This is a genomic window from Rhizobium sp. CECT 9324 (genome assembly GCF_918741265.1).
Taxonomy (GTDB): Bacteria; Pseudomonadota; Alphaproteobacteria; order Rhizobiales; family Rhizobiaceae; genus Allorhizobium.
In genome coordinates this window covers 3,905,001-4,092,500 of sequence record NZ_CAKKMZ010000001.1, presented here as the reverse complement: position 1 = coordinate 4,092,500, position 187,500 = coordinate 3,905,001, and the positions used below count along the sequence as shown (strand labels likewise).

Genomic DNA, 187,500 nt, shown 5'->3' with positions numbered 1-187,500 from the left:
CCGAACCCGCATCTGTTGCAATAGATTGGGATGACTTGTGGCTAGGGGTGAAAGGCCAATCAAACTCGGAAATAGCTGGTTCTCCGCGAAAACTATTTAGGTAGTGCGTCGATCGAATACCCTCGGGGGTAGAGCACTGGATGGGCTATGGGGACTCACCGTCTTACTGATCCTAACCAAACTCCGAATACCGAGGAGTACTAATCGGCAGACACACGGCGGGTGCTAACGTCCGTCGTGAAGAGGGCAACAACCCTGACCTCCAGCTAAGGTCCCCAAGTCATGGCTAAGTGGGAAAGGATGTGAGGATCCCAAAACAACCAGGATGTTGGCTTAGAAGCAGCCATCATTTAAAGAAAGCGTAACAGCTCACTGGTCTAAATAAGGGTCTTTGCGCCGAAAATGTAACGGGGCTAAAGCCATGCACCGAAGCTGAGGATACGTCGCAAGACGTGTGGTAGCGGAGCGTTCCGTAAGCCTGTGAAGGGGTACCTGTGAGGGGCCCTGGAGGTATCGGAAGTGCGAATGTTGACATGAGTAACGATAAAGGGGGTGAGAGACCCCCTCGCCGAAAGACCAAGGGTTCCTGCTTAAAGTTAATCTGAGCAGGGTTAGCCGGCCCCTAAGGCGAGGCAGAAATGCGTAGTCGATGGGAACCACGTTAATATTCGTGGGCCTGGTGGTAGTGACGGATCGCACAAATCGTACATTCTTATTGGATTGAATGTGCGGTGGAGCGGTTCCAGGAAATAGCTCCACCCTATAGACCGTACCCGAAACCGACACAGGTGGTCAGGTAGAGTATACCAAGGCGCTTGAGAGAACTATGCTGAAGGAACTCGGCAAATTGCACGCGTAACTTCGGAAGAAGCGTGACCCCATTTTACGCAAGTGAGATGGGGTGGCACAGACCAGGGGGTAGCGACTGTTTATCAAAAACACAGGGCTCTGCGAAGTCGCAAGACGACGTATAGGGTCTGACGCCTGCCCGGTGCTGGAAGGTTAAAGGGAGAGGTGCAAGCTTTGAACTGAAGCCCCAGTAAACGGCGGCCGTAACTATAACGGTCCTAAGGTAGCGAAATTCCTTGTCGGGTAAGTTCCGACCTGCACGAATGGCGTAACGACTTCCCCGCTGTCTCCAGCATAGACTCAGTGAAATTGAATTCCCCGTGAAGATGCGGGGTTCCTGCGGTCAGACGGAAAGACCCCGTGCACCTTTACTATAGCTTTACACTGGCATTCGTGTCGGCATGTGTAGGATAGGTGGTAGGCTTTGAAGCTTGGACGCCAGTTTGAGTGGAGCCATCCTTGAAATACCACCCTTATCGTCATGGATGTCTAACCGCGGTCCGTTATCCGGATCCGGGACAGTGTATGGTGGGTAGTTTGACTGGGGCGGTCGCCTCCGAAAGAGTAACGGAGGCGCGCGATGGTGGGCTCAGACCGGTCGGAAATCGGTCGTCGAGTGCAATGGCATAAGCCCGCCTGACTGCGAGACTGACAAGTCGAGCAGAGACGAAAGTCGGTCATAGTGATCCGGTGGTCCCGCGTGGAAGGGCCATCGCTCAACGGATAAAAGGTACGCCGGGGATAACAGGCTGATGACCCCCAAGAGTCCATATCGACGGGGTTGTTTGGCACCTCGATGTCGGCTCATCGCATCCTGGGGCTGGAGCAGGTCCCAAGGGTTTGGCTGTTCGCCAATTAAAGCGGTACGTGAGCTGGGTTCAGAACGTCGTGAGACAGTTCGGTCCCTATCTGCCGTGGGTGTAGGAATATTGACAGGATCTGTCCCTAGTACGAGAGGACCGGGATGGACATATCTCTGGTGGACCTGTTGTCGTGCCAACGGCATAGCAGGGTAGCTATATATGGAATGGATAACCGCTGAAGGCATCTAAGCGGGAAACCAACCTGAAAACGAGTATTCCCTATCAGAGCCGTGGAAGACTACCACGTTGATAGGCCGGGTGTGGAAGCTCAGTAATGAGTGAAGCTTACCGGTACTAATAGCTCGATTGGCTTGATCGTTCTCATTGATCAATGTTCATCAGACCGCCAAAGGCGGTCGATGATGCAAAAACGTGTTCAAAAAAACGAGGTCCAAAGACCTTTACCAGCTTCTCACTATATTGCCCTTAGCTGACCTGGTGGTTATTGCGGGGTGGCTGCACCCGTTCCCATTCCGAACACGGCCGTGAAACGCCCCTGCGCCAATGGTACTTCGTCTCAAGACGCGGGAGAGTAGGTCGCTGCCAGGTCTGCTAATGGCAATATAGAAGGTGTTTAAACACAAAATACCGTATCTTCTCATTCCATCGTCGGCCCTGCCGAAATCATAGGGCCGCCCTCAAAGCGGTCCTTCTGCTTGTCGCAGAAACAGTGCGTCCCTTACCCGAGACAAATCCTAAAGGATTTGCTCGCCAATACGCGTAAATCCCAAACGGATTTACCCGGTCGGTATTTGCCTTCGGCAAAACCTTATAACGCGGGGTGGAGCAGCCCGGTAGCTCGTCAGGCTCATAACCTGAAGGCCGCAGGTTCAAATCCTGCCCCCGCAACCAAAATTACACATATACAAACCGCTCCCATCTGATGGGGGCGGTTTTTGCGTTTAAGGGGTTATGTCATTCGTCTAATCGTGATTGCATGGCGAGCCGCGGGGGAGGGACCGGTCAGGCGGCGCTGATCCGGTCTCCCCGCGGGCACCCAGTCTCACGACATGATCAATCCACCGTCGATATTGATCGTCTGTCCGGTGATATAGGACGCATCCCGTGATGCAAGGAAAGCGACGAGGGCGCCCACTTCCGCCGGCGTTCCGGCGCGGCCCATCGGAATGCCCTCGACCCATTCGGCCATCAGTTCACCGGGGCCGTAGGTGCCGAGCATTTCACCCCATACTCGGTCGTTGTAATCCCACATTTCGGTGTGGATGATGCCCGGGCAAATCGCATTGACCGTGATGCCTTCGCGGGCCAGTTCCTTCGCGAGGCTCTGGGTCAGGCCGATGACACCGAACTTGGATGCCGCATAATGCGGTGTGTAGATGAAACCCTGGCGCCCCTGGCCCGAAGCGGTATTGATCAGGCGTCCCTTCGTGCCGCTAGCGCGAAAGCGGCGAATTGCCTCCTGGCAGCACAGGAACACGCCCTTGGTATTGACGTCTAGGTTGAGGTCCCATTCTCGCTCGGTCAGGTTCTCGACCTTTGCGATGGTGATCACGCCGGCATTCTGGACCGAGACGGACAAGGGGCCGTGCCTCGCCTCCGCCTCCTCATATGTGTCTCTTACCGCTTGTGCATCCGCGACGTCGAGCACATAGCCAGTCACGTCGGCGCCGGTCTCTGCAGCCAATGCGGTGGCTGCCTCGGGTGTATCCCTGTCGATGGCGGCGATCACGACGGTTGCGCCTTCTTCGGCAAAGCGCCTGGCGATGCCTTGTCCTATTCCCTTGTTGCCTCCTGTGACAAACACCGTCTGGCCTGCATATCGTTTCATGGTCTCTTCTCTCCCTTGCGCAGCAGGCCGGCGGTTTGTCTCGGATGAGATCAGGCCGTCAGTCGTGCTGCCGTGAACTTGTCTGTGACGAAGACGTCGATGATGCCCAGTTTCAGTGCGCCGGCGATGGCCTGCGTCTTCGATTCACCGCCGGCGAGTGCCATCACACGGTCCGCTTTTCTCAACTCTTCCAGCGAAATGCCGATGACCCGTTCGTTGAGCGGTGTCTCTACCGGCTTTCCGTCTTTGTCGTAGAAGCGGAAGGAAATTTCGCCCACCGCGCCCGCCTCGTTGAGCATGGCCATTTCCTGCCGTGAGAAGACGTTGCCGGAGCGTGCCAGCAGTTCCGACGGTTCCACGGCGCCGATGCCAATGATGGCGAGGCTCAGTCGGCCGAAGAGGTCCATCGTGCCGCGTACCCCTGGATCGGCCAGCATGACGAGCTTTGCTTCACGCGATGAGGTAATGCCCTGCACGAGCAGAAGCCGCGGCTCCCCGCCGGTCAGCTTGGCCAGTCGTGCGGTCAATTGCGTGGCATGCGTCTGAACCGACGGTTCGCCCATGCCACCGAGAATCTGGACGATGGATTTGGCTTTGCCGTTCTTCAGCGGATGAATGTTATCGACCATGCGCAGGATCGTCTGGCTCCAGCTCGAGACACCGATGATCTCGTCCTGCTGGAGTGTAACTTCGAGAAAATGCGCCGCGGCTTCGCCGATGCGTGCCATGATGGCGCCGTCGCGATCTTCCGAACAGTCGATGACGATAGCCTCCGTCAAGCCGTAACGCGCGCGCAGGGCCGTTTCCAGATCGGCAAAGGTCCCTGGAGGCGGAATGACGGTGGTGCGGACGATGCCTTCCGCCTCGGCCCGTTTCAGCATGCGCGACACGGTTGCCTGCGACATGTGCATGGTGACGGCGATTTCTGCCTGGCGCTTGCCTTCGACATGGTACATCTGCGCAATGCGGGCAATCAGTCGAAGCTCGTTGAGGCGTCCCATGGTCCCTCCAGGGTGTGAATTTTTATTCACCCATAGTTGAAGTCGTGGGAACGGTCGAGCGGAAGATTGCGTCCTGCCAGACGTGCAGCCGCTCGGTGGCATCTGTCGGTCGAGGGGCGAGTGCCGTCCGGGGGCGGGGAAGTGCGGCGATCGCTGCAAGATCGGGCCAGATCCCCAGCGACAGGCCGGCAAGATAGGCGGCACCGAGGGCGGACGCCTCCGGCGCATCGCATTGGATGAGCTCATGATCAAGGGTGTCCGCAACGCATTGCATGAGGAACGTGTTCTGGCTCGGCCCTCCGTCGGCGTAGAGGCGGCCGAGTGGAACGGGAGATTGGGCAGACATCGCCTTGAAGACGTCATGGACCTGGAAAGCCATTGAATCGGTGACCGCCCGCGCCATCTGGGCGCGCGTCGTGTTGAAGGTGATACCGGAGAAAAGTGCGCGTGCGTCGGCATGCCAGTAGGGAGCGCCCAGTCCGACGAAGGCGGGCACGAAACCGGGGCCGGCAGGTGCCGCGGTTGCGGCCAGGTCGACCAGCGCCTGTATGTCCGCAAGCCCGAGTATCTCCGTCATCCACGGCAGGGCCGCGGCGGAAACGAGTATATTGCCCTCGAAAGCATAGGTCGGCTGGCCATCAATCGACCACGCGATGGTGGTGGTCATGCCGAGTTCAGGGGCGATAAAGCGGGGCAGGGTCGTCATGATCGACGAACCCGTGCCAAAGGTGACCTTCCCGTCCCCCGGACTAAAGGCACCATGGCCGAACAAGGCGGCATGGCTGTCTCCGATGGCTGCAGCGATCGGAATGCCGTCCGCAAGGCCGGGAACGTTGCGCGTCTCTCCGAACAGGGCCGCGCTGTCGCGAACCTGCGGCAAGGCCGATTTCGGGACGCCGAACAGATCGCATAGCTCGTCGCTCCAGACTTGACGGTTGAGATCGTAGAGCTGGCTGCGCGCCGCGTTGGATGCGTCGCAGGCATGAACAGTGCCATCCGTCAGGCAATGGATCAGCCAGGAATCGATCGTTCCGAGACGAACGGGTCTGCCGGCCGGCGCGCGATCGAGCAGCCACTTCATCTTTGGGCCGGGAAACATCGGGTCGATCGGCAGACCCGTCAGGGCCTGAACCCGGGCGGAATGCCCGGCAGCATTCAACTCGGCGCAGTCCGGCGCACTCCTTCGGCATTGCCAGCTGATCACGGGGCCGAGAGGTTTGCCCGTCTCGGCGTCCCAGATGGTGACCGATTCGCGCTGGTTCGAGATCGCCAATCCCGCAATCTCGACCGTCGGTCCGTTGGCGAGGCATGCGGCAATCGCTTCCTGCACGGACGCCCAGATGCGCTCGGGGCTTTGCTCGACCCAGCCGGGTTGCGGGTGCGCAATGCCAACCGGCGAAGACCCGCGCGACAGGATGTCGCCGGTGGTCGAGACAAGCACCGCCTTCGAATTTGTGGTGCCCTGGTCAAGGGCGAGGATCGCGGTGGTCATGCTGGCTCCAGCGAAGGTGGAATGCGGCCGGCGCAGGGCCGCGTCCTGTTGTTAACACGGTTATCCGCGACGAGCGGCTTTTCTGGCAATCAATGCCTTGGCCGCCGACGCAATGCCATCGGGCGACATGCCGAACTCGTCGAGCAGGGCTTCCGCTGATCCGGTCGGCGCGAATATGCCGGGCACGCCAAGGATCTTCATTGGCACGGGTGCCTCCGCGACAACGACTTCCGCGATTGCCGAGCCAAGGCCGCCGAAGGTCGAGTGTTCTTCCGCGGTCAGGATGGCGCCGGTCTGCTGTGCAGCGGCGATGATCGCATCGGCGTCGATGGGCCTTACGGTCGCCATGTTCAAGACGCGCACTTCAATGCCGTCTGCCGCCAGCAGGTCGGCTGCCTTCATCATGCGATGGGTCAAGGTGCCGTTGGCGATCAGCGTCAGCGCATCGCCATCGCGCAGCACATTGGCCTTGCCGAGCTCGAACCTGTGCCCGGGGGGGAGAAGATCCGGAACGCCGACACGGGAAAGGCGCAGGAAAACCGGCCCCTCGTATTGTGCAGCCCATTCGACGGCGGCTGCCGTTTCGATCGAATCGCAGGGTGCGATCACCGGCAGGTTCGGCAGCACGCGCATCCAGGCAAAATCTTCGATGGAATGATGCGTGGGTCCCAGTTCACCATAGGCCATGCCCGAGGAGATACCGATCAGTTTCACATTGGCATTCGAATAAGCGATGTCGGCCTTGATCTGTTCCAGCGAGCGGCCGGTGAGAAAACAGGAGGCGCCACAGACGAAGGGCACAAGGCCGCCATTGGCAAGACCGGCGCCAACGCCGACCATGTTCTGTTCGGCGATGCCGACATTGACCAGACGGTCCGGCCATTTGGCCTTGAAGCCCCCAAGCTTGGAGGATCCGACGGAATCGTTGCAGACGGCGACGATCTTGGAGTTGTCGGCCCCGAGACGTTCCAGCACGGAAACAAAGGCGTCGCGGCAATCATGGAGTTTGGGAGATGTCGTCACGGCATTCATCATAGAACCTCCGAAAGCTCGGCCACGGCAATTTTAAACTGTTCTGCATTCGGCACCTTGTGGTGCCAGTCGACCGTGTCCTGCATGAAGGAAACTCCATGCCCCTTGTTGGTATGGGCGACGATGCAATGCGGGCGCGTCGTGCGATACTGCAGGGCCGGGACAATCTCATTCATGGCGTTGCCGTCGATTTCCGACACTTGCCAGCCGAAGGCTTCCAGCTTGGGAGGGAAGGGCGCCATATTGTTGGTGTCCTTCAAGGATGCGCCCTGCTGGAACCGATTGTGGTCGATGATCAGGGTCAGGTTGTCGAGGCCAAACTGGGCCGCCGATGAAATCGCCTCCCAGTTCGAGCCTTCCTGCATCTCGCCGTCGCCTGTCAGCACATAGGTGTGATAGCCGGCGCCCGTCAGCTTGGCGGCCTTGGCCATGCCCACTGCAACGGGTAGCCCATGGCCGAGTGGGCCGGTATTCGTCTCGACGCCCGGCACCTTGTTGCAGTTCGGATGCCCATTGAGCCGCGAGTGCGGCTTGAGGAAGGTGGAGATTTCCTCCTCCGGCAGGAAGCCGCGCTTGGCGAGCGTGACGTAGAGCGCCAGCGCGACATGGCCCTTCGACAGCACGAACCGGTCTCGGTCCGGGTGTTTGGGCTGCTCAGGCCAGATGCGCAGGACATGAAAGTAAAGCGCGGTCAGGATGTCGATGGCCGACATTTCACCGCCGATATGGCCGGCGCCTGCTTCGTAAACCGCTTGCAGATCGCGAAGGCGTATCTCTCGGGCGATGCGGTCGAGATCATTCGGCTGCATGAAATCCTCGTCGTGAATAATTATGCGATAGATGATATAATTGCATTTGTTGCCTCCGTGTCAAGCGGATCGGCCGAAAATATTCTGGCGCGACCGGATCTCTGCGCTGTTGACAGGGTGTGCTTCCATCGGCTACGAATTTCCACACAAGCATGAATAATTATGCTGCAGCCGAAAAGCGGTGCGGTGTTTGAATTTGGGAGGGCTGGATGCTCGCGTCCGCAACAGATGAAAATCGAAACGCAGGTTCCGGTGTGTTTTCCGTGCTGAGAGGCGCGACAGGACCGCTGATCGGGCTGATCCTGCTGTGCATCTTCCTTTCCTTTGCGACCGACAAATTTATGTCTGCCCGCAACCTCCTCAACATTCTCGACCAGATCACCGTGCTCGGCATCATGGCGGTGGGAATGACGCTGGTCATCCTGATCGGAGGGATCGATCTTGCCGTCGGGTCGGTGATGGCTTTGACGATGATGGTGATGGGCTATCTCGCCAATCAAGTGGGCTTGCCGCTGGTGCTCGGGATCGTGCTGGCGCTGGTCGCGGCCGGTGTGACGGGGGCTATCTCGGGTCTTCTGATCACGGCGCTCGGGGTGCCGGCCTTCATCGCGACGCTTGCGATGATGTCCGTTGCCCGTGGTCTCGCCAATATGATCACCGACGGTCAGCAGATCGTCGGGTTTCCGTCCTGGTTCAGCCTGCTCGCCTATACCCGCTTCGGCGGTTTCCTGACCTTGACCGTCGCCATCATGCTGGTGGTCTTCGTGCTTGGCTGGCTCTATCTGCGCTACACGTCCGGCGGCCGCTCGCTTTATGCGATCGGCGGCAATCAGGAAGTGGCGCGGCTCGCCGGCATCAACGTCAATCTCTACACGGTCGGGGTCTATGTGGTTTCGGGTCTGTTGGCGGGGCTTGCGGGCGTCGTCCTGGCGATGCGGCTGGACTCGGTCCAGCCGACGGCCGGCGTCTCCTATGAGCTTGATACGATTGCGGCCGTCGTCATCGGCGGGACCAGCCTGAGCGGCGGCAAGGGCGGTATTCTCGGAACGATCATCGGTGTGCTGATCATCGGCGTGCTGCGCAATGGCCTCAATCTGCTGGGTGTTTCACCCTTCACGCAGGCCGTTGTCATCGGCGTGGTGATTGCGCTCGCGGTGGCGGCGGAGGCTTTCAAGCGAAAATGAAATTTGGCTTTGCGCCAAAGTCCGGCGGCGCTGCTGCCGGTTCACCGCCAGGCGAGACGCCAGGCAAAAACTTCGGTCCTGCGATGGTAGCGGGTGCCCGAATACAACGGAGGAGATCTACCATGAAATTCAAGACAGTTGTTCTGGCTGCCGCAGCATTGGCGACCACAGCCCTTTATCCCCTCGGCGCTTCGGCCGCCGAAGTGAAGAAGATTGGCCTCGCGGTTTCCAACCTCCAGGCAGACTATTTCAACCAGATCAAGATCGGTGTCGAAGCCTATGCCAAGGAGAAGGGCATTGAGGTCATCACCGTGGACGCCAAGAACGACGGCGCGACGCAGGTCAGCCAGGTTCAGGACCTGCTGACGCAAGGCATCGATGCCTTCATCTACATTCCCGCCGGCGCTGCGGCTGCCGCAGTCCCGACCCGTCTCGCCAAGGAAGCCGGCATCCCCGTCGTCAACGTCGACCGCAACGCCGACGGCGCACCGGGGGACACCTTCATTGCCACCGACAACGCCACGTCCGCCTACGAAGTTTGCAAACACATCATCGGGCTCGCTGGCGGCAAGGGCAAGATGCTGATGATCCATGGCCAGAAGGGCACGACGCCTGAAGTCGAGCGCACAAAGGGCTGCATGCAGGCACTCGGCGAGAATTCCGGCGTTGAACTGGTTGCCCAGCAGTGGAGCGAGCAGTGGTCGCAGGCCGAAGGCCTGAATATCGGCCAGAACCTTCTGCAGGCCCATCCGGATGTTTCGCTGATCTTCGCCCAGGCTGATGGTCTGGCACTGGGCGCGGCCCAGGCGGTGAAGGTTTCCGGTGTCTCACAGCGGGTCTATGTCGGCGGTTTCGATGGTGACACGACGGCTCTGCCGATCCTTGCTACCGGCGGCTTCGATGCGACTGCGACCCAGCAGGTTCGCGGGATCGGTCGTCTGGCCGTCGACAGCGCCATCAAGCTGGCCGCTGGCGAAAAGCTTCCGGCCGAGCAGTTGCTCCCCGGCTTCCTGACGACGCCGGACAATGCTGCCAAATATGTTGCCGAGCATCCCTGATCCAGATCGGAAGACAGTGCCATGACTGCCAAGGACCTCCCTCCCATCCTCTCCCTCCGCCAGATCCGCAAGACCTACGGATCGCTGGAGGTGCTTCACGGCATCGATCTCGATGTCGGGGCTGGGGAAGTCGTGGCGCTGCTTGGTGAGAACGGCGCCGGGAAATCGACCCTTTCGAGGATCATTTCCGGCGCCGTTCAGCCGACCTCTGGTGAAATGAGCTGGTTCGGGGCGTCCTACGCCCCGGCCTCCCCCCGCGCGGCGATGGATGTCGGCGTTGGCATGATCCACCAGGAACTGAAGCTCCTGCCACAGTTGTCGATTGCCGAAAACGTCTTCGTCGGGCGCTACCTGATGAAGGGCGGGCGCGTCGACCGCCATGCCATGGAACAACGCGCTCATGCGGGCCTGCAGCGGCTCGGGCTGGATGTCTCGCCGCGCCGCCTCGTCGAAGGTCTTTCCACGGCGAAGCAACAGTTGATCGAAATCGCCAAGGCGATGACGCTGAATGCCAAGCTCCTCATTCTCGACGAGCCGACGGCGGCACTCGGTGGCGAGGAAACGCAGTTGCTGTTCCGGCAGATCGAACGGCTGAAAGCCGACGGCGTCGGCATCATCTATATTTCCCACCGGCTGGAGGAAATCCGGCAGATCGCCGACCGGGTTGTCGTGATGCGCGACGGTGCCAAGGTGCAGGAGTTCGACAGCGGCAATGTGCCGGTGCGTACCATCGTGGAGGCCATGGTCGGCCGCTCGCTGGACCGCATGTTTCCGGCCATTCCCGAGCCCCACCAGGATGTGGCACTGGAAGTTCGCAACCTGTCCTCTCCGTCCCGGACCTTCAACAATATCAATTTTGCGGTCCGGCGCGGCGAAGTCTTCGGGATTGCCGGCCTGGTCGGGGCGGGGCGGACCGAACTGGTGCGCGCCATCACGGGCGCCGATCCAATCGCCAGCGGCGACGTTGTGCTGAATGGCGACATCATCCCCCTGCGATCGCCGCGTGATGCGATCCGCCGCGGCATTGTTCTCGTCCCCGAAGATCGCAAGCTTCAGGGCCTTGTCCTTGAGCATTCCATCCAGGAAAACATCGGTTATGCCAATCTGGAGGAAGTCTCGCGCCGTGGTTGGGTGACGTCGCGGCGGCTCAGCCAGTTTGCCGACACCTATATCCAGAAATTCGGGGTCAAGGGTCGTGTTGGCCAGACTGCCGGAGAACTGTCCGGCGGTAATCAGCAGAAGGTCGTGCTGGCGAAATGGCTGGCGCGCAAGCCGAGGGTCGTCGTCCTGGATGAGCCGACCCGCGGCATCGATGTCGGTGCGCGGTCGTCGATCTACGATACGATCATGGATCTTGCCCGCGAGGGTGTTGCGGTGATTGTCGTGAGCTCGGATCTGGAAGAGGTGCTGGGCGTCTCCAACCGCATCCTGGTCATGGCGCAGGGAAAGCAGGCCGGAATCCTGGACCGCAAGGACGCCAACGACGTCTCGGTCATGGAACTGGCAACGATCTGAAAGGGAATCGAAATTCATGTCGGACATCACACTCAATGCACCAAAGCTGTTTGATCTCAGCGGCAATGTCGCCCTGGTCACGGGGGCGGGCAGCGGCATAGGCCAGCGGATCGCCATAGGACTTGCCCAATGCGGCGCCGATGTCGCGTTGCTGGACAGGCGCACGGACGAGGGCCTTGCCGATACCGCCAGATTCATCGAGGCGACCGGCCGCCGCAGCATCAGGATCGCTGCCGATGTCACCCAGTCGGCCGCGCTGAACGACGCCGTGGCGCGCACGGAAGCGGAACTGGGGCCGCTGACGCTTGCCGTCAACGCAGCCGGCATCGCCAATGCCAGTCCGGCCGAGGAGATGGAGGAGAGCCAGTTTCAGACGATGATGGACATCAATCTGAAGGGCGTGTTCCTGTCTTGCCAGGCGGAGGCCCGAGCCATGCTGAAGAACGGGCGCGGATCAATCGTCAATATCGCCTCGATGTCCGGCGTGATCGTCAATCGCGGCCTGAACCAGTGCCACTACAATGCGTCGAAGGCCGGCGTGATCCATATGTCGAAATCCATGGCCATGGAATGGGTCGGCCGCGGCATCCGGGTCAACACCATCAGCCCGGGTTACACCGCAACGCCGATGAATACACGCCCCGAGATGGTGCATCAGACCAAGCTGTTCGAGGAGCAGACGCCGATGCAGCGCATGGCGAATGTCGACGAAATGGTCGGACCGGCGGTGTTTCTCCTGTCGGATGCTGCAAGCTTTGTCACCGGCGTCGATCTGCTCGTGGATGGCGGTTTCTGCTGCTGGTGAGACGGGCAACGTTCTGGACAGGCAGCGAATTTCCTTGCTGCCTTCCTCAGAGTGCTGCGGGCCCAGGCCGGGCTATGTCTTTCGCCACTTCGACGATCAGGGACCTTAGCCACCGGTGGGCGGGGTCGTGCCGGTAGCGCACATGCCATGCCATCTCGACGGGAAATCTTCCAAGATCCACGGGCGCAGGCAGGACCCGTAGCCGCGGGTCTTGCGCCAGTCTTTCGCAAATGTGACTCGGCAGCGTGGCGCAGTAATCGGTGACCGCGATCATTTCCGGGACAGCGAGAAAGTGTGTCACGGAGACTGCGACGTCGCGTGTGAGCCCCTGCTGCCCAAGGGCCTGGAAAAGACCGATACGCATGCGGCCGGGCGGAAGCACGTTCACATGCTTCAGCCCCTCGTACTGTTGCCGCGATAGGCTATCACGAATCTCGGGGTGGCCAATCCGAACGACGCATGCCAGGCCATCGTTCATCAGGTGTTGAACCACAAGATTGTCAGGCGGATCGACGATACGACCGAGAACCATGTCGGTCGCCCCCGACATTGCTCCAGTCTCGATGACATCGTTGCCGAATGGTGTGAGGCGGACCCTTATGCCCGGCGCCTGGTCACGCAACCGACGGACGATCTCTGGCATCAACACAAATTCGACGTAACTGTTGGGAGCGATCGTAAACAGTCGCGTTGCCTGATGCGGATCAAAATCCTGTTGGCCGCGGACCACGTCGTCAATACTGGCCAATGCAGCGGCGATGACCGGCGCCAGTTCCTCTGCCATTTGCGTGGGCTTCATCCCATATCGTTCGCGGATGAACAGCGGGTCGCGCAAGGTGTCGCGCAGTCGGTTCAGAGCGTTGGAAAGGGCAGGCTGCGTCATTCCCAGTCTGGCTGCGGCGCGCGTCACATTGCGCTCTTCCATCAAGGTCAGGAAAACGGGCAGCAGGTTCAGGTCATATTTCATCCAGTTATAATGCCAGAACAATATCTAAGATAGAAGAAATAAATTTCCTGAATTCGATTGGGTTTGGCATTGTGAGCCATCGGAAGCAAACGGATTGCATCTGTCTAAAAAGGACATCGATATGAAAATTCTCATGGTTCTCACGTCGCATGACGAACTGGGCGACACTGGCCGCAAAACCGGATTTTGGCTGGAAGAGTTCGCTGCGCCCTATTACGCATTCCTTGACGCTGGCGCTGACGTCACCGTCGTGTCCCCGAAGGGCGGTCAGCCGCCCCTCGATCCCAAGAGCGACGAGCCTGGCTTCCAGACAGAGCAGACGCGCCGGTTCAAAGCCGATCCGGCAGCGCAGGCTGTCCTCGCATCGACGGTCAAGCTCGCCACGGTTTCCCATGAAGGCTACGACGCAATCTTCTATCCGGGCGGGCATGGTCCGCTCTGGGACCTTGCCGAAGATCGAGCCTCGATCGCGCTGATCGAAGATACCTATGGCGCCGGCAAGCCGATCGCCTTCGTCTGCCATGCACCTGGCGTGCTGCGTCATGTCAGGTCTGCGGATGGTGCGCCGCTGGTCCGGGGCAAGAAGGTCACCGGTTTCAAGAACTCGGAAGAGGCCGGCGTAGGCCTGACCGATGTTGTGCCGTTCCTGGTGGAAGACATGCTCAAGCAGAATGATGGCGTCTATTCGAGCGGCGATGACTGGGCGTCCCATGCGGTCAAGGACGGCTTGCTGATTACCGGCCAAAATCCGGGTTCATCGGTCGAGACGGCCGACCTGCTGCTGGCCGCACTCCGTGCCAACGCCGCCTGATGGTGCTTTGATCAGGGGGCTATCGTGAATGGCCGAGACCCATGCCAGCGCAATGCGAAAGGCATGGTTGCTGTCTTTTCCAGGATCCTGAAGCACAGTGATTGCCGGTATCGAACAGGTTTACCGGCAATCGCTTGTTCCCGTCACCCGACACGCGAATGATGCCAAGGGGGATCGCGGCGTTCGAAGCCGCAATCTTCTGCAACTTTGGGCTCTGTTCCTGCCGTTCACGGAAAACCTATGCGCGGCGATAGTGCAGCGGGTCGGCGACCGGGACGGCGGACATCAGTTCGCGAGTGTAGTCGTCGCGCGGGTTTTCAAAAATCTGACGGCGCGGGCCATGTTCGACGATACGACCGCTGCGCATCACCGCAACGTCATGTGACATCTTCTCGATGACCGCCATATCGTGCGAGATGAACAGGTAGGCGAGCCCCATCTGCTCCTGCAATTCCAGCATCAGGTCCAGTACCCTTGCGCGGACAGACACGTCGAGCGCGGCCACGCTTTCGTCGGCGACGATCAGCTTCGGCTCGAGCGCCAGCGCCCGGGCGATGCAGATCCGCTGGCGCTGGCCGCCGGAAAACTCGTGCGGATAGCGGGTTGCCGCGTCCGGCGTGAGGCCGACGCGGCGCAGGAGATTGGCCAGCCGGTCCTGCCGCTCGGAAGCATTGCCAATCTGGTGGATCACCAGCGGCTCGATGATGGCCGCCCCGACGCTCATGCGCGGATCGAGCGAGGCATAGGGGTCCTGGAAGATCATCTGGGCCGAGCGCCGGATCGGTCGCATGGTACGCGCAGACACACCGTGAACCTGCTGTCCGTCGATCGCCACGCTGCCGGAAAACGGGATCAGGTTGAGCACAGCCTTGCCGGTTGTCGACTTGCCGGAGCCGCTTTCCCCGACCAGGCCAAGGGTCTGTCCGGCCTTGATCGAGAAGGAGACGTTGTCGACGCTGGGGGCGGATGGCTTTGACGTGCCGAACCATCCGGCCTTTGCGGCATAGGTGACGCTGAGACCTCTGACATCCAGCACGGTGGATGCAGGTAACGTCGGGATCGGAGCATTGGTGACTCGCGGCGGTGCTGTTGTGCCCGCGTGGGCGCCGAGCCTTGGCACGGCTGCAAGCAACTGTCGGGTGTAGAGTTCAGCCGGCTTGCCGAAGATCTCGATGACGCCGCCCTGTTCGATGACACGGCCATGCTGCATGATCGCAACCCGGTCGGCCATTTCGGCGACCACGCCCATGTCGTGGGTGATCATCAGGATCGAGGTATTGAACTCGCGTCGAAGCCCGCGCATTAACGTCAGGATCTGGGCCTGAACGGTGACGTCGAGTGCCGTGGTCGGCTCGTCGGCAATCAGGACCTTGGGCCGGCATGACAGCGCCATGGCGATCATCACGCGCTGGCGCATGCCGCCCGAAAGTTCGTGAGGATATTGTTTCATGCGGGCTGCGGCATTGCTGATCTGCACGGCGTCCAGCATGGCTCTTGCCGTTGCGTCTGCACCGCTGCCCTGATCGGCCTGATGTTCGCGGATCGTCTCGACCAGCTGTTCGCCGATCGTCATCACCGGATTGAGCGAGGTCATCGGCTCCTGGAAGATCATGGCAATCTCACCGCCGCGGATCCGGCGAAGCGCCCGATGGGAAATGCCGAGAATGCTGCGATCCTCAAGCTTTATGTCGCCCGACGCTACTTTCAGCGATGCCTTCGGCAGCAATCCCATGATCGAGAGCGATGTCACGGACTTGCCTGAGCCGGATTCTCCGGCAAGGCAGAGCGTCTCTCCGGGGCCGAGATCGAAGCTTACGTGATCGAGAATTCGTTTCAGGCCATCCGGGGTGCGGGCGTCGACCGTCAGATCCCGGACGGAGAGAACCGGTACAGGCACAGGCAGAGTGCGGTCCGTCACGCGAACACGATCCTCGGGAAATAGAACGAGACCACCCAGTTGGGCATGTCGACGATCTCACTGATCCTGAGATCACCGCATACGGAGCAGAGCATATAGGCGTCGACCGGATTCAGGCCGTGTTCGGCCGACAGCAGATCGACCATGCGCATGACGGCTTCGCGCGCGCCCGTCATCAGGTCCGGACCGATGCCGGTGGTCACTTCGTAGCCGGCACTATCGAGGTGGCTGGTGACGGGGCCGTTGGTGGTGAAGCGAGGCGACTGGAGGTTGGCGCCCTTGACCAGATCAAGCGTCAATTCGACATTCATCTGGCTTTCGATCGCCGTGCCGCAGACTTCGCCGTCGCCTTGCGCCGCATGGGTGTCACCAACCGAGAACAACGCGCCCTCGACCTCGATCGGCAGATAGAGCGTGACACCGGCAGTCAGGTCGCGGATGTCCATATTGCCGCCGACGCGGCGGGGCGGGACCACGGAATGCAGGCCGATTTCGGCCGGTGCGACGCCGATCGTGCCGGTGAAGGGCTTCAGCGGTACGCGACCACCCGGGCCGAAGGCGGATGGCGTCATGCTGACCGTGTCGTAGGACCAGACATGCAAAGCGGGATCCTTGAACTGGTCGGCGAGCAGGCCGAAGCCCGGAATGTTGGCGGTCCAGCCATGGCCGGAGGGATGAAACTTGCGGATGGTGACCTTGAGCGCGTCGCCAGGTTCTGCACCTTCGACATAAACCGGGCCGGAGACCGGATTGATCTTGCCGAAGTCGAGATTGGCCAGCGTCTCGAGCGTCGCGTCGCGGCCGAGCTGGCCACCGGACGAATCGAGGCACTCGAACAGGATGGTCTCACCGGGTTTGGCCGAAAGCGCCGGCGGAAAATCCCTGTTCCAGCCGAAATTATGCTGCGCGCGGTGGATGGTATGGGTGCAGGCGACGCACATGGCAGGTCTCCGTTCAGCGGTTTTCAGTTCGTATTCGGTCCCTAGCCGGCCCCTCTCGCTTGACGAAGAGGGGCCGGGATCGGGGCAATCCGGCTCGACGTGTTACTTCACGAAGATCGCGTCGTAGTTGATGACGCGGGTCGGATCGATATAGATATTGTCAGGTCCGCCCATGCGGGTCGACTTGGCGACGACACGGCGCTCATTGATGACCGGCACCCAGGGGGCGTCCGCCATGATGTCCGTGAAGATCTTGCCCCAGGCTGCCTGACGTTCTGCAACCTTGGCCGGGTCAGACATGGAGTCGGCCTCGACAGCACGCTTGTCGAGCGCTTCGTTGCAGTACCATGACCAGTTCCAGCCGCCCTGAACAGCGCCGCCGCAACCGAGGATCGGGCCGTAGAAGTTGGACGGATCCGGGAAGTCGGCGATCCAGGCCATGCCACCGGACCAGATCATCGGCGCTTCGCCTTCGGTGCCGCCGGCGGCGATCACGTTGCCCTGGGCCAGCGCACGGACTTCCGCCTTGATGCCGATCGCGGCGAGATCCTGCTGGATCGCCTGGGCAATGCGCGGCTGAGGATCGGTGTTGGTCGAGAAGAGCACGGTCTCGAAGCCGTCGGCATAGCCGGCTTCGGCGAGCAATGCCTTGGCCTTGTCGACATCGTAGCCATAGCCGGTAAATGCCTTGTCATAACCCGGCATCAGCGGTGGAAGCGGCTGGTTGGCGGGCGTGGCGCGGCCGTTCAGGATGCGGGTGATGCGCTCCTTGTTGATCGCCATGTTGACCGCCTGGCGTACCTTGACGTCGTCAAATGGCTTCACCTTGGTGTTCAGCGTGACATAGCCGGTATGCAGCTGTTCGCCATCGACGATCATCTGGGCGCCTTCCGGCGAGTTCTTGATCTCGAGGAACTTGGCCGGCGGGATGCCATCGCCGGCGATGTCGACTTCGCCCTTCTGCAGGCGCAGAAGCGCAACCAGCGGCTCCTGACCAACTTCGACGGTAACGCTGTCGATATGCGGGATGCCCTTGATGTAATAGTCGGGATTGCGCTCGAAGCTCAGTTTCTGGCCAATCGTCCAGTCTTTGAGGACCAGAGTGCCAGAGCCGACGGGCTTCTTGCCGAAATCGCCGGCTGCGGCTTCGACCGCTTCCTTCGGCACGACGGATGCGAAGTTGATCGCCAGGACATGCAGGAAGGTGGCATCCGGGCGCGACAGCTTGAAGACGACGGTGCCGTCGTCCGGCGTCTCGATGCCCGACAGGGTTTCAGCGGTGCCGCCGGTCATGTCGGCGAAGCCGTTGATTGCGCCGAAGAAACCGGCGCCGGGGCCTTGGGTTTTCGGGTTGATGGCGCGCTCGATCGAGTATTTGACGTCGGAGGCAACGACTTCGCGACCGTTGGAGAACTTGACGCCCTTGCGCAGCTTGAACTCATAGGTCAGGCCATCGGGCGACACGGTGAAGCTTTCGGCCAGCGACGGGACCAGGTTGGCCGTGCCGGGTTCGTAGTCCATGAGCCGGGAGAAGAGGCTCTTGATCATCGACCAGTTGACCCAGTCATAACCGATGGCCGGGTCGAGCGTGGTGATGTCGTCCTTGTAGGTGACGACAATATCGCCACCATTTGTCTGGGCCTGTGCCACGATCGGCAGCGTGGCCAGGACGGCTGCAGTCGTTGATGCGAGTAACCAGCGTTTGAACATGTTTCTGTTCCCCTTTTTGTTGTGCTTCAGTGTGAACGGATGCGCGGGTCGATCATCGGCGCGATGAGGTCGGCGACGAGATTACCGATGATGATGGCGAGGGCGGAGGTCAGGGTGACCCCCATGATGATCGGGATATCGACCTGCTGGATGGCCTGCCAGGCAAGCTGGCCGATACCAGGCCAGCCATAGACGGCCTCCACCACCACAACGCCGCCCATGAACTGGCCGATATCGATGCCGATCATGGCGATGATGGGCAGGATGGCATTGGGCACGGCGTGGCGCAGAATGATGCGGCGGGCCGAAAGGCCCTTGGCCCGGGCGGTGCGGATATAATCCTGGTTGAGCACGTCGATCATCGCCGAGCGTGCCATTCGGGCATACCAGCCGGCACCCAGGATGCCGAGCGTCATGGCGGGCAGCACGACATGGGCAAAGCTGCCATAGCCGCTCATCGGGAACCAGCCGAGCGTTGCGGCGAACAGATAGAGCAACAGCAGGGCGACAACGAATTGCGGCGCCGAGACGCCGATGAAGGCCGAGGCCATGACCAGCCTGTCGGTCCAGCCGCCGCGATTGAGCGCGGCGGTGATGCCGAGCGTCAGGCCGAGCACGACTTCGACAAAAATTCCGGCGGCCATCAGAACCAATGTGGCCGGCAGGCGCGCGATGATCAGGGTGACGACCTGCGTCTTCTGGGCGTAGGAGCGGCCGAGATCGCCTTGCATCAGGTTGCCCAGATAATGCAGGAATTGGGTGACCAGCGGCTGGTCGAGGCCGAGTTCGCGGCGGATATTGGCAACCGTCTGGGCGGTGGCGCTGCGTCCGGCGATGATGCGGGCGGGATCTGCCGGCAGTGCATAGAGCAGCACGAAGGTGATCGCGGCAACGCCGAGAAGGATGAGCGCCGATTGCACGAACCGTTTTGTCAGCAAAGCTAGCATCAACCTCTCCCGCGTTGTGTCGGATCGAGAATGTCGCGCAGCGCGTCACCGACGAGGTTGAAGGCGAGTGCGGTCAAGAGGATGAGCGCGCCGGGGAAGAAAACCAGCCAGGGGGCGGCCTGGAAATAGCTCTGGCTTTCGAAAATGATATTGCCCCAGGACGGTTGCGGCGGCTGGACGCCGACGCCGAGGAAGGAAAGCGTTGCCTCGAGCAGGACGGTGGTTGCTATGCCGAGCGTGCCCCAGACGATGGCGGTCGGGACCAGATGCGGCAGGATATGCCGGAACACGATGCGGCCATGTCCGGCACCCAGTGCGCGTTCGGCCATGATGAAGTCACGCTCAACCAGGCCGCGGGTTTCGGTGTAGACGATGCGCGCCACCTGGACCCAGTTGACCAGCGCAATCACCATGGCGACGATCCACAGGCTGGGCTTGAGGATGGCCGCCAGCACGATGGCCAGCAACAGCGCCGGAAAGGCCATCATCAGGTCGGTGAAGCGCATGAGAACCGTGCCGACCCAGCCGCGCATGTAGCCGGCAGTCATGCCGACAAAAAGACCGATCGTGACTGCTACGCCATTGGCGACGAGGCCGATGATCAGCGAGGTCCGCGCGCCGTAGAGCAGACGCGAGAAAAGGTCACGGCCAAGCGTATCGGTGCCGAGCATGAACTGGCCGCCGGGCGGCATGGGCGCACCTTCGAGCGTCAGGCCGTCGAACATCTGGTTGTCGGGATCGAACGGGGCGATCAACGGCGCACCGAGTGCGAGGATCAGGACCGCAAGAATGATGGCGAGGCCGAAGAGGGCCGATGGCTGACGGGCGAGTTCCTTCAGCGCCCGCATTTGCCGACCTCGCGCAGTGTTTCCGAACCGCAGAGAAAAAAGGCGGCGATCTGTTCGATCGGCAGACGGCGGCGCATGGCGCACTCCCTGAGGACGGAATAGGCATCGTCCTCGTCGATCTGGCGTTCACTGGTCAGCCGCGCGATGGCGGCATAGACGACCGGGCGCAGCTTCAACCGCTCTTCCAGATGCGCGATCTGCCGCTCGGCAGCAAGGCGCGCTTCATGGGTCGAGACGGCGAGCACCACGGCTGGGTAGATTGCCGAAGCGGTCACCGGCTTGGCAATGATCGCGCCGGCGCCCTGGCGGATCGCCCAGGAGATGCGGCCCGGCGCTTCCGACCCGAGCAGGGCGACGACCGGGCGCGAAGGTTTGCCCGTACCCCAGGGCAGGAGTTCATCCCAGCCGCGGTCGGCGTCGACCAGAACGAGTTCCGGCATGTCGTTGGCTTCGATCGGGCTCCACTGGCAGTGCACGCCGATACCCAGAAGGCTGAGCTGGCGACGCAGACGCTCCGTATTGCCATCCTCTTCGGTAAGGATCGTGGCTCGCCATCCGGTGAAATTCGGGGTCCGCGTGATCATGATACCACCCTCAACTTCGGCTTGAGGTTCATGGTCGCTCCGGTGAGATAGGGGTCAGCCGGCAAAGCCTTGCGGGTCGCGATCACGTCGAAGCCGTCATCGGCATTGATCTGTCCAAGGAGGAAGGGCAGTGCCGCGTGATTGGTGTCAGGGTCAATGCGCATGTCGCCGAAGAGTGTCGGCCAGCTTTGCGAGACAATCGTGCCGCGCACCTTGTGCGGCTCTTCCGATCCGGCCGCCTCGATGGCCGCGATACACAGATTGACTGCGGTATAGGCGCTGGCAAAGACGCTGGAGACCTTGCGTTCCCCAGGGTTCCACGCCTGCAGACGTGCCTTGAAGGCCAGGTTTTCGGCCGTGTCGAGGCTGTCGAAATAGGATGCGGCGCATAGCTGGCCAATGCCGGCACCCTGCTTGATATCGGTCAGCTCACATTCCTGCAGGTCGCAGCTTGCGACAGGACAGTTCTCAGGCAGGAAGGTGGGATCACGCGCGCCGAGTTTCCTCATGGCTGCCAGGAAAGCGTAGCTCGACGGGCCGATCAGATTGTTCAGGATGAAGCTTGGCCGCTTTTCGGCGATATCGGCGACAATCCTTTCGACATCGGTCTCTTCCAGCGGCAGATAGCGCTCGCCCAGAACGGTGCCGCCGACATTGTTGATCAGTTCGCGAGCGAGCCGGTTCATTTCCCAGCCCCAGACATAGTTGGCGCCGACCAGATAGGGTCGTGCGCCGTGTCGCGGAATCAGGTGCTCGAACAGCGGGATGAGATGCTGATTGGGACATCCGCCGATGTAGAGGACATTCTCATTCGCCTCGAAGCCTTCATACGGACACATGTACCACAGCAGGCCGTCGTGTTTCTCGACCAGCGGGATGACTTCCTTGCGCGCGGCAGAGGTAATGGTGCCGACGATATGGCGGCAGCCCTGATCGCGGATCAGGTGGCGCGCCCCTTCGACATAGGCAGCGAGATCGGCATGTGGATCGAAAAAAGCGAGCTCGACCTTGCGGCCGCCAGCGGTGCGATAGTCGTGATAGGCAAAATCGGCGCCATCGCGGGCGTCGCGACCCATCGAGCCGTAAGGCCCGGTGGTCGAATAGAGGATGCCAATCTTCACGGTCTCTTGCATCAGAAATCCAAACACAAAAAATCCCACAACGCGGTTCCCGGAAACCGGGGCGTTGTGGGGCGCTGTTGCCCTGCGACGGACGAAGTCATGTGGTCAGTTTGGCACGATATGCCCAGAACTTGAGCGTGATTAAAATACGGTCACATGGTCTTTGTCAAGCGGGTCTGTGGGCAAGCCGGTGGGAAGTTTCCGCAGGCTATCGGCGCTGCCAGCGGCGGGCATCTACCCGTAAAAACGTAGATTGTCGAGCATTCTCAGGATTGTTCCGATCTTCCCAGACCGCCGCAGATCGCTTCAGTCCGGGACGCTGGATTGAGTTTCGGCACTTGATCCCGATGCAAACGGATCTATGATCCACGCATTCCTAAATCATGATATTCGGGAGTCGTCATATGCGTGGTTTGCTTGGTCTTTTTCTGTGCGTCATGCTTGCCTTTCCGGCGGCTACTCCGGCTGAAGCACAGGTCAACATCAATATTTCGGTTGGCTCCAATATCAGCAATGGGCGATCGATCACCTGTCAGGAGGGACGCGATCGGTTGCGCCGTCATCGCTTCCGCGACATCCGCACCGTCGATTGCCGGGGCCGGTTCTTTGTCTATCGCGCGACCCGGGACGGGCGGCGTTTCGAGATTGCTCTCAATCGCAACAATGGACGTGTGGTCGATATGCGCCGTGTGGGACGGTAGATCCTGACGCCGGATGGCGCCGCCAATTGTCGTCTCAGCGTAGCAGAAAGCCGATGACGGCTGCATTGGCAAGATCGATGAAAAAGGCCGAAACCAGCGGTACGATGATGAATGCCATCGGTGCCGCACCATGGGACTTGGTGATCGCCGCCATGTTGGCGATGGCCGTTGGTGTGGCCCCGAGCGTAACTCCGCCAAAGCCGGCCGAAATGACGGCGGCATCATAGTTCTTTCCCATGGCCGGGAAGACGGCGAGAAGAATGTAGATCACCGTCGCTGCGGTCTGAAGAAACAGGATGACAATCAGGGCAATTCCAAGCCCTCCCAGCGCCCAAAGCTGCATGCTCATCAGGGACATGGCGAGGAAGACGCTGAGCGACAGATCCGAGATCAGCGAGAGGGCTCGAGATCCCGACGGCCAGGGAAGCCGTGGTGCGACGAGCGGCACAAGATTGGTCATGGCGATGGCGCACAAAAGGCACATCACGAACAGGGGCAGTTTGATGCCGATGTCATCGACCAGTTCGTGCAGGGCGTAACCCGCGAGGATGGCGAGGTTCATGACAAACAGCGTCTGCAACAGGCTGTGGTAGCTGACATCGTCGGCATGGCGCGCGCCGGCGTCGGTCGGCACGCCGACGGTCAATTCTTCCTTGTCGGGGCCATTGAGACCATGTCGCTGTATCAGGTGATGCGCCAGGGGGCCGCCGATCAGGCTTGCGATGACCAAACCCAGGGTGGCGCTGGCAATGCCGATCTCCAGCGCGTTGGTCACGCCGAAGCGTTCCTGCACCAGAGGCGCCCAGGCGATTGTCGTGCCATGGCCGCCGATCAGGGAGGCCGATCCGAGGAAGATGGCCAATCCGTCAGGCAGTCCAAACAATGCAGCACCCGTCAAGGCAATGGCATTCTGGATCAGCAGGAATGCCAGCGTCAGGGCTAGCAGGATCAGGAGCGGGCGTCCGCCGCGCACAAGATCGGCAAACCGTGCATTGAGGCCGATACCGGTAAAGAAATAGAGCAGCAGCATGTCGCGGGCGCCGAGGGAGAAAATGATTTCGGTCGACATCATGCTGTACAGCGCCAGTGTGCACAGTGCCGCCAACAGCCCGCCGCTGACCGCTTCGGGTATGTTGAAACGGCCAAGAGCGGGGATAGACCGGTTCAGCAGGCTACCAACGAAAAACACCAGGATCGCGATCGTCACAGTCAAAAGGCCGGGCACTTGAATGGTGGTCACAGCGTGGATCTCCCGAATGTCGTTCGAAGGGTGCTTCGGCTTGCCCCTGACGGTTGGAACGATCGGGGCCGGAGGTCAGAACTGCAGGCGACGCAGGATGAAGGGTAGCTTGTCCGAAGGCGCGAGCTTGTCGAGGCTCTGCGTGTCCTGATAGCTGGCTTGAATGAAATGATGTCTCGCGTCGCTCGGCGTGTAGCTGAACTCCCGCTTGAAGGCGCGGCTGAAGTCGGCGCCGTCGCTGAAGCCCAGGCGCTCGGCAATCTCCTGAATTCGGCAAGGGTTTTGCGCGTCGACCAGACGCTTGTGCGCCTCACACAGCCTTTGCCGCTTGATGTAGCGATGAATGCCGCCCACCGGCTCGAACAGATTGTAGAGCTTGGTGCGCGACATGGCCATTTCACGCATCAGCAGGTCAGGGCCGAGGACTGGATTGTAGAGGTTCTGCTGGATGAACTTGCGCGCACGTTCGATCAGGGTCGCTGCGAACTGGTCCTTCGAGGCGTTGATCCTGTCGGCGGAAGGGGCGACGCAAGCGATGACCATGTCTCTGGTCGCGTGCGCCACTGCGCTGGCCTCGGTCGTGGTGACATACGGCAATTGTGCAACAAGGCATGTGATGTAGGAAGACAGCATCTGGCCCATCGGGCCGCCGATCGACTGGAAGGCGACACTGTCGAGCACATGCTGGCTGTCGGAGCAAAAACTGCGCGGGATCCAAAGCATGATGAAATTGCAATCGGTCAGCGAGCCGCTGAACCGACTGCCAAGCGGGTGGATCTGCAGAAGCCTCGACGATGAAACATACTGATCGCCACTGGCTTCCGTCCGGCACGTTCCGTCGAGAAACAGCGTCAGGCACCAATGGTCAAGTCCGCTGTTCTTCATCTGCATTGGCCAACTGATGAAATCGAGGCTTTTAACTCTGATTTCCGCCAGCGCAATCTCACCCAGATCCCACAGGACCTGCTCGCCGGAAAATGTGCTTGCGCAGGTTGTCGGGCTCACTTTCAGGTCCACCATCGGCTCGTAGCTGTGACGCCAGGCGGAAAAACGGTCGGCCCTGTCAATCTGTTCGGTGGAAAAGCAATGGGGCAGCAGCGCCGAGGTTGAGACGCTTTTGTCCGCAGGCACAACCTGGGGAAACAAGTGTGCTGTTTCAGAACTGGTATGCCGCTCGAAAACTGTCATACAAATACCCAAGCGATCACTATTTCTAGCTTCGTTTACAACTTCTTGGAGTTTTATGCACCACTAAAACATCATAGCTGTTTTTTCGCATATCATAACGTTGAAAGCGAAAGTTCTGCGGTGTCGTCCAATAAAAGTCGATGCTTACACAACCAGAGGAGGTCGAAGATGGATTTGCAGGGCGGGCCGCAAGGCACACGCGTGACGTCGGTCCGTCAGGCCTGGCGGATCGTGCCTCCCCGCATTCCCACCGCTGATCAGGCCTGTTTTTCGGCGGCAGCCAATGCGTCGCGCAGAACTTGCTCCTTTGTCTCGTCCAGCGAGGATTTCAGGACAACGCCGCCGAATGGTGCAATTTCTTTCAGCACCTTGTCTTCGGTCATTTCCTTGACGAGAACAAAAAGAGCGGCATGGCCCGGGGTCAGGTTGGCCGCAAGTTCCTTCATGAATGGATCATTGATCCCGACATCAGTCAGGGCACCGCTGACAGCGCCGGATGCCGTGCCGACGGCAACACCGAGCAAGGGGTTGAGAAAGATCACCCCGATCAGCAGACCCCAGAAACTACCAGAGGCTGCGCCGGCCGCTGTCGTGTTCATCAACTGGTTCAGCTTGATCTTGCCGGCTTCAGTCTTGGTGGCAATCACCGCATCGCCGAGTTTGATGATGTACTCCTTTTGCAAGTCCAGCAGTTTGGAGCGGACGTCTTCGGCCTGTTTTTCGTTCGGATAGACGATTGCGATCAGTGTGGACATTGGCAACTTCCTCTTGAAGCACAGAGAGCGGGTTCGTGGTCGATGGTACTGCTTGTGATCGCGTCTGCGCGGCGGGTGACAGTGTTGCAGTCCGCTGCAAGATCCAACGGTGGCAGCTTCCATGCCTTGATTGCGCAAGCGAGTGTTGATGCGGGCAATACTTGCGCCGACATACCGAAGCTTTGCAGGCGCCGAAAAAAACGCGCGGCAGGCCTGATGGGTGCATTCCCGACTGTTTCGACGATGCGTCGCGTTCTGGCCATCGATCCCCCCAAAAAATCACAGCGGTGACTGTCCCCATTGCAACTATAGGATTGTTTCGGGAACAAAGTGATCAGCCTGGAATCCAGAGACTTTGCATCTGGGCCCGAATATGCGTAACACCGCATACTTAAAGAACGGCCAGGCGACGAAACGCCTGCAATTTTTCCGCGGCTTCTCCGACAAGTTTCCTATTTCCTTCCGTCGCTGTTCGTGGCGCTGCGTCCCGTTATTTTGCATCACGTCCGTTTTTTGGCGAAAACCCGGTTGATTGTGCCGAACCTGTTGTTTGTCATGGCCTTTGCTGCTCTTAAATTGGTCCAGATCGCAATCGAGCGGCCACCATGATCAAGCGTTTGTTGTTGTTTATGGTCACTTTGCCCGTCCGTCCGGCGGGAAGATATCGTAGGCGGCCTTCGGGCCTGCATCCGATCCGGGACCAACTGCGCCTGTCGCTCGCCCGAATGAAGGCGGTTGAGGGAGACACGCATGTCTGACGATAGAACCTTTGCCGAGATGGCCCGGCGCGATTTTCTCAAGACCTCGTTTGCCGTCAGCGGCGGCGCTGCCATCGCCACGGGTCTGATGGCGGCTGTCGAGGCGGATGCTGCCATGGCTGCCGTCAATCCGGCTGATCAGCCGCCACCGGGCTCCGTCGAGCCGGCGGCAAGGGCGGTGGAAGCGGTGCGCGATGCGATCTTGCGGATCTCCCGAGAGGTCTGGGAAAACGCAGAGCTGTCGCTGGAGGAAGATATTTCCTCGAAGATTCACCTGCGCGAACTGGAGGCGGCTGGTTTCACGATCGTCAGCCGCGGTACGTCGAACATCCCGACGGCCTTCATTGCCGAGTGGTCGCAGGGAAGCGGTGGCCCGAAGATTGGCTTCCTGCCGGAATATGACGCATTGCCGGGGCTGGGCAACGCCGCCGAGCCCCGGCAGACGCCCGGTCCGGCAGGGGTCGATGTCGGGCATGGCTGCGGCCACAACATGCTCGGGGCCGGCTGCACCGGCGCTGCCTTCGCGCTGAAGAAGATGATGCAGGAGAATGGAACCGCTGGCACGTTGCGCGTCTATGGATGCGCGGCCGAAGAGACGCAGGGCGCCAAGGTGTTCATGGTGCGCGACGGGTATTTCAACGATCTGGATGCGGCGCTCGCCTGGCATCCGGCGCCGATCACGGCGACGGGCCTGTTGCGCACTGCGGCCGTGAACATGGCACGTGTGCGCTTTACTGGGCGCACCGCGCATGCGGGCGTGGCACCCTGGGAAGGGCGCAGCGGCCTGAAGGGTGCGGAGATGTTTGCCGTCGGCGTGCAGTTCATGCGCGAGCATATCGAGCCGACGTCGCGCGTGCATTACATCTACACGCAAAGCGGGATCGCGGCGAATGTGGTGCCGGAGGTTGGCGAAATCCTGATCATGATCCGCGATAGCGACCGCGAGCGGGTCACTGCGATCACCAGTTGGCTGCGCGAGATTGCCGATGGTGCGGCGCTCGCAACCCAGACACAGGCCGAGTTCGACCTGTTTTTCGGCATGCATGACCTTATTCCCAACGAGACCTTGGCCGGACAGGCGTTGCGTCACATGAATGCCATCGGCGTCGACTGGACGGAGGACGAACAGGCGTTTGCGCGCGCCTGCCAGAAGGAGATGGGGCTTGCCGAACTTGGCCTCAGTCCGGCGATCGCGCCGATGATCCCGGAAACCACGACCGGCGGCGCCACCGATGTCGGCGATGTCAGCTTCGTCACGCCGACAGCGTTGTTTGCCTGGGCCTGCATGCCGCTCGGTGTCGGCCTGCATATGTGGCCGCTGACGGCCTGCGGCGGCATGTCGATCGGTGACAAGGCGGCGCTGGCCTCGGCCCGGGTGATGGCCGGTGTCGGCTACGACCTGCTGGTCGATCCGGAGCTGCGGGCCGGCGCAAGGGCCGATTTCGACCGGCGTCTGAAAGGCCGGACCTATGTTTCGCCACTGCCGCCGGAGCGCAAGAGGCCTGACGGCATCCCGGCGCATCTCTTGCTTCGCGACGGGACCGGCGAGTTTGTCGACGGCGCCTATCTGCAGCCCTACAGCTATGAATAGGACGTTGGGTGGCATGTGGCGAACAAGGCGCGGGGGAGAACGGTCCGAGCTGCTCCTGCCAGGCAGACGTCGGCGCGACGGTCTCCCTTGCTTCAGACAATGCCAAGTCCGACGATGATGAGGATTGAACCATGCGACTGAAATCGAAGCTGATCTCGCTCTGCGCGATCCTTGTCTGCGCGTCGTCCTTGGCTCATGCTGCGAGCAAGACCGCAGATGGGCCGGAACTGCCCCTGACGGCGCGCGGCAACGAACCGGGCTGGATCGTGACGCTCGATGGCGGACGGATTTCGTTCCGCACAGCCGATGCCGGCACTACGGTGGAGGCAGTGCTTCCCGAGCCGGCACGCAAGGGCGAAGGCTGGCGCTATATGGACGATGCGAACGATCTTGCGGTCGATATCACGCCGGTCGTCTGTCGCGATACGATGACGGGCATGCCCAGCCCGATGACCGTTGCAGTTACGACGGGCGGCAAGACCTTCAGCGGCTGCGGCGGTGAACCAGTGTCGCTGTTGGCCGGCGAACCATGGCGCGTCTCCAAGATTGGAGATGTCGCGGTGCCGGAGGATGTCTATGTCAGCCTTGAGTTCGATGTGAAGAAGTCGAGCGTCTTCGGCTCTTCCGGCTGCAACCGCTATTTCGGCGGCTTCACGTTGACCGGCGAGGGCTTCAGCTTTCAGCGTGGGATAGCCGGCTCGATGATGGCTTGCGAGGAACACAAAAGTCGGATCGAGGCGTCTTTCCTGTCGGCGTTGGAAAAGATCGATCGGTTCGATATCGACGCAGATGGCGGTCTCGTCCTGGTCTCGTCCGATAGCCCGTCGATCACCGCGACGCGGCCGAAATAGCCAATTTCAACAGACAGAAAGGTGGTCGACATGCCCATTGGCCTTGATGCTGCAGCCCAGGTGTATCGCGAAGCTGCACGGGACGCCGTGCGTCGGCACTCGGCGTTTCATCTCGTTGAGGCCGCGCTGCTTGTCGTGGCGGGCATTTTTGCCATGCTGTTTCCGGTCGTGTCCTCGGCTGCTGCCGTTTTCACCTTCGGCTGGCTGCTGATTGTCAGCGGCTTCATCCAGGCGATCGGCCTGATCAGCGCTCGTCATGCGCCGAATTTCTGGCTGCAACTCGTGTCGGTCATTCTGGGCATCATGGTGGGCGTGCTGCTGCTGCGCAATATCGGCGAGGGCATCCTGCTGCTGTCGCTGCTCTTGATCGTGTTCTTCATGATGGAGGGCATTTCCAAGATCGTGTTTGCCTTCACCATCCGACCGTTGCCCAACTGGATGTGGATCTTTGCCAGCGGCGTTTTGTCGGTCGTGCTGGCGCTGGCGCTTTTTGCGGCCATGCCGGTCACGGCCTTCTGGTTGATCGGGGTGATGCTCGGTGCAAATCTGATCAGCATCGGGCTATCGGTCGGGGTGATGGCATGGAAAGTCGGGAAGATGTCCTCCGGGCCGGCCTGATCGGGCGGATTAGCAGTGTCGGTTTAGGGGGAATGCAATCCTGATGGTCACATCCACTTCGTCATCCAGTCCCGCTGGACGCCCGGTCGCGGCATTTCTTCGCGCCCTTTCCGGGGTTGGCCTGATCATCGGCGCACTGTTCTTTGCGGCATCGCTGACGCCAAGCCTGGTGCCGCGAGCGCCGCTGATCCAGGGGGCTCTGAGCGGTTTCTGCCTTGCTGCCGGGTACGGGCTGGGTGTCCTGCTGCGCTGGCTCTGGCTTTCGCTGCATCTGCCGTCCGTGCAAGGGCGAGCGCGGCGGCGCGGCCTTCTGCTGGCTGCACTGGTCAGCCTGGTCATTGTGGTTGCCATGCTGTGGTGGGCGGCCGGATGGCAGAACCGGCTGCGGGCACTGATGGATATGGAGCCGATCGACAGTGCCGGGCCCTGGACGATCGCGGCCGTAGCGCTCGCGGTGTTTGCCGTCCTGGTCATGGTCTTCCGGCTGTTCGGCATGATTGCCCAGCGACTGTCAAATCGCCTGGCACGCCATATTCCCGGGCCGCCGGCCGCCGTTATCGCCCTGGCGGTCACGGCAATGCTGTTCTGGACGATCGGCAATGGTGTGCTGGTCGGCGGCGCGATGCGTTTCCTCGACGGCATCTATAGCGAGCTTGATGGTCGCTTCGAGGACGACAGCGTGCAACCGGTCGATCCGTTGAAAACCGGTGGTCCGGGATCCCTGGTTGACTGGGCGAGCCTCGGAAGAGCAGGCAGACGGGTGGTTGCGGCCGGACCCGATCGGGCGATGATCGAACAGATGTCGGGTGCTGCGGCGCTGGAGCCGCTCAGGGTCTATGTCGGGCTCAATTCCGCCGATACGCCCGAGGCCAGGGCGGAGCTGGCCTTGCAGGAACTGATCCGGATCAGGGCCTTCGAGCGGTCGAACCTGGTCATCGTCACGCCGACAGGCACCGGGTGGGTCGATCCGGAAAGCCAGTCTGCGCTGGAATATATCCTGCATGGCGATGTGGCGTCGGTGTCGGTGCAATATTCCTATCTGGCCAGCTGGATCGCGCTGCTGGCCGATCCGAGCTATGGGGTGGAGACGTCGCGGGCGGTCTTTGCCGCCGTCTACGGCTATTGGGGGTCGCTGCCACGCGACCAGCGGCCGAAGCTCTATCTGCACGGATTGAGCCTTGGCGCCTTGAACTCGGACCTCAGCCACGATCTGCACCAGGTCATCGGTGACCCGTATCAAGGTGCCTTGTGGGCCGGGCCGCCGTTCAATACGCGCACCTGGGTATCGGTCACGGCTGCGCGCAATCCCGGGACGCCGAGCTGGCTGCCGACGTTCCGCGACGGCTCCGTGATCCGCTTCACGTCACAGCGCAACACGTTGCGGGACGCTCCGGCGCCCTGGGGACCTTACCGGGTGATCTTCCTGCAATATGCGAGCGATGCCGTTTCGTTCTTCGATCCGCGCGCGCTGTGGCGGCGTCCGGAATGGATGAAAAAGCCGTTCGGCCCGGATGTGTCGCCGGACATGGTGTGGATCCCGGTGGTGACCTTCCTGCAGCTCGGCTTCGACATCATGCTCGCCGTGTTGCCGCCGAAAGGCTTCGGACATGTCTATGCCTTCGATCACTATGTCGACGCCTGGGCGTCGCTAACCGATCAGCCGGGCTGGACCGACGAGGGGCTGGAACTGCTGAAGCAGAAGGTTGCGGCATTGCAGCCTTGATCTGCAGCCGGTCCGCACATTGCGACGAAACGCTGGAAGAGGGTGTCGAACATGGCGGCAAAATCAGGATCGGATGTGCGGACAGGAAAGACGAGCATTCCTCCCATCGATCTGGCGCTGCAGGGCGGGGGCTCGCATGGGGCTTTCACCTGGGGCGTGCTCGACCGTATTCTGGAAGAAGATTCCATCGAGATCGACGGGATCTCGGGGACCTCGGCCGGGGCGATGAACGCAGCCGTTCTGGCGTCCGGCATGGCGCGGGGAGGGCGCCAGACCGCCCGCGACATGCTGACCGCCTTCTGGCGCAAGACGTCGGAAGCGGCCCGTTACAGCCCGTTGAAACGGGGACCGCTGGAACGCATCACCGGTGACTGGAGCTTGGACAATTCTCCGGCCTTTCTCGCGATGGATATCATGGCGCGCATGGTCTCGCCCTATTCCCTCGGTGGTGTTGCCGGAAATCCGCTGCGCGACCTCTTGGCCGAGATCATCCATTTTCCCGATCTCGCGGACGGGCCGATCAAGCTGTTCATTACGGCGACCAATGTGCATACGGGACAGGGGCGGGTGTTCCGCAAACACGAGATTACCGTCGACGTGCTTTTGGCATCGGCCTGCCTGCCGTCGATGTTTCAGGCGATCGAGATCGACGGCGTGCCTTACTGGGACGGCGGCTATGCCGGCAATCCGACGATGACGCCGCTGGTGCGGGAATGCGACAGCCACGATACGCTGATTGTCCAGATCAATCCGGTCGAGCGCCTGGAAACGCCGAAAACTGCCCGCGAAATCGCCAGCCGGCTGAACGAGATTTCCTTCAACGCGCAACTGCTGAAGGAATTGCGGATGATCGCGCTGCTGCGTCGGGTCGTCGATCCCGGTCACGGAGAGGCACGCCAGTGGAAGGAGATGCGACTGCATCGCATTACATCCGATATCATGGTGACGCTTGGCCATTCCTCCAAGCTGAACGCCGAATGGGATTTTCTGCAGATGCTGTTCGAAGAGGGGCGCCGGGCGGCGATTGCCTTCGGACAGGCCCATCTTGCCGATGTCGGAGTGCGCTCGACCTTCGATATAGACCAGTTGGTGGAGGATGTCTGACATGGCTGTCAGCGCCAGTTTTTCGTGTGCTGCGGAGCTGTCGGGTACCGCTGGCAAAGTTTCCGCCGGGTTCACCATTGATCCGCGCCATCGCCTCCAGGAAGGAATGTCTGCATGACCGAGCTTCGTCCATCCGATCCTGCGGGGACTGCCATGTCGTCCGTCTCCTTGGTCAACCTGGTCCTCGGGGTGGCCCTTGCGCTGATGGTCAGCTGGTTCCTGTATATCGGTGCCGAGGTCCTGGTGCCGATGGTGCTTGCCTTGATGATCGCCTATGTCGTCTCGGCGATTGCGGGCCTGACCGGGGCAATCCCGGTGATCGGGACACGCCTGCCGACAGGTCTGCGCTATACGCTTGCGGCGCTGGTGATCGGCTACGGGCTGATCCAACTGGTTACGCTGCTGGCCGCCAACCTGGTGGTCTTCGCCGCCAAGGCACCGGAATATCAGGTCAAGTTCCTGGAGATGGCGCAGGCGCTTGCCGGCTTTGTCGGCTTCCAGGGGGATGTCACCTGGGAGACATTGCGCAACGACCTGTTCGGCCAGATCAATCTGCAGGCCACGCTGCGCAGCGGCGTCGTCTCATCGGCATCGCTGCTGGGCGGACTGGTCTTCGTCCTGCTGAATGTCGTCTTCATGCTGCTGGAGCAGGGGAGTTTCGATGCCAAGCTCGGACGGTTGTCCTCCGATCCCGAGCGGATCGTCCGCCTGCGCGCGGTGATCAGCGACATCAACTATCGCGTCGGTCGCTATCTCGCAGTCAAGTCGCTGATCAACGTGGTGCTGGGGCTGGTCAGCTATGCCGTCATGGTGTTTTTCGGGCTGGAATTTGCCGTTCTCTGGGCGATCATCATCGCGCTGGTCAACTACATTCCGTATCTGGGCTCGGCCATCGGTGTCTTCGTGCCGACGGTGATTGCGGTGGGTCAGTTCGGGCAACCGGACCAGGTCATGCTGCTCGCCCTGTCGCTCAGCGTGGTACAGTTCATGATCGGCAATGTGCTGGAACCGCAGATCATGGGCAATTCGCTCGACCTCAGCCCTTATGCCATCCTGATCAGCCTGACCGTGTGGACGAGCCTGTGGGGCATTGCGGGCGCCATCGTCTCGATCCCGATCACCGCCGTGCTCGTCATCGTGCTTTCCGAATTCAGCGGCACAAGGCCGATTGCCATCCTGCTGTCGCGCAGCGGTATCGTCGGCGAAAGCCGGCTTTCGTGAGATCTGGAGGCAGTATGATGCGGAGGCTGCTGCTGGCCCTGTTCGGCGTTTGCGCTATCATTTCATCCGCGATGGCCGAATGCGTTGTCCTGCTGCATGGCCTTGCCCGCACCGAACGCTCGATGCAGGGCCTCGAGGAAGCGCTGGAGGAGCAGGGCTACCAGGTGATCAACAACGGTTATCCATCGACGCAGGCGTCGATCCAGGGGCTGATGTCGCATGTCACCCGATCCGTTGCCGACTGCTGGCCGCAGCAGCGCGTGCATTTCGTCACGCATTCGATGGGTGGCATTCTGGTGCGCGCCTGGCTTGCCCGGCATCGGCCGGCAAGGCTTGGCCGGGTGGTGATGCTGGCGCCGCCCAATCACGGTTCGGAGATCGTCGATGTCTTTGGCGACCTGGCGCCGTTCCGCTGGATCAATGGTCCGGCCGGCATGGAGCTTGGAACGGCACCGTCCTCGACGCCGAATGTCCTGCCACTTCCGGATTTCGAGCTTGGGATCATCGCCGGCAATGTCTCGCTCAATCCGTTCTATAGTGCGCTCATCGGTGGACCGAATGACGGCAAAGTGTCCGTCGCCAGCACGAAGATCGACGGCATGAGCGACCATCTGGTCCTGCCGGTGACCCATACGTTCATGATGGGGGATGCCAGGGTCATCGACCAGGTCAGCCACTTCCTCAAACACGGCACGTTCAGCCGTTGACGGCGGGCGCCTTCTGGGTCAGCGCGACGGTGAGCTCGGCAGTGGTGTGATTGAGGCGCTCGGCGAGCACGCGCATGATCTCGATGGCAATTTCGGGGAAATCACGCACTAGGCAGAGGAAGTTGTCCTTGCTGATCCGCAAGACCTCGAGACGGCTGGTGGCGCGAACGGTTGCTGTGCGTGAAACCTCGCAGAGAATGGCGATCTCGCCGACAATGGCATTGTTTTCCACGTCTGCCAGCTTGAGTTCGCCCGTCGGGGTGTCGACGACGACTTCGGCCGTGCCCGACAGGATGACATAGGCCGCATCGCCGGCATCGCCCTGACGAAACAGATTCTGCCCTTCACGGCAGCTGATGCGATCCGACGCAAAGGCCAAAAGTTTCAGTTTTGTCGGTGCGATGCGCGAAAAGATCGGCACGCGCCGCAACATCTCGACTTCGTCCTTCAAAAGCATTGCCATAGCACTCCCCTAGCGCTCAAAGAGACGTTATTACGATAGCAGCTCTTTGAAAATACTATTTTTCTCGGAAAGTTCCGCGAAATTTCCGCTGTCCAAGCTCGCTGCCCCCTCGAAGACCAGAACTCGATCGAAGAACTGGGCGGCATCGGGGTTGGACAGGACCCATATGATTGAGGGGCTTGTTTCATCGTCCTGTGACATCTGCATGACATTGGTGATGATGCGGTCCTGACTGCGCCGATCCAAGGCCGAAAGCGGCTTGTTGAAGATGAAATAGTCGGATCGCTTCAACAAAACCCGAGCCATGTTGAGCTTTTGGCGCTGTGCAACGGTTAGGCGGCGACCCTGCGATCCGACTTCGAAATCCAGGCCGATCGACAGGACATCGTTCCTGAGGCCAAGGCTGTCGAATATCTCGTGGCTTATGGCGCGAATGCGCTTTGACGTATCATCCTGTTCGAGCGCGATGCGGCCGAACAGGATGTTGTCCATAAGGCTGGCAGAGGCCGTGAAGGCTTCGATATCGTAACGCTCGACAACGCTTGCCAGATCCTTTGGGATATTGGCATGGAATGTCTCTCGCGCCCGCACAAGCAGCGCCATGCGATCCTCGGTCAAAAGACCGAAGCGGTGGCGTGGCTCGATATAGGAGAAGCTCATCCGGATGATGCTGCTTCGGTCGGCGGGCGAGGCTTCCTCCAGGGTTTTGCCCTGCAGCTTCTGCACGAGGCTTTCGTAGACCGGGAGATCTGCTGCCGTCATGAATGTGAGCTGCTGGAAGAAGGGGTGGTCTTCAGGCAGGTCACTGAACAGTTCAACCGCGGTCTCGGCGATCGACAATCCCATCTCGAACAGCATGCCGGCTGCTCCGGTGTCGATCATCACCCGACGGAAATAGGGGTGCGCCGAGAGCTGCTCGGGCGACATCAGCGGCTGTTTCATACTGCCGAAGAGCAGATTTTCCACCACGGTCGCATGGCCATTATAGATCTGCGGCTCGAAGGGTACGACGACGGCATCGAGGTCCTCGTCCCGCAGGCGGCGGCGCATCTCGGCGCGCAGCTCGACGATGCGATCGGCAAGGGGCTTGTGCGTGACGGTATCGACGCGGGATCTGAGCGCGAGATCAAGAATGTCCTGGGTGATGGTGACGGTATCAAGCACGGCGCCGATGACCTTGTAGAGATCTTCGGGGCCGGTGGCGCCTGCCGACTGGTAATCGACCCAGTCACTGTTGAGATCGAGATAGGGGTTGCCGGCAAGCTGCGCTTCCTTGCGCTCCCACTTGTTCTGCCGCGCGGCCGCTTCGGTGTATTCGATGTCGCGCAGGGGTGCGTGCTTCAATCCGTAGAGCAGGTTGTCGCGCAGCGTTCCCTGAAAAAAATGCGTGTCGGACGAGACATAGGAAAGCTGGCGGCCGGTCACCGCTTCAGGTATCTCGTGCAGCTCCTTGCCAGCAATGGTAATACGCCCGGATTCGGGCAGGATGATCCGGCCAATCGCTTCCGCCAAGGCCTCGCCGGCATTGCCATTGTGATCGATGATCGCGACCGTCTCGTTGGGCTGGATTTCCAGCGAGATGCGGTCGAGCCGTCGCGCGCCGCTGTCATCGCAGAGGACAAGGTTGGAGACCACAAGGGCTTCGGAAAGGCGCGGCGAATGTGTGCTGACGAGCGCCTGGACCGCGGGCAGAACGAGGGGCTCGACATCGAATTGCTCGACCACCTGCTGGTATTTGATCTGCACGTCCTGACGCGCCTGGTCCCAGTCGATCAGTTCCTTGATCGGCCCCGGAAGATCCTTGTAGGCCGCAATCACCGCCACCAGCTGGCCGATATCCAGGGTACCCTGAAGTGCCAGAGTTCCGCCGACGACATAAAACAGGAAGGGTGTCAGCTGTGCGAGGATATTGTTGATGAACTTGACCAGGAACTTCCACTGATAAAGATCGTAGCGGATCGAGAAAATCCGGGCCAGCCGCGCGGCAATATCGGCGCGTTCGAGGTTCGAGGTGTCATTGGCGCGGATCGTGAAAATCCCGTCTATGACTTCGGCGACGCGACCTGAAAGCTCGCGCGCGGTCAATTGCCGCTCGCGGCCCAGTTCGAGCAGGCGTTTGCGCATGCGCGGGATGATCGCGGCCTGTACGCCGACCATGGAGGTTGCAATCAAGCCGAGCCAGATATTCTGAACCAGGATGAAGACCAGGGCTGTTATCGCCTGCCCGCCGAGCAATGCCGGCTGGACGAAAGCGTCGCCGATAAAGCCGCCCAGTGGCTCGACTTCATCCTTGATCATCGTGGCGATTTCGGGGGATTTCACCCGCTTGAAATGCAGAGGTGGAAAGCGAAGGGCGCGATCGAAAAGTTCGAAACGGATACGGCGGAGCATGCGCTCGCCAAGTCGGCCCTTGTAGGTGTTGATGTAGAATTTGAACAGGCCGTTCAGCACCACAAGGCTGAGGAAGACAAGGCTGAGGCCCATCAGGGTCTGGAAACGATCGAGGCTGAAGCCGCCAAACAGATCGACAGGCCCGATAAGCGGCATGTCAAAGGACAATTCCAGAAACGGCTGCGTGGCTGTGGGGTGTTCAAATCCCTCGCCCTGGATGGGCCCGTTGACGATCTGCTTGGGCAGGTCGAAGGCGAGGAAGTAGGGGATCATGGACAGGAACACGACCAGCAGGATCCAGATCTGCTGGGCATAGGTGTTCGCCCAAATGTAACGCGTCAGGCTTTTTTCCATTTTCCACCGCGCAATGTCTCGGAAATCGGTACAGCCCCCCGGCATGGAAGAGAAACCCATCCCTTCGCAGGTCGCCATGCAGTTCGACAACGACCGTATCTGCAATCGGGATCATGACAAGGCTTTTGCTGGGCCTTGTCGTGCAAAATTGGCTTTAGGCCGATCTCGCCGAGGCGCCGTCAATTCGACGGCGCATCGGGCTTGGTGCATCCCCGTCTCGGAGGGGCTATTGAATCCACCTGTCTAGGAAGCCGTTTTTCTTCTCTCCGGTTTTGCTGGCATCACGATGAAGCAGGATGACACGTTCCGCTTCCGAGAGCGCGGGCCTGGACAGGTCGCGAGCCAGCGCATCGACCAGAACGGGTTCCTGCTGCAGTTCCGGCTGCCTGAGCGTCACCTTGTGTCCGACGCCACGCAGTTCTTCTTCTCCCAGCGTTTTCCAATTGCCGCCACAATAAGAGGCAAAGGCGTCGCTGGCGATGACCTGAGAGCTGTATTTCTTGGTGAAGGCCTGCAAACGCTCGACTTCGTTGACCGACGAACCGAAGGCCGAGAAGGTCAAGCGATCGCGCAGGCCGACATTGCCGAACATGACATTGCCGATATGCAGGCCGATGCCGTAGCCGATGGCCTTTTGATTGTTGTCGCGACGCAGGCGGTTGAGTTCGGTCATGCGGGCCTGTGCATGCCGTACGGCCTCGAATGCAAGCCGGCACGCAATTTCCGACGTATCCTTGTGCCGTCCGCAGGGATAGACCGCCAGGAAACCATCGCCGACAAAGCTGACAATTTCGCCGCCATTGCGGTTGAACGGCTGGGCTGCCGCATCGAAAAATTCGTTCAGCGTGTCGATATAGGCCTGACGTCCCTCCGTATCGGCAATCTGGGTGGATTGGCGGATGTCGCCCATCACCAAAGCCGCACGGACCGTTTCACCGTCGCCGCGGCGGATCTGGCCGTTGAGGACGCGCTTGCCGGCCCCTTCGCCGAGATAGGTTGTCAGCAGGTTGTTGGCGAGCTTGTCGAGAACCGCAACCTTGGCGGCCACAGCCAGATGGTCCTGTATGCGCATAAGGGCGGCGATAACGTCCTCGCTAAAGCCCTGTTCGCTTGCCGTTGACCACGAGCCGATCATGCCTTGCGACGACTGATTGCCGAGCGGTTGCACGAAGGCAATGTAATCGTTGATATTTTCCTTGCGCAGATCCTCGAAGACCGGAAACTCGACCGGGCCCTCCGCCGGAATGCGTCGACGCATGAATTCGAGATTGCTGGTCAGCAGCTTGTAGTAGGGGCTGCGCAGAAAGACCTCCGGTTTCTCGATGTCGTGAACGTAACGTTCGACGATCAAACCGGTCGATGGACGCCAGGTGAATCCCAGCGCGTCATACAGCGGATGCAGCATGGCGAAGGAGAGATGAATGCGGTGAATGGGGATGCCTGTTGCGGCGATGCGATCGCAAAATCCGCTGACGATCTGCTCAAGAGTGTTTCCCGCAAGCGCCGACTTGGTCAGCCAATCGGCCACCTTGTCCATAAAAATTGTGGAAACGAGTTGGGAATGCTGGCTCATATTGTGCCCTGTTTTTAGGGGATGTGCGTTCTAAATGCCTTGCTCGTCGGTTACACCAGTCCCCGTACGTTTTGGACCAATGCGCGTTTCTCCGACAACTGACTGGCCGCAAGCGCATATCCGCCGTTTGCGCCGTCAATGAAGTGCATATGGTCACGCGCCAGTGCCGTTGCAACAAAACAGGTGAGCAACGCCTTGTCCTGGCGATGCAGGCCATATTCGCAGATGCCGTCACGCTCTGCGGTCTCCAATCGTTCGATGAGCCTGTCCCGATGGGCGACATCGACATCGACGGTCATCATGAGGCCGTCGTCGAATTTGCGAAAGTCCGAGTTTGCCGCAACATCCGCCTTATAGAGTCGCGCATCAAACCGGCCCATTGGCAGGTTCAGCTTGTGCAGCAGGACCGTCAGGGCAATCTGGAGCATGATGGCGAGCTTTTGGCGGATGCGCCTCGACGGCGGCGCCGTCGCCCGCGCCTCAACGCCGATGCCTTCAGCGGAGAAGGCGAGTTCGGGTCCCGAAGCGGGTATGGGATGTGCTTCGCGGCTCTGTTCTGCGGTGACGGCTATGATGTCGCCGACTAGCTTGCGGAACGCATCCATCGTGTCTTCCGACCTCGGCTTGGCGATGATCGACACGATCTCGCCGTTGTGTGCCTTGATCGGGTCCCATCGGCATGACAGACCGGTCAGATCCGGCCGGGCTTCGGCATCGGCGACCTGGACCCTGTATTTGCCGGCCTTCATCTGCTGCTCGGCCCAACTGGCTCCACCGCCGGTAAACATGGCATAGGCGATGTTGGGGCTCGCCGAAAATCGGGCGACGCGGACATCCAGACCTTCTGATCGGATGTCGGAAACCGGGACGAGCGCGACCCGCATGTCCAGTTGGAGATCGGAGGCAACCCAGTTGCGCAGGCTTGCAAGCGCACGGGCGGCCGTATCGACTCCGCCGGCGGGAATGGCAACCATGGCCCCGTCGCCGCCAAAGATGAACGGCAACTCGTGTTCGCCAAGCGCATTCAGAACTGCGGAAATGACGCTGGCACCCGCCATGTTGACCGCCTTGTAGCGGCCATCGATGATCGCGTTCGTCGATCCGACGATGTCGGCAATTGCGAGGAACCAGTCATCAGGCAACGGCTTGTAGTTCTTCCGGTCCACCACGCCTTCAAAGCGGGTAAACTGTGGCACGGATTGGTAAAACCTGTCGTCTGGACCTACGTTCATCGCGTGACCTTAACATATTGTCAGCCGGGTCGCATAACCGGTTTTTTCGGGAAGGTAAGCGGTCTATGCGGAGGCCGCGGTCGCCTGCGCAACGGGAATGAACACATTCAGTGGAAGCTCCCGCCCGCGCAATGTCACCTCATGCGTTTCCATGCCTGCCAGATCCGTACCTGACAGCCGTGCGACAGGCTCGGATATAACCAGCGGCACATTGAACTGTTTTGCCACCGATTCCAGCCGGCTTGCGACATTTACGGTGTCGCCGATCGCGGTCATATTCTTCGTACGGCCGTAGCCCAGCGTGCCAACCACGGCGTGGCCGGTATGGATGCCGATGGCGATCTGCAACTGGGTGGAAAAGTCCTTGGCCAATTCGATGTTGAGTTCTTCAATGCCTGCGATGATCAGACGAGCCGCTGCCAATGCCTGGCGACAGCCTTCCTCGGGCGTCGCATTGATGCCGAACAGGGCCATTGCGCCATCACCGATGAACTTGTCCAAGTGTCCGCCGGTCTGTTCGACGGCATTGCCGACCACGGCGAAATAGCGGTTGAGGAGGAAGACGATATCGAAGGGCAGGCGGCTTTCGGTCAGCGTCGTGAAATTGCGCAGATCACAGAAAAGCACCGCGATATCGCGTTCCCTGCCGGGACTGACTTCCTGGCTGTTTGCCGGGACGATCGTATCGGGCATGGCGACCAGGAGCGGCGCGACCGTCAGGTTGACGGTCGGGCGCAGCTGGCAAGCGAGGCGCACGCCGGGTTCCGGCTTGATACGAATGAGGGTTCTTTGCTCCAGCGTGCCGATTGCGGGCAGCGTGCCTTCGGCGGTGACGACCTGCACGCGGCAGGTCGAGCACTGGCCCTTGCCGCCACAGGCCGCGTAATGCGGCACACCGCCCAGGCGGCTGGCCTCTAGGATGGAAAAACCCCGCGGGACATGGACAACCTGGCCATCGGGGTAGCGCACCGCGATTTGATGGACACGTTCGCGCAGCTTACGCAACAGGCGAAACAGAAGGAGGGCCACGAGCAAAAAGGCAAACGTGCCATAGGCCCATTTTCGCACGGAGGCCAGTTGCGCCATAGCCGAGGCGGAGGGTGCCGTGGGGTCATAGTAGCCACCGGGATAGCCGCGCCCTATGCCCAAGGGAGACTGGATCGTGCGGCCCATTTCTGAAAAGCCGAGCAGCGCCAGGACGGGAAGCATGATGGCAAGAACGAGCAGCCATGCTGATGCGCCGGCATACCAAGTGCGGTATCGCAGCCAGAAATGCAGGCCGATGCAGCCGTGCAGCCATGCGACGACAAGCACCACGGATTGTTGCACGCCATTCACCGGCGAACTGATCCAGAGCTGCGTGACCACGGCGGCATAGGTGTCGCGATAGTCGAACAGTTCGTTGGCGACGCGCGTTCCGATGATGTGCGGGATCAGCATGAGCGGGATCAGCAGGCCGAGCAGGATCTGCGCCGCCTCGGATTTCGGCATGACAAAGTTGCGGCGGACATAGATTGACCGCAGCACGAGCAGGATATGGACGAGGAACGAACCATAGAGAAGCACGGTGGCGATCGGGTTGCGCCACAGCGTCAGGAATGGGCGGCGGAAATGATCGGCGGTTTCTACCGAGATCAGGCCCAGCGCATGGTTGAGCATATGCATCGCAACGAAAATGAAGATCACCAGGCCGGATGCCAGCCGCATATCGCGAAGCAGCCGTTCGGAGACTATGCCTTTTTTCACGCTGCCGCCCTAGGTTTCTGTTTCCGTGAGCCTTTTTGACCGAAGGCGCGGTGAATATGATGAATACGCCCGTCGACTGGTTGCCGACGAGCGGTTGAAAATGCTCCGAATTTCAAATGCCGTTGTTCCTGCTGATGTGAATCGGACCGTCCGGTCAAATCACTTGAACGTGGCAATTCAGAGTTCAAGCACCATTCCGTCGCGCGCAGCGACTGTTTCGGCAAAGCGATCCTGCGCCATTTGCTCCAGTCGGTCGAGTTCGTCGTCGGTTCGTGATGGGGAATGATGGAAAAGGACCAGTTTTCGGGTGGAAGCCTGCTTGGCGAGCTTCACGCCCTGTTCCCAGGTCGAATGACCAAAGCCCTTGTATTTCAACATCTCGTCTTCGGTATACGCTGCGTCATAGACGGCGATATCGGCTTGGCGCATCAGCTCCAGCGCGGTTGGGTCAAGGATGCCGGGTTGATGTTCGATGTCGTAGACCAGCGCCAGCGATTTGCCCTCCCACTCGATCCGGTAGCCGATCGCGCCGCCGGGGTGGTCGAGCAGGAATGTGCGGATCGTGATCCCCTCGATCGGCGTGAGGACATCGCCGGCATGAAAATCGTGAAAGATCAGGTTTGCCTTGCAGATATTCGTGTCGATCGGTGTCCAGGGTGGACTGATGAAGCGGCTGACCATCTCACGCGTTGTCATCTGCCCCGCGAGATGTCCCGACCAGATGTTGACGCTTGCAGCAGGATTGTAGATCGGTTTGAAGAAGGGCAGGCCGATGATGTGGTCATAATGACAGTGGCTGAAGAACAGATGGGACTGCTTCAGGCCTTGCTCCAACATTTCCATGCCGACTTCGCGGATGCCGGAACCGGCGTCAAACAACAGCCGATGCTCGCCGCAACGGACTTCGATGCAGGGCGTGTTGCCACCATAGCGCTGGAATTGAGGGCCGGAGACGGGAATGCTGCCCCTCGAACCCCAAAATTTGATCGAAAACACGTTCTCTTTCATTCATTCATACAATTGTGCCGGGTGTGCTGGGCGCATCGCACAAAACCCTGTCTGTAGCCAATCGCCTTTTTCACCTGATTGCAAGTGGCCATTCATCTGTGGGGTTAATGTGCCAAGAGGCATTGGTCGAAAGTTCCAGCCGTCACGACTTGGGCGGAATGCGTATCGCACGTTCGATCGAGCGACCAAGAACGCCGAGGAATAGGGTGAGGAACGCCTGCACGCTGTTTTGCTCCGCGAGGCCCGCATCGCCGAATTCATGCGCCAGAATCCGGTAGATCCGCAGTCTGTCGGCCGGAATCCAGGGGAGTGCGTCGGTACTGCCCTGACGCAGGCGGTACCAGTCGACCACGAGCTGCAGAGTTGAGGACGTGCCGAGGCTTGCCCGGTCAAGGCCACGCGCTTTCGCCATGTCGTCAAGGATCCCAGACAGTGTTTGGTCCCCTTTGCATGCAAGCAACGCTTGGCGCGCATGGCCGTGTTGGCAGGGTTTTGCAATCAAAAGGAGGCAAAGATCCGCAAGCGAAGCATGGTGGGCAAGCTCGCATAATTCCTCGGGCCAGTCTCTGGGCAAATAGCGGCTGACAACGAGGGCGTGCATGTGCCGATGGAGGAATTCGCCATAGTTCCGCGCTTGCAGCGCCTGCTCGGGTGTCGAGGGGTTGTGGCCGGTCTCTGCCCGGTAAAGATCAAGAAGATCGGGATCCAGGGGCATTGATGCCAGCGATACGGTCTCGATCTCGGTCGTTTCAGTGCCCGCGCGAACGATGTTGAAGCCGGCTGGGTATGCGACGAGGGACGGAACCGCGAAATTGGTCAATGTCTCGCCGCCGGTTGTCCAGCTTGAACGGGCCGCAACATGCAGATGGCCGCTGAAATGCACCCTTAGGCCGGCCCGGACCAGCGCATCTGCAACAGCTGGCTCCGGCGTTCTCCGGACGATCCCGGTCGTGCCGAACAGGGCCTGTTCACTGCCGGTGGCATCCTCAAACGGATCGATCGCCGGATAGTGGGAGAATGCCAGGAGGCGCTTTCCCAAGCTGTGGGCGCGGGCGCAGACATCCACGATCCACTCGAGAAGGTAGGGTTTGACGCGCAGCAGAGCATTCCAGCCGGCATTAGAACTGTCGAGGAAGGCTTTCTTGCGGGAGATGTCGCGGTTGCCGTTGCGGGGCTCGAAGACATTGGCGTCGATCATCAACAGCCAGAGACCGTCCTCCGGCTCGACCAGATAGGACGCATCGACCAGCCGGCGCACTGTCAGGCCGTCGGCGGAGTGAAGGTCGTGCTGGCGCAGGTGCATGTCATCCGAGCGACCGAAGGGGGTCTCCCAGTGCAGGTAGGCGGGGTTTCGGTTCAGTCCGAATTCCGCCATCGGCAACAGGCCGTCCGGCATGCCGCCGCAGTACATTTTCGGCGTAACGATCGGTTGACCGGGGTCGGAGGCCGCAACTTCGGCATCGCTGGTCACCAGTGTCGTGGTGCCGGACGCGTTGAGAAACCGAGTGCTTTGGTGTTTGCCGAAGGGGCCGAAGACATCGTGGTTTCCGGGGATCGCGTAGAAAGACAACCGGTGCCGGTCGCGCCAGTGGCGGAGCAGACGCACCAGGCTTCCGGTCGTCGCCAGCTGTCCATCATCGGTGTAATCGCCGAGGAGGACCACGTGTCGAATGCCGCGGATGCAAACTTGCTCCAGGGCGGCGGGAAGGGCGGCGTAGCTTTCGTTGAAGACGCGGGTTGATCGGGCGGTATCGCCCCAGCTGCGGACCGTCAGTCGACGGTTGCCGATGCGGACCCCTTCGAAATCGTAATCACCCTCAATGTCGTGAAAATGCGCATCGGCGATGACGGCGATCGCTGGCAATTCTGGGCCGGGCCCGCGCACGACCGTTCAGGCCTTTCGACGATAGAGGAAATAGCGGTCGGGATCGACCGTCGATGGAATTGGCAAAGGTGCGAGAGAGGGATGCTCCAGGGGAAGACCACTAATCGCCACGCCATCCGGCGCAAGGGCTGCGCTGACGATGTCGGGCAGCCAGGTCAGCGTGATGGCATCCTTGTCCGGATAGCCGGTGCCGATATCGGCATGAACGAGGGCTGCCCCCTGTCCCGCAAAGGCTCTTGCGGTTTCGCCGATTTCGCCGATCACCAGGTTTTCAGGTTCTGGCGTGGAGGATGCATGTGCTCCGAGCGCGCGGTCGAAGGCGACGATGCGGCGTCCGGGAAAGCGGTCGCGCAGATGGTCGAAGGTCCGGCCGTTGCCGAGGCCGATTTCGAGAATGGCACCTGTCGGCAAGAGGGGCACGTTGTCGCGGACGTGATCGATAATATCGCGCTGTGCCGACATACGGCGAATGAAACTGTCCAAACGGCTCATGAAATTGGTCCATCATTGTCGATGCCGAGCGACACCTTATGCCTTGACGATATTGTCGCCACCGATCTGCCGACGCGAAAAGACGTTTCGCGTGTCGATGATCAACGGGCTCCATTTGGCGAGGGCGGCGTAGTCGACATTATCGTGATCGGTTGCGATCAGCACCGCGTCGAAGCCCTTTATCACCTCTTCGCTCCATGCCACTGATGTCCGGCCCTTGAGCATGCTGTATTCGCGCGTTGAGGGGATTTCGGCGACATGCGGATCGTAATAACAGGCGGTGCCGCTGCGTTCTTCGATCAGCTTCATCAGCTTCAGGGACGGACTTTCGCGGATGTCGGGTACATTTTTCTTGTAGGCCAGGCCGATCACCAGAACTTTCGATCGGCTGAGCGCCTTGCCGAGGCGGATATCCAAGGCTTCAGCCAGCTTTTCAACGATATGGCGCGGCATTGCGGAATTGATTTCGCCGGCAAGCTCAATGAAGCGGGTCGGCAGTTCATATTTCCGCGAGATCCATGTCAGGTAGAAGGGATCGATCGGGATGCAGTGGCCGCCAAGGCCCGGACCCGGATAGAAGGGCATGTATCCAAACGGCTTGGTGCTGGCCGCGTCAACGACTTCCCAGATGTCGATGCCCATGGCGTCGTAGATGATCTTGAGCTCGTTGACCAAGGCGATGTTGACGGCGCGAAAGACGTTTTCCGTCAGTTTCACGGCTTCAGCGGTGGCAGTCGATGATACGGGCACGACGGTCTTGACCACCGCGCCGTAGAAGCTTTTTACGAGCGATGTGGCGTGCTCGCCATCGCCGGCGACGACTTTCGGAATGGTCGATGTCTGGAAATCTCGATTGCCCGGATCTTCCCGTTCCGGTGAAAAGCCGAGGAAGAAGTCCTGCCCGGACTTCAAGCCGCCGGCCTCGAGCGTCTGTCTCACCAGGCCATCCGTCGTGCCGGGATAGGTGGTCGATTCCAGCACGATCAACTGGCCGGGCCGCAAGGTGCGGGCGATTTCCTCGCATGTCTTTCGGACATAGGACATGTCCGGGTCGCGATGATGCGTCAGGGGCGTTGGGACACAGATGGCAATGACATCGCAGTCGCCGAGCTGGGAAAAATCCGAGGTAGCCGAAAAACGTCCCGCCTTGCGCTCCTCGCCGAGGATGTCGTCGGGCACCGCTTCGATGTAGCTACGACCGGCCTCGATCGAGACGATCTTGGTCGGATCGATATCGAAGCCGGTCACCGGAAAGCCGGCGCGGGAGGTGGTGATCGCGAGCGGCAACCCGACATAACCGAGCCCGATGACGCCGACACGGGCGCTACGCGACTGGATGTGCTGGAGCAACAACTCGTGAGAATGCAAAGGTGTTGGCATCGGTACTCCGTGCACTTATACAAGATCGGCACGTTCAGATGGGAGAGTTTAGCCGGCATGTCAAGTCTGGTTCAGGGGTGCACGCTCGGCACTGACATGCGCATTCGTGGGACATTTATCCTGCGTTTCCGACGTCAATTTTTCGTGCCTGCGCGCGCTGCGGCGGTCTATGCATCGTCATGAAGATTGCCTTTTATTCTCCGCTGAAATCACCAAACCACCCGGTTCCATCGGGAGATCGCCTGATGGCCCGGCAATTGATCGCTTGCCTGAAACGATGCGGCCATCGCGTCGAGATCGTCTCGGAACTCAGGGCCTTCATTGCCGATCCAGCGGATGAGCAAGGGCGCGACGCACTGCTGGACGATGCAGACGCGGAGATTGCACGTCTTCGTGTGGTTTGGGAACAGCAAGGCAGACCGGATCTGTGGTTTTGCTACCACCCGTATTACAAGTCGCCGGATCTGATCGGTCCGGCCCTGTGCACGCTGTTCTCGCTGCCTTATGTAACCGCGGAAGCCTCCTATTCGCATCGCCGCAATATCGGCGTCTGGACCGGTCTGCAGGATCGCGTTCTGGAAGGGGTTCGCCACGCCGCAGTGAATATCTGCCTGACTGGTCGCGATCGGGCCGGGCTGCAGGCGTCGGCGCCTGAGGCGGTGGTTGCCAGCCTGAAACCTTTCATAGATGCGGACGCTACGCTTAAAACGATGCCGCAGCCTGAACCTTTTCGTCTGGCGACCGTGGCGATGATGCGTGCCGGCGACAAGCTGGCGAGCTACCGGGCTCTGGCCCAAGCTCTGGCGCTGATCCACGATGTGCCGTGGCGCCTGTCAATAGTCGGGGACGGTCCGATGCGTGACGACGTGCACGTATTGTTTGCCGGCTTACCAGACGGACGCATCGAATGGCATGGTCAACGGGAGCCTGGCGAGGTGGCTGACATTCTTTCGCGCAGTGCACTCTATGTCTGGCCGGGATGCGGCGAAGCCTACGGGCTTGCCTATCTGGAGGCGCAATCCGCCGGGGTTCCCGTGGTTGCCTGGGCAACGGCGGGGGTGCCCGAAGTGGTTGACAGCGGGACGACCGGTATTTTGACAGCGCCGGACGACGTCGACGCCTTTGCGGCTGCGATTTCAGACTTGCTGAATAATGACGAGGAGCGCCGCCGAATGGCTTCAAATGCGCGTCTACGTGTGCTTCGGGACCATTCTCTGGATGCTGCCAGCCGGACGCTCGATGGCATTCTTCACAGACACCTGGAGAGCCAGCCGTGATCGGACGCACTGACCTGAAGCCGCTGATCGAAGCGCTTGATCGCCGCGCCGAGATCGGCGACCCCTTGCAGCTGTGGCTGCGTGACGACGACGCGATTGAGCCGAGTGCGCCACTCGATCGTCTGCTTGAACTGACGCAGCGACATCAGGTGCCGCTCGTTCTGGCCGTCATTCCAGCCTTTACCGGTCATGCTCTGCAGAAAAGGTTGGCGAGCGCCGGCACCGTGGAGGTGGTGGTGCATGGCTGGTCGCACCGCAATTATGCTGGGGTCGGTGAAAAAAGCCAGGAACTGGGACAGCATCGACCGACGGGTGCCGTGCTCGATGAGCTGGCGCGTGGTCATGCTCTGCTTGCAGGTCTGTATGATACCCGCTTCGTGCCAATGCTTGTGCCGCCGTGGAACCGGATTGATCAGCAGGTTGTTGCAAACCTGCCCGGCCTAGGTTTTGAATCCCTGTCGGTGTTCGGACCTGAAAAGCCCGCGCCGCTGACAATGCTGAACACACATGTCGATATCATCGACTGGCGTGGCACGCGGGGCGGGCGGTCCGTCGATGCTGTGGTCGCAGATCTGGTCTCATCCTCGCGGACGCATAGGGGAGCGCTCGGATTGCTGACCCATCATCTCGTGCATGACTCAGCGGCCTGGGACTTGATGGAGCTGATTTTGGAGGCAACAGCGCGCCATGCCGGTTGCGAATGGCGATCAGCGAGGGATCTGATGGCCCAATCCGCCGTGAATTGACGCTTGTTCGCGTGTGTGAACGCAGAGGTTACGGTCAGGCCGACAGAACAACGCATCATTCCACCGCTGTGCGGCCGCACAAGCTGATTAGTGTGAGGTCGCCATGCGTTCGCCGAGAATACGCATGGTTTCGGCCATGGTGCGCGGGCAACTGGCCAAGATCTTGAGAAAGTAGTCTTTGCTGATCCGAAGTGCTTCGACCGGGGTGGCAGCCTTGACCGTCGAGTTGCGTGGGCGGTCGCACAGGATTGCGATTTCGCCGACCACGGACCGACAGCCGACTTCGGCAATCTTGGTTTCGCCGGCAGGGCTGTCCATGATGATGTCCACGGCACCCGACAGGATGACATAGGCCGCATCGCCGGTATCACCCTGGTGAAACAATTCCTGCCCGGTGCCGTAAATGACCCGGTCAGAGGCGAACGCAAGCAGTTTCAATTTTCCAGCATCCATGCCGGAAAAAAGAGGTACACCGCGTAACATCTGCACTTCGTCATTCAGGATCATCATATTCACCTGCCTCGAAAAATTGCGTTCCGACTGCCCTATCACCAACTATGCTATCAATTGCTTATAGACCGAACCGTTTTCGACAATTGTCTCGTAGGACCCATCTTCGGCCACAGTTCTGTCGTTAAAAGCAATCACCCTCTGAAAGTGTTTTGCGAGGGGTGTGTTCGAAAGTACCCAGACCACCGCTGGAGTATCACCATCCTTTGCCAGAAACGCAAGGGATGCATCGACGATCCGTTCCTGAAGATGGTGATCGAGACCCGAAAGCGGACGATTGAAGATATAGTAGTCCGATTTGCGGATCAGAGCCCGGGCGAAGCTGAGCTTGAGGCGCTGCGAATGGGACAGCCGTCGTCCCGCCGCCCCGATATTGTATTCCAGACCAAGCGCGAACAGAGCCTGAAACAGGCCCGGCTGCGCACGCATCAGCGAGGAGCCGATTTCGCGTAGCTGCTTGGCAGCATCGCTGAAACGGTGATTGACCTTACCGAAGATGATATTCTCGATCAGATTGCCCGACGACAGATACGCTGCCGGATCATAACGCTCGATATATCCGCGCAGCGTTTCCGGCAGGTGGTCGTGGAACCGATGCCGGACTTCGACGATCTTAGCCATCAAAGCCTGGTCAAGAAGACCGAAACGGTGTCTCGGCTCGACGTAGAAGAAGCTCAGGCGAATAAGTGCGATCCGGTCTTCTTCCCCGATATTGCGCAAGGAATGGCCGCTCAGACGTTGCAGACGCTGCTGGTAGGCCGGGATTTCCTCCGGTGTCATATAGGTCAGGCGCTCAAAGAACGGGTGGTCGAGCGGCAGATCCTTGAACAGCTCCACGGTGTTTTCGGCAATCGCCATGCCCATCTTGAACAGCGCGTCTCCGAGGCCGCTTTCGTCCATCATGGTGCGGAAATAGGCGGTCTTGGCGATGGCCTGGATGGCGCCGTCCGAGCTCATCATGCCGAAGAACAGATTTTCGCCGACCATAGCCTCGGTGTTGTAGCGGTCTTCCTCGAAGGGGATGACAAGGCTGTTGAGGTTCTGGCGCTCGAGTTCCTCGCGCAGCTTGCGGCGAAGCTGTACGATATGCGCCGCAAGTGACGGTTCGCTCTCTGCATTGATGGTCGAATGCAGGGCAAGCTGGAGAACGTCTTCGGCCAGGTCGACAACCTCCAGGACTTCTCGCATCGCGTCGAAAAGTCCGTCCATGTCCTGTGCACGCGTCGAACCGATGTCGATCCAGTTGCTGTTCAGGTCGAAATCGACATTGCCGGATCTTTTGGCCTCGAGAATGTCCCATCTGCGCTTGTCAGCGGCCGCGCCCTTGTAGGGCACGGCGGCGGTCGGGGCGTGCTTGAGCCCGTACAGGAGATTGTCCTTCAACGAGCCGAAGAACAGATAGGCATCGGGGGCGGCATAGGAAATCCTGCGGCCGGTGATCGCTTCCGGGAGTGAAAATATGTCGTCCTCTCCCGCGCTGACCTTGCCGGCGGTTGGACGGGTAATGCGGCCCAGCGCTTCCGCCAAGGCATCCGCGCCGCTGGCCGCCGTGCCGATGATCGCCACCGTTTCGCCGGGCGATATCTTGATCGAAACATGCTCCAGAATTCGGGCGCCGTTGTCGTCCTCGACCATCAGATTGTTGGTGCTGAGTGGATGGTTCATCGGGCCGGCACTCGACGGCTCAAGCGCCTGAATCTCGGCATCCAACAGTTGGTCGGCTTCGAACTGTTCGACGACCTGTTCGTATTTGACCTGCACGTCCTGGCGGGCCAGATCCCAGTCGATCAATTCCTTCAGCGGTCCCGGCAGTTCCTTGTAGGCATTGATGACTGCGACCAATTGCCCGACATCGAGCTTTCCGACGATCGTCAGATAACCGCCGATGACGTAAAACAGGAATGGCGTAACCTGAGCCAGGAAGTTGTTCAGGAATTTCACCATGAACTTCCACTGGTAGATATCGTAGCGGATGCGGAAGATGTAGCCGAGCCGCGATGCGATGTCGGCGCGCTCGAAGTTGGACGTGTCGAAGGCATGAACCGTGCCGATGCCATCGACGATTTCGGTGACCCTACCTGCGAGTTGCCTTGCACTGATCTGGCGCTCGCGGCCGAGTTCAATCAGGCGGCGGCGCATACGCGGAATGATGCCGACCTGCACGATGGCCATGGCGAAGGCGACGAAGCCGAGCCAGAAATGCTGCATGAAGATGAAGATCAGCGCGGTCAGCGCCTGGCCGCCGAGAAGTGCCGGCTGAACGAAGGCATCGGCGGTGAAGCCGCCGAGTGGCTCGACCTCGTCCTTGACCATGCTGGCGATTTCACCCGCCTTGATCCGCTTGAAATATTTCGGCGGAAACCGCAAAATCCGATCGATCAGCTCGAAGCGGATACGCCGAAGCAAGCGCTCCCCCAGTCGCCCCTTGTAGGTATTGATATAGAATTTGAACAAGCCGTTGATGATGACGAGCATCAGGAACGTCAGGCTCAACGCCATCAATGACGGCAGACGCTCCAGCGGCAGGCCGGGGAAAAGCTCGACATTGCCCCAGAACGGTATGTCCAGGGTCAGGTGCATGAACAGCTGCGTGTCGCCAGCTTTGGTGAAACCATCGCCCTGTATCGGGCCATTGACGATCTGCTTGGGCAGATCGAAAGCGAGATAATAGGGGATCATCGACAGGGCGACAAACAACAGAATCCAGAGTTGCTGGCGGCTTGTGTGGTTCCAGATATATCTGGCGAGGTTTGGTTCCATGGAAAACTTCTATGCGTTTTTTCAGGCTGCAGCTATCCAGGGACAAGCTGAGGGCGTCTTTAGCATCATAGCTGGGAAGTGGAACGCCTGTTTAGAAGGTCCCTCAGCAGCTCCGCCGTTCGATTTGCCCCATCCAGTTGCAAAACGGGCACATCCGGCAGATCGGCGGGGTCCAGCGCTCGGCCGATCGCAGCAATCATGGTGTCGCAGGATAGTGCGTTCTCCGGCAGGACGACGGCGAGCCCCATGCGCTGCAGCCTCTCGGCGCGCGCCGTCTGTTCAGTTTCACCGCCGGATGCGAATGGCACGAGTATGGACCGGCACCCCGCCTGCTGAATATCGCAGACGGTGTTGTAGCCAGCCTGGGAGATGGACAGCCTGGCTGCGGTCAGGAGGCTGCGGAAATCGGTGCGGAAACGGACAAGCTCGACATGGTCCGGGGTCTCTGCGGCAAAACGCTCGAAATCCGACTGCGGTAAATTGGGACCTGCGATGATGCACCAGCGACCAAGATCGGTCAGCTGCCTTGAAGCGGCGAGAGCGGCGTCGATCAGGCCGGCACCGACGGCGCCGCCGCCCGCCGACACGACAATGTCAAAGCGTTCCACAGGCGGTGCGGCTGGCCGTCCGGTGACCAGGCCGGTATAGGCGATGCGATCGGCGATCGAACGGGTCAGCGGGAATGTGTCTTCGAGCCGGACGAAGGCAGGATCGCCATGGACCAGAACGCGGTCGAAATGACGGTCGATCAGAGCAACGGTTTCCTCATCGCGGCCGGGCTTTGCCCGCTCCTGGAGGATGTCGCGCAGCGATGTCAGGAGAAACGGCCGCGGCGTGGTCGCCTTGATTGCCTCGATCAGCGGAAGCAGTTCAAAACGCACCTGCCGGCGACCGAAGGGAAAGGCTTCCAGGATGACGATATCGGGTTTTCGCTCGTGATAGGCTGTCAGCAGGCGGTCGCGGCGATTGGCCTTGAAGGCGTCGTCGACGATGTGGCCATCGGCATCGACCAGTTGCGAAAACCCGCCCTCGCCGACAGCGATTGGCGGCAAGACGATATGGTCGATGCCCGCTGCAGGAAAACCCGCGACTGGCATGCCTCCGGTCACCAGCGTCACGTCAAACTCGTTCTCGGCAAGCGCCTGAACGATGTGGCTTGCCCTCGCCAGATGGCCGATGCCAAGCAGATGCTGGACGTAGAACAGAACGCGGGGCCGGTCTGCAATTGCCGGTGTTTGCGTCATTTCATCGCCTGCCATTCATTTTCAAACAGCGTCTTCAATTGTCCGACACTGGAATGGTAGTCGAAGCTGCGGCGTACCTGGTGCTCGGCCGCTTGCCCAAGCCGACTGCGCAGGTCCGGATCGCGGATTGCCCGTTCCAGTGCATTGGCCAGAGCCTGCGGATCTTCCGACGGCACCAGCAGGCCGTTCTCGTCGTCCTTGAACAATTCGGGGATGCCGGAAATATCGGAGGCAACACAGGCCAGGCGCTGGCTTGCTGCCTCAACAAGAACATTGGGAAGCCCGTCACGGTCGCCATCGCTGGTGATCCGGCAGGCCAGCGCGAAGATATCGGCCGTGCGATATGCCTGGAGTACATCCTTCTGATCGACGGCGCCCAGCCAGGTGATCCTGTCGTCAATGCCCAGTTCATGCGCCAGCTTCTTCAGCTTCGGCCTCTCGCCACCGTCGCCGGCATGGACGAAGCGCCAGTGCAGGTCCGATGGCAGGAGGGAAAAGGCTTTGAGCAGGACATCGTAGCCCTTTTTCTCGACTGCCCGCCCAACGCTGATCAGGGTGACCGGATCGTCACTGCGGCTACCATCGCGCGCGGGACGCACTCCGTCGAAATGTGGAAAGCGGTTCAGATCGAGCCCGTGGTAACTCAGGTGAATGTGGCTGACATCGTCCGGGCCGAGCGTCTGCAGGTGTTCGTAGCCGGTTCGCGTGCAGGTGACCGCCCAACTGGCACTTGCGAGCTTGGAGGACAGCTCCCAGTCCTTGGATGTCCAGATATCCTTGGCATGGGCGGATACCGTCCATGGAATGTTGAGGATCCGGCTGGCATAGGCGGCCACGGATGCCGGCGTGTGGATGAAATGCGCGTGCAGCCATCCCCCACCCTCGGGCCATTCGTTGACGAGCACGGCCGCCTGTCCGAAACGGCGAAAACGGTTGCGGGTGAAATCACGGCGCAGATCCGCGCGAAACTGTGCAAAGGCGGCGCGGAATCCCGGCAGCTTGCGGCTCGCCCACACGGCGCGCAGAACGCGGATCGGCTCCTGGTGGAGATATTCAGGCAAATAATGAACCGGGGCCTGGATTTCATCGTGAACGGCATGCCGCTTCTTGTCAGTGGGACGCCTGAGTGCGACGAGAACCAGTTCAAGGCCGGCCTTTTCCAGACCCAGCAATTCCTGCGCGATGAAGGTTTCCGACAGACGCGGATATCCCTTCAACAGCACGATGATTTTACGGGCATGCAGCAAATTCAACGGGCCTCTTCTGTCACGGCAGGGATCAATTCGCGCCGGGCCAGCTCACAGCCGACCATGCGGGCGATATTGCTCAGGCCTTCAAGATGCAGGCCTGCATTGTTGCTTGATGGCGGCAGACGACTCGGCAGCGCCTTCAATGCGGCGGCAAGCCGCTTGGGATCACGCGATTCCTCCGGCCTCAGCATGTCGATCAGGCCTAGTTCGGCCGCGCGCGTGGCGCGGATCAGTTGTTCCTCGCGGGGCATCACGCGCGGAATGATCAGAGCCGGCTTGTCGAAGGAGAGGATTTCGCAATAGGTATTGTAGCCGCCCATCGCCACCACCGCCTTGGAACTGGCGATCAGTTCCTCCATGCGTGTGTCGAACTCGATTACCTCGATGTAGGGAATTGCGGCGCCCTTCTTTGCAAACGTGGTGCGTTGCTCCGCTGGCATGTAGGGGCCGAGAACGATCAAAGCCTTGTGGGTCAGGGTCGGGTCCTGCTGATACGCCTGGATCACGTCTTCGACCAGATCCGCGCCGTCGCCGCCACCACCGGTGGTGACGAGGATATAGTCGCCATCCGGCTGATGCAGCGAGCGATCCTGATGCGGTGCGCTTCTCTGCAGGAAGCCGACAAAATTCATCTTGTCACGGACGGGAGTTGGCACGTCGAGACCAACGAGTGGATCGTAGAAATCCGGCGGTCCGTAGACCCAGATGTCGTCGTAGAATTTCTCGATCTTCTGCATGACATCCTTGCGCTTCCATTCTGCCTCAAGCAGATGCGGCGCATCCATGACTTCGCGCAGGCCGAGGATCAGCTTGGTTCCGCGTCCCTTGAGGTAGGCTAGAGTTTCCTCGACTTCGCCGCCAAGGCCCATGGGTTCCTTGTCGATGATGAAGATATCAGGCTTGAATGTCTCCGCGGTATGGCGAATGATCGACCGCCGCATGTTCAAGGTGTCCTCAAGGTCGATGTGGCGCTCAAGCGATGTGTATTCGCCATTGCGCAGCTTGATGACACTCGGGATTTTGACGAAATCGACGCGGGCGCGGTAATCGAAGGCGCCGGCTATCGTTGCGCCCGAAATGATCAGCACGTTGAGACCGCGATATTCCTCGACCAGCGCGTGGGCAATCGTCCGGCACCGGCGAAGGTGCCCGAGACCAAACGTGTCATGGCTGTACATCAGGATGCGAGCCTGCTCAAAACTCCGCGTCATGAACGAAGTCCCTCGGCTCCAGTGGAAGCCGCATGAGTGCTGGGAGGATTCCTGCGCATCGAAATTCCGTTTCACTTATAGGGGTCGGCCGCATCGCGTAGACCGTCACCAAGAAAATTGAAAGCCAAAATAACCAGGATGACGGGCACCACAGGGAACAGTAGCCAGGGATAAAGTGCGATGATATTGACGCTGCGCGCCTCGGTCAGGAGGATGCCCCAGCTGGTGATCGGCGGACGCAGGCCGATACCGAGGAAGCTCAAGGCGGTTTCGCCGAGGATCATGCCGGGAATGGTCAGGGTCGCGCTGGCGATCAGATGCGACATGAAACCGGGAACGAGGTGGCGCCGAATGATGCGGGCGCTTCCGGCCCCCATCACCTGGGCAGCCAGTACATAGTCTTCCTCGCGAAGCGAGAGCAGTTTCGAGCGAACCGCACGGGCAAGTCCCGTCCAGTCGAGCAGGCCCAGAATGACGGTGATGCCGATATAGACCAGGATCGGGCTCCAGGTGACCGGGATGATCGCCGCAAGCGCCATCCACAGTGGGATGCTCGGGATCGACTGCAGGACCTCGATGACGCGCTGGACCAGAAGATCGAAGACCCCGCCGTGATAACCTGCCAATCCGCCGATGACGATGCCGAGGACAAAACTCATCATCACGCCGAGGATGCCGATCGTCAGCGATATGCGCGCGCCATAGATGATGCGCGAGAGCATGTCGTGGCCGAGCCGGTCGGTGCCAAGCAGGAAGAGCTGGCCGCCTTCGGCCGGGCAGACCAGATGCAGATTGGCGTCAAACAGGTTCCAGAACCGGTAACCGTCACCGCGGCAGAAAAAGCGCAGTTTCTGAACATCATCGGTATTGTCGATGTAGACCCTCTTCAGTGTGTCCATGTCGAGCGTCATGCGCTGGCCATAGACGAAAGGGCCGACAAAATTGCCCTCATGCATGAAGCGCACGGTCTGCGGCGGGGTATGAATGAAGTCGATATTTTTGGTGTGCAGGTTGTAGGGCGCCAGGAACTCGCTGAACAGAATGCTCACATAGACCAGGATCAGAAAAATGCCGGAGAACAAAGCCATCTTGTGGCGGCGAAACTGCCACCACATCAGTTGGAATTGCGACGCCTGGGCGATGTGTTTCATTTCCTCGACCTTGCGCTCGGCGGCGTAAGGATCGAATGCAGCACTCGAGACGTAGTGTCCCATCGGCGCGCCGGGTTCGGGAAGGGGCGTCTTCATTTCTGGCTTCCTCCGCCGAGGCGAATGCGCGGATCGAGGATGGCCAGCGCAATGTCGGAAACAAGCACGCCGATGACCGTGAGGAAGGCGAGGAACATCAGGAACGAACCGGCCAGATACATATCCTGGCTCTGCAGCGCCTTGATCAGCATCGGGCCAGTCGTTTCAAGAGACAGCACGATTGCGGTGACTTCCGCACCGGAAATGATCGCCGGCAGAATGGAGCCGATGTCGGAGATGAAGAAATTGAGCGCCATGCGCAACGGATATTTCAGCAAAACGCGCAGCGGATGCAGGCCTTTGGCTCTGGCTGTCACCACATACTGCTTGTGCAGTTCATCGAGAAGATTGGCGCGAAGACGGCGGACCATGCCCGCGGTTCCCGCCGTGCCGATGATGATCACGGGTATCCAGATATGCGACAGGATCGAGCGGAACTTTTCCCAACTCATCGGCGCATTGAGGAATTCACGGTCCATCAGGTGACCGATCGAAACGCCGAACCAGATGTTGGCGAAATACATCATGACCAGAGCGAGCATGAAGTTCGGGACGGCAATGCCGATCAGGCCGAGAAAGGTCAGGCCGTAATCGCCCCAGCTGTACTGGTGGGTGGCTGAATAGATCCCGATCGGAAAGGCCAGAAGCCAAGTGAAGATGATCGTCAGGAACGATACAAGCACGGTCAGCCAGAGCCGGTCGCCGACGACATCGGAGACCGGCAGGCGGTATTCGAACGAATAGCCGAAATCGCCAACCAACATGCCGCCGACCCAATGAATGTAACGCAGGACGGGCGGCCTGTCGAAGCCATAGCGGGCGCGCAGTTCCTCGATCTCGGCCATGTCGGCGGCTTCGCCCATGGCACGCAGCTCGGAAACGTAGCTTTCGAAATAGTCGCCGGGCGGCAGCTCAATGATCGTGAAAACCAGAATGGAAATCAGAACCAAGGTCGGGACCATCACAGCAATGCGCCATAGGATGTATCGCAGCATGATCACACGTTTCTATCGTACCAAAAGGTGTCCGGCATGTAGACACCGAGATAACTGGTCGGGTCGAAGCCGAACAGCGCCTTGTCGGGAATGTTGCGCAGCCTTATCGATCTTGCAACCGGTTGCAGGCCGCCGTTGACGGTGCCGATGCTGAAAACCTGCTGCGTGTAATGAGACAGCATTTCACCCCAGATCCTCGTTCTCTCCTCGACCGTCGTCGTCTGGCGCCAGGCCCGAAGCCTGTCGACCATATACTGGACCTCGGGCATGTCGGGCGCTTTGCCCTTTGTCTCGGCCGAGGCAAAATACATGCCCCAAAGCGGCCACTGCAACTGGTCGTCCGAGCTTGGTGCCAGTCCGTTGGGGGACATTTCCGAGGTCGGAACGCCGTTGTCGAGGCCCTGCCAGACGGACATCATGATCTGACCGCCAATGGCGCGGCTGCGGAAGATGTCGCGTTGAGACGTGCGAATGAAAAGAGACAGGCCGACCTTGTGAAAATGGTCGGTAATGAGTTCCAGCACATCGGTTTCCAGCGTGCTTTCACCGGCGCTTTCGATGATGATATTGGCGGGCCGCCCATCCGGCAGAAGCCGCGTTCCAGCGTCATCGCGGCGATTGAGCCCGGCGTCGTCGAGCAGTTTGTTCGCCTGGTCGGGGTCATGCGACGACCACGCGGCTGCGTATTCTGGCTTGAAAAGCGGGCTTTCCGGCAGGATTGTATCGGCGCTTGGCTGGGCCAGCCCGTAGAAGATCGCCTTGTTGAGTTCGTTGCGATCAATCGCCAACGACATGGCCCGGCGCACGCGTACGTCGCGAAACACCTGCCGCCAGCCATCGTCGACACAGTTCAGGTTCGGCAGCAAGGCCACCATCGAACCCTGCGTCCGCTTCCACAGTGTCACCTTGAGTGGATAGATTTTCTCCGCTTCCTTCAGAAGCGTGTAGTCGGAGAAGTCCAGGCCAACGAATTGAAGTTCGCTTTCGCCTGTTGCCGTCTTCGCGGCGATGATGTCCGGAGAACTGACATTCAAGATGAGCCGGTCGATGTAAGGCAATTGCTGGCCATTTTCATCGACGCGGTGAAAGTAGGGGTTGCGCTCGAAAATGAACTGCTCGGCCGGGGGCGCGATCGTCGGGTGCCACGGCTCAAGCGTCGGAAGATCGGGGTTTTCCGGACGTTGCTGACGCGACATCTTGATGTGCAGCAGTCGCCAGTCATCGACCCGGTGATGGCGGACAAGCTCCTCCAGTGCCTTTGGATCCTGGTACTTGGCGTGAAACTGCCGCAGATAGGCAGAGGGAAGAGCCAGCGCGACAGGAATGGCTGAGGCCAATTTCGGCAGGAAGTCGGGGATCGGACTGTCCCACGTATAGCGGATCGTCAGCGGATCAATGACTTCGAAAAGAGGCGGCTTTCCATTGACCAGAAGATCCACCGGCGGGCCGCCTTTGTGGATGTCACGGTTGAGAATGACGTCGTCCCAGCAATAGCGGAAGTCCTCGGTGGTAAATGGATCTCCATTCGACCACTTGTGGCCCTCGCGCAGGCGGAATTCGAAAATGCGCTCTTCTTCGACGGTATAGGATTGAAGAATATCGGCCTGCAGCTGCAGTTTCTCGTCATAGCCGACCAGACGGGCGTAGCCGTTGATTGGCATTAGCCGAACGTCTCGCTGGCCACCGATCAGCATGCGCGCCGCGCCGCCATGTTGGCCTGGCTTGCGCCCCATGGATTGCAGATTGACAAGGCGAGGCTGCTTGGGAATGCGGTCTGCAACAGGGGGCAGCCGTCCTGCTTCGACTGCTGCGTTCAGGTAGTCGGACTGACTGTAGGCAGCACGCGCGACGCCCGGAAGGACGGCGGATGCCAGCATGCCCAAGGCGGTTCGGCGCGTGATCACAGAGCCAGTTCCCGTATGTCGACATTCTTGCGGGCGAGGACGAAATGGCCGCCCCCGAGATCTGCCGGCGCCATGACACCCTCTTCGTCGCTATCGCAGAATGCTTTCGCCCAGTTGCCACGTGACACGGCACTGGTCTGGCCAGCCGTGGCAAAATTCAGCGGGCGGTCAAGGTCGGGGAAGGCAACGGCATCCAGCAGTGCTTTCGTATAGGGGTGGACTGGTGCGGTCATGATCACTTCCCGAGGTGCAATTTCGACGATGCGGCCGGCCCACATTACGGCAACCCTGTCAGCCATATAGTCGACGACGGCAAGATTATGGGAAATGAACAGGTATGTCAGTCCGAGGTCCTTCTGCAAGTCTTTCAACAGATTGAGAATCTGCGCCTGAACGGAAACATCGAGAGCCGAAACCGGTTCATCGCAAATGATGAGGCTCGGTCCGAGCGCCAGGGCGCGGGCAATGCCTATTCGTTGACGCTGGCCGCCGGAAAAGCTGTGCGGGTAGCGCTTCAGCGATGCCTCGTCGAGGCCGATCGCCTTGATCAGGGCCTTGACCGCCATCTTGCGTTTGGCCACGTCGCCATGGCCGTGGATATCGAGTGGTTCGCTGAGAATATCGCCGATGGTCATGCGTGGTGACAGCGACGACAGCGGATCCTGGAAGACCATCTGGATCTTGGTGCGCAACGCGCGCAGTTCCGCGCCCTTGGCATTCAGGACATCGATCGGGCCGGCGCCATCGTCGAAGATGACAGAACCGGTGTCGGGTTCGACGGCGCGCATCAGGATCTTGCTGACCGTGGTCTTGCCGCAGCCGCTCTCGCCGACAAGCCCCAGACATTCGCCGCGCCTTATGTCAAAGCCGACACCATCGACAGCGGGCGTTGTCTTGGGTTTTTCGCGGGCGAAGCCTGGCAGCTTCCAGTTTTCCTTGCGGGTCTCGAATGTCTTGCTGAGGTTGTCGACTTTCAGAATGATGTCGGGGCCCGAGCGGGCCTGGAATTTCTTGCCGAGCAGGTTTTCCTGATTGACCTCGATTTCCCGCAAGGGCTTCAGGCGGTCACCGCGTTTCATGCCGAAATGTGGAATGGCCGCCATCAGGCCCTTCAGATAGGGGTGTTCCGGTTTGCGGAAAATCGTGTCGACCGGACCCGCTTCCATGATCTCGCCCTGGTAGATGACGACAACCTCGTCGGCGATATTGGCGACGACGCCGAGATCGTGGGTGACCAGCAGAATGGCCATGTCCATTTCGGCCTGCAGATCGCGCAGCAGTTTTAGGATCTGCGCCTGGATGGTCACGTCGAGCGCCGTGGTCGGCTCATCGGCGATCAGCAGTGCGGGGCCGCAGATCAGGGCCATGGCAATCATCGCGCGCTGCCGCATGCCGCCGGACAGCTCGAACGAATACATGTCGAAGACCTTGCGGGGATCAGGAAAGCCGACCCGAGACAGCATGTGCTCGCACAGTTCGCGCACTTCAGTGCCCTTGAGGCCGCTGTGAATGTGCAGCGCTTCGCCGATCTGGTTGCCAATCGTGTGCAAGGGCGAGAACGAGGTCATCGGTTCCTGGAAGATCATCCCCATCCGTCCACCACGGATCGACCGGATTTTTTGGCCATCCTGGGGAAGGGGGAGAATGTCGATCTGGCCGTTGTCTGACAGCGGATCATCGAACAGGATCTTGCCTGAGACATTTGCCGTTGGTGGCTGAAGGCCCATAACTGTCTGGCTGATGACCGATTTGCCCGAGCCCGATTCACCGACAAGCGCCGTCACCTTGCCGGGAAGGACCCGCAGGTTGGCATTTCTGACCGCAGTCATGCTTGCGCCCATGATCGAAAACGAGACGTGCAGGTTCTCAATTCGCAACAAGTCCTTTGACGGGCGCATTTCGCTTGGACTCATATTTGCCTTCTCGCCCCTTGGATGCTTCTGCATTCCGCTTATAATGTTGCTTGATGACGAGATTAGCGTGTGCTTCGTTTCTGTCCACGCCTTTCTTTTGTGCGGCTTTTGTCCCTTCAGGCAAAGTGCACGAGATTGGTGTCCAAGGTACCGCGCATCGACAGAGGGCGATATCTTGAGGACTACAGTGTGCCAGCCAAGCAACGATTGAACAGCCTTCTGGAAAAGGCGGCATCCCTCCGGGATTCAGGGGCTTTTGAGGCGGCGCGGGCTCTGCTCGATACGCTTGCATCTGACCCGGATCATACAGCGATGGGCCCAAAAACGGCGCTTGGCCTGCCAAGGCGTCTGCATTCGGCAATGCTGAAACTTGCCAAGGCGGAAGGCGACCCCCTGAAGCGCATTGGCTATCAGTTCCATCTTGTACCGGATCCGGCGCTTCTGGCGGCGCATTCGCATTTCACGACTGACGAACGACGGGCAATTGCCGAGGCCAACCGTCAGGCAATTCCTCCGATTATCCACCAAATCTGGATTGGTCCGCAGGCGGTGCCATCCTCGACTGTCGCGTGGGCAACGCATGCGGCTTTGCATGGCTATGGCTATTGCCTCTGGCGCGAAAAGGAACTCGCGGCAGCGGGAATCAGTGACAATCCGGCGTTTCAGGCAATGATGCGCGACGGCGACTATCCCGGCGCCGTGGATGTCGCGCGCTATGTTCTGCTGGAGCAGGAGGGGGGGATCTATCTTGATTGCGACTGGTATCCGGCGCGGTCCGATATCAGTTTCCATGACCTGCTGCCGATGACCGGTTTGACCGCCATGCCCGAGGACATTCCGCGCAATACCGGGCGAGGCAGCGTGTTGCTGGCGAACTCGTTCATCGCGACGCCACCGCATCATCCTGCCTTTGCCAGATTGAATGCGGTGTTGGCATCGGTCGTCGAGGCGATGCCCGGTGCGCCGGCGTGGTGGTCGACGGGCCCCCTGATCTTCACACTTGTCTGTCGCGGTGGATCGATTGCCCTGGCGGGTTCGCAATTTGTTGCGGCAAATCTCAACAGAGGGGCTTCCTCCGACGAGGTCGAGGCCGCATGCAGGGCTGCTGAGGCCGAAGATGGCGGGCTGCTTTTGGCATGGAAATCCTGGTAAGGGTCTCCTGTCAGGCCTGCAGTTCGTCTGTTCGGCTCGAAAGTCGATGCAATCTGTGGCATTGTTGTTTCCCAGCCGAGAAAGCGATTCCATGCCGCAGAATGAAAGCCATACCGTTGCCCTGTTTGAAAACGAGGGAATGGACAGTCCCGTTTCCGTTCTGAAACGGGTCTATGGCTATCCTGCCTTTCGGGGCAAGCAGGCTGCGGTTATCGATCGGGTGGTATCCGGCGGCGATGCCGTCGTGCTGTTTCCAACCGGTGCCGGCAAGTCGTTGTGTTTCCAGATTCCTGCGCTCTGCCGGAGCGGTGTCGGTGTCGTCGTCTCGCCGCTGATTGCGCTGATGCGCGACCAGGTCGAGGCGTTGAAACAGCTTGGTGTGCGGGCCGCCGCGCTGAATTCGTCGCTCTCACGGGAAGAGTTCATGGATGTGCGCCGGGCGATTGCGCGTGGCGAGCTCGACCTTCTCTACGTCACGCCGGAGCGCATCGTGACGCCTGCGTTCAAGGAGACGATCGGCAATGCGAAGATTTCGCTGTTTGCCATCGATGAAGCGCATTGCGTGTCGCAGTGGGGACATGATTTCCGGCCGGAGTATCGCGAGCTTGGACGGCTGGCGCAAGAGTATCCGGGGGTGCCGCGCATGGCGCTGACGGCAACGGCCGATCCGCATACGCGCGAAGATATCATCGACAAGCTACAACTGCATTCGGCGGAGGTCTTCACCACTTCGTTCGACCGTCCGAACATTGCCTACGAGATCGTCGAGCGTGACCAGCCACGCCAGCAACTTCTTCGGTTTCTCTCCCGCCACAAGGGTTCGAGCGGGATTGTCTATTGCCTGTCGCGCGCCAAGGTCGAGGACACCGCGGAATGGCTGAATGCGCAGGGCATCAAGGCGCTCGACTATCACGCAGGCATGGAGCGCGTGGTTCGCGACGCCAACCAGGATGCCTTCCTCAAGGAGGAAGATCTGTGCCTGGTGGCGACGGTCGCCTTCGGCATGGGTATCGACAAGCCGAACGTGCGCTATGTCGCGCATCTCGACCTGCCGGGTTCCGTCGAGGCCTATTATCAGGAAACCGGTCGTGCGGGCCGCGACGGGCTGCCGTCTGATGTCTGGATGGCCTACGGCATGGCGGATGTGATCCAGCGCGGCCGGATGATCGACGAGGGTTCGTCTGGCAATGATATCAAGCGGGTCGAGCGGGCGAAACTCAATGCCCTGCTGGCGATCTGCGAGACGGCGGGCTGCCGCCGCCAGGCGATCCTGAAGCATTTCGGCGAAGCGCATGGCGGCCAGTGCGGCAATTGCGATACCTGCCTGAAGCCGGTTGAGACCTGGGACGGAACGGAGGCTGCAATCAAGGCGCTGGCGGCGATCTACCGGACCGGCGAACGTTTCGGCACCGGCCATCTGATCGATGTGCTGCTCGGCAATGAAAACGAAAAGACCAGCCGCTTCGGCCATGTCGATATGCCGGTCTTCGGGGCGGGAAAGGATCTGGCGTCGAAGACATGGCAATCGGTCTATCGCCAGCTTCTTGCCGCCGGTCTGGTGAGCGTCGACCATACGGCTTTCGGCGCGCTGAAGCTGGAGGCGGAGGCACGCGCCGTCTTCAAGCGCGAGCGCGAAGTGCATTTCCGCAAGGACCGCCCGACGACCGGGAAGGCCTCCCGGTCGGTTTCGGCCAGTTCCGCCAATGCCAAGGCGGCGTTGGAGGGCTCGGACATGGAACTGTTCGAAGCGCTGCGCCGGGCCCGAATGGAGATCGCCAAAGATCTCGGCGTTCCGCCCTATGTGGTGTTTCCCGATACGACGCTGGTGTCGTTTGCGATCGAGCGGCCGACGAGCAGCGACGAATTGCTCGGTATTTCCGGCGTCGGCCAATCGAAGCTGGAACGGTATGGCGATACGTTTATCGAGGTGATCCGCAACTTCGAGCGCTGATGCGCGCGAAGTTGCCGGCTCGTTCACGCCGCGCTTTTACGGCTTCGGCTGATACTGGGCGTCGGTGACCTGTTCCAGCCAGTCGACGGACTTGCCATCGACCGCCTCGGCGATGGCCAGATGGGTCATGGCAGTCGTCGGCGATGCGCCGTGCCAGTGCCTGACGCCCGGCGGGAACCAGACGATGTCGCCGGGCCGGATTTCCTCGATCGGGCCGCCTTCCTGCTGCGCGAGGCCGAAGCCTGCCGTGACGAACAGGGTCTGGCCGAGCGGATGCGTGTGCCAGGCAGTGCGAGCGCCGGGTTCGAAGGTGACGGTGGCACCGCCGATTTTTGCCGGCTCGTCGGCCTGGAAGCGTGCGTCGATGCGCACCGTCCCGGTGAAATATTCGGCGGGGCCCTTCGTCGAGGCAATGGCGCCCGCCTTGGTGATCTTCATGTCGTTTTCCTCTCGGGGTCGCCGGTCGGCAATGGGATGGATCGACTATAGGGCGCAGTGTGGCAATGCACAGCAACAAATGCCGAATGGCGAGGATGCACGTTGCTTCGCCGGCAAAAGCGCCTAGCATCGGCGTTTCGTTAAAGGTCGTTCGCCGAGGCAGATTTTACGTATGGATCTTCACCAACCAACCCATCCGCAGCCACGCCCCTCCGAGCCGGCGATCCTGGAATTCCTGGAGATCTGCGACGGGTTCTATCCGCCAGACGCCGTCAATGCCTCGATCGTCCAGCAGCGGGCCTGGTATGACGCGCTTTGTGCCCCTTTCGATCGGCTGCTGCCGGACGGCATGGTGACGGAAGACAGCCAAATCGGTTCAGTCCCGATCCGGCGCTACCGACCAGCTGAGATCCGCACGCAGACGCAACTTTACTACATTCATGGCGGCGGTTTCGTCGTCGGCTCGCTTGAGAGCCATCATGCGATTTGCGCCGAGATCGCCGAGCATGCCGGGGCTGAACTTGTTTCCGTCGATTACCGGCTGGCGCCTGAGCATGTCTGGCCGGCGCAGACGGACGACTGTTTTGCCGTGCTGACGTATCTGTTGGCGAACCGGCGCAAGGTCGTTCTGATCGGCGACAGCGCCGGCGGCAATCTCGCGGCGGGGCTGGCGGTCCGGGCGCGCGATGCTGGATTGTCCGGCATTGTCGGGCAGGTTTTGGTCTATCCGGCGCTTGGTGGCGACTTGGTGTCGGGTTCCTATGCGGAGATGGCCGAGGCGCCTGGGCTGACGACGGCGGATGTCGGCTATTACCGGGCTGTTCTGCAGGCGCCGGCGGATGATGTGGTTGCCTATCCGCTTCTGGCGCAATCGCTGACCGGTCTGCCACCGGTTTATATTACAGTGGCGCATTTCGATCCGCTGCGCGACGATGGCCGGCATTATGCCGAGAGGCTGAGACAGGCGGGCGTGGCCACGACCTTCCGCGAGGAGCCACAGATGGTGCATGCCTGGTTGCGCGCCAGGCACATGAGCGAGGGCGCAGGTGCTGGTTTTGCGCATCTCTGCCAGGCGATCAATCGGATGGCGGGTGTGTCCGGATGAGCGGGATTTCCGATCTCAGTGTCCTGCTGGCGAGCCTGGAGCCAAGGCTGGTCGAGGGCGAGTTCGTCTATGCGACCGTTGCTGCGGATAAGGCGTCCGATTACCTGGCGATGAAGCCGATAGGGCTTTTCTTCGAGGCGGAGGGGCTGACGCTGATCCTACCGAAGGCGGCGGCGGACGCTGCGGGGATCACCGCGAGCATGCCGTTGCGCTGCATCACGATCTCGGTGCATTCCTCGCTCGAAGCGGTCGGATTGACGGCGGCTCTGGCGACGGCGCTGACCAAGCAAGGCATCAGCGCCAATGTCGTCGCTGCCTATTACCACGACCATATTTTCGTGCCGGTGGCAGATGCGGATCGCGCCATCGCCGCGATCCGCGCATTGTCGTCGACGACTACATAAGGTCGCGGAGTATCGCCTTTTGCGGGAAGGTCTTTTCGAAGACCCGGGTCTCGCCCTCGTAGGCGACAACAGAAGCGCTGATCAGCCATTCGGTCTCGGTGCAGGCGATGCGCGAGGTGGAAACCGTGCGTACCGACCAACCGGGCCGCTGCATGTCGCAGGTCCAGACCGAGGTGCCGTTCATCGAGAGCGGATCACCGGGTGAGATCGACCAGGTTTCGTCGCGCACCTGTCTTGTCGACAGGCCGGTGCCCGGATGTTCGAACAGGCCGGTATCCTCGAAGATCGTGTAGTCGGTGCGATTGGCCGACATGTCGCGGACGACCTTGCGATCGGTCTTGCCCGGTGAATGTTCGATATAGGTCGGCAGCGGATTGGCATTGTCCGGCTGCTTCATCGCGAACCTGTCATGCGCGCCCAGCTTCGGCATGGCGAGGCCGAGCGAGGCGATGTCGAGGGTCAGGCCGACATCGGTCGGCGACGGCAGGATCATCGGCCAATAGGCGGTCGACAGCGACAGGCGAATGCGATGGCCGGGCTTGAAGCGGTAACCGCAGGCGTCGAGCACAAGGCGGATCTGCGTCGGCTTGCCGGGCTCCATCGGCCGTGGGTCGCCATTGCCGTCGCGGTGGGTGAGGTTGAGCACGCCGAACGAAACTCGCGTCGCCGTGCCGTCGGGATGCACGTCGACAATGCGGGCGATCAGGTTGGCGACGGGGGCGTCGCTGCTCAGTGTAACGGTAAGTTCCGGCCGACCGAGAAAGTCATATGCACCGGAGAGTGGGGAGGTCTGGAAGGTCAGCGATCCGGCGTCGTCGATACGCTGGTCGCCGGCCAGTTCCGCATCGGGCTTCAGCGTGAACCATTCGCCGGCGGCCGTGCCGGTATCGAGCGGCGACTTCAGATGCACGTCATGGGCCGGCGCATGCGGGACCGGCAGGCCTTCGGTCAGCGTGCCGAAAGCCTCGACGTAGAAGCATTGCATCTCCGGCGCCTGCCAGGTGTCCTTGGAAATCCAGAAGCCGGGATCAACATCGCGGCGTGGTGCGGGCTTTGGTCCTTCCAGGATATAGGCGCGGGCCTGGGGTAGTTTTTCGATGCCGTTTTCCTCGCCGCGCAGCCAGTGGTTCCAGAAGGCGATGGCCTCGCCGTGGAAATCGGCGCGTGGTTTCGGCCAGGCAAAATGCGGGTATTTATGCACCCACGGGCCGATCAGGGCCTTTGACCGGTCGCTCATGCCTTCGACGGCGAGAAGCGGTGTGTTGCGGTAACCATCGGCCCAGCCGGCGATCACCAGCGACGGTACTTCGACAGCGGAAAAATCCTCGCGGATCGAGCCGTGTTTCCAGAATGCGTCGCGGCGCTGATGGGCCAGCCATTCCTCCATGAAGAAGGGCTCGTTTTCCAACCGCTCCATCCACATCTCGCGCCAACGGTCGCCGACGATTTCAGGATCCGGCGCGCGCGACTGATAGGCGAGCATCGTTGCGGCCCAGGAAAGCTGAGCCGAGAGATGCGTGCCGTTCTTGTAGTGGATGTCGTCATTGTAGCGGTCGGTCGTAGATGCGATCGAGATGACGGCCTTCAGGGCAGGCGGGCGAAGGGCGGCCACCTGCAGGCAGTTGAAGCCGCCCCAGGAAATGCCCATCATGCCGACCGAGCCGTTCGACCAGGGCTGTTCGGCGATCCAGCCGATCAGTTCGCAGGCATTGGCAAGCTCCAGTTCGGTATATTCACCGTCGATCACGCCATCGGACTCGCCGGAACCGCGGATGTCGACACGCACGCCGGCGATGCCAGCGGCTGCGAAGACCGGATAGGTGGATTCGTCGCGCGGGCTGGTCCCGTCGCGCTTGCGGTAGGGCAAGAATTCGAAGACGGCGGGGACGGGGTCGGCGTCCGCACCGTCCGGCATCCAGATGCGGGCGGCGAGGCGTGTGCCATCGGCCAGCACGATCCATTCGTTCTCGATGACGGTAAAGCTGCGTGTGGACATGTTTCTAACCCCGTTCCCCAATACTTACGCGTCGAACCAGACGCGGCTGCCGATATAGCCGTTCGACATGTCGTTGCCGATATCCTCAACGAAGCCTTTCAGCGATGTCGACGCGGCCATGATGTAGTCGTTGAAGACGGGCAGGATGAGGCCGCCTTCGTCGCGGACCAACACTGCCATCGTGTGATACATTTCGCGGCGCTTGGCGTCGTCGAGTTCAGAGCGGGCCTGCAGCAGCAGCTTGTCGAAATCCTCGCGCTTGAAATGCGTATCGTTCCATTCGGCCGTCGACAGATAGGATGTCGAATAGCGCGAATCCTGCGTCGGCCGGCCGCCCCAGTAGGAGGCGCAGAAAGGCTGTACGTTCCAGACATTGGTCCAGTAGCCATCCTCGGGCTCGCGCTGCACCTGCAGTTCGATACCGGCCTTTTTGGCGCTTTCCTGATAGAGAACGGCAGCATCGACCGCACCCGCAAATGCGGCATCCGATGTCCTGAGCAGGATCGGGCGGTCATGGCCTGATTTCTTGAAGTGGAAGGCTGCCTTGTCCGGATCATAGCTGCGTTGTTCGATGCCTTCCGGCGCCAGCGCATAGGCGCTGTTGACCGGATAGTCGTTGCCGATCGTGCCGTAGCCGCCGAGCACACGGTCGAGGATTTCCTGTCGGTCGATCGAATATTTCAGCGCAAGACGCAGGTCGTTGTTGTCGAAGGGCGCGGTGTCGCAATGCATCAGGAAGGAATAGAAGCCCTTGCCGGCATTGCGGATGATCTCGACCTTCGGCGCACGCTTCAGAAGCGGCACGGTCTTCGGGTCGATATTGTTGATGAAATGTACCTGGCCGGACGAGAGTGCGGCGATGCGGGCGGTCGCATCGTTCATCACGATGATCTCGATACTGTCGACATAGCCGCGATCCGCGCGCCAGTCCTCGGGATTTTTCTCGAAGGTGGCGCGAACGCCGGCCTCGAAGCTTTTCAACTTGTAGGGACCCGTGCCGATTGCTGCCGTCGGATTGTCGACGCCGCCGCCCGGCTGGATGATCAGGTGATAGTCGGTCAGCATCAACGGGAGATCGGCATTGCCTTCGGTCAGCGTCAACACCAGGTCGCCGGCTTTTTCCTCGATGGTCTTGATCGAAGACATCAGGCCGAGTGCGCCGGACTTGGAATTGGCGTCGGAATGGCGCTTCAACGTGGCGATGATGTCGGCCACGGTCATCTTGCTGCCGTCGTGGAAGGCGATGTCGCTGCGGATCTTGAAGGTCCAGACGGAGGCATCCGCCGACGGCTCCCAGGAGGTGGCAATCGAGGGCAGGGCGGCACCGGTCTTCGGGTCGGATTCGACCAGCGTGTCACCCCAGAGATGGCCGACGACGAACAGAACCGACGCGCTGTAGGTGGCGGGATCGAGCGTATCGGTGGCGGCACCGCCCTTGAGGCCCATCTTCAGATGGCCGCCGCGCTTGGGCTCCTGTGCCCGTGCACCATTCGGCAGAAGAAGGCTGCCGCCGAAGCCTGCGGCAAGGCCGAGCGCCGTCGTGCCGCCGAGGAAACCGCGGCGATTGATGCCGCCGTCGAGCAGGCCGGAATTCTTGGTAAAATCACGCATTGTTCGTTGCCCCTTGTGTGGATTGTTGACCGGGAGCCTAGCGGCAAGCACAGCCGTTACAATTTCGCGACTTGACGCTGTTTTACACTGGTTTACGCTGTTATTCTCGCCGCTAAGGAATTGGTGTATGGCAGGCCGTGATGCATTCGTTGAAAATCTCCGGCTGGCTTGTGCGACGCGGCGGTCGATCTCGGAAATCTGCCGCGACATCGGGCTGAACAGGCAACAGTTCAACCGCTACATTTCCGGCGAAGCGCGGCCATCGGCCCACAATCTCGCGCGCATCGCCGGCTTCTTCGGACTGGCGGCGCAGGATTTCGATCTTTCGGCGGATGTCTTTCGTACCCGCATGCAGCGTCCGGACCGGCGATTGGCCGATGGCGGGCACCTGCTCGATGGCTTGCCGGGCGACATGCAGGCGCTGCGCCGCCATCTCGGCTATTTCCAGACCTATCATCTGTCGCTGTCCTGGCCGGGCCTTGTCGTCTGCTCCTGTGCCAGACTGCAGGAGGAAAACGGCTCGGTGCATGTCAAATCGATCGAGCGCATTCGCGACGTCGAGAACGAGATCCGGCAATATTCGAAATATGTCGGTCTGGCCGCCTTCTGGCGCAACCGCATCTTCATCACCGAGCGCAGCATCGCTCGCCAGCCGATGATGTCGCAGACCATCCTGATGCCGTTTGATGTGCACCAGCGCGTCTATCTGCGCGGCACGACGATGGGCGTGTCGTGGCGCAAGGAAAACCTGCCCTATGCGTCGCGGGTGATCTGGCGGCATATCGGCCAGGATCCCGACAAGCGGCAGATGCTGGCGCGGTGCGGGGTTCTTTCGTTTGGCGCACGGCAGCTTCCGGCCACCGTGCGTGAATTTCTCCAGACGCCGTCAGCCGAGGTGCTGACGGTGCCCGGCGGTTACTAGAGCGTTTCCGGGTTAGATTGAAGCATTCTGTTGGCTGAAGCGGGCCGCATGGCCGGGCAACCATGCGGCCCGCTTCAGCCAACCCGAGGGGCCGGGCATCTTTCCGCCGGGATCAGAGGCGATCGGCTCGGACGTACCGGGTGGTATGCCCTTCGCCAATCGTCTCTGCCCCAACGAAAACCTGCTCCGGCAGAATGCTTCAATCTAACCCGGAAACGCTCTAAGGCCTCAGTTGTCGGCGCTGGCCATCTTGCGGGTGGCGAGTACCTTTTCCAGCCAGCCGATTTCCATTTCCGGAACCGACTTCAGAAGGAGGTCGGTATAGTCGTCGAACGGCGGTGCCAGGACCTTCGATTTCGGACCGAAGCGGACCAGATTGCCGCGATGCATGACGGCGACGGAATCGGCAATGGCACGGACGATGCCGATGTCATGGGTGATGAAGACATAGGAGAGTTGTTCTTCTTGCTGCAATCGCAGCAGGAGTTTCAGGATGCCTTCCGCCACCAGCGGATCGAGGGCCGATGTCGGCTCGTCGCAGAGGATCAGGTCAGGCTTGGCGGCCAGCGCTCTCGCAATTGCCACGCGCTGTTTCTGGCCACCCGAAAGCTCTGCCGGATAGCGGTCGACGAAGCCGGAGCCCATTTCGATCTGGTCGAGAAGTTCCTTCACCCTTGCCGTCTTTGCCGCACCGCGCAGGCCGTAGTAGAAGGTCAGCGGCCGGCCGATGATGTCGCGCACCGTCTGGCGCGGGTTCATTGCCGTGTCTGCCATCTGATAGATCAGCTGGATGCGGCGCAGGTCCTCGCGTGAACGGTTTTTCAGGGCGGGGGGCATCTGCTTGCCATCGAAGATGACGCCGCCTTCGCTATGCGGTAGGAGGCCGGTGATGACGCGGGCGAGCGTCGATTTGCCCGAACCGGATTCGCCGACGATTGCCAGTGTCTGGCCCTTGGGCAGATGCAGCGAGACGTCATGCAGCACCTTGAAGCCGTTGGAATACTGGGCGCTGACATGCTCGACCTTGAGCAGGGTGTTCGTCTGGTCGGGCGCCTCGTCGCGGGCCGTCTGGCGGACATTGACCAGCGCGCGGGTATAGTCTTCGCGCGGGGCTTCGATGATCTGCTGCACAGGGCCGTATTCCACCGTTTTGCCGTGGCGCAGAACCATGATGTCGTCGGAGATTTGCGCAACGACCGCGAGATCATGGGTGATGTAGAGGGCAGCAGTATTCGTTTCTTCGATCGCGTGCTTGATGGCGGCCAGCACGTCGATCTGGGTGGTGACGTCAAGTGCCGTCGTCGGTTCGTCGAAGACGATCAGTTCCGGGTTGGAGCAGAGCGCCATGGCGGTCATGGCGCGTTGCAACTGGCCGCCGGAGACCTGGTGCGGGAAGCGGTCGCCGAAGGTTTCAGGGTTGGGCAGCCCAAGCACCTGGAACAGGTAGAGGGCGCGCTTGCGGGCTTCTTCACGGCTCATCAGGCCGTGCATGACGGTGGCCTCGATCACCTGATTGCCGAGCTTGTGGGCCGGGTTGAAGGCGGCCGCGGCCGATTGCGCGACATAACAGACGCGGGCACCGCGGATCTTGCGGATGCCGTTCTTGCCGAGCGGCAGGATGTCGGTGCCGTCGAGAAGGACCTGGCCGCCGGTGATTTCCGCACCACCACGGCCATAGGCGAGCGCCGAGAGGCCGATGGTCGACTTGCCGGCGCCGGATTCGCCGATCAGGCCGAGCACCTTGCCCTTGGCGAGGTCGAAGGAGACGTTGTCGACCAGCGTGACCCGCTTGGGCGGCGCGCCGGGCGGATAGCTGGTGGCCTCGATCTTGAGGTTCTTGACGGACAGAAGGTTATGCATCGCCGCGTCCTCCTTTCAGGCTGGACGTGCGCTTGAGCAGCCAGTCGACGACCAGATTGACACAGACTGCGAGGGCTGCGATCGCCCCGCCGGGAACGAGGGCTGCCGATATGCCGAAGATGATGCCGTCCTTGTTGTCCTTGACCATGCCGCCCCAGTCCGCGGCCGGCGGCTGAATGCCGAGCCCGAGGAACGAGAGAGTGGAGAGGAAGAGGATCGAGAAGGCGAAGCGCAGGCCGAATTCGGCGAGCAGCGGCGACAGCGTGTTGGGTAGGATCTCGCGGAATATGATCCAGATCTTGCCTTCGCCGCGCAGCTTGGCCGCCTCGACAAATTCCATCACTGCAACATCGAGCGCCACGGCACGACCGAGGCGGTAGACGCGGGTACTGTCGATCACCGCCATGACGGTGATCAGGATGAAGATGTTCTGCGGCAGCACCGCGAGGATGACGAGGGCAAGGATCAGGGCCGGGACCGACATCATCAGATCGTTGAGCCGGGAAAGGACCTGATCGACCACGCCCCCTGTGACGGCGGCGGTAAAACTCAGGATCATGCCGAGCGAGAAACACAAAATGCTGGCCGCCAGCGCGACGCTGATCGTGGTGCGGGCGCCGAAGATCAAACGCGACAGGAGGTCGCGGCCGAGATTGTCGGTGCCGAGCAGGAAGTCGCCGCCCATGGGCAGCCAGATATCGCCGACGATCTCGCGTTCGCCGTAGGGCGCGATGAAATCGGCGAAGATGGCGGCGAAGATCGCGATGGCGATGCCGAGGATACCGACCCAGGCGCTGATGGGAATTGCGCGAAATCTCATCATCGTGGATGCCTCAGCCGTGGGTTGGCCAGAATGGCGAGGATATCGGCTGCCATGTTGAGCAGAATGTAGAAGGCGGCGAAGATCAGGCCGCAGGCCTGGACCACAGGCATGTCGCGAACCGTCACCGCATCGACCATATACTGGCCCATGCCGGGGTAGACGAAGACAACCTCGACCACGACGACGCCGACCACAAGATAGGCGAGGTTGAGTGCCACGACGGTAATCACCGGGGCAATCGCGTTGGGAGCCGCGTGGCGGGCGATGATGCGCAGGCTCGACAGACCCTTGAGCTCGGCGGTCTCGACATAGGCCGACGACATGACGCTGAGGATCGCAGCGCGGGTCATGCGCATCATGTGCGCGAGCACGACCAGAACCAGCGTGGTGACTGGTAGAGCGATGGCCTTCAGACGTTCAAGGAAAGTCATGCTGTCATAGACGGTGGACGGGAATGTCGCGATACCGAGATTGACGGCGAAGAACAGGATCAGCAGGTAGCCGATGAAGAATTCCGGCAGCGAGATTGCCGCCAGCGAGACGATGTTGATGATGCGGTCGGGCAGGCGGTTGCGGTATTGCACGGCGAGCATGCCGAGCCCGATGGCGAGTGGTACGGAGACGATCGCAGCAAAGAAGGCGAGGAAAAGCGAATTTCCGAGCCGCTTGCCGATCTGTTCGCTGACCGAATTGCGGCTCGCCCAGGACGTGCCGAAATCGCCCTGCACGGCGCCGCCGAGCCAGGTGACGTAACGTTCGGTCAGTGGCTTGTCGAGGCCGAGATCCTTGCGGATGTTGTCGACCGCCTGCGGGGTTGCCGACTGACCGAGATAGGTGGTGGCGAAATCGCCGGGAAGCGCCTCGACGCCGCCGAAGATCAATATGGAGACGGCAAACAGCAACGCCACGCTGAGGGCGAGGCGTTGCAGGATCAGCGATGCGAGGGGGCTGCGCAGGAGCCGAATGCCACCGGCGGTGGCGCCTTTTGCTCCGCTCCCTGTCAGGAGTGCCGGTCCACCCGCAATGATCGCGACCCGGGGCTCTTCAGCCCCGGGTGCATCATTCGGCGTGGCCGGACCTTGGGAAGGTCCAGTGCCCGTCATCAGGCGTCGAGCCAGACGCGGGTCGCGACATAGCCGTTCGACATGTCGTTGCCGATGTCGTGCACGTAACCCTTCACCTGCTTGGAGGCGGCGTTCACGAAGTCGTTGAACATCGGCAGGATCAGGCCGCCTTCGTCGCGAACCATCATCGCCATGTCGCGGTACATTTCCTTGCGCTTGGCCTCGTCGAGTTCCGAGCGGGCTTCGAGCAGAATCTTGTCGAAGTCCGGACGCAGGAAGCGGGTGTCGTTCCAGTCGGCGGTCGAAAGGTAAGCCGTGGAATACATCTGGTCCTGGGTCGGTCGGCCACCCCAATAGGAGGTGGAGTAGGGCTGCACGTTCCAGACGTTGGACCAGTAGCCGTCACCCGGCTCGCGCTTGACCTCGATTTCGATGCCGGCCTTCTTGGCGCTTTCCTGGTAGAGGACGGCTGCATCAACAGCACCCGGGAAGGCGACGTCGGAGGTGCGCAGCAGGACCGGGCCGCTATGGCCGGACTTCTTGTAGTGGAAGGCGGCCTTGTCCGGATCATAGGCGCGCTGCTCGATGCCCGCGGGGAAGAGCGCATAGGTCTCGTTGATCGGAAAGTCATTGCCGACCTTGCCATAGCCGCCGAGGATCTTCTCGACCATGGTTTCGCGGTCCATCGAATATTTCAATGCCATGCGCAGGTCGTTGTTGTCGAACGGCGCGGTGTTGCAATGCATGATGAAAACATAATGGCCGCGGCCCGACGTCGAAAGGATTTCAACGGTCGGCGCGCGCTTCAGAAGCGATACCGTCTTCGGATCGACGCGGTTGATGTAGTGCACCTGGCCGGACGACAGGGCTGCGATACGGGCGGTAGCGTCGTTGATGCCGATGATCTCGATTGAATCGACGAAGCCGCGGTCGGTGCGCCAGTCTTCCTTGTTGCGCTCGAAGGTGGCGCGGACGCCCGGTTCGAAGCTGGTCATCTTGTAGGGACCGGTGCCGTTTGCCGAGCTTGGATCATCATAGCCGCCATTCGGCTGAATGACGAGGTGGTAGTCGGTCAACAGCAGCGGCAGGTCGGCATTGCCTTCGGTGAGGGTCAGCACGAGATTGTCGCCGTCGGCCTTGATTTCCTTGATCGACTTCATGACGCCAAGCGCGCCGGATTCCGACTTTTCGTCGGTGTGGCGCTGCAGGGTCTTCACGACGTCATCAATCGTCAGGTCCTTGCCGTCGTGGAACTTGACGCCCTTGCGGATCTTGAAGGTCCAGGTCGAGGCGTCGGCCGATGGTTCCCAGCTTTCGGCCAGTGCCGGAACCGGCTGGCCGGTCAGCGGCTCGGATTCGACCAGCATGTCGCCCCAGCAGCGGCCGATGCAAAACATCACCTGCGACAGGAATTTTGCCGGGTCGTTGCTGTCGGTGGCCGAGCCGCCTTCGAGGCCGAGCTTCAGATGACCGCCGCGCTTCGGCTCCTGTGCCTGGGCGCTGTCGGCAAAAAGTTGGCTTGCGACCGTCAAGGAGACGCCAGCAGCAAGCGCGCGGCCCATGAATTCGCGGCGGCTCAAGCCGCCCTTGGCGAGGTGGTTCAAATAGTCAGTCATTCCCCTGTTCCTTCGTTATTGTGCGTTGACAGAACTTCCCGAACATTTGGCAGGACGCGGTTTCCTCTTCCGCATCAAACCGTCTTGGCCGTGATCATGTGCAAAAGAACGACGCGATGTCCGTCGCCGTTTTCACTTTCCTTTCCAGATCGGGTCTCGCTTTTCGGCGAAGGCCCTTGCACCTTCCTTTTGATCGTCGCTCGCGTAAAGGGCGTCGACCGTTGCCAGCTGTCGTTTGGTGACTTTGTTCATGACAGTCTGGAACGGTTCGCCCTCAGCTTCACGAACAATTTCCTTGATGGCGGCATAGACCAGCGGCGGACCGCTTTCGAGCAGCCGCGCCAGTTGCCAGGCGCGGTCCATTAGCTGGTCTGCCGCGACGATCTCGTTGACGAAGCCCCAGCGGTGGGCCTCGGTGCAATCAAGCCAGCGGCCGGTCAACAGCATGTCCATGGCGATGTGATAGGGGATGCGCTTCGGCAGCTTGATCGAGGCGGCGTCGGCCACCGTGCCCGAGCGGATTTCCGGCAAAGCGAAGGTCGCATGGGTGGCGGCAAGGATCAGATCGGCCGACAGCGCAATTTCCAGGCCACCGCCGCAACAGATGCCGTTAACGGCGCAGATCACCGGCTTGTTCAGGTGACGCAGTTCCTGCAATCCGCCGAAGCCGCCGACGCCATAATCGCCATCGACAGCGTCGCCGTCGGCCGCCGCTTTCAGATCCCAGCCGGCGCAGAAGAATTTCTCGCCGGTGCCGGTGAGAATCGCCACGCGCAAATCCGGGTCGTCGCGGAAGCCTTGGAAAATCAGACCCATCTCGCGGCTGGTCGCGAGGTCGATCGCATTGGCCTTCGGGCGATCAATGATGACCTCGAAGATGCCGCCGTCGCGCCGGGTGCGAATGGGACTGTTCAACCTATGCTACCTCCTTTGTCGAATGAGGGCATCGGCCGCAACGGCACCGTGCCCATTCTTGAGGATCATCAATGGATTAAGGTCGAGTTCTTCCAGGGTTGCAGCGTTCTTTACGACATAATCTGCTGTTGCTGCGACGGTTTTGATGGTCGCTATCAGGTCGCCGCCGGTTGCGTTGCGGTAGCCATCAATGAGTTTCTTGATCTTCAAGGATGATATCGCTTCCAGAATGGCCGGTTCGGTCGTCGGAAGCGTGAGAATTGCCGAATCCTGCAGTAATTCCACCAAAATACCCCCTGCACCGAGGGTGAGAACGAGTCCGGCCAGGGGGTCGCGGATGGCACCGACGATCAGCTCGGCAACAGGCCGCTCGATCATGGCTTCGACCAGAAACTGTGACGCAATCGGTGCCATGCCTTTGGCTGCCTGTTCAACCTGCTTATGATCGCAAAGGTTGAGAAATACTGCGCCGGCCTCGCTCTTGTGGTCGATGCCAAGGCCTTTGAGAGCAACAGGAAAGCCAAGACTTGCCGCCCGTTCTGCGGCTTGTTCGGGACTGTCTGCGACCATACCCCGCGGCACGGAAACACCGCAGCCGGCGAGTTCAGCCTTGGCATCAAATTCGTTCAATGTTTCCAGCTCGCCGACAATTGGTCGGATAGCAAGCAGGGGGAGTGCGGCCGGCTTTTGCCAGGCAGACCCGATGGCGCTTGCGACTGCGGCAGCGGCAATGGTTTCATCGATGCCACAGAACGGGACGATACCCGCCTTCATGAGACGAAGCGCCACCTCCTCCGGCATGTTATCCGGCAGTGTGGCCACGATGCCGGCGAGCGCCCCCGTGTCGCATGCGGCTGCGGTTACGGCGTCGATGGTAGTGATCCAGTCGGCATCATCACAACGGTCGTTGCGGGGTAGATCTAGCACCAGCAGATTGAGGGCAAAGTCGCCAGCAAACATAGCCGCGAACGCGGCGCGCTGGCGGTCGAAATCGCCCCAGACAAAAGTGTGGTAGTCGAGTGGATTGGAGAGTGTCACCATCGCTCCCAGGCTCTCGCGCAGGAGCGTCCGCTGTTCAGCTTTCAGCGGTCCAAAATCGATCGCACTGCCCCAGGCGGCATCCGCGACCAGCGACGCCTCGCCACCGGAGCAACTCATCGAGGAGAGCCGGTTGCTGGAGAGGGCGCCTGCAACATGCAGGAGTTTCAGGGTTTCCAACAACTCAGGCAGAGTTGACACCCGGCCAATGCCGAGGCGAGCCAAGACGGCAGAGGCGACCGCATCGCCGCCAGCCAGCGAGGCAGTGTGCGAGACCGTTGCCAGACGGGCCTGTTCGGACTTCCCGACCTTGAGCACCACAACCGGTTTTCTCAATTCGCGGGAGCGATCGGACAGAACCTGCAGGGCTGCCAGACTGTCGAAGCCTTCGACATGCAGGCCGACGGCCGTCACGCGCGGATCTTCGAGGGCTGCCAGCGCCATGTCACAAAGACCGGTCTGGGCCTGGTTGCCGGCGGTCATGAGATAGGCAATCGGCAGGCCGCGGCGCTGCATGGAGAGATTGATGGCGATGTTGGAGGACTGAGTCAGGATCGCCACGCCCTTTTCCACCCGGCCGATGCCGTGCTGGTCGGGCCAGAGCAGGGCGCCGTCGAGGCCGTTGATCAGGCCGTAACAGTTGGGCCCGATGATCGGCATGGTACCGGCCGCCTCGACGAGGGCCGCCTGCAGGTCGGTGGCATCGGCGAGTTCGCCCGCCGCCTCGCTGAAGCCCGAGGCATAACAGACCGCGCCGCCCGCGCCGATGGCTGAAAGGGCACGGACGATCTCGACGGTCAGACTTCGGTTCACGCCGACAAAGGCGGCGTCGGGTGTGGCCGGCAAATCATCGACGGAACGGTAGCAGCGACGCCCCTCGATTGCGTCGAGTTTCGGGTGTACCGGCCAGATTTCTCCGGCAAAGCCCATCTTGTCGCACTGCTCGATGACGCGCCGCGCTTCCTTGCCGCCGAAGACGGCGATCGTACGGGGGCGGATGAGGCGATCGAGGGGGCGGCTGCCGGTGGTAAGTTGCAGAGATCCCTCCATTGCCATCACGCTCCAAACGGCCGCAGCAGGTCGCGGCTGATGATGTGGCGCTGGATTTCGGAGGTGCCGTCCCAGATCCGCTCGACGCGGGCGTCGCGCCAGAAGCGGCCGATCGGCAGATCGTCCATCAGTCCCATTCCACCGAAAATCTGGATGGCTTCGTCGGTGACGCGCGCCAGCATTTCCGAAGCATAGAGCTTGGCCGAGGCAATTTCCCGGTTGGCGGGCAGGCCCTCCTTGACGCGCCAGGCGGCCGAGAGCGTCAGGAGGTCGGCGGCATCGATTTCTGTGATCATGTCGGCGAGCTTGAAGGAGACACCCTGGTTGGCCCCGATCGGCTTGCCGAACTGGCGGCGTTCGGCGGCATAGGGCAGCGCCATATCGAAGACGCGGCGGGCGCGGCCGATGCAGGTGGCGGCCACCGTCAGGCGGGTGCCCGACAGCCATTCATTGGCGATGTCGAAACCTCGATCGACTTCGCCGAGAACCTGCGCCTGTGGCAGGCGGCAGTCAGTAAATGTCAGGATGCTGTTGTGATAGCCGCGATGGGAGAGGGAACCGTAGCCCTTCCTTATCTCGAAGCCCGGCGTATCGCGGTCGACGAGGAAGGCTGTGATCTTCTTCTTCGGGCCTTTTGAGGTCTCTTCCTCGCCGGTGGCGGCAAAGAGGATGACAAAATCGGCTAGATCGGCATGGGAGATGAAATGTTTGGTGCCGTTGATGATGAAGTCGGGGCCGTCGCGGCGTGCCGAACATTTCATGCCGCGGACGTCAGACCCTGCATCCGGCTCGGTCATGGCGAGAGCATCAACGCGTTCGCCACGGATGGCCGGCAGCAGATAACGCTCGCGCTGCTCGCCCTCGCACGCCATCAGAATGCCGGAAGGGCGGCCGAAGAAGACGGTCAGGCCCATGGAACCACGGCCGAGTTCCCGTTCGACCAGGGTGAAGGCGAGGGGATCGAGGCCGGCACCGCCGAGTTCTTCAGCGAAGTTACAGGCATAAAAGCCGAGTTCGATGCATTTGCGCTTGATCTCGGCGCCGACGTCCGGCGGCACGTCCCCTGTCCGCTCGACAAGATCCTCGTGCGGATAGATCTCGTTCTCGACGAAATCGCGCACCGTCTGGACGATCATCTCCTGTTCCTGGGTGAGGCCGAAATTCAACTGCTTTCTCCCGTGTTTCCCGACATGCCTTGCCCCTCAACCATGCCTTCGTCCCGCTTGCGAGGAGGCTGTGCCCGGCAGGGCCGATGAGGGGCAACGGTTTTGATCATGGCTATTTCTTCTGCCCCACCTGTCGGCCCGTGCCATCAGGCGCGGCAAGCCCGGCATGGGCGTCTGCGATCGGCCGGAGCCTGGCAAGGATGTCGGCGGGGGCGGAAACCGTCTTGCCGGCAGCCGAATTCACATGCAGCAACATCTGTTCGGCGGTGGCGATTGTGTCGTCACTCGCCGAGTCATGGATGGTGTGGAAGACATGCAGGCGCTTGTCGTCGGTCGAAAGCAGCTGGCACGTCGAATGGATCGCCTGGCCAAGCTTGGCCTCGCCGATATGGCGGATATGGGTTTCGACCGTGTAATAGCTGTGGCCGGCCTCGACATAGGCGAGATCGACGCCGATCAGGCGCAGGAGGGCGTCGGTGGTGTCGCCGAAGACCTGCAGATAACGATGCTCGGTCATGTGGCCATTGTAGTCGACCCATGCCGGGCTGACCTTGGTGTCAACGAGACGCAGGGGCTGGGAGATGTCCGGGTCGGTCTTGATGCTGCCCTTGGCCCAGAGTGATTGCTCGAAGTCCTTCAGCAGTTTGCCGGCGCCCCAGCCGTCGCCACCATTGCCACCCTTCAGCGACTGCAGGATGCCGACCAGGTTTTCGTCGCGAATGCGCTCCAGTTCGCGGATCGACAGGCCGTTTGCCTGTTCGTCCGATTGTTGGCCGATTTTCTCGACCAAGGCATCGTCGAGATCGACGACGTCGGTGAGCTTGGTCCAGGGCCATTGCAGGCAGGGGCCGAACTGGGCGAGGAAATGACGCATGCCGGCCTCGCCGCCAGCGATGCGATAGGTTTGGAACAGGCCCATCTGGGCCCATCGCAGACCGAACGAATAGCGGATGACGTCGTCCAGCGTCTCGACGGTGCAGATATCGTCCTTGATCAGCCAGAGGGCTTCGCGCCACAGGGCTTCCAGCAGGCGGTCACCGACAAAGGCCTCGATCTCGCGGGCGATATGCACGCCCTTCATGCCGATGGGGCCAAGCCGATCCATGGCGGCCTTGATCGTTTCGGGCGCGGTCTTTTCGCCGCCGACGATCTCGACCAGCGGCAGCAGGTAGACGGGATTATAGGGATGGGCGACGAACAGGCGTTCGGGGTGTTTCATGTCGCGCTGCAGGTCGGTCGGCAGCAGGCCGGAGGTCGACGAGCCGATCAGGGCGTCGGGTTTTGCGGCCGCATCGATCTTGGTCAGGACGCCGCGCTTGAGGTCGAGCCGTTCCGGCACGCTTTCCTGGATCCAGTCGGCACCTGAAACCGCTTCCTCCAGTGTCTCGCAGAAGGTCAGTTTGCCGGGTGTTGGCAGCGGTGAGCCGGTCAGCATGGCATAGGCGCGCTCGGCATTGGCCAGCACTTCGGCAACGATGCGCTTGGCTTCCGGATGTGGATCGAAGACAGCGACATCGATGCCGGCCAGGAGGAAGCGGGCGATCCATCCGCCGCCGATGACGCCGCCGCCGATGCAGGCTGCCTTGGTGATGCTGGTCATAGTCTTCCGGTCCCGCTTTTAATGAAGTCCCCTCGCCCCGCTTACGGGGAGAGGGTTACGGTGAGGGGCAATCACGAAGGTCGGAGGTCAAACCCCTCATCCTCCCTTCGGGCACCTTCTCCCCGCAGGCGGGGAGAAGGGAGGCCGCCGGCCTATCGCTTCGTCAATTTCAGTTTTTCACGGACTTCGGCCGGGCCGATGATGCGCGCACCCATGCCCTCGATGACGGTCACGGCCTTTTCGACCAGATCGGCATTGGTGGCGAGCTTGCCCTTGCCGGCATAGAGGTTGTCTTCCAGGCCGACGCGGACATTCCCGCCGGCAAGCACGGCAGCTGCCGGATAGGCCAGCGCATTGCGGCCGATCGAGAAGGCCGAGAAGGTCCAGCTTGCCGGCACGTTGTTGACCATGGCCATGAAGGTGTTGAGGTCGTCGGGCGCCCCCCACGGGATACCCATGCACAGCTGGATCAGTGCCGGATCCTCGATCAGGCCTTCCTCGACGAGCTGCTTGGCAAACCACAGGTGACCGGTGTCGAAGGCCTCGATTTCTGGGCGCACACCGAGCGCCGTCATCTGCCGGGCCATCTCGCGCAGCATTGACGGCGTGTTGGTCATCACATAGTCGCCGAGCGAAAAGTTCATCGTGCCGCAGTCGAGCGTGCAGATTTCCGGCAGGCATTCGGCGACATGGCTGACGCGCTCGGTCGCGCCGGCCATGTCGGTGGCTTTCTCGTTGAGCGGGAAGGGCGCCTCCACATTGCCGAACACCAGATCGCCGCCCATGCCGGCGGTGAGGTTGAGGACGACGTCGATATCGGCGGAGCGGATACGGTCGGTCACTTCCTTATAGAGATCGTTGCGGCGGCTGGCGGCGCCGGTTTCCGGGTCGCGGACATGGCAATGGACGACGGCTGCTCCCGCCTTGGCGGCATCGATGGCAGAGTCGGCAATCTGCTTGGGCGTGATCGGAACATGGCTGGATTTCGAGACGGTATCACCGGCTCCGGTTACCGCGCAGGTGATGAAGACGTCGCGGTTCATTGCAAGAGGCATAATGTTCTCCCTCGTTCTTGGAGGTATTACGCATCAAGATTTCGGCGCATGCTTTGCATTCTCGGAACTGTTTGATACTTTATCGGTAGCTCCGGAGGTCATCTTGCTTGCAACGTCCATCGACCGCCTCGACATCGATCTTCTGGTTTTGCCCGAGACCAACCTGATCCTGATCGCCTCAGTGATCGAACCGTTGCGCGGCGCCAACCGCATTTCCGGAAGCGAACTCTATCGCTGGCGGGTGTTCACGCCGGATGGTCATGCGGCGATGACGACCAGCCATGTGCCGATGCCCGCGGATGGGGTTTTTCAGCAAAGCACCGCGACCACACCACTCTTCGTATTGGCGAGCTATAACTGGCGGAATGCGGCGACGCCTTCGCTGAAGCGCAATTTGTCACAAAGCGCACGCTATCGCTCGGTCATCGCGGGGATCGAATCCGGGACGTGGCTGATGGCCGAGGCGAGCCTGCTCGACAATGTTTCGGCGACCGCGCATTGGGAGGACTTCGAGGATTTTGCGCTGGCCTATCCGCAGGTGCGGGCGGTCAAAGAACGTTTCGTTATCGATGGCAAGCGGATCACCACCGGCGGCTCGCTGCCGACCATGGACCTGATGCTGGAGATCATCCGTCGGCGACAGGGCTATACGCTGGCGCTCGAGGTCAGCCGGCTTTTCAGCTATGAGCAGGGTGGTTTCCAGGGTGAGGTGCAGCACACACCATCGACCGTGGGATTGCGGATGAAAGATCCGCGCGTGGCGCATGCCGTGCGGTTGATGGAGGAGAACGTTGAACAGCCGCTGACCCTTGTCCGATTGGCCCGCCGCGTCGGCATCAGCGCCCGTCATCTGCAGACGCTGTTCCAGGATGATGTCGGTGCGCCGCCGCATGTGCATTATCTGGCGCTGAGGCTGAATGCGGCGCGGCGCAAGGTCATTGAGACCAAGGCTTCGTTTGCTGAGATCGCAGCTGAGACCGGGTTCAACTCGGCATCAGCTTTTTCACGCAGCTACCGTTCCAGCTTTGCCGAAAGCCCTTCGGAAACGCGGCGGCGCTTGCGCAGGCGCTCCGCATTGGTGGAAGGTGGGTGAGCTGCCGCCATACGCCTGGCGGACGCGCTCAGGCGTCGAGGATGTCCAGGCGCATTTCCGATTCCGCATCGAAGAGATGCAGGTGAGCGGGATCGAAGGCGATCGGGATCGTGTCGCCGGGGCGCACCGGGAGACGGCCATTGAGCATGAGGATGAGCTCCGGGTTTGTGGCGGTGGCGATATAGGTGGTGGCGCCGGTGTTTTCGACCGAACCAACCGGCAGGCGCAGCATGGCTTGGTCCTCGCTGACCGGCATCAGATGTTCTGGTCTGAGACCGACGATCAGCTTTCGGCCGTCAGGAACCTCCCTGCCAATTCTGATTGTCTGTCGGGTGCCAAGGTCGAGTACCAGTGTCTGATTGTCCACGCCTGCTTCGGCGGGAATGAAATTCATCGCGGGAGACCCGATGAAGCCGGCGACAAACTTGTTGACCGGGCGGTCATAGAGATCGAGCGGCGCGCCCTGTTGCTCGATGATGCCCTGACGCATGACGACGACGTGGTCGGCCATGGTCATAGCCTCGATCTGGTCATGGGTCACATAGACGGAGGTCGCGCCGAGGCGATCGTGAAGCGCGCGGATTTCCTTGCGCATGTGTACACGAAGTGCGGCGTCGAGGTTCGACAAAGGCTCGTCGAAGAGGAAGGCCTTGGGGTGGCGGATGATCGCGCGGCTCATGGCGACACGCTGGCGCTGGCCGCCGGATAGCTCACGCGGGTAGCGGTGGAGAAGATTGGAAAGTCCGGTGGTGGCGGCCACTTCCTCGGCTGCCTTGCGGGCATCGGCCTTTTTCACCCCGCGGATACGCAGGGAATAGGTGAGGTTTTCCTCCACCGTCATGTGCGGATACAGCGCGTAGGACTGAAAGACCATGGCAAGGTCGCGCTTGCGCGGCGGCACGCCGTTCATGCGTTCACCGGCGATGACCAGATCGCCCGCCGAAATGCTTTCAAGCCCGGCCAGCGACCTGAGAAGGGTGGATTTTCCACAGCCTGACGGCCCGACGAGTGCGACGAAAGAGCCTTTCTTGATGCGCAGGTCGATGTCGCGCAGCGCGTGATAGGCACCATAGTATTTGTTGACGCCGGAGAGTTCGATCTGGTGGGTCATTTGAGGGCTCCAGACGTGAGGCCGGAGACGATCCGGCGTTGCAAGAGAACAAAGATGGCAAGGATCGGAGTGACGTAGATCGTCGCAAAGGCCATGATATTGTTCCATTCATTGGTGTTCGGCCCCATGAAGGAATTCAGACCGACGCTGGCTGGCTGGTATTCGACGGCCTGGATGATCGACTTGGAATAGACGAATTCACCGAAGGCCTGCATGAAGATCAGGATCGCCGAGACCAGGATGCCGTTGCGAGCCAGTGGCAGTACGATGTGGAAGAAGGCGCCTATGCGGGAATTGCCGTCGACAAGGGCCGCTTCCTCCAGTTCCATCGGCACGCTCATGAAGGTGGCGCGAACCAGCACGACAAAGAAGGGCATGCTTTTCGCCGCGATCGCAATGATGACCGCGAGGCGCGGATATTCGAGAATGCCGATCTGCGAGAAGCCGACGAATATCGGGGTGATCATCAGGGAGGCTGGCAGGACCTGCAGCATCAGGATGAGGAACAGTCCGACATCAATCCAGCGATTGCGATAGCGAGCCAGAACATAGGCGCAGCCGGTGCCGAGCACGGTGATCAGGCTGACGGCACCGATGGCGATGACCAGCGAGTTCCACATATGCCGGGCAAGATTGCGGCTTTCCCAGACATAGGCATAGGTGCCCCATTGCGGGTCGCTGGGCCAGAAGCTCGGTGGCGTGGCAAACATCGCCGAGCCACTTTTGAGCGTCGTGATATACATCCAGTACAGGGGAAACAGATAGATCGCTGCCAGTACGAGAGCGATCAGCAGCATGATGCGATTTCGGCTGGTCTCGCTCATCCGCGCACCTCCTGGCGGGTCGACCGGACATAGACGACCGAGGCGAACATGACGAAGACGATCATGATGACGGAGATCGTGGCCCCTTGCGCGAAGTCGTATTGTTTGAACGAAAGATCCCAGGCCCAGTATTGCGTGACATTGGACGAATTGTTCGGTCCGCCTGAGGTGATCGCGGCAAATAGGTCGAACTGCTGCAGGGTGAAGATTAGCCCGAGCGAGACGATGGCACCGATGGTCGAGCGCATCATCGGCAGCGTGATCGTCCAGAAGCGCTGCCAGACATTGGCGCCGTCGAGTTCGGCGGCCTCATAAAGGTCCTTCGGGATGCCGGACAGGCCGACGGAGAGCAAGATCATGTTGAACGAGGTTCCGAGCCAGATATTGGCGATGATGACGGCCCAGAGCGAATATGTCGGATCGGAACGCCAGAAGATGTTGGCTGAGATGATGCCGCTTTCGCGCAGGATAAAATTGAGCACGCCGAAATCGCCTGACAAGATCCAGTTCCAGATCGCGCCGACGACGAGGCCGGGCATGACCCATGAGACGAGAAAGAGACCGCGCAGCCATGATGACCCGGGAAAACCGACCCAGAAGAACAGGGCGAGGCCGAAGCCGATGAAGAACTGGCCGGCAATCGAGGCGATCACGAAGATGGCCGTGTTGGCGAGGATCGGCCAGGTCTGCGGCTGGGCGAACAGCGTGGCGTAGTTCTTCAGGCCGACAAAGGGCCGGAACAAGCTGCCGAGCGAAAACATGTCCACTTCCTGGAAGCTCATCAACACGTTGTAGAGCAAAGGCAGGCCGGACATCAGGAAGAGGAAGCCGAGCGGAAAGGCCACGAGGCCAATGTCGAAGCCCCGCCCGTCGGTCAGGCTGGATATGAACTTGCGCATGGATGTCTCCGCACGATGCATCGCCCGGCTTTGGCCGCCCCCCGGGTCAGGGAAACGAGGGACGGCCGTCCGGGGAGGGTTTGGGGGGCTGGCGCGGTAGTGAGGCTGCGCCAGCCGATCGCTTAGCCGAGTACGGCGTTGATCTTTTCCGCGGCCTGATCAAGGGCATCCTTTGGCGACATCTGGCCGGTGAGGGCAGCCTGGATGGCGTCCTGGATCGCCTTCGAGATTTTCGGCCATTGCGGGTGCGGACCGCGGGCCTTGGCGTATTTCAGCTGCTCCTGGAAGACCTTAAGGCCGGCATCCTTCTTGTCGTTGCCGGTGGCCGGAAGCGTGATGTCGGAGCGCGCCGGCAACTGGCCGTAATTTGCAAACATCTTGTCATCCTGCGAGGCGAAGTATTCGAGCGCCTTGAAGGCTTCTTTCGGGTGCTTGGTGGACGAGAAGATCGCCCAGTTGAAGTCACCCATCGCCGACGAGCGTTCCGCGCCGGCTTCCGGCACCGGCAGCAGGGCCACGCGCCAGTCAAACTTGGCCTCTTCGGACATGCGGTTGAGTTCCCAAGGCCCCGAGATTGCCATCGCAGCATTGCCGGAATTGAATGTGCCGGTCGAATCCCACTGACCGCGCGTCAGACTGTCGGGTGAGGCCAGTTTTTCGGCCATCAGCGTCTTCCAGGCCTCAAGGGCTTTCACGGGGCCGTCCGAATTGATCTTCTCATAGCCGCCGCCGGCCATCTGGGCCCAGGGCAGGAACTGGAAGGTGCCTTCTTCGCTGGCCTTGGCCGAGAAGGCGAGGCCGTAGACGTTCTTGGCCGGGTCGGTCAGCTTGCGGGCAGCATCGAGAAGTTCGTCCCAGGTCTGTGGCGGCTTATCCGGGTCGAGGCCTTTTTCCTTGAACATGTCGGCATTGTAGTAGAGCGCGATCGTGTTGGTCGCCTTCGGCACACCGAACAGCTTTTCATCCCAGGTGACCGAATTGAGCGGGCCGGGGAAATAATTCTCCTTCTTGATCACGCTTGAGGCCGCGATCTTGTCGGTCAGGTCGAGGAAAGCGCCGCGCGAGGCAAAGAGCGCGTGCTCGGGATTGTCGATCGCGATAATGTCTGGCGCCTGGCCGGTCGAGAAAGCGCGCATGGCCTCGCTGACCACGTCGTCGAACTGGATCAGCCGGTATTCGACCTTGATGCCCGGCTCCTTTTCGTCGAATTCCCGGGCGAGGTTCAAGGCCGGCTGCTCCGGTTTGTCGAGGCTCCAGATGGTGATGGTGACTTCGTCGGCTGCGTAAGCCGCCACGGCAAGGCTTGAGACGGAGGCTAGCGCGATTGCGCCGGCCATCAGTGAATTGCGGATAAACATGCTCTCCTCCTTGGGGTTGGACCATTGATCCCGCCAGCTTCCTCCAAGCCGGCAGGCAGTCTCATTGCGGGTCGGTGACGAATTCGCCCCCCCGGCAATTCTTCAGATAGTTCAGGCCGTGGACCTGGCCGGTCATTTCGAGCGCATCGCGGTAGACCGGATCGTGCCAGCCCTCGATATCGATGGATCCCGACCAGCCGGCAAGGCGCAATTCGGAAATCACATCCGCCCAGTTGGTGTCGCCGAAACCCGGCGTGCGCATGAAGACGAATTTTTCCTTGCCGAAGATGCCGTGTTCACGGATCACGTCCCAGCGGATGGTGGCGTCCTTGCCGTGGACATGGAAGAACTTGTGGGCCCATTTGCGAATCTGCGGCAAGGGATCGATCAGATAGACCATCTGGTGGCAGGGTTCCCACTCAAGACCGATATTGTCGTCCGGCGTCTCGTTGAAAATCAATTCCCAGGCATCCGGATTGTGGGCGATGTTCCAGTCACCGGTCTGCCAGTTGCCGTCCATGGCGCAATTTTCGAATGCAATCTTCACGCCCTTGTCCGCGGCCCGCTTGGCAAGCTCGCTCCAGATCTCCCTGTAGCGCGCAAGACTGTCGGTCAGCGGCTTGTTGCGGATGCGGCCGGTGAAGCCGGCGATGCAGGTGGCACCGAAATGGTGGGCGTTGTCGATGCAATCCTTCCAGCCCTGCAGCGTCTGCAGGTCCATGTCGGTTTCCTCGAGTGGATTGCCGAACATGCCGAGCGTCGAGATGGTGATGTCGCGATCGCCGATCGCCTCGACGCAGCGCTTGCCGAGATCGGCGAGATCCTGGCCATTGGTGGTCTGCCAGAAGAAGGGCTCGAAGCTTTCGAAGCCCATGTCCGCGATCTGGCCGATGCGTTCCGCGGCCTTGCCGCCACTTGCGCTGACCATGGTTCCGATGCGGATCGATTTGGCGGGATTGCTCACGGAATTAGTGTCCTTGTTGTTCAATGTTCACGGGCATGCCTGTGCGTGCGCTTTCGATCGCGCCGAAGACCATGGCGAGGCTCTTGATGTTATCGGCACTGACGGTCTCGGGCTGCGTGCCGGTGCGGATGGCGCGAATGAAATCGGTAATCACGCTGCGATGGCCGTGCGTGTGATCATCATCGGGTGCCGGTGCAACCTCAAGCGTCGTGAAGCCATGCAGCAGGCCGGGTTCGTTGCCCGCGACGGAGGCCTCGAAAGCGTCTTCACCATCCCAGGTCAGCATGCCCTTCGAGCCGACGAGGCGCCAGGCGCTTTCCCAGCTGGTGCGACGTCCTTCCGCGCACCAGGAGCCGCGATAGGTGAAGACCGCGTCGCCGGACAGGCGGAATGTCGCATTGGCAGATGCGCCATGGGCGTACCAGGAGCCGGACGGGTTGGTTTCGATGCAATAGGCGGAAAGAGGGGTCTTGCCGGACACGAAGCGGGCGGCGTCGAAGGTGTGGATCGCCATGTCGAGCAACAGCACATTGTCCATGGCCTCGCGGAACCCGCCGAAATGCGGACCGAGGAAGAAGTCGCAATGGATTCCTGTCAGCTCGCCGATCAAGCCTTCGTCGACAGCACGACGGAGACGACGAACACCGGAGATGAAGCGGCGATTCTGGACGACGGCGTGCATGCGGCCGGTCTTGGCCGCCAGAGCGGTCAATTCTTCAGCCTCCTGCATGGAGGCTGCGAGCGGCTTTTCGGAGAGGACATGGCAGCCAGCAAGAAGACCGGCGGAGACGACGGCCCGGCGCGCCTGGGGCACGACAACATCGAACAGAAGATCGGCTTTTGTTGCCTCAAGCACGATACCGAGATCTGTGCCGATGGCGATGCCGCGCAGGCCGAACTCTTCCGCCAGCGCTTCGGCGGTCGCACGATCGAGATCGACCATGCCGACGATTGTCACGCTTTCCTTAAGCTCGGGCGTCGATTGAAGCGCATTCAGCCACCCTCTGGCCATAGCTCCGCATCCGCACAAAACGGCTCTGTATGTCACTGGTATCCTCCCAAGGGATAGACCGAAACTCCTCTTTCGATCTTTCCCGTAAACGTTTACGATACTAGGAACAGGTGCCGTCCTGTGTCAATAGGGTTTCGTAAACGATAACGGTGCGTGGGCTGGGAGCAGGTTTCATGAAAGGCATTCGCCAACTCGCAGACCATCTCGATATTTCCATCGGGACGGTTTCGCGTGCCTTGAACGGCAAGCCTGATGTCAACGAGGAAACACGCCGCCGCGTGCTGGAGGCGGCAGAGCAACTGGGCTATGTGGCGAACCAGGCGGGTCGCTCTCTGCGCAAGGGCGCGACGGGCATTATCGGCTTCATGATGCAGACGGGCCATGAGATCACGGGCCAGGGCGATACGTTTTTCATGAGCGTCTTCGACGGCGTGCAGGCGGTGTTTGCGCGGCACAAGCTCGATCTTGTCGCCCTTTTGTGTTCATCTGAGGAAGATCCCGACGACTATCTGAAGCGCGTGGTTGCCCGCGGTTTCGCCGATGGCATCATTCTCTCCGCAACGCGTCGGCATGACCATCGTTTCGAGTTTCTCGACCGTGCGAAGATCCCCTTCATCACGCTGGGCCGTAGCCAGACGGATGTCGGTCAACCTTGGTATGACCTGGATTTCGAGGGTATCGCCGATCAGGCTGTCGATCGCCTTGTCAGCAAAGGACACAAGCGGATCGCGATTTCCCGGCCGCATGATGACATCAATCTGGGGCACGTGTTTGTCGAACGCTGCCGGGAGGCACTGGCACGGCATGGCTTGCAGTTGGCTGAAAATCATATCTTTCGTTCGAAGCCGAATGAAACCGGGGGGTACCAGATTGCCCGTGATCTGATTGCATGCACGGATCGGCCCACCGCAATTGTGCTGGTCAACGAAGCAACGACCATTGGCCTCTATCGCGGTCTGGAAGAGGCGGGCCTGAAGCCGGGCAGGGATGTTGCGGTGATTGGCCAATACAGCCCGCAATGCCAGTTCTTGTCACCGCGGCTGACCTGCTTCAGTCTGTCGCTACGCGATCTTGGCATCGCCCTGGCGGAAAGCCTGCTCGCGACCATGCCGGCCTTCTCGCAACACTATCCCCAGGCTGCCCGCCGACAACTGTGGCCCATGACGCTTGTTGAAGGTGACAGCGACCACGGCGGTGTGTCTGCCTAGCCGGCATTTGATCGCGCATTCCCCGGGAACTTGTCGGGCTAGTTATGCATTCTCGAAGAACTGCAGAAGTTAGAATACCAATCTGGTAGAGATTGTTGACACGAGGCGAAATTGTGACGAAACTGTGACCGTTGGTTATGATGACCGCAACAGACGGAAGGATGAAAAATGCCCCACAGTGTGGAAACGCTTTCTTTCGATCTTTTTGGTCTTGCACGGCGGCTGGTGCCCTCAACCGATACAGCGTTGCGGGCGTCGGAGACGAAGCGGCCCGTGGTTGCGAAACATGATGACGATACGGATGCCGCCGATTGCCGGCGTCATGAGATATTCTTCTGGGGTATGTTCCCCATTCTCTAGTCGGGAGTAGATGATGGCCTTTGCACCTTGCCAAAGTCAGCAACGCGACGCTGTTCGTAACAGCGCACGCTTTTGGTCCGACAAATGCGCCCTGGCGGTTGCAGTGTTGTCCATCAGCTTCATAGCGGGACTGCTCTTCGTGCTGTAACGTGAAGCCAACACAGCTTAGGTGTTTCAAAGGCTCCTGGAGGGCGAGCCTTTACACGATAGGGCCTGATGCTGAATTCGGCACGTGGGCTTTTCGAGCACGCGGCCCATGTGAGCCAAACGGTCATCGGAGCCGAAAGATAAAGCGGCCAAGTCGGTAGAGGCATTCTCCTTCCCTGTAGTCCGACACAAGCAATTTTCAATGGATTTCGGAGCTGAGCATGACACTTCGCATCAACCAACTTGCACCAGATTTTTCGGCCGAGACCACGCAGGGAGCGATCAGTTTTCATGAATGGATCGGCGAAAGCTGGGCCGTGCTGTTTTCGCACCCCAAGAATTTCACGCCGGTGTGCACCACCGAACTCGGTGCCATGGCCGGGCTGGACGACGAGTTTCGCAAGCGCAATGTCAAGGTCATCGGCATTTCGGTCGATCCTGTCGACAGCCACGTCAAGTGGAAGCAGGACATCAAGACAGCCACCGGTTTCGAGGTTGCCTATCCGCTGATCGGCGACAAGGATTTGAAGGTTGCCAAGCTCTACGACATGTTGCCGGACGACGCGGGCGAAAGTTCGGAAGGTCGTACACCTGCCGACAATGCGACTGTTCGCTCCGTTTATGTCATTGGCCCGGACAAGAAGATCAAGCTGATCCTGACCTACCCGATGACCACCGGCCGCAACTTCGACGAGATCCTGCGTACGATCGACTCGATCCAGCTGACCGCCAAGCACCAGGTGGCAACACCCGCAAACTGGAAGCAGGGCGATGACGTCATCATCACGGCGGCCGTCTCCAACGAAGACGCGATTGCCCGCTTCGGTTCCTTCGATACGGTTTTGCCTTACCTGCGCAAGACGAAACAGCCGCAGGCCTGACGGGCGGTCGCAAGACCGAATGTAGTTGTGAAATCGCCCGGTCTCCGGGCGATTTTGCATTTCAGACACCGCGGCATGATCGCTAAGGTCGGGACGATCAACAGGATGGAAGATGTGAGCAATCTTGACCGGATGCGAGCCCAGAGACTTCTTCAGGCGGAGGCAGCCGATGCGTTGGTCCTCTTCCAGCCGGAAGCGTTTCGCTATGCGACGGGTGCGAGCGCCGGGGTGGCAACGATGTGGGGACGGGCAGGTTCGGCCATTGCGCTTGTGCCTGCGGACGCTGGCTCTCAGATGGCTGTCGTCGTCAGCGATCATGCCGCAGGCGCGGTCCGCCGAAGCTTGGGCGAGGCCGATATCCGGACACACCGGATCTGGATTGACAGTGTCGGCCTTCGAGGCGAAAGCGATCTTGCCGGTGTGAATGCTGCCTACCGCCAGGCCGGCAATGTCGGCCCGCGACCGGAAACATTCGATCAGGATGCCTGTTTCCGCCTGCTCGGCGATCTGCTTTGCGACCGGAGCCTTGCCCGCGCGCGCATCGCTGTCGATCTGGAGTTCATGCCGGCGGCGGACTTCCTGTCGCTGAAAGCAATATTGCCGGATGTGACCTGGCTTGATGGCTCGAGCGTTCTGCGACGGCTGCGCGTGGTCAAGACGCCGACCGAAATCACCTGGCTGAGACAGGCTTCGCGGGCGGCGGAAGCGGGCCTTGTCCGCATGCGGGAGACGATCGCCGCCGGCGTGCCGCTTTCTGCCTTGTCAGCCGCATGGCTCGCGGGCGCGCAATCCGAGGCTCACGCCCAGGGCTACGGACTGAGCGGGCATTGGGACTATATTTCGGTCGGTGCCGATCTTGGCGACAGCCGGGCGGTCGTAACGCCGGGCGCAATGATCAAGGCCGATGTCGGGACGCTGGTGGAAGGCTATTCCTCGGATGGCGCGCGAACCTTCTGCCTTGGAAAGCCTACAGCGCTTGCCGGCGACATCTTCAAGGCTCTCGAGCAGGCCTTTGCCGTCGGGCTCGAACACATGCGGCCCGGCAACAGTTTCGGTGCGGTGCACGCGGCGATGCTCGGTTCCATGCGCCGGGACGGTTTTGACGAGTATTACCGTGGCCATTTCGGCCATTCGGTCGGCGGCAGCGTCGGCATCGAGGAATGGCCGTTCTTCTCGCATGACAATGGCGAAGTCATCGAGCCGAACATGGTTGTGGCGCTGGAGGCGCCGTTTTATGCGCAAGGGCTCGGGGCACTGATGATCGAGGACCAGTTCCTGGTCACGCAGACGGGTGCCGAATGCATGAATGCACTGCCGCGTACCCTGGTCGAGCTTTCAGCCTGATCAGGCTTCGGCGAGAATGGTGACCGGCCGGTCCCACTGGATCAGTACGACGCATCCGGTATCGCTCCAGACAGAATGCTCGCTGCCCTTGGTGTTGACGACATAACAGCCTGGACCGTAGTCGCCCGCCTCATCCGACTGCGTCCCCTGCAGGACAAGGATCGTTTCCAGTCCTTCATGCCGGTGGCGCGGCACAGACGCACCGGCCTCGTATTTCAATAGCGCCACGCCGGGCTGGTCGTCCCTGAACGGTGTGATCCAGTGAATGGTTACGCCGTCGCGGAACGGGCCGAAATCGAGGCTCTTCCAGCCGCCGTTCGTCAGGCTTTCACGGGTGGTCTCAGGCATGCATCAATCCCTTCAGGAGGTCGTCGATATGGGCCGTCCAGCCGACTATGCCGCCTTGAGCGCGGATCATGTCGAGGGCGGCCTGCTTGAAATGCGGGAAATAACTGGCCGTCGCCTCTTCGACGATCAGGCATTCATAGCCGCGATCATTGGCCTCGCGCATGGTGGTCTGGACGCAGACTTCCGTGGTCACGCCGGCAAAGATCAGCTGCGTGATACCGCGTTCCTGCAGATCATCACTGAGCGAAGTGGCATAGAACGCGCCCTTTCCGGGCTTTTCGATCACCAGTTCTCCCGCGATGGGCTCAAGTTCAGGCAGGATCGCCGTGCCGGGTTCGCCGGCGATGAGAATCCGGCCCATCGGCCCGACATCGCCGATCCTCAGGCTTGGGTTGCCGCGATTGCGCTTGGCCGGTGGCAGGTCGGAGAGATCGGGGCGATGGCATTCCTGGGTGTGGATCACCGGAAGACCGGCATGGCGAAAGCCTTCGATCAGGCGCTTGACGTCCGGCACGATCACTGAGACATGGCTGACGTCATTGCCCAGCGTTTCGCCGAAGCCGCCGGGCTCGGCGAAATCGCGCTGCATATCGATGACAATCAGTGCCACCTGGTCGCGCTTCAGGGGAAAGGCGAAGGGCAGGGCCTTGATATCCGGCATCAGTGATGTCCCGCCATATGAGCGCCGATGACGGAAATGTCGGCTTCGCGCGCTGGGGTTTCATATACCAGCTTGCCATCGGACATGACGAAGATGCGGTCGGACATCTCCATCAGTTCGTCGAGATCTTCGGAAATCAGCAGCACGGCCGTGCCGCCATTGCGGGCTTTCATGATGCGCGAGCGGATCTCGGCAACGGCCGAGAAATCCAGGCCGAAACAGGGGTTGGAGACGACCAGGAGATCAACATCGCCGGTCAGTTCGCGGGCGAGCACGGCACGCTGGACATTGCCGCCCGACAACGAGGCGATGGGGGATGCCGGTGATGCCGTCTTGACCTTGAAATCACCGATCAGCTTTCCGGCAAGGCGGCGCATGGCGCGTCCGTCAAGCCAGCGGGTCTCGCGGCCGTCGGTCTTCAGGTCGAATGTGCGGAAGGAGAGGTTTTCGGACACGCTCATTTTCGGTGCGCAGGCGTTCTGCAGCGGTTCTTCCGGGATGAAGCGAACATTGTTGGCGCGGGTTTCGGCGCGTGTTGCACCGTAAGGCTTGCCCTTGACCGCGACATTGCCGGCATTTGGCGGGCGCTGGCCGGCGAGGATTTCCGACAGTTCCTTCTGGCCGTTGCCGGATATGCCGGCGATGCCGACAATTTCGCCGGAATGCACGATGAGTTTGTCGATCTCGATGGTTTTCAAGCCGCTTCGGTCCGGTGCCCTGATACTGCTGAGAGACAGAATCTGGGCCGCTCCTCCATTGACGGGCAGGCGGGTGTCGAGTTCGGCAAGCTTGACGTCGCCGATCATCATCGCAGCCATCTCCCGGGTCGACAGTTCGGAGGTCTTGCCGCCACCGGTCAGTTTGCCCTTGCGCAGAACCGAGACGGCATCGGCAAACTTGGTGACTTCATGAAACTTGTGGCTGATCATCAGCACGGTCAGTTCGCCGCTCTGGGTCAGGCCGCGGACCAGACCCAACATGTCGTCGGCTTCGGCCGGCGTCAGGACAGAGGTCGGTTCGTCGAGCACGAGAAAGCGGCGACCGAGATAGAGCTGTTTGATGATCTCGAGCTTCTGCTTTTCACCGGCTGCAAGTTCGGCGACCGGGCGGTGCAGCGGGATCTCGAAGGGCATGGTCTGCATGAACGCGGCAAGCGCCTTCTTTTCCTGTACCCAGTTGATCACGGCCGGCACTTCGCTGCGGCTGATCACCAGGTTCTCGGCGCCGGTCAGGGACGGGACGAGGGTGAAATGCTGGTAGACCATGCCGAGGCCAAGGGCTGCCGCATCGCGCGGCGAGGCGACGGACACTTCCCGGTCATCGACCATCAACTGCCCTGATGTCTGGCGATAAAAGCCCATGATGCATTTGACCAGGGTCGACTTTCCGGCACCGTTTTCGCCGAGCAGGGCATGGAAGGAGCCCGGTTCGACCTTGATCGAGACATGGTCGAGCGCGGTGAATGCGCCGAAGCGCATGGTCATGTCGACCGTCTCGATACCGACGGCGGGTATCTCTTTCGTACGAAGGATCTCACCGATAATGTTCACGGTCACTGCTCCTTTTCAACGATGATGGCGACAGGTCCGCCACCGGGTGGGCCCTGATGTTCGGCACCACCCGAGACGTAAAGATCGGTCATGCCGAAGATGCCGGCGAGAACGCCGCCGACAAAGGCGCGGGCATGGCGGGTGGCGGAAATGTCGGAATCGTCGAGCATGGTGTGGCGGCGTCCGCGTACGGATCCGCTCGGATCCGGCTCGGCCTTGGCCAGTACCGCCTTCAACTGAGCGTCCTGCGGCAGGCGCTCGCGGGCGGCGCGCACGGATGCGGTATCAATCGCGTCCTGCATCACCGCATGGTCGATGGCGAGCGGGCCTGACCATGTTTCGCTCATGCCGAGCACGATGATCTCATGGTCGGTCAGTTCGACGCCGGCCGAGGTGGAGGCGCAGCCGGAATAGATGTGAAAGCTGTTGCCGATATCGGCGTCGGTGATCGCATCTTCGGCGATTTCCCCCAGAGCAACGGCGGCGCCGAGCGCCGATGCGCCGCGGGAAAAGCCCATCGACTTCAGGGTGTCGCGGGTCACCGTCGTTTCGCCGGATGCCTGCGCATCCGCCACCCGTCTTGCAGTCAGCAGGGGGCACTTGATCTGGACGAAATGTACGTCCCTGGGGCTTGTTATGCCGGCATCCTTCATCGCCTGACGGACAGCTTCGGCGACCATCGTCACCTGGTCCTTGCGGCCGAGCTGGACAGGGGCAAGGTCGGGCGTTCTCGACACGCCGATCGCCAGCGCGCGCGCGGCGGGTGCATCCGATCTTTCGCGGGCAAATACCGTCCAGTGTGGAGAAAGAGCGCCTTCGGTGCCGCCGGACATGATGATCGACACGCCTTCGACACCATGTCGGGCAAACAGCTTTTCGAAGGACTGCGTAGCATAGCCGCGGCTGAAATCATTGACGCAACCATTGCCTTCTGTTTTGCCGAGAATGGCGACGACGTTTGCCGGCGCAAGGCCAGCGGAGAATAACGCTTCGACGCCCGAGACATCGTCCGGGGCGTCGGCTGAAACGCGGTAGACCTGTGCACGCCAGGAGGCCATCAGGGCAGGGCCTCGACCAGCTTTGCGGAGTTGGACACCGAACCGAAGACGCCGCCCTGCATCTTGACCATCTTGATTGCGGCAAGATGGTTGCTGTAGTCGGTGGCGCCGCAGCAGTCTTCCAGCAAAAGGCATTCGAAGCCGCGGTCGTTTGCTTCGCGCATCGTGGTGGAGACGCAGACATCGGTGGTGATGCCGGTCAGGATGATGTTTTCAATGCGCTTCTGGTTGAGGATCAGTTCGAGATCGGTGGCGCAGAAGGAACCCTTGCCGGGCTTGTCGATGATGGTTTCGCCCTCAAGCGGATAGAGTTCCTCGATGATGTCCCAGCCGGGTTCGCCGCGCACGAGGATGCGGCCACAGGGGCCGGCGTCGCCGATGCCGGCGCCGATGCGTTGCGAGCGCCAGCGCTTGTTGGCGGGAAGATCGGCGAGGTCGGGGCGATGGCCTTCGCGGGTGTGGATGATGTGGTAACCCTTGGCACGCATGGCGGCCAGAACCGTCTTGATCGGTTCGATCGGCGCCTGGACCAGCGACAGGTCGTAACCCATATGGTCGACATAACCGCCGGGCCCACAGAAATCGGTCTGCATGTCGATGATGATCAGGGCAGTGTTGTCGGGCCTGAGCTTGCCGTTATATGGCCAGTTGTAGGGATCGCCGTCGATATAGTGGGTGTTGGTCTCGATCATCGCATCCATCGATTGTTCTCCTATTCCCCGGCGAGCTTGAAGGTTTCGCCATAGCGGCGATGTGGCGTGTCGAAGCCGCAGGACGTGCCGTCGGTCACCTTGACCTGGTCTTCCCATGGCAGGCGGTACGTCCCGGCGATCAGGTCATGCATGTAGGTGTAGGGCGCATCCTGCGCGCCGCCGGCAACGGCGACATAGCCGCGATGGCCGAACTGATAGATGTTGTTTTCGACGCCCCAGCCAAGGCGGGCTTCGCGCACCAGATCGGGGCGAACCTCCGCGGTGATGATCTCGTTGACCCGTCCGCTGGTGCCATGGGCGATGATCGTGCCGTCGAAATTGCAGATCATGCCTTCGCCCATGCTGTCGAACGTGCCGTCAGAGCCGCACATGCAGACATTGGCGGTGACCATGAGGTTGCAGAAGGCATTCGACTGATTGGTGAATTTCCAGCTGTCGCGGATCGGCGCGGTATAACCGGCCGTGCGGATCATGATCTCGGCACCCTTGTAGGCGCATTCGCGGGCCATTTCCGGGAACATGCCATCATGGCAGATGATCAGGGCGATCTTCGCACCCTTCGGACCCTCGATGACGGGGATGCCCAGGTCGCCGGGCTCCCAAGGTTCAACGGGGACCCAGGGATGCATCTTGCGATAATAGAGTTTCAAGTCGCCCTGGTCGTCGATGATGATGCCGGAATTGTAGGGCATGCCGCCGGGATTGAGCTCCATGATCGAGAAGCAGCCCCAGATGCGGTTCGTCTTGCAGGCGGACTTGAAGGCCGCGACTTCCGGGCCGTCGAGCGTGCACATTATCTCCGGATTGATATCCATCGACAGGCCATGCAGGGCATATTCCGGGAAGACGACGAGATCCATGCCTGGCTGGTTGCGCCGGGCCTTGCCGACCAGATCGACGATCACCTGGGTCTGGCGCGCCAGATCTGCTTTCGTCACCGTGTTGGGCAATTGCAGTTGAACGAGGCCGATGCCGACGCCGTGTTCGGATTTGTTCAGTCCACCCAATCCGTTCATGGAAATGTTCCTTGTGGTCGAGTTATTTGGTGAGCGACAGCGCACCGGGCGCGCCGGTCAGCGAGCGGGTTGGGGACGATGTCGCGATCATAATGATGAGCGTCAGCACGTAAGGCGCTGCGTAGAAAAGATAGTAGCCCTCCGTGACGCCGACCGATTGCAGGGCCGGGCCGAGCGCGCCGGCACCGCCGAAGAGCAGCGATGAAAGCAGGCAGCCGATCGGGTTCCATCGGGCAAAGATCACCAGAGCTACAGCCATCAGGCCCTGGCCGGAGGAGATGCCTTCGTTCCAAGAACCAGGATAGAAGAGCGAGAGATAGGCGCCGCCGACAGCCGCAAGCGCGCCACCCACGGCTGTTGCCAGGAGACGGATGGTGTCTGGATTGAGGCCCATGGCGCGGGCCGCATCGGAACTGTCGCCGACAACGCGCAGGATGAGGCCGAGGCGCGTATTGCGCAGGGCCCAGGAGAGGGCAAAAGCGAGCGCGATGCCGAGAATGAACAGCACGTTGATGTTCAGGGCCGCCTGGATTTGCGGATAGCTCGACCAGCCGCCAAAGGCGATCGACGGCAGTTTGGGTGCCGAGGGCTGGATGAACGGCTTGCCGAGGAAAAAGGCAATGCCCAGGCCGAACTGCATCATGGCGATGCCGATGGCGATGTCGTTGACCTTGGGGAATTTGCAGATGAAGCCGTGCAGCAGGCCGAAGAGCGAGCCGGCCAACATGGCGGCCAGCACACCCAGCCAGGGCGAACCGGTCATGACGGCGGTGCCATAGGCGGCCATGGCGCCGAAGACCAGCGTGCCCTCAAGGCCGAGGTTGATGCGGCCGGAGCGTTCGGTGATCATTTCGCCGAGGCTGACGAAGATGAACGGCGTCGAGACGCGGATGGCGCCGGCGATGATGGCAAGGGGGATGCCCCAGAGGCCGATATCGGTTCCGTCCATCAGGCTGCTCCCTTGCTGGCGTCCGGCTGTTTCCAGAGATCGGGGTTGAAGATCTTGAAGCGGCCGTAGAGGGTTTCGGAAAAGAGGACGGCGATGAACAGCGTGCCCTGGAGCACGAGCACCGTGGCATCCGGCAGCGCCATGCGGCGCTGGATCAAGCCGCCGGAGGCGTCGATGCCGCCGAGCAGAATGGCGACCGGAATGATGGCCAGCGGATTGTGGCGGGCGAGGAAGGCGACGAGGATGCCGGTATAACCATAGCCGGCCGCCAGCGAGCCATTGGCGCTGCCCTGAACGGCGGCGACCTCGATCATGCCGGCGAGACCGGCAAAGGCGCCGGCGAGAAACGTAAAGCCGACGATCAGCCGGCCGACGGGCAGGCCCTGGATCTGGGCGGCCCGCATGTTGCCGCCGGCGATGCGGGCGGCAAAGCCGCTCGTCGTCCATTCGATGACGATATAGGAAATGATGCAGGCGACGATGCCGACGGCAAAGCCCCAATGCACGTCCATCCCGGGGATCTTGCCGAGCATGTATTCGGCGGAAAGCGGCGTCGTCGATGGCTTGTTGAGGCTTGCCGGATCCCTCAGCGGGCCTTCGATCAGCTGGTTCATCAGAGCGATGGCGATATAGGCAAGCAGCAGCGAGGCGATGGTTTCGTTGACTCCACGATAGTGGCGCAGGAAGCCGGACAGGCCGATCCAGATGCCACCGATCACCATGGCGGCGATGCCCATGGTGATCCACAAGAGCAGAGGAGGCACCAGGCCGACGATCGGCAGGGCAATCGCTGCAGCGGCGACACCGCCGAGAACGACGGCGCCTTCGGCCCCGATCACGGTAAGGCCGAGACGCGCCGGCAAGGCGACGCAGAGTGCGGTGAGCAGCAGGGGGGCTGCGCGGCTGAGGGCGTTCTGGATCGAGAACCAGCTGCCGAAGCCGCCAGCATACATCAGTTGAAAAAGCTGGAGCGGCGACTTGCCGACTACGGCAATGAAGACCGAGAAGATGCCTAGTCCGACGATCACCGCCAAAAGCGCGATGGCGAGGGGTTCGGCGCGCCGTGCCGCCCATTCGATAGCAGGCCGAAGATCTCCGGCCTGCACCGGGGGTGGAACGAGGCTCTGACTGTTTATTTCCAAGGTCATTACCGCCGCTCCCGCGCGCTTCAGGATGTCGAGCCGATAACGCCCTCGACGAGATAGCCCATGCTTTCGAGCTCGATCGCGTCTTCCGCCAGATCGGCGGTGACGACGACCGTCCCCTTGTTGTCCTTCAGGCCGCTTTTGAACACGGAGAAGCCGCCCTTCATCATTTCCGCCTGTGTCGCCTCGAACTTGGTGCGCGCTTCGGCCGAGACGGCCGGGCCGAGCGGGCTCATCTTGACGAAGCCGTCCTTCAGGCCGCCGCGGACGAAATTGCCGAGTTTTTCGCCGGCCTGCGCCTTGTTGACGAAGTCTGTGTAGACATTGCCCCAGGCCCATTCGGCGCCGGTCAGGTATTTTTCAGGCGCCAGCGGGCTCTGGTTGGCATGGTAGCCGCAGACGAAGGCGCCGCGACCGGCGGCGGTCTCGACAACGACCTTCGGGCTGTCGACATGGCAGGTGATGACGTCAGCGCCCTGGTCGATCAATGCGTTGGTGGCTTCGGCTTCCTTGACGGCGAGTGACCATTCGCCGGTGAAGATGACCTGGCAGGTGATGGTCGGATCGACGGTGCGGGCGCCGAGCAGGAAGGAGTTGATATTCTGCACTACCTGCGGGATCGGCTTGGCGGCGACGAAGCCGATCTTCTTGCTCTTCGAGGCGTAGCCGGCGGTGATGCCGTTCAGATACTGGCCCTGGCCGATATAGCCGAAGTAAGAGCCGGTGTTCATCGGGTTCTTGCCCTCCTGCCACAGGCCGCCGCAATGGCGGAACTGGACGTCGGGATATTTCTCGGCCATGGCGAGCATATGGGGGTCGAAGTAGCCGAAGGAGGTCGGGAAGACGAGCGTCGCGCCATCCAGGTTGATCATCGATTCCATCGTCTTCTGGACATCGACGGTTTCCGGTACGTTCTCTTCCTCGACAACGGTAACGCCGGCCATGCTTTTCAAGACTGTGGCACCCTCGGCATGGGCCTGGTTGTAGCCATAGTCATCTTTCGGCCCGACATAGATGAAGCCGACGGTGAGGGCCGCCTGCGCCATGGCGGGCGAGAGGAAGGCGTTGGGAGCAAGCGCCGCGCCAGCAACACCGGCGACGGAAGTCTTGAGGAATGTTCTGCGGGTAACGGACATAAGCTTGGTCATCGAAGTTCCCCTTATCTGGCGTTTGCCATTCTTGAATTCAGCAATAAAGTGTATGCAATCGGCGTGCCAGAGACGTAAGTGTTTGATAAAATGAGAGCCGACCGCATATGCTTTGCGACAAGATCAAACTGTATGCAGTTTGAGAGATGGCATGGTTAGGAAATAGGCAGCCATTTCGGCGACGGCTGGGCAGTGGTGTGCCTGCAGCGCTGCGCCGGTTTGACTTGGGCGTGGTGCTTTGGCATGTGTATGCAGTAACAACGTGGGATCGCCTGTGAACAAGCCTGAGAAGAAAGCCGTCATCCGTGCCGGTACGACCGTCGAGCAGATGGTGCGGGCGATCGCGGACCTGATCATTACCGGCAGCCTGGAGCCCGGCGAGAAGATGGACGAGGGCTCGCTGGCCTCGCGCTTTGAGGTGTCGCGCACGCCGGTGCGCGAAGCCTTGCGGGAACTTTGTGCCATGGGCCTCGTCGACCGCCAGCCGAACAAGCGGGCGGTGGTCACCAATGTCAGCGGTAGTTCTCTCAACTCGATGTTCGAGGCGATGGCCGAGCTTGAGGGCATATGCGCAAGGCTGTCCGCCGAGCGCATGACCGTTGCCGAGCGCAAACATCTGGAAGAGATGCACCAGGCCTCCAGCCGAATCGTCCGTGCCTCGGCCGACGAAGACTATGCAGCCTACAATACCGAATTTCACACCCAGCTTTATCGCGGGGCACATAACGACCATATCTTGGAGCTCGTCACCCAGACGCGCGCGCGGCTGTCACCGTTTCGACGCGCGCAGTTCCGTCTCGAAGGACGCCTTGCCAAGTCCTGGCGCGAGCATGACGAGATTGTCACCGCGATCCTGCGCGGGGATGCACTTGCCGCCGGCAAATCGGCCTATGAGCATGTCTCGATCGTCAGCGAAGCCAGTGCGACCTTTGCGCGGCCGGGTGTTCCTGCCTAGGGGCCTTACGCTACCCGTATCTCCTGTTGCTCCGAATGCGGCAGCGGTTTTTCAACCGGTGCCTTTGCCCGTGCGGCAAAGGCATTGCCGATGCCGATGAGGATCGGCTCGTCGACGCCGATGATGGCGACGGCCTCGGCGAGGTCATCGAGCGTGCCGGACCAGCGGCGTTCGTTCGGGCGGGTGACGGAGGTGACGATCACGGCGGGGGTCGACGGGGGCATTCCATGTGAGCCCAGCGCTTCGCTGATCTTTTCCGCCGTGCGGCCGCCCATGTAGAAGACGGTGGTGACGGTCGGGTCGGCAAGGCTTGCCCAGTTTGTATTGGCCGGCAGATCGCCATGACGCGAATGGCCGGTAACGAAGCGGACCGATTGCGCATGGTCGCGATGGGTGAGCGAAATACCGAGAGCCGATGCCATGGCGCTGGCGGCCGTAATGCCCGGCACGACATCGACCGGAATGCCTTCGGCTTGCAGGCGGGCGATCTCCTCGCCGGCGCGGCCGAAGATCATCGGATCGCCGGATTTCAACCGGACCACGCGTTTGCCCGCCTTGGCGAAGTTGACCATCATGGCATTGATGTCGTCCTGCTTGCAGCTTTCGCGGCCACCGCGCTTGCCGACCAGCATGCGCTTGGCCTCGCGGCGTGCCAGTTCCAGGACCTCGGATGAAACAAGATCGTCAAAGAGGATGACGTCCGCCGATTGCAGAGCGCGCACTGCCTTCAAGGTCAGCAGTTCGGCATCGCCGGGACCGGCGCCGACCAGCGTGACGCGACCGGTGGCGGGCGCTTCCGACAGGCTTTCGGCCTCAGTCAGAAGCACCCGCTCTACGCCCTCCTCCGGCGATTGGTTGCTGGCGAACGTGTGGTCGACAAAGCGTTCCCAAAAGGTCCGGCGCTGTGGTCCGGGCGCCAGGCGTTCGTTGACCCGCTCGCGGATGTCGCGCGCCAGTTCGGCCCAGCCCTTTAGGGCTTGCGGCAAAAGCGTCTCGATGCGGCGGCGGATGGCCTGGGCCAGAATGGGAGCTGCGCCATCGGTGGAAATCGACACGATCACCGGCGAACGATTGACGATCGAGCCGAACTGGAACTGGCAGAAGGCCGGCTTGTCGATGACATTGACCGGAACGCCGGCTGCGCGGGCGGCTGTGTGGAAGGATTCGGCTTCTTCGTCAGTTTCGCAATCGGCCAGGGCAAGCGACGCATTTTTGAAGATGTCGGCATGCCAATGGTGGGGGTGGCAAACGATGCCGCCCGTCCGGGTGGGACTACCCCCATCCGTCCTGCCGGACATCTCCCCCTCAAGGGGGGAGATCGGCTCATCGGCCGGCGAATGTGCGTCGATCAGGCTTGCCATGACCTCGGAAAGCTCGTCCTCTGGGCAATAGACATGAACCAGCGCTCCGCAGGCGGCGAGAAGCTCGGCCTTCCATGCGGCGCCATCGGTGCCGCCGGCGACAATCACCGTTTTGCCCTCGAGCGCCCAGAAGACCGGAAGCTTGGCAAGAGGGGCGACCCGCTCGGGCCGCGGGCGCTCATTCGGCTGCGAGAACGTGGCAAGCATCGATGATCCTCCTGATTTCGGAGCGGCATGAGCCGCAATTGGTTCCAGCGGACAATGTGGCGCCAACCGCCTCGACGGTTGAGCAGCCTTGGCGAACAGCGCCTGTGATCTGGTTGACGCCAACCGAAAAGCAGGAGCAGACGATGGCACCTGGATCAGGACGATCGGCGCTTGGCCGGCCGGCGATCACCTCGTAACGCTTGGCGGTTTCAGCCTGTTGCTCGCGCAGTTGGCCGACCAGCCAGTTGCGCGATACGGCGACGGGGCTGGCTGCAACGAAGAGCGCTGCGAGAAACCGCTGGCCGGCAAAGAAGGCAAGGCGGGTGTCGCCGCTGCGTGCATCAGCATAACCCGTGACCCCAACATCGGCGGGAATGGCGAATGCCTTTCGCGCCCAGGCTTCCCAGTCGACCGTGTCGTGTTCGAAACCAAGCTCGATGCGCCAGCCGCCATCAGCCTTAGCAGTGACCCAATAGGCTGCGTCCAGGTGCTGCGGTTTTTCCACGCTGACGGCAAAACCATAGGCCTTTGCCGCATACCGTTTCATCGCGACCGGGACATGCTTCAAGGCGGGTTGGCCGGAAACCGGATCGGTGATCGATGGGACCAGCGCATCGACACGGCCGAGCGAGGACGTTTCCCCCGTCCAGTGCATCGGAACGAAGACCGAGCCGCGGCTCTGGCGTTCGGTGAGCAGCGCGCGGACAATGACGCGGGCACCGTTTTCCGCGGAAAGCTCGACAAGATCGGCGTCGGCAATCCGGTATTGCGCGGCATCCAGCGGGTGGATTTCGGCAAAGGGTTCGGCGATATGGGCCGAAAGCCGGGCGCTTTTTCCGGTGCGCGTCATCGTGTGCCAATGATCGCGCACCCGGCCGGTGTTGAGGATCAGCGGGAAATCGAGGCTGGTGCGCGCCGGCAGCGTTGCAGATGTTGCGACGAAGCGGGCGCGGCGGTCCGCATGATAGAAATGGCCATTGGCGAAGAAGCGCGTTTCGCCGAGTGGCTTGCCAAATTGCTGCGGCCACTGGAAGGGGCGCAGGCTGTCATAGTCGTCCTCGTCAATTGCGGCGTAGGCACCAATGTCGAAATCGCGTTCGCCGTCATTCTCAAAGGCCGACAAAGCCGCATGTTCGGCAAAGATTTCGCCGGGCGTCGCATAGGCAAATGCCGTGTCGTTGCCCATGCGTCTGCCGACTTCGGCAAGCTGCCACCAGTCGGGTCGCGCTTCGCCGGGTGCTGCCAGAAAAGGGCGCTGGCGCGAGATGCGGCGTTCGGAATTGGTGACGGTGCCGGATTTCTCACCCCAGCCGGTGGCCGGCAAAAGAACGTCTGCCAGACGGGCAGTGTCGGTGTACTTGAGGATGTCCGAGACGACGACGAAGGGGCAAGCCTCAAGGGCCGCCTTGACGCGGTCGGCATCCGGCATGGAGACGACCGGATTGGTGGACATGATCCACAGCGCCTTGATGCGGCCATCGGCGACCGCTTCGAACATGTCGACGGCCTTGAGGCCCGCCTTGTCGGAAATGACCGGCGATTGCCAGAAGCGCTGGACCCTTTCGCGATGGCCCGGGTTTTCGATCGCCATGTGTGCGGCCAGCATGTTGGCAAGACCACCGACCTCGCGGCCACCCATGGCATTCGGTTGGCCGGTGAGCGAGAAAGGGCCTATGCCGGGGCGGCCGATGCGGCCCGTTGCCAGATGGCAATTGATGATCGCGTTGACCTTGTCGGAGCCGACGGACGACTGATTGACGCCCTGGCTGTAGCAGGTGACGGACTTTTCCGTCATCTGGAAGAGATGGAAGAATTGGCGGATCTGCATCGCCGGCAGGCCGGTTGCCTCGATCAGGTCGGCCATGGACATGTCCGCTTCAGCAAAAGCCTCGGCGAAGCCATGGGTATGGGCGGCGATATAGCTCTGGTCAATTGCGTTGTGCTGGACGAGATGCGCGAGCAGTCCGTTGAACAGCGCAACATCGCCATCCGGGCGAACCGAAAGGTGGAGATCGGCGATATCGGATGTCGCCGTGCGGCGGGGGTCGATGACGACGACCTTCAGCCCGGGGCGAGCCGCCTTTGCTGCCGCCAGCCGTTGATAGAGGACCGGATGGCACCAGCCCATGTTGGAGCCGACCAGCACGACGAGATCGGCCAGTTCCAGGTCTTCATAGGTGCCGGGGACTGTGTCGGCACCGAATGCGCGGCGATGGCCGGCAACCGAGGAGGCCATGCAGAGGCGGGAATTGGTGTCGATATTGGCCGAGCCTATGAAACCCTTCATCAGCTTGTTGGCGACATAGTAGTCCTCGGTCAGCAACTGGCCGGAGACATAGAAGGCGACCGAGTCCGGCCCATGCTCCGCGATCGTCTGGCGGAACGTCTGCGCCACCATGTCCAGAGCCGTGTTCCAGCTGGTTCTCTCGCCCATGATCTCGGGATGGAGTGCCCGGCCGTCGAGATCAAGCGTCTCGGCAAGCGCCGAGCCCTTGGAACAGAGCCTGCCGAAATTGGCCGGATGGTCCGGGTCGCCCTTGATGCTGACCTTGCCGGCCTCATCGACGCTGGCAATCACGCCGCAGCCGACGCCGCAATAGGGACAGGTGGTCTTGGTTTCAGTGGACATAAAGCCCCCTGACGGCGCGAGTGCCACCCCCCTCTGCCCTGCCGGGCATCTCCCCCACACGGGGGGAGATCGGGCTGCGGCGGCGCTTTGGCGCTTCTGCAGTAACGTATCGGTACAAAGCAGCCGAACCGTTTCGTATCGAGGTCGTTTGGTGAGCTAGGCAACTTGTGTGCGGCATGGTGATCTCCTCCCTTGTGGGGGAGATGCCCGGCAGGGCAGAGGGGGGTATCTGGGCCGCGGACATCATGGTCTCACTCCGCCGCAACCAGCATTGCGTCGAGCGCGATTGCGAGCTGACCGTCGATATTGCGCAGCGGAATGGTCCTGACCTCGCCCTCATCGGCGCCGAGCGCCCTGCCGCTTTCGAGCGAGATGACGAAATTATGCAGCGGGCAGGTGACGGATTTGCCATGCACGATGCCCTGGGAGAGGGGGCCACCCTTGTGCGGGCATTGATCCTCGATAGCGAAGACCTCATTCTCTGCTGTGCGGAAAACGGCGATCTTGCCCTCGGGCGTTTTCACGCAACGCGCGCCACGCAGGGGAATGTCGTCGATATGGCCGATGGCGATCCAGTTCATGGGTTCGTTCCTTGTTGTTCCTTTTCCCTCTCCCCGCCTGCGGGGAGAGGGTCAGGATGAGGGGCAACCAGCACAGCCCCTCATCCCCGGCGCAACGAGTTGCGCCTGCCCCTTCGGACACCTTCTCCCCGCAAGCGGGGAGAAGGGACTATTCCGCCGCCGCCGAAAATTCGACGGTCGCCATCGGCTTGAACTCGTGTTTGTCCTTGCCGGAGACACGCTCCGACCAGGGGTCGACCTGGGCGAAAGACTGGCTGAAGACGAAGCGCTCGTAATAGGCACGGCGCTTTTCCGCGTCGGTCATGATCTGGCGGCGGATCTCGTCATGGCCGATGCGTTTCGCCCATTTGTAGATGCGCTCGAGATAGCGACCCTGCTCGCGATACATCTGGGTGAGCGCTACGATATGCTCGAGCGCCTCATCCTCGGTCTTCACCAGACCCAGGACGTCGGTGCCCTTGATGTCGAGGCCGGCAGCACCGGCGAAATGGATCTCGAAGCCGCTGTCGACGCAGATGACGCCGATATCCTTGCAGGTGGCTTCGGCGCAGTTGCGCGGACAGCCGGATACGGCGAGCTTCAGCTTGGCCGGCGTCCAGGAACCCCACATGAATTTCTCGATGCGGATGCCGAGACCTGTTGAATCCTGCGTGCCGAAACGGCACCAGTCGGAGCCGACGCAGGTTTTCACCGTGCGCAGTCCCTTGGCGTAAGCCTGGCCGGAAATGAAACCGGCCTTGCCGAGATCGGCCCAGACCGCTGGCAGATCTTCCTTCTCGATGCCGAGCAAATCGATGCGCTGGCCGCCGGTGACCTTGACCATCGGGATTTCGAACTTGTCGACGACGTCTGCGATGGCGCGCAGTTCGCTCGCATTGGTCACGCCGCCCCACATGCGCGGCACGACGGAATAGGTGCCGTCCTTCTGGATGTTGGCATGCACACGCTCGTTGATGTAGCGCGACTGGTAGTCGTCGGCATATTCGTCCGGCCAGTCACAGACGAGGTAGTAGTTGAGCGCCGGGCGGCATTTGGCACAGCCGCAGGAGGTCTTCCATTCCAGTTCCTGCATCACGGCGGGAATGGTTTTCAGGCCCTTCGCCTTGATCAGCCGGCGCACGTCGTCATGGCCAAGCTCGGTGCAGGTGCACATGGGCGTGACGGCGGCCGGATTGTAGGTATCGCCCAAAGTCAGGGCCATCAGTTGTTCAACGAGGCCCGTGCAGGAGCCGCAAGAAGCGGATGCCTTGGTATGGGCGCGCACGTCATCCAGCGAGGTCAGGCCCTTGGACGAGATCGTGGAGACGATCTTGCCCTTGCAGACGCCGTTGCAGCCGCAGATTTCTGCATCATCCGGCAAGGCTGCAACGGCCGCCATAGGGTCCAGCGGGGTGCCCCCCTGGTAGGACTGGCCGAAGATCAGGGTGTCGCGCATCTCAGAGATATCGGTTCCGCGCTTCATCAGGTCGAAGAACCAGGAGCCATCCGCCGTCTCGCCATAAAGCACGGCGCCGAGGATCTTGTTGTCCTTCAGCACGAGGCGCTTGTAGACGCCGGCCGAAGCATCGCGTAGCACGATTTCCTCGCGGTCCGGCGCTTCTGCGAAGTCGCCGGCGGAGAAGAGGTTGATGCCGGTGACCTTGAGCTTCGTGTTGACGACGGAGCCGTGATATTCGCTGGTGCCTCCGGTCAGGCGGTCGGCGAGAACCCGGGCGGCCTCATAAAGGGGCGCGACGAGGCCGTAGCAGGTGCCGCGATGTTCGGCGCATTCGCCGAGCGAAAAGATATTGGGGTCCGAGGTCATCATGCCGTCGTCGACGACGATGCCGCGGTTGACGGCGATACCGGCGTCCTTGGCGAGGCTGGAGGCCGGGCGGATGCCGACGGCCATGATCACCATGTCGCCTGCGATGATACGGCCGTCTTCCAGCTCGATGCCCTCGACCCTGTCGGTGCCGAGGATCTGTTTGGTGTTGGCCTTGGTGATGATGTCGATGCCGCGTTCGGTCAGCGCCTTTTCCAAGAGATAGGCGGCGGCCGGGTCGAGCTGGCGTTCCATGATGGTCGGCATCAGGTGGATGACGGTGACATCCATGCCCTGGCGCTTCAGGCCATAGGCCGCTTCCAGGCCGAGCAGGCCGGCGCCGATGACGATCGCGCGGCCCTTGCCCTTGGAAATCTCGAGCATCTTGTCGACGTCGTCGAGATCGCGATACGGCAGGACGCCGGGCAATTGATGGCCGGGAACCGGGATGATGAAGGGCAGCGAGCCAGTGGCGATGACCAGCTTGTCGTAGGGTACCGTGATGCCGTTGGCCGACGTGACCGTCTTCGCATGGCGGTCGATCTCGGCGACCTTTGCGCCCTTGTGCAAGGTCACGCCATGGGTGGCGTACCAGTCGTCATTGTGGATGACGATATCGTCGTAGGATTTTTCGCCGGAGAGGACCGGCGAGAGCATGATGCGGTCGTAGTTGACGCGCGGCTCGGCGTTGAAAATGGTCACGTCGAAATGGCCGGGTGCCTTTTCGAACAGTTCTTCCAGCATGCGACCGGGCGCCATGCCATTACCGATGATAACGAGTTTTTCAGCCATTGATTTCACTCCGCGGCTTCGACGAAGCGGTGGCGTTCGTAGAGGAACTTCAACACGGCTTCGCGGGATTTAAGGTAGGTGCGGTCGGCGGCGAGCGCGATGCGGTCGCGCACCCGCGGGATCGGGACCTCAAGCACTTCCCCGATGCGGGCGGCCGGGCCGTTGGTCATCATGACGATGCGGTCGGATAGCAGCACGGCCTCGTCGACATCATGGGTGATCATGATCATCGTGTTGCCGAGGCGGGAATGGATCTCCATCACGGCGTCCTGCAGATGGGCGCGGGTGAGGGCATCCAGCGCGCCGAAGGGCTCGTCGAGCAGCAGGATCTTCGGCTCCATGGCGAGCGCCCGGGCAATGCCGACGCGCTGTTTCATGCCGCCGGAGATTTCCGCCGGGCGCTTGTCCCTGGCATGACCCATCTGGACGAGATCCAGATTGCGCATCACCCAGTCATGCTTTTCCGCCTTTGTCTTACGGCCGGCAAAGACCTTGGAGACGGCGAGGTTGACGTTTTCGTAGACGGTCAGCCAGGGCAGGAGCGAGTGGTTCTGGAAAACGACGGCGCGTTCCGGGCCGGGTGCGTTGACCTCGACGTTTTCGAGCAGGACAGCGCCCGAGGAAACTCGGGTGAGGCCGGCAATCAGGTTCAGCAGGGTGGACTTGCCGCAGCCGGAATGGCCGATGATCGAGACGAACTCGCCCTTGTCGATGGTCAGGCTGACATCCTTGAGGACTTCCGTCTTCGTACCGGCACGTTCGAAGTTCTTGTCGATATGGTCGATCTTGAGATAGGCGTTCATGGCTATCGTCTCCTCAGTTCTTCGTGGTGCCGCGGGTGATGACACTGCCGAGCAGTCCGACGAGCTTGTCGAGGACGAAGCCGGTCACGCCGATATAGGCGAGCGCCACGATGATGTCGGAGAGACGCGAGGAATTCCACGCATCCCAGATAAAGAAGCCGATGCCGACGCCGCCGGTCAGCATTTCGGCAGCAACGATTGCGAGCCAGGACAGGCCGATGCCGATGCGAAGGCCGGTGAAGATGTAAGGGGCAGCCGCCGGGACCATGATGCGGATGAAGAATTCCAGCGGGTTGAGGCGGAGCACCCGGGCGATGTTGCGGTAGTCGTCCGGAATGTTGCGCACGCCGACCGCGGTGTTGATGATCACCGGCCAGATCGAGGTGATGAAGATGACGAAGATCGCGGACGGGTTGGAGTTCTGGAACGCGGCCAGCGACAGCGGCAGCCAGGCGAGCGGCGGCACGGTGCGCAGGATCTGGAAGATCGGGTCGAGACCGCGCATGGCCCAGACCGACTGGCCGACGACGGCACCAAGGAAGACGCCGACGACGGCGGCAAGGCCAAAGCCGATCGCCACCCGCTGCAGCGAGATCAGAACACGCCAGGCAAGGCCGATATCCTGCGAGCCATAGTCAAAGAACGGAAAGGCAATCAGGTCATAGCTGTCGATCCAGACCTGCGACGGTGGCGGCAGGGTGGCGCCAGGATGCGAGCAGGCGATCTGCCAGATGGCCAGCAGCGCGATCAGCACCACGAGCGGCGGCAATACATTGCGACAGATGGCCGCCAGTGCCGGCTGGATGTTAAGCTTGCGGGCCGGGCGCTGCGCCATCACGACGACTGTCGCGCTTTTGTCAGACGACACTTGGGACACCGTTTTCGGTGTCGCCGTCTGGTCTGCCTTGCGGGCTGTTGCGGTCATGGTGTGATCCTCTTTCGAGTGGTGTTCGTTGTGGTGAAGCGTAGCCCCACATCCTCCTGCCACACTCCCCTCGCCCCGCTTGCGGGGAGAGGGTGGCGGCAGCCGGGTGAGGGGCAATGCCGCTTTACGCCCCGGCCTTGATCGACAGGCTGTCGAGATAGGTCTGCGGATTTTCCGGATCGAAGACCTTGCCGTCGAAGAAGGTTTCCGGTCCACGCGAGCTCGATGCAGGGATGTCGGCGGCGGCGATGCCGAGGTCGGCGGCTGCCGCGCGCCAGATGTCCTCGCGGTTGACCTTGTCGACCAGCGCCTTGATGTCTGTGTCGGCTGCGAACTTGCCCCAGCGGATGTTCTCGGTGAGGAACCAGGCGTCATGGCTCTTGAACGGATAGGAGGCGTGGTCCTTCCAGAACTTCATCTCGAGCCCGGTGTTTTCGACGAGGCGATCGTTGCCGTAGTTGATCGTGCCCTTGAGGCGACCGGCGACATCCTTCGGCGGCACGTTGAACCACTGGCGCTTGCCGAGGATCGCCGACATCTCTTCCTTGTTGTCCATGCTGTCGGCCCAGATCTGGGCTTCCATCACGGCCATCATCAGCGCCTTCGCGGCATTCGGGTTCTTCTCGATCCATTCGGTGCGCAGGCCGAGCGCCTTTTCCGGATGGCCCTTCCACAGCTCGCCCGTGGTGCAGGCGGTAAAGCCGATGCCCTGATTGACGAGCTGCTCGTTCCAGGGTTCGCCGACACAGAAGGCGTCCATGTTGCCGACCTTCATGTTGGCAACCATCTGCGGCGGCGGCACGACGATGGTGGAGACGTCCTTGTCCGGATCGATGCCGCCGGCGGCCAGCCAATAGCGGATCCAGAGATCATGCGTGCCGCCGGGGAAGGTCATGGCGACCTTGATCTCGTTGCCGGCAGCTTTTTTGGCGGCGAAGGCTTCCTTGAGCTTGGAGGCATCGAGCTGCACGCCGGTCTCGGCATATTCCTGGGCAACCGAAATGCCCTGGCTGTCGAGATTCAGCCGGGCGACGATCGACATCGGCACCGGCACATTATTCTGCGTCACCTTGCCGGTTTCCATCAGGTAGGGCATTGGGGTGAGGATATGCGCGCCGTCTATGCCGTTGGCCTCGCCGCCGAGCACGAGATTGTCGCGGGTGGCGCCCCAGGAGGCCTGCTTGAGCACTTCGACATCGGCCATGCCGTGCTTCGCGAAGAAGCCTTTTTCCTTGGCGATGATCAGCGGTGCCGCATCGGTGAGCGCGATGTAGCCGAGCTTCAGCCCGGTGACTTCAGGGCCGGCGGATGCCGCGAAGGCGCCGGATGGGAAGGCGGAGCGCACCGCGCTGACCAATGCGGCCGCGGCGGTGGTCTTGAGGATATTGCGACGGCTGATGCCCAATCCTGTAGTCTTCGTCATTGTGCGTGTCCCTCTGGTGGTGACGGAGATCCGGAAAAACAAAAAAAGCCGCCCGGTTTTTGCGTCCACGGGAAAGGAGGATTCCCGGAATGCAAGACCAAGCGACTTCGATGTCTCTGGTGAGCGCTATTTGCGCTCTTGTATATCCGATCGCCGTTGACCGGATTGTTTTTAACGAAGCAAGCAGCGTGCCAGTTTCGTGTTCGGTGACTTTAGTCGTTGTTTCTTATTGCGAAAATCTAATTTTGCGTTGCTGCGGATCGACACCTGCATTGCCTTGCGGGTGCGTAAAACTTGTGCGAATGCCCGCATTGCACAAATTTCGACGCCGCAGCATTGGGCAGTGCAATATTAGAAGTCATGCGGTGTCGAGGTTTGATGATGCCGGCTGCCGACTGGAAATGCCGCGACATAGGCGTTGATATCGGCGGGGTCGAAGACCATCGCATCCATGAAGCGATCGCCCTCCGTGGTGCCTTCGATGCGGATGTCGCCATCATCGGGCGCTGCGGCATCGCCCAGGGCCTGGCGGTAGATGTCCGGCCGGAAAGCGCTGGCGGCTTGCTGTGATCCCTTGTCGCTGAAACCGACCTGCCCCCAGCGGATCATCTGGCTGTAGATCCACAGCGCCTGGCTCGGGCGCGGGTAGTTGGCATTCTGGCCGTGAAAGACGAAATAATCCGGAAGCAACCGCTGATTGCCCTTGGCGTCGAGGCTGAATTCGCCGGCCAGAACACGGCGAATGATGCTGACTTCGGTCGCGATGTAGCGTGCGTCTGCCAGCATTTCCGCCAGATGGTCATGGTTCTCGGGGGTGTCGCACCACCTGGCTGCGGCATCGAGGGCGACGATCAGGCGTGAGACGGTGTCGCTGTTGGTTGCTGCCCAATCGGGGCGCATGCCGACCACTTTTTCAGGGGCCGATGGCCATATGTCCTGCTTGGCCGCAACGATCCGCCCGACGCCGCGCTCGGAGGCGACCATGTTCCATGGCGCGCCGACACAGAAACCGTCGATGGCGCCGGCGGCCAGCGCATCGGATGTCAGCGGCGGCGGCACGACAACGAGCTTTACGTCCCGGTCTGGATCGATGCCACCGGCAGCCAGCCAGTAGCGGAACTCATAGTTGTGCGAGGAAAATGGGTAGGTCATGCCCAAAGTCGGCGGTTGTTCGCCGCGGGCGCGCATGTCGGCGAGCACGGAAGCCAGCGCCCTGGAATTGTCGAGCGCGGATGCGTCCTCCCCAATACCGGTCAGGGACTGCATGCGCTCGAAGAGCCTGAGCGACAGTGTGATCGCATTGCCGCCGCGACCGAGTGAAAATGGCGTGATGGTCGGTGACGGGTTGGATCCGAGGCCAAGCATCGAGGCGACAGGCATCGGTGAAAGCATATGGGCAATGTCGAACTGGCGAAAGGCGAGGCGATCGCGAACATTGGCCCAGGAGACGTCGCGCACAAGATCGAGGGTCAGCCCTTCGCGCTCGGCGAAACCGCATTCGGCAGCGGCGACCAGAACCGAGGCGTCCATCAGCGGGATGAAGCCGGCGCGGAGAACGCGCTGCTGCTTGCCGGGACCGAGACCCGGCGCGGCCAGTCCGCCGCTATCGTTTCGCCTGCTCGTCATGTCATGCACTCCGATTCCTCCGGCGTCCTCTCGGGCGATCCGTCAAAGTAGCAGCCCTGCTGCGGTGACCACGCTCTGGGCGATGTCGGCCAGTTTCTTCTTTTCGTTCATCGCGGTTTGGCGCAGCAGCGCGAAGGCTTCTTCCTCGCTCAAGCCACGCATTTTCATCAAGATTCCCTTGGCGCGCTCGATGATTTTCCGCTCTTCCAGGGCACTGCGGGCTTCCGCCAGTTCGCGCTGCAAGCGGCTGAAGGCGTTGAAGCGGCTGACGGCCATGTCGAGGATGGGTTTGACGCGCTCTTTCTTCAGGCCATCGACGATATAGGCCGAGACGCCTGCATCGACGGCAGCCTCGATCGACGCGGTGTCGGACCGGTCGACGAACATCGCGATCGGTCGCTCCACCGTGCGGGTCAGTTGGAACAGATGTTCCATCATGTCGCGGTTGGGGTTCTCGATATCGATGATGATGACGTCGGGGGCGAGGGTCTCGACAATGCGGGCAATGCCGTTGACCTCATGGACCACCGTCACATGTGTGTGGCCTGCCTCGCGCAATCCCTCATCGATGATCGCCGCACGTACGGCGTTCTCATCGATCACGAGAATGGTGAGGTCGGTATTGCTCATGCGGGCATTGATGGCGCAGCGCAGCATGTTTGACAAGCTGCGCTGCACAAAAGAAATGCAAAAATCCGACTGGGTAAAATTTAGACGGAAAGACGTTGGGCGTCCGCCCGTGCACGCCAGCCTGTGGCGTAGGTTTTGAGTTTTTCGATCGTGCCGGTGACCGGATGCATGGGGACCTTGAGCTGAAGGCCGGTCAACAGGGCCGCGCCAATGGCGGTGCCGGTGGTGGCCTCCGACGCGAAGACAGGCCGGCCGGTGAGGCTGTGCAAGGCTCTTAGATAGAGACCGTTTGTTGCAAATGGTCCCTCGACGATCAGCGGGCCGTCCGCACCAATCAGACCCAGACAAGTGACCGTCATCAGCGCTTCGTAAAGGCTTGCCGCCACGCGACGCTCGGCCGGACCTGCGGGGTCGCGTGTCCACTCAGCCTTGCGGTCCGGATAGGGTCCGGTTTTTTCGACGACGCTCGGCAGCAGCATGATGCCTTGGTGCAGGACGGATTGCAGGGCTTGCGCTTCTTCATGCGGCGTCAATGGCGGCAAATCCCGCGTCAGCATGTCCCATTCGCGTCCGCCCATGAAGCGCGCAGAGGGGACCGGGCTGCCCTGGGCATCGACATTGACCAGTGTGTCGCGGTTCGGATCGAGCTGATCGGGTTTTGCTCCGACGCCGAAACAGATGACCCAGGTGCCGGTCGAGATGACAGAACAAGGGGAGCCGAAGCCGAGCAGATGGGGCAGGAGCGAGGCGTTGGAATCGTGGATGCCGCAATAGACCGGTACCGGCTTTGTCAGGCCGAGACGCGCGGCCAGTTCCGGCTGGATCTCGCCGAGCGCATCGAAGGCGGAGCGGACCGGCGCAAGCTGCTTTCGGATGCCAAGGCGATCAACGAGGCTGGAATAGCTGGCAGTGAAGGGTTGCCAGAGATCGGTGTGACAGCCGAGCGACGTGCCCTCATTGGCGGCGATGCCGGTCAACCGGTAGGCCCAGTATTGCGGGTAGGTGAGGATGGTGGCGACGCGGGCAAAATCGGCGGGGAATACCGTCTGCTGATAGTGCAACTGGGCGCCGACATTGAGCCCTCCGGCGAGCCTTGGTGAATAGGTCTCGGCAAAATCCGGTCGCAGGGCCGCGTAGGCGGACTGGATGTCCTGCTGGTAGAGATGCTCGTAGTCGAGGACCGGCAGGGCAAGATCGCCCTTTTCATCCAGCAAGGCGGCACTTGCGCCATGGGTAGTGATCGAGAGCGCATCGAAGCCGGGCGACTTGGCGAATTCCGCCAGCGTGGCGAGGATGAACTGCCACAGCGTTTCAACGTCGAAATGGGGATAGGGCGGGCTTGAGAGGACCGTGTTGGCGGTCTTGCGGACAGTGATCTCCGTGCCGGTCTGCGCATCGACGACAACCAGCTTTGCATTGGTCTTGCCGATATCGATGACGGCGACGTGTCGGTATTTCGGCAGGTCGTCAGGCTTCGTCATGGCAGATGAAACACCGTGACCAGATCCGTGGCGATCGGAGAGTTGTCCGGGTTGGACGCCATGATGTCGGCCATGTGTGCCCACCAGCGCTTCATCACCGGATGATCCGGCAAGGCTGCCATTTTATGGTTTTTCGGCCGTGTCAGTACACCGAACAGGATATTGGTCTCCGGGTCGAGATGGATCGAATAGTCGGAGACACCTGCGTCATGCAGGAGGCCGACGAGTTCGGGCCAGATCTCGTCATGGCGCTTCCTGTATTCGGCTTCCATGCCGGGATTGAGCGTCATCTTGAAGGCGTGTTTCTCAAGCTCGGCCATCAGGCGTTCCTCGCATGCTTGATCCGGCGGGCGATGATCGGCAGGGCGATGGTGATGATCAGCAGCAGGCCGATGAAGATCGACATGACGATGCCGGGCACATTCAACAGGCCGAGGCCGAAAGTGACAAGGCCCATGACGAAGGCGGCGATGACGACACCGACGATGGTGCCGGCGCCGCCGAGAATGGAGACGCCGCCGAGCACGACCATGGTGACCACTTCCAGTTCCCAGCCTTGAGCGATCGATGGACGGGTGGAGCCCAGACGGGACGTGAGGCATACGGCGGCGATGCCGCTCATCAGGCCGGTCAGAAGGAAGAGGATGAACTTCACCCGTTCCACCGGGATGCCGGAGAAGCGGGCGGCCAGCGGATTGTTGCCGATGACATAGACATGGCGGCCGAAATTCGTCTTGTGCAGCAGGATGCCGAAGGCGAGCGCCATCCCGAGGAACAGGACGAATTCGAAAGAGAAGACCCAGAACACGTAACCCTGGCCGAAATAGGCGAAATCTGCCGGATATTTGCCGAAGGCCTGGTCGCCGAGCACGATATAGGAAATGCCGCGGAAGAGGCTCATCGTGCCGATGGTGACCACGATCGAGGGCAGGCGGAGGACGGCAACCAGAAATCCGTTGAAGGCGCCGCAGGCGAGACCCGTGGTGGTGCCGATGGCGACAAGACCCGGCGTGCCGACGCCCATCTGCACGGCGTAACCCATGGCGGTTGAGGCCAATGCGATGATGGCGGCGACCGAGAGGTCGATCTCACCGGCTATGATCAGCAGCGCCATGGCAAAGGCGATCATTGCCTTTTCGGTGAAGTTGAACGTCGCATCCGACAGGTTCCAGGCATCGAGGAAGTAGGGCGAGGCGAGCGAATTGGCGATGAAGATCAGAACGGCGACACAAAAGAGCAGCACTTCCCAGCTCGCCAGCATGCGGCGGAGGGGCGTTCCGAGCCGGTCCGGGATGATGCGCTTTTCGCGGGGGGAGATAGGATTGGTGCTCATGCCGTCACCTCGGTCTTGGCGGCGCGATCGCGCAGGATAATCCGGCCCTTCTTGCGCTCGGCGCGGGCATTGAAGACGACGGCAAGCACGATCACGATGCCGGAAATGGCCATTTGGGCGAAAGGCGAGATGCCGATGACCGGAAGCGCGTTCTTGATGACGCCCAGGAAGAGCGCCCCGAGCACCGTGCCGATGACGGTGCCGATGCCGCCGGCGATCGAGATGCCGCCGATGACGTTTGCCGCGACGCTGTCGAGTTCGAAACCGCCGGCGATATCGACATAGGCTACGGCGTAGCGCGAAACCCAGAGATAGCCGGAGAGACCGGCGAGCGCGCCGGACAGGACGAAGGCGAGGAAGCGGGCGCGGCCGACATCGATGCCGGCATAGATGGCAGCAACCGGATTGCCGCCTGCGGCATAGGTGGAGCGGCCGAAGCTGGTGCGGGTCAGGATGAACGAGACGAGAATGACGATGGCAATCGCGACCCAGGACAGGATGGGCAGACCGAGGACCACCGTGCGGGGGAAGCCGAGAAAGTCGGGCTGCATCTGGTGGGCGTTGACCCAGGCACCACCCGACAGGACGAAGGTCATGCCGCGGTAGATGGTCAAGGTGCCGAGCGTCACGACAATCGGCGGGATCTGCAAAGCCCAGACGAGAAAGCCGTTGATCGCACCGAGCATGGCGCCGATGCCGATTGCCACAACGATGAGCAGCGCGAGCGGCAGGCCGGGATAGCTTGCGTCGAGCATGGCAACTGCCATTCCGGTGAAGGCAAGGTTTGCCGCCACCGACAGGTCGATTGACTTGGTCAGGATGACCACCATCTGGCCGAGCGCCAGAATGATCAGGATCGAGGTGTCGTTGAAGATATTGGCCAGGTTGCCGGGGGTGGCGAAATTGTCGGCTCGGGTCGAGAAGCCAAGGATCATCCCAACGATGATCAGACCCAACAGCAGTTCCCGGTTTTTCAGCAGATTTTGCATGATGCTATCCTTACGCATTGCCGGTCGCCGCACGCACCAGCGTCTCGGCCGACAGCCCTTCGCGTTCATAGATGCCGGCGGAGAGGCCTTCGCGCATGACCATGACCCGGTCGGACATGCCGAGGATCTCCGGCAGTTCGGACGAGATCATGATGATCGACAGGCCTTCGCCGGCGAGTTCGGAGATGAATCCATGGACGGCGGCCTTGGAGCCGATGTCTATGCCCTTGGTCGGTTCGTCGAGGATGATGACCTTGGGTGCGGTCGCAAGCCACTTGCCGATGACGACCTTCTGCTGGTTGCCGCCCGACAGCGTGCCGACCGGGACGGACAGAGCTGCGGCGCGCAGATCCAGCCGTTCGGCATAGCGGCGTGCCAGCTTCAATTCATTGGCCGCCTTCAGGAAACCCGAGACCGAGGTGCGGACCAGCGAAGGCAGCGACATGTTCTGGTAGATCGGCATGTCGAGCGCGAGGCCGTGGCGACCGCGCTCTTCGGGCACATAGACAATGCCGGCGGCAATCGCATCGGCCGGCGAACTGATGGTGATCGGTCGGCCTTCGAGCGACAAGGTGCCCGAGGCGGGGCGGGTGATGCCAAAGAGCGACTGGCAGAGTTCGGAGCGTCCGGCGCCGATCAGTCCGTAGATGCCGAGGATCTCGCCCTTCTTCAGGTCGAAGGAAATGTTGCGGAATTCGGTTTCGTGGTTGTAGCCATGGACGGACAGCATCGAGGCGCCAATGACGGCAGGTGTCTTGGGGAAAACGTCATGCACATCGCGACCGACCATCAGGCGGACGATCTCGTCTTGTGGGGTTGTCTTCAGCACGCCGGAACCCACCATGCGACCATCGCGGAAGACGGCGTAGTTGTCGGCGATCTCATAGACTTCATCGAATTTGTGGCTGATGAAGAGGATTGCCTTGCCCTGGCGCTTCAGGCCGTCGACGATGCGGAAGAGATCGTCGATCTCCTTGCGGGACAAGGCGGCCGTCGGCTCATCCATGATGACGATGCGGGCTTCGACGGACAGGGCACGGGCGATCGCCACCAGATGGCGCTGGGCGATGGAGAAATCCTTGAGCTTGGTCGTCGGATCGATGTCGCTTTCGAGCGCCTGCATGAGGGTGCGGGAGCGCTCGTTGATCTGGCGCCAGTCGATCAGGCCTAGCCGTGTTTTCGGCGCATGGCCGAGGAAGATGTTTTCACCGACGGTCAATTCGTCAAAGAGGACCGTTTCCTGGTGGATGGCAGTGACGCCAGCGTCGATCGCATCCTGGGCATTGGCGAAGGCGGTCGGCTTGCCGTCGATGAGGATTTCGCCCTCGTTGGGGCGATAGATGCCGGTCAGGATCTTGACCAGCGTCGACTTGCCAGCGCCGTTCTCGCCGATCAGAGCGGTGACCTTGCCGGGGTAGAGCGCGATATTCACACCATCGAGCGCTTTGACGCCGGGAAAGATCTGCGAGATGCCGCGCATCTCCAGAATCGGCGTGTCGGCAGGCAATGGCGCGGTATTGAGAGACTTGGCTTGAACGGTCATGGTCATTTCAGTTCCTATAAGCCCCTCATCCGCCTGCCGGCACCTTCTCCCCGCATGCGGGGAGAAGGACGCAAGCCATGCGTCATTCCATCATCGGGGCACGTCCCCTCTCCCCGCTTGCGGGGAGAGGGTTAGGGTGAGGGGCACGTGATGCCTCAACTCGGAGCTGCCGGATCAGAAGATCTTCGAGAATTCGTCGATGTTCGACGCGTCGTAGACGAAGGGATCGGCCATGGCGGCTTCGCCATTGTCGCCAATCTTGATCTTGCCCATGCGGCCCGCTTCCACTTCCGAACCGGGAGCGCCGTCCGTCTCACCCTTGACCAGGCGATAGGCGATCTGGGTTGCCGAATAACCGAGGTCGATCGGGTTCCAGATGGCGAATTCCTTGGTCGCACCCGACTTGATGGCGCCAGCCATTTCGGACGGCAGGCCAAGACCGGTCACATAGACCTGGCCGATCTTGCCGGCATCCTTAACAGCCTGCGAGGCTGCGAGAACGCCAACCGTTGTCGGGGCTACGATGACCTTGACGTTCGGCTGCGAGCTCAGGAGGCCCTGGGCTTCGCGGTAGCTCTTGTCGGCCAAGTCGTCGCCATAGACCGTGGTGACGAGATTGAGGCCATTGAAGTCCTTCAACTGCTTCTTCATTTCCTCGATCCAGATGTTCTGGTTGGTCGAGGTCGTGGTGGCCGACAGGATGGCGAAGTCGCCCTTGCCGCCTTCAAGATGGTTTGCCGCGAGCTGCAGGCACATCTTGCCGATCAGTTCGTTGGACGACGGGTTCAGGTGCATGATGCGGCCTTCGGCGGCAACGCCCGAATCCCACGAGATGACCTTGATGCCGCGCTGGGCCGCCTTCTTCAGAGCCGGAACGACGGCATCCGGATCGTTTGCGGAAATGGCGATGGCGTCGACGCCCTGAGCAATCAGCGAATTGATGACTTCGATCTGGCCTTCGGCCGTGGTCGTCGTCGGACCGGTATAGATGATCTCGACGCCGCCGAGTTCCTTGGCTGCTTCTTCAGCGCCCTTATTGGCCGCCTCGAAGAAGCCGTTGCCGAGCGATTTGACGACCAGTGCGATCTTCATGTCGGCGGCCTGTACGGCCGAGCCCATGGAGGCGATGGCAAATACCACGCCCGCCAGCAATGTCTTAGACAGTTTCATATTTTTCCTCCCAGGTTTGATGAACTGCTGAACTCCCCCTCGTCAGCCGCTAAATTGTCAGGCGACTGACGTGGTATCCTCCTTTTCCGATGAGGCCGCTGGCCTCACCGTAATCAGCTTGATGCCGGCATCGGTGACCATAGCGGCCGCCTCGTCGGAAATTCTGTCGTCGGTGATGATGGTCGAGACCTTGTCGAGCGGGCACAGAATGAGGCTCGAACGTTTGGCAAATTTGCTGCTGTCGACCATGACAATCAGCTCTTCGGCCTGGCGAACCAGCTTCTGCTCGCTCTGGATGACCAGCGCGTCGGATTCCATCACGCCGTGGGCGTTGATACCTTGCGCGCCGATGAAGATGCGGCGGGCGTAGAAATTGCGGATCGCGTCATTTTCGAACGGTGACAGGATCAGGCTCTGGTCGCGATAGATCGCGCCCCCTGGGACCGACACATTGCATTTCGAATGCTTGACCAGATGTTCGGCAATGGCGAAGGAATTGGTCATCACCTGCAGGCGGCGGGCCGACATGAAGTGCACCATCTGGAACGTCGTGGTGCCGCCATTGATGATGATCGAATCGCCTTCCTCGCACAAATCGACGGCGGCGCGCGCAATTGCGCGTTTCTTGTCGATGTTGACCGATTCAGACACGCGGAATGGACGCGCTGCCAGGTTGCCAAGCTGCGGCGGATGCACGGCCTCTGCGCCGCCGCGAACACGACGAAGCTTTCCCTGCACATGCAGAGAGGCAATGTCCCGGCGGATCGTGGCTTCTGATGCCTCGGTCAATTCAGCGATATCCTGCACGGTGACAACCGGCTTTTCCTGGATCGCGCTGAGTATGATGCGATGGCGTTCGCGTTCGTGCATGGGGCTCCTCCTGATCCTGATTTATTCGGATTGCTTTTAACCTGTCAATCAGAAACGATCAAAAAAGATAATATTGCAACGCACAATGAAAAGTAATGATCGAAACTGATTGACAATCGTCGATCTGATGCGCGATACCCATCGACAAGAAGGAGATGGGTCCGTGCATTTCGGCCCATGAACAAATACCTGGAGGATGTCATGACGGGCCATACCCGCCTTCTCGATAATCGTTGGGATGATGCCTACGCTGCCAAGCTCGATGAGCCGGGTAAGCTGCTTTATCGTTCGAACCTGCTTGGTGCGGACAAGCGCATTACCAATTATGGCGGTGGCAATACCTCGGCCAAGGTCATGGAAACCGATCCGCTCACCGGGGAAAAGGTTCAGGTTCTCTGGGTCAAGGGCTCTGGCGGTGATGTCGGCACGATCAAGCTCGATGGTTTCTCGACGCTGTATCAGGACAAGCTCGATGCGCTGAAGGGCATCTACAAGGGCGTTGATGACGAAGATCGCATGGTCGGCTTCCTGCCCCATTGCACGTTCAACCTGAACCCGCGTGCTGCCTCGATCGATACGCCGCTGCATGGTTTCGTGCCGTTCATCCATGTCGATCACATGCATCCCGATGCGATCATCGCGATTGCGGCTTCGAAGAATTCCAAGGAACTCACGCAAAAGATCTTCGGTGCCGATATCGGCTGGCTGCCCTGGCGTCGTCCTGGCTTCCAGCTTGGTCTCGACCTCGAAGCCTTCGTCAAGGCCAACCCGAATGCCAAGGGCGTCGTGCTCGAGAGCCACGGCCTGTTCACCTGGGCAAACGACGCCAAGGATTGTTACCTGTTGACCCTTGAGATCATCAACAAGGCGATCGAGTGGTTTGCCAAGGAAACCGAAGGCAAGACGATCTTCGGCGGCGCCATTACGCAAAGCCTGCCGGTTGCCGAGCGCCGCGCCATCGCGGCCAGGCTGATGCCGGAAATCCGTGGCCGGATCGGCAAGGCGGAGCGCAAGCTCGGCCATTTCGACGATCAGGATGCGGTGCTCGAATTCGTCAACTCGAAGCAGCTCCAGCCGCTTGGTGCGCTTGGCACGTCGTGCCCGGACCACTTCCTGCGCACCAAGATCCGTCCGCTGATCGTCGATTTCGATCCGGCCAAGCCGGATGTCGATGCGGTTCTCGCCGGCCTCGACAAGGCGTTGGAAGACTACCGCGCCGATTACACTCGGTACTACGAGACCTGCAAGCACGACAATTCACCGAAGATCCGCGATCCCAATCCGGTGATCTTCCTGGTGCCGGGCGTCGGCATGCTGTCCTTTGCCAAGGACAAGGCGACCGCCCGTATCGCCGGCGAATTCTACGTCAACGCGATCAATGTGATGAAGGGTGCCACGACGGTTTCCGAGTATCAGGGGCTGCCTGAGCAGGAAGCCTTCGACATCGAATACTGGCTGCTCGAAGAAGCGAAGCTCCAGCGCATGCCGAAGCCGAAGAGCCTGGCTGGCAAGGTCGCCTTCGTCACCGGCGGCGCCGGCGGCATCGGCCGCGCCACTGCCGAGCGGCTGGTTTCGGAAGGTGCCTGCGTGGTCTTGGCGGATATTGATGCCAAGGCGCTTGCGGATACGACGGCAGACTTCAGCAAGCGCCATGGCGGCGATGCTGTACGCTCGGTCCAACTCGACGTGACCAAGGAAGATGCGGTTCTGCAGTCGTTCGTCGAAGCTTCGGTCGAGTTCGGCGGTGTGGATATTCTGGTGTCGAATGCCGGTATCGCTTCGTCTGCGCCGGTCGAAGAGACGACGCTTGCGATGTGGAACAAGAATATCGACATTCTCGCGACCGGATATTTTCTGGTTTCGCGCGAAGCCTTCCGCCTGTTCCGACGCCAGGGCCTGGGCGGCAATGTCGTCTTCGTCGCTTCGAAGAACGGCCTTGCCTCGTCACCCAATGCTTCGGCCTATTGCACGGCCAAGGCTGCCGAAATCCATCTCGCCCGGTGCCTGGCACTGGAAGGCGCAGATGCCGGCATCCGCGTCAACACCGTCAACCCGGATGCCGTCCTGCGCGGCTCGAAGATCTGGAATGGCGAATGGCGTGAGCAGCGTGCGGCCTCCTCGAAGATCGAAGTGGACGATCTCGAGGAACATTACCGCAAGCGTTCGATGTTGAAGCTCAACGTTTTCCCGGAAGACATTGCCGAGGCGATCTACTTCCTGGCGTCCGACCTTTCAGCCAAGTCGACCGGCAACATCATCAATGTCGATGCCGGCAACGCCCAGAGCTTTACCCGATAAGCTATCCTCCCGGGTCCTGCGGCGGCGCAAATGCCGCGGCGGGACCGACCTTACTTTCTGAGAATAACCCAGATTGCGTGGATGATACCCGGCAGATAGCCGCAGAGTGTCAGCAGGATATTCAGCCAGAATTGAAGGCCGATACCGACCTGGAGGAATACGCCGACTGGGGGCAGGAGAATGGCAAGCAGAATGCGTAGAACGTCCATGATGACTCCGTTATCTGGATTGGTTCAGTTAAACGCGGATGGAACAAAATCGTTCGCGTGAGGAGGAGGAAATAATGACGAACAGCAAGATTTCGGCCGATTTCATCGCCGCAGACAATGACAAGCGCGCATCCGCGCTCAAATCAGACTACGCAGCGCTCGGGGAAAAGCTCGCCCGCAGCGGTGTCGATATTAATGCGATCACAGACAAGGTCGCCGCGTTCTTCGTCGCCGTTCCTTCCTGGGGCGTGGGTACCGGCGGCACTCGCTTTGCCCGCTTTCCCGGGCTTGGCGAACCGCGCCATATCTTCGACAAGCTCGACGATTGCTCGGTCATCAACCAGCTGACGCGCGCCACGCCGACCGTGTCGCTGCATATCCCGTGGGACAAGGCCGATCCGAAGGCGTTGAAGGCGAAGGGCGATGCGCTGGGCCTCGGCTTCGATGCGATGAATTCCAATACCTTCTCCGACGCTCCGGATCAGGCGAACTCCTATAAATACGGTTCCCTGAGCCATGTGGATGCGGCAACCCGTGCACAGGCGGTCGAGCACAATATCGAATGTATCGAGATCGGCGCTGCACTCGGCTCGAAGGCGCTGACGGTCTGGGTTGGTGACGGGTCCAACTTCCCCGGCCAGACGAATTTCACCCGCAGCTTCGAGCGCTATCTCGCGGCCATGGCGGATATCTACAAGGCGCTGCCGGATGATTGGCGCCTGTTTTCCGAACACAAGATGTACGAGCCGGCATTTTATTCGACGGTGGTACAGGACTGGGGCACGAACTACCTGATCGCACAGACGCTTGGCCCGAAGGCGCAATGCCTGGTTGACCTAGGGCACCATGCGCCCAACACCAATATCGAAATGATCGTTGCCCGGCTCATCCAGTTCGGCAAGCTCGGCGGTTTCCACTTCAACGATTCGAAGTATGGCGACGACGATCTCGATGCCGGATCGGTCGAGCCTTACCGCCTGTTCCTGGTGTTCAACGAATTGGTCGATGCGGAGCATCGCGGCGTGAAGGGTTTCCACCCGGCCCATATGATAGACCAGAGCCACAATGTGACCGATCCGATCGAAAGCCTGATTTCGAGTGCCAATGAAATCCGGCGCGCCTATGCGCAGGCGCTTCTGGTCGATCGTGCAGCACTCGAAGGTTATCAGAACGGCAATGACGCGTTGATGGCGACAGAAACGCTGAAGCGTGCCTATCGCACCGATGTCGAAGCGATCCTTGCCGAGGCCCGTCGTCGTACCGGTGGGGCGATCGATCCGATCGCATCCTACCGCGCCAGCGGTTACCGGGCCAAGGTCGCGGCCGAGCGGCCGGCGGTAAAGGGCGGTTCGGGCGGCATCGTCTGAGCGATCACAGTCACTCCCGCAAAACAAAACGCCCGGACCGCAAGGTCCGGGCGTCTCTCTTTGGGTGTTTCTCCCGACGCTATTTTTAGCGTTCTGTTATTCTTCGCGCTGGCCGGTCAGGCTCAGCAGCATCTGGAACAGGTTGACGAAGTTCAGATATAGCGACAGCGCGCCGAAGACGGCCAGTTTCTGCCGGCTCTCCTGGTCGACGTTCTCGGCATACTGTTCCTTGATGTTCTGCGTGTCGTAGGCGGTCAGGCCGACAAAGACCACAACACCGATGACCGAGACAGCGAACTGCAGGGCGCTCGAGCCGAGGAAGATGTTGACGACCGAGGCGATCACGATGCCTATCAGGCCCATCATCAGGAACGAGCCCATCTTCGCCAGGTCACGCTTGGTGGTGTAGCCATAGAGGCTGGTCGCGCCGAACATGGTGGCGGTGATGAAGAAGGTACGGGCGATCGACGCTCCGGTGAAGACCAGGAAGACGGATGCGAGCGACAGTCCCATCACGGCGCAGAATGCCCAGAAGGTCATCTGCGCGGTCGAGGCCGACATGGTCTGGATGCGGAACGAGAAGAAGAAGACGAAGGCGAGCGGCGCCAGCATCACGACCCATTTCAACGGGGACGAGAAGATGGGCACATAAAGGGCTGGCGTCGAGCCGACAAAGTAGGCGACCAGGCCGGTGATGGCCAGGCCGAGGCCCATATAGTTGTAGACGCGCAGCATGTGTTGGCGCAGGCCTTCGTCGAAAAGGGCCGCGGACTGTGCCTGGCTACCGTAGCCGAAGCGGTTCTGGATAGGATCCATAGTCAAGTTCCTCCTTGGTGGGATCAATAAAGAGTGCGTGCAAGTTTGCGGGCCTGTTCAGCCAGCATTTCGGGATTTTCGGTTTCGGAGATCAATGCATAGGCGACTTCACCGATCTGCCAGTATGCAGCCTGCGTTGTGCCATCCTGTTTGATGAGGACTTGCTGTACGGTGAAGGTTCCCGGACGGACGGCGAAGAGCGACAGACGTTTGCCCTTGCCGGGGGAGACAGCGAGTTCGACGCTCGGGCCAAAAGCCGAAGGGAAGATCTGCGCGTCGTTCACAACCCATTGCGCCGGCATGTCCGGCAACACGATCGCGGTCGCGGAGCGAATGTCGGCAGCGTCGTAGGTGCTGGCCTCGGATTGTGACGGCATCTGTTCACGCAGTTCCGCCGTCTGGTGGGCGCGAATGGCTTCCTCGACAAATGCTGGCGGCGGTACGGATGCCACGACCTCGCCCACGCCAAGCGGTGCAATCCAGCCGTGGGCGGCCCAGCCGGCACCGACGAAGAGGGTTATCATCGCGGCACGGCGAAACAGGTCGAAGGTCCGGCGACGGCTGAATGCTCTTTCAAGCATTCGGGCGGCGTCGCGGGTTTCGATCTTGCTGACGCTCGGCAGGCCGGCAAGTGACAGCCGCAACTCGTCGCGCACACGCAAGTCCGCCATCACTTGCGCGGCGACTTGTGGTCTCTCGGACAGGTAAGCTTCAACCTCGATACGGCGTCCGACGTTCAGTTGGTCATCGACATAGGCGTGCAGGTCAGTTTCGATAACGGGGTCACTACTGGTCATCGGCTGGGCCTCCAACAATACGTAGGTGGGTCACCTGAGCGGTCCCTTCCTTGTCTTCAATTGCGCGTAGACGGGCTCTCGCACGGGAAATTCGCGACATCAGCGTTCCGACCGGAATGCCGAGCACGTTTGCTGCTTCCTGGTAGGAAAGCTCTTCGATGGCGACGAGGTGCAGTGCCTCGCGTTGATCTTCCGGCAGAGCCAGAAACGCATTTCGCACCTGGGTCAGACGAACGGAATGTTCCTGATCGGCCTGTGCCGATTGCGGTATCAGGTCCAGCGTTGCCGCATCGCGCCGTGCAACGGCGCGCTTGTGGCGCAAGCGATCGATATGCGTGTTGTGCAGGACCGAGAGCAGCCAGTTGCGGATGTTGGCGCCGGTGCGGAAGGTCGATTGCTTTTCGAGCGCCCGCACCAGCGTGTCGTGCACCAGATCTTCTGCCTCGTCCGGATCACGCGCCAGCGACCGTGCATAGCGGCGCAAGGCTGCGAGCTGTCCAATCACATTGAAAGGGTGCGTTCCGGGTTTCATGTCTCAGTATACGAACCCCGGGAGGAGATTATTCCCTGCTGATTGGAAAATATTTCGATCGCTCGATTCCTAGCCGATTGCCCAGCCAAGGCTGCGAATGGCGCCGTAGATCAGGCCGCCGGACGTGGCCAATGCAATGATGCCAAGCGCCACACCGAGCATGGCCATCAGGCCATCCCGTTCCATCAGGCCGAGGGCAATCATGACCAGCGCTGCCACAGGCAGGAAATTGCCGAAAGGAATGGGCAGGGCCACGGCGATTGCCAGCAGGAAAACCGGAATGCCCAGCAATGATTGTGCCGTGCGGCCGGCAAAATGGCGCATGCGGTTGCGGCGCAGGACCGTTTCAACGCGCGAGACCAGAGGACTTGTGTAGCGGACAATCAGGCCGATCACGTTTGCCGAGATGCGACGTCGTCCAAGAAACGCCGGCAGCCATATGCGCTGATAGCCGGCCATGATCTGCACGGCGATGATGGCGAGGCACGTGCCGAATACCATGCCGAACGGACCGGGTATCGGGTTCAGAGCGGGCAGCGATAGAATAAGAATGGCGAAAGCGATGCTGGTCCGGCCCATGGCCGCCAGTAATTCGTCAAGGCTCACCGATCCTGCGGTCTCGGCATGGGTCACCAGGGAGGCCAGCCGCAAGGAGGCGATGCCGGGTTTGCGCGGGTCGTTCGTCTGGGTTTCAGGATCGGTCATGTCTTTCCCTGCTTTTGCGTGCGGCAGATCATGTAAGATTGGCAACCGCAAGGACAAGGCGGGATGGTTGGGTTGTCGGCGTTTCACCCTCCGTTGCTGGCGGGTGATATCCGCAATTCCGCGATGTGGGCGATCGGCAGGAGGCAGTATCGTTGGCGCCGCGCAACCTCATGATTGGTGTTGCGGCGTCAGCCTGGATCAAACCATCAAGGAACTCTTTGGCGGTCGTCGTGTTGTTCATCAGGGACAACAGAGGAGATTTTGAGATGGCCGACGAACCAAGACATCACGACGACAAGGCGCCAGCGACGAGCCCACCGGTGGCCAGCCCGCAGGCTCACCGGAATGAGCAAGCTCCCACCGGCGAACGCTCTACTTCAAAGGATGAGGACGAGACAACGAAGAGCAGCATTCCGGTGGCGGGCCCCCATGCGCGTAAGGATCTGCAAGATGAGATGAAGACGCCGGGGACAGGCGCTTTGCCGGATTCCGGCTCTGGCCAAAACCAGGTCGATGTGGGGCCGGATTGATCTGCCTATAGTGGTCAAACACATCAGGCCGACGGATGACCGTCGGCCTGATGGTATTTTGTTCTGTCTGCTTTGGCGTGCAGATCAGATATTGTCGGCGACAGCTTCCTGTGCCATCCGCGCTTCTTCCTCGCGTTCCCGCCTGTTGTAGCGGATCGAGGACCAGAGCGAGACGCCGATCAGGGCCGCGCCGCCGAGGCCGGTGATCACTTCCGGGATATGCACCAGGGTTTGGAAGAACATGATCACCGAGAGGATCAGGATGGCGTAGAATGCGCCATGTTCCAGATAGCGGTATTCCGCCAGCGTGCCCTTTTCCACCAGCATGATGGTCATTGAGCGCACATACATGGCGCCGATGCCAAGGCCGATGGCAATGATGAACAGGTTCTGCGTCAGGGCGAAGGCGCCGATCACGCCATCGAAGGAGAAGCTGGCATCGAGGACTTCAAGGTAGATGAAGGCGCCGAGGCCGCCCTTGGCCGCTTCACTCATCGCTTTTTGCGATGCATCCAGCAGTCCGCCCAGCACTTCGACCGCCAGAAATGTCACGAGGCCGTAGATGGCCGAATAGACAAAGGTGGTCGCTTCCTCACCTTCCAGCAGGCTGGAGAAGACAAGGATCAGGATCAGGACAAAGGCGATCTCGATGCCCTTGATCGAGGCCGAGCGCGCCATGTGCTTTTCGATGACTTCGATCCAGTGCACGTCCTTCTCATGATTGAAGAAGTAGGTCAGACCGACCATCATCAGGAAAGTGCCGCCGAAGGCTGCGATCGGCAGATGGGCGTCGTTCATGATGCGGGCATATTCGGCCGGCTCGCGGGCGGCCAGGATCACAGCCTCGATCGGACCGATCTTTGCCGCGATGACCACGATGAGCAGCGGGAACACGATGCGCATGCCGAATACGGCGATGATGATGCCCCAGGTCAGGAAGCGATGCTGCCAGACGGGTGTCATGTCTTTCAGCTTGTTGGCATTAACGATCGCGTTGTCGAAGGACAGCGAGATTTCCAGAACGGCGAGTACCGCGCAGATGAAGAAGACAGTGGCCATGCCGCCGATCGTGCCGGTCGACTGCCAGCCGAGGACGCCGCCCAGGATAAGTCCGAGAACGGTGACGATGAAGGCCCAGCGAAAATAGCCAAGGGTGCTGGTGCCGCTTTTGAGGGAAAGGGGAGCGTTCATGCCAAGACCTCCTGAGTGGGAGAAAGGGGCATGTCGGAAGAGAGGGAATGTGCGTCGCGCAGCGCAGAATGCGCACACGCAAATAGCATGATCCAAGTGTTCATTTGTTTTGAATCCGCCGGCTGTCTTGCTGGCGGTACCGACATCACGAGAGCGCCGTAAACTCTCGCCAGAGGGGCCCGGCACCAGGTTCGACGGCGACGAGCATCAGGCTTCGTCGCGCAAGGCCACTTGTCTGCGAATATATACTAAACGTCAAGTGCTGCGGCGATCGGGCGTCTGGTGAGACAGTGGCGCTTATCGCCAACGATCAACAATATCGCGCGCAATCTGATACATGTAGACTGTATTTTTCTCGCTGGGGTTGGAGGCTTCAGATGGGTGATCCGAAGACGTTTGACAGCAGTCGTTTCCTCGACGCGCAGGCGCCGGTCCTGGAAACCGTCATGGCTGAGCTCAGTGCCGGGCGAAAACAAAGTCACTGGATGTGGTTCGTCTTTCCGCAATTGCGGGGACTTGGTCTTTCACCAACGTCGCTGCACTACAGTCTGGCCTCTGTCGAGGAGGCTCAGAGCTACCTGCGTCATGCCCAGCTTGGCCCGAGGCTTGTCGACTGCACGGGCCTGATACTGTCGATCGAGGGTCGTTCGTTGCGACAGATTTTCGGCTCCCCGGATGACCGCAAGTTCCAGTCCTGCATGACTTTGTTCTCTCTCGCAGCTCCGGACGAACGTGGTGCGATATTTCGCCAGGCTCTGGATCAGTATTGCGGTGGCCGGCTCGATCACCGCACGCTGGAAATCCTGTCGCTTTAGAATTCGCCGATCTCGATCATCGGTCGAGAGGCAAGACTGTTGCTGACGGTACAGATCTCTTCGGCCCGGTGGATCACAAGCAACTGTTGTTGTGGCGTGAGATTGCCTCTGAAACGCATGACGACGTGAAAGCGGGCGATACGGGAAAGACCATCGGTTGCCTTATCCCCCGTTGCCCTGGCCACGACTTCACTCAGGCTATCCGCCAGACCCAATTCCCGCGCTGCAATGCGTGCGCTCATGGCCAGACATGCGGCGAGTGCGGCGTATAGCAGGTCAATCGGATTAAAACCTGGTTGGGATGGTCCCGTGGCTATGTCGAGCGTGCCGCCCGTCTCGGATACGAGATGCGGGTAGCCGGTTTTGCCAAGTGTTGCGGTTGCGCCGACCGGTCGCGTCTTCAGTCCTGGCACCTGATCACTCCGAGTTTCGTTGCGATGGCAGGATAGAGTGCCAGGAGCCGATGTCAAAACACGGATGCCGCTAGTCGGGTTGCATTAGATATTGCTTCCGATCCGGGCCGTTCCGGTCTCGCCGTTGTCTCTCGTCCACTTCAGCTGCTTGTCGTCGATCCGCTGCAGTTCGAAACACATCGGGGCTCCCTTGTACCAGCTGGTGAACTGCTGACATAGACGGTCGCCATCGATCCACCATTTCCCGGTGTCCTTCGGCTTGGCGAAACGGCCAAGGCCGAGCGCTTCTCCCGTTCCGTCGACCTGTCCATTGGGGCGATAGTTCAATGGAAACTCGCCGCCCATCGGCACGGCGAGATAGATGCGCTTGCCGATGATGTCCTGCCGAATTTCGGCTGCGGTGAACGGCTGGCTGGCGGATGCGCAGACCGTGCCAAGTGCAATTGCTGCGATCGCCATAATGGGTGCACGGATCTGAACCTGCATGTGATGATCTCCCGTCCGAATTGGCTGCCTTCACGTGTTACGCTTGTGGCGGCGGGCTGGATCAGTGACCTATGAGCGAATGAAGATATTGACGCTGGCAGCCCGGCCATCGGCGTCGATGACCGTCAGGGTGGATTGCCCTGTTCCTTGCGGTTGCCATTCCCCGGTGCGACGGCGCGTCGATGTTTCCATCGGCTTGCCATTGGCCAGCCAGCGAAAAGGCGCACGCCCGGCCTGCATTTTGACAATCAGCGGACGGAAGGCTCCGCTCGCGTCCTTGCCGAGTTCGATCTGGGCGCCTTCCGGCGGATAGATGATCTGTGGCGGTCGCTCGCGGGTTGAGGTGGCAACCAGCCCGTTCGTCCCCGTCGAGAAGCGGCGAAGGCTGACCGGCAAGTCGGATTGGGCAAGGCGGGCTGCGCCGCCGGGTGCGCGGGGCAGGGGGGTGCCGGCGAGACCGGATTTGGCGAAGGCTTCAAAGAGAACCGGTGCGGCTGTGGCATAACCGGAGATCCCGGGGACGGCGGCGTTGTCGGGCCGGCCGATCCAGACGCCCATGACGTATTTTCCGTCATAGCCGACCGACCAGGCGTCACGGTAACCGTAGCTCGTGCCGGTCTTGTAGGCGATGCCGGCCGGCGGGCTTCCGGCCGGTGGCAGGACGGCACCGAGGATGTCGGCAATATTCCATGCAGCCATGGGTTCGAACAGCGGCTGGCTTTCCAGCAAGGCGGGTTGCTCGCGGATCCCGTCACCCAGCTGCACCGGCTGGTCGCGATTGGTGAGGCCGGCATAAAGCTGGACGAGGTCTTTCAACGTGATGCCGACGCCGCCAAGCGCGATCGCCAGCCCCGGCGCCTCATTTGGCGGCAGTACCGGCCTGACCTCCGCGCGGCGCATGCGAACCATCAGTCGCGATGGGCCGATGCCGTCGAGCAGGCGCACGGCCGGGACATTCAGCGACAGTTGCAGGGCCTGACGAATGCTGACATCGCCTTGGTAATGCATGTCGAAGTTCTTGGGGCGATAGCCGAAGAAATCTGCCGGGCGGTCCTCGACGATGGTTTCCTGCGCCACCAGGCCCTGTTCGAAGGCGAGACCGTAGATGAAGGGTTTCAGTGTCGAACCAGGCGAGCGCTGGGCCCGGGTCATGTCGATCCAGCCGGAGCGGCTGGCGTCGAAATAGTTGGCGGCGCCGACTTCGGCAACGATCTCGCCGGTCGTGGCATCTGCCATCAGCAAGGCGAGCGAGACCTTCGGGTCGAGATCGCGGACTGCCTCGACCGCAACCTGCTCAAGCTTGGCCTGGACCGGACGCAGGATCGTCGTCTGGTGCGTTTCAGCGTGCGGGGCTTTGCGGCGCGCGGCTTCGGCAAGGTGGGCGGCAAAGGCTGGCAATTGCCGGCGCTGCCGCGGCAGTTCGGCACCGGCGGCAAGGGTGACTTCGCTCTGCTCGAGCACCTTCGCCTCGGCGGCGCGATCGAGGACGCGTGCGCGGGCCTGCAAGGCCTGATCCGGGAAACGATCCGGCCGTCGCCGTTCGGGAAGCTGGGGCAGGGCGACCAGAAGAGCCGCTTCCGCCGTCGTCAGCCGTTTCGGCTCCTTGCCGAACCAGGCGAGGCTTGCGGCACGCACGCCTTCAAGATTGCCGCCATAGGGCGCATGGGTCAGGTAGAGATCGAGGATCTGCTGTTTCGACAGACGGCGTTCGAGCTGCAGGGCCCGGGCAATCTGGATGAGTTTTGCGGTCACCGAGCGCTCGCGGCGCGGTTCGATCAGGCGGGCGACCTGCATGGACAGCGTCGAGGCACCGGAAACGATGCGGCCGTTCGTCACCAGTTGCCAGGCGGCGCGGCCGAGCGCCAGCGGGTCGACGCCGGCATGGCTTTCGAAGCGGCGATCCTCATAGGCGAGGAGCATGCGGATCAGAGCCGGGTCGACGTCTTCGGTTGTGGTCTTCAGTCGCCAAAGGCCATCCCTGGTGGCAAAGGCACGGAGCAATTCGCCGTTGCGATCGAGGATTTCAGTGGACACCAGATGTGCCGGGCCGAGCGGTGGCGGATAAAGACGGTCGGCGGTGTCGAGCGCAAAGAGGGCCATGACCGTCAAACTGACGGTCATGGCCGATCCTACAGTCAAGGCGCGCCAGTTCGGCATCACTCGGCCACAGATACGCTCATATTGCCGGCCGCCGTGCGCGCCGACAACTGGGGACGATACATATCCTCGACCGATGCCGCCGGCAGGGCGAATGTGCCGGGCGACACGGCGCGCACGACATAAGCCAGGGTAATCTCGCTGTTGTCGTCTGCCTGGCGGTCGAGTGCTGCGACGAAACGATCGCTGCGGAATTCGAGATGGGCTGCCTGGGTTTGTCCAATCCACTCGAAATTGCTGAGTGTCGCACTGTCGACGAGGCTCGGATTGTCGATCTCGAAGCCTGCCGGCAAGAGGTCGGTGACCATCAGCTGGGCTGGCCAGTCATCCGATTCCGTTACCGTCAGGACAACGACATAACGCGTGTTCTGTTGTGCCTCCGTGATGTTGGCTTCCTCGCCATCCAGCGTGTAATAGGTGCGCGTGATGTCGAAGCCGCTGCCGCCGGCGGCAGGCGCCTCGACGGGAGCTGCCACCGTGGTGATCGCGGCGCTGACCGGATCATTGCTGCGGTTGGTCAGCGTCACCGGCGATTGCAGAAGCGCCTCGCCCGGCATTGTCGCTGCATAGGCACCATCGCGGACACCGCCGTTGACCTCCAGTTTCAGACCGGCGTCATCCTGTTGCAGGGCACGGGCGGCGAGCAACATCCAGGTTTGCTCCTGTGTGCTGAGCACCTGCTTCTCGTTCCATTCATCAGCCACGAGCTTGGCGAGGATCGGCACAACCGGCGGAACGGGACGGCTTTCGGCGGCAAGAGCCAAAACACCGGCGCTGTCGCGCAGTTGCGAGCCGTAGTCCGAGCGGACGAAGCTGACCTTCGAAATCCTCGCCTGTTCCGACATGCCGGCTGCGTCGAGGAAGGTGCTGCTGGAGCGCTCCGCGTCGCCATAGAGTGAAAGTGCCGCGGCCAGATGCGCCTTGGACAGAGGGGTCGGGAAGTCCTGCAGCATCGTGTCTGCATAATAGCGCAGGTCGCTCAGCGATGCCTTGCGGTTGCGGGCCAGCACATAGAGCGAATAGGCGATCTCGTTGCCACGGCTCTTGATGTCTGTGTCATAGGCGATGCGGTTCTGCAGATTCTGCAGCGCCTGGACGAGGGCTTCTTCCGGCACGTCGTATTTCTTTTCGCGAGCGCGGGTGAGGAAGTCGGAGACATAGGCGTCGAGCCAGAGGCTTTCCGAGCCCGGTGCCCAAAGGCCGAAGGAGCCGCTGGAGGACTGGTAGGCGAGCACGCGGTAGATGGCATCCTGCACGCGCTTGTTGACCGCCTCGTCTTCCGGCAGGCCGGAAAGCTTGGCGAGTTCGTCGAAATAAAGCAGTGGCAGCGCGCGGCTGGTCGTCTGCTCGGCGCAGCCATAGGGATAGCGGTCGAGTGCCATCAGCAGTGCCGGCACGTCGAAACTGGCGCGCGAGACATTGAGGCTGATGGACGCATCCTGCAGGATGCTGTCGGCGAGCAGGTCGCCGCTGATCGTCAGGCTCTGGCCGGGGGCAAGTGCCACGACCTGACGCTCGGTGATCGGCAGGGTCGAGGGGCGCACAATCAGGTCAAGCGACTGGCTGACGGCGAGACCGTCAGCACCGGACAGCGCGATATCAATCGCGCCCTGGCCCGGCGTTGCCGCCGTCAGCGGGATTGTCACGGTGGTGGTCTTGCCGGCGGTCAGCGCAACCTGCTGCGTCGCTCCCGACGGATCAACGTCGACAGGCTCGTTGCTGCTGACGGCCAGTGTGTAGTTTCCGGTCGGGGCATCGGTTGCCGCGATGTCGAGGCGCAAGTTGGCGCTGTCGCCCGGTGCCAGGAATTTCGGCATGCTGGCGGTGACGACGACCGGATCGCGGATGACGACATCGGTTTCTGCGTGGCCGACGCCGCTCTTCGACCAGGCGACTGCCATCACACGGGCCGTGCCGTTGAACTGCGGGATGTCGAAGGAGACGATTGCCTTGCCATCGGCATCGAGCTTCACGGGACCGGAGAAGAAAGCAACCAGCTTTTCCTTCGGCGGATTGCCGGAGAGCGCGACCTGACCGCCATCGCCGCCCGTGCGCAGCCGACCGGTTGCGCCAAGCGAGCCGTCAATCAGTCGACCATAGAGGTCGCGCAATTCGATGCCGAGGCGGCGCTGGCCGAAATAATAGGTTTCCGGGTCGGGCGCCTTGTAACCGGTCAGGTTGAGGATGCCGACATCGACAGCGGCGACCATGACATAGGCTTCCTCGCCGATGCCGGCACCTGCAACCTCGATCGGGATGTCCAGTGATTGGCGGGGCAGGGTCTGTTCCGGTGGTGTCAGTTTGACCGCCAGCTTGTCGGCGCCGGGATCGACGCTGAGCCAGGTGATGCCGATCGCGCGGGCGGGCATGCGGCTTTCCTCGGCGTCACCGGGGCGGAACAGCGTGGCGGTGACATAGGAGCCGGCGCCAAAGTCGGCGGTGACCGGGACTTCGATTTCCGTGCCGCCAGCCGGGACATCGGCCGTCTGCGACGTGACGAGACTGTCGGTGCCGATGGTCACCAGGACCTGGCCGGCAAAGCGTGGTGAAATCTTGAGTTTTGCGGTGTCACCGACCGTGTAGGCCGGCTTGTCGAGGCCAATTTCCAGCGCATCCGGGGTTTCAGTCGAGCTTGCAGAGACGAACCAGCCAGCATCGAACTCGGTACTGGAGGCGGCACCATTGGCGCCCGCCTGCTCGATCTCGAGACGATGGCGACCCCAGGCAACGGGAACGGTCAGGGCTGTGCCCTCGGCGGTGATGTCGATCGTGCCGTCGGCGACCTGCGTGGTCGTGGTGATCGGCTCGTAGCGCCAGGATGACCCCTCGCGATACCATTGGTAATTCTGTTCGAGCTTGACCAGCTTCCAGCGCGCACCGGGCATCGCCTGTTTCTGGCCGTCGGGACCAACGGCAATCAGATTGAACGCGGCGTTGGAGTTTTCGGCAAGCTCGCCGATGAATTCCGGCTTGATGCCGATCAGGGCGGTCTCCGACTGGACCGGCAGCGTCAGTTTGCGCTCGACGGCCCGGCCGCCGCCTTCACGCAGGCGCAGAACCACTTCGGCGTTGAGCATCTTGGTTGTCGACGGCAGTTCGGACAGGGCAATGTCGATGTTGGCCTTGCCGTCATCATCGAGGGGTTCCAGCGCTTCGAGCGGTACGCGAACGTCTTCCACCTCGTCTTCGTCGGATAGGCCGAATACATAGCGCTCATAGGCGGGATTGCTTGTGGTCGGGCGGATGTTGACTTCGCCTTCCAGGCTAAGGCCGGCCGCCGGGGCGCCGTAGAGATATCGGCCGTCGACGGTAACGGTGAATGTCTCATCCGACGAGACGCTTGTTGCTTCGCTGGTCATGTCGAAATCGAGCCGATCGGGGACGAAATCATCAACCAGAAACGACGATTGGGCGATTGCAGCCTTTTTCGGATCCGTGTGGATCGCGACCGTCCAGGTGCCGCGCATGGAATTGGCGAGCAGCGGGAGATCCACGGCATAGCCACCCAGCGTCTCGCTGGTCACGGCCATGCGGCGGAATTCGACGCCGTCGGGGCGGGAGAAGATGAATGTGAGCGGCAGTCCACCGATCGCATCGGCTTCAGTATCGCGGGCAAGGGCTGCCGCGTGCACGGTTTCGCCGGGGCGATAGATTCCGCGCTCGGTCCAGGACAGGATATCGACCGGGCCCGGTGCCGGGCGGCCGGTAACGCCGCGGTCGGACAGATCGAAGCCGGCGCGGGTCATGTCGAGGAAAACGTTGTCGTCTTCGCCCTTGCGGGCGGCAATCACGGCCGGAGCAAGGGCTGCGCCTGAACGCATCAGGCCGGCATCGAACTGGGCCTTGCCGTTCGAGTCTGTCGTCGCCTTTGCCAAAATCTCGTTGTTCTTGGCGATCAGTTGCAGTTCGACGCCTTCCAGCGGTGCGGCGGTTGCCAGCGAGCGGGCAAACACGTGCAGGGCGTCGGTGCCGGCAAAGGTCGAGAGGCCGATGTCCGAGATAACGAACCATTGGGTGGCGCGGCTATCCCAGTCCTCGCTCGTCGAGGTCGGGGAGACGGCGGTCAGCACGTAGATGCCGGGCTTGCGGGTCGGCAGTGCCTCATCAACCGGAATGCTGGTGACGACTTCCTTGTTGATGTCGTTGGCGATGTCGACCGTGCCCTGCCAGACCAGTTCCCCGGTTTCGTCGCGTACACGGCTTGCGCCATAGCCATCGAGCTGGGTGAGGAATTGCGACGCGGCCAGAAGCGGGGCGATGTTGCGGTCGCCGATGCGGTAGAGTTCGAGCTTGGCGCTGTCGCTGTTGACCGACACCAGCGGAATGCCGCGACGGGCGGTCGATGGCAGGACGAAACTGTCGCCGGTGAAGCGCACGGTGGCGGTGCGGTCGCGGACATAGAGATCGAGTTTGACCGGGGCGTCCAGACTTTCATCGACGGACGAAGGCAGGCCGGCACGAATGGCGAGCTTGTAGCGACCGCCATGTTCAAGACCTTCGACGCAGATCTGGCTGTTCTTCGCTTCGAGGGCTTTCGGTGCCTTGCCATCCAGCGTCACGAACGGCGTGTAATCGACGCCCCGCTTGACCAGTTGCTCCGAGAATTCGACGCAGGCACGCGGATTGGCGCTGTCGGAATCGACCGTATTGCCAACGACACGAAACCCTTTGCGCGCGCGCAGCTCGCCGAGCTCTGCCTGGATTGCCGGGCTTGATGCCAGTTCGAGGCTGGCCTTGTAGGCGTTGATCGCGGCGCGGTAATTTTCCGAGTTGTCGAGGCCCCTGGCCATCGACGCCAAAGCTTCGGCGCGCGTGGAGGCGCCACGGGTCAGTTGGTAGCCGTTGATCGACGCCATCACGGCTTCGCCAGCATAGCTTGTATTGCCGGTGACGGAATTGGCGAAGCGGGCCATTTCAAGCCAAGTCGCTGCGTCATCCGGATCGATCGACAGCGCGCCTTTCAGGGCGACTAAGGCCGCGTCGAGGTTGCCGCTGGTGAAGGCCACACGCGCCGTGTCGATCAGGTTTTCACGGCCGAGGCCGCTCTGTTCCTCGGGCAGGGTCAGGTTGGCGCGCTGATCGCGTGCATCGGTTAAAAGCTGTTCCGAGAGAAACGGCAGGCGCGGCGGCGCACCGATGTCGGCTTCAGCCACGTTTTCGACGATACGGCCAGCGACGGCACCGACGAATGTGTTCAACTGGTCATAGTCGGACTTGAGAAAGCACCACTGGACCTTAGGATTGTAGGTAAATGCGCGGCAGGAGCCATCGGCAATGCAGCTTGCTTCGCACTCGTCCAGGGAAACGTTCTTTTCCGTGCGAAGATCGAAGCCGAAGTAGTCGCCGTCCTGAACGGTTTCGATGCTGCGGCTGTCCTGCGCAACCGCGATCGGTGCAAGGATCGTCATACCCAATGCGAGCGCGAGGGTGGCCTGTGCAAGGTGCTTTAACATGGTTCTCTCCCGAAGGCTTATGCGAGCCTATTCGAAAGTACTCTTGGTCCATGTCAGTGGCTTGTCAATCGGCACCAGTTACAGCTTGGCGATGTGACCTGTAAAGGTTCCTAGAGCCGTTCATTTCTAAATGGAATCAGTTCTGTTGGCTCAAACGGAGTTGCATGGTCGACCGGCCGGCGCGTGTCGTATCCACAGTATACGGCCAAGCCGGCCGGTCGATCAGGCGGCCCGTTTCAGCCAACCCCGGTGGTTTGCTTTTCAAACCAGCTAGGGCCGGGCATCTTTCCGCCGGGATCAGCGGCGATCGGCTCGCACATACATTGGGGTATGCGCTTCGCCGATCGCCACTGCCCCGACGAAAGCCTGCTCCGGCAGAACTGCTTCCATTTAAAAATGAACGGCTCTAGATCTTCAGCGCCTCGTTGCGCATGGCGCTAAACTCCCTTGCCTGTTCAAGAATCCAGGCGGAAAAGGCACTTGCCGGTGCGTAGGCCATCTTCGACAATGGTCGGACGAGATAGTAGGCGCTGGCGCTTTTGACTTCGTGTTTCCAGGCGCGCACCAACTGGCCGCTGGCCAGTTCGGGCTCGATCAGGAAGGTTGGGACAAGGGCGATGCCAAGGCCGGCCAGGCAGGCCTGAACCACATTGGAAAACTGCTCGAAACGCATGCCGCCGCCCCGACCGTCGGCGATGTCGAGGCTTGCGAACCATTGCTGCCAGGCGCGCGGGCGCGAGGCCATGTCGAAGAGCGGTTTGGCCAGCAGGTCTTCCGGGCGCTTTACCGGGCTCTGCTCCAGGAAGGCGGGACTGCAGACGGGAGCAACCATTTCCTGCATCAGGAACTGGCAATCGGTACCAGGCCAGTTCGGCTCGCCGATATGGATGGCGGCGTCGAGGCCGGAACCCTCGAATTCGAACTGGCCGATGCGGGTGGCGAAGTCGATGATGACGGCGGGGTTGCGCTGCAGGAAGTCGGGAATGCGCGGCATCAGCCAGCGGGTGCCGAAGGTCGGCAGGATGGCGAGCCTGAGATGGGTATCGTCGCGGGTGGCCATGGCTTCCAGCGAGAGGGTGCGGATGGTCGCCAGCGCGTCGCCAATGCCCTTGGCATAGTTGCGACCAATGGCGGTCAACTCGACGCCGCGATTGGTACGCTCGAACAATTTGACGCCGAGCTGGTCCTCCAGCAAGCCGATCTGGCGGCTGATCGCCCCTTGCGTCAGGGCGAGTTCGCTGGCAGCGGCGGAGAAGCTGCCGAGCTTTGCAACGGAATCGAAGGCGGCGAGCGCGCTGGTCGATGGCAGGAAACGGCGTTGATGTGTGAGCATTCGTCATGATTAGACCTAATAGCTGCATGAGTAAACATGGCTTGTTTTTGTGCCAGCCATGAGCAAAATGCTGCAAAACCGAATAAGGATACCAAGCCATGAGCGAGATGCAGCCCTTTTCCTGGAGCGATCCCTTCCTGATGTCCGATCTGCTCAACGAAGACGAGCGGATGATCCAGTATGCGGCCGCAGCTTTCGCTAAGGCGGAACTCGCGCCGCGGATCAATGAGGCTTATCTCGGCGAAACCGTCGAGCCTGAGCTGTTCAGGCTGATGGGGCAGGCGGGCCTGCTGGGCGTAACGCTGCCGGAAAAATATGGTGCAGCTGGGGCCAATTACGTGTCCTATGGTCTGGTGGCGCGTGAGATCGAGCGGGTGGATTCCGGCTACCGCTCGATGATGAGCGTGCAGTCATCGCTGGTGATCTATCCGATCTATGCCTATGGCTCGGAAGAGCAGAAGGACAAGTATCTGCCGGGTCTCGTCTCGGGCGAGCTGATCGGCTGCTTCGGTCTGACCGAACCGGATGCCGGGTCCGACCCGGGTGGCATGAAGACACGTGCGGAGAAGATCGAAGGGGGCTATCGCCTCAAGGGTTCGAAGATGTGGATCTCGAACGCACCGATCGCCGATGTCTTTGTTATTTGGGCGAAATCGGAAGCGCATGGCGGAGAAATTCGTGGATTCGTGCTGGAAAAGGGCATGAAGGGACTGTCGGCACCGAAGATCGGCGGCAAGCTGTCGCTGCGCGCTTCGGTGACCGGTGAAATCGTCATGGACAGTGTTGAAGTCGGCGAAGATGCGCTGCTGCCGAATGTGTCCGGCCTGAAGGGCCCGTTCGGCTGCCTCAACCGCGCCCGTTACGGTATTTCCTGGGGTGTGCTGGGGGCTGCCGAAGATTGCTGGCACCGTTCGCTCCAATACGGCCTCGATCGCAAGCAGTTCGGCAAGCCGCTGGCCGGTACGCAGCTCTTCCAGAAGAAGCTCGCCGACATGCAGACGGAAATCTCGCTCGGCCTGCTCGCGTCGTTGCGCGTCGGGCGGTTGATCGACGAGCACAAGTTCGCCCCGGAAATGATCTCGATCGTCAAGCGCAACAATTGCGGCAAGGCGCTCGATATCGCCCGCATGTCGCGCGACATGCATGGCGGCAACGGCATCCAGATCGAATATCACGTCATGCGCCATGCGCAGAATCTCGAGACGGTCAACACCTACGAAGGAACGCATGATGTGCATGCTCTGATTCTCGGTCGTGCCCAGACTGGCATCCAGGCATTCTTCTAGGGCCCGGCTTGAATTTGTTGCCAAATCGGCACCAGTTTCTTTTTAGGGGTTCTGGTGCCGATGTGTAACATTCTTGCGTCTATGATAATAAAAACATATATAATTCTCCGCCTTTTACCCAATCAGACTCTAGGATTCCCGCACATATCTTGGGCATAACCTCCGGCGAGGCGGGTTCGTCCGTGGTTCGGCATGGAGGGTTTTGGGTATGTTGAGGCAACCTGAAATTCTTCTACTGAAGCCATCTCAGCTTATCGCCAGACGACTGGATAGGAGATGGTATGTACGCTGTTGCGGTTTTGAACACTGACACGCTAGCGGTTTTTCGCAGCGAGTATCCCTGGCTCAGTTTTCCGGAGGATATCTGCGAAGTCAGTCTGTATCTCGACGACAATCGCGCGCCAAGCCGACTGACTGCCCTTACGCAGGACGCACTCGGCGAAAGGCACGCTGCCAATGTCGACGAATTCGACGTCGAGACGATCCTGGCATTGGTTCGGTTCGCTCCACAGATGGGATCAAAGCTTGAAACATCGCCCGACGAAGCGCGGGTCTGGTCCTTGCTCGAAGGCCTTCCGGTTGCAGATGGCGTCACTCCGATCGAAGATGTCGAGGAACAGCGTAGGTTGCGGCTGGAAGAGGCATATCGGCAAACACGCCAGATAACGATCGAGCAGTTCCACGTCCTTATGCACGCCGATTCCGTCAGGCACAACGCATCGCGTCTGCAGACGTTGATTTCGCAAGTGCCGGAAAGCCTGCATTTGGTAGAGGAAAGCCATAAACCGCTTTTTCTCGAGGTGGACCTTTGGCGGCTTGTTGCGGTTCTGCGAGACGAGCTCTCGCTGCCTGCTGACTTTGATCTCGCGCCTCGGGATGAAACGGACGGTTATACGGCGGCAGACTTGGCGCAGGCAGAGAACGCTGCGATGTCCGATCCGGTCATCCAGGCGCTGTTCGACCTGTCGCCGGTGGCATTTTCGATTTCCACCATTGGGCAGAATACCTCACGCTATATCCGGGTGAACCAGGCTTATCTTGATCTTGTAGGCAGTAACTGGGACCAGATCCGGGGACATGAAATGGTGGCTTCCGGCATCGTGTCATGCAGTGAAGCCCGGGCCTTTCGGCTGATGCTGCTCGATCGGGATGGCGGCTATACCGGCCAGCTTGCAGACATTCGCAATGCGGCCGGCGAGAGCGTTTCGGTGTCGATTTCGGCGCGGCGCTTGTTCGTTGCCGGCCAGTTTTATGATTTTGAGGTTTTGACCCGAGTAGCGGAGGCCTGAAACCACCGCTACTCGGTACAGTTTCAAGCTCGTCGAAACACCGCCAGGGATCGCGCCTGAAGCAGGAAGGGCGTGCCGGCCTGGGCGTGATCGCCCGCACGGCTTGGATCAAAGGTTGTCATTTCCAGGGTCCAGTCGCCGCCATCCGTCTTCGGAATGGTGAAGTCGATATCCTGGTCGACGGGGTTGAACATCAGCAAGATCTCCGACCAGACGCCTTCCTGGTCATCCAGATCGGCACGCATCAACCTCAAGGCCAAGGGGTTTCCATCCAGCCAGTGTTCAGGCTTTTGTGTGCCACCGGTCACATTGTACCAGTCAATCACGGTGCCATCGCGCCAATTGGAGCGGCGCAGCAGTGGTTGTGCCTTACGAAGCTCGATGAGACGACGGGTGAATTCGCGCAACTCGTCGCAGGTGGGCGGCAGGTTGTCCCAATGCAGCCAGCTGAGCTCGCTGTCCTGACAATAGCCGTTGTTGTTGCCCATTTGCGAACGGCCGAACTCGTCGCCGGCCAGCAGCATCGGCGTGCCGTGCGAGAAGAACAGCGTCGCGAGGAAATTACGCTTCTGGCGCTCACGCAGGGCAATGATGCCTTCGTCGTCGGTCGGCCCTTCGGTGCCATAGTTGTGGCTGCGATTGTCATTGTGGCCGTCGTTATTGTCCTCGCCATTCGCCTCGTTGTGCTTGCCGTCATAAGACACGAGGTCATTCAGCGTGAAGCCATCATGCGCGGTGATGAAATTGACACTGGCCCAGGGACGACGACCGCGCAGGTCGTAGATGTCGCCGGAGCCGAGCAGGCGTGCGGCAAAGTCGGGTGCGCAATTGTCACCGTTGAGCCAATATTCGCGGGTCGAGTCGCGATACTTGTCGTTCCACTCCGCCCATCCCGGTGGAAAGCCGCCGACCTGATAACCACCCGGGCCAATGTCCCAGGGCTCGCCGATCAGCTTGACCTTCGACAGGACAGGATCCTGGCAGACCGCGTCAAAGTAACCGCCGCGCTGGTCGAAGCCTTCCGGCTCGCGTCCCAGAATGGTGCCGAGATCGAAGCGAAACCCATCGACATGCATCTCTTCCGACCAGTAGCGCAGGCTGTCCATCACCATTTGCAGCACTCGCGGATGGGATGTGTTGACCGTGTTTCCGGTGCCGGTATCGTTGATGTAATAGCGATGATTGTCGGGCAGGGTGCGATAATACGAGAAATTGTCGATGCCCTTGAAGGACAGGGTTGGCCCCATTTCGTTGCCCTCGGCGGTGTGGTTGTACACCACGTCGAGGATGACCTCGATGCCACCGTCATGGAAGGCACGCACCATGTCGCGAAAGCCGGCCAGGCCGTTCGGGCCATAGTAGCGGCTTGCCGGTGAGAAGAAGCCGATTGTGTTGTAGCCCCAATAATTGCGAAGACCCCGATCGAGAAGATGGCTGTCATCCGGGAAGGCATGGATGGGCAAGAGTTCGATCGAGGTGATGCCAAGGCTCTTGACATAGTCGACCGCTGCCTTGTGTCCCAATCCTTCGAACGTGCCGCGCAGATGTTCGGGAATGGCCTGGTGCAGCTGGGTGAAACCCTTAACATGCGTCTCATAGACAATCGTGTCGGCCCAGGGGATCCTGCTGAACTCGTTGCTGATACGGCTGGCGCTCGGGTCGATCACCCGGCATTTCGGTGTGACGGAAGCGCTATCGAGGGTGTTGAAAGACAGGTCCTTGTCATCGCTGTTCATGTCGTAGCCGAAATGCGCCTCCGACCAGGCAAAGTCGCCGACGAGTTCACGCGCGTATGGATCAAGCAGCAACTTGTTGGCGTTGAAGCGATGGCCGTTGGCAGGATCGTGCGGCCCATGCACCCGGAAGCCGTAGAGCATTCCCGGACCGACGCCTGGTAGATAGCCGTGCCAGATTTCGTTGGTGTATTCGGGAAGCTCAATTCTGGCGATCTCGACGTCGCCACTTTCGTTGAACAGGCAGAGTTCGACGCGCTCGGCATGGGCGGAGAAGAGAGCAAAATTGGTGCCTGCGCCGTCATAGCGCGCACCAAGTTGCTGCCAATCGCCGGCTTCGACGGTGAAATTCTTGCTGCTGGCGTCCATCAAAGTTCCTCGAATGGCTGGAGTTTGCGCCGGTTAAATCGCCAAGCGCGGTTTTGTTCCGCTGAAGCTCTGGCGAGGGAGGAACATTTCCATGCGCTTGCCGGTTTTGTGATGATGCAACTCGAGCATCGTCTATGCCCTCATTTTCGGAGTGACATCATGCCAGCAAAATCGAAAGCGCAGCAGAAGGCGGCGGGGGCTGCACTGGCAGCCAAACGCGAAGATATTGAAAAATCAGAACTCAAGGGTGCCTCGCGCGACATGGCGCAGAGCATGACGGAGAGGGAGCTCAAGGAACTGGCATCCACCAAGCGCAAGGGTAAACCCGAGCGCGCTGGCGATCGTTGATGGGGCGGGAGAAAAAGGAGTTCGCCCAACGGACTGCTCTTGTCACGGGGGCCGGATCAGGCATTGGCATGGGGGCTGCCCTTAAGCTCGCGCGTGAGGGCGCTTTCGTCGGATTGCTTGGACGCACCGAAGACGAATTGCAGTCGGTGATGCGCGACATAGAGGCGGAAGGTGGCCAGGGCATGGTGCTTGTTGCCGATGTCAGTGTCGACGAGGACATGTCCAAGGCGGTGAGCACTTTGTTTGACGCCACCGGCAGGCTGGATATCATTGTCGCCAATGCGGGCATCAACGGGATCTGGGCTCCGATCGACGATATGAAGCCCGCAGAGTTTGATCAAACAATAGCGATCAATCTGCGTGGGACCTATCTCACCCTCCATTATGGCGTGGCTTGCATGAAGAAGACTGGCGGGTCGATTGTGGTCGTCTCATCGATCAATGGGACGCGCACCTTCACGACACCTGGCGCGACGGCATATTCCGCGACCAAGGCCGCCCAGCTTGCGATGGTCCAGCAACTCGCTCTGGAGCTTGGGCGATACCGGATCAGGATCAATGCTGTTTGTCCCGGCGCCATCGACACCGAGATCGACGACAATACGCATATGCGAAAGCGCGCGCAGACTGAAGTGCCCGTGGATTTCCCCCTTGGCGATATACCGCTGACGGGAGGGGAGGCTGGAACGGTTGATGATGTGGCTGAAACGATCGTTTTCCTGGCTTCGGATCGCGCGCGTCATGTCACCGGTACGCCAATCTGGATCGATGGAGGACAGAGCCTGTTGCGGTGACGTTGATGCCGTCTACTCGTCACCACGGGGCATTTTGTCTCCCAGCAGGTGCAACAGCCAGAGAACGGAAAGTGCAAAGACGGTGGCGATGAGCCCGACCTGCCAAAAGCCAAGGCCGCAGGACAAGCCGATTGACCCGGCAAACCAGAGACCGGCTCCTGTCGTCAATCCCTGAACCTCCCCTTTGGAATAGACGATCATGCCGGCGGCAAGAAATGCAACGCCGGCGGTTACCGCTTCAATCAGACGGAGCGGATCCATGGTGACGCCGTCGCCCTGAAAGGTGTCGTAGTGCACGATTTCGATGGTAAGAATTGCAACGATTGCCGCTGAAAGGCACACGAGAATATGGGTCCGCAAACCTGCCGCACGGCTGCGCCATTCCCGTTCGAAACCAATGGCGCCGCCACAGACCAAAGCGATCAGTAGGCGCATAATGATCGATGACAATGGAAGGCTGGTTTCGGTACCGAAAGTTATAAAGTCGCTTGGCATGGTGCTGAATCCGAAAACGGCAGCGATCTCAGCGATCGCTGCCGTTCTAGTTAGTGCTTCTGTTCGGTAGCTGCTGTTGACGTGTAGGTTGCCGAGACGGGGTCACTGGCCGGAAAACTGTCTTCAAGGCCTTCCTGCAATGCAGTGCCACTGCGATTACCGTCCTTTTTTTCCTGGTTGAGGCTTTTTACCGCATCGCTGGATTCAGCGGAGCCGTCATGCTCCTGCGTCGGTTGCGAGTCCTTTCCGGTTGCGCCGAAAGTACCGGCCTGCAGCAAGATGACCTGCGCCTTTTGCACGGCGTTTTCGCGCGTCAGCTGATTGCTAGCAGTTTGTGCCATCTCGACGGAAATGCGTTCGTCGCCATCGCCGATGAAATCGACGGTAAAGCCCGGCTTCACACCATTTCCTTCGCGAACTTGAGTTTCGATGATCTGCATGGCTGGCTCTCCTTTGACAATAATGTGCAGGAAAAACGCGGTCCGTGATTGGTTGTTCCATCGGTCAAATTGATCGCAATGGCTACCATTTGAGGGCGATATCGCTCAGATAGACCTTAAGGTGTTGTTTACCATGTCATTTGGCATTTTAAGAAAATCTGAACAAAGGCTTTCGCGCTACGTTGTGCTGTCGAAGGAGATCAACGATGCGACCAGGACATGCCTTAGCAATCGATACCATTCTCATTGTCGAGGATGATGTGTTCATTTCGATGGATGCCGCCGATGCCGTTGCACGCGCCGGCGTCAACGTGATCACGACAGAAAGTGTCAGCGATGCGCTGGACATTCTAGACCATGAACATATTTCGGGGGCAATCCTCGATTTTCAAGTCCGTGACGGCACTGTAACGCCGCTGGTGCAGCGCCTCCTCCGTCTGGGAATCCCGTTCCGTGTCGTTTCGGGGTCTGCGATCTCTGAAATTGAGCAAAATGGCATTGCCAGATCGCTCTGCGCTCCAAAGCCCGCGGATTATCGCAAGGTTCTTACAGCGGTGATGGGCGATCGTCTGTCAGTGCCAAGCCAAGGACGCCACTGAGGCAGTCAACTTATGCCCTTGCCATCAGCCTTTCCAGGGTGCGCTCAACGACATCGACCATGACCATCGTCTGATGGTCGATTTCGATGTTCAGAGGATCGCCCGGCTTATAGCGGGGAAAGGTCGTCTGGCGCAGTGTCTCAGGAATGAGGTTGATGGTAAATGTGTCATCGTCTGCCTCAGCGACCGTCAAGCTTGCGCCATTGACCGCGAGGTAGCCGCGCTTGAATACGTATTTCGCCCATTCTTCCGGTATGCGGAAGCGGATGAAGGCACCAGGCATCGTCATCTTGGCGGCCACGAGTTCTGCCGTCGATGCAATGTGGCCGGCAATGTTATGTCCGCCATTCTCGTCGGTCGGTTTTGCCGATCGTTCAACATTGACGCCGTCGCCAATAGTCAAGATACCGAGATTGGTCCGCTCAAGCGTTGCGTCCATCGCATCAAAGGTAACACGGTTGCCGGTAATGGTGGTCACCGAAAGGCAGACGCCTTCAATCGAAACACTGGCGCCGATCTGGAGGTCGACGAGCAGGCGCTCAGGCAATTCGACGTGGAATTGCGTGTAGCCGTCATAGCGAACGATGTTGGTGACCGGAGCCACAGTTTGAACGATACCGGTATACATGGGCGACTTTCCTTCCGCGATTGTGCGAAACGTAATGTCTCTTTTTGCAAAGACAATCCCCGTTTTCTGATCGGAGCGTTCAACGATCGCATAGCATTGAGCGGCACGGCGGATTGGGTGGATCCAACCAATGCAGATACCCGCCTTTCGGCTTGCTTGCCGCGATCAGTTGTCCGGCGATATAGATCACGAGCACAATTTTTCTCTCGCAAAGGCGATCGATTGAGCCATGAAGAAAATCCTTTGTATTGCCCTCAATCCGGCAATCGACATTTCCAGCGATGCCGATGTGGTCCGTCACACCCACAAGACACGGACGTTCAATCAGCAGCAGTTTCCCGGTGGAGGCGGTGTTAACGTCGCACGGGTCATCTGCGAACTTGGCGGGCAGTGCGAACTGATGTTCCTGTCCGGGGGAGCGACCGGCCAGTTGCTGGAGGCGATGCTGCGACCGCTTTCCATCGTCGGGCGGCCCTTTCCCATCCATGATCCGGTGCGTGTAGCCTATGCTGTACACGAGCAATCGACCAATACGGAATATCGTTTCGTGCCAGAGGGGCCGTTGGTTACCGATGCGGAACTTGAGCCTGTTTTCGAGGCTGTGGCGAAGTCTGATGCCGACTATATCGTTGCCAGTGGTAGTCTGCCCCGTGGGGTTCCGGATGAAACCTATCTGCGCATGGCAGAGGTTGCCGCGACAAGTGGCGCACATTTCATTCTGGATACGTCCGGCCCTGCCTTGGCGTCGGCGCTTGCGCGGGCGAACATGTTCCTGGTTAAGCCAAGCCTTGGAGAATTTGAAAGCTTTCTGGGACGAAAGCTCGATCACGATAGCGTCGGACCGGCCGCGCAAAATTATGTGCGCGAGGGATGCGTGCAGCATATCGCCGTAACGCTCGGCGCCGATGGCGCGGTACTGGTTTCCGCCGACACGATTGTTAGGGTGCCCGCTATTTCCGTTCCTGTGCAATCCGCGGTCGGCGCGGGCGACAGTTTCGTCGCAGGCATGATCTGGGCTCTGGCGGAGGGCCACGGCATCGACGAGGCGTTCCGCTTCGGGCAGGCAGCAGGTGCCGCCGCAGTGATGACTGCTGGCACGGCGCTGTGCCGGCGAGAGGATGTCATGGAACTCTTCTCGCGCCAGCAAGAATGAAGCCGATTTGTAACCTGTGCGCAATTGTCCGCTTTTTTGGGTGGCCTCCGTCATTATTACTTGTCACAACTTGTCATGTTTATTAAGGAGAGGCTGCGCATGCGGCACGGCTCTAGCCATGCTGTCCTTTTTAGCACCGATTCACTTATAGGGAGCTCCCAATGCCTCTCACTCATTCGGGACCCTCGATCAAAATTATTGGTCTGGCGATGATGGTCGGCCTTGCGGCGAACACGGCCGCTTTGTCGCAGGAGAGCGGCGCGCCAGTGGTGACGCCGCCTGTCGCATCTGACCAAGGTTCGCCGTCGACCCCCGCCGTTCCTTCTGCCGCACAGAATTCCGCACCCGACACAGCTGGCTCGTCGCCCGACGCACTGTCACCGTCTGGCGTCCCCGCTACGGATACGCCAACCACAGTGCCGGTCACGCCGCAAACGGCAGCGCCCGTGGCCACTTCACCAGCGACAGGGCCTAGCGCCAATACACCCACGCAAGCGCCGGTTCTCGGCCAACCGGCGGACAGCGCTGCGGAGCCTGCTCTGGCTCAGCCGGCGCCCGTCGACGCCGTCGCTCCCTCGGATGCAGCGGCCGAGGCGATCCTGCCGCACGACCTATCGCCCTATGGCATGTTCATGGCGGCGGACTGGGTGGTCAAGGCGGTCATGCTGTCGCTGGCTTTCGCCTCGCTCGTCACCTGGACTGTCTGGGTTGCCAAGACATTACAGCTGTTTGGCGCCAGGCAGCGCGCCAATCGGGGACTGAAGGCCGTGGTCAAGGCCCGCTCGCTGCAGGATGCCCTGATCGCGCTTGAGCGCCGTGGCGGCGTCGTCGCCTCCATGGTCCGCGCGGCCAAGCATGAAATGTCTCTTTCGGACGCAGCGATCGATCATGCCGGTGGTGCCGGTGTGAAGGAGCGCGTGTCGTCGGCGCTGGGCCGGATCGAAGCCCGCGCCGGGCGGCAGATGGCCAAGGGTACCGGCGTGCTGGCCAGTATTGGCTCGACTGCACCGTTTGTCGGCCTGTTCGGTACGGTCTGGGGCATCATGAATTCGTTCATCGGCATTGCCGAAACCCAAACGACCAATCTGGCAGTCGTTGCACCCGGTATCGCGGAGGCCCTGCTTGCGACCGCCGTCGGTCTGGTCGCCGCCATTCCGGCGGTCATCATCTACAACGTCTTTGCCCGTTCGGTGACCGGCTATCGGCAGTTGCTGTCCGATGCATCGGCGGGGATCGAGCGCCTGATCAGCCGCGACCTGGATTTCCGCAAGACTGCGCTGCGGGATCCGCGTTCCGATAAGATGACGCTGGCTGCGGAGTAAGGTCATGGCAGGCGGTATTCGCGACAACAATTCGGGTGATGATCTCAGCGAAAATCATGAGATCAACGTCACGCCGTTCATCGACGTCATGCTGGTTCTGCTGATCATCTTCATGGTGGCGGCACCGCTCTCGACCGTCGATGTCAATGTCGACCTGCCTGCTTCTACGGCCAAGCCGGCGCAGCGTCCCGATGAGCCGGTCTATGTGACTTTGAAAGGCGATATGAGCCTGGCGCTCGGCAATGATGTGGTGACGCGTGAGGCACTTGGCGGCGCTCTTGACCGCCTGACAACCGGCAACAAGGATGCGCGCATCTTCCTGCGTGCCGACAAGACGGTCGACTACGGCAACTTCATGGAAGTGATGAACCTGCTGCGCGACTCGGGTTATCTCAAGATTGCCCTGGTCGGGCTTGAGACCCTGCCGATGCCGCAGAGCGCGGACGAGGGCACGGCCGTGGCGGAGCCGCAACCATGAACATCCATGGCGAGCAGCGGTCTCGCGGACGAGTGATTGGCGAATGGCTATTGTGGACGACGGCAGGACTGACGGTTCTTGCGGCTCATGCCGGTGCTGTTGCGCTGATGCTGCGTGAGCCGCCGATCGAGCTTGCCGATGGAGCCCCGCCTGCCGCCATCATGATCGAACTGGCGCCGGAGCCGGAAGCCGTGATCACCGAGGAAACCGAGGTTTCGAGCGAAACGGTCGATGCCGAGGAAATCAAGACGGCATCGAACGAACCCTTGCCGGAACCCATGGAAGAGCCGCCGGTTCAGCCCTTGCCGGAACCGCCGCCACCTGAACCTGTCGTCGAGGAAGAGGTGGTCGAGCAGATAGTCGAGCCACCACCTGTGGTCCCCGAACCTTTGCCGGAGCCGGTCGAGGAAATCGATCCGATCGACGAGATGGTGATGGCGCAACTCGAGAATGTCGAGGTGCCGATTCCTATGATGCGTCCACCGGTACCAGAGCCGGCGGTGGAGAAAAAGCAGGAAACCAAGCCAAAGAAGGTGGTGAAGAAGCGACAGGCACCGCCTGCATCTCAAGCCGCGCGTCAGGCCAAGGCAGACGTCACCCAATCCAACCGCAATGCGGCCCAGGCGGTCAGCAGCGGGGCCGGACGCAGCGTTACGCCGGCCAAATGGCAGTCACGCTTGATGTCACACCTCGAGCGGCGGAAAAAATATCCGTCGGAAGCGCGCAGCAATCGCGAAGAAGGCACGGTCTATGTGCGCTTCCGGATCGATGATTCCGGCAATGTGCTCTCGGTATCCCTGTCGCGTTCGTCCGGTTATCCGTCACTCGACAATGCTGTCCTGGCCATGGTGCAGAAAGCATCTCCGGTCCCGGCCCCACCGCCAGGCGTCAACAAGACGATCACGGCTCCCGTGCGTTTCAATATTCGCTAGATTTATATTTGCTGACTTGTGCCGGCTTTCCTGTTCATCCAGTCTGGGGGGATCAGGGAATGTGGACGAGGTCCGAATGAATTTGCTGCAGGCGTATGAAGCTGACTATGCGCTGATCGAAAGCTGGCTGGATGAAGTCTTTCCGAGGGCCTGTGTTGATGCGAGGCTTGCGATTGCTCCCGATGTCCCTCCGCGCCATGTGACGGCAGTTTCGCGCGACGAACGCTGGTGGCGGATTGATGAGGGTGATGGCTTAGAGGCGGCGTTGCTGGTCCATGCCAATACCACGCGCTGTACTGTGGTCGTGCTTGCCGGCGCTTCGGTCCCGGCAACGTCCCTTGCAGACAAGGTGGCGGCGACCACTGTCGGAGCGAGAGAGATCGGCTGGCGCTTTCATGCGGTCGACAGTCACAGGCTGGTCTGCTTTTTCGATGAGATGGAACTCGGCGCCTCCGCCGGGCGCAATGGCAGCTGGGTGGCGCGTGATCTGGCCCGCATGCTGCGCTGGCTGCTGTCTGACGGCACGGCCTTTTAGCCTATCTTTGAAGTCTGGGCGTCGATCCTGGATTTGATCTCATCAACGAGAGCGTTGATCGCGCATGTAGCATCGAGCTGGTGCCAGGTGATGGCGCCGGCTTCATGGGTGAGTTGCAGATCCAGAACATCGGTCGTGGCATCGGAATCGCCCTTGGGCCTTGCCGCGATCCGCGCCCGCAAGATTTCTGCATCGGCCATCAGCCAGATGCCGATAAACGGCACCTTGCATTCGGTGGCCATGGCTTCGATCGCCTGGCGGTCAGTCTGGCGGTCGAACACGGCGTTGACCAGGACGCAGCCTCCGGCCGACACGATGGCATGCGCCTTTTCGTTCAACTGGTCGTAGACCTTGCGGGAGATTTCCGGGCGATAGGCCTCGGGCGGAAGGGTTTCGCTGTGGTTGGTGGAAAACATCGCCTTGCGAATACGGTCGCTCTCGAGAATGCGTGCGCCAGGCGGTGCGCCGAAGACCGGCGCCAGGGCTTCGGCGAGCGTTGATTTGCCCGAGCCGCTGAAGCCGCCAATCGCCACGAGACACGGCCTGGTGTCGGCGAGCAGTTCGTCCGCGAGGTGGAAGTAGAAGAGTGCGTTGGCCTTTGCCGCCCCTGAGGCGTCACCGATTTCGGCGATCTGGGTGGCGGTCACATGGGCGCGAACGGTGGCGCGAACTGCCATGAAGAACGGCAATAGGGCGAAGCCGGCATCATCGCCGGTGCGATCAAGATAGCGATTGACGACGACATTGGCCAAGTGTGGAAAGTCGCGGTGCCAGAGATCCATCAACAGGAAAGCGAGGTCATAGAGTACGTCGCAGGTGGCGATCTTCTCGTTGAAGTCGATGCAGTCGAACATGCGCGGCCCTTCGGGGCCGAGGAAGAGATTGCGCAGATGCAGATCGCCATGGCAGAGCCGGACCTGTCCCTGTCTCTCCCTCTGATCCAGCAGGGTCGCATATTGGGTCCAGGCATGCCGGAATGCCGATGTCAGGTCTGCGAGTGCGGCTGGCTCGAATATGGCGCCGGTGGCAAAGCCTGCCTCGTTGATGTCGAGCACGCCGGCCATGTTCGCCGCGCCACGTTCGGCGTGACTGACCGGAGCACCCTTGTGAAAGGCGGCGATGCGTTCGGCGGTTTCTTCCATAAGCGCTGCCGTCAGTCGTCCGTCAGCGGCCATGCGGTCAAAGAGGTCGGCCTGCGCAAATCGCGCCATCTCGACCACATGGTCGAGCGGCGTGCCTTCGCCGCCGAAATGCAAGGTGCCATCCGCCGCCTGCACGATTGTCCGAACGCCGAGATAGATTTCCGGCGCAGCCCGGCCATTGAGCTCAAGCTCGCGTTCACAGAAATGGTGACGCAGGGCGCAGGACGAAAAATCGGCATAAGGCAGTTTGACGGCGCGCTTCAGCTTGAAGGCACGGTCGCCGACCAGAAAGACGATCGATATGTGGGTTTCGATGATTTCGACGGGATCCGAGGTGGCATAACTTTCAGGTCTGCTGAGAAAGGCTATGACGGCTGATTGGTCCTGGATCTCCATGCACGCACCTGCAAACGCATTCCGATTGCCGGAGCTTCGCCGATTTTCGCGTCGATGGCCAGAGCAGCCTGCTGTGACCTTCGTTCAATGGAGAAGCGGGGCCGGCAGCGCAGATGCACAGCCGGCCCGTTTGTTGATTATTCGATGTCGAACTTGACGCCCTGGGCGAGCGGCAGGGTGCGGCCGTAGTTGATGGTGTTGGTCGCGCGGCGCATATAGGCCTTCCAGCTGTCCGAGCCGGATTCACGGCCGCCGCCGGTTTCCTTCTCGCCACCGAATGCGCCGCCGATTTCCGCACCGGATGGGCCGATATTGACGTTGGCGATACCGCAATCGGAGCCACGGTCGGAAACGAAGGCTTCGGCTTCGCGAATGTCATTGGTGAAGATCGACGAGGACAGGCCCTGCGGAACAGCGTTGTTCAGCGCCAGCGCTTCGTCGAAGTCCTTGTATTTGATGACATAGAGGATCGGGGCGAAGGTTTCGTCGACGACCGGGCCTGTCTGTTCCGGCATTTCCACCAGGGACGGGCGAACGTAGTAGGCGTCCTGTGCTTCGTCCGCGAGCGCACGCTCACCACCCGAGACCTTGCCGCCGGCGGCCTTGGCAGCATCGAGGGCCTTCTGCATGCGCTCATAGGCGCCCTTGTCGATCAGCGGGCCGACCAGCTTGCCGGTTTCCAGCGGATTGCCGATGGTGACCGAGCCATAGGCCTTGATCAGGCGCGGAACGAGCGTGTCGTAGATGCTTTCGTGGACGAAGAGACGGCGCAGCGATGTGCAGCGCTGGCCGGCGGTGCCCATGGCGGCAAAAGCGACGCCACGCAGGGTCAGGTCGAGGTCGGCGCTCGGGGCAACGATGGCCGCGTTGTTACCGCCAAGCTCAAGGATGCTGCGGCCGAAGCGTTGCGCGACGCGCGGGCCGACGGTGCGACCCATGGCGGTGGAGCCGGTGGCGGAGATCAGCGGGACCTTCGGGTTGTCGACGAGGACCTCGCCGATGTCGCGACCGCCGATCAGAAGCGTCGAGAGATTGACTGGTGCCTTGCCGCCCTGGGCGACATAGCGCTTCACGGCCTTTTCGAAGATCGCCTGGGTGGCAATGGCAGTGAGAGGTGTCTTTTCCGACGGCTTCCAGACTGTGGAATTTCCGCAGACAAGAGCGAGGGCTGCGTTCCACGACCAGACGGCCACGGGGAAGTTGAAGGCCGAGATGATGCCGGTGACACCGAGCGGATGCCAGGTTTCCATCATGCGGTGCTCGGAGCGCTCGGTGGCGATCGTCAGACCGTAGAGCTGGCGCGACAGGCCGACGGCGAAATCGCAGATGTCGATCATTTCCTGGACTTCGCCCAGGCCCTCAGACGTCACCTTGCCGACTTCGATCGACACGAGGCGGCCAAGCGCATCCTTGGCGGCGCGCAGTTCCTCGCCGAGCAGGCGGATCAGTTCACCACGCTGCGGTGCCGGAACGAGGCGCCATTCAAGAAATGCCTGGTGCGCAGCATCGATAGCTTTCTTCGTGTCGGCGGCCGAGATTTCGACGAGGGCGGCGAGCTTTTCGCCATTGATCGGCGAACGGACGGTGAGCGTGCCGCCTTCGAGCGCCTTGGCGTCGACGCCAAAGGTTGCCATCAGCGAGACGGTTTCTGCCGCAAGGTTGAGGTTTGCGAGGGTCATGGTGGTCCTTCCGTCAGGTCTTTTCAGATCGAGTGAGTTCAAAATCGTGCGCCGGCCAGATGCGCCACCTGGGCGCCGGCTTCGTACCATGCTTCCTTCAGGGTGCGGAAGGCAGGCGCTTCCGGATCGGTCAGTGGCAGCGGCAATTGCTCTTCGTTGATCTGGCCGAGAATGTGGCTTGCGAGCGTCTTGCCGAAGACGGTGCCGGGTGCGATGCCGCGGCCGTTGTAGCCGGAAAATCCGATGACGCCGGGAGCGAATTTGTGGAACCGCGGCAGGGCATTGCTGGTCATGCCGATCTTGCCATACCATTCGCATTCAAAGGCGATGTCGCCGATCTGCGGGAAAATCGACTTCAATGCGCGGCGAGCCCAGGCTTTATGGACGGCAAGTCCGGTGCCGCGCAAGGCTCCGACACTGCCGAACACCAGACGTCCCGCCTGGTCCATGCGAAACGAGGACAGGATGTCCTTGGTGTCCCAGCAGCCCTGGCGTTCCGCAAGAATTGTCTTGCGCAGATTGTCGCTGAGCGGAACGGTGGCGAAATTGAAATAGGGCAGGTGAACCTGTTCCTCGCGCACGGCCTTGAACGGGCCTTCGCTATAGGCATCGGTCGCAACGATCACCCATTGCGCCGTGACGCTGCCATCGGCGGTCGCAACGCGCCAGCCACTGCCGTGCGCGTCATCATGACGTTCATAGCCCGTGACGGGGCTCGATGTGTGTAGCGTGGCGCCTGCTTTCATCGCGGCCGTTGCCAGGCCGCGGGCATAGGCGAGGGGTTGCAAAGTGCCTGCCCGTTTGTCGAGCAACGAGCCGGCATAAACGCCGGTGCCGATCTTGCGCTCCGTTTCGCTGGCGTTCAGCAGCTCTACCGGCGCGCCGCGACGCTGCCATTGTTCGGCGCGGGCTTCGATTTCCTTCTGGCCATTGGTTCCGACCGCACAATGCAGCGTGCCAGCGCGCTCGAGTTCGCAGGAAATGGCGTGGCGGTCGATGATGTCCATCACGGCGCCGGGACCATTGCCGAGTAGATCCAGCAGGCGTTCGCCATGGACTGCACCCAGTTCGCCGGGCAGATCGTCGGGCATGACCCACATGCCGGCATTGATCAATCCGACATTGCGTCCCGCACCGCCGAAACCGATTTCCTTGCCTTCGAGCAGGATAACGCTCGTGCCGCTTTCGGCGAGATGCAAGGCGGTAGACAGGCCGGTATAGCCGCCGCCGACGATGACAACGTCGGCCTTGTGGTCGCCGACCAGCTTCCTCGTCTTCGGGGCGGCCGGAGCGGTCTTTTCCCAAAGACCGTGGGATCGCGGATCATTCAGCATGGCGGGCCTTGGGGTCAGCAGGTGTGGCGTCGGTCGGAGGTGGAAAGCCGGGTCGAAAATGTCGAGATCCGTCTGCGGATTCTTGGTGACATCATTCCGATCCGTACAGTCCTGAGATATTTAGAAGAGGAAACTAACGCGTTCCAGCGATAATTACTCAAGAGATCATTCCCAAAAGGCATAACCATGCTGTCACCCCGGCGCTTTCTTCCGTCTTTGTCCTTGCTTACGGCATTCGAGGCCGCCGCCCGGACCGGCAGTATCACTGCGGCAGCGCGCGAGCTTGACCTGACCCAAAGCGCGGTCAGCCGCCAGATCAAGGCGCTGGAGAACCAGATCGGCGTCGAACTCTTCCTGCGCGAACGCCAGACGATACGGCTGACCATGGCTGGTGAAAGCTACGCGCGCGAAATCCGCGAGGCCCTGCGGCGGATTTCCAGCGCATCGCTGAACCTGCGCGCCAATCCGAACGGCGGCACGCTGAACCTGGCCATTCTGCCGACCTTCGGCGCGCGCTGGCTTGCTCCGCGCCTCGGCCAGTTCCTGGCCGCCAATCCGGGCATCAGGATCAATCTGGTGACCCGGCTTTCGCCGTTCGATTTTCGGCTGGATTCAATCGATGCGGCCATTCATTTCGGCGATCCGGTCTGGCCGGGCGCCGAACTTACGTTCCTGATGCAGGAAAAAACCTTGCCGGCCTGCAGTCCGCAATTCCGGCAAGCGCATGGCATTGCCGAGCCGGCGGATCTGTTGTCGGTGCCACTTCTGCATCTGACCACCCGGCCGGATGCGTGGGAGCGCTGGTTCACCGAAAACGGCGTCGGTTTCGACAGTGTGCACGGCATGCTGTTCGACCAGTTCGCGACCGCGTCGCAGGCGGCCATCGGCGGACTGGGCGTCGCACTTTTGCCGACATTCCTGATCCAGGATGAGTTGAAGCGCGGAGAACTGGTGGCGGCAGTGGATCGCCCGATGCAGAGCGCTCAGCGCTACTATCTCGCATTTCCGCGGGAACGGGCGGCCTATCCGCCACTGGTCAAGTTCCGCGAGTGGATCGTCGGGGAACTGGCCAACACTGCGAGTTAGAACTGGGCGGCCAGGCTCGCAGTCTTCGTTGCGGCAAGCAGGAGGACGAAGCCGAGATGGGTCAGATGATGCAGCGTCTGGTCGATGCCGAGCAGCCACCAGAAACAGGAGCGGTCCGGCGTCATGGTCATGTGCAACTGGATCCGCGCTTTGCCGCGATCGATCAGGCCGTGAATGACGATATCGACAAGGGCAAGCCACGCGAGGCTGGGGGCGATTGCCAGCGTGATCAGCAGGGTTCCCAGCCCATGGATCGCGACATGAAGTGTCAGCGGAAAAACCCAGCCTTGCGGACGTTCCTTGCCTTTGGCCATCCAGGCCGTCTGCAGCATGAAATCAGCCACCCATTGCTTGATGAGGAACAGGACGAGGCCCCAGACCATCCAATGGGTCGATATTTGCTCGGGCAGGGTGGGCATGCTGTGTCCTTCGCCATGTCGGTCAGAGATGACGATAGACCACAGTTTAAAGCGCTGTGAAGATCGCTTTTCGTTTTGTCTGGTTCTAGCTTTTCGCTTTGTTTCGCCGACCAGCGCATTTCGCTGCGCTCTGTTAGGCGGTTGGCAGCATTTGATGAACCGCCTTTCCGGCCTACCAGCCCTCGGAAAGCACCTTTTCCAGCATGTCTGCGAAGAAGTCGGCGCTTTCGGTGGCGAGGCAGAGCGGCGGCTTTATTTTCAGAACGTTAAGATGATCGCCCGTGGGTTGCATGATGACACCCAGATCCAGCAACCTGTCGCATATGTTCGCCGTCTCCTCGGTCGCCGGTTCGAGCGTTTCGCGGTCGCGGACAAATTCGAGGCCGAGATAGAGTCCCATTCCGTGGACGGCGCCGACAAGGGGAAAACGCTGGCCAAGTGCCTCAAGCCGCCGCTTCAGGTGATCGCCGACGTCGCGGGCATTCTGCTGCAGATTTTCGTCTGCCATGATGTCGAGCACGGTCATGCCAACGACGCAACTAACCGGACTGCCACCCGACGAGGAGAAGAAATAGCCATCCTTTTCAAGGCTGTCGGCAATGTCGCGGCGGGTGATGACGGCGCCAAGCGGTTGGCCGTTGCCCATGCCCTTGGCGATGGTGATGATGTCGGGAACGACGCCCTGCTGTTCGAAGCCCCAGAAATGGTGGCCCAGGCGGCCATAGCCGACCTGGATCTCATCAGCGATGCAAACACCGCCACGTGCGCGGATGGCAGCATAGACCTGCTGAAGATAGCCGGCAGGCAGCGGAATACCGCCGGCATTGCCATAGACGCTTTCGGCGATGAAGCCGGCAAGACCCTGACCGCTTTCCTCGATTGCTGCGAGTTTGTCTTCCACCGCTGTCACATAGCCTTCGGTTGCGTTCTCGCCACGGAATTTGCCACGGTATGTGTTGGGTGACAGGACCGGATGCACCCAGTTGGGTCGGGTTTCCAGCGCACGTGGATTGTCGGCAATCGAGGTCGAGACGGCGTCGCTGGCGACCGTCCAGCCGTGGTAGGCCTCGAGCAGGCTGACGATATTGCGGTGGCCGCTGTGCGCCCAGGCCAGCCGGAGTGCCAGATCCACGGCTTCGGAGCCGCTGTTGACCAGGAAGACCGTGTCGAGGCCATCGGGCGCGAGCGCTGCAAGGCGATCGGAGAACTCGGCGACAGCCGCATAGTGGAAACGGGAATTGGTGTTGAGCATCGACCATTGCCGGCCCGCGGCTGCGGCAAGCTTCGGGTGTCCATGGCCGAGAATGGTGACATTGTTGACCATGTCCAGATAGGACCTGCCCTGCACGTCGAACATATGCTCCTTCCAGCCACGCTCGATCTGCGGCGGATCGGCATAGTAGTTCTTCTGCGGCTTGGCGAAACTCTTCTGCCGGCGTATGAGCAAGGCATCGCTTTGCAGGTCGGGTGCATCGACCCCGACGCCCAGCATCAGGGAGGGTGACGGGCAGATCTTGCGCCAGACTTCGCTCTGGTGTGGTTTGGCAAACAGCGGCGGAACAAGGTCGGGGTCGCGGCAAAGTTGGACCCGTAGTCCGCCAATGCCGCCCACAGCCCCTGCAACGACACCGATGCTGTCGCCGGCATTTACAGCCGTGCCGTCGTCTAGGCCGCAGTCGATGCCATCGAGATGCAGGGATACATTCTGGCTCGACAGGATGAGATGGTGGCCGTCGCGGATGATGGTCGCATCGAAAGGGGCGACTGCTTCGGTCGCAGCCGGCAGGCAGATGTCGATGTGAAGCGCGAAGGTTGCCGGCGCTGTGGCAGACAGGGTGCGGGTATAGGAGAGGCGGTATTCGCCATACCGTGTCGAGGCAATGCCGGTTTCAGCGGCGGCGCGGGCCAGCAGCTTCCAGTCGATTTCCTGATCGGCCCAGTTGTCACGCACGAGATCGGGGCTTGTCACGCTGAGGTCGGTCAGGCGCATCTGATCAGGGGTGACGCCCGGCAGCAGCGGATGGGCGAAGACAAGTTCGGGGCCCGTCAGTTCAAAACCGGCTGCCTTGAGGATCGCCGTTTCCATCAAGGAGAACGGGGCGGAGGTCGCGACCTCAAACATTTCCCGCTCATGGGCCGCATTGCCGATGACGTATTCATTGTCGGGATCGATGGCCAGTTGCTGCTCTGTGCTGGCGACGAGAACGCCGGACCGGGCGACGATCAGCGGCCAGAGCGCCATGAGTTCTTCCTTGGTTAGCGGGTAGCGCTCCTGGAAAGCGGTGACGGCTGGCAGGATGTAGAAAGGATCGCCATCGGCGTGATGCAGCAGTGCCGTGCAGGTCACGGCCAGATCGGCGACCAGCCAGCCGTTGAGGATGTCGCCGAAATCGATGACGCCATCGGGGATCAGACGACCATTGGCATTGCGGCGGCTGACCACATTGTCGTCGGTGATGTCGTGGTGGATGGGCTGAATGCGCAGGCTGGCTGCCAGTGGCTGGATATGCTTGACCGCAACGATCATCGCCTTGGCAATCTGGTCGCGGCGCTTGTGGTCGGTTACGGATTTCAGCAGATGCAGGGCGACAGGGCCGGCCCGGCGGAGATCCCATTGCAAATTGCGCTCCAGGCCCGGATGGGAAAAATCCCGCAGGCCGCGCGCGACCGAGGCCGCGACATCGCCGAATGCGGCAACGACTTCCGGCGCCAAGTGCTTGTGGCGGGTGAGAGGCTCACCATCAAGATAGGTCAGCACGCGGGCGCGGTAGTCCTCCCCATTGACCTTCACGGAGAGTATTTCCTCTCCGGTGAGGGCCGGTATCAACTCGGGAACACGCAGATCGAGACCGCATTGGGCGAGATGGCGCATCGCTTCGTTCTGCGCCTCAAGCTCGTCGCCAGCATATTCCGCACGGCAAATCTTCAGGACGAAACGCTCAGGCCCGGTATCGATCAGATAGTTGCGGTCCTGCTGGCTGCCCAATTCTCGGATCGGCCCGTTGAAGCCATACATATCGCTCAGGAGACGGGTCGCATCGGCTTCCGAAAAATTCGGACGTGGAAGCTCGGTACGCTGGAAGAGAGCGGAATCGGCCATGCTTGTTTCCCTCGGAATCACAATCGAGAGATTAGCAGAGCACAGCCTAGCGTCTATCCCGCTCATGCAGCCGCTGACGAGGGCCGAATGTGCTGCATGTGGCGACGATCAAGCCGGTTGCAGAGGCGCAATGCGCCCCTGCAGGGATGGACTGCCTCAGCCCATGCGCTCGGAGGCGTATGAGCCGGGGCTCGCGGGGAAGACGACGGTGCGGTTGCCGTTGATGAAGGTGCGATGGTGAATATGGGCGTGGATGGCGCGGGCCAGTACCTGGCTTTCGACATCGCGGCCGATCGAGACGTAATCCTCCGAAGACTGGGCGTGCGTAATCCGGGCGACGTCCTGCTCGATGATCGGACCTTCATCGAGATCGGCGGTGACGTAGTGTGCGGTGGCACCGATCAACTTCACGCCGCGTTCGAATGCCTGCTTGTACGGGTTCGCGCCCTTGAAGCTGGGCAGGAAGGAGTGGTGGATGTTGATGATCCGACCCGACATTTTCTGGCACATCTGGTCGGACAGGATCTGCATGTAGCGGGCGAGAACGATCAGCTCGGTGCCGCTCTGCTCGACGATGGCCATGATGCGGGCTTCGGCTTCCGGCTTGTTGGCCTTGGTCACCGGAATGTGGTGAAACGGGATGTCGTGATTGACGACCACTTTTTGATAGTCGAAATGATTGGAGACGACGCCGACGATCTCGATCGGCAGGGCACCGATCTTCCAGCGATAGAGCAGGTCGTTGAGACAATGGCCGAAGCGCGAGACCATCAGCATGACTTTCATGCGATGGGTGCTGTCATGCATCTCGGCGGTCATGCCGAATTTCTCGGCGATCGGCGCAAAGCCCTGGTCGAGTTCGGCACGGCTGGTGCCTTCTTCCGAGATGAACGAGACGCGCATGAAAAACATGCCGGTTTCAAGGTCGTCGAACTGCGATGAGTCGACGATATTGCAACCCTTGCCGGCTAGATAGCCAGAGATCGCGGCGACAATCCCGCGCGTCGACTGGCAGGAAACGGTCAATACATGGCTCGTCATAGGCTCTCTTCTCCTGGACCCGGGATGCGCCGTGTTGTCTATCGCAGTTGTGTCACACCGGAAAGTCCGGTGGATCGCATCTGGCACGTGTCTTCCCGCCTCGATGGTGCAAGCTTATGCGAGGCGAAGGAAAATTCCGTTCCCGTTGCGTCTTCGGCAAGCGCATCCCCGTCGTTGTTTGACGTGAGTGCTTGCCGCACAATGGGATCAGGAGACGTGGTGGAGGTTGCCGCTGCCGAGCTGGCTGATCGTGCCGCTTGGCGCTTGCGTCGGCTCTGCTCCGTCGCGGGGCAAGAGCCGCAACCGGCGCGTCACGCCCGGAGCCAGGTGGAACCAGTCATCCTCGGCGCGGTGGTGTTCCAGGTCCAGATGGAGCGACTGGGCGAGAGTGCTGGAGGACAGTTCGAGCAGCCATGAGCCGCTTTCCTGAACCACTTTATGCTCGAAATTTGCCGCATGCATCGCCACAGCCCGTCCCAGCGGGAAATGGAAAGCCTCCGCCAGCAGCGCACCATCCGCAGAATAGAGTCTCGCAACGGTCACGTCATGCGATGGTGGGCCGAAACGGAAGGCATAGGTGGTGTCGAAGAAGGCACCAAACAGATCGGTTGCCGGAATATGCTGATTGCTGCGGGCAGCCAGTGTCAGGTCGCGTCTGCCGCTGACGACGGGTTGCCGGCCGTCGCGCAGGCACACCAGTTCCAGTGTTACCGGTTCGTCCTGCCCGCTTTCGTTGATGACATGCACGTCGAGACCATTGGTGCCTTCGTCGGTCAGCATTACCTGGAGCGGGCGGAACGCGCGTTTCAGCGCATACCAGACGGGCTTTGGCTCGCCTGTCGCATCGATCACGCCCCATCCGGGGCCGGCGGCCAGATCCTGCAAGGTCCATGTGAGTGCGCCGTGGCAAGACGATGCCGCCCGGCGCCATTCGGCATAGGTTTCGGTGACGACCTCGGCGGTCACGGCGCGAGACAGGTTCAGATATCGGCTGGCATCCTCGCGGCGCAGGCGTGCCGGATCGAAGCCGTAAAGATCCTGCAGATAGTGGTCGCGGACATCCTCGAAATCCCAGGATGCGCCGCGATCGCGGGGCACGCGGGCCTTCCAGCGCGGATCGTGAACGGGCGAGACCGGCAGATGGCTGTCGAGGGTGCGCTGTTGCGGGACATGGGCGAAGGCGAGGCTTTCGGCAGCAAAACGGACTTCGGCACGACGCGCGTCTTCCAGAGGTCGTTGATAGGCGCCGACCCCGTAATAGTGCGTGACGCCTTCGTTCGGCGAAAAAGGCATGGCGCCGCCGCAGGGCGAATTGGCCACATAGAGAACATCGGGACGAAGCGCGGCCGTCAGGTTCGCCAGCGTTTCGTTGAAGAGCGGGCCGTTCCAGCTGCGTTCGGGCAGGCCGAGCATGGCGCCCTGTTGGAAGATCTCGCTGCCGCCGCAGACGACGGCCAGCGAAGGATGTCCCTGGAGACTTTCCAGCAATTGCGTCACCTCCCGGTCGACATGAGCCGAGAAAGTCTCGTCAGCGGCCGGATAGTCGTAGTTGGCAAACATCAGGTCCTGCCAGACCATGATGCCGAGCTGGTCGCAGAGGCGAAAAAAATCCGGGCTCTCGTAGGTCATGGTGCCGCCGATGCGGATCATGTTCATGTTGGCTTCGGCCGCCTTCATCAGCCAGGGTGCGTAGGCTTCCGCCGTGCCCGGCAGGCGCAGGATATCCGCATTGGTCCATACCGAGCCACGGCAGAAGACGGATTGACCGTTGACCTTCAAGCCGAAGCCGTGGCCGTCTGCTCCGCTGTCGATCTCGATGCGGCGAAAGCCGACCAGGCCGAGGGAATGGGGTTTGCCATCGATGATCAGGCGAAGATCGTGCATGGCAGGGCGGCCATGGGTTCGCGGCCACCAGGCATCGACATTCGGGATCCGCAGAGCGACGGTCATCGTGCCGTCGGCAGGTACCGTGAGTTCAACACGTTTGCCACAGCACTCGATGGCTGCGTTTTCAGCCGCTCCCTGGAGACGGAAACTGGCGGCCAGCAGACCGCTACCGTCGGCGTCGAGATCGGCGTTGATGCGCAGGTCGAAGATCTGGTTTTCGCCGGTTCGGATCAGCACAATCGGCCGGAAGGGACCGACGGGTTGGACCTCCGGGCACCAGCCCGGCATATGGCCGAGAACAGTCGTACGGGTCAGGCGCAGCCCCTGATGGTCCATCATCTGCGGACGCCAGCGGGCGCGAGGCCCACGTTTGTCGAGATGCGGGGCCAGCGCGCGGAAGCAGATCGCCAGTTCGTCGCGGCCGGTGATCTCGAAGGCGAGATCGTTGGCTTCGAACATGCTTTCCGAGGATAGTCTGAGCTCGCCGTTCAGGTAGACTTCGGCAATGGTTGCCAGGCCTTCGAAACGAAGGATCGCCGGCCCCGGCGCTTCGCCCTCGAGCGAGCGGAAGTACCAAGCATCCTTGTCATGCAGCGGATGCGGCCGCGCAGGATCGAACAGACCGGCATCGGCCAGTGCGCCAGCGACGGTTCCCGGAACCGGGGCGGCAATGCGTGCGGCGGGACGGTGGATGCTTGTCGGATCTGCATGGCGGCCGGCTTCGGTGACCAGAAGCGTCCAGCCCATTTCCAGCGGGCGGATATCCGCTCCCAGATCGATCGTGCCCGCCGCCATATCTTATCCCTCAGCCGAGCCTTGCGCCCAGATCATCCATCAGCCGATCCCATGCTGCAATCGCAGGGTCAAGGGCTGTCGCCAGCGGTTCGAACTTCTTGCGGGCAATGGCGCGGGCAAGCTGGAACTGCGCGGTCTTCGCGCATTCGCTGATCTTCAGGGCCTCGATGATCGATGCTTCGTGTCCGGCGGCATCCAGCCATGCCAGATGGCTGGCTAGCAGTTCGAAATTGGCGCCGAACTGCCGAAGCGTGTTGAAGGCGTATTTGTGGAAATAACCGAAGGGCTTTTCGGCAACGACCTCGACCTGTCTCGGGAAAACGGCAGCAAAAGCGGCAATCGGATTGGCGTCCGGCCTGCGGATGAAGTGCCGTTTCAGCAGGCGGCTTGCGACGTCGCGCTGATGCGCATTCGTGGTTGCCTGCCCGGGGAACTTGGCGAATTCCGTATAGGGCAGGAACGGCAAGGCTCCTTCCGGCAGATCGTGCTGGAAGACACCGTCGAGATCCTCGCCCTGCAGCCGGAAAAAGCCGCCATTGTGGAAATAGTCCATCACCCGGCCGGCAAGATCCAGACGGTTGATGCCGACGGTCGTCTTGCCATGCTCGCTGTGATAGCCGACCCCTTGCGTGTCCGGCATGAAATAGCTGTCCATCTCGACGAGGCAGAGACGCCCGCGACCGATCTGCTCGGCAACGTGGCTCTCGACGCTGTCGAAGATGGCAAGCTCGGTGACCCGGATATCGTAGAGCTCCTCAAGGTCTTCCAACGGCACCTTGAAAAAGGTGAACTGGTCGCCCTCGAAATCCTGCGTCAGCGTGAAGCCAAGCATGGCCTCCGGCGCAAGCCCTTGCGCGGCGAGCACTTCGATCCACAGATCGACGTAGCAATTGGTCTCCGGCCACATGCGTTCGCTGGAATGGAGTGCATGTGGTTTGTAACTTGCCGGATCCAGTCCGGGAAAGACTGCTGTCATGGATGGATCAGCCCCAGAGCGCCTTGCGGACGTTTTCCGGCCATTGTTGGCTATCCAGTCCATGCTGGGCGAAGAGTGCCAACGCGATGCGTTCCAGACCAAAGCCGACGCAGGCGGTGTGTGCCACCGAGCCATCGGCGAGGTTGAGGCCCCATTTCGTGCCGAAGGCATCCTGATGGTAGTTGAAGCTCATGCAAGCGGTCTTGTTGGTCTGCGACGTGACCGGGATCAACAGTTCGAACTTCAGGTTCTGGTCACGCTGGTTGTTGGCGAGCAGGCGGCCGGCACGGCCGAAGAACGGATCGTTGGCCACATCAAGTTCAACATCTAGGCCAACGGCCTTCATCATCTCGACGCCGCGATCCATCCAGGTCTGGCGGAAGGTCGTGACATGGGCTTCGGTGCCCATGCAGACATATTCGCGCATGCGGAAGAGCTGCTGGCGGGCCGGATCCTTGGACGGCTCATGGCGGAAGCAGTAGGAATGCAGGTCGAAGAGGCCGCCATTCATGGAGATCGGGCCGCGCTTGGCAACCGTCGGATAGAGCGGATAGCAGGCGGCAGGCGTCAGTGCGATGTCGGTCGCCTTCTGCTCCTTCGTCCAGTCGTTGCCTTCTTCCATGCATTGCAGGAGGCTCATGTGATCATGGTCGTTGCCGCAGAAGGAATGCACGGTGCCGGCAAGCTGGGGGAAGCTCTTCATGTAACCGCTTTTCTCGAAATAGGCGCGGTTCATGCCGGGTGGGAAGCGGATGGCTTCCGCGCCGTCGGCGCCGCCGAATTTGTCGATCAGGCGCTCGAAGGCGGCGATGACGTCTTCGAACTGGCCGCTGCGGCCATAGAGCCCATCAACACCCGTCTCGATCAGTAGGCCGCTCTCGAAGAGACGATCCAGAAAGCTTACCTGCATATCCATATCCGTTACCCCAAAAGTCCGGTTTCTTGTTTGTGGACGAGAAGCATCGTCGACGTGTTGCCGAGGATGCGGTCGTTGGAAATCATCAGTTCTGCTGAATGGGCATCGCGCAGATGGCGGCCAAGACTGAACGGCGAGCCATTCTTGTAGCCCATGATGCCGCAGATCCTGAGCGCCTGGTGGATGACCGGCAGGATCATCTCGGAGGAGGCGATCTTGACGTTGTTCATTGCGACGGCAAAGCCCATCGAGGACAGCCGGTCCGGATCGCTCAGTGCCTGCTCATAGTTGCCCAGGCCGGCTTTGATGTTCGAACGAATGACCTGCAACTGGCTCGACATTTCTGCGAGTTGCAAGAGGCCCGGAGGCGTTGTGCCGGGCGCTTTGCGGGCGGCGGCGCGGACAAAGGTCTGGGCCTTGGTGAACGCATCGACCGCGATGCCATACCAGAGTGCGCTCCACAAGAGATGCGAGCTGGCCAGCATCGACTGGGCGGCGATCTCCGCAAAGGGTTTCGGCAGGATCTGTTCAGCCGGTGCCTCGCCCTTGAAGATGAAGCCGTCGGAGCAGGTGCCGCGCATGCCGAGCGTGTCCCAGACATGGGTCTGCTCAAGTGTATATTGGTCTTTCAGGAAGGCCGTCATGACCTGGTCGGTCGGCGGCGCGTCCTTGTGGCTGCGCGAGGTGATCAGGATGGCATCGGCATGTTTGCCATAGGAAATGACGGTTGCGTCTTTTTCCAGCCGGCAGCGATCGCCATCGACTTCGATCGCGCAAATGGAATTGCGCAGATTGCCGCCGATCCCGCCTTCGGTCGTCGCCGAGCCGAGCAGCAGTTGTTCGCTGCAGATCCTCTGCATGAATGTGCGGTGCCACCCGGCGTCCACGCCATGCGAGACGAGGCTGGAAACCTTGATCTGGTGCATGGCGAAGATCATCGCGCTGGCTGCGCAGGACTGGGCGATGATGGTGCAGAGTTCGGCGATCTCGGATGTGCTTCGGCCTTCGCCGCCACAGTCGACCGGGATCTGGATGCCCATCAGCCTTTCGGATTTCAGTGCATCGATGGCTTCATTTGGAAAGCGCCCCGCCTTGTCGACGTCATCGGCGTGGACGGCGGCAATCGCTGCGACGCGCGTGGCACGAGCCTTGAGGCTCTGATCCGCCACCTTGCTGGAGAGGTCCATCAGGCGACCTTTCTGTCCTCGAGGATCGATTGAACCGTCGTCTCGATCGCCGCGATGCTGGCGAAGGACTTTCTGTTGAGGAGATGATCGGGGAATTCCATGTCGAACGCTTCCTCCAAGCCGAGCATCAGCTGCACCGAGGCAAATGAAGAAAGGCCGACGGCATAAAGGTCTGCAGTGTCCGCGATTGTATCGACTGCAACCGGCAGTCCGCCAAGCTTGCCAAGAAGTGTGCGAATTGTCTCGTTCATCTATTTTCCTCCATAGCGACGCTCAAATCTATTGAGCGATTTCTTACAGAGGAAAGACGAAGTTTTCGCTAAGCGCTTTAGTAAAAATCGACTTACTCAACGCGGTGGAGCGTGGGATATGCCGGTCGAAAGGCGATCTGCGCTGTGTTAGGCGCTAAAACTCGGGATATTCGTGGGCGTCGCCATGCCGATCAACCACGGTGTATCGTTCTGGCGCAGTCTCACTGAGCGCATTTTCACCGACGGACACCTTTCCGAACCCGCCCGGCAGGTCGAGGATGTAGTGTGGAATACACAGACCGGAAACCTTGGAGCGCAGCTCGCGCATGAGGGCTTGGCCTTCCGAAAGCGGCAGGCGAAAATGGCCCGTGCCGGGCGCCATGTCGGGGTGATGCAGGTAATAGGGCTTGATGCGGGTCTCAACAAAGGCACGCATCAGTTCCGCCAATGTGTCGACATCGTTGTTGATGCCCTTGAGGAGGACGCTCTGGCTGACCATTGTCACGCCTGCATCGATGAGCCGGATGCAAGCGGCGCGGACGTCTTGCGTCATCTCGCGGGGATGGTTGGCGTGCAGCGCGACGTAGACGGTCTTGTTGCCGGCCTTCAATGCATCGATGAGTTCCGACGTGATGCGCATCGGGTCGACTGCCGGAACACGGCTATGAATGCGAACGATCCTGACGTGCTCGATGGAGGAAAGCGCCAGCATGACTTCTCGGAGCCGTCGCGGCGACAGGATCAGCGGATCCCCGCCCGTCAATATGACTTCCCAGATGCCTTGATGCGACCTGATATAGTCGAGGGCGATGGAAAGCTGCTCCGGCGACATGCTGCCATCGCCCTGCGGCCCGACCATTTCGCGGCGGAAGCAGAAACGGCAATAGACCGGACAGACATGCAGCAGCTTGAGCAGCACCCGGTCGGGATAACGATGCACGATGCCTTCGACTGGCGAATGCACATGGTCGCCGATTGGATCGGCGCGTTCGCCTTCCACTTCGATCAGTTCGGCGGGGCTGGGGATATATTGCGCGGCAATCGGATCATTCGGATCATTGGGGTCGATCAAACTGGCAACGGTTGGCGTCAGCGCGATGGCATAGCGCGATGCAACCGCTTCCAGCGCTTCTGTCGCCTCGGCTGCGACAAAGCCGGCGGCTTGCAGATCGTGAACACTGCGAAGTAATGCGTCAGCCAAGATGCGTCTCCGCGACCGGTGCCCAGATCACCTGGTCGATGCGCAAGGCGCCGGTGGCCAGCATGACGAGGCGGTCGAAGCCGAGTGCGATTCCCGAGGCTTCGGGCATGATGGCGAGCGCCTCGAGAAAGTCTTCGTCCAGCGGATAGGTTTCGCCATACACGCGTTGCTTTTCCAGCATCTCGGCTTCGAAACGACGGCGTTGCTCGTTGGCATCCGTCAGTTCGCCGAAGGCGTTGGCGAGTTCGACCCCACAGGCATAGAGTTCGAAGCGTTCAGCAACGCGTGGATCATCTGCGCAAGGGCGGGCGAGGGCTGCTTCAGCGACCGGATAACGGTCGAGAATGGTTGCTCGACCGATGCCGAGATTGGGTTCGATTTTCTCGACGATGACCCGGCTGAACAGGTCCGCCCAGGTGTCGTCGTCGGCGGTGCGAATGCCGGCCCGTTGCAACTGATCGAAGAGGCCCTGCCGATCGGTGTTGCCGTCTGGCGCGATCGTGGCGAGAAGATCGACGTTTGCATGGCGGTCGAAGGCATTTGCAACCGAAAGACGCTCGGGTTCAGCGAAAGGATCGACGCTCAGGCCGTTATAAGTGAAGCTTGTGGTGCCGGCCGTGCGCGCAGCGAGCGCCAGCAGGTCGGCGCAGTCGGCCATCAGCGTTTCGTAGCCGTCATGGACGCGGTACCATTCCAGCATGGTGAATTCTGGATGGTGGCGCGGGCCACGTTCGCGGTTGCGATAGACATGGGCGAAACAGGTGATGCGGGTTTCACCGGCGGCCAGCAGTTTCTTGCAGGCGAATTCCGGAGACGTGTGGAGATAGAGGGGTATCGCTGAGCCGTCATTGCCGATCGCACTCGTCTCGAAGGCATGGAGATGCGCTTCGTTGCCGGGAGAGACCTGCAGCGTCGCCGTATCAACCTCGATGAAATCACGCTCGGCAAAATGACTGCGGAATGCGGCCTGGATACGGTTGCGGCCGAGCAGGAACGGTCGCCGATCGGCGTGAGCCGAAGGGGTCCACCACGCAGGCGATGAACGGCGACGGTCGGTCATTCCGGATTCTCGGTCCTTATCTCAACACGGGCTGGCTATTTTGACGAATTTAGGTTACGTGCGCCCAAGAAATTCGAAGACGTCTCTCTGGACGGCAGGCCGTCCTTTACGACGGCTCTATCGCAGATACAAGGAATTCCAATGGTCAAGGTTATCGCCTCTTCCGTCCGCAAGGGCAATGTCATCGACGTCGATGGCAAGCTTTACGTCGTTCTCACCGCAGAAAACTTCCACCCGGGCAAGGGCACGCCGGTCACCCAGGTGAACATGCGCCGCATCGTTGACGGTGTGAAGGTGTCGGAGCGCTGGCGTACGACCGAGCAGGTCGAGCGCGCTTTCGTCGAGGACGTCAACCACCAGTTCCTCTACGAGGACGGTGAGGGCTTCCACTTCATGAATCCGGAAAACTATGATCAGGTCGTTGTCGACGTGGACACGATGGGCGACCAGAAAGCCTATCTGCAGGAAGGCATGGTCTGCATCCTGTCCATGCATGAAGGCATCGCGCTTGCGCTGCAACTGCCGCGCCACGTGACGCTGGAAATCACCGAGACCGAGCCGGTCGTCAAGGGCCAGACGGCGTCTTCGTCTTACAAGCCGGCCATGCTGTCGAACGGCATCCGCACCATGGTGCCGCCGCATGTCGATGCCGGTATCCGTGTCGTCATCGCGACCGAAGACAATTCCTATGTCGAGCGTGCGAAGAACTGATTTCAGTTCAACGCGTTTCGATCAAAAAAGCCCGGCGTCATCGACGCCGGGCTTTTTCGTTTTCAGGCTGACGAGGCAGATCAGGCGATACCGCCAAGGCACATGTACTTGATCTCGGTATAGTCGTCGGTGCCGTATTTCGAGCCCTCGCGGCCGAGGCCGGACTGCTTGATGCCGCCGAAGGGGGCGGTTTCGGTGGAGATCAGGCCGGTGTTGATGCCGACCATGCCGTATTCCAGCGCTTCGGCGACCCGGAAGATCTTGGCAATTTCCTTCGAGTAGAAATAGGACGCGAGGCCGAATTCCGTTGCGTTGGCGAGTTCGATGACTTCTTCTTCCGTGTCGAACTTGAACAGCGGTGCGACGGGGCCGAAGGTTTCTTCCGTTGCGACCTTCATGTCGGTGGTCACGCCTGTCAGGATCGTCGGTTCGAAGAAGAGCTCGCCGGCGGACGAAGACTGGCCACCCAATGCGACCTTGGCGCCCTTGGATACCGCGTCGGCAACATGTTCCTTGACCTTCTTGATTGCGTTGGCGTCGATCAGCGGGCCCGTGGTCGTGCCTTCGGCGAAGCCGTCGCCGACCTTCAACTGGTTGACCTTTTCCGCGAGCTTGGCGGCAAAGGCATCGTAGACGCCGGACTGCACATAGAGGCGGTTGGCACAGACGCAGGTCTGGCCGGCATTGCGGTATTTGGAGATCATCGCGCCTTCGACTGCGGCATCCAGGTCGGCGTCATCGAAGACGATGAACGGCGCATTGCCGCCGAGTTCGAGGCCGAGCTTCATGATCTGGTCCGCACCCTGGCGCATCAGGATACGTCCGACATTGGTCGATCCGGTGAAGGTCAGCTTGCGGACCTTGTCGTTGGCGCAGAATTCCTGGCCGACCATGGCGGCGTCCGTCGAGGTCAGCACGGAGAACAAACCGCCGGGCAGGCCCGCGCGTTCGGCAAGGATGGCGATGGCCAATGCCGAAAGAGGGGTCTGGGCGGCTGGCTTGGACACCATCGCACAGCCGACGGCAAGCGCTGGTGCGACCTTGCGGGCCAGCATGGCGTTGGGGAAATTCCATGGTGTGATGGCGCCGACGACACCGACAGCCTGCTTGATGACCAGGATACGCTTGTCCGGCTGATGGCCGGGGATGACGTCTCCATAGACACGCTTGGCTTCTTCGGCGAACCATTCGACGTAAGATGCACCGTAGAGGATTTCGCCGCGGGCTTCCGGCCAGGGCTTGCCCATTTCCATGGTCAGGATGGTTGCAAGGTCATCGGCATTGGCGACCATCAGGTCGTTGAGCTTCTTGAGGACTGCCGCGCGTTCCTTGCCGGTCTTCTTCGCCCATGCCTTTTGGGCGCTGTGGGCGGCATCGATGGCCTTAATCACTTCGGTCTTGCCCAGATTGGGCAGTGTGGCGATCACTTCACCCGTTGCCGGGTTGGTGACGTCGAATGTCTTGCCATCTGATGCGGTCGCGACCCATTCGGTGCCGACAAAGGCCTTGTCAGTGACAAGGGTGGCGTCTTTCAGTTTTGCGGTCAGCAGGTTTGAAATGCTCATGCCTTTGCCTCCACAGCGACTTCGCGGATCGATGCTTCGATGATGTCGAGCGCTTCGTTAAACACCGCGTCCTGGATGGTGATCGGGGCGAGGAAGCGCACGACGTTGCTGTAAACGCCGCAGGTCAGCAGGATCAGGCCTTTTTCGAGCGCCTTCAGGCGAACGGCATTGGTGAAATCGGCGTCTGGCTTGTGTGAATTCGGCAGGCCGAACTCGACGGCGTTCATGAAGCCGAGGCCGCGGATGTCCATGATCTGCGGTATGTCGGCGCGCAGGCTTTCGAGGCGCTGCTTCAAGCGATTGCCGAGCTGGTTGGCGCGGTCGCAGAGTTGCTCTTCCTCGATCACATCAAGAACGGCGTGGGCCGCCGCAACTGCCAGCGGATTGCCGGCATAGGTGCCGCCAAGACCACCGGGGCCGGGCGCATCCATCAGTTCGGCACGGCCGGTGACGGCAGACAGAGGGAAGCCGCCGGCCAGGCTTTTTGCCATGGTGGTGAGGTCAGGTACCACGTCATAGTGGTCCATTGCGAACATCTTGCCGGTACGGGCAAAACCGGTCTGCACCTCGTCGGCGACGAGCAGGATGCCATGCTGGTCGCAGATCTCGCGCAGCGCCTTCATCAGGGCACGCGGCACTTCATAGAAGCCGCCTTCGCCCTGCACGGGTTCGACAATGATCGCGGCGACGCGCTTGGGATCAACATCGGCCTTGAACAGCTTGTCGAGCACATCAAGCGAGGTTTCGACATCGATGCCGTGCAGTTCGATCGGGAAGGGGACGTGGTAGACGTCGCCCATCATCGGGCCGAAACCGACCTTGTAGGGTACAACCTTGCCAGTCAGCGACATGCCGAGGAAGGTGCGGCCGTGAAAGCCACCCGTGAAAGCGATGACGGCAGAACGATTGGTGGCGCAACGGGCAATCTTGATGGCGTTTTCGACCGCTTCTGCGCCGGTCGTTGCAAAGATGGTCTTCTTTTCGAAGTTGCCTGGTGTGAGCTTGTTCAGGCGCTCGGCCAGAGCGACGTAGTTTTCGTAGGGCACGACCTGGTGGCAGGTGTGGGTGAAACGATCGAGCTGCTTCTTGACCGCCTCAATGACCTTCGGATGACGGTGGCCGGTGTTGAGTACGGCGATGCCACCGGCGAAATCGATGTAGCGGTTGCCTTCAACATCCCAGATTTCCGAATTTTCGGCCTTATCTGCGTAGATCTGCGTGGTCATGCCCACGCCGCGGGAGATGGCGTCGTTCTTGCGCGCTGAAATTTCGGAATTCTTCATCGTTAAGGTCCTCTCCGGATGAGTTCGTCAGCCCGGCTCTTCAGTCCGATCGCTGCCTTTGCATATTTCCTACATTTTTTCTGTAGACTTGCAATATGGTTTGTCGCAATTATTACCAAGCGCTGTGACGTTGTGCGGTAGGGCTTGGGTCGATGGATGATGTCCGTTTCAAGATTGCAGAGGCTGCCAGGATGGCAGGCGTTTCGCCGTCGACTTTGCGGCTTTGGGAAACGCAGGATTTGATCCAGCCAATCCGGACCGCGACGGGGCAGCGCATCTATGATCGCGACCTTGTCGACCGATTGAAGACCATTTCCTGGTTACGCAGCGAAAAGGGGCTCAATCCGGCTGCGATCCGGGAGAGCTTGCGGGATGAAGCGGTTGTCGCAGAGCCGGAGACCGGTCCTTTCGAGCCGGAAGAGGCGGGCGACCCCACCACTCTGCCCGTGGGGATGAAGATCCGCCGCTTGCGCCGTGAAGCCGGCAAAACTCTGGAAGCCGTCGCCCAGAAAACGGGCGTGTCCCTATCGCAGCTGTCGACATTCGAACGCACGTCGCAAGGGCTTTCCTTTACCGCGCTGCATGAGGTGGCCAGTTGCCTTGGTACCACGATCGCATCCTTAAGCGGCCAGGAGCAGGGGCAGGGCGGCGAATCATTGATTCGCGACGGTAAATGGCCGTCTTGGCCAGCTACATCGTCCGGTGTCGCGATCCAGGTCCTGGCGGAGGGCCGCAACCAGATGGAATGCAACCGGTTCCAGCTCGCGCCGGGCGCGTCTAGCGAAGGTGCCTACCAGCACGCGGGCGAAGAATTCATCCACATGCTTACCGGAAGCTTGGAGATTATCCTAGATGGCGATTGCTTTTTCGAGCTCAATGCAGGCGACAGCTTCTACTTTGAGAGCCGCAGGCCTCATTCGTGGCGCAATACATCGAGTGGCGAGACGGTTCTGATCTGGATCAATACGCCGGCAACGTTCTGATTTCGATGATCCGGGATCGGTTTCTAGCCCATAAAAAAGCCCGGCAGCCATTGCTGGCGCCGGGCTCTTGGGCTTGCCATGTCTACTACATGGTCTTGGCGGTTTTCGCGTCGAAGGCGTAGCCGCCACCAATCGCGACGTTCAGGTTGACGTAGTCCGTTGCCATCTGCTGTACGGCAGCCGCGAGATTTGCACGGGCGCTATCGACCGACCGCTGTGCGTCGAGGACGTCGAGCAGGGACGATGCACCATCGCGGTAGCTTGCCGTCGAGAGCGACAGGGCTTCCTGGTAGGAATTCACCGTCGCGTTGAGTGCGGAGACCGTCCGGCGTGTGCGGCTGATCGAGGCCAAGGCATTTTCCACGTCTTCAACGGCTGAGAGCACGGTCTGCTTCCAGGCCAGATACTGTTCGCGAGCCGAGGAGTTGGCGATATCGACATTGGCCTTCAGGCGCCCGCCATCCAGGATCGGCAGGGTCAGGCTCGGCCCGAAGGACCAAGGTGTCACGCCGCCGCTGATAGCACTGGTCGCAATGATGCTGGACGAGATCGTGCCGCTGAGCGAGATCGACGGATAAAGCTGCGCTTCCGCGACGCCAATCTGGGCAACCGCAGCAGCAAGATTGCGTTCGGCTGCGCGGATATCGGGACGATTGCGAACCAGGTCGGCTGGCACGCCGGCGCTGACACTGCGGCGGGCGTAAGGCTGCGACGCACCCTTCTGGAGATCGGCGACCAGCGAGGATGCCGGCAGGCCGAGCAGCAGGGCAATGCGATGCGCGGATGCGCGGAAGCTGGTTTCAAGGCCCGGAAGCTCAGAGAGCGTCGAATTCACCAGACCTTCAGATTGCACGACATCAAGGCGCGATGCAGCGCCGGCCTCCAGCTGCAGCTTGGTCAGGTCGAGCGTTTCGCGACGTGATCCCAAGCTCTTCTTAGCAATGGCGATGCGCTCCTGGAAAAAGCGTGCATCGATATAGGCTGTGGCAATGCTGGACAGATAAGTCAGGCGAGCAACGTCGGCGCTGGCATAGGCTGCATCGAGTGTTGCCTTGGAGCTTTCCTTGGTACGGCGATATTGACCGAACAGGTCGAGCAGCCAGGACGCGCCCAGACCACCTGAACTTGTCGACGTTGTGGCCTGCGACTGGCCTGAATAAGCTCCACGGCCAGTCTGGCGTGACGTTTCCTGCGACGCCGAGAGGTTAAGCTGCGGCATGGCGCTGGCATCGGCGGCAAGGTAGCTCGCTTCAGCTGCGGTGATGCGCTCAAGCGCCTGCAGCACGTCGAGGTTCTGGCTCATGCCCTGCTCGACCAGCGAATTCAACTTAGGATCGTTGAATGCGGTCCACCAGGCTACTGTCGATACGTCGCCATTGGCCTGCTTGCCGCCTTCGGCAAACTTACCCGGCAATGGCGTCTCCGGTGCGGTGTGATCGGGACCGGTCACGCAACCGGAAAGCAGAAGCATCGCGAGGGGAGCGGCTATGCGAATAGAACCCATCATCTTTTCCTAGATCTTTCACCCAAGTTACGGACCGCAGCCTGATTCGTTCATGAGACAGCGGTTGCGTGAATTTATGCTTAATTAATGTGCCGGCCTTCCCCGAAAGCCGACACAATCTTTTGTTAACTTATCAAGCCCTCTGTCAAGATGACAGGGGGTCCTTGCGTTTTTCCCTGTTGGAAAGCTTGCGAATTATTACAAAGAATGACGGCACGAAGAAAATGCCCAACGCTGTTGCCGTCAGCATGCCGCCAAGGACGCCAATACCGATCGAATTCTGCGCTGCCGAGCCGGCACCCGTTGCGATTGCAAGCGGAACAACGCCGAGGATGAACGCAAGCGAAGTCATGATGATCGGGCGCAGCCGAAGCTTTGCGGCCTCGAGGGTCGCCTCGATCAGCCCGACACCGGCTGCATGTCGGTCCTTTGCAAATTCCACGATCAGAATCGCGTTCTTTGCAGCAAGACCGATCGTCGTCAGCAGCCCCACCTTGAAGTAGACGTCGTTCGACTGGCCAAACAGCGAAGCGGCGGCAACTGCCCCCAAGACACCCACGGGCACGGCCATGATGACCGAGAAGGGAATGGACCAGCTTTCGTAAAGTGCCGCGAGGCACAGGAAGACGATCAGGATCGACAGGGCGTAAAGCATAGGAGCCTGTGATCCGGACAGCCGCTCCTGGTAAGAGATGCCCTGCCACGCAACGGTGTATCCGCCGCCAAGCTCCGCGGTCAGTTGCTCCATCGTGTCCATCGAGGTACCCGAACTGACACCGGGGCCCGCTGCGCCTTCGAGGGATATGGCTCCCACGCCATTGAAGCGGTCAAGGTTCGGTGCGCCACTGACCCACTGAAGGTTGGTGAAGGCCGAGAACGGAACCATCTCGCCGGTACCATTGCGCGCGAACCATTCATTGATGGAGTCGGAGCGCATGCGATAGGGCGCGTCGCCCTGGACGATCACGGGCTTCAGTTCGCTGTTGAGCGTGAAGTCGTTGACGTCGCGTCCAGCAAAGATCGTCGACAGCATCGAGTTGACGGTGGCGAGATCAAGTCCCATTGCGCCCATTTTCTCCTGGTCGAGGAGTATCTTGAGCTGGTTTTCAGCCGGAGGGCTGTTCGAGCGCAACGAACTGACATTCGCATTGCCGCTGCCCGCCTGAATAAGCCGCTGGGACGCAGCCGTCAGGGCTTCCGTGCCGTTCTTGCCGCTGTCCACCAGATACATGGAGAAGCCGCTGGAATTGCCGAGACCCGAGATTGCTGGTGGTTGCAAGGGGAAAACCATGCCATCACGCAGGGTGAAGAAATAACCCATGGCGCGCTGCACGACAGCAGACGCTGCCAGTTGCGGATCTGTACGCTGATCGAAATCCTTGAGCTTGGCGAACACCATCGCGTAATTCTGGCCGGACCCGGTGAAGCTGAAGCCCGATACCGCGAACACGTCCTGGATCGCCGCCTTTTCCTTCTCGAGGTAAAAATCTTCGATCTTCTTGATGACTTCTTCCGTGCGGGCCGTCGTGGCTCCATTCGGAAGCTGGACGATGGTCATCAGCACACCCTGGTCTTCCTGTGGCAGGAAGGAGGTGGGCAAACGCAGGAAAAACCAGGCGCAGCCGCCGATGACGACCGCAAACATCAACATCACGCGCAGTGGTCGCTTGAGCAGGTAGGCGATCGAGGAAACGTAGCCATTTGTCGTCTTGTCGAAGTTGCGATTGAACCAGCCGGCCAGTCCGCGCTTCGGCTTCGTATGGTCAATCGGCTTCAGCATCGTGGCGCAAAGCGCCGGCGTCAGCACGATTGCAACCAGGGCCGACAGCAACATGGCGGAGACGATTGTCACGGAGAACTGACGATAGATGATGCCGGTCGAGCCGCCGAAGAATGCCATCGGGATGAACACCGCTGTCAGCACCAGCGCGATGCCGACGATCGCCCCGGTGATCTCGCCCATGGATTTCTCGGTGGCCTCCAGGGGGGACAACCCTTCTTCCGACATGATGCGTTCGACGTTTTCGACGACGACGATCGCGTCGTCGACCAGAAGGCCGATGGCAAGCACCATGGCGAACATGGTCAATGTGTTGATCGAGTAGCCGGTCAACGCCAAGATCCCGAAGGTACCAAGCAGGACGACCGGAACCGCGATCATCGGGATGATCGTTGCGCGCAGGTTCTGCAGGAAGATGAGCAGAACGAAGAAGACCAGGACGATGGCTTCGATCAGCGTGTGGACGACCTTCTCGATCGAAAGCTCGACAAATGGCGTCGTATCATACGGATAGGTGATGACGACATTTTCTGGCAAGCTCGGAGCGACTGTGTTCAGCGCGGCCTTGACCCTGGCTGCGGTATCCAGTGCATTTGCCCCTGTTGCCAGGTTTACCGCAAAGCCGGTTGCCGGTTTCCGGTTGGCGCGGGTATTGGTGCTGTACTCTTCCTGGGCGATTTCGATCCGCGAGACGTCGCTGAGGCGCACGGTGGCGCCATCGGTCTCGACCTTGAGAATGATCGATTCGAAATCGCCAACCGTCTGGAGCTGGCTCTGTGCCGTGACCGTGACGTTCAGCTGCTGGCCTTCCATGACAGGTTGTCCGCCGATGGAGCCGACCGATACCTGTGTGTTCTGAGCCTGGATTGCCGACGTGATGTCGGTGGGGGTCAACTGAAACTTGTTCAGCTTGAGAGGGTCGAGCCAGACACGCATCGCATAGCCCGTGCCGAAGATCTGAATGCTGCCGACGCCTTCCAGCCGCTTGATCTGATCTTCGATCTGGCTGGTGAAGATATCGCCGAGTTCAACCGGGCTGCGTTCGCCGTCGGTTGATACGAGAGCGCCAACCAGCAGAATGCTGGAGGTTGAACGCGTCACCGACAGACCGTTCGACTGGACAACATCCGGCAGTTGCGACTGAACGAGCTGGAGCTTGTTCTGCACCTGAACCTGCGCGATGTCCGGATCGATCGTATTGCCGAAGGTCAGCGTGATGGTCGCTGATCCAGTGCTGGACGAGGATGTCATGTAGGTGAGGTCGTCGAGGCCGGTCATACCGTCCTCGATGATCGAAGTCACCGATTTCTCCACTGTTTCGGCGCTGGCGCCGGTATAGGTAGCGGAGATGCGCACCGTGGTCGGCGCGATTTCCGGATATTGCGAGATCGACAATGTCGAGATCGCCAAAGCGCCTCCCAACATGATGATGATCGCGATCACCCAAGCAAAAATCGGGCGACGGATGAAATATTTGGCCATTGGTTGTCCCTTAACGCCTGTTGTGCCTTACCGGAGCGCGATTATGGTTGCGCTGCAGGGGCGGCGGCGGGCGCCGCGGTTTCAACGACGAATCCCTGTTCATTGACGGTCGATTCCACTGGCTGGACAGTCGCGCCGTCACCGATCCATTGGAAACCGTCCACGATCAACTTATCGCCATCCTGGATGCCGGAAGCGACAAGCCAATTGTTGCCGGAGACCTGGCTGTCGGGGAAGGTGCGGGTTTCAACCTTGTTCTCGGCCGTGACGAATTTTGCGTTCAATTCGCCTTGCGCGTTGCGGGTTGCCGCGCGCTGGGGAATGAGAAAGCCGTTTTCGGTGCCCACAGTCACGGTGGCGCGGACATACATGCCCGGAAGAACCAAGTTGTCCGGATTGTCGAACACCGCACGGATCGAGAAGGTGCCGGTGGTCTGGCTGACAGCCATTTCAGACATGTCCAGCTTGCCGACGATCGGATACTGCTGGCCGTCTTCCAGCGTCAGACGGATTTCGGCTTCCTGGTCGCCGGACTGATTGACGCGCCCGGCCTTGATGGCCTCCTGAAGACGCAGGAGGTTGACGCTGGACTCCGTCAGTTCGATGTAGATCGGGTCCAGACGGCGCAAGGTCGTCAGCGCATCCGTCTGGTTTGCCGTCACGACATTGCCGATCGAAAAGACAGACGCGTTGGTGACGCCTTCGAACGGAGCCCGGATCTCGGTCAGATTGAGATTGATGTTGGCAGCGCGCAGAGCAGCCTTGGCTTGGGCGACATCTGCCTGGGCCTGCAAAAGCGTGACGCGGGCATTCTCCAGTTCGACCTGTGTTGCGCCGCTGTTGACCAGGCGTTCCTGGCGCGCCAGGTTTGACTGGGCTGTGGGAACGCTCGCTTCGGCCTTTTCGAGACTTGCCTGCGCCTGGGCGACTTCCGCGCTATAGCTGTCGTCCTCAATCTTGAAGAGCAGGTCGCCGGCCTTGACTTCGCTGCCTTCCTTGAAGGCGATCTCCTTGATCACGCCGCTGACGCGCGGACGGATGTCGGCCGTCTGAAAGGCGGAGGCGCGTCCGGGCAGTGTGGAGGTGAGGGGATGGGGCGCCTGCTTCATGAGCACGACGCTGACAGGAGACGGCGGCTTTTCACCAACGGCGCCCGCGCCGCCGGCGTTCTGCGCCGTGCCGGAATCACTGCAGCCGGCAAGCGCGGCCGCGCAGAGTACGAGGACGGATGTAAGCTTAAGACGTCGTGTCATGGTGAGTTCCAAAGCGAGAATGACGAAAGGCACCTTGCGCCGCATGTCCGTCGCTCACGCTGGAGCTACAGACCATTGCTACGTCCGATGCCGCGACCACCGCCCCGTCCCGAGGGCGATGAATGTGAAGTGACGTATGTTAAGTTTCATCACTTGGCAAGGGGGGAGCGCAAAGCGATGTCAACAAGATTGACCACTTCCTTACACCGTGTTGCCAATTTATCCTTGTTCTCCATCCCCAGCATGACGGGGTGGATCACACATGCGAGAGCATCAAACGCGACATTGGCATATCTTGGGATATCGGTGACCTTGTACAGGCCTTCCCGTTCGCCGGCGCGAATGATCTCCGCGATCGTCTCGACCACCATTTCGCGAAAGCGTTCACCACAATCGAGTTCTTCCCGGATGGTGACCTGAATCATTTCGAAAACGAACGGGGCGTCCTTCTGGTCCGAAAGATGCTCGTCCATCAGGTGGCGCGCCAGTTCATAAAGTCTTACGGGGGCTGGTTTGTTCTGATCGAGTATCTTCAGTTCACCGATGGTTTCCTGGATCGCGCGGGTTGCAATCGCATCCACGAGGCTTGCCTTGGTGCGAAAATGCTTGAAGACGTTGGCCGGCGACATCGCGAGTTCGGCAGCTATGTCTGCGATAGTGACACTGGCATAGCCATGCGCGCGAAACAGGGTCTCGGCCATGTTCAGAATGTCCTCCCGCGTTTCTTCTGCGGGGCGGCGCGACCGGCGCGGCGCTGGCTGCCGCTCAGAGGTGATCTGAGCGGGGCTTGTCTTCATGCATTTGTCGTCACCTGATGACACGATTGCTCATATCTCCGGAAAATAGCGGGCGAGATTTCCGCGGACCCGATCCTTGGGTGTCGCGCCGTGATCGTCGGGGACAAATGTCTGCCCGGTGATCGCTTCAAACGCCTTGATATAGACCTCGGACGTGTCTTCGACCAGCGCTGGGGGAATTTCGGGGATTGCGTCCTTATAAGGATCACAACGCTCGGCGACCCATGCACGGACAAAATCCTTGTCGAAGCTTGCGGGTCGCGTGCCGTTTTCGAACGCATGCGGATAGCTTTCGGCAATCCAGTAGCGGCTGCTGTCCGGGGTGTGGATCTCGTCTGCGAGGACGATCGTACCATTCTCGTCCGTGCCGAATTCGTATTTGGTATCGACCAAGATCAGACCGCGATCGGCGGCCAGTTTCTGGCCTTTGGCAAACAAAGCCAGCGCATAGTTCGAGAGCGTCTGCCACTGCTCGGCAGTCAGCAGTTTCTTGGAGACGATTTCGTCCGGCGTCAGCGGTTCGTCATGACCGCCGTCGAATTCCTTGCTGGTTGGCGTGATGATCGGTGTCGGCAGCTTCTCGTTGTCGCGCATCCCGTCGGGCAAAGTGATGCCGTACATGCTGCGCTCGCCTTTCTTATAAAGGGTGAGGATCGAAGTGCCGGTCGTGCCGGCAAGATAGCCGCGCACGACGACCTCCACGGGAAGGATATCGAGGCGCTTGCCGATGACGACGTTGGGGTCCGGATAGGAGATCACATGGTTCGGGCAGATGTCCTGGGTCTGCTCGAACCAGTAGCGTGCAGTCTGGGTCAGCACCTGCCCCTTATAGGGGATACAGGTCAGGATGCGATCGAAGGCGCTGAGACGGTCGGTCGAGATGATGATCCGGCTGCCGTCCGGCAGATCGTAGTTTTCCCGTACCTTGCCACCATAATAATGCGGCAGTTCGGGAAAATGAGCTTCGGACAGGGTGCGCATCGGATATGATCCTCTCGTCTTCGCCACTGCAAGGCACGCAGATGGATTGGCTTCAGTCTTGCGGCTACCGCAAAGACGGCGATCTTTCAAAGAAAAACGGCATACCTTACAGTCATCGCGTTTGTTTTGTTACCGATGAGCGTGTTCGGGCGGCATAGGAAGCGCCGGACCAACGCCTTCTCCGATACAGTACAAACGTGGGGCGCGGCACAGCGAATGTGAGATGCCG

154 protein-coding genes, 1 tRNA gene and 2 rRNA genes (1 of these 157 cut by a window edge) are annotated in these 187,500 nt (G+C 60.7%); 45 read left to right on the top strand and 112 right to left on the bottom strand.

Features of this window, described 5'->3' with window-relative positions; translation table 11 throughout:
- The 3 genes from LQ231_RS19715 to LQ231_RS19705 all read left to right on the top strand — a co-directional run.
- Nucleotides 1-2,031 (top strand): 23S ribosomal RNA (locus tag LQ231_RS19715); it begins 767 nt to the left of the window's first position.
- Nucleotides 2,032-2,146: 115 nt separating this feature from the next.
- A 5S ribosomal RNA gene (rrf, locus tag LQ231_RS19710) occupies nucleotides 2,147-2,261 on the top strand.
- Nucleotides 2,262-2,487: 226 nt separating this feature from the next.
- Nucleotides 2,488-2,564: transfer RNA gene (locus LQ231_RS19705), tRNA-Met, on the top strand.
- A 151-nt stretch (nucleotides 2,565-2,715) separates the two neighbouring features.
- Here the strand turns inward: LQ231_RS19705 and LQ231_RS19700 are convergent.
- The 5 genes from LQ231_RS19700 to LQ231_RS19680 are packed head-to-tail and all read right to left on the bottom strand — an operon-like array spanning nucleotide 2,716 to nucleotide 7,835.
- Nucleotides 2,716-3,501 carry an SDR family oxidoreductase gene (locus LQ231_RS19700; RefSeq protein WP_230173137.1) on the bottom strand — a complete coding sequence of 262 codons (786 nt, stop codon included), beginning with the start codon at nucleotides 3,499-3,501 and terminating at the stop codon, nucleotides 2,716-2,718.
- Between the two features lie 50 nt (nucleotides 3,502-3,551).
- A complete protein-coding gene (locus LQ231_RS19695) occupies nucleotides 3,552-4,502 on the bottom strand; it encodes a sugar-binding transcriptional regulator (protein WP_230173135.1) in 951 nt (316 codons plus the stop codon).
- A 22-nt stretch (nucleotides 4,503-4,524) separates the two neighbouring features.
- Entirely contained in the window at nucleotides 4,525-5,994 is a 1,470-nt protein-coding gene (locus tag LQ231_RS19690) for an FGGY-family carbohydrate kinase (protein ID WP_230173133.1), read from the bottom strand.
- A gap of 60 nt (nucleotides 5,995-6,054) precedes the next feature.
- Nucleotides 6,055-7,026, bottom strand: coding sequence for a transketolase family protein (locus LQ231_RS19685; RefSeq protein WP_230173430.1), 972 nt, complete (start codon nucleotides 7,024-7,026; stop codon nucleotides 6,055-6,057).
- A complete protein-coding gene (locus LQ231_RS19680; protein WP_230173131.1) occupies nucleotides 7,026-7,835 on the bottom strand; it encodes a transketolase in 810 nt (269 codons plus the stop codon). Before LQ231_RS19680 ends, LQ231_RS19685 begins: the two co-directional genes overlap by 1 nt.
- A 209-nt stretch (nucleotides 7,836-8,044) precedes the next feature.
- Here LQ231_RS19680 and LQ231_RS19675 point away from each other — a divergent pair, with 209 nt between their 5' ends.
- The 4 genes from LQ231_RS19675 to LQ231_RS19660 all read left to right on the top strand — a co-directional run bounded on the left by LQ231_RS19675 (nucleotide 8,045) and on the right by LQ231_RS19660 (nucleotide 12,397).
- Entirely contained in the window at nucleotides 8,045-9,019 is a 975-nt protein-coding gene (locus tag LQ231_RS19675) for an ABC transporter permease (RefSeq protein WP_113142946.1), read from the top strand.
- A gap of 122 nt (nucleotides 9,020-9,141) precedes the next feature.
- Complete coding sequence (locus tag LQ231_RS19670; RefSeq protein ID WP_230173129.1) at nucleotides 9,142-10,077, top strand: substrate-binding domain-containing protein; 936 nt, start codon at nucleotides 9,142-9,144, stop codon at nucleotides 10,075-10,077.
- A 21-nt stretch (nucleotides 10,078-10,098) separates the two neighbouring features.
- Complete coding sequence (locus tag LQ231_RS19665) at nucleotides 10,099-11,592, top strand: sugar ABC transporter ATP-binding protein (protein ID WP_230173127.1); 1,494 nt, start codon at nucleotides 10,099-10,101, stop codon at nucleotides 11,590-11,592.
- A gap of 16 nt (nucleotides 11,593-11,608) precedes the next feature.
- Nucleotides 11,609-12,397 (top strand): SDR family oxidoreductase, encoded by a 789-nt coding sequence (locus LQ231_RS19660; RefSeq protein ID WP_230173125.1) that lies wholly within the window; start codon nucleotides 11,609-11,611, stop codon nucleotides 12,395-12,397.
- Nucleotides 12,398-12,443: 46 nt separating this feature from the next.
- On the opposite strand, the gene LQ231_RS19655 is transcribed toward LQ231_RS19660, so the two are convergent.
- Nucleotides 12,444-13,364, bottom strand: coding sequence for a LysR family transcriptional regulator (locus tag LQ231_RS19655; RefSeq protein ID WP_113143022.1), 921 nt, complete (start codon nucleotides 13,362-13,364; stop codon nucleotides 12,444-12,446).
- 121 nt (nucleotides 13,365-13,485) lie between these two features.
- Here LQ231_RS19655 and LQ231_RS19650 point away from each other — a divergent pair, with 121 nt between their 5' ends.
- A complete protein-coding gene (locus LQ231_RS19650) occupies nucleotides 13,486-14,175 on the top strand; it encodes a type 1 glutamine amidotransferase domain-containing protein (RefSeq protein ID WP_230173123.1) in 690 nt (229 codons plus the stop codon).
- Nucleotides 14,176-14,413: 238 nt separating this feature from the next.
- Here LQ231_RS19650 and LQ231_RS19645 read toward each other — a convergent pair whose 3' ends face one another.
- The 7 genes from LQ231_RS19645 to LQ231_RS19615 all read right to left on the bottom strand — a co-directional run bounded on the left by LQ231_RS19645 (nucleotide 14,414) and on the right by LQ231_RS19615 (nucleotide 22,256).
- Nucleotides 14,414-16,093 (bottom strand): ABC transporter ATP-binding protein, encoded by a 1,680-nt coding sequence (locus LQ231_RS19645; RefSeq protein ID WP_230173121.1) that lies wholly within the window; start codon nucleotides 16,091-16,093, stop codon nucleotides 14,414-14,416.
- A complete protein-coding gene (locus tag LQ231_RS19640; protein WP_113142951.1) occupies nucleotides 16,090-17,034 on the bottom strand; it encodes an acetamidase/formamidase family protein in 945 nt (314 codons plus the stop codon). The genes LQ231_RS19645 and LQ231_RS19640 overlap by 4 nt, the downstream gene beginning before the upstream one ends.
- 102 nt (nucleotides 17,035-17,136) lie before the next feature.
- Nucleotides 17,137-18,744: an ABC transporter substrate-binding protein gene (locus LQ231_RS19635; protein ID WP_113142952.1), complete on the bottom strand. Its 1,608-nt coding sequence runs from the start codon at nucleotides 18,742-18,744 to the stop codon at nucleotides 17,137-17,139.
- A gap of 26 nt (nucleotides 18,745-18,770) precedes the next feature.
- Entirely contained in the window at nucleotides 18,771-19,691 is a 921-nt protein-coding gene (locus LQ231_RS19630; protein ID WP_230173118.1) for an ABC transporter permease, read from the bottom strand.
- Entirely contained in the window at nucleotides 19,691-20,539 is an 849-nt protein-coding gene (locus tag LQ231_RS19625) for an ABC transporter permease (RefSeq protein WP_113142954.1), read from the bottom strand. The genes LQ231_RS19630 and LQ231_RS19625 overlap by 1 nt, the downstream gene beginning before the upstream one ends.
- The gene (locus LQ231_RS19620) at nucleotides 20,527-21,120 is read right to left on the bottom strand and encodes an ANTAR domain-containing protein (protein ID WP_356636912.1); all 594 of its coding nucleotides are present in this window, start codon (nucleotides 21,118-21,120) and stop codon (nucleotides 20,527-20,529) included. The genes LQ231_RS19625 and LQ231_RS19620 overlap by 13 nt, the downstream gene beginning before the upstream one ends.
- Entirely contained in the window at nucleotides 21,120-22,256 is a 1,137-nt protein-coding gene (locus tag LQ231_RS19615) for a transporter substrate-binding protein (RefSeq protein WP_230173114.1), read from the bottom strand. The genes LQ231_RS19620 and LQ231_RS19615 overlap by 1 nt, the downstream gene beginning before the upstream one ends.
- A 392-nt stretch (nucleotides 22,257-22,648) precedes the next feature.
- Here LQ231_RS19615 and LQ231_RS19610 point away from each other — a divergent pair, with 392 nt between their 5' ends.
- On the top strand, nucleotides 22,649-22,945 hold the full coding sequence (locus LQ231_RS19610; RefSeq protein ID WP_113142955.1) for a hypothetical protein: 297 nt from the start codon (nucleotides 22,649-22,651) through the stop codon (nucleotides 22,943-22,945).
- Between the two features lie 34 nt (nucleotides 22,946-22,979).
- Here LQ231_RS19610 and gltS read toward each other — a convergent pair whose 3' ends face one another.
- The 3 genes from gltS to LQ231_RS19595 all read right to left on the bottom strand — a co-directional run bounded on the left by gltS (nucleotide 22,980) and on the right by LQ231_RS19595 (nucleotide 26,128).
- On the bottom strand, nucleotides 22,980-24,185 hold the full coding sequence (gltS, locus tag LQ231_RS19605; RefSeq protein WP_230173112.1) for a sodium/glutamate symporter: 1,206 nt from the start codon (nucleotides 24,183-24,185) through the stop codon (nucleotides 22,980-22,982).
- Between the two features lie 75 nt (nucleotides 24,186-24,260).
- Nucleotides 24,261-25,373 (bottom strand): AraC family transcriptional regulator, encoded by a 1,113-nt coding sequence (locus LQ231_RS19600; protein ID WP_230173110.1) that lies wholly within the window; start codon nucleotides 25,371-25,373, stop codon nucleotides 24,261-24,263.
- Between the two features lie 257 nt (nucleotides 25,374-25,630).
- On the bottom strand, nucleotides 25,631-26,128 hold the full coding sequence (locus LQ231_RS19595) for a DUF1269 domain-containing protein (RefSeq protein ID WP_113142958.1): 498 nt from the start codon (nucleotides 26,126-26,128) through the stop codon (nucleotides 25,631-25,633).
- 750 nt (nucleotides 26,129-26,878) lie between these two features.
- On the opposite strand from LQ231_RS19595, the gene LQ231_RS19590 reads away from it, so the two are divergent.
- The 7 genes from LQ231_RS19590 to LQ231_RS19560 all read left to right on the top strand — a co-directional run bounded on the left by LQ231_RS19590 (nucleotide 26,879) and on the right by LQ231_RS19560 (nucleotide 34,701).
- Nucleotides 26,879-28,477 carry an amidohydrolase gene (locus LQ231_RS19590; RefSeq protein ID WP_230173107.1) on the top strand — a complete coding sequence of 533 codons (1,599 nt, stop codon included), beginning with the start codon at nucleotides 26,879-26,881 and terminating at the stop codon, nucleotides 28,475-28,477.
- A gap of 131 nt (nucleotides 28,478-28,608) precedes the next feature.
- On the top strand, nucleotides 28,609-29,328 hold the full coding sequence (locus tag LQ231_RS19585; RefSeq protein ID WP_230173105.1) for an META domain-containing protein: 720 nt from the start codon (nucleotides 28,609-28,611) through the stop codon (nucleotides 29,326-29,328).
- 30 nt (nucleotides 29,329-29,358) lie between these two features.
- Nucleotides 29,359-29,946, top strand: coding sequence for an HdeD family acid-resistance protein (locus tag LQ231_RS19580; RefSeq protein WP_230173103.1), 588 nt, complete (start codon nucleotides 29,359-29,361; stop codon nucleotides 29,944-29,946).
- Nucleotides 29,947-29,989: 43 nt separating this feature from the next.
- Nucleotides 29,990-31,669 (top strand): alpha/beta-hydrolase family protein, encoded by a 1,680-nt coding sequence (locus LQ231_RS19575; RefSeq protein WP_230173101.1) that lies wholly within the window; start codon nucleotides 29,990-29,992, stop codon nucleotides 31,667-31,669.
- 51 nt (nucleotides 31,670-31,720) lie between these two features.
- Nucleotides 31,721-32,773, top strand: a complete 1,053-nt coding sequence (locus LQ231_RS19570) for a patatin-like phospholipase family protein (protein ID WP_113142963.1) — start codon at nucleotides 31,721-31,723, stop codon at nucleotides 32,771-32,773.
- Nucleotides 32,774-32,887: 114 nt separating this feature from the next.
- Entirely contained in the window at nucleotides 32,888-33,994 is a 1,107-nt protein-coding gene (locus tag LQ231_RS19565) for an AI-2E family transporter (RefSeq protein WP_230173100.1), read from the top strand.
- A gap of 14 nt (nucleotides 33,995-34,008) precedes the next feature.
- A complete protein-coding gene (locus LQ231_RS19560; protein WP_230173098.1) occupies nucleotides 34,009-34,701 on the top strand; it encodes an alpha/beta fold hydrolase in 693 nt (230 codons plus the stop codon).
- Here LQ231_RS19560 and LQ231_RS19555 read toward each other — a convergent pair.
- From LQ231_RS19555 to LQ231_RS19515, 9 genes are all read right to left on the bottom strand, one after another.
- Nucleotides 34,691-35,158 carry a cyclic nucleotide-binding domain-containing protein gene (locus tag LQ231_RS19555; protein WP_113143025.1) on the bottom strand — a complete coding sequence of 156 codons (468 nt, stop codon included), beginning with the start codon at nucleotides 35,156-35,158 and terminating at the stop codon, nucleotides 34,691-34,693. The genes LQ231_RS19560 and LQ231_RS19555 overlap by 11 nt on opposite strands.
- A gap of 36 nt (nucleotides 35,159-35,194) precedes the next feature.
- Nucleotides 35,195-37,909 (bottom strand): ABC transporter ATP-binding protein, encoded by a 2,715-nt coding sequence (locus LQ231_RS19550; protein ID WP_230173096.1) that lies wholly within the window; start codon nucleotides 37,907-37,909, stop codon nucleotides 35,195-35,197.
- 226 nt (nucleotides 37,910-38,135) lie between these two features.
- Entirely contained in the window at nucleotides 38,136-39,482 is a 1,347-nt protein-coding gene (locus tag LQ231_RS19545) for an adenylate/guanylate cyclase domain-containing protein (RefSeq protein WP_113142966.1), read from the bottom strand.
- Nucleotides 39,483-39,532: 50 nt separating this feature from the next.
- A complete protein-coding gene (locus LQ231_RS19540; protein WP_230173094.1) occupies nucleotides 39,533-40,714 on the bottom strand; it encodes a DUF3095 domain-containing protein in 1,182 nt (393 codons plus the stop codon).
- Between the two features lie 63 nt (nucleotides 40,715-40,777).
- Complete coding sequence (locus LQ231_RS19535; protein ID WP_230173429.1) at nucleotides 40,778-42,421, bottom strand: adenylate/guanylate cyclase domain-containing protein; 1,644 nt, start codon at nucleotides 42,419-42,421, stop codon at nucleotides 40,778-40,780.
- Nucleotides 42,422-42,637: 216 nt separating this feature from the next.
- A complete protein-coding gene (locus tag LQ231_RS19530) occupies nucleotides 42,638-43,468 on the bottom strand; it encodes an MBL fold metallo-hydrolase (RefSeq protein WP_113142969.1) in 831 nt (276 codons plus the stop codon).
- Between the two features lie 142 nt (nucleotides 43,469-43,610).
- Nucleotides 43,611-45,353 carry a metallophosphoesterase gene (locus LQ231_RS19525; RefSeq protein ID WP_230173092.1) on the bottom strand — a complete coding sequence of 581 codons (1,743 nt, stop codon included), beginning with the start codon at nucleotides 45,351-45,353 and terminating at the stop codon, nucleotides 43,611-43,613.
- A 6-nt stretch (nucleotides 45,354-45,359) separates the two neighbouring features.
- The gene (locus LQ231_RS19520; protein WP_230173090.1) at nucleotides 45,360-45,845 is read right to left on the bottom strand and encodes a class I SAM-dependent methyltransferase; all 486 of its coding nucleotides are present in this window, start codon (nucleotides 45,843-45,845) and stop codon (nucleotides 45,360-45,362) included.
- 36 nt (nucleotides 45,846-45,881) lie between these two features.
- Nucleotides 45,882-47,225: a nucleotide sugar dehydrogenase gene (locus LQ231_RS19515; protein ID WP_230173089.1), complete on the bottom strand. Its 1,344-nt coding sequence runs from the start codon at nucleotides 47,223-47,225 to the stop codon at nucleotides 45,882-45,884.
- 179 nt (nucleotides 47,226-47,404) lie between these two features.
- Here LQ231_RS19515 and LQ231_RS19510 point away from each other — a divergent pair, with 179 nt between their 5' ends.
- Together LQ231_RS19510 and LQ231_RS19505 are read left to right on the top strand one after the other, a co-directional pair.
- Nucleotides 47,405-48,502 carry a glycosyltransferase family 4 protein gene (locus LQ231_RS19510; RefSeq protein ID WP_230173087.1) on the top strand — a complete coding sequence of 366 codons (1,098 nt, stop codon included), beginning with the start codon at nucleotides 47,405-47,407 and terminating at the stop codon, nucleotides 48,500-48,502.
- Entirely contained in the window at nucleotides 48,499-49,248 is a 750-nt protein-coding gene (locus LQ231_RS19505) for a polysaccharide deacetylase family protein (RefSeq protein ID WP_230173085.1), read from the top strand. The genes LQ231_RS19510 and LQ231_RS19505 overlap by 4 nt, the downstream gene beginning before the upstream one ends.
- 87 nt (nucleotides 49,249-49,335) lie before the next feature.
- On the opposite strand, the gene LQ231_RS19500 is transcribed toward LQ231_RS19505, so the two are convergent.
- From LQ231_RS19500 to LQ231_RS19460, 9 genes are all read right to left on the bottom strand, one after another.
- Nucleotides 49,336-49,755, bottom strand: a complete 420-nt coding sequence (locus LQ231_RS19500) for a cyclic nucleotide-binding domain-containing protein (protein WP_113143027.1) — start codon at nucleotides 49,753-49,755, stop codon at nucleotides 49,336-49,338.
- A gap of 48 nt (nucleotides 49,756-49,803) precedes the next feature.
- Nucleotides 49,804-52,518 (bottom strand): ABC transporter transmembrane domain-containing protein, encoded by a 2,715-nt coding sequence (locus LQ231_RS19495; RefSeq protein ID WP_230173083.1) that lies wholly within the window; start codon nucleotides 52,516-52,518, stop codon nucleotides 49,804-49,806.
- Between the two features lie 65 nt (nucleotides 52,519-52,583).
- Nucleotides 52,584-53,762, bottom strand: a complete 1,179-nt coding sequence (locus LQ231_RS19490) for a glycosyltransferase (protein ID WP_230173081.1) — start codon at nucleotides 53,760-53,762, stop codon at nucleotides 52,584-52,586.
- Nucleotides 53,759-55,009, bottom strand: a complete 1,251-nt coding sequence (locus LQ231_RS19485) for a glycosyltransferase family 4 protein (protein WP_230173428.1) — start codon at nucleotides 55,007-55,009, stop codon at nucleotides 53,759-53,761. The genes LQ231_RS19490 and LQ231_RS19485 overlap by 4 nt, the downstream gene beginning before the upstream one ends.
- Nucleotides 55,010-55,011: 2 nt before the next feature.
- A complete protein-coding gene (locus LQ231_RS19480) occupies nucleotides 55,012-56,223 on the bottom strand; it encodes a glycosyltransferase family protein (protein WP_113142977.1) in 1,212 nt (403 codons plus the stop codon).
- Nucleotides 56,224-56,294: 71 nt separating this feature from the next.
- Nucleotides 56,295-57,470: an ABC transporter permease gene (locus LQ231_RS19475; protein ID WP_113142978.1), complete on the bottom strand. Its 1,176-nt coding sequence runs from the start codon at nucleotides 57,468-57,470 to the stop codon at nucleotides 56,295-56,297.
- Nucleotides 57,467-58,465, bottom strand: coding sequence for an ABC transporter permease (locus tag LQ231_RS19470; protein ID WP_113142979.1), 999 nt, complete (start codon nucleotides 58,463-58,465; stop codon nucleotides 57,467-57,469). The genes LQ231_RS19475 and LQ231_RS19470 overlap by 4 nt, the downstream gene beginning before the upstream one ends.
- Before the next feature lie 2 nt (nucleotides 58,466-58,467).
- Complete coding sequence (locus tag LQ231_RS19465; RefSeq protein WP_113142980.1) at nucleotides 58,468-60,369, bottom strand: ABC transporter substrate-binding protein; 1,902 nt, start codon at nucleotides 60,367-60,369, stop codon at nucleotides 58,468-58,470.
- Entirely contained in the window at nucleotides 60,366-62,267 is a 1,902-nt protein-coding gene (locus tag LQ231_RS19460) for an ABC transporter ATP-binding protein (protein WP_230173427.1), read from the bottom strand. The genes LQ231_RS19465 and LQ231_RS19460 overlap by 4 nt, the downstream gene beginning before the upstream one ends.
- A gap of 204 nt (nucleotides 62,268-62,471) precedes the next feature.
- Between LQ231_RS19460 and LQ231_RS19455 the strand changes: the two genes are divergently transcribed.
- Both LQ231_RS19455 and recQ read left to right on the top strand, forming a co-directional pair.
- The gene (locus tag LQ231_RS19455) at nucleotides 62,472-63,434 is read left to right on the top strand and encodes a glycosyltransferase (protein WP_230173079.1); all 963 of its coding nucleotides are present in this window, start codon (nucleotides 62,472-62,474) and stop codon (nucleotides 63,432-63,434) included.
- Nucleotides 63,435-63,525: 91 nt separating this feature from the next.
- Nucleotides 63,526-65,385: a DNA helicase RecQ gene (recQ, locus tag LQ231_RS19450; RefSeq protein WP_230173077.1), complete on the top strand. Its 1,860-nt coding sequence runs from the start codon at nucleotides 63,526-63,528 to the stop codon at nucleotides 65,383-65,385.
- A gap of 36 nt (nucleotides 65,386-65,421) precedes the next feature.
- On the opposite strand, the gene LQ231_RS19445 is transcribed toward recQ, so the two are convergent.
- Nucleotides 65,422-65,823 (bottom strand): cupin domain-containing protein, encoded by a 402-nt coding sequence (locus LQ231_RS19445; protein WP_113142984.1) that lies wholly within the window; start codon nucleotides 65,821-65,823, stop codon nucleotides 65,422-65,424.
- A gap of 172 nt (nucleotides 65,824-65,995) precedes the next feature.
- Here LQ231_RS19445 and LQ231_RS19440 point away from each other — a divergent pair, with 172 nt between their 5' ends.
- The gene (locus LQ231_RS19440) at nucleotides 65,996-66,928 is read left to right on the top strand and encodes an alpha/beta hydrolase (protein WP_230173075.1); all 933 of its coding nucleotides are present in this window, start codon (nucleotides 65,996-65,998) and stop codon (nucleotides 66,926-66,928) included.
- Nucleotides 66,925-67,332 (top strand): ACT domain-containing protein, encoded by a 408-nt coding sequence (locus LQ231_RS19435; RefSeq protein WP_230173073.1) that lies wholly within the window; start codon nucleotides 66,925-66,927, stop codon nucleotides 67,330-67,332. The genes LQ231_RS19440 and LQ231_RS19435 overlap by 4 nt, the downstream gene beginning before the upstream one ends.
- Here the strand turns inward: LQ231_RS19435 and LQ231_RS19430 are convergent.
- A complete protein-coding gene (locus tag LQ231_RS19430) occupies nucleotides 67,325-69,328 on the bottom strand; it encodes a CocE/NonD family hydrolase (protein WP_230173071.1) in 2,004 nt (667 codons plus the stop codon). The two genes, LQ231_RS19435 and LQ231_RS19430, sit on opposite strands and share 8 nt — an antisense overlap.
- Before the next feature lie 24 nt (nucleotides 69,329-69,352).
- Nucleotides 69,353-70,939 carry an ABC transporter substrate-binding protein gene (locus LQ231_RS19425; protein WP_230173069.1) on the bottom strand — a complete coding sequence of 529 codons (1,587 nt, stop codon included), beginning with the start codon at nucleotides 70,937-70,939 and terminating at the stop codon, nucleotides 69,353-69,355.
- A gap of 127 nt (nucleotides 70,940-71,066) precedes the next feature.
- Between LQ231_RS19425 and LQ231_RS19420 the strand changes: the two genes are divergently transcribed.
- On the top strand, nucleotides 71,067-71,861 hold the full coding sequence (locus LQ231_RS19420; RefSeq protein WP_230173067.1) for a helix-turn-helix transcriptional regulator: 795 nt from the start codon (nucleotides 71,067-71,069) through the stop codon (nucleotides 71,859-71,861).
- Between the two features lie 228 nt (nucleotides 71,862-72,089).
- On the opposite strand, the gene LQ231_RS19415 is transcribed toward LQ231_RS19420, so the two are convergent.
- The 9 genes from LQ231_RS19415 to LQ231_RS19375 form a co-directional block, all read right to left on the bottom strand.
- A complete protein-coding gene (locus LQ231_RS19415; RefSeq protein WP_230173065.1) occupies nucleotides 72,090-73,721 on the bottom strand; it encodes an ABC transporter ATP-binding protein in 1,632 nt (543 codons plus the stop codon).
- Nucleotides 73,714-74,541: an ABC transporter permease gene (locus LQ231_RS19410; protein WP_230173426.1), complete on the bottom strand. Its 828-nt coding sequence runs from the start codon at nucleotides 74,539-74,541 to the stop codon at nucleotides 73,714-73,716. Before LQ231_RS19410 ends, LQ231_RS19415 begins: the two co-directional genes overlap by 8 nt.
- Entirely contained in the window at nucleotides 74,541-75,662 is a 1,122-nt protein-coding gene (locus tag LQ231_RS19405; RefSeq protein WP_230173424.1) for an ABC transporter permease, read from the bottom strand. The genes LQ231_RS19410 and LQ231_RS19405 overlap by 1 nt, the downstream gene beginning before the upstream one ends.
- Nucleotides 75,647-77,224 (bottom strand): ABC transporter substrate-binding protein, encoded by a 1,578-nt coding sequence (locus LQ231_RS19400; RefSeq protein WP_230173063.1) that lies wholly within the window; start codon nucleotides 77,222-77,224, stop codon nucleotides 75,647-75,649. The genes LQ231_RS19405 and LQ231_RS19400 overlap by 16 nt, the downstream gene beginning before the upstream one ends.
- A 132-nt stretch (nucleotides 77,225-77,356) precedes the next feature.
- Nucleotides 77,357-78,139 carry a carnitinyl-CoA dehydratase gene (locus LQ231_RS19395; RefSeq protein WP_230173062.1) on the bottom strand — a complete coding sequence of 261 codons (783 nt, stop codon included), beginning with the start codon at nucleotides 78,137-78,139 and terminating at the stop codon, nucleotides 77,357-77,359.
- 6 nt (nucleotides 78,140-78,145) lie between these two features.
- Nucleotides 78,146-80,227, bottom strand: a complete 2,082-nt coding sequence (locus LQ231_RS19390; protein ID WP_230173061.1) for an acetate--CoA ligase family protein — start codon at nucleotides 80,225-80,227, stop codon at nucleotides 78,146-78,148.
- 5 nt (nucleotides 80,228-80,232) lie between these two features.
- Nucleotides 80,233-81,393: an acyl-CoA dehydrogenase family protein gene (locus LQ231_RS19385; RefSeq protein WP_230173060.1), complete on the bottom strand. Its 1,161-nt coding sequence runs from the start codon at nucleotides 81,391-81,393 to the stop codon at nucleotides 80,233-80,235.
- 112 nt (nucleotides 81,394-81,505) lie between these two features.
- Nucleotides 81,506-82,993 (bottom strand): carnitine 3-dehydrogenase, encoded by a 1,488-nt coding sequence (locus LQ231_RS19380; protein ID WP_230173059.1) that lies wholly within the window; start codon nucleotides 82,991-82,993, stop codon nucleotides 81,506-81,508.
- A gap of 152 nt (nucleotides 82,994-83,145) precedes the next feature.
- Nucleotides 83,146-84,048, bottom strand: a complete 903-nt coding sequence (locus tag LQ231_RS19375) for a 3-keto-5-aminohexanoate cleavage protein (protein WP_230173058.1) — start codon at nucleotides 84,046-84,048, stop codon at nucleotides 83,146-83,148.
- Between the two features lie 103 nt (nucleotides 84,049-84,151).
- Here LQ231_RS19375 and LQ231_RS19370 point away from each other — a divergent pair, with 103 nt between their 5' ends.
- Nucleotides 84,152-85,141 carry a GlxA family transcriptional regulator gene (locus tag LQ231_RS19370; RefSeq protein WP_230173057.1) on the top strand — a complete coding sequence of 330 codons (990 nt, stop codon included), beginning with the start codon at nucleotides 84,152-84,154 and terminating at the stop codon, nucleotides 85,139-85,141.
- 28 nt (nucleotides 85,142-85,169) lie between these two features.
- Here the strand turns inward: LQ231_RS19370 and LQ231_RS19365 are convergent, their stop codons facing one another.
- The 6 genes from LQ231_RS19365 to LQ231_RS19340 all read right to left on the bottom strand — a co-directional run bounded on the left by LQ231_RS19365 (nucleotide 85,170) and on the right by LQ231_RS19340 (nucleotide 91,345).
- On the bottom strand, nucleotides 85,170-86,252 hold the full coding sequence (locus LQ231_RS19365) for an ABC transporter ATP-binding protein (RefSeq protein WP_230173055.1): 1,083 nt from the start codon (nucleotides 86,250-86,252) through the stop codon (nucleotides 85,170-85,172).
- Nucleotides 86,249-87,076 carry a carbohydrate ABC transporter permease gene (locus tag LQ231_RS19360; RefSeq protein WP_230173054.1) on the bottom strand — a complete coding sequence of 276 codons (828 nt, stop codon included), beginning with the start codon at nucleotides 87,074-87,076 and terminating at the stop codon, nucleotides 86,249-86,251. Before LQ231_RS19360 ends, LQ231_RS19365 begins: the two co-directional genes overlap by 4 nt.
- Nucleotides 87,073-87,975: a sugar ABC transporter permease gene (locus LQ231_RS19355; RefSeq protein WP_113143001.1), complete on the bottom strand. Its 903-nt coding sequence runs from the start codon at nucleotides 87,973-87,975 to the stop codon at nucleotides 87,073-87,075. The genes LQ231_RS19360 and LQ231_RS19355 overlap by 4 nt, the downstream gene beginning before the upstream one ends.
- 122 nt (nucleotides 87,976-88,097) lie before the next feature.
- The gene (locus tag LQ231_RS19350) at nucleotides 88,098-89,333 is read right to left on the bottom strand and encodes a sugar ABC transporter substrate-binding protein (RefSeq protein WP_230173053.1); all 1,236 of its coding nucleotides are present in this window, start codon (nucleotides 89,331-89,333) and stop codon (nucleotides 88,098-88,100) included.
- 61 nt (nucleotides 89,334-89,394) lie between these two features.
- Nucleotides 89,395-90,297, bottom strand: coding sequence for a sugar phosphate isomerase/epimerase (locus LQ231_RS19345; RefSeq protein ID WP_230173052.1), 903 nt, complete (start codon nucleotides 90,295-90,297; stop codon nucleotides 89,395-89,397).
- A 4-nt stretch (nucleotides 90,298-90,301) separates the two neighbouring features.
- Nucleotides 90,302-91,345, bottom strand: coding sequence for a Gfo/Idh/MocA family oxidoreductase (locus tag LQ231_RS19340; RefSeq protein ID WP_230173051.1), 1,044 nt, complete (start codon nucleotides 91,343-91,345; stop codon nucleotides 90,302-90,304).
- 137 nt (nucleotides 91,346-91,482) lie between these two features.
- Between LQ231_RS19340 and LQ231_RS19335 the strand changes: the two genes are divergently transcribed.
- From LQ231_RS19335 to LQ231_RS19325, 3 genes are all read left to right on the top strand, one after another.
- Nucleotides 91,483-92,517 carry a LacI family DNA-binding transcriptional regulator gene (locus LQ231_RS19335; protein WP_230173050.1) on the top strand — a complete coding sequence of 345 codons (1,035 nt, stop codon included), beginning with the start codon at nucleotides 91,483-91,485 and terminating at the stop codon, nucleotides 92,515-92,517.
- A 728-nt stretch (nucleotides 92,518-93,245) separates the two neighbouring features.
- The gene (locus LQ231_RS19330) at nucleotides 93,246-93,905 is read left to right on the top strand and encodes a peroxiredoxin (RefSeq protein WP_113143031.1); all 660 of its coding nucleotides are present in this window, start codon (nucleotides 93,246-93,248) and stop codon (nucleotides 93,903-93,905) included.
- A 114-nt stretch (nucleotides 93,906-94,019) separates the two neighbouring features.
- The gene (locus LQ231_RS19325) at nucleotides 94,020-95,249 is read left to right on the top strand and encodes a Xaa-Pro peptidase family protein (RefSeq protein ID WP_230173048.1); all 1,230 of its coding nucleotides are present in this window, start codon (nucleotides 94,020-94,022) and stop codon (nucleotides 95,247-95,249) included.
- Here LQ231_RS19325 and LQ231_RS19320 read toward each other — a convergent pair whose 3' ends face one another.
- The 9 genes from LQ231_RS19320 to LQ231_RS19280 all read right to left on the bottom strand — a co-directional run bounded on the left by LQ231_RS19320 (nucleotide 95,250) and on the right by LQ231_RS19280 (nucleotide 103,837).
- On the bottom strand, nucleotides 95,250-95,597 hold the full coding sequence (locus LQ231_RS19320) for a cupin domain-containing protein (protein ID WP_113143007.1): 348 nt from the start codon (nucleotides 95,595-95,597) through the stop codon (nucleotides 95,250-95,252).
- Nucleotides 95,590-96,258, bottom strand: a complete 669-nt coding sequence (locus LQ231_RS19315; protein ID WP_230173046.1) for a cysteine hydrolase — start codon at nucleotides 96,256-96,258, stop codon at nucleotides 95,590-95,592. Before LQ231_RS19315 ends, LQ231_RS19320 begins: the two co-directional genes overlap by 8 nt.
- A complete protein-coding gene (locus LQ231_RS19310) occupies nucleotides 96,258-97,742 on the bottom strand; it encodes an ABC transporter ATP-binding protein (protein WP_230173422.1) in 1,485 nt (494 codons plus the stop codon). Before LQ231_RS19310 ends, LQ231_RS19315 begins: the two co-directional genes overlap by 1 nt.
- Before the next feature lie 68 nt (nucleotides 97,743-97,810).
- Nucleotides 97,811-98,866: a ring-opening amidohydrolase gene (locus tag LQ231_RS19305; RefSeq protein WP_230173044.1), complete on the bottom strand. Its 1,056-nt coding sequence runs from the start codon at nucleotides 98,864-98,866 to the stop codon at nucleotides 97,811-97,813.
- Nucleotides 98,866-99,567, bottom strand: a complete 702-nt coding sequence (locus LQ231_RS19300) for an isochorismatase family cysteine hydrolase (protein ID WP_230173042.1) — start codon at nucleotides 99,565-99,567, stop codon at nucleotides 98,866-98,868. The genes LQ231_RS19305 and LQ231_RS19300 overlap by 1 nt, the downstream gene beginning before the upstream one ends.
- 11 nt (nucleotides 99,568-99,578) lie before the next feature.
- The gene (locus tag LQ231_RS19295) at nucleotides 99,579-100,595 is read right to left on the bottom strand and encodes a formamidase (RefSeq protein WP_230173040.1); all 1,017 of its coding nucleotides are present in this window, start codon (nucleotides 100,593-100,595) and stop codon (nucleotides 99,579-99,581) included.
- 22 nt (nucleotides 100,596-100,617) lie between these two features.
- On the bottom strand, nucleotides 100,618-101,544 hold the full coding sequence (locus LQ231_RS19290; protein ID WP_230173038.1) for an ABC transporter permease: 927 nt from the start codon (nucleotides 101,542-101,544) through the stop codon (nucleotides 100,618-100,620).
- Nucleotides 101,544-102,692, bottom strand: coding sequence for an ABC transporter permease (locus LQ231_RS19285; RefSeq protein ID WP_230173036.1), 1,149 nt, complete (start codon nucleotides 102,690-102,692; stop codon nucleotides 101,544-101,546). Before LQ231_RS19285 ends, LQ231_RS19290 begins: the two co-directional genes overlap by 1 nt.
- A gap of 20 nt (nucleotides 102,693-102,712) precedes the next feature.
- A complete protein-coding gene (locus LQ231_RS19280) occupies nucleotides 102,713-103,837 on the bottom strand; it encodes a BMP family ABC transporter substrate-binding protein (protein ID WP_230173035.1) in 1,125 nt (374 codons plus the stop codon).
- A 274-nt stretch (nucleotides 103,838-104,111) separates the two neighbouring features.
- Here LQ231_RS19280 and LQ231_RS19275 point away from each other — a divergent pair, with 274 nt between their 5' ends.
- A complete protein-coding gene (locus LQ231_RS19275) occupies nucleotides 104,112-104,792 on the top strand; it encodes a GntR family transcriptional regulator (protein WP_113143015.1) in 681 nt (226 codons plus the stop codon).
- Nucleotides 104,793-104,797: 5 nt separating this feature from the next.
- Here LQ231_RS19275 and cysG read toward each other — a convergent pair whose 3' ends face one another.
- The 16 genes from cysG to LQ231_RS19195 form a co-directional block, all read right to left on the bottom strand.
- The gene (gene cysG / locus LQ231_RS19270; RefSeq protein ID WP_230173033.1) at nucleotides 104,798-106,360 is read right to left on the bottom strand and encodes a siroheme synthase CysG; all 1,563 of its coding nucleotides are present in this window, start codon (nucleotides 106,358-106,360) and stop codon (nucleotides 104,798-104,800) included.
- Nucleotides 106,332-108,989 carry a nitrate reductase gene (locus LQ231_RS19265; RefSeq protein WP_230173032.1) on the bottom strand — a complete coding sequence of 886 codons (2,658 nt, stop codon included), beginning with the start codon at nucleotides 108,987-108,989 and terminating at the stop codon, nucleotides 106,332-106,334. The genes cysG and LQ231_RS19265 overlap by 29 nt, the downstream gene beginning before the upstream one ends.
- Before the next feature lie 251 nt (nucleotides 108,990-109,240).
- A complete protein-coding gene (gene nirD, locus LQ231_RS19260) occupies nucleotides 109,241-109,570 on the bottom strand; it encodes a nitrite reductase small subunit NirD (protein WP_230173031.1) in 330 nt (109 codons plus the stop codon).
- Between the two features lie 148 nt (nucleotides 109,571-109,718).
- Nucleotides 109,719-112,166, bottom strand: a complete 2,448-nt coding sequence (gene nirB, locus LQ231_RS19255; RefSeq protein WP_230173030.1) for a nitrite reductase large subunit NirB — start codon at nucleotides 112,164-112,166, stop codon at nucleotides 109,719-109,721.
- A 5-nt stretch (nucleotides 112,167-112,171) separates the two neighbouring features.
- Nucleotides 112,172-112,969, bottom strand: coding sequence for an ABC transporter ATP-binding protein (locus LQ231_RS19250; RefSeq protein ID WP_230173029.1), 798 nt, complete (start codon nucleotides 112,967-112,969; stop codon nucleotides 112,172-112,174).
- A gap of 13 nt (nucleotides 112,970-112,982) precedes the next feature.
- Nucleotides 112,983-113,894, bottom strand: a complete 912-nt coding sequence (gene ntrB / locus LQ231_RS19245; protein WP_230173028.1) for a nitrate ABC transporter permease — start codon at nucleotides 113,892-113,894, stop codon at nucleotides 112,983-112,985.
- Nucleotides 113,895-114,018: 124 nt separating this feature from the next.
- A complete protein-coding gene (locus tag LQ231_RS19240) occupies nucleotides 114,019-115,317 on the bottom strand; it encodes a CmpA/NrtA family ABC transporter substrate-binding protein (protein ID WP_230173027.1) in 1,299 nt (432 codons plus the stop codon).
- A gap of 351 nt (nucleotides 115,318-115,668) precedes the next feature.
- Nucleotides 115,669-116,943 carry a CmpA/NrtA family ABC transporter substrate-binding protein gene (locus LQ231_RS19235; protein ID WP_230173026.1) on the bottom strand — a complete coding sequence of 425 codons (1,275 nt, stop codon included), beginning with the start codon at nucleotides 116,941-116,943 and terminating at the stop codon, nucleotides 115,669-115,671.
- A gap of 42 nt (nucleotides 116,944-116,985) precedes the next feature.
- Nucleotides 116,986-117,573 (bottom strand): ANTAR domain-containing response regulator, encoded by a 588-nt coding sequence (locus LQ231_RS19230; RefSeq protein ID WP_113144190.1) that lies wholly within the window; start codon nucleotides 117,571-117,573, stop codon nucleotides 116,986-116,988.
- Nucleotides 117,574-117,653: 80 nt separating this feature from the next.
- Nucleotides 117,654-119,054, bottom strand: a complete 1,401-nt coding sequence (locus tag LQ231_RS19225; RefSeq protein ID WP_230173024.1) for an FGGY-family carbohydrate kinase — start codon at nucleotides 119,052-119,054, stop codon at nucleotides 117,654-117,656.
- Nucleotides 119,051-119,374, bottom strand: a complete 324-nt coding sequence (gene rhaM / locus LQ231_RS19220; protein WP_113144181.1) for an L-rhamnose mutarotase — start codon at nucleotides 119,372-119,374, stop codon at nucleotides 119,051-119,053. The genes LQ231_RS19225 and rhaM overlap by 4 nt, the downstream gene beginning before the upstream one ends.
- On the bottom strand, nucleotides 119,374-120,387 hold the full coding sequence (locus LQ231_RS19215) for an ABC transporter permease (RefSeq protein ID WP_230173023.1): 1,014 nt from the start codon (nucleotides 120,385-120,387) through the stop codon (nucleotides 119,374-119,376). The genes rhaM and LQ231_RS19215 overlap by 1 nt, the downstream gene beginning before the upstream one ends.
- Complete coding sequence (locus tag LQ231_RS19210) at nucleotides 120,384-121,376, bottom strand: ABC transporter permease (protein WP_230173022.1); 993 nt, start codon at nucleotides 121,374-121,376, stop codon at nucleotides 120,384-120,386. Before LQ231_RS19210 ends, LQ231_RS19215 begins: the two co-directional genes overlap by 4 nt.
- 10 nt (nucleotides 121,377-121,386) lie before the next feature.
- Nucleotides 121,387-122,919, bottom strand: coding sequence for a sugar ABC transporter ATP-binding protein (locus tag LQ231_RS19205; RefSeq protein WP_230173420.1), 1,533 nt, complete (start codon nucleotides 122,917-122,919; stop codon nucleotides 121,387-121,389).
- A gap of 174 nt (nucleotides 122,920-123,093) precedes the next feature.
- Nucleotides 123,094-124,089: a rhamnose ABC transporter substrate-binding protein gene (gene rhaS, locus LQ231_RS19200; RefSeq protein ID WP_230173021.1), complete on the bottom strand. Its 996-nt coding sequence runs from the start codon at nucleotides 124,087-124,089 to the stop codon at nucleotides 123,094-123,096.
- Nucleotides 124,090-124,146: 57 nt separating this feature from the next.
- Entirely contained in the window at nucleotides 124,147-124,959 is an 813-nt protein-coding gene (locus tag LQ231_RS19195; RefSeq protein WP_230173020.1) for a DeoR/GlpR family DNA-binding transcription regulator, read from the bottom strand.
- Nucleotides 124,960-125,160: 201 nt separating this feature from the next.
- On the opposite strand from LQ231_RS19195, the gene LQ231_RS19190 reads away from it, so the two are divergent.
- Nucleotides 125,161-127,257 carry a bifunctional rhamnulose-1-phosphate aldolase/short-chain dehydrogenase gene (locus tag LQ231_RS19190; RefSeq protein ID WP_230173019.1) on the top strand — a complete coding sequence of 699 codons (2,097 nt, stop codon included), beginning with the start codon at nucleotides 125,161-125,163 and terminating at the stop codon, nucleotides 127,255-127,257.
- A gap of 50 nt (nucleotides 127,258-127,307) precedes the next feature.
- Here the strand turns inward: LQ231_RS19190 and LQ231_RS19185 are convergent, their stop codons facing one another.
- Complete coding sequence (locus tag LQ231_RS19185) at nucleotides 127,308-127,466, bottom strand: YqaE/Pmp3 family membrane protein (protein ID WP_113144174.1); 159 nt, start codon at nucleotides 127,464-127,466, stop codon at nucleotides 127,308-127,310.
- 74 nt (nucleotides 127,467-127,540) lie between these two features.
- Between LQ231_RS19185 and rhaI the strand changes: the two genes are divergently transcribed.
- The gene (rhaI, locus tag LQ231_RS19180) at nucleotides 127,541-128,833 is read left to right on the top strand and encodes an L-rhamnose catabolism isomerase (RefSeq protein WP_230173018.1); all 1,293 of its coding nucleotides are present in this window, start codon (nucleotides 127,541-127,543) and stop codon (nucleotides 128,831-128,833) included.
- A 96-nt stretch (nucleotides 128,834-128,929) separates the two neighbouring features.
- Here the strand turns inward: rhaI and LQ231_RS19175 are convergent, their stop codons facing one another.
- The 4 genes from LQ231_RS19175 to LQ231_RS19160 all read right to left on the bottom strand — a co-directional run bounded on the left by LQ231_RS19175 (nucleotide 128,930) and on the right by LQ231_RS19160 (nucleotide 131,683).
- A complete protein-coding gene (locus LQ231_RS19175; RefSeq protein WP_230173017.1) occupies nucleotides 128,930-129,649 on the bottom strand; it encodes a Bax inhibitor-1/YccA family protein in 720 nt (239 codons plus the stop codon).
- Nucleotides 129,650-129,672: 23 nt separating this feature from the next.
- The gene (locus LQ231_RS19170) at nucleotides 129,673-130,446 is read right to left on the bottom strand and encodes an anti-sigma factor (protein WP_230173016.1); all 774 of its coding nucleotides are present in this window, start codon (nucleotides 130,444-130,446) and stop codon (nucleotides 129,673-129,675) included.
- Nucleotides 130,436-130,978 (bottom strand): sigma-70 family RNA polymerase sigma factor, encoded by a 543-nt coding sequence (locus tag LQ231_RS19165; RefSeq protein ID WP_230173015.1) that lies wholly within the window; start codon nucleotides 130,976-130,978, stop codon nucleotides 130,436-130,438. The genes LQ231_RS19170 and LQ231_RS19165 overlap by 11 nt, the downstream gene beginning before the upstream one ends.
- A gap of 69 nt (nucleotides 130,979-131,047) precedes the next feature.
- The gene (locus tag LQ231_RS19160; protein WP_230173014.1) at nucleotides 131,048-131,683 is read right to left on the bottom strand and encodes an exopolysaccharide biosynthesis protein; all 636 of its coding nucleotides are present in this window, start codon (nucleotides 131,681-131,683) and stop codon (nucleotides 131,048-131,050) included.
- A 152-nt stretch (nucleotides 131,684-131,835) separates the two neighbouring features.
- Between LQ231_RS19160 and LQ231_RS19155 the strand changes: the two genes are divergently transcribed.
- Nucleotides 131,836-132,213, top strand: a complete 378-nt coding sequence (locus tag LQ231_RS19155) for a hypothetical protein (protein WP_230173013.1) — start codon at nucleotides 131,836-131,838, stop codon at nucleotides 132,211-132,213.
- A gap of 84 nt (nucleotides 132,214-132,297) precedes the next feature.
- Here the strand turns inward: LQ231_RS19155 and LQ231_RS19150 are convergent, their stop codons facing one another.
- Complete coding sequence (locus LQ231_RS19150) at nucleotides 132,298-133,404, bottom strand: DUF475 domain-containing protein (protein ID WP_230173012.1); 1,107 nt, start codon at nucleotides 133,402-133,404, stop codon at nucleotides 132,298-132,300.
- A 377-nt stretch (nucleotides 133,405-133,781) separates the two neighbouring features.
- Between LQ231_RS19150 and LQ231_RS19145 the strand changes: the two genes are divergently transcribed.
- Nucleotides 133,782-134,219 (top strand): DUF1810 domain-containing protein, encoded by a 438-nt coding sequence (locus tag LQ231_RS19145; protein WP_230173011.1) that lies wholly within the window; start codon nucleotides 133,782-133,784, stop codon nucleotides 134,217-134,219.
- On the opposite strand, the gene LQ231_RS19140 is transcribed toward LQ231_RS19145, so the two are convergent.
- The 5 genes from LQ231_RS19140 to LQ231_RS19120 all read right to left on the bottom strand — a co-directional run bounded on the left by LQ231_RS19140 (nucleotide 134,216) and on the right by LQ231_RS19120 (nucleotide 144,061).
- A complete protein-coding gene (locus LQ231_RS19140) occupies nucleotides 134,216-134,632 on the bottom strand; it encodes an OsmC family protein (protein ID WP_230173009.1) in 417 nt (138 codons plus the stop codon). The genes LQ231_RS19145 and LQ231_RS19140 overlap by 4 nt on opposite strands.
- An 84-nt stretch (nucleotides 134,633-134,716) precedes the next feature.
- Nucleotides 134,717-135,118 (bottom strand): hypothetical protein, encoded by a 402-nt coding sequence (locus tag LQ231_RS19135; protein WP_230173008.1) that lies wholly within the window; start codon nucleotides 135,116-135,118, stop codon nucleotides 134,717-134,719.
- A gap of 69 nt (nucleotides 135,119-135,187) precedes the next feature.
- Complete coding sequence (gene pbpC / locus LQ231_RS19130) at nucleotides 135,188-137,275, bottom strand: penicillin-binding protein 1C (protein WP_230173007.1); 2,088 nt, start codon at nucleotides 137,273-137,275, stop codon at nucleotides 135,188-135,190.
- Entirely contained in the window at nucleotides 137,275-142,728 is a 5,454-nt protein-coding gene (locus LQ231_RS19125) for an alpha-2-macroglobulin family protein (RefSeq protein ID WP_230173006.1), read from the bottom strand. The genes pbpC and LQ231_RS19125 overlap by 1 nt, the downstream gene beginning before the upstream one ends.
- Before the next feature lie 406 nt (nucleotides 142,729-143,134).
- On the bottom strand, nucleotides 143,135-144,061 hold the full coding sequence (locus tag LQ231_RS19120; RefSeq protein WP_230173005.1) for a LysR family transcriptional regulator: 927 nt from the start codon (nucleotides 144,059-144,061) through the stop codon (nucleotides 143,135-143,137).
- A gap of 98 nt (nucleotides 144,062-144,159) precedes the next feature.
- Between LQ231_RS19120 and LQ231_RS19115 the strand changes: the two genes are divergently transcribed.
- Together LQ231_RS19115 and LQ231_RS19110 are read left to right on the top strand one after the other, a co-directional pair.
- A complete protein-coding gene (locus LQ231_RS19115) occupies nucleotides 144,160-145,347 on the top strand; it encodes an acyl-CoA dehydrogenase (RefSeq protein ID WP_230173003.1) in 1,188 nt (395 codons plus the stop codon).
- Nucleotides 145,348-145,907: 560 nt separating this feature from the next.
- Nucleotides 145,908-146,636 carry a PAS domain-containing protein gene (locus LQ231_RS19110; protein WP_230173001.1) on the top strand — a complete coding sequence of 243 codons (729 nt, stop codon included), beginning with the start codon at nucleotides 145,908-145,910 and terminating at the stop codon, nucleotides 146,634-146,636.
- Nucleotides 146,637-146,659: 23 nt separating this feature from the next.
- On the opposite strand, the gene glgX is transcribed toward LQ231_RS19110, so the two are convergent.
- A complete protein-coding gene (gene glgX, locus LQ231_RS19105) occupies nucleotides 146,660-148,738 on the bottom strand; it encodes a glycogen debranching protein GlgX (protein ID WP_230172999.1) in 2,079 nt (692 codons plus the stop codon).
- A gap of 159 nt (nucleotides 148,739-148,897) precedes the next feature.
- Here glgX and LQ231_RS19100 point away from each other — a divergent pair, with 159 nt between their 5' ends.
- Both LQ231_RS19100 and LQ231_RS19095 read left to right on the top strand, forming a co-directional pair.
- Nucleotides 148,898-149,086 (top strand): DUF3008 family protein, encoded by a 189-nt coding sequence (locus LQ231_RS19100; protein ID WP_230172997.1) that lies wholly within the window; start codon nucleotides 148,898-148,900, stop codon nucleotides 149,084-149,086.
- Nucleotides 149,086-149,880: an SDR family NAD(P)-dependent oxidoreductase gene (locus tag LQ231_RS19095; RefSeq protein ID WP_230172996.1), complete on the top strand. Its 795-nt coding sequence runs from the start codon at nucleotides 149,086-149,088 to the stop codon at nucleotides 149,878-149,880. Before LQ231_RS19100 ends, LQ231_RS19095 begins: the two co-directional genes overlap by 1 nt.
- Nucleotides 149,881-149,892: 12 nt before the next feature.
- Here the strand turns inward: LQ231_RS19095 and LQ231_RS19090 are convergent, their stop codons facing one another.
- Both LQ231_RS19090 and LQ231_RS19085 read right to left on the bottom strand, forming a co-directional pair.
- Nucleotides 149,893-150,375 carry an MgtC/SapB family protein gene (locus LQ231_RS19090; protein ID WP_230172995.1) on the bottom strand — a complete coding sequence of 161 codons (483 nt, stop codon included), beginning with the start codon at nucleotides 150,373-150,375 and terminating at the stop codon, nucleotides 149,893-149,895.
- A gap of 50 nt (nucleotides 150,376-150,425) precedes the next feature.
- Entirely contained in the window at nucleotides 150,426-150,815 is a 390-nt protein-coding gene (locus LQ231_RS19085) for a hypothetical protein (RefSeq protein WP_113144156.1), read from the bottom strand.
- 206 nt (nucleotides 150,816-151,021) lie between these two features.
- On the opposite strand from LQ231_RS19085, the gene LQ231_RS19080 reads away from it, so the two are divergent.
- Complete coding sequence (locus LQ231_RS19080; RefSeq protein WP_113144155.1) at nucleotides 151,022-151,414, top strand: response regulator; 393 nt, start codon at nucleotides 151,022-151,024, stop codon at nucleotides 151,412-151,414.
- A gap of 10 nt (nucleotides 151,415-151,424) precedes the next feature.
- Here the strand turns inward: LQ231_RS19080 and LQ231_RS19075 are convergent, their stop codons facing one another.
- Entirely contained in the window at nucleotides 151,425-152,042 is a 618-nt protein-coding gene (locus LQ231_RS19075; RefSeq protein WP_113144154.1) for a riboflavin synthase subunit alpha, read from the bottom strand.
- Nucleotides 152,043-152,271: 229 nt separating this feature from the next.
- Between LQ231_RS19075 and LQ231_RS19070 the strand changes: the two genes are divergently transcribed.
- The 5 genes from LQ231_RS19070 to LQ231_RS19050 all read left to right on the top strand — a co-directional run bounded on the left by LQ231_RS19070 (nucleotide 152,272) and on the right by LQ231_RS19050 (nucleotide 156,462).
- Entirely contained in the window at nucleotides 152,272-153,195 is a 924-nt protein-coding gene (locus tag LQ231_RS19070) for a hexose kinase (RefSeq protein ID WP_230172994.1), read from the top strand.
- Nucleotides 153,196-153,356: 161 nt separating this feature from the next.
- Nucleotides 153,357-154,517 carry a tonB-system energizer ExbB gene (gene exbB / locus LQ231_RS19065; protein ID WP_230172993.1) on the top strand — a complete coding sequence of 387 codons (1,161 nt, stop codon included), beginning with the start codon at nucleotides 153,357-153,359 and terminating at the stop codon, nucleotides 154,515-154,517.
- A gap of 4 nt (nucleotides 154,518-154,521) precedes the next feature.
- A complete protein-coding gene (exbD, locus tag LQ231_RS19060; protein ID WP_113144151.1) occupies nucleotides 154,522-154,995 on the top strand; it encodes a TonB system transport protein ExbD in 474 nt (157 codons plus the stop codon).
- Nucleotides 154,992-155,927 carry an energy transducer TonB gene (locus LQ231_RS19055; protein ID WP_230172992.1) on the top strand — a complete coding sequence of 312 codons (936 nt, stop codon included), beginning with the start codon at nucleotides 154,992-154,994 and terminating at the stop codon, nucleotides 155,925-155,927. Before exbD ends, LQ231_RS19055 begins: the two co-directional genes overlap by 4 nt.
- A gap of 76 nt (nucleotides 155,928-156,003) precedes the next feature.
- A complete protein-coding gene (locus LQ231_RS19050) occupies nucleotides 156,004-156,462 on the top strand; it encodes a hypothetical protein (RefSeq protein WP_230172991.1) in 459 nt (152 codons plus the stop codon).
- Here the strand turns inward: LQ231_RS19050 and LQ231_RS19045 are convergent.
- The 3 genes from LQ231_RS19045 to LQ231_RS19035 form a co-directional block, all read right to left on the bottom strand.
- Nucleotides 156,459-158,000: a bifunctional aminoglycoside phosphotransferase/ATP-binding protein gene (locus tag LQ231_RS19045; RefSeq protein ID WP_230172990.1), complete on the bottom strand. Its 1,542-nt coding sequence runs from the start codon at nucleotides 157,998-158,000 to the stop codon at nucleotides 156,459-156,461. The two genes, LQ231_RS19050 and LQ231_RS19045, sit on opposite strands and share 4 nt — an antisense overlap.
- Nucleotides 158,001-158,137: 137 nt before the next feature.
- Nucleotides 158,138-159,679, bottom strand: a complete 1,542-nt coding sequence (locus tag LQ231_RS19040; RefSeq protein WP_230172988.1) for an aldehyde dehydrogenase family protein — start codon at nucleotides 159,677-159,679, stop codon at nucleotides 158,138-158,140.
- Between the two features lie 38 nt (nucleotides 159,680-159,717).
- Nucleotides 159,718-161,013, bottom strand: coding sequence for an FAD-binding oxidoreductase (locus LQ231_RS19035; RefSeq protein ID WP_230172986.1), 1,296 nt, complete (start codon nucleotides 161,011-161,013; stop codon nucleotides 159,718-159,720).
- A 186-nt stretch (nucleotides 161,014-161,199) separates the two neighbouring features.
- On the opposite strand from LQ231_RS19035, the gene LQ231_RS19030 reads away from it, so the two are divergent.
- The gene (locus LQ231_RS19030) at nucleotides 161,200-162,099 is read left to right on the top strand and encodes a LysR family transcriptional regulator (protein WP_230172985.1); all 900 of its coding nucleotides are present in this window, start codon (nucleotides 161,200-161,202) and stop codon (nucleotides 162,097-162,099) included.
- Here LQ231_RS19030 and LQ231_RS19025 read toward each other — a convergent pair.
- The 10 genes from LQ231_RS19025 to epmA form a co-directional block, all read right to left on the bottom strand.
- The gene (locus tag LQ231_RS19025) at nucleotides 162,096-162,518 is read right to left on the bottom strand and encodes a DUF3307 domain-containing protein (RefSeq protein WP_230172984.1); all 423 of its coding nucleotides are present in this window, start codon (nucleotides 162,516-162,518) and stop codon (nucleotides 162,096-162,098) included. The two genes, LQ231_RS19030 and LQ231_RS19025, sit on opposite strands and share 4 nt — an antisense overlap.
- A gap of 172 nt (nucleotides 162,519-162,690) precedes the next feature.
- Nucleotides 162,691-165,618 carry an aminotransferase gene (locus LQ231_RS19020; RefSeq protein WP_230172983.1) on the bottom strand — a complete coding sequence of 976 codons (2,928 nt, stop codon included), beginning with the start codon at nucleotides 165,616-165,618 and terminating at the stop codon, nucleotides 162,691-162,693.
- Nucleotides 165,619-165,774: 156 nt separating this feature from the next.
- The gene (gene purU, locus LQ231_RS19015) at nucleotides 165,775-166,659 is read right to left on the bottom strand and encodes a formyltetrahydrofolate deformylase (protein WP_007596709.1); all 885 of its coding nucleotides are present in this window, start codon (nucleotides 166,657-166,659) and stop codon (nucleotides 165,775-165,777) included.
- A gap of 207 nt (nucleotides 166,660-166,866) precedes the next feature.
- The gene (locus LQ231_RS19010; protein ID WP_230172982.1) at nucleotides 166,867-169,341 is read right to left on the bottom strand and encodes a glycoside hydrolase family 2 protein; all 2,475 of its coding nucleotides are present in this window, start codon (nucleotides 169,339-169,341) and stop codon (nucleotides 166,867-166,869) included.
- Nucleotides 169,342-169,351: 10 nt separating this feature from the next.
- Nucleotides 169,352-170,317, bottom strand: a complete 966-nt coding sequence (locus tag LQ231_RS19005; protein ID WP_230172981.1) for a DUF1839 family protein — start codon at nucleotides 170,315-170,317, stop codon at nucleotides 169,352-169,354.
- A gap of 7 nt (nucleotides 170,318-170,324) precedes the next feature.
- Nucleotides 170,325-171,233 carry an amino acid--[acyl-carrier-protein] ligase gene (locus LQ231_RS19000; RefSeq protein WP_230172980.1) on the bottom strand — a complete coding sequence of 303 codons (909 nt, stop codon included), beginning with the start codon at nucleotides 171,231-171,233 and terminating at the stop codon, nucleotides 170,325-170,327.
- 5 nt (nucleotides 171,234-171,238) lie between these two features.
- Nucleotides 171,239-172,420, bottom strand: coding sequence for an acyl-CoA dehydrogenase family protein (locus LQ231_RS18995; protein ID WP_230172978.1), 1,182 nt, complete (start codon nucleotides 172,418-172,420; stop codon nucleotides 171,239-171,241).
- A complete protein-coding gene (locus LQ231_RS18990) occupies nucleotides 172,420-172,671 on the bottom strand; it encodes an acyl carrier protein (protein ID WP_113144138.1) in 252 nt (83 codons plus the stop codon). Before LQ231_RS18990 ends, LQ231_RS18995 begins: the two co-directional genes overlap by 1 nt.
- A 154-nt stretch (nucleotides 172,672-172,825) precedes the next feature.
- On the bottom strand, nucleotides 172,826-173,872 hold the full coding sequence (locus tag LQ231_RS18985; protein ID WP_230172976.1) for a lysine-2,3-aminomutase-like protein: 1,047 nt from the start codon (nucleotides 173,870-173,872) through the stop codon (nucleotides 172,826-172,828).
- Nucleotides 173,865-174,932, bottom strand: coding sequence for an EF-P lysine aminoacylase EpmA (epmA, locus tag LQ231_RS18980; protein ID WP_230172974.1), 1,068 nt, complete (start codon nucleotides 174,930-174,932; stop codon nucleotides 173,865-173,867). The genes LQ231_RS18985 and epmA overlap by 8 nt, the downstream gene beginning before the upstream one ends.
- A gap of 141 nt (nucleotides 174,933-175,073) precedes the next feature.
- Between epmA and efp the strand changes: the two genes are divergently transcribed.
- Nucleotides 175,074-175,643 carry an elongation factor P gene (gene efp / locus LQ231_RS18975; RefSeq protein WP_113144135.1) on the top strand — a complete coding sequence of 190 codons (570 nt, stop codon included), beginning with the start codon at nucleotides 175,074-175,076 and terminating at the stop codon, nucleotides 175,641-175,643.
- Nucleotides 175,644-175,723: 80 nt separating this feature from the next.
- Here efp and LQ231_RS18970 read toward each other — a convergent pair whose 3' ends face one another.
- A complete protein-coding gene (locus LQ231_RS18970) occupies nucleotides 175,724-177,208 on the bottom strand; it encodes an NAD-dependent succinate-semialdehyde dehydrogenase (RefSeq protein ID WP_230172972.1) in 1,485 nt (494 codons plus the stop codon).
- On the bottom strand, nucleotides 177,205-178,491 hold the full coding sequence (locus tag LQ231_RS18965; protein ID WP_230172970.1) for a 4-aminobutyrate--2-oxoglutarate transaminase: 1,287 nt from the start codon (nucleotides 178,489-178,491) through the stop codon (nucleotides 177,205-177,207). The genes LQ231_RS18970 and LQ231_RS18965 overlap by 4 nt, the downstream gene beginning before the upstream one ends.
- A 152-nt stretch (nucleotides 178,492-178,643) precedes the next feature.
- Between LQ231_RS18965 and LQ231_RS18960 the strand changes: the two genes are divergently transcribed.
- Nucleotides 178,644-179,474, top strand: a complete 831-nt coding sequence (locus LQ231_RS18960) for a MerR family transcriptional regulator (RefSeq protein ID WP_230172968.1) — start codon at nucleotides 178,644-178,646, stop codon at nucleotides 179,472-179,474.
- An 85-nt stretch (nucleotides 179,475-179,559) separates the two neighbouring features.
- Here LQ231_RS18960 and LQ231_RS18955 read toward each other — a convergent pair whose 3' ends face one another.
- The 5 genes from LQ231_RS18955 to LQ231_RS18935 form a co-directional block, all read right to left on the bottom strand.
- The gene (locus tag LQ231_RS18955; protein ID WP_113144131.1) at nucleotides 179,560-180,978 is read right to left on the bottom strand and encodes an efflux transporter outer membrane subunit; all 1,419 of its coding nucleotides are present in this window, start codon (nucleotides 180,976-180,978) and stop codon (nucleotides 179,560-179,562) included.
- A 145-nt stretch (nucleotides 180,979-181,123) separates the two neighbouring features.
- Nucleotides 181,124-184,240, bottom strand: a complete 3,117-nt coding sequence (locus tag LQ231_RS18950; RefSeq protein ID WP_230172966.1) for an efflux RND transporter permease subunit — start codon at nucleotides 184,238-184,240, stop codon at nucleotides 181,124-181,126.
- A 41-nt stretch (nucleotides 184,241-184,281) separates the two neighbouring features.
- Nucleotides 184,282-185,493, bottom strand: coding sequence for an efflux RND transporter periplasmic adaptor subunit (locus LQ231_RS18945; RefSeq protein ID WP_230172964.1), 1,212 nt, complete (start codon nucleotides 185,491-185,493; stop codon nucleotides 184,282-184,284).
- A gap of 149 nt (nucleotides 185,494-185,642) precedes the next feature.
- Nucleotides 185,643-186,290 carry a TetR family transcriptional regulator gene (locus LQ231_RS18940; RefSeq protein ID WP_113144129.1) on the bottom strand — a complete coding sequence of 216 codons (648 nt, stop codon included), beginning with the start codon at nucleotides 186,288-186,290 and terminating at the stop codon, nucleotides 185,643-185,645.
- A 30-nt stretch (nucleotides 186,291-186,320) separates the two neighbouring features.
- Nucleotides 186,321-187,271, bottom strand: coding sequence for a phosphoribosylaminoimidazolesuccinocarboxamide synthase (locus tag LQ231_RS18935; protein WP_230172962.1), 951 nt, complete (start codon nucleotides 187,269-187,271; stop codon nucleotides 186,321-186,323).
- Nucleotides 187,272-187,500 lie beyond the last annotated feature (229 nt).

Excerpts from the sequence above, each read along its gene's own strand:
- LQ231_RS19700 (WP_230173137.1), bottom strand. The coding sequence starts at position 3,501 with ATGAAACGATATGCAGGCCAGACGGTGTTTGTCACAGGAGGCAACAAG.
- LQ231_RS19695 (WP_230173135.1), bottom strand. The coding sequence starts at position 4,502 with ATGGGACGCCTCAACGAGCTTCGACTGATTGCCCGCATTGCGCAGATG.
- LQ231_RS19690 (WP_230173133.1), bottom strand. The coding sequence starts at position 5,994 with ATGACCACCGCGATCCTCGCCCTTGACCAGGGCACCACAAATTCGAAG.
- LQ231_RS19685 (WP_230173430.1), bottom strand. The coding sequence starts at position 7,026 with ATGAATGCCGTGACGACATCTCCCAAACTCCATGATTGCCGCGACGCC.
- LQ231_RS19680 (WP_230173131.1), bottom strand. The coding sequence starts at position 7,835 with ATGCAGCCGAATGATCTCGACCGCATCGCCCGAGAGATACGCCTTCGC.
- LQ231_RS19675 (WP_113142946.1), top strand. The coding sequence starts at position 8,045 with ATGCTCGCGTCCGCAACAGATGAAAATCGAAACGCAGGTTCCGGTGTG.
- LQ231_RS19670 (WP_230173129.1), top strand. The coding sequence starts at position 9,142 with ATGAAATTCAAGACAGTTGTTCTGGCTGCCGCAGCATTGGCGACCACA.
- LQ231_RS19665 (WP_230173127.1), top strand. The coding sequence starts at position 10,099 with ATGACTGCCAAGGACCTCCCTCCCATCCTCTCCCTCCGCCAGATCCGC.
- LQ231_RS19660 (WP_230173125.1), top strand. The coding sequence starts at position 11,609 with ATGTCGGACATCACACTCAATGCACCAAAGCTGTTTGATCTCAGCGGC.
- LQ231_RS19655 (WP_113143022.1), bottom strand. The coding sequence starts at position 13,364 with ATGAAATATGACCTGAACCTGCTGCCCGTTTTCCTGACCTTGATGGAA.
- LQ231_RS19650 (WP_230173123.1), top strand. The coding sequence starts at position 13,486 with ATGAAAATTCTCATGGTTCTCACGTCGCATGACGAACTGGGCGACACT.
- LQ231_RS19640 (WP_113142951.1), bottom strand. The coding sequence starts at position 17,034 with ATGTGCGTCGCCTGCACCCATACCATCCACCGCGCGCAGCATAATTTC.
- LQ231_RS19635 (WP_113142952.1), bottom strand. The coding sequence starts at position 18,744 with ATGTTCAAACGCTGGTTACTCGCATCAACGACTGCAGCCGTCCTGGCC.
- LQ231_RS19630 (WP_230173118.1), bottom strand. The coding sequence starts at position 19,691 with ATGCTAGCTTTGCTGACAAAACGGTTCGTGCAATCGGCGCTCATCCTT.
- LQ231_RS19625 (WP_113142954.1), bottom strand. The coding sequence starts at position 20,539 with ATGCGGGCGCTGAAGGAACTCGCCCGTCAGCCATCGGCCCTCTTCGGC.
- LQ231_RS19615 (WP_230173114.1), bottom strand. The coding sequence starts at position 22,256 with ATGCAAGAGACCGTGAAGATTGGCATCCTCTATTCGACCACCGGGCCT.
- LQ231_RS19610 (WP_113142955.1), top strand. The coding sequence starts at position 22,649 with ATGCGTGGTTTGCTTGGTCTTTTTCTGTGCGTCATGCTTGCCTTTCCG.
- LQ231_RS19600 (WP_230173110.1), bottom strand. The coding sequence starts at position 25,373 with ATGACAGTTTTCGAGCGGCATACCAGTTCTGAAACAGCACACTTGTTT.
- LQ231_RS19595 (WP_113142958.1), bottom strand. The coding sequence starts at position 26,128 with ATGTCCACACTGATCGCAATCGTCTATCCGAACGAAAAACAGGCCGAA.
- LQ231_RS19590 (WP_230173107.1), top strand. The coding sequence starts at position 26,879 with ATGTCTGACGATAGAACCTTTGCCGAGATGGCCCGGCGCGATTTTCTC.
- LQ231_RS19585 (WP_230173105.1), top strand. The coding sequence starts at position 28,609 with ATGCGACTGAAATCGAAGCTGATCTCGCTCTGCGCGATCCTTGTCTGC.
- LQ231_RS19580 (WP_230173103.1), top strand. The coding sequence starts at position 29,359 with ATGCCCATTGGCCTTGATGCTGCAGCCCAGGTGTATCGCGAAGCTGCA.
- LQ231_RS19575 (WP_230173101.1), top strand. The coding sequence starts at position 29,990 with ATGGTCACATCCACTTCGTCATCCAGTCCCGCTGGACGCCCGGTCGCG.
- LQ231_RS19570 (WP_113142963.1), top strand. The coding sequence starts at position 31,721 with ATGGCGGCAAAATCAGGATCGGATGTGCGGACAGGAAAGACGAGCATT.
- LQ231_RS19565 (WP_230173100.1), top strand. The coding sequence starts at position 32,888 with ATGACCGAGCTTCGTCCATCCGATCCTGCGGGGACTGCCATGTCGTCC.
- LQ231_RS19560 (WP_230173098.1), top strand. The coding sequence starts at position 34,009 with ATGATGCGGAGGCTGCTGCTGGCCCTGTTCGGCGTTTGCGCTATCATT.
- LQ231_RS19555 (WP_113143025.1), bottom strand. The coding sequence starts at position 35,158 with ATGCTTTTGAAGGACGAAGTCGAGATGTTGCGGCGCGTGCCGATCTTT.
- LQ231_RS19550 (WP_230173096.1), bottom strand. The coding sequence starts at position 37,909 with ATGGAAAAAAGCCTGACGCGTTACATTTGGGCGAACACCTATGCCCAG.
- LQ231_RS19545 (WP_113142966.1), bottom strand. The coding sequence starts at position 39,482 with ATGAGCCAGCATTCCCAACTCGTTTCCACAATTTTTATGGACAAGGTG.
- LQ231_RS19540 (WP_230173094.1), bottom strand. The coding sequence starts at position 40,714 with ATGAACGTAGGTCCAGACGACAGGTTTTACCAATCCGTGCCACAGTTT.
- LQ231_RS19535 (WP_230173429.1), bottom strand. The coding sequence starts at position 42,421 with ATGCGGCTGGCATCCGGCCTGGTGATCTTCATTTTCGTTGCGATGCAT.
- LQ231_RS19530 (WP_113142969.1), bottom strand. The coding sequence starts at position 43,468 with ATGAAAGAGAACGTGTTTTCGATCAAATTTTGGGGTTCGAGGGGCAGC.
- LQ231_RS19520 (WP_230173090.1), bottom strand. The coding sequence starts at position 45,845 with ATGAGCCGTTTGGACAGTTTCATTCGCCGTATGTCGGCACAGCGCGAT.
- LQ231_RS19515 (WP_230173089.1), bottom strand. The coding sequence starts at position 47,225 with ATGCCAACACCTTTGCATTCTCACGAGTTGTTGCTCCAGCACATCCAG.
- LQ231_RS19510 (WP_230173087.1), top strand. The coding sequence starts at position 47,405 with ATGAAGATTGCCTTTTATTCTCCGCTGAAATCACCAAACCACCCGGTT.
- LQ231_RS19500 (WP_113143027.1), bottom strand. The coding sequence starts at position 49,755 with ATGATCCTGAATGACGAAGTGCAGATGTTACGCGGTGTACCTCTTTTT.
- LQ231_RS19495 (WP_230173083.1), bottom strand. The coding sequence starts at position 52,518 with ATGGAACCAAACCTCGCCAGATATATCTGGAACCACACAAGCCGCCAG.
- LQ231_RS19490 (WP_230173081.1), bottom strand. The coding sequence starts at position 53,762 with ATGACGCAAACACCGGCAATTGCAGACCGGCCCCGCGTTCTGTTCTAC.
- LQ231_RS19480 (WP_113142977.1), bottom strand. The coding sequence starts at position 56,223 with ATGACGCGGAGTTTTGAGCAGGCTCGCATCCTGATGTACAGCCATGAC.
- LQ231_RS19475 (WP_113142978.1), bottom strand. The coding sequence starts at position 57,470 with ATGAAGACGCCCCTTCCCGAACCCGGCGCGCCGATGGGACACTACGTC.
- LQ231_RS19470 (WP_113142979.1), bottom strand. The coding sequence starts at position 58,465 with ATGCTGCGATACATCCTATGGCGCATTGCTGTGATGGTCCCGACCTTG.
- LQ231_RS19460 (WP_230173427.1), bottom strand. The coding sequence starts at position 62,267 with ATGCGCCCGTCAAAGGACTTGTTGCGAATTGAGAACCTGCACGTCTCG.
- recQ (WP_230173077.1), top strand. The coding sequence starts at position 63,526 with ATGCCGCAGAATGAAAGCCATACCGTTGCCCTGTTTGAAAACGAGGGA.
- LQ231_RS19445 (WP_113142984.1), bottom strand. The coding sequence starts at position 65,823 with ATGAAGATCACCAAGGCGGGCGCCATTGCCTCGACGAAGGGCCCCGCC.
- LQ231_RS19440 (WP_230173075.1), top strand. The coding sequence starts at position 65,996 with ATGGATCTTCACCAACCAACCCATCCGCAGCCACGCCCCTCCGAGCCG.
- LQ231_RS19435 (WP_230173073.1), top strand. The coding sequence starts at position 66,925 with ATGAGCGGGATTTCCGATCTCAGTGTCCTGCTGGCGAGCCTGGAGCCA.
- LQ231_RS19430 (WP_230173071.1), bottom strand. The coding sequence starts at position 69,328 with ATGTCCACACGCAGCTTTACCGTCATCGAGAACGAATGGATCGTGCTG.
- LQ231_RS19425 (WP_230173069.1), bottom strand. The coding sequence starts at position 70,939 with ATGCGTGATTTTACCAAGAATTCCGGCCTGCTCGACGGCGGCATCAAT.
- LQ231_RS19420 (WP_230173067.1), top strand. The coding sequence starts at position 71,067 with ATGGCAGGCCGTGATGCATTCGTTGAAAATCTCCGGCTGGCTTGTGCG.
- LQ231_RS19415 (WP_230173065.1), bottom strand. The coding sequence starts at position 73,721 with ATGCATAACCTTCTGTCCGTCAAGAACCTCAAGATCGAGGCCACCAGC.
- LQ231_RS19410 (WP_230173426.1), bottom strand. The coding sequence starts at position 74,541 with ATGAGATTTCGCGCAATTCCCATCAGCGCCTGGGTCGGTATCCTCGGC.
- LQ231_RS19400 (WP_230173063.1), bottom strand. The coding sequence starts at position 77,224 with ATGACTGACTATTTGAACCACCTCGCCAAGGGCGGCTTGAGCCGCCGC.
- LQ231_RS19390 (WP_230173061.1), bottom strand. The coding sequence starts at position 80,227 with ATGGAGGGATCTCTGCAACTTACCACCGGCAGCCGCCCCCTCGATCGC.
- LQ231_RS19380 (WP_230173059.1), bottom strand. The coding sequence starts at position 82,993 with ATGACCAGCATCACCAAGGCAGCCTGCATCGGCGGCGGCGTCATCGGC.
- LQ231_RS19375 (WP_230173058.1), bottom strand. The coding sequence starts at position 84,048 with ATGCCTCTTGCAATGAACCGCGACGTCTTCATCACCTGCGCGGTAACC.
- LQ231_RS19365 (WP_230173055.1), bottom strand. The coding sequence starts at position 86,252 with ATGACCCACCAGATCGAACTCTCCGGCGTCAACAAATACTATGGTGCC.
- LQ231_RS19360 (WP_230173054.1), bottom strand. The coding sequence starts at position 87,076 with ATGAGCGAGACCAGCCGAAATCGCATCATGCTGCTGATCGCTCTCGTA.
- LQ231_RS19355 (WP_113143001.1), bottom strand. The coding sequence starts at position 87,975 with ATGCGCAAGTTCATATCCAGCCTGACCGACGGGCGGGGCTTCGACATT.
- LQ231_RS19350 (WP_230173053.1), bottom strand. The coding sequence starts at position 89,333 with ATGTTTATCCGCAATTCACTGATGGCCGGCGCAATCGCGCTAGCCTCC.
- LQ231_RS19335 (WP_230173050.1), top strand. The coding sequence starts at position 91,483 with ATGAAAGGCATTCGCCAACTCGCAGACCATCTCGATATTTCCATCGGG.
- LQ231_RS19330 (WP_113143031.1), top strand. The coding sequence starts at position 93,246 with ATGACACTTCGCATCAACCAACTTGCACCAGATTTTTCGGCCGAGACC.
- LQ231_RS19320 (WP_113143007.1), bottom strand. The coding sequence starts at position 95,597 with ATGCCTGAGACCACCCGTGAAAGCCTGACGAACGGCGGCTGGAAGAGC.
- LQ231_RS19315 (WP_230173046.1), bottom strand. The coding sequence starts at position 96,258 with ATGCCGGATATCAAGGCCCTGCCCTTCGCCTTTCCCCTGAAGCGCGAC.
- LQ231_RS19310 (WP_230173422.1), bottom strand. The coding sequence starts at position 97,742 with ATGACCATGCGCTTCGGCGCATTCACCGCGCTCGACCATGTCTCGATC.
- LQ231_RS19305 (WP_230173044.1), bottom strand. The coding sequence starts at position 98,866 with ATGGCCTCCTGGCGTGCACAGGTCTACCGCGTTTCAGCCGACGCCCCG.
- LQ231_RS19300 (WP_230173042.1), bottom strand. The coding sequence starts at position 99,567 with ATGGATGCGATGATCGAGACCAACACCCACTATATCGACGGCGATCCC.
- LQ231_RS19295 (WP_230173040.1), bottom strand. The coding sequence starts at position 100,595 with ATGAACGGATTGGGTGGACTGAACAAATCCGAACACGGCGTCGGCATC.
- LQ231_RS19290 (WP_230173038.1), bottom strand. The coding sequence starts at position 101,544 with ATGGACGGAACCGATATCGGCCTCTGGGGCATCCCCCTTGCCATCATC.
- LQ231_RS19285 (WP_230173036.1), bottom strand. The coding sequence starts at position 102,692 with ATGACCTTGGAAATAAACAGTCAGAGCCTCGTTCCACCCCCGGTGCAG.
- LQ231_RS19280 (WP_230173035.1), bottom strand. The coding sequence starts at position 103,837 with ATGACCAAGCTTATGTCCGTTACCCGCAGAACATTCCTCAAGACTTCC.
- cysG (WP_230173033.1), bottom strand. The coding sequence starts at position 106,360 with ATGCTTGCCACGTTCTCGCAGCCGAATGAGCGCCCGCGGCCCGAGCGG.
- LQ231_RS19265 (WP_230173032.1), bottom strand. The coding sequence starts at position 108,989 with ATGTCCACTGAAACCAAGACCACCTGTCCCTATTGCGGCGTCGGCTGC.
- nirD (WP_230173031.1), bottom strand. The coding sequence starts at position 109,570 with ATGAACTGGATCGCCATCGGCCATATCGACGACATTCCCCTGCGTGGC.
- nirB (WP_230173030.1), bottom strand. The coding sequence starts at position 112,166 with ATGGCTGAAAAACTCGTTATCATCGGTAATGGCATGGCGCCCGGTCGC.
- LQ231_RS19250 (WP_230173029.1), bottom strand. The coding sequence starts at position 112,969 with ATGAACGCCTATCTCAAGATCGACCATATCGACAAGAACTTCGAACGT.
- ntrB (WP_230173028.1), bottom strand. The coding sequence starts at position 113,894 with ATGACCGCAACAGCCCGCAAGGCAGACCAGACGGCGACACCGAAAACG.
- LQ231_RS19240 (WP_230173027.1), bottom strand. The coding sequence starts at position 115,317 with ATGACGAAGACTACAGGATTGGGCATCAGCCGTCGCAATATCCTCAAG.
- LQ231_RS19235 (WP_230173026.1), bottom strand. The coding sequence starts at position 116,943 with ATGACGAGCAGGCGAAACGATAGCGGCGGACTGGCCGCGCCGGGTCTC.
- LQ231_RS19230 (WP_113144190.1), bottom strand. The coding sequence starts at position 117,573 with ATGAGCAATACCGACCTCACCATTCTCGTGATCGATGAGAACGCCGTA.
- LQ231_RS19225 (WP_230173024.1), bottom strand. The coding sequence starts at position 119,054 with ATGACGAAGCCTGACGACCTGCCGAAATACCGACACGTCGCCGTCATC.
- rhaM (WP_113144181.1), bottom strand. The coding sequence starts at position 119,374 with ATGGCCGAGCTTGAGAAACACGCCTTCAAGATGACGCTCAATCCCGGC.
- LQ231_RS19215 (WP_230173023.1), bottom strand. The coding sequence starts at position 120,387 with ATGAGCACCAATCCTATCTCCCCCCGCGAAAAGCGCATCATCCCGGAC.
- LQ231_RS19210 (WP_230173022.1), bottom strand. The coding sequence starts at position 121,376 with ATGCAAAATCTGCTGAAAAACCGGGAACTGCTGTTGGGTCTGATCATC.
- LQ231_RS19205 (WP_230173420.1), bottom strand. The coding sequence starts at position 122,919 with ATGACCGTTCAAGCCAAGTCTCTCAATACCGCGCCATTGCCTGCCGAC.
- rhaS (WP_230173021.1), bottom strand. The coding sequence starts at position 124,089 with ATGAAACTGTCTAAGACATTGCTGGCGGGCGTGGTATTTGCCATCGCC.
- LQ231_RS19195 (WP_230173020.1), bottom strand. The coding sequence starts at position 124,959 with ATGCACGAACGCGAACGCCATCGCATCATACTCAGCGCGATCCAGGAA.
- LQ231_RS19190 (WP_230173019.1), top strand. The coding sequence starts at position 125,161 with ATGACGGGCCATACCCGCCTTCTCGATAATCGTTGGGATGATGCCTAC.
- LQ231_RS19185 (WP_113144174.1), bottom strand. The coding sequence starts at position 127,466 with ATGGACGTTCTACGCATTCTGCTTGCCATTCTCCTGCCCCCAGTCGGC.
- rhaI (WP_230173018.1), top strand. The coding sequence starts at position 127,541 with ATGACGAACAGCAAGATTTCGGCCGATTTCATCGCCGCAGACAATGAC.
- LQ231_RS19175 (WP_230173017.1), bottom strand. The coding sequence starts at position 129,649 with ATGGATCCTATCCAGAACCGCTTCGGCTACGGTAGCCAGGCACAGTCC.
- LQ231_RS19170 (WP_230173016.1), bottom strand. The coding sequence starts at position 130,446 with ATGACCAGTAGTGACCCCGTTATCGAAACTGACCTGCACGCCTATGTC.
- LQ231_RS19165 (WP_230173015.1), bottom strand. The coding sequence starts at position 130,978 with ATGAAACCCGGAACGCACCCTTTCAATGTGATTGGACAGCTCGCAGCC.
- LQ231_RS19160 (WP_230173014.1), bottom strand. The coding sequence starts at position 131,683 with ATGACCGATCCTGAAACCCAGACGAACGACCCGCGCAAACCCGGCATC.
- LQ231_RS19150 (WP_230173012.1), bottom strand. The coding sequence starts at position 133,404 with ATGAACGCTCCCCTTTCCCTCAAAAGCGGCACCAGCACCCTTGGCTAT.
- LQ231_RS19145 (WP_230173011.1), top strand. The coding sequence starts at position 133,782 with ATGGGTGATCCGAAGACGTTTGACAGCAGTCGTTTCCTCGACGCGCAG.
- LQ231_RS19135 (WP_230173008.1), bottom strand. The coding sequence starts at position 135,118 with ATGCAGGTTCAGATCCGTGCACCCATTATGGCGATCGCAGCAATTGCA.
- pbpC (WP_230173007.1), bottom strand. The coding sequence starts at position 137,275 with ATGCCGAACTGGCGCGCCTTGACTGTAGGATCGGCCATGACCGTCAGT.
- LQ231_RS19125 (WP_230173006.1), bottom strand. The coding sequence starts at position 142,728 with ATGTTAAAGCACCTTGCACAGGCCACCCTCGCGCTCGCATTGGGTATG.
- LQ231_RS19120 (WP_230173005.1), bottom strand. The coding sequence starts at position 144,061 with ATGCTCACACATCAACGCCGTTTCCTGCCATCGACCAGCGCGCTCGCC.
- LQ231_RS19115 (WP_230173003.1), top strand. The coding sequence starts at position 144,160 with ATGAGCGAGATGCAGCCCTTTTCCTGGAGCGATCCCTTCCTGATGTCC.
- glgX (WP_230172999.1), bottom strand. The coding sequence starts at position 148,738 with ATGGACGCCAGCAGCAAGAATTTCACCGTCGAAGCCGGCGATTGGCAG.
- LQ231_RS19100 (WP_230172997.1), top strand. The coding sequence starts at position 148,898 with ATGCCAGCAAAATCGAAAGCGCAGCAGAAGGCGGCGGGGGCTGCACTG.
- LQ231_RS19095 (WP_230172996.1), top strand. The coding sequence starts at position 149,086 with ATGGGGCGGGAGAAAAAGGAGTTCGCCCAACGGACTGCTCTTGTCACG.
- LQ231_RS19090 (WP_230172995.1), bottom strand. The coding sequence starts at position 150,375 with ATGCCAAGCGACTTTATAACTTTCGGTACCGAAACCAGCCTTCCATTG.
- LQ231_RS19085 (WP_113144156.1), bottom strand. The coding sequence starts at position 150,815 with ATGCAGATCATCGAAACTCAAGTTCGCGAAGGAAATGGTGTGAAGCCG.
- LQ231_RS19080 (WP_113144155.1), top strand. The coding sequence starts at position 151,022 with ATGCGACCAGGACATGCCTTAGCAATCGATACCATTCTCATTGTCGAG.
- LQ231_RS19075 (WP_113144154.1), bottom strand. The coding sequence starts at position 152,042 with ATGTATACCGGTATCGTTCAAACTGTGGCTCCGGTCACCAACATCGTT.
- LQ231_RS19070 (WP_230172994.1), top strand. The coding sequence starts at position 152,272 with ATGAAGAAAATCCTTTGTATTGCCCTCAATCCGGCAATCGACATTTCC.
- exbB (WP_230172993.1), top strand. The coding sequence starts at position 153,357 with ATGCCTCTCACTCATTCGGGACCCTCGATCAAAATTATTGGTCTGGCG.
- exbD (WP_113144151.1), top strand. The coding sequence starts at position 154,522 with ATGGCAGGCGGTATTCGCGACAACAATTCGGGTGATGATCTCAGCGAA.
- LQ231_RS19055 (WP_230172992.1), top strand. The coding sequence starts at position 154,992 with ATGAACATCCATGGCGAGCAGCGGTCTCGCGGACGAGTGATTGGCGAA.
- LQ231_RS19050 (WP_230172991.1), top strand. The coding sequence starts at position 156,004 with ATGAATTTGCTGCAGGCGTATGAAGCTGACTATGCGCTGATCGAAAGC.
- LQ231_RS19045 (WP_230172990.1), bottom strand. The coding sequence starts at position 158,000 with ATGGAGATCCAGGACCAATCAGCCGTCATAGCCTTTCTCAGCAGACCT.
- LQ231_RS19040 (WP_230172988.1), bottom strand. The coding sequence starts at position 159,679 with ATGACCCTCGCAAACCTCAACCTTGCGGCAGAAACCGTCTCGCTGATG.
- LQ231_RS19035 (WP_230172986.1), bottom strand. The coding sequence starts at position 161,013 with ATGCTGAATGATCCGCGATCCCACGGTCTTTGGGAAAAGACCGCTCCG.
- LQ231_RS19030 (WP_230172985.1), top strand. The coding sequence starts at position 161,200 with ATGCTGTCACCCCGGCGCTTTCTTCCGTCTTTGTCCTTGCTTACGGCA.
- LQ231_RS19025 (WP_230172984.1), bottom strand. The coding sequence starts at position 162,518 with ATGCCCACCCTGCCCGAGCAAATATCGACCCATTGGATGGTCTGGGGC.
- LQ231_RS19020 (WP_230172983.1), bottom strand. The coding sequence starts at position 165,618 with ATGGCCGATTCCGCTCTCTTCCAGCGTACCGAGCTTCCACGTCCGAAT.
- purU (WP_007596709.1), bottom strand. The coding sequence starts at position 166,659 with ATGACGAGCCATGTATTGACCGTTTCCTGCCAGTCGACGCGCGGGATT.
- LQ231_RS19010 (WP_230172982.1), bottom strand. The coding sequence starts at position 169,341 with ATGGCGGCGGGCACGATCGATCTGGGAGCGGATATCCGCCCGCTGGAA.
- LQ231_RS19005 (WP_230172981.1), bottom strand. The coding sequence starts at position 170,317 with ATGACAGCAGTCTTTCCCGGACTGGATCCGGCAAGTTACAAACCACAT.
- LQ231_RS19000 (WP_230172980.1), bottom strand. The coding sequence starts at position 171,233 with ATGGATATGCAGGTAAGCTTTCTGGATCGTCTCTTCGAGAGCGGCCTA.
- LQ231_RS18995 (WP_230172978.1), bottom strand. The coding sequence starts at position 172,420 with ATGGACCTCTCCAGCAAGGTGGCGGATCAGAGCCTCAAGGCTCGTGCC.
- LQ231_RS18990 (WP_113144138.1), bottom strand. The coding sequence starts at position 172,671 with ATGAACGAGACAATTCGCACACTTCTTGGCAAGCTTGGCGGACTGCCG.
- epmA (WP_230172974.1), bottom strand. The coding sequence starts at position 174,932 with ATGACCGACCGTCGCCGTTCATCGCCTGCGTGGTGGACCCCTTCGGCT.
- efp (WP_113144135.1), top strand. The coding sequence starts at position 175,074 with ATGGTCAAGGTTATCGCCTCTTCCGTCCGCAAGGGCAATGTCATCGAC.
- LQ231_RS18970 (WP_230172972.1), bottom strand. The coding sequence starts at position 177,208 with ATGAGCATTTCAAACCTGCTGACCGCAAAACTGAAAGACGCCACCCTT.
- LQ231_RS18965 (WP_230172970.1), bottom strand. The coding sequence starts at position 178,491 with ATGAAGAATTCCGAAATTTCAGCGCGCAAGAACGACGCCATCTCCCGC.
- LQ231_RS18960 (WP_230172968.1), top strand. The coding sequence starts at position 178,644 with ATGGATGATGTCCGTTTCAAGATTGCAGAGGCTGCCAGGATGGCAGGC.
- LQ231_RS18955 (WP_113144131.1), bottom strand. The coding sequence starts at position 180,978 with ATGGGTTCTATTCGCATAGCCGCTCCCCTCGCGATGCTTCTGCTTTCC.
- LQ231_RS18950 (WP_230172966.1), bottom strand. The coding sequence starts at position 184,240 with ATGGCCAAATATTTCATCCGTCGCCCGATTTTTGCTTGGGTGATCGCG.
- LQ231_RS18945 (WP_230172964.1), bottom strand. The coding sequence starts at position 185,493 with ATGACACGACGTCTTAAGCTTACATCCGTCCTCGTACTCTGCGCGGCC.
- LQ231_RS18940 (WP_113144129.1), bottom strand. The coding sequence starts at position 186,290 with ATGAAGACAAGCCCCGCTCAGATCACCTCTGAGCGGCAGCCAGCGCCG.
- LQ231_RS18935 (WP_230172962.1), bottom strand. The coding sequence starts at position 187,271 with ATGCGCACCCTGTCCGAAGCTCATTTTCCCGAACTGCCGCATTATTAT.